Raw genomic sequence first — 173550 nt, 5'->3', positions numbered from 1 at the left:
ATTTACCAACAAGCACCGGCATTCCCACATCGGCTACGTTGTGACTGGAGTACAGAGTTTTTCACTTCCCTTTTGCTGGAGCACTGGCCTCGGAGTCCGGCGTACCGGCGCCGGACTCCGGGGCACCGACCCAGGGGTCCGGTGCGGTGCTGGGGTGGATGCGGCGGATGGGCCGGGTGGCGTGCGAGGGGGCCTGGTACGGCAAGGCCGACCCCTACGGTGAGCAGGTCCTGGCCGTCCTGGCCTTCCGTTACGAGAACGGCAAGGAGCCCCACATCCTCGTCACCGGCATCGACCAGCCCCAGGGCGGCCTCGCCGTCGACGGCCTGGTGGAGGAGCTGAAGTTCCTCGACGACCTGGGCCTGCGGGAGGCGGAGCCGGGGGTGGTCGCGGGCCGGATCCTGGACGCGTTCGAGCTGGGCGAGACGGTCATGGGAGCGGCCGTGGCGGAGACGCTGCCCGCGATCCGCCCGCTGGCCGTCGCCCGTGCCAGGTCCGTCCCCGGCCTGGTACGCGGCGCCCCCGACGAGACGCTGACCGAGTTCGAGGACGTGCCGGACCTGCCGGGGGCGCGGGAGGCGTTCGGGAAGCTGGCCGAGTTCGTCGGGAACCGGCCGCTGTGGTGGAGCCCGGGGAGGGTGCGGCAGTTCCTGACGTCGTGGCTGCCCCGCGAGGCGATCCTGTCGGAGGAGGCGATCGCGGCGATGCCCGAGGTGGTCCGGGCCTGGAGCCGCTACCGGGGCGACCAGCCGGCGGTGCTGCGTCAGATCGACGAGGACGCGCCCCGCCTGCCCGCGCTCATGGCCGACGACTCGCTGGCCGGGCTCGGCAAGCGGCTGGCCCGGAACCTTCCGGCCGACAACGCCTAGCTCGCCCCGGCGAGCTGCGCCGACACGCTGGACAGCAGCATGTCGAGCGCCGTCGGGTACGCGCTGTCGTTCATCCGGGCGACCAGCAGCGGCGCCGTGGCCGCGATGTTGGGGTGCGTGCTGGCCGGCAGCCGCGCGTACGTGTCGCGCCACACCTCCTCGTCGGCCTCCCGGGCCGCCTTCGGCAGGGCCAGCGTGGCCGCGTCGAGAATGGCGAAGGCCAGGCTCTGGTCGATGAAGGCGTGATAGATCCGTACGGCGTCGGCGTCGGCGAACCCCGCCCCGCGCACGATCCCGAGGATCGTCTCGTCGCCGGCCACCTCGTTCGGCCGCCCCGTGACCCGGCTGGCGGTGAGCACGGCGGCCTGCGGGTGGGCCAGGTACGCGTGGTGGATGCGCAGGCCGAGATCCCGCAGGTCGCCCCGCCAGTCCCCGCTGGGCCGCCAGTCCGCCATCGCGTGCCGGAACAGCTCGTCCGCGATCGCCAGGATGAGGTCGTCCATGCCCCGGAAGTACCGGTAGATCGTGCTCGCGTCGGCGCCGAGCGCGAGGCCGAGGCGGCGGGCGGTCAGCCCGGCGGCCCCGTGCTCGCGCAACATCCGCAGCGCGGTCTCCACGATGAGCCGGTGCGTCAGCACCTGCCCCTGCTTGGTGGGACGCCGCCGCCGGCGTGCCGCCTCCGCCACCACCCGCTTGGCCATGCAGCCCGCCCCTTATGCCAACGCCATTGACGTTGATGAGCGTACGGGCGTTTGATGAACGACAACAACCCCCCAAAAGCTGTCAAAAGGGGATTTATCGTCATGCGTATCCTTCTTGTGGGAGCCGGCGGCGTGGGAACCGCCATCACCCGGATCGCCGCCCGCCGCCCGTTCTTCGAGCACATGGTGGTCGCCGACTACGACCTTCCCCGCGCCAAGGCGGCCGTCGCCGCGCTGGGCGAGTCCGCCGGCCGGTTCACCCCGGTCAAGATCGACGCCGCCGACGCCGGGGCCGTCGCCGAACTGCTGGCCGAGCACCGCTGCGACGTCCTGCTCAACGCCACCGACCCGCGTTTCGTGCTGCCGCTGTTCGACGCGGCGCTGACGGCCGGGGCCGACTACCTCGACATGGCCATGTCCATGTCGAAGCCGCACCCCCACCGCCCGTACGAGGAGGTGGGCGTCAAGCTGGGCGACGAGCAGTTCGCCCGCGCGCCCGAGTGGGCCGCGAAGGGCAGGCTGGCGCTGGTCGGCATGGGCGTGGAGCCCGGCCTGGCCGACGTCTTCGCCCGCTACGCCGCCGACGAGCTGTTCGACGAGATCGAGGAGATCGGCATCAGGGACGGCGCGAACCTCACCGTCGACGGCTACGACTTCGCCCCCTCCTTCTCCATCTGGACCACCATCGAGGAGTGCCTCAACCCGCCGCTCATCTACGAGAAGGACCGCGGCTGGTACACCACGGAGCCGTTCAGCGAGCCCGAGATCTTCGACTTCCCCGACGGGATCGGCCCCGTGGAGTGCGTGAACGTCGAGCACGAGGAGGTCGTGCTCGTGCCCCGGTGGATCCCGGCTCAGCGGGTGACGTTCAAGTACGGCCTCGGCGAGGAGTTCATCGGCACCCTGAAGACCCTGCACGCGCTGGGCGTGGACCGCACCGAGCCGGTCGCCGTCAGGACCGACCAGGGCACCGCCCGGGTGTCCCCGCGTGACGTGGTCGCCGCCGTGCTGCCCGACCCGGCCGAGCTCGGCGACCGCATGCACGGCAAGACCTGCGCCGGCACCTGGGTGAAGGGCGTCAAGGACGGGCAGGCGCGCGAGGTGTACCTCTACCACGTGGTGGACAACCAGTGGTCGATGCGCGAGTACGGCTCCCAGGCCGTGGTCTGGCAGACCGCGGTCAACCCGGTGATCGCCCTGGAGCTGCTGGCGAGCGGGGCCTGGACGGGCGCGGGCGTGCTGGGGCCGGAGGCGTTCGAGCCGCGGCCGTTCCTGGACCTGCTGGTCGAGTACGGCTCACCGTGGGGCATGCGCGAGCAGTGAGGGGGGGCCGGGGACCACCGGTGAAACCGGGCACTGGATCATTGAGGTGCCGAGAACCGTACATCGGAGGAATCCCTTTGAGCATCGCCGACGATCCCGACCGCGCACCGGCCCGCTCCCATCTGTACGCCATGGGCATGTCGGAGGAGGAGATGCGCCGCCCTGTGGTCGGCATCGCCTCCACCTGGACCGGCACCATGCCGTGCAACCTGACCCACCGCGAACTGGCCGCCCACGTGGCCGAGGGGGTGCGGGCGGCGGGTGGCCTGCCGATGGAGTTCAACACCATCGCGGTCTCCGACAACCTCACCATGCACACGCCCGGCATGCGCACGTCACTGATCAGCCGTGAGGTCATCGCCGACTCGATCGAGCTCATGGGCCGCGCGCACGGGTTCGACGCGCTGGTGGCGATCGTCGGCTGCGACAAGACCGTGCCCGCCGCGATCATGGCGCTGGCCCGGCTGGACGTGCCGTCGGTGGTCCTCTACAGCGGCAGCATGATGCCCGGCCGCTGGCGCGGGCGCGACGTCACCATCCAGGACATGTGGGAGGCGCTCGGGGAGCGCGAGGTCGGCCGGATGGACCAGGCCGACCTGGACGACCTGGCCAGGCACGCCTGCCCGGGCGCCGGCACCTGCGCCGCCCAGTACACCGCCAACACCATGGGCGCGGTCGCCGACTTCCTCGGCCTGGCGCCGTTCGGCGTGGGCGACATCCCGGCGGTGGCGGAGGAGAAGAACGCCGCAGCCCGGCGCGTGGGCGAGCTCGCCATGGAGGCGCTGGCCCGCGACGCCCGCCCCTCGCGCGTGCTCACCGAGGACGCCCTGCACAACGCGATCGTGTCGGTGGCGGCCATGGGCGGCTCCACGAACGCCGTCCTGCACCTGCTGGCGATCGCCCGCGAGGCGGGGCTGCCCCTGGAGATCGACCGGATCGGCGAGGTCTGCCGCGAGGTCCCGATCATCACCGGGCTCAAGCCCAGCGGCGGCGACCACACGGCGCTCGACCTGTGGCGGGCCGGCGGCACCTCGCTGGTGGTGCGCCGCCTGCTGGAGGCGGGGCTGCTGCGCGAGAACGTCACGCTGGTGGACGGCCGCACGCTCGCCGGCGTGGCGGCGGACGCACGGGAGACGCCCGGCCAGCGGGTGGTGGCGAGCGCGGAGGAGCCGTTCAAGCGGCGCGGCGCGCTGGCCATCCTGCGCGGCTCGCTCGCGCCCGACGGTTGCGTGCTCAAGCTGGGCGGCAAGGACGACTTCCGCCACGAGGGGCCGGCCAGGGTGTTCGACTCGGAGAACGACTGCTACGTCGCCATCCAGGAGGGCCGGATCGTGGCCGGTGACGTCATCGTGGTCCGGTACGAGGGCCCGGCGGGCGGCCCCGGCATGCGCGAGATGCTCTCGATCACCGGCCCCCTCGTCGGCCGCGGGCTCGGCTCCTCGGTGGCACTGGTCACCGACGGCCGCTTCAGCGGGGTCTCGCACGGGCTGGTGATCGGGCACGTGGCGCCGGAGGCGTACCACGGCGGGCCGATCGCGCTGGTGCACGACGGCGACACGGTGGTGATCGACAGCGCGGCCGGAACCCTCGACCTGCTGGTGCCGGAGGCGGAGCTGGCCCGCCGGCGGGCCGCGTGGCGCCGCCCGGACCGGGCGGTGGAGCGGGGGGTGCTGACCAAGTACGTGGCCACGGTCGGCTCCGCCGCGGACGGTGCGGTCACGGCCTGAGGTCCTGGATCGGACAGGTCGCGGGGACGGCTATGCTGCGCAGTGACGTTTGCCGTGCCCCTCACCTGAAGGAGACCTGCGCGATGTACAAGGAGTTCGCTGTCGAGGCCGTGATGTGGGTCGTCCCGGTCGTGGTGCTGATCGGGGTAGCGCTCCTCGTCACCGCGTGAGCGTCAGGGGCCGAGCCACGGCACGGCCCCTGCCCGCATCTCACCGGTAATGCCTGCATGGCGAACGGCCGGTAGCGGCCCTCTGGCAGGACCTCCCAGGTCCCGTGTCGCGCGTCTCCCGCCACCGGCCGTTCGAGGAGATCCAATCCCGTCCCCTGTTGCGGCGCCGTTTCCGTTCAGGAAGCCCACGCCAGCAGCGGCCCCCCTTGCCTGAGCCGTCTCAACGCCTGCTTCTCCAGTTGCCGGATCCGCTCCCTGGTGAGACCCAGCTGCTCCGCGATCTCGGTGTAGCTCTGCGCCCGGTGACCGGCCAGGCCGTACCGGAGCCTGATCACGAACGCCTCCCGCGGCGGCAGCGTCGTGACCACCTGGTTCAGCTCGGCGCTGAGGGCGCGGAGCTCCGTGAGCTCCTGCACCTGCAGCCCGTCCTCGTCGGCGATCAGGTCGCCCATCCGGCCCTCGCCGTGCTCCCCCACCGGGATGTCCAGGCTGACCATCTCCTGGCCGAGCCGGCGTAACGCCGCGACCTGCCGGGGCGACCGCTCGGCCGCCTCGCCCAGCTCGGCGTCCGTCGGCTCGCGGCCCAGCTCGGCGGCGAGCTGCCGCTCGACCCTGATGAGCCGGGACAGCTCCTCCGCGACGTGGATCGGCAACCGCACGGTACGGCTCTTGTCGTGGATGCCGCGCTCGATGGCCTGCCGGATCCACCACATCCCGTACGTGGAGAACTTGTATCCCCGCGTGTAGTCGAACTTCTCGACCGCTCTGATCAGTCCGAGATTCCCCTCCTGGATGATGTCGAGCAGCGGCAGCCCCCGGTAGGAGTAGCGCCTGGCGGCGGCCACCACCAGCCGGAGGTTGGACCTGATCAGCAGGTCCTTGGCGCGCCGCCCGTCGAGTGCGACGCGTTCGAGTTCTGGCGTGCCCTCACCACGCTCGATCAGATGGCCCGCGTACAGGCCTGCCTCGATCCGCCGGGCGAGATCCACTTCGTCCGCGGCGGAGAGCAAGGGGGTCTTTCCGATCTGTTCGAGGTACGTACCGAGCAGATCGGGCTCATCGGCCGACATGCACGGGGACTACCCGGTAAACGGCGGCGAATTCCCGGGTTCGTTGAGTTCTGCGATGGCCAGCTCGGCCGTGGTGCGGATATCGAAGAACTTGTCCAGCGCCGTGATCGCGAACAGGTGCTTGCACCGGCCGTTGAGCCCGGACAGCAGCAGCCGCCCGCCGGAGGCGGTGACCGCCTTGTGCAGGTAGACCAGCACCGACAGGCCGGAGGAGTCGCAGACGCTGACCGCCTGCATGTCGATGACGAGCATCGGGGGCTGGGTGAGGTCGAGCGCCTTGGTGACGCGGTCGCGGACCTCCGCGGCGGAGCCGAAGTCGAAGTCCCCCGTCAGCCGCGCGATGACGCAGGGTCCCTGGAGCCCGAGGCTTATCGACAAGGCCTGCTCCGAAGTCACCCAGCTCCACCTACCCGCGTTGCTCACCCGATCCAACTACTTTACGAGAAGTAGCGCTTCGGGTTGAACACCAGCATCTGCTCAATCTGGTCATCGGTCACACCCGAGTCCAGCAGTGCGGCCAAGACATCGTCGTGAATGTGATCGTAGCGCCAGTTCGGCGCCAGCGTGCTTCGGGTCTCGTCCCAGGCACCGCCGAAATAGTCCATGAAGCAGGCCGTGTCGTGGCTCAGCACCATACGATCGGCATATCCCCGCTGGCAGAGCGCCGCGATCGTGGCCACGCGCTGCGCGGTCGGGTTGTAGACGTCCAGACCGAAACGGTCCATCCCGAGGATCGCGCCGGTGTCGGCCAGGCGCATGAGGTAGTCGAGGTCGTTGCTGTCGCCCGCGTGCCCGACGACCACCTTCGTGAGGTCGACCCCCTCCTTGGCGAACAGGTCAAGCGCGACGATCCCGCTGTTCTCCAGGGCGTTCGTGTGGACGGTGATCGGCGCCCCCGTCCGTACGTGCGCCCGCGCGACCGACCGGCAGATGCGCTCGACGCCGGGCGTGAGCGCCTTCGTCTCGACCGCGCACTTGAGGAAGGCCGCCTTCACCCCGGTGTCGGCGATGCCCTCGGTCAGGTCGCGGACGAAGTCGTCGATCATCGGGTCCGGGCCGTCGATGATCAGCCCGGGGCCGCGGAAGTTGTAGGTGTGGGGCATCTCCAGGTAGGCGTAGATGCCGGTGGCGACGATGATGTTGAGGCCGGGCACCTGCTCGGCGACCCGCTGGACGCGCGGGATGTGCCGGCCCAGCCCCCACACCGTCGGGTCGACGATCGTCCGCACGCCCTTCGCGGCGACCGCGTTGAGCTTGGTGACCGCGTCCGCCACCCGGTGTTCCTCGTCCCACCAGGCACCCTTGCCGTAGTTCTCCAGGTGCTCGGTGGCCACCACGAAGACGTGCTCGTGCATCAGCGTCTGCCCGAGCTCGCCGACGTCCACGGGGCCGCGAAGGGTCTCGACGGTGGGCATCCGCGCCTCCATACCGGTCGGTCTGTCGGGCCAACCTAGGCGCCCGCACGAACCCCCGTCAACCGGCGCGCCGTGGGAGGAGCCGGGGGAACAGCGGCGCGGGCCGCGACAACCGCTCCCCGCCCACCGCCGCCGCCACGCGCGCCGCCGCCGTCGGCAGGAAGGGCTCCAGCTGTACGGCCAGCGCCCGGCAGGCGTGCACCAGCCTGCCCAGCGACGCCTCCTGCTCCCGTGGCGGCTGCTGCCACGGCCGGGTCCGCTCGATGTGCTTGTTGGCCGCCTCGACGATCTCCCACACGGCCAGCGCCGCCCGCCGGAAGTCGAACGCCGCCAGCGCCTCGTCCACCCGAACCTCCACCAGCGGCTCACCGGCGGGCGGCACGTGGCCGTCCAGGAAGCGGCAGACCATGGTGGCGACCCGGTTGACCAGGTTCCCCAGGCCGTTGGCGAGGTCCTCGTCGTACCTGGCGACCAGCCGCGCCTCGGTGAAGTCGGCGTCGCCCACGCGCGGCACCTCGCGCAGCAGCCACCACCGTACGGCGTCGACCCCGTACGCGGCCACGAGCGCCGCCGGGTCGGCGCTGTTCCCCGACGACTTGCTGATCTTGCGCCCATCAGCGGTGAGGTAGTCGTGCACGAAGATCGACGTGGGCAGCGGCCGCCCGGCGGACAGCAGCATCGCCGGCCAGTACACCGCGTGGAACCGGATCACCCCCTTGCCCATGAGGTGCACCTTGGCCGGCTCGCGGACCCACCAGCGCTCGTAGCCGCCGTCGTCGAGCGCGGTGATGTAGTTCGCCAGCGCGTCCCACCACACGTAGACCACCTGGCCGGGGTCGCCGGACACCGGGATCCCCCACCCCCTGGCCCTCGTGGCCGACCGGGAGACGCTGATGTCGTCCAGCCCCGCCTCGACGAAGGCCAGCACCTCGTTGCGCCGCGCCGCGGGCTCGATCCCCAGCCGCCCGCTCCCGATGAGGTCGAGCAGCTCCTCCTGGTAGCGGGAGAGCCGGAAGAACCAGTTCTCCTCCGACACCCGCTGCAGCGGCGCCTCGTGCCCGTCCGGGCAGGGGCCCTGCGGGTAGAACTGCTCGCAGCCCACGCAGTAGAGCCCCTCGTAGTGGCGCTGGTAGAGGTCGTGCGCGGTCTCCCGCCAGATCCGCTCGACCCCGGTGCGGTGGCCGGGATGGGCGCTGGTCCTGACGAAGGAGTCGAAGGACAGGTCCAGCGTCCCCCGCAGCGCCTCGAACTCGGCCGCGTTCCGGTCCACCAGCTCCCGCACCGGCACGCCCTCGGCCTCGGCGGCCAGCACGTTCTTCAGCGAGTTGTCGTCGGTGCCGGTCTGGAACCGTACGGGCTCGCCGCGCCGCCGGTGGTGCCTGGCCAGCACGTCAGCCTGGACGAGCTCCAGCGCGAACCCGAGGTGGGGCCGGGCGTTGACGTAGGGGATGGTCGTCGTGATGTACATCGGATGCCTCCCGAGGGGCCCCGGACACGACGAGAGGCCCCGGCTAGCAGGGCCTCAACGTGGACGTGCCGAGTGAAACCCCCTAGGGGGCCATCATCGCCAGGCACGTCGTCATGCGCCCATCGTACGCCTCCGGACCAGATAGATCACCACTCCGGCCGCGAACACCGCCAGCCCCGCCACCACCGACGCCACCGGCAGGGTGGCCGCCAGCAGCAGGCACAGCGCCAGCCCGACCACCGGGACGGCACGGTGCGGCGCGCCCTCGTCGCGGCGCAGCGTGAACGCGCTGGCGTTGGCGATGGCGTAGTAGACCAGCACGCCGAACGAGGAGAACCCGATCGCCTCCCGCAGGTCGGCCACGAGCAGCAGGACGATCACGGCGCCGCCGACCGCCAGCTCGGCCCGCCTGGGCACCTGTCGCACCGGGTCCACGACGGCCAGCATGCCGGGCAGGTCCCGCTCGCGCGACATGGCCAGCACCGTGCGGGAGACGCCGAGCAGCAGCGCCAGCAGCGCGCCCAGCGCCGCCACCGCGGCCCCGGCGCCCACCACGGGCGCCAGCCAGCCGAACCCGGCCTCGCCGACCACGTCGGCCAGCGGCGCCTTGGCCGTGGCCAGCAGCTCGGGCTTGAGCGCGCGCAGCGCGGCCAGGGCGACCAGCGTGTAGACGACGAGCGTGATGCCGAGCGCGATGCTGACGGCCCGGGGAATGGTGCGGGCCGGGTCGCGCACCTCCTCACCGAGGGTGGCGATCCTGGCATATCCGGCGAAGGCGAAGAACAGCAGCCCGGCTCCCTGCAACACCCCCCACATGTCGTACGACTGCGCGGGGGCCGCCCCGTACGTGACGAACGACACCCTGTCGTCGCCGAACAGCCCGGCCACGATCACCACGGCCAGCACGGCCAGCACGAAGGCCACGATCACCCGGGCCAGGCCCGCCGAGCGCTGAACGCCGAACAGGTTGAGCAGCGTCAGCGCGGCCACCGCGGCGATGGCCAGCGGCCGCTCCAGCCCCGGCAGGACGTAGGCGCCGAACGTGAGGGCCATGGCCGCGCAGGAGGCGGTCTTGCCGACCGTGAAGCCCCAGCCCGCCAGGTAACCCCACAGCGGGCCGAGCCGCCGCCGGCCGTAGACGTATGTGCCGCCCGACTCGGGATAGAGAGCGGCCAGGCGGGCCGAGGAGGTGGCGTTGCAGTAGGCCACGACGGCGGCGAGCGCGAGCGACAGCAGCAGCCAGTGGCCCGCGGCCGCGGCGGCGGGGGCGAAGGCGGCGAACACCCCCGCGCCGATCATCGCGCTCAGCCCCACGACCACCGCGTCGGTGGTCCCCAGCCGCCGCGCCAGCTCCTCCGGCAACGCTTCCGCCCCCTCTCGCACACTCAGGAGGCACCCACTCTGCCGCATGCCGCCGACAGTCCGCACCAACGGCCAGGTGAACGCTCGGGTGGAGCTACTCGGCGCGCTTCTCCGGGGCGGGGACCACCAGGACCGGCCGGTGCGCGTGGTGCAGCACCCGGTCCGACGTGCTGCCGAGCAGCAGCGAGCGCACCCCGCCCAGCCCTCTGGTGCCGGTCACGATGAGCTCGGCCTCCAGCTCGTCGGCCACGTCCACGATCGTCGACCAGACGGCCACGGAGTCCACGTCGCAGCGGGGCGTCGCGTCCAGACCCTCCTGCCGGGCCAGCTCCGCGCCGTGCTGGGCCAGCTCCCGCATCGCCTGCCCGATCGCCTCGTCCTCGACTCCCGACTGGTCGATGGGCACCATGAGCCCGGCCGAGGCCCTGGTCGAGGTCATCGCCACCCGCTCCCACACCGTCAGCACGACCGCGGGCCTGCCGCGGAACATCCGGCCCGCGAAGGCGATCGCCGCCTTGGCGTCGTCGGAACCGTCGTACGCGATCAGAATCGTCATCTCAGCCACTCCCAAGAGGTAGGGGTAGGGGACCTACCTCTTTCCTGAGCAGCGGGTTTCACGCCTGGCGACGCGTCAGGCCAGGGCCGGCGCCACGCCGCGCCGGGCCGACGGCCTGAGCATCGACAGCCCGGCCAGCGCCAGCACGCCCAGCTCGGTGACGACCACGGCCCGCTGGGTCAGGCCCGCTGGGATGTCGTCGTTGGTCAGCGGGATGCCGAACATGCGCACCACGTACGGGATCACGACCAGCAGCAGCGCGCCCAGGGCCAGCCCGCTGAGGATCCGAACCGCCTTCGCGTACCGGATCCGGGCCCTGGCCAGCAGCAGCCCCGCCACCGGCATCACCAGGAAGGCGGCGAAGGCGGCGTAGCGGTGGATGCCGCCCGACATCGACAGCGGCACCCCGGGACGGTCGGTGGGGAAGGCCCCGATCAGGAACATGCTCACCCCCCACGCCAGCAGCAGCGCGACGATCCAGCGGCTCATGCCGGCCCGGCGCAGCGCCTCGGCGATCAGCGCGGAGCCCACGGCGAACAACGTCAGCGAGGCGGGCAGCAGCCAGCCGGCCGACTGCCAGACGTACTCGCTGATCACACTGTGCAACGGGTCCAGGTCCGATCCGGCGTGCAAAGTGAGCATGGCACCGGTGCCGGCGCCGATGGCCGCGAACCCACTGACGAGCAATTCCTTCATGCCTCAAAGCTCGTGGAACGCGAGCTTTGCGAACATCGGAGATCGGCCCGAACCGGCCCTGAAGGAACCCCTAATACCTTGGTCTGGGACTTCCCTGAGATAGGTGGCCTACCTGCGCATCCGTGACCCTGGGTAGGGCCTGCCCCCTCAGGGTGGGGGTGGTGGGCCGCCCCCGATTTGACTTAGAGCGCACTCGAAGGGTGAACCTGGACGCATGACGATCCAGGAGGCCGCGCAGCGGTCGGGCCTGAGCGCTCACACGCTGCGCTACTACGAGCGTATCGGGCTCATCCACTCCGTCGGCCGCAACAGCAGCGGGCACCGCGACTACGCCGAGAGCGACCTCCAGTGGCTGGACTTCCTCACCAAGCTGCGCACGACCGGCATGCCGATCGCCGACATGTGCCGCTACGCCGAGCTTCGGCGCAAGGGCGAGGAGACCGCGGACGAGCGCCGGGAGATGCTGGAGCTGCACCGGGAGCGCGTCCGGTCCAGGATCGCCGAGCTCACCCAGGACCTGAAGGTGCTGGACACGAAGATCGACTCGTACAGGGGGCTTTCATGAACAGGCGCACGCTGGGCAAGGACGGGCTCCAGGTCTCGGCTCTCGGTCTCGGCTGCATGGGCATGTCCGAGTTCTACGGCCAGGGCGACGAGAAGGAATCTATAGCCGTCATTCACCGCGCCCTCGACCTTGGCATGAATTTTCTGGACACCGCCGACATGTACGGCAAGGGGGCCAACGAGGAGCTGGTCGGCCGGGCCATCAAGGACCGCCGCGGCGAGGTGGTGCTGGCCACCAAGTTCGGCATCAAGCGCGAGGACGGCACCCGTACGGTCGAGAACAGCCCCGAGTACATCAGGGCCGCCTGCGACGCCTCCCTCCGCCGCCTCGGCGTGGACCACATCGACCTCTACTACATGCACCGCCGCAACCCCGACGTGCCCGTCGAGGAGTCGGTCGGGGCCATGGCGGAGCTGGTCCGCGCGGGCAAGGTGGGCCACCTCGGCCTGTCGGAGGTGAGCGCGGACACCCTGCGCAGGGCCTCCTCCGTGCATCCGATCGCGGCCCTGCAGAGCGAGTACTCGCTGTTCACCAGGGGCCTGGAGGCGGAGATCCGGCCGGCGGCCAGGGAGCTGGGGATCGGGCTGGTCGCGTACTCGCCGATCAGCCGCGGCCTGCTGTCGGCCACGATGCCGAGCGCGGAGGAGCTGCCCGCCGACGACTTCCGACGCCACCTGCCGCGCAACACGGGCGAGAACGCCGAGCACAACAGGGCGCTGGCGGCCGAGGTGAAGAAGGTCGCCGACGACGCCGGCCTCACGGCGGCCCAGATCTCCCTGGCCTGGCTGCTGGCCCAGGGCGAGGACATCGTGCCGATCCCGGGCACGAAGCGGCTGAGGTATCTGGAGGAGAACGCCGCCGCGGCCGACGTCACGCTGACGCCGGAGCAGCTCGACGCGCTGGTGACCGCCGTGCCCGCGGACGCCGTGCGCGGGCCCCGCTACCCCAGCATGGGAGAGGTCGAGCTCTGACCGCTCACCGCTCGTGCCGGTGGGCGTCGAAGTAGACGCGGATCGAGGTCGCGCCGGCCCGGGTGTGGATGCGTACGAGATCGCTGAGGAGGTTGACGATCAGCAGGCCGCGCGAGCCCGCGTCGCGCGGATCGACCGGCCTGCGGCCCACCAGCGGGTCGGTGATGTGGCCGGAGTCGCTGACCTCGCACACCAGCCGGCCGCCCTCGGCCCACACCCGGAACAGGCCCGACCCGCCGCCGTGATCGAGGCTGTTGGCGCCGAGCTCGGCCACCGCCAGCCGGATGTCGTCGAGGCGGTCACCGTCGAACCCCATCACGGCGGCCTCCTGGGCCGCCAGGATCCGCACCGCCGACAGGTTGGTGTGGTCGAAGCGCAGCACAACGCTCTTCTCCGGCTCGTCGAGCGGCCGGTTGTGCCCGTCGACCACCAGCTCGGGCGCGTAGTCGGCGCTCGCCCACTCCCCCGAGACGTCGCGCAGCACGGGGTGGGTCCGCGCCGCCTCGCCGATGACCTCCGCGGTCAGGTTCACGGCGTCGTACGGGCACAGGATCGTCACCCTCCGGCCGGTGAACGACAGGTTGATCAGCGCCTCGTGCTGGGCGCAGGCGGGATATTCGGTCGCGGTGCGCCCGGGCCAGATCGGCTCGCCGATGATCCGCACGTGGTGGTCGGGATGCCGGTCGGCGAAGGCGCGCAGCACGCCGGGGATGATCCGCCCGGGGTTGCGGCCGGCCTCGGTCATGTCGAGCAGGAGAACGTCACCGGCCGCCCGGCCGAGCGCGGCGGCGATCAGCGCCAGATTCGCGCCGGGGACGGCGACCGCGACGGGCTCGCCCGCGGCCAGCCCCGCGCGGATGAAAGCCGTGGTGGCAGCCACGTATTCCCGGTCGCCCCGATAGAAGAGCGCCGGGTGAACGAACGGTTCTGCCAGCATCAGCCCTCACGCTACCTAAGGACGATGACTTCAAGGCAATCCACTGGGTACCTAATATGTTGTGAAGAGAGTCCAGGTCATCCGCCGCCCCCGCCCCGGACCCCGTCAGCTCCCGCTCGATCTCCGCACGCCTTCCGGCCGCCGCCTCCCGTTCTGAGCGCCACGAACCTATGCTCAGGACATGTCGGAATTGCAGATGCGGGTCTCCGAGGAGGACCGCGAGCGCACCGCGCAGCAGCTGCAGCGCGCGTTCGCCGAGGGCCGCCTCAACCAGCTGGAGCTCGAGGACCGGCTCGAGATCGCCCTGACCGCGAAGACCTACGGCGACCTGCTGGGCCTGATCGACGACCTGCCCGTTGATCAGTCCCAGGTCAACGACGTGGTCGAGCTGGAGTCCAAGAACGGCAACCTCAAACGCTCGGGCGACTGGGCCGTGCCCAGGAAGCTGCGGGTGAGCTCCAAGTACGGCAGCGTCGAGCTCGACCTGTCCGAGGCCGTCGTCTCCCATCCGGTCGTCGACATCGAGCTCGACCTCACCTACGGCTCCGCCAAGATCATCCTGCCCGAGGGCGCGGTGGCGAACGTGGACGCGTTCCAGAGCGACTGGGGCAGCACGACCACCTCGGACGTGCCGAGCAGGCCCCGGCCCGGCGCCGTCCACGTGGTGATCAGCGGGCGGGCGAAATACGGCGGGCTCACCGTGCGCTACCCGCGCAAGCGCTGGTTCACCCACTGATGGAACAGGGAGATGTGGTGCTCGCTGGGCACGAGCACCCCGCCCTCCCGGTAGGCCCGTGACGACATGCCCGGCTGGGTCCGCTCGCAGGCGTCGAAGTCCTGCTCGTTGACCCGGTGGAACAGCTCGACCGACAGCGACACGTCGGCCCCCGAGGCGACCACGTCGGGGTGGTAGAGCCAGTCGCACTCCACCACGGTCCGGTCCACGGCCATGGGGAACATCCGGTGCAGGATCACGTGGTCGGGCACCAGGTTGACGAACACCTGGGGCTTGACGGTGATCGCGTAGTAGCGGCGGTCCTGGTCCTGGGACACGTCGGGCAGCCTGCCGAACCCGGGGCTGCCGTCCACCGTGAACCCCTCGGCCCGCTCGGCGAACTCGGCGCCGTGGCCGACGTAGTACTGCGCCGCGTACCCGCCCGCGAACTCCGGCAGCACGGCGGTCAGCTCCGGGTGGATGGTCGCGCAGTGGTAGCACTCCATGAAGTTCTCGACGAGCAGCTTCCAGTTGGCCTTGACGTCGTAGACGATGCGGCGGCCGAGGGCCAGCTCGTCCACGTGGTAGTGCTCGATGGCGGCGGGGTCGCCGAGGCGCTCGGTGGCCGCGTACGTCACGCTCTCCTCGAACGTGGGCGGCTCCGCGGCCAGGCACACCCACGCGTAGCCGAGCCACTCGCGCAGGTGCACGGGGACCAGCCCGTGCTCCACGCGGTCGATGTCCGGCATCTTGGCAAGGTTGGGCGCGGCGGCCAGTCGGCCGTCGAGGTCGTAGGACCAGGCGTGGTACGCGCACCTGATCGTCCTCCTGACCTCGCCCGCCTCCTCCAGGCACAACCGGGCGCCACGGTGCCGGCAGACGTTGAGGAAGGCCCGCAGGCGGCCGTCGCGCCCGCGCACGACGATCACGCTCTCCCTGCCGATCTGGACCGTCCTGAACGCGCCCGGCTTCGGCAGGTCCCCGGCCCTGACCGCGCAGAACCAGAGGGTTTCGAAGATCTTGGCCTGTTCCTCGGCGAAGATCTCCGGGTCGGTGTAGGAGCGGCCGGGAAGGGTGGAGATCAAGCTCGACGTGGTGGTCAACCGACACCCCTTGTTGCGTATTACGCACCGAGTTGCTCTATATGCGACATCGTCAGGCGGCCTCAGGGGGCTGTCAAGAGGTAGTTGCTGTACCTGCGGAGCATGGCCGCGTACATCTTGCTCATGGGCCCGTCGGGCAGCAGCCCCGCGATCGGCCGCTGCATGTCGGTGAGCTCGGTCCCGGCCAGCCGGGCGGGCCGGCGGGCCACCTTCGACCGGGCGCGCTCGTAAGCCCGCAGGTCGCCGATCGACCGGCAGAGCAGCCAGGCGTCCTCCAGCGCCTGGTTGGCGCCCTGGGCCATGGTGGGCGGCATGGTGTGCGCGGAGTCACCGGCCAGCGTGGTCGGGCCCTTGCCCCAGACGGCCGGGATCGACTGCCGGTGGTGCGGGAAGAAGTCGACGTCCGTGAGCGTGTCCAGGATGCCGCGCACCGGCTCCGCCCAGCCGCCGAACCGCTCGCGCAGCCGGTCGACCACCTCCGGGTCGTCGGCCCAGAACGGCCGGCCGGGCGCCGACCTGACGTCGAACCACCACAACAGCCGCCCTCTGCCCGCCGGGATCAGCCCGCACAGGCCCTTCCCACCGGCGATCATCACGGCCCTGCGCTCCTCGGTCAGCGCGGTGGGCATGGTCGTGAACCCCTGCCAGGTGACGAACGGGCTCAGCCGGGCCCGGTCGTCGCCCCACAGGGCCGCGCGCACCACGGAGCGGCGGCCGTCGGCGCCCACGAGCACGTCGCCCCGCACCGTACGGCCGTCGGCCAGGCGCACCTCTGCCCGCTCGGGCACCACATGCTCGACCCGCGCCCCGTACGTCACCGGCACGCCGTCGGCGAGCAGCTCGACCAGTTCGTGCCGGGCCACGTGCACGACCGGGTGGCCGTAGCGGCGCTCGGCCACGGTCAGGTCCAGGGTGAGCAGCCGCCGCCCGTCGGCGGCCCACGACTCCAGGGTCTCCAGCCGGCGCCCGACGCCGGTGTAGTCGGCCTTGAGGTCCTCCAGGATGCCCGTGCTGCCCGGCCAGAGCGTGACGGAGCCACCGGCCGTACGCAGTTCGGGGGCCTCCTCGTACACCTCGGCCTCGTGGCCCGCGTTGAGCAGGCCGCGCGCCAGGGCGAGCCCCGCGACGCCCGCGCCGACGACGATTACTCTCATTACGACCCCTGATATTGAGACTCGGGATATCAGATACTAGGAGTATCACAATGTCTGCGCGCGGCCGCAAGCCCGACCCCACGGTGGACCACCGCATCAGGCAGGCCGCGGCCGGGCTGGTGCTGTCCCACGGCCTCGACTTCACCATGGACGACGTCGCCGCAGCCGCGGGCGTGGGGCGGGCGAGCGTGTTCCGCCGCTACGGCAGCAAGCGCGACATGCTGCTGGAAACCCTCGGCGGCATCATGAACACGCACGTCGCCATCCCCGACACCGGCTCGCTGGAGGGCGACCTGCGCGTGGTGGTCGCCGACACGCTGGCCCTCTGGCACGTCCCGGGGGTGTCCCGCATGGCCAAACAGGTGTACGGCGAGGCCGGCCGGGACCCCGCGGTCGCCGAGATCATCCGCACCAGCATGCGCACCCGGATGGAGCGATCGTGGGTCGTCTACGAGCGCGCGATCGAGCGCGGCGAATTGCCCCCCAATGCAGACCTTTGGCTACTCACGGATATGTTCGCCGGTTTCGTTGCCTACCGGGGGCTCCTGGATCTTCCGCTGCCGGAACCGGACGAGATTGTGCAGGTCCTGCTGCATGGCTTTACGCCGGCTTGATGCCCGTGGTGTTACTGGGGTGCAAGCGACGGTCAAGTTGGGGCCCATAATGTTCCCTTCGTTCGCTAAACCTACGAAGGGCACGGAACATGACACCCCCTCGTCGTCGCCTGGCCGTCGCGGCCGCGACGCTGACTCTTGCCGTCCTCACCACCGCCTGTGGTGCGATCGGCCAGGCCGTTGACTGCAACACCGCCGCCACCGAGGCGAGCAAGATCGCGACCGATTGGAGCACCGCGGTCACCAAGGACGTCGGCGACACGAAGGCCGTGCAGACGGCGTCGAAGACGGCGGCCGACAAGACGAAGGAGCTCGCGGGCAAGTACGACGGCGAAGTCGCCGCCGCGCTGAACGACCTCGCCGACGGCTTCGCGTCCATGGAGGGTGGAGACCTCAGCAGCGTGACCGAGTTCAGCGGCAAGGTCAACGGCTTCACCAGCAAGATCACTGCCGCCTGCTCCTAGTGAGCCCGCGGTCGCCGTCGCCACCTGTGGGGGGCAGGCTGGGGCGGCGGCCGCGTCACGTCCGGGCGGAGTCGTTCTAGTCTTGCTGCCCGTGACGGGTGAGACGATTGTGGCGCGCGCGGGGGTGGGCGCCGGCGCCTCTCCATGGCGGATCCTCTCCGGCCACCGCGTACGCGTGGGAGCGATCGCGCTCCTCGCCGCGGTGGCCTACGCCGTGCTGGGCCTGGTCAGGCTGGGCACCTTCAGGGCCACCTCCTTCGACCTGGTGATCCTCGACCAGGCCGTGCGCAACTACGCGAGCCTCCGCCCGCCGCACGTCCCCGTGCTGGGCATGTTCCACGGGCGCGGCATGGACTACCTCCAGCTCGCCGACCACTTCTCCCCCGTCTACGCGCTGCTGGCCCCGCTCTACTGGATCCACGACGGGCCCGCCTCGCTGGTCGTCGCGCAGGCGGTGCTGTTCGCCGCCGCGATCCCGTTCCTGTGGCGGTTCACCCGGCGCGTGCTGGGGGTCGCGCCCGCCTATCTCGTCTCCGTGGCGTACGCGCTGTCGTGGCCGATCGCGCAGGCGGCCGCGTTCGACGCGCACGAGGTCATGTTCGTCCCCGTGCTCACCGCGATCATGATCGAGCGCTACCACGCGGGCCGCGTCCGGGCGGCGTTCCTGGCGATGCTGGTGCTCCTCCTGGTCAAGGAGGACATGGGGCTGATGGTGATCGGGGCCGGGTTGTGCCTGATCGTCATCGGCGACCGTATGCGCGGCCTGATCACCGTGACGTTCGGGCTCGGCACCGTCCTGCTCGTGCGCGGGCTGCTGGTCTCCGCCTTCGGCGGCGACCCGAAGGACTTCTGGGCCTACGGCCACCTCGGTCCCGACGTGCCCGGGGCGATCCTGGCGATGCTGCGCGACCCGGTCGCCGCCGTGCTGCTGCCGTTCGGCGAGGAGGCCAAGGTCGACACGCTGTTCCTGCTGGTGTGGCCGACGCTGCTGCTGTGCCTGCTCTCGCCGCTGTCGCTGATGGCGCTGCCGCACGTGCTGGAGCGCATGTTGTCCGACCGCGCCCAGTGGTGGCAGTCCGACTTCCAGTACAGCGCCTTCACCGTGATCATCCTCTTCTGCGCGGGCGTGGACGGGCTGGCCCGGCTGCTGCGCCGGATCAGGCGGCCGGACGACGCCTCGCTCAAGCTGGCCTGGTCGGCGGCGGCGCTCGCGATCGCGATCACGCTGGTGCCGAGGTTCGCGCTCGACCAGCTCTACCATCCGGCCTTCTACCGGGAGCCCAAGGCCGCCGCCGCGGCCGAGGCGGTCGCGAAGGTGCCCGCCGGGGTGACCGTCGAGGCCGCCAACTCCCTCGGGCCCGCGCTCACCGGCAAGGCCACCGTCCTGCTGTGGACCGGTCAGTCGCACGGCTCGCCGTGGGTGGTGGCGGACGTCGCGCGCGTGGAGTTCCCGTTCGGCTCCCCCGCCGATCAGCTCGCCAAGGTGGCGGAGCTGCGGCTGCAGGGATATGTGACGGTGTTCGAGCGCGACGGCTATGTGGTGCTGCGCCGCGGCTGACCCTCGCGGGCCTGCGCGTACGCCCGGTCGAACCCGTCCAGCACCGTGGGCCACGAGCCCGCGCCCGGCGGTGTGCTCCTGTTGTGCGCGGCGATCGACTCGCGCAGCTCCGTCTCCACGCACAACCGCGCCACCGCCCGCGCCAGGTCGCCGAGCGTGCGGCCGAGCAGGCCCTCGGTGCCGTCCTTGACGAAGTCGGCGACCCCGCTCTGCGTCCTGGCCACCACCGGCAGTCCCGCGGCCCGCGCTTCGAGCGCCGCGATGCCGAACGACTCGCGCGGCGCGGGCGCCACGAACACGTCGGCCGACTCCAGTACCTTGGCGATCTGCTCGCGGGTGTAGCGGCCGGGCAGCGAGACCCAGCCGGCCATGCCGTGCCGGGCCAGGAAGCGCGCCATCTGCCCCCGAGCCGGCCCGTCGCCGACGATCGTGGCCCGGACGGGGATCTCGGCGGGCACGCGGGCGCGGACCGCCTGGAGCAGCTTCAGCAGGCGCAGCGGCTGCTTGCGCGGGGCCAGCCGGCCCACGGCCACGATGTGCACCTCGGCGCGCCGGTGGGGCGTGCCGGGAGGCGGCGCCCAGCCCGACAGGTCGAGGCCGTTGGAGACCACCCGCACCGGGATCTCCGGCCCGGCCACGCGGCGGATCGGCGCCGCGGCGGCGTTGCTGACCGTGGTGCCCACCAGCCGCCAGCGCTGCCAGCCGAACACCAGCCGCAACAGGCGGTAGATCCCGCGCGTCACCGGGTCCCACATGCTGTGCACGGTCACCACGCAGGGCACTCCCGCCCGGAACGCGGCGCGCACGCCCATCCACGCGAACGGCGAGACCGCCCCGGTGTGGACGTGCACCACGTCGGGACGCGCCGAGGTGATCCAGCGCGTGAGATGGCCCACTCCGAACGGGTGCACCGGCAGGTCGAACGGCATCTTCGCGACGATCCTCCGCACCCCGGGCAGCGGCTCCCCCCTGGTCGCGGTGGCCACGGACACCTCGTGTCCCGCCTCCCGCTGCATGCGCACGAGATCGGCCACCTGGACCTCGATCCCTCCGAGTCGAGGCAGGTAACAGTCACTCACGTGAAAGATCCGCACCCCTCCCAGACTAATCTGGGCGTGTGCCTCCACGTACCGCTGTGTTCTTCCACGCCCATCCCGACGACGAGGCCCTGCTGACGGCCGGCACCATGGCGATGCTCGCGGCCGAGGGACACCGCGTGGTGCTCGTGGTGGCCACCGCCGGTGAGCGCGGCCTGGCCGAGATGGAGCCGGGCGAGGCGCTGGGCGAGACCCGGCTCGAGGAGCTGTACGAGTCGGCCGCGCTGCTCGGCTGCGCCCGCGTCGAGTGCCTCGGCTACGGCGACTCGGGGCTGAGCCCCAAGGGCGGGGTCGCTGACGAGCGGCCCGACAACGCCTTCATCGACGCCGACACCGAGGAGGCCGCCAAGGCACTGGCCGCGATCCTCCAGGAGGAAGAGGCCGAGCTCCTGGCGATCTACGATCCGGCGGGCGGCTACGGGCATCCCGACCACGTGCAGGTGCACCGGGTGGGCAAGCGGGCGGCGAAGATCGCGGGCACGGAGATCGTCCTGGAGGCGACGGTCAACCGCGACCCGCTGGTCAGGCTGCTGAAGCTGGCGGGCCGGTTCTACAGGTTCCCGCCGGAGTTCGACGTACGGACGTTCGAGAGCGCGTACTCGTCGGGCGAGACGATCACCCACCGGGTTAATGTCCGGAAATATACGAAACAGAAGCGGGCCTCGATGGCCGCGCACGCATCCCAGGCCAGCGGCGGCGACAGCGACCGCACGCTCGCCGTCATGCTGAAGGTCCCCCGCCCCCTCTACCGCTTCGTCTTCGGCACCGAATGGTACGTCCGCCGCGACCTGCCCCCCGGCGCCCGGCTGACTCATCCCTTCGACCGGTGGCCCAAGTAATACTTCAGGACGACGAGGCCGCCCGCCGCAACCCGGCAGACTGGACTCCGATGAAGAACAAGTGGCTCCAGATCGCTCTTTCCGTGCTGTCGCTCGGCCTGGCCGTGCTGCTCGTGATCTACCTCCCGCAGATCGTGCGCTCGCTCACCGGCAAGCAGGTCTCCTGGGCGGGGATCGGCGCCTCGTTCGCCACGCTCGACGCCGGCGAGATCGCGCTGATGGCCGCGGTGTGGCTGCTGAGCCTGCTGGCGTACACGTTCGTGCTCACCAACTCCCTGCCCGGCCTGAACAACCTGCAGGGCCTGACGCTCAACGCGGCGGGCAGCGCGGTGAGCAACCTGCTGCCGTTCGGCGGGGCCGTGGGCGTGGCGCTGTCGTTCGCCATGACCAGGGGCTGGGGTTTCGGCAACCGGGCGATCGTGGTGATGACGCTGGTCAGCGGGATCTGGAACACGTTGTTCAGGTTCATCCTGCCGGCCGTCGGCATCATCGCGCTGCTGATCGCGGGCCAGGCGCCCAACGCGACCGTGGCCAACGCCGGCTGGACGGGCGCGATCTCCATCCTCCTGCTGTGCGCGATCGTGGCCGCGGCCCTCTACTGGCAGCGCGCCGCCGACGTGCTCGGCCGGGCGCTCGACGGCCTCACCCGGCTGCTGCGGCTGAAGGTGCGGCCTTCCGGGGCGTTCCACCGGCTGCGCGCCGACACCGCGAGCGTCGTCAGGAGCCGGTGGCCCGGGCTGTCGCTCGGCATGATGTTCTTCCTTGGCTTCCAGTGGGCGATCATGGCCGTGTGCATGCAGGCCACCGGCGCCTGGCCGGGCCCGGCCGAGTCGATCGCCGTCTTCGCCCTCTCCAGGATCCTGACCAGCGCGCTGATCACGCCCAGCGGCGCGGGGATCATGGAGACGGGCGTGGCCGCCTTGCTCATCGCCTTCGGTGTGGCGGAGACTCCGGCGATAGCCACCGCATTGCTTTTCGGCTTCTGGACTTACACTATCGAGATCCCGTTCGGCGGCCTGGCACTGGGCGCATGGGCGCTCCTGCGCAGGCGCAACGGCCGGAACGCCGGCGCGGAGCCCCCGTCCGCGATCTCGAAGGCCACCTAGTGACAATCCCAAACCCATCTCGTGCTAATCAACCACGGGCCTTGTGCGTGATTCGCAGGCCCGCATAGCGTGGCGGCTGACATGGTGGCGTTCCGAGTTCTGGGGCCAGTCGAGGCGTACGAACACGACGACGAACTCGACCTCGGCGGGTTGCGGCAGCGGGCCGTCCTCGCCCGGCTTCTCGTGGCCAGAGGTCAGGTCGTGCCCGTTGACACACTTCTTTACGATCTGTGGGACGACGACGCGGCAAAGGGCGCGCAGTCGGGGCTGCAGGTCTACATCTCGCGCCTGCGCCGGGTGCTGGAGCCCGGCCGCCCGCGCGGCGGCCCCAACCGGCTGCTGGTGACGGTCGCGTCCGGCTACGCCCTGCGCGTGGCCTCCGACCAGGTCGACGCGCTCAGGTTCGAGCAACTCGTCCGCGCGGCCGGCGAGCACCTCGAGGAGGGCGACCCGCAGTCCGCCCGCGGCCGCCTGGAGAAGGCGCTGGGGTTGTGGCGCGGCACGCCCTACTCCGACTTCGCCGACCAGGCGTGGGCCGAGGCCGAGGTCAACCGGCTGACCGAGCTGCGCCTCGTGGCGCGCGAGAGGCACTCCGACACCGGGCTGCGGCTCGGCCTGCACGCCGAGACCGTCCCCGACCTGGAGGCGCTCACCACCGAGCACCCGCTGCGCGAGGAGGGCTGGCGGCTGCTGGCGCTCGGCCTCTACCGCTGCGGCCGCCAGGGCGACGCGCTGGCCGCCCTGCGCCGGGCCAGGAACATCCTGGCCGACGAGCTCGGCATCGACCCGGGGCCCGCCCTGCGCAAGCTGGAGTCCGACATCCTGGCCCAGGCGCCCGAGCTGGAGCTGGCGCCGCCGCCCGCGCGCGCCCCGAGGTCCTCCGCGCCGGTCACCGACACCTGGCCGCCGAGACCGGCCACCCCCGTCGAGCCGCCGCCGCTGGAGCCCGAGCCGTTCGTCGGCCGCGACGCCGAGCTGTCCAGGCTGACCAATGCGGCCTCGCGCACGGGCAGGTTCCAGGTGGCGATCGTGACCGGGGTCGCCGGCGCGGGCAAGACCACGCTGCTGCGCCAGCTGGAGAGCAGGCTCGGCACCGACGGCTGGATCACCGCCTCGGGCGCCTGCCCCGACTCCAGCGCCACCCCGCCCGGCTGGGCCTGGGTGGAGATCCTGCGCACGCTCATCGGCATGACCGGCGCGGGCGAATACGCCCAGCTCCTGGCGCCGCTGCTGGACGACGCGGCGCCCGATCCCGACGAGGACGAGGTGTCGGGCGGGTTCCGGCTGCACCGCGCGGTCGGCGGCTATCTCGCCGGGGTGGCGCGGCGCTCGCCGGTGCTGCTGACGCTGGAGGACCTGCACTGGGCCGACGACCAGACGCTCGCCCTGCTGCGGGCGCTGCCGAGCCTGCTGGCCACCAGCCGGGTGCTGCTCGTGGTGACGTGCAGGGAGAGCGAGCTCGACGACCGCCAGTCCGACGTGCTGGCCGCCCTGGCCCGGCTGGGGCCGCTGCGGGTGGGCCTGTCGGGGCTGGACCCGAAGGCCGTGGCCGAGCTGGTCAAGGCGACCTGCGTACGCGAGATCGACGAGGACGCGGTCGAGTCGATCGTCGAGCGCACCGGCGGCAACCCGTTCTTCGTCCGCGAGACCGTGCGCCTGCTCGACTCCGAGGGCGCGGCCGACCGGGCCAGCGCGACGGAGGTGCTCTCGCAGGTGCCCTCCGGCGTGCGTGACGTGCTGCGGCGGCGCATCTCGCGGCTGCCCGCCAGGGCGCAGCAGATCCTGCTGCAGGCCGCGGTGATCGGCCGTGACGTCGACCTTGACGTGCTGGTCGCCGTGGCGGTGGACGAGGAGGCGGTGATCGAGGCCGTCGAGGCGGCGCTGCTGGCCGGGCTGGTGACCGAGCCGGGGCCCGGGCTGCTGCGGTTCGACCACGACCTGGTCCGCGACACGATCTACTCCGACGCCTCCAGGCTGCGCCGCACCAGGCTGCACGCGGCCGTGGCGGCGGTCATCGAGCAGCGCACGCCGTCCGACGTGGCGGCGCTGGCCCATCACTACTTCCAGGCCGACGCGTCCGACAAGTCGGTCCACTACGCGGGGCTGGCGGCCGAGCAGGCCGAGCGGCGCTTCGCCCACCGCGAGGCGGCCACGCTGTGGGAGCAGGCCATCGCCGCCTTCGACCGCTCGCGGGGCGAGGAGCCCCGCAAGGACGAGCACAGCGGCGAGCAGCGGCCGGAGCGCGCCAAGGAGCGGCTGAGGCTCCTGCTGCGCCAGATCCGCGCGCTGGCGCTGTGCGGCGACATGCACGCCGCCCGGCTGCTGCGGCGCCAGGCCATGGACGCCGCGCTGCCGCTGGGCGACCTGGAGATCACCGCGAAGGTGGCGGCGTCGCTGGCCGTGCCGCACAAGGGCATGGCGCGCGACTTCACCCGCACCGCGTGGGAGATCGTCGACGTCACCGAGCGGGCGCTCATAGAGCTGCCGGCGGGCGAGCAGCGGCTGCGGGCCAGCCTGCTGACCACGCTGGCCCTGGAGCTGGAGGGCTCCTCCTCGCCCGAGCGGGGCCGGCAGGCGTCGCTGGAGGCGCTCGAGCTGGCCCGGCAGAGCGGCGATCCGGCGCTGATCGCGGCGGCGCTGAGCGGGCGGCTGCGGCAGTCCTACGACATCCCCGCCGTGGACACGCGCGAGAGCATCGGCAGGGAGCTGCTGGAGGTGGCCCAGCGCTCGGGGCAGATGGCCACGCAGGCGCTGGCCCACCTGGTGCTGCTGGAGTGCGCGGCGGCCAGGGGCGAGTTCGCGGTGGCCGACGAGCACGCGGCGGCGGCCGACCAGCTGGCCAAGCAGTACGACCTGTCGGCGCCCGCCGCGGTCGTCGTCTGGTACGCCGGCCAGCGCCTCATGATCGCCGGCGACTACGAGGGCGCCGAGCGAGCCTACGGCGAGGCGGCCAGGATGACCGCGCGGGTGGGCATGCTGGAGGGCCGCCAGGACCTGCCGCTGATCACGACGTTCTGCCTGCACCTGGTGGCGGGCCGGGCAGCCGAGACGGTGGACCTGCTGGCCGATGCCCACATGCGCGGCGCCAAGTGGACACTCGACGCCTACGCGCTGGCCCTGGCCTCGGCCGGGCACCTCAACGACGCCAAGGCCGTGGCCGCCACCCGCCCGCCGGTGCGCCCCGACTTCCTGTACGAGCTGGCGATGACCTGGCGCGCGCTGGCCGGCATGCTGCTCGACGACCGGGAGCGGATGGTCGACTGCTACGACAAGCTCAAGCCGTTCGCCGACCGGGTGGCGGGCGCGGGCACCGGCGTGGTGGCGCTGTGGCCGGTGGCGCTGACGCTCGGCGACCTGGCCATCCGCCTGGGGCAGCCGGACGCGGCGCGCGAGCACTACAGGAAGGCCCTGGAGGTGGCCGAGCGGGTGGGCGTGCCGCGCTGGGTGGAGGCGGCGCGGCAGTCGGTCAGCAGCTCACTTGGAAACGGTCGCTCTTGACGGTCTTGGCGCCCTCGGCCGACAGCTCGATCCGGTACCAACCGGGGTTGCCGGAGATCTGGGGGCGCCACTCGACGGTGCGCTGGGCGCCGGCGAAGCCGTCGTAGTCGACGACATAGGTGCGCCAGGTCTTGCCGGCGGAGCTCCAGCGGGCGAGCCGCCAGTGGTAGAGCACGGTCGCGTCGGGGTCGGGGCTGACGAGCAGGCTGCGGGCGACGTACGACCTGGCGCAACCGGCGGCGCCGTCGACCAGCGCGTTCACGGTGACCTTGCCCGCCTGGGCCGCGGTGGTGACCTCCTCGGCCGGGGCGGTGATGGGCACCTCGCGAGCCGACAGGGTGATCGGGGTGGGACCGGGCGCGGAGCTGGCGTTACTGTAGGCGGAGAAGCCGACGTACGCGCTGGTGAAGGCAAGGGCCGCCACGAACAGCTTGGCGGCGTTCGCGGTCCCGCTGGCGAGGACGGCTGCGCTTCTGGTCGGCATCTTCAACACCCCTTTTGGCTCACTCATAGAGTGGAGCCGGGTGGTTGAGTGCTGGTTGTCGGCTGGTTGCACCTTTTACGGGGGGCTTGCAAGCCGGTGTGGCACGAACTTGCACCTTGAACTAAGGTAAGGCTGACCTAAGGCTGTGTGGAGGGGTGGTGGACCTGCAGATGTGGCATGCGACGATCGCCGTCCCCGCTCCCACGGAGCCGTTCTTCCTCGGCATGCCGTACTGGCTGGTGGGGGCCATCCTGATCCTGGCCCTCTTCGGAGCCTTCCAGGTGTACTACTGGGTCGGGCGCAAGCTGGGCGAGAAGCTCTACGAGTCGCGCATCGGCGTCAAGCTGGGCCGCAAGCGGATCGCCAAGATCGAGCACGTCGTCGAGCGGTGGGGCGCGCTGGCCGTCTACGGGTGCTTCTGGGTGCCCATGCTGCGCCACACGCTGCCCTGGGTCGCGGGGGCGCTGCGGGTGTCCTACCCCTGGTACGTGGTCGCCAGCGCGCTGGGCTGCCTGACCTGGGCGCCCATGTGGTGGTTCGGTCTCACGGCGCTGGTGTGGGGCTGGCTGGAGCTGGCCGCGCGCTCGCCCGCCACGGCGGCGGTCGCGGCGGTGCTGGCCGTCGGGCTCGTGGGCTGGCTCACGGTGCGGCGCAGGCGCAGGCGGCGCGCCACCGAGGACGAGGCGCTGGTCTCCTAGGCGCCGTGCCCGCTCTGGTCGTCGATGGTGGCCTCCGGAGCGTTCCTGCGCACGGTCTCGATGCCGTTCACGCAGGCCACCTTGCTCGGGAAACCCTCCCCGACCGCGAGCGTCTGCCCGTTGTTCGCGACGAGCGCGAACCGGTATCCGCCCTGCTCGTCCTCGCTGATCACGAACCGTCCCGCCGCTGTCACCGTGCTCGTCACTACGTTGGTCACTACGCTGTCACCCGCCCCGCCATGTCCGATCTATGAATGATTTACCCCCATCTGATGATGCTGTATGGCGCGGTTAGGCAAACGAACCCTTGATCTCCTGCCAACATGATTGGCATGCGTATTGGGCGTTTGATGAGCTCTGCCGTAGTCGCCTTGGTTGTGGGGTTCTCGTCCCCTGCCCAGGCCGCCGCGGACGCTCCGGCCGTGGGGGCCAAGGAGGCGTACGTCGTCGACTCGGGCGGAACGGTCCACTTCGGCAAGCGGGAGACCAGGCGGGTGCCGGTGGCCAGCCTGGTCAAGATCATGACCGCGTACGTCGTGCTGCGGGAGGCCCGGCTGAGCGACACGATCACGATCACCGCGACAGACGTCAAGTACGCCGCCCGCGGCGGCGCCGCCACGGCCGGGCTGCGGAAGGGCGAGCGGTTCACCGTCAGGGACCTGCTGTACGCCCTCATGCTCCCCTCGGGCGCCGACGCCGCCAACGCGCTGGCCCGGCACTACGGCCCCGGCAAGACGGCCTTCATCGCCAAGATGAACCGCACCGCCCGCTCCCTCGGCCTCACCGACACCCGCTACACCAACGCGGACGGCATGCCCACGCCCGGCAACGGCGGCTACTCGACGGCCGTCGACCAGGCCAAGCTGGCGCTGCTGGCGCTGCAGAACAGCACGTTCACCACCGTGGTCGGGAGCGAGGTGCACAAGGTGGGCAAGACGGCCGTGCACCGGTCGCACACCTGGCGCAACACGAACAAGCTGCTCACGCGGGCCGACGAGGTGCTGGGCGTGAAGACCGGCTACACGAACGCGGCCGGGTACTGCCTGCTGTTCGCCGGCGAGCGGAACGGCCTGCGGGTCGTGGGCGTGCTGCTGGGCGACCAGAACGAGCGCCGTTTCTCGACGGCCGAGCGGCTGCTCGACTACGCGGGCGAGCAGATCGCTCTGGGCTGATCACCGGCCGGCTCAGGAGAAGGTGATGCGGCCGCTGCCCGGCAGGGCTCCCATGCCCCGGGTGGCGCAGCCGAGGATGGCGGTGGCGGGGGTGATGCCGCCGCGGACACGCTCGCCGGCGAGCAGGCCCGCGGTGACGGTGCCGTTCAGCAGCGTGTCGGCCGGATGCTGGGCCACGAGGCGGTCCGCCCTGATCCGCACGCTGGAGGTGCCGACGGGGCGGCCGGTCAGGCCGAACCAGGTGATCACGGCGCTGCCCCGGACCCGCCGGGCGCTGGCGCACGACGCCTGCGCGGTGGCCCGCACGCTGACCCAGCCCGAGCCCAGGAACGTGGCCGAGCCGTCGGGCGAGGTGCACCCGGTGAGCTCCAGGTTGCCGCGCGCCGCCACGTGCCGCGGCGTCAGCCCGACCCCGGGCGTGAAGGTCAGCGGCCGGCTGGAGGGGGTGGAGACGGCGCAGGTCAGCGCGGCGGTCGGGGCCGGAGCCGGGCCCAGGGGCCCCAGGGGCCCCGCCACGGCGGCGGCTGCGACGATCCAGGCCAGGTTCATGGTGCCCCCTCCAGCCTTGCGCTGGTCACCTCTGTAATCGGTCGGTCACATTCTGCATCATCAGACGGGCCGGCAGGCCGGATCCAGCCGGTCGGCCGTCCACCTGAGCGAGTGCGCCAGCCGCACCCGCACCCTGGCCGCCGGCCGGTGCGCGCGCCGCGGCGCACCCGGCAGGGCCTCTTCCAGGGACTCGCGGTATCCCATCGCCGTCTGGTGGGCGAGGACTTGCAGAGCGTCCATGACTCCTCCTTAATCAATTAAGAACTTAATTGATTAAGAAAGACCGGTCAAGGCGTTCGGTACGGTTGGACGATGGCCAAGGTCACGCTCCAGACGATCGCCGACCGCCTCGGCGTGTCCCGGGCCACCGTGTCCTACGCCTTCTCCCGCCCCGACCAGCTCAGCGACGGGCTGCGGCGGCGGATCATGGAGGTGGCCGACGAGCTCGGCTACGCGGGGCCCAACCCGACCGCGCGCTCGCTGCGGCTCGGCCGGGCGGGAGCTCTCGGGCTGCTGTTCAGCGAGACGCTGGCGTACGCGTTCGCCGACCCGTACGCGATCGGGTTCTTCCAGGGGCTGGCCACCGCGGCCGAGGACGCCGGCGTGGGGCTGCTGATCCTGCCGCTGCCGCACGGCGACCGGCGCAGCGACACCGTCAGGGACGCCGTGGTCGACGCGTTCTGCGTGATGTCGCTGCCGGACGGGCATCCGGCCCTGGCGGAGGTGCTGGGCAGGAAGCTGCCGGTCGTGGTGGTGGACGAGCCGTACGTGCCGGGGCACCCGTTCCTCGGGATCGACGAGCCGGCGGCCGCGGCCACGGCGGCGCGGCACGTGCTGGAGCTGGGGCACCGGCGGATCGGCGTGGCCATGGTCGGGCTGCACGACGACGGCCACACCGGCTGGGCCGACCCGGCGCGGCAGGAGGGGGCGGTGTTCGAGGCCATGCGGCGGCGGCGCGCCGGCTACCAGCTGGCCTGCGAGGAGGCCGGCATCGACTGGGCGGGGGTGCCGTTCTACGAGGTGGCGCGCAACTCGCGCGAGGCCGGGCGGCGGGCCGGGCACGCGCTGCTGGGCCGGGAGCCGCGGCCGACCGCGATCCTGACCAACACCGACGTGCTGGCGCTCGGCGTCCTCGACGCCGCCGCCGACCTGGGGCTGGAGGTGCCCGGGGAGCTGTCGGTGATGGGGTTCTCCGACAGCGCGGCCGAGGAGGCGGGGCTCACCACGATCCGGCAGGCCAAGCAGGAGATGGGAGCGGCGGCGGGGCGGCTGCTCCTGTCGGGGGGCGCGGCCGGGCCCGAGCGGCTGCTCTTCCCGTACGAGCTGGTCGTTCGCGCCTCCACTGCCGCACCGCCGCTACGGCCTGACCGCCCATGACACGGGCTGCGCCGCGAGCGCTCGGTGAAATCCCGGCGAATTCCGGCCCCTCATTCGTTTCCGCAGGTAGGGTGAGGCCGAAACCCCTCCACTAAGGACAACGTCATGGCGGAATTCTTCGAGGTCCGCACGACGATCGAGGGCCGGGAGAGGGCGGCCGGGCTCGCGCACGGCATCCTCCTCGCGGGTCTCGCCACGTCGATCGACATCGCCGAAGTCCCCCACCCCGCGCCCCACCGCGACGACACCGCCTGGCAGCTCACGCTCATCACGACGGAGCGGCAAGTGTGCACCCTGGAGCGGCACATCAGGGAGACCGGCGAGGAGACGCCCATCGACAGCGAGCCTGTCATGCACGACATCGACCGCTATCCCGACTGGCTCACCGACGACCGGCCCTGACCCCTGCTCCCACCTCCAGCGGGGCACCTCCCGCAGGGGGTGGAGCTGGTCGTCGGTCTCGGCGTGGGAGTTCCCCATCGCCACCTGCGTGCCCAACTCCACGTGCGAGCGCAGGGCCGCCCGGAACGGCTCGTCGCCGGGGAGCCCCGCCAGGTCGGCGGCCGCCATGTACAGCTCGACGAACCGCAGGCGCTGCTTCTCGTTGATCTTCAAGCCCCGGCGCGCGTCGATGAGCAGCGGAACCCGCCCATCTCCGCGGAGAAGGTGTCGGGACCGCCGAACGTCTCCGCCGTGAAGGCGGCCAGGTTGCCGATGTGGGACGGTTTGCCGGCACCGAAGAGCGGCCCCACAGGCGTACCAGGCCTATCTTCGGCCCCTGCGCTGGAAGGTCTGGGCGCCCGTGCGGTGCACGGCCGCCTTGACCAGGCCGAAGACCGCGCCCTGCACGGCTGCGGCGACGAGGACCTCGGTCCAGCCCCGCTCCAGGTCGTCGGCGTCGGGGGCGTCGTCCTGGCCGGAGGCCAGCTTCCACACCCGTTTGAAGAGCGCTGCCGCCAATGCGCCGCTCAGCAGGCTCATCCCCAGCGATGCGGCTTTCTCTACGGGCTGCATCCCATCTCCTTACGATGACGTGGTGTCTGCCCGTTGCCCCGTGGCACGCTCTTAAACTCCCACGGCGCCCTTCCTGGCCCGGCCGGCTACGAGCCCGCCTCCCGCATCAGGCCGTGGCAGGCGATCGCCGCGGCCGCCACGACGTTCAGGGAGTCGACCCCGGCGGCCATCGCCTTGGCGCTCATCGGGATGCACACCGTCAGATCGGCCTCCTCCAGCCAGCGGGACGACAGTCCGTCACCCTCGGCGCCGAGCAGCAACGCCACCCGCTCCGCGAACTCGACCTCGTTCATGGGGGTGGCCGCCTGGTCGGGGGTCAGGGCCAGCGTCTGGAAACCCGCCGACCGCAGCTGCGACAGCCCCTCGAACCAGTCGTCCATGCGCGCGTACGGGATCGAGAACACCGCCCCCATCGAGACCTTCACCGCCCTGCGGTAGAGCGGGTCGGCGCAGCGGGGCGACAGGACGACGCCGTCCACCCCGAGCGCGGCGGCCGACCTGAAGATCGCTCCGACGTTGGAGTGGTCGACGAGATCCTCCAGGACCAGGAGGCGCCGGGCGCCGCCCTTCAGCAGGGTCTCCACGGCGGGCAGCGGCAGGCGTTCCATCGAGGCCAACGCCCCGCGATGCACCTGGAAGCCCGCGATGCCCGTCATGACCTCGTCGCTGACCACGTAGACCGTCGCGCCGCCGAGGACGTCCTCCAATGAGGCCAGCCAGCGCGGGGTGGTCAGGACCGAGCGGATCGGGTAGCCGACGCCGACGGCCCGCCTGATCACCTTCTCCCCCTCCGCCAGGAACAGGCCGCGCTCGGCTTCGAGGCTCTTGCGCAGCTCCACGTCCCTGAGCCGGGTGTAGTCGGAAAGGCGCGGGTCGTCGGGACCGGTTACGTACTCAAGCACGTTCCGATACTGCCATGCGCCGCCTGACCTGCCAGACCACCGCGTAACCGGCCAGGACCAGGGCCAGGCCGATCACCGTGCCCGCGCCCGTCTTGGTGATCACGCTGGCGATGCCGAACTTCGGGTTCGGCTCGTCCACGAGCGGCCAGAGGAGGGCGCCGGCCAGGACGCCGACGGCGGCGGCCGCGATGACGGCCAGGCGGGCGCGGGGCGCGGTGCGCAACCGCTCCGGTACGGGCGCCGCCGCCATCCTGGACAACCCGCGCCATCCCCACCACACGACCACGGCCAGCCCGATCGCGGACGAGGTGTACTGCAGCAGGCGGAAGAGACTGATCACCCCGAAGACGGAGACGGACAACCAGGGACCCCATTCCGCGGGCCCCGTGGAGTGGGTGAAGGAGTCCCACGTCACGTGGGTGGCGGCGCCGATCACGGCTCCGGCGGCCATGGGCAGGAATCGCAGCCGGTCGGGGACGAGGCAGGCGGCGCGGCCCGCCAGCGAGGGCGGGAGCAGGGCGATCAGCGGGTCACGCAGGACGGCGTGGAAGAGGGGCAGCAGGATCAGGACCGCGAGCGGGTCGATCGTCACGACGCCCAGCCAGGAGTGCCAGTTGGTGTAGTCGGGCAGGAACGGCAGGAAGATCGGCAGGTCCGGGATCATGGCGCCCATCGCCAGCGCCCATGGGTCAATGAACCGGCGCACCCGCTGCGACGAGATGAGCGGCAACACGGCGGCGATATGGCTGGGCGTGAACGGCACGGCGACTCCCCCTGGTCGATCAAGGTTCATTATGCGGCCGAAGCTTGACACTCCTTTGCCGGCACCATTCGCGGTCACGATGCGTAGTGGGTACGGTACGTATCGCTGTCGACGGCCGGATAGCCGGGGGTTCGGGGGTTCATGGTGCCTGATCAGCGGATTCAGGAGCGTCCGGCCGCGTCAGCCGAATGGCTGCGCGCCGCGCGCGCCGCTCGTTCGCTCTCCGTGGCCACGCTGGTCTGGCTGGGCGTGGAAAGCACGCTCGGCCTGGCCGCGGGCCTGGCCGCGCATTCGGTCGCGCTCATCGGATGGGGCCTGTCCGCGATCGTGGAGGCGGCGGCCAGCCTGATCGTGGTGTGGCGGTTCACCGGCGCCCGCACGTTGTCCGCCAGCGCCGAGAGCACCGCGCGGCGGGCGGTGGCGGTGAGCTTCTGGCTGCTGGCCCCCTATCTCGTCATCCACGTCGCGCACGACCTGGACGCGGGGCATCGGGCGGAGCCCAGCGTGCTGGGGATCGTGGTGACGGCGTTCAGCCTGGTCAGCATGCCGGTTTTGGGCGCGGCCAAGCGCCGGCTGGGGGCGCGGCTGGCGTCGGCGGCGACCTCCGGCGAGGGCACGCAGAACCTGCTCTGCGGGGCCATGGCGGCCGGTGTGCTGGCCGGTCTGTGGCTCAACACCATGGGATGGTGGTGGGTGGATCCGGCGGTGGCGGTGGCACTGGCTATGGTGGCCGTACGCGAGGGAAAGCGCGCCTGGCGCGGTCACACATGTTGCCATTGACCACCACAGTGGGTAATCGCCGCATCAAAAGGGCTGTTTTGCCACACTGACCGCACCGAGTATCGTTCCCGGAGTATTGCGGAGCATCTCCCGCTAGGGTCTCCGGAAGGTCTCAAGCACACCTAAGAGGACATCGTGGGGCGACACCGCACAGACGAGCTCGACGGCGGATACAGAGCGAACGAACCCCCACCGCGCAGGCGGTCCAGGGGCGGTCGCGGCAGGGTGCTCGTACCGCTGGCCGGGGCCGTTGCCCTGGCCGTACTCCTCGGTGTGGCCGCGTTCGTCATCTTCAACCGCGACCACGACTGCTCGGGCGGCAAGCTGCCGCTGCGCGTGGTCGCCACTCCCGACATCCAGCCGGCGCTCAACAAGATCGCCGGTAATTACAACAAGGCCATGCACTCGATCGACAGCAAGTGCGTCGAGGTGACGGTGGCCAAGGAGGCGGCGGCCCGGACCGCGAACGCGCTGGCGGCGGGCAAGGTGAGCGCCGACTTCTGGGTGGCCGACTCCAGCCTGCTCATGGAGAGCATGCGCCAGACCCCGGCGGGCGAGGCGCTCCCGCAGGTGGAGGGCTCGATCGCGAACTCCCCCGTGGTGCTGGCGGCGGCCAAGTCGGCCGCGTCGAAGCTGTCCGGGACGCTGCAGCCGAGTTGGGCCGCAATGATCGCCGCGGCGAACGTGGCCAACGTGGACGGCCCCGGCCGGAAGGTCCGCGTGCTCGCCCTCGACCCGCAGAAGAACTCGGCCGGCCTGGCGGCGCTGCTGGCCGCGGCCGGCACGGCCAAGGAGGCGGGCCAGGACAAGGCGCTGGTGGGCGCGCTGAAGGAACTGTCGGGCCAGCTCGCGTCCGACTCGACGGCGCTGCTGGCCAGCCTGACCGTCAAGTCCGGCAGCAAGGTGCCGGTCGGCGTCACCTCCGAGCAGGCCATCTACGCGCACAACACGAAGAAGCCGGAGTCCCCGGTCGTGGCCCTCTACCCCAAGGAGGGCACGCTCAGCCTGGACTACCCCGTCACGATCCTGGCCAAGGACCCCCAGGTGCTGAAGGCGGCGGCGGACTTCAAGCAGGACCTCACCACCGAGTCGGCCAAGAAGACCCTGCGGGACGCCGGCTTCCGCAGCACGGACGGCAAGGCCGGTGACGCCCTCTCGGAGGCCAAGGGCTTCACCCCCGAGACCCCGGCGGCGCTGGACCCGCCGGACGGCGCGACCGTGACGCGGATGGTGCAGACCTGGACCCGGCTGAACCTCGGCACCCGCCTGCTCACCCTGCTCGACGTCTCGGGCACGATGGCGCTGCCCGTGCCCGGCACGAACATGACCCGGATGCAGGCCATCAACAAGATCGCCACCGAGGGCCTCGCGCTCTTCCCCGCTGGGTCCGAGATGGGCCTGTGGTCGTTCTCCACGCATCTGGACGGCCAGGGCAAGGACTGGAAGGAGCTCGTCTCCGTGGGGCCGCTCGCCGAGTCGCTCGACGGCGCGCTGCGCAAGGAGGTGCTGGTCAGGACGTTCGCCCAGCTCCGGGCCAGGTCCACCGGCGACACCGGGCTGAATGACACGATCAAGGCGGCGTACGGGCAGCTCACCAAGACCTACCAGCAGGACAAGGTCAACACGCTGCTGATCCTCACCGACGGCGCGGGCAACGACGATCCGGACGGCGGCGTCGGCAACGCCGAGATCGTCCAGTACCTCAAGAAGACCTACAACCCGAAGCGGCCCATCAGCATCCTGCTCATCGCCTTCGGCCCGGACGCCAAGAAGGGCAAGCAGCAGATGGAGACCCTGGCCAAGGCCACGGGCGGCGAGGCGTACATCGCCGAGAACGTCCTGCAGGTCCGCGACTTCTTCCTGCAGGGCATGGAACGCCGCCTCTGCACACCCAACTGCGACGGGTGATCCCGCGCTCCCCATGCCTGTTGGGCATGGGGGGCGAACCTGGCCGATCGAGGCCGCGTCCTCTCCGCGTGGGGCTTGAGTGCCCGTCCTACCTGCGGGAGGGAATCCGTGCCTGGATGGCCGACCATCGATCGCGCCGGAGATCAGGAGCTGGTTGAGGCTCTGCTGCGCGCGGACACCGATGCTCCCGCCAAGCTCTACGACTCCTACGCCGAGCGGCTGTACGACTACGCGGTCTCCCTGGCCGCGGAGGGAGACCTGGCCGCGGACGCCGTGCACGACGCGCTGGTCACCGCGCAGGGGTGCGTCGAGCGGCTCAGGGAGCCGGCGAGGCTGCGGGCCTGGCTGTACGCGCTGACCCGCTTCCAGGTACGCGCCCGGCTGGCGCGCCGCCCCGGCACCCCCGCCGGGGGCCTGCCGCTGCCCGAGGTCGACGGGCACGACGACCCCGAGTTGGCCGACCTGGTGCACGAGACGCTGGGCGAGCTGAGCAGGGGCGAGCGCGAGGTGCTGGAGCTGTCGCTGCGCCACGGCCTGACCCCGTCGGAGGTCGGGGCGGTGCTCGGGCTGACCTCCCGGCAGTCGGCGGCCCGGCTCGGCCGGGCCCGTGACCAGCTGGAGAACGCCGCCGCGGCCGTGGTGCTGGCCAGGACCGGCCGGGCGCACTGCCCGGACCTGTCGGCGATGGTGGACTCCTGGGAGGGGCCGCTCACCCCGCTGCTGCGGCGGCGGCTGTCCGGGCACATCAGCGGGTGCGAGGTGTGCACCGAGGGGCGTCACCGGCAGATCTCGGCGGGACGGCTGCTCGACATGGTGCCGGTGGCGTACCCGGCGATCTCGCTGCGCCGACGGGTGATCGACACCTGCGTCAACCCCGAGCTGGACCAGACCCGCGTGCTGATCACCGATCGCGGGGACAGCTTCGACCGGACGGGGTTCCCCGTGGCCGTCGAGCACGGCCGCTCGCGCCGGCGCCGGCCACGCCGCCTGGCGCCGCTCATGCTGGCGGGCGCGTGCCTGCTGGCCGCGACGGGCGCCATGGTCGTTATCAACGGCCAGGGCGCCTCCGACACCACCACGCTGCGGCCGGCCCCCTCCCCCACGCTCCCGGCGGAGGAGGACCCCACCCCGGAGCCGGTGATCGAGGAGGACGAGCTCACCCCCTCCCCGACGCCGACGCCGAGCCGCACGCCCTCGGCCAGGACCACGCCGAGCCAGCCGCCGACCGCCGCGCGGCCGAGCACCCGGCCCGCCACCCGGGCGGCCACCCGCCCGACGCCGGGGCGCAGGCCGGCGCCCGGTGCCCGGCTCGGCGCCTCGTGCCCGCAGTCGATCAGCGGCGTGGCGAAGATCGGGCTCAGCGCCCGCAACGCCGCGGTCTCCTGGGTGGCGACGGCCTCGCAGGGGCTGGACGTGTTCCCGGCGAGCGGGTCGGTCAAGGCCGGCGGCTCCGTGTCGATCTGGGTGACGGTCGTCGAGCCGAACGACTCCGGCAGCGGCCGCGTCTCCTTCACCTCGAACGGCGGCACCGCGACCTGCTCGCTGTCCTGGCAGGGTGACGGCCCTCGGACCCCCGATTCGCCGACCGACGAGCCGCCGGCCACCGAGGAGCCGACCCAGACGCCGAGCTCCGGGGTCGCGACCTCGTCCGAGGAAGAGCCCGCGGCCGAGTGAAGTGACCAAGAACACGTCAACTCGCAGTAGATCCACAGATTTAGACGACAAACAGGGATAAATCGGACCCTGACTCGTAGATCCCCGGCTACATAGGGCATTCTGGTGTGCTTGGGGACCGTTCGGGGTTGGCGATTACTTGACCGTGTGCTGAAAGTCACACGAGAAAACTCCGCCTGCCGGTAAACCGGAGCGCGTCGCCAAGCGTCGGCATTGACGTGTCCAGGCACGGATTGGTCCCATGAACTGGATCAACCGTGCTTTAACCAGGAAGAGCAGGAGAGAAGAAGGAGATGCTGAAGCAGCACCGCAGAGCGCTGGCCTGGCTGGTCGCGCTCGCCTGCATCGCAGGGGCGGTCGTCGCGCTGTTCGACATCGAGACACCGCTGCGCCCGTTCTTGATCTCCTTGTTCCTTCTCGTCGTTCCAGGGGCGGCGGTGGTGGGACTGTTGCGTGATCGTGACCCCCTGGCCGCCCTATCCGTAGGAGCTGCGGCAAGTCTCGTGCTCAACGTGCTTCTCGCCGAGGCCATGCTGCTCTTCAACGCGTGGTCGCCACGAGCCGGTGTCGCGACTGTCGCCGTGCTCGGCGGGTTCATGTACGTGCTTCGGGTCTTGTACCGGGGGAAGAGCATGCAGACCGAACAGGGGGCCAGGGCAAGGTGAACATCCAGGTAGTTCGGCCAGGAGAGCTCGGGGACTCCGAGCGGGCACGATGGCGGGAGCTGCAGAAGGCCGACCGCAGTCTGGACAACCCGTTCCTGTCGGTCGAGTTCGCCGTGGCGATGGACCGCTTGCGTGACTACGTGAGGGTGGCGGTCATCTCCGACGGGGGCGGCATCGCGGGATTCTTCCCGTACGAGCGGCACAGCTTCGGCATCGGCAAACCGCTCGGCGGCTTCCTCACTACGTGTCACGGTTTGATCTCAGTTCCGGACCTGAAGCTCGACGCGAAGGCCCTGCTGCGCGCGTGCAAGCTCAGCGTGTTCGACTTCGATCACCTGGTCGCGGGGCAGCCGACGTTCGCCCCATACGAGGCCGACGTCCGGCCCGCGCCGGTCATGGACTTCACCGCCGGCTTCGAGGCGTGGATCGAGCAGGTCAAGGCCAACTCGCCGAAGAACCTCAAGACCGTCCGCTACAAGGAGCGCAAGCTCGGCCGCGAGCAGGGCGAGCTGCGCCTCGAGTGGTCCTCGCCCGACCCCGAGGTCCTGCGCACCCTGCTGGCCTGGAAGTCGGACCAGTACCGCAGGACCGGCCGGGTGGACAGGTTCGCGCAGCCGTGGATCGTCGAGCTGACGGACATGATGCATGCCGAGAACTCATCGGACTTCGCGGGTGTCCTGACCATGCTTTATGCCGGGGACGTACCGGTCGCTGGGCATTTCGGCCTCCGTACGGCGACCACGCTTGTAGGGTGGTTCCCCGCCTACGACACCGAGTTCGGCCGCTACTCGCCGGGCATCGTCCACCACCTCCAGATGGCCGAGGCCGCCGCGAACGCGGGCCTGCACATGGTGGACATGGGCAAGGGCGGCAAGGAGTACAAGGACTGGCTCAAGAGCGGGGTCCTGTACGTCGCCGAAGGCCGTATCTCGCGACCGTCCCCCACGGCGGCGGTTCACTGGATGGGCCGAACTCCTTTCAACAAAGCCCGAACAATTGTCATGGATCGGCCGTCTCTTTATAGGGCGGCCGACCGTGTCCTGAAGGGCTTCGGTCGGGTGCGCACCTCGATGCAACAGCAGGAGTCACCCAACGCAGTAACCCAGGAACCAACGGGAGCGCGCTGAGCGCCCCCGAATACCCCCCGGCAGCAGCACCAACCCTCACTCTCCAAGGACCCTTCGATGCACCGTTCGCCGGCTTCGCCATTCCCGCAGCACCCGGGGGTGGTCCCGTCCGGTTCGCAGCGCGGGGTCCCGGAAGGATTTTCCTCGCCATGAGTCCCGAGATAACCAAGCACAACGGCAAGGCCCACTCCTCGCCCCTCCGCTCGATGCCGCCGCCCTCGAGCTTCACCCCGGTGACCCCGCACCTGGCCATCTCACCGACGGTCAGCGTGGTCGTGCCGGCGATGAACGAGGCGGAGAACCTGCCGCACGTCTTCGCCACCATCCCGCAGTGGGTCGACGAGATCGTGCTCGTGGACGGCAACTCCGTCGACGACACGGTCGCCGTGGCCAAGCGGCTGCGGCCGAACGTGAAAGTGGTGATGCAGACCGGCAAGGGCAAGGGTGACGCCCTGGCCGCCGGCTTCGCCGCGTGCACCAGTGACATCATCGTGATGATCGACGCCGACGGGTCGACCGACGGCCGCGAGATCATCAACTTCGTGGGCGCGCTGGTGACCGGCGCCGACTTCGTCAAGGGCTCGCGCTACGCCGCCGGCGGCGGCAGTGACGACCTGACGATCAACCGGCGTCTTGGCAACAAGGTCCTGACCGGCATCGTCAACGTGATGTACCGCACCCAGTACACCGACCTGTGCTACGGCTACAACGCCTTCTGGGCGCGCCACCTGGACGTGCTCGACCTCGACTGCGACGGCTTCGAGGTGGAGACGCTGATGAACGTGCGTGCCGCCAAGGCCGGGTTGAAGGTGCACGAGGTGCCGAGCCACGAGCGCAACCGCATCCACGGCGAGAGCAATCTTCACGTCGTACGAGATGGCTTCCGCGTGCTCAAGACCATCCTGAAGGAGTGGCGTCGCCAGCCCACTCCGCCTCAGCCTGAGCCCGCTGCCACTCCTGCCGCTGACCGAGGCGTCGCTTAAGAAGGAACGTTGTGAACACGTCTGTTGTCATCTGCGTCTACACCGAGGAGCGGTGGGAGGACATCAGGCAGGCTGTCGAGTCGGTCGAGAACCAGACGCGCCCGGCACACGAGCTGATCCTGGTGGTCGACCACAACCCCGACCTGCATCTCAAGCTCAAGCACGAGTACCCGCAGGCCATCGTGGTGGAGAACACGCACGAGCAAGGGTTGTCCGGCGGCAAGAACACCGGTGTGGCCACGGCCAACGGTGAGATCGTCGCGTTCCTCGACGACGACGCGGTCGCCGACGCGGGGTGGCTGGAGGCTTTGGAGGAGGGCTTCCAGGAACCCGGCGTGGTGGGCGTGGGCGGCCGTACCGACCCCCTGTGGGCGTCGGCGAAGCGGCCGCGGTGGTTCCCGTACGAGTTCGACTGGACGGTCGGCTGCACCTACCGCGGCATGCCCGCGGTCAGGGCGCCGATCCGCAACGTGATGGGCGGCAACGCCGCCTTCCTGCGGGACGCCGTGTCCGAGGTGGGCGGCTTCCACAGCGGCATCGGGCGCAGCGTCCAGGGGCGCAAGTCGCGCCCGCTGGGGTGCGAGGAGACCGAGTTCTGCATCAGGCTGAGCCAGCGCAGGCCGGGCTCGGTCATGCTGTTCGAGCCGCGCGCGGTGATCGGGCACAAGGTGTCCAGGCAGCGCGAGCGGTTCGCCTACTTCAGATCCAGGTGCTACGCCGAAGGGCTGTCGAAGGCCCTGGTGACGCGCGAGGTCGGCACGCAGGACGGGCTGTCCAGCGAGCGGGCGCACGCGATGAAGACGCTGCCGCTCGGCGCGCTGCGCGGGGTCGGGGAGGCCCTGAGGGGTGACGTGGGCGGGCTCGGCAGGGCGGCCGCGATCGTGATCGGGCTGGCCTGGACGACCTGGGGTTACGTCGTCGGTTCCGTACGGCTGAAGGTGGCACGATCATGATTCGCGTACCGATCCTGATGTACCACTCGGTCACCGACAAGCCCAACGACGAGACGCGCCCGCACGCGGTGCGGCCCTCCGACCTGGCGGAGCAGCTCGCGTACCTGTCGGAGAGCGGCTTCACCCCGCTCACGCTCGGCGACCTGGTGGCCTCGCTCAACAAGAACAACGGGCGCTCGGTGCCGGCCAAGCCGATCGTGGTGACGTTCGACGACGGCTACGCCGACTTCCACAGCCACGCGCTGCCGCTGCTCGAGCGCTACAACTTCCCGGCCACGGTCTTCCTGACCAGCGGCTGGGTCTCCGACGCGGGCAAGGACGCCGCGGGCCGGCCGCTGGACGGCATGCTGTCCTGGGGCCAGGCCCGCGAGGCCGCCCAGACCGGCATCGAGATCGGCGGCCACAGCCACAGCCACCCCCAGCTCGACCAGCTCCGCACCGAGGAGCTGCGGCAGGAGCTGCGCAGGAACAAGGGCCTGCTGGAGGAGAAGATCGGCGCGCCGGTCGCCACCATGGCCTACCCCTACGGTTACTCCAGCGCCCGCGTACGCCACGAAGTCCGCAAGGCCGGATATTTCGCGGCTTGTGCCGTCAGCAACACGATCGCCGCGGACCGGCACGACATGCTCGCCATCCCCCGGTTGACGGTCGGCAAGGGCACGACCATCAACATGTTCAAGCGCGCCGTCGAAGGCAACGCCGTACCTCTCATCTACCTGCGCGAGCGCATCCTCACCAAGGGGTACGCGGTCGTGCGCAGGACGAGGTACGGGCTGCAGCGGGTGCGCGGAAATGTCTAGCGTCTGGGGGAAAGTCCTGCGCGACCTGCGTAACCCGCTGTTCCGCCAGGGCTACGCGCTCATGTCGAACACCGTCATCACCGGTGTGCTCGGCATGGGCTACTGGTTGCTGGCCGCCCACTTCTACTCGCCCGAGGAGTTCGGCCGGGGGCAGGCGGTCATCACGGCGATGCGGCTGTTCGCGTCGCTGACGGCGCTCGGGTTCGTGGGCGCGCTGGCCCGGTTCCTGCCGGTGGCCGGCCGCCGCACCCCCGAGCTCATCCTGCGCGGGTACGGCCTGGCCGCCGCCACGGGCGGGGTCGCGGCGCTCGGCTTCCTGCTGACGCTGCCCATGTGGGGGAAGACGTACTCGGTGCTGGCCGGGTTCGGGCCCGGGCTGTTCTTCCTGGCGTCCGTGGTGGTGTGGGCCGTGTTCACGCTGCAGGACGTGGTGCTGACCGGGCTGCGGCGGGCCACGTTCGTGCCGCTGAACAACCTGATCTTCGGCCTGGTCAAGATGGGCCTGCTGGTCGCCCTGGCGGGCGCGCTGCCCTCGGGCGGCGTCTTCGTCTCGTGGGTGATCCCGACCGCGCTCGCGCTGATCCCGGTCAACTGGCTGATCTTCGGCGTCGTCGTGCCCCGGCACCTCAAGCACGCCGCCCCGGTGCAGGAGCCGCCCCGGCTGCGCGAGATCGGCCGCTTCCTGGCCGGGGACTTCCCGGGCACGCTGTCGATCCTGGCGATCGTCTACCTGGTGCCCGTGGTGATCGCCACGCAGGTGGGCGAGGCCACGTTCGGGCGCTTCTCGATGGCCCACACGCTGGCCAGCATGATCGAGCTGCTGGCGATGAACATGGCGGTGTCGCTGACCGTCGAGGGCTCCTTCGACAGGGGCAACCTGGCCCACAACTGCCGGCGCGCGCTGCGGAGGGCCTTCATGATCGTCACTCCGATCATCGTGGTGGTCTTCCTCGGAGCGCCGCTGATCCTGCGCATCTTCGGGTCCGAGTTCGCCGAGGAGGGCACGATGCTGCTGCGGCTGATGTCGCTGGCGGTGCTGCCCCGGGTGCTGATCGAGGTCTATCTGAGCGCGCTGCGGGCGCAGAGCCAGGCGCGGCTGCTGGCGATCGTGCAGATCGGTCTGGCGGTGCTGGTGCTGGTGTCCACGGTGGCACTGTTCCCTCACTTCGGGGTGAACGCCGTGGGGTACGGACTGTTGCTCAGCGAGGTGCTCGTCGCAATTTTGATCTTTGGAAATCTGCGTAAAATTCTCAGAACCGGCGAAACTGGTAGGTCGGCTGTCACCCAGGGGTCGTCCGGGGCCGCATGATGGTCAACGTGAGGCAACGGGACGGCGATGGCATGACAAAGGGGATCCCCGGCTCCTCGGACGTGCGTGGGGACAAGGAGGAGTCAGACGTGCCCTTCGATCCGGAAGCTACGGGAGTCATCCCGAAGCTGACGTTCGAGACCCCGCCGTCGGGCGAGGGTTCCGGCTCGGCTGAGGACTCCGCGAAGAGCGCCGCCGAGGAGGGTGCCCCCGAGGAGGGTGCAGAGCCGAACGCGGACACGACCACCGCGTTCCGGCTCCCCGTACACATCGGGCACCCGCCCACGGCGGAGGAGGCGGACGCCGCTTCCGCCGGGACGGTGTCCACCCCCGTCCAGCGGGACGAGGACACCTCGGCCGCCCCCGAGACGGCTCCCACCAACCCCGGCCTGCGCTCCCAGCCCGCCGGCGGCCCCCAGCCGGGCCCGGGCACCCGCCCTCAGCCCGCCGGCGGCCCTCAGCCGAGCGATGGCCCGCGCCCTCAGCCCGCCAGCGGCCCTCAACCCGCCGGTGAGGCGCGGCCCGGGGCGGCGGCCGGTGCGAAGCCGGGTGCCACCGGTGCGAAGCCGGGTGCGAAGTCTGGTGCGACGTCCGGGCCGGCTGCCGGGAGATCCGGCACGGGCACGTCTGGCGCGCCTTCAACGACGGGCTCGCCGGGTGACGCTTCCCCGACGGGAGCGGCGGCTGCCGGGACGGTGGGGGCGGCATCCCCCGCCGACGCACCCGCCAAGGGATCCGCGCCCGCCAAGGGACCTGTGCCCGCCAAGAAGCCGTCCGCAGCCGGACAGCCCGGGAAGGGAGCGTCCGACGCTGCGTCGTCTCGCGGCGCGTCGCCCGTCGCGGGGACCCAGCCCATGACTTCGGCCGCGCCATCTGGCTCGGCCTCCACCGGCGCGCCACCCGCGGGCGCGCCACCCACCGGCGAGCGACCGGCAGGTGGGCAGCCCGCCGGCGGGCCGGCCGCCGGAGCGGCGCCCGCAGGCGGGCCGTCCAAGGGTTCGGCGGACACCGGGGCATCGGCCAGCCGGCCGGGCGCTGGTGGGGCGGCATCGGAGCGGACGCCCACCGGTGGGGCGGGCGCGGGAACGCAGCCCATGGAGACGCACGGTGCTGGAGCACCGGCCAAGGGGGCATCAGGCGCCGCAAGGCCCGCCACCGGAGCGCCGGCCGCCAGCCCTTCAGTCGCCCCGGGATCCGCCTCTGGAGCGCCGGCCGCCGCAGGACCTGCCGCTGGTGGGTCCGCGACCTCGGGGACGGCCGCCGGAAGGCCCACCCCCGGAGGCCCCGCAGCCGGAGGCCCTGCCGGTGGAGGTCCCGCCGGTGGAGGTCCCGCCGGTGGAGGTCCCGCCGGTGGAGGTCCCGCCGGTGGAGGTCCCGCCGGTGGTGGGACGGCTCCTGGAGGGGCTGGGAGTGGGGCTTCGGGAGGGGCGCGGGGGCTGGGGAGCCTTGTGCAGCCGCCTCCTGCGCCGGCTCAAGGGGTCGGGGTGCCGTTGCGGGCCCCCGGCGGGCCGCAACCCGGGGCGCGGCCTCAGCCGCAGAAGGCGGCGGGGAAGCCGCGTGGCCTGGGTGCTCGGGTGGGGCAGCTGGTCTCCAGCGCGCCCACATGGCTGCCGGTGCTGCTGGTCCTCGAGGGCCTGGTCATGTACATCCTCGCCCTCAAGGTGCCTCCGGGTCCCCTGCGCGGCGTGGATCCGACCGAGATCGACGGCCTCGGGCTGATCTCGGCGCTCCCGGCCACCGCGTTCATCGCCATCCTGATCATGATCGTGTCGTTCTTCATCACGGTCACCCAGAGCACCGACCGCAAGTTCCTGCTGCTGTTCCAGATCGCCGCGATCACCTTCGCCCTGCACGGCGCGGGTGCGCTGGTGGCCGAGGAGCCGCGGTTCCCGACCGCGTACATCCATGCCGGTTTCGTGGAGTTCATCGGCAGGACCGGCGAGACGGCGATCAACATCGACGCCCGCATGGGCTGGCCGGGCTTCTTCGCGTTGTTCGCGTTCGTGACGAAGGCCGCCGGCATCACCGACATGACGACGATCCTGCAGTGGACGCCGCTCCTGTCGAACCTGCTCTACCTGCTCCCCTTCGTGCTGATCCTGCGCCAGGTGGTGGCCACCACGCGGGCGCGGTGGTTCGCGGCGCTGCTGTTCGTGCTGGTGCAGTGGATCGGGCAGGACTATTTCTCGCCCCAGGGGTTCACCTTCGCCCTCTATCTGGCGTTCGTGGCGATCCTGTTGCGATGGTTCGGGCGGGTGGAGCCGCGTACGAAGCCGGTCCCGCCCAAGGGCCTGCGCAGGCTGCTCGGCAAGCTGGACGCGATGACGCCGGGCGAGCTGGCGAACACCGGGACGTTCCGGGCCGACAAGCTGCTCATGCTGATGATGCTGGTGGCGCTGTTCGTGGCGTCGGTGGCCTCGCACCAGATCACGCCGTTCATGATGCTCGGCGTGGTGACGGCGTTCCTGATCTTCAGGCGCACCACGCTCACCTGGGCGCTGCCGTTCTTCCTCGGCCTGATGGTGCTGGCCTGGATCAGCTACATGACGGTGGGCTTCTGGGCCAGCCAGATCGACACGATCTTCGGCGGCCTGGGCAACATCCTGCAGAACCTGCGCAGCAACACCGGCGACCGGATCGAGGGCAGCGACCCCGCGCACGCGATGGTGCTGCAGGCCCGCCTGGGCATCCTCGCGGTGATCCTGGCCTGCGCGGCGGCCGGGCTGTTCCGGCGGTTGCGGCGCGGGGTGTTCGACCGCTCGGCGCTGATCCTGCTGTGCGTGCCGGTGCTGGCGCTGGGGCTGCAGAGCTACGGCGGCGAGATCGGGCTGCGGATCTACATGTTCGCGCTGCCCGGCGCGTGCCTGCTGGCCGCGTACGCGTTCTTCCCCAACCTGCCCGCCGACAGCGCGGACGTGCGCGAGGAGACCGTGCCGCTGCGCAAGCGGAACGTGCGGTTCAACCCCGAGCTCACGAAGAAGATCTCGCTGGTGCTCGCGGCGTGCTTCGCGGTCATGTTCGCGATGGCGTTCCTGGTGGCCAGGTACGGCAACGAGAAGTTCGAGCGGGTCACCAGCGGCGAGGTGGCCGCCCTGCACTACGTCTACGACCACGACAAGCCCAGCGCCCGGGTGCTCTACCTGGTGCCCAAGGAGGGGCCGGAGGTCACCCCGACGCTGCCGTGGGGCGAGCGGGACGTCGAGCTGGTCAGCTTCGGCACGCAGGCGCTGGTGTTCAAGGACCCCACGCAGATCGCCAAGGCGGTGCAGAAGCTCAAGGAGCAGCCGCGGAACTCGTACCTGATGGTGAGCCGCGGCCAGGTGAGTTACCTGCAGCTCAACGAGGGTTATCCGGCCGACTGGGGCGAGAAATTCCGTGCGGCGCTGGACAAGTCGCCCGATCTGAAGCGGGTCTTCTCCAACGAGGACGCGGCGCTCTACACCTGGAAGACGTTCGTCAGGGGCACCGAGATCCCGGAGCCGAACCCGTACAAGGGGCGCGGCGACCCCAGCTCGCCCTGGACCCCGGTGGGCATCGGGGCGCTGGGGGTGACCTGGGTGGCGCTCTTCGGCTACGAGATCATCCGGCTCAACGGCCCGAACCGGGCGCCGAAGGCCCGCAGACGCCTGTTGTTCCTGGCGGTGCCGGCCTTCGTGGTGGCGCTGGCGGTGATCATCGAGCGATTCATCTATATCGCGCAAAATAACTGAATTCACAGGAAACACTCAGCTTGTGCGGGATGATGTCCTCCGATGAGGGCACAGCAGACACATCCCGCCAGGCCGGACATACGACCCACGGCAGCGAGAATCGCCTCCGTCGACGCCTTACGGGGTTTCTCGCTGCTGGGCATCCTCGTCGTGAACATCGCCTTCCTGGCCTCCGGCTACCGGATGGCCGGGATGGCGGAGCCCGCCTTCGACTCGTCCCTGGACTGGGGCGTGCGGTGGGTCGTGACGCTGTTCCTGGAGAACAAGTTCTACCTGCTGTTCTCGTTCCTGTTCGGCTACAGCTTCACGCTGCAGGTCGACTCGGCCAGGCGGCAGGGGCGGCCGTTCGTCCCGATGTTCCTGCGCCGGCTGGCGGGGTTGTTCCTGCTCGGGCTGGCGCACGCGGTGCTGCTGTTCCCCGGCGACATCCTGACGACGTACGCGGCCGTGGGGCTGGCCCTGCTGATCTTCCGCGCGATCCGGCCGCGGACGGCGGTGCTGCTGGCCGTCGCGCTGACGCTGCTGCTGGCGCTCGGCTTCGTGCTGCTGGCGGTGCTGGCCTCGGCGGGGCTGGACATGTCCGGCCGGTTGGCGGACGAGTCGGCGCAGGTCGCCGCGTCGAACTCGGCCCTGGGCGGCGGGTTCTGGCAGATCGTCTCCGAGCACCTCAGGAAGCTGTCGCTGATCATCGTGGCGCGGGTGTTCTTCCAGGGGCCGGCGGTGCTGGCGGCGTGCCTGATCGGCCTGGCGGTCGGCAAGCTGGGTGTGCTACGCGACGTGGCGGCGTACACGGGGACGCTGCGCAGGCTGCAGTGGATCGGGTTCCCGGTCGGGCTGGCGGGCGCGTTCTTCTACACGCTGTCGGCGTGGACCGGCTCGGTGCACAAGTTCTGGGGCGAGGCGGTGGACCTGGTGACGGCTCCGCTGCTGGCGGCGGCGTACGCGGCCACGTTCCTGCGGGTGCTGCCGTACGTGCCGCGGGTGGCGCGGGCACTGGCCGCGCCCGGCCGGATGGCGCTGTCGAACTACCTGGCGCAGTCGCTGATCTGCGCGCTGATCTTCACCGGGTACGGGCTGGCGCTGCTGGACCGGGTCAGCCCGCCGCTGGAGGTGCTGATCGCGCTCGGCATCTTCGCCGCCCAGGTCCTCTACAGCCGCCGATGGCTCAGGCGGCACCGGTACGGCCCCGTGGAGTGGTTGCTGCGCTTCCTGACCTACTGGCGCAGGCCGGCGGCCGGTAAATGAGATGAGACCGGCGGCGGGCATCGGAACAATGGACTGGTATGCGCCACTGGCCCGTACTCAACCTGCGCCTGACCACGCCCCGCCTGGAGCTGCGGCTGCCCACCCTCGACGACCTCGACGAGCTGGCCGACCGGGCCCTGGAAGGCGTCCACGACCCCGAGCGGATGCCGTTCGGGGTGCCGTGGACCGACGTGCCCGCGGCGGAACTGCCGGGTGACGTCATCCGCTACCAGCTCGGGGTGATCGCGCGGTGGCGGGCCGAGCAGTGGTGCTGCAACTTCGTGGTCGTCCACGAGGGACGGGTGATCGGGACCCAGGACCTGTCGGCGCACCAGTTCGCGGTCACCCGCGAGGTGCACACGGGCTCCTGGCTGGGCCGCGCCCACCAGGGCAAGGGGCTGGGCACGGAGATGCGCGCCGCCGTGCTGCACCTGGCCTTCGCGGGGCTGGGAGCCCTGACGGCGGCCTCCAGCGCCTTTCTGGACAACCCCGCCTCACTGGGCGTCTCGCGCAAGCTCGGCTACCGGCCCAACGGGGTCTCGGTCCACGAGATACGCGGGCGGCGGGCCGAGCAGCAGCAGCTCCGGCTCGACCGGGACGGCTTCACCGCTCCCGTCCCGGTCGAGATCCACGGCCTGGAGCCGTGCCTGCCGCACTTCGGGCTGGCCTGAGGACCCTCAGGGCTCGAGGAGGCGGGGGGCGGCGAACGTGGTGTTGTCGATGATCGCGTCCATCCGCCCGATCGGGTCCGCCTCGCGCAGATAGACGCGCTCGGCCACCAGGTACCGGTCGCGGTGGACGGACTCGGCGTCCGAACCGGCCCAGTCCTGGTCGCGGGCGGTGCCCCGGCGTACCGACAGCTCGGCGTCCACCTCCAGCCAGATCCGGAAGTCCCAGTAGCCGTCGATCTCGGGGCGGAACGCGAACACGCCGTCCACGATCAGCACCGAGTCCGGGGCCAGCGGCGTCGTGGTCGCCGAGTGGTCCACCTGCGTCAGCGGGTCGATGGAGCACAGCGCGCAGGACGTGGCCTCCGGTGAGCGGCCGGGCGCCAGCAGCAGGCGCTCGACCGACTCGTAGTCGTAGGCGTTGCGGTAGTAGCCCTCGCCCGACTCGCGGTCGTACAGGTGCCGGTCCTTCCAGGGCCGCTTGAAGTCGTCCAGGGTGGCGCGGAGCACGGGCCGGCCCGACGCGGCGACCCGCGCGGCCAGCTCGTGCCCGAAGCTGGTCTTGCCCGCGGCGGTGAACCCGTCGATGCCGACGAGCAGCCGCCCGGCACCGGCGTCCAGGACGCGGCCGGCGAGCTCCGCCACGAGCGCGGTGCGCTCCGCGGAGGCGGCGGGAGGACACGGCTGCCGCCACGTCGAGACCGAACAGTGCACTTGTGCCGAAGAAGGACCCACGCGCACAACCTATCCGGGGGTCGACCCCGTCATACTCCAGGGCTACACCGCAGGTCCACTCTCCGGTGGGACGCCGGTTACGGGGTGCCGTCCATACGTTCGGCACATGCCTTTCCGCCCGTTTCGCGCCCTGCTCACCGCGCTCGTCGCCGCCTCGGTGGCCGCGCCGATGTCGAGCTCGGAGGTCCCGGCCCCCGCGCCGGTCCGGCCGCCGGAGGGTCTGACCGAGGCCCGGTACGCCGCCGTCCGCCAGGACATCCGCGCCGCCGGGCGGATGGCCGCCGAGCACGGCCACGCGCGCCGGGCGGAGGCGCTGCGCGCCATGGCGGATCCGGCGCGCCGCTTCCTGTTCTTCGACGGCCGCGACGGCGGCAGGACCGCGGAGGTCTTCGGCGACCTGGCCGGGGCCGAGCGGGTCGCCGTGCTCGTGCCCGGCTCGGACACCAGCCTCGACCGGTACGCCCGCTTCCGCGCCGGCGCGCAGGCCCTGCAGCGGGAGCTGGGCGGCCGGGCCGCCGTGGTCGCCTGGCTGGGCTACAAGACCCCCGAGACGCTCGGCGCCGCCGTCCTCACCACCCACCGCGCCGACGAGGCGGTGCCCCCGTTGCGGGCGCTCGTACGGGAGCTGGGCCCCGCCAGGGTCTCCCTGCTGTGCCACTCCTACGGCGCGGTCGTCTGCGGCCGGGCCGCCCCCGGGCTGGGCGGCGTGGCGAACATCGTCCTGTACGGCGGCGCGGGCACCGGCACCACGGCCCCGCTCCGCACGTCCGCCCCCGTCTGGGCCGCCCGCGCGAGCGGCGACTGGATCGCCTACGTGCCGCACGTGCACTTCCTGGCCCTGGGACCCGGCCTGGACCCGCTCTCACCGGAGTCCGGCACCCGGACCTTCCCGGCGGGCGACGGCGGCCACAGCGACTATCTGAGGCCCGGCTCCCTGCCCCTGCGCAACATCGCCGCGATCGTCACCGGCCATGCGTGACCTCCTCGGCCGGATCGACGCGGCCACCCCGGCCGGCCGCGACCGGGGGCTGGACGGGCTGCGCGCCCTGGCCGTCCTGGGCGTGGTGCTCGGCCACTGGCTGGTGACGGCCCTGGTGGTCGACAGCGGCACGGTGCGCGCGGCCAGCCCGCTGCGTGAGCTGCCCCGGCTCGCCCCGGTCTCCTGGCTGTTCCAGACGCTGGCGGTGTTCTTCCTGGTGGGCGGGCTGGTCGCGGCGCGCGGCCGGGCCGGCTCGGGCGAGGGTTACCGGAGGTGGCTCGGCGGGCGGCTGGCCAGGCTGTTCCGCCCGGTCGCCGCCGTACTGGCGGTGTGGGCGGTGATCGCGGTGGCGATGCTCGCCGCCGGCACGGGGCTGGACACCGTGCGCACGCTGGCCGAGCTGGTGTGGTCGCCGCTGTGGTTCCTGCTGGTCTTCGCGGTGCTGACGGCGGCGACCCCGGTGGCCGCCCGGCTGCACCCGGCCTGGCCGCCGGCCGCCGTGGCGGTCGTGGACCTCCTCAGGTACGGCCTCGGCGGCCCCGCCTGGCTCGGCTGGGTGAACGTCCTGGCCGGGTGGCTGGTGCCGTACTGCCTGGGCGCCGCCTGGGGCCGCGACGGCGGCCTGCCGGGGCGCGGGACGGGATGGGCGCTGCTGCTCGGCGGCACGGCCGCCACCGCGGCACTCGTTCTGTGGGCCGGTTACCCGGCGGCCATGGTCGGCGTGCCCGGCGCGGAGATCTCGAACCTCGACCCGCCCACGCTCGCGGCCGTCACCTTCGGCCTGGCCCAGTGCGGGGCGGCGGTGCTGCTGCTCGGCCCCCTGCGCCGGGCCCTGCGGCGGCCCGTGGCCTGGGCCGCCGTAGCGCTGGTCAACCTCTCGGCGATCACGATCTTCCTCTGGCACCAGACGGCGATGATCGCCGTCACCGCCCTCGGCCTGCTCGGCGGCCAGGCGCTCACCGGGCTGCACACCGCTCCGGACTCCGCCGTCTGGGTGCTGGCCCGCCTGGCCTGGCTGCCGGCGTTCTGCGTGGCTCTGGCGGCCTGCTGGGCGGCCTTCCGCGGGTACGAGGTCAGGCGCCGCCGCGCCCGGACCACTTGATCTCGTACGGCGCCAGGGTGACCTGCCGCCCGTCCACGGTGGCCGTGACGTCGCGGTCGGAGGTGTTCACCATCACGACCTGGCGCTCCTGCCCCATCGCCTTGATCTTGGGGTCGGAGGACTCCACCTCCTGAACCTGCACCCCGGCCGGGAACCACTTGGTGAAGCCGCTGAGCAGCCCCGCCATCGGCAGCTCGCCGCCGACCTTGGGCGACCAGAGGCAGCCGGGACAGTCGCCCTCGTCCTTCAGCTGCGGGTTCCAGTAGAGGGCGGTGTTGACCCCGCTCTTGGCGAACTCCATCAGCGCGGTCGCCTGCACGGCCGTCCGCTTCTCCTCGGTCCACTGGGAGTTCTCCGGCTCGACGTACCATTCGGCCCACCACACCGGCAGGTCGTCGCTCTTCTGTCGCAGCCAGGTGGTGATGGCGCTGAACTTGGCCTGGGCGGCGAAGTCGTTGGGCACGTTGCCCTTGTCGTTCGTCATGGAGGCGCCGTCGACGACGATGAAGTCCGCGCCCTTCTTGTTGTCGATCCAGTACTGGATGGCGTCCAGCGCGCGCTGGTCGATCGTTCCCCACGGCCCGCTCAGGTCGGACGGCCCGCCGCGCGTGTTGCTCTCGACCGGGATGTACGGCCCGCCGACCTGGATGTCCTTGTTGACCTTCTTCAAGGCCGTGTAGACCTTGTTGTACATCTCGGTGTAGCCCTCGGCGTCCCACCGGTTGGTCGTCGGGTCCCAGAAGCCCTTGAACTCGTTCCACACCATGTAGTGCTTGACCGTCGGGTACTGCTTGGCCACCCGCGTCGCGAGCTTCGCGAAGTCGTCGAAGTGCTCCTTCTCGGGGGCGACCGTGTGGTTCTTGCTCCAGTCCGTACGCCCGGCCTGCCCGCCCTTCATCCAGTCGGGCGCGCAGCAGAGCGTGACCACCGGCACGGCCCGCGTGTCCGCCATGAACGTCAGCCGCCGGTCCAGGTCACGGAAGTTGAACTGCCCGGGGCTGGGCTCGGGGTTGCCGACGCCCCATCCCATGATGTGCTGGTTCTGCAGCATCGGGACCCGGCCGAGCACGCCCTTGGCCTCCTCCACGACCTGCTGCGGCTCGTTGTCCGCGCTGTACTGCGTGTGGGTGATGCCCCAGCGCGGCCAGTTCGACAGCGCGGGCGGCTCCTCCAGCTTGGGCGCGGGCTGGGTGGGCACCGTCGTGGCCACGTCGCTGCCCTTGAACTCGCTGCGGGCCTTGGTGCGGATCGCGGCGTAGACCATGATGCCCGCCACCAGTACGACCGCGAGAATCCCTGCTCCAAGTGCGATCGGCCATGGCGATCGCCTGCGCGCGTGTCGGCCGTCGGTCGGAATCACTGGACGCTCCTCATCCTCGCGAGACGTGTGAAGGGGGGATCACGAACTTACAAGGTTCGCCAACGTGCAAGGGCTGGGCAGAAGCCCAGCCCTTATTACGCTAATCGTCCCGCTTGCAAGCCACTTGCCGTCAATCTGCAGCTGGCGGCCGCTGTCCCCCCGCGGGACCGGGCACCCCGGCATAGCGGTAGGGCACGGGTTGCCGGCCCGGCTGCACGATGAGGAGCGTGCCGGGAGTCTCGGCGTAGAAGGCGGATTCGACGGCGGCGGCCACGTCCTCGGCCGTCAGCAGGGGGAAGCCCGCGTTGACGAACATCTCCCGCGCCTCGGCCACCAGGGGCGTGTCGGTGAAGCCCGGGCAGACCGCGCCGATGCGGATGTTGTCGGCGGACAAAGGCTCGGCCAGCGCCCTGACCAGACCCACGACGGCGTGCTTGGTCATCGTGTAGATGGGGTCGCCGGCGAAGCCGACGAGCCCGGCCAGCGACGCGGTGACCACGATCGCCCCGCCGCCGGAGCGGACGAGCAGCGGGACGCTGGCGCGCACGCCGAACACCACACCGTCCATGTTGACCCCGACCACCTGGCGGTAGCGCGCGAGGTCGAAGTCCGCCAGATCCACCCGCCCGGTGATGCCGGCGTTGAGGTGGACCAGGTCGAGCCGCCCGTAACGCCGCTCGGCCAGCGCGACGGCCTCCAGCGAGGCCTCCTCCGTGCTGACGTCGGCGGCCAGCCAGGCGCCGTCCACCTCCTTGGCCAGCCGCTCCGCGCCCTCACCGTCGAGGTCGACGAGGACGCACTTGACGCCGCCCGTCGACAGGCGCCGGGCCACGGCGGCCCCGATGCCGCTCGCCGCTCCGGTGATCAGTGCAACTGTGCTCATGGCGCTCCTTACGGGGGGGTCGATCCCGTGGTCGAGGCGGTTCAGGGCTGGTCGAGCATGCGATGCGCGCGGGAGATCAGGGTGGGTACGGCGGAGCCGATGCGGTCGAATCCCTCTCCGACGGTCTTACCCTGCCGGAAGCGGGCGTGGATACCCTCCACGATGACCGCCAGCTTGAAGTTACCGAAGGCCACATAGAACCCGAGGTCCGAGATGTCCCGGCCTGACACCTTGGTGTAGTGGCTCGCGAACTCGGCGGCGTTCATGAACCCGGGCGCCACCGTCACGTCCCCGGCCACCGGGATCGCCGCCCGCTCGTCGTCCCCGCGATCGTGCCAGTAGGTGAGCGTGAGCCCCAGGTCGGCCAGCGGGTCCCCGAGCGTGGACATCTCCCAGTCCACCACGGCCGCGATCTCCAGGTTCCCGAGCCGCAGCAGCGTGTTGTCCAGCCGGTAGTCGCCGTGCACCAGCGTGCCGGCGGCCTCGGCGGGCAGCCGCTCGCGCAGGCGCTCCACGAGCCGGTAGTAGTCGGGCAGGTCGGCCGTCTTCGACCGCTCCCACTGCTGGCACCACCGGTCGAGCTGCCTGGCCATGTAGCCCTCCGGCCGCCCGAAGTCGGCGAGGCCCACCTCGCGGTAGTCGACCGCGTGAATCGCGGCCAGCACCTCGGCCAGCCGCTCCGACAGCCGCCGGGTCTGCTCGGGCGTCGGGTCGCCGAGCTGCTCCCTGGTCCGTACGGCCGCGCCGTCCACGTACCCCATGAGATAGAACGGCGCCCCGATCACGTCCTCGTCGGCGCAGAACGCGACGGGCTCGGGCACCGGCACGGGCGTGGGTGCGAGCGCCGAGATGACCCGCCACTCGCGCCGCATGTCGTGGGCGGTGGGGAGCACGTGACCGAGCGGCGGCCGGCGCAGCACCAGCCGGGGCCCGGCCGTCTCGACCAGGTAGGTCAGGTTCGACCTGCCGCCCGAGATCAGCGAGACGGACAGGGGCTCGCCGGCGTCGGGGACGTTCCGGCCCATCCACGCGACCAGGCTGGGGTGGTCGATGCCAGGTACGGTCATGGACACACATTAGAACGTCACTCGGTCCTGAACACCAGCTGGGAGTTCTGTAACGTTCCCAGAGCTGCGGCTATGGCATCCGGTGAGATCCTTTACCCTGTCAGTACACCCCTGGCCACGTTGCTGGACAGAGAGTGCTTGCTGACAGTAGGAGCCCATGCGCGTCACCCTTGCCCTACCTCGTGAACTGGGCCGATCCGAAGTGAGCCGATGGCGTGCCCTGCAAGAAGCCGACGCCGCCTTCGACAATCCCTTCTTGTCACCAGAATTCACCCTCACGGTGGGCGAACTCCGAGATGTCGTACGTGTCGCCGTCCTCCACGACGGTCCGGAAATCGTGGGCTTCTTCCCCTTCGAGCGGCATCCGATGGGCATCGGCAAGCCGGTCGCGGCTGGGCTGACCGACGCGCAGGGGCTGGTGTACGTCAAGGACCTCGAGATCGACCCGAGGCGGCTGATCAAGGCGTGCGGGCTGGCGGTCTACGAGTTCGACCACCTCGTGTCCGGGCAGCCGCTGACGAACTGCCGCCACGAGAAGCACCCGTCGCCGATCATCGACCTGCGTGACGGCTGGGAGCGCTACACGGAGACGCTCAGGCGACACTCCGGCAAGACGTACAAGTCCACCCTGGCCAAGTCGCGCAAGCTGCAGCGCGAGGCGGGGCCGATGCGCCACGACTACGCGACCACCGACCTGGCGCCCCTGCGCACGCTGCTGGGCTGGAAGACCGACCAGTACCGCCGCACCGGCCGCACCGACAGGTTCGCGCACCAGTGGATCGTGGAGCTGGTGGAGCGGCTGCTGGCCACGCAGTCCGAGAGCTTCGCCGGGGTGCTGGACATGGTCTACGTGGACGACCGGCCGGTGGCCGGGCACTTCGGGCTGCGCACGCGCACGACGCTGGCCGGCTGGTTCCCCGCCTACGACACCCACTTCGCCAAATACTCCCCCGGCCTCATCCACCACCTGGCGATGGCCGAGCGGGCCGCCGAGTCCGGCATCGCGATCATCGACATGGGCCGGGGCCAGAAGGAGTACAAGGACAAGCTCAAGAACGGCGAGCTGGAGGTGGCCGAGGGCCGGGTGGCCCGGGTCGGCGCGGCGGCGGGCGTCCACTGGATGATGCGGGTGCCGGTCCGCAAAACTCGGGCAACCGTAATGGCCAATCCGTTGTTGCTCAAAACCGCTGACAAGGCATTGAAAACGTACGGAAGACTGCGTACTGTCCTACAAGGGTGAAACGCATCGCAGAGCGCACGGGCCGTCACTGCCTGTCGCTACCGTCCAACCGGCTCGGCCTCTACCTGGCACTACGCCACTGGTGCCCGCCGGGTCAGCGGCTGCTGATGTCCCCGATCTCGGCAGACGAGATCCTCTTCCTCGTGCTGGCGGCCGGGCTGCGCCCGGTGATCGCCCCGCTCTCCCCCCGTGACGGCAACATCGACGTCTCGCGGGTCGACCTCGACGGGGTGGACGCGGTCCTGACGACCAACCTGTACGGCCTGCCCGACGACGCCCCCGCCTTCGCCGGGAAGACGCTGATCGAGGACGTGGCGCACGCGATGGAGACCGACCTCGGGGGGCGGCCGCTGGGGACCTTCGGCCGGGCCGGGGTCTTCAGCCTGTCCAAGCACCCGGGCGCCGGCTCGGGCGGCGTGCTGGCCGTCGAGGACGAGTCCGACCTGAAGGCCCTGACCCGGGCCCGCGACGAGCTGCTGACCCGGGGCTCGCTGCGGGCCGACCTGATGAGCGTCGCGACCTCCATGGCCCGCCAGGCGGCGCTGAAGCTCGACCTCGTACGCCCCGCGCTCAAGCTCATGCGCCGCCTCGGCATGCAGGAGGAGCGCGAGGGCTTCCGGATCGCCCTCGACCCGGAGGGGCTGGAGCTCGCGCTCAAGCAGGTTCCCGCGCTGCCGCCCTTCGACCGCTGGGTGCGCGCCGACCTCCACCCCTACCGCGCCCGCCGGGGCCGCCTGGTGCGCTGGTACCAGCGCCGGCGCCTGACCACCGTCCCCGGCGACCGGGCGCGCCGGCTGGCGGGCGTGCAGCGCCTGGCCGAGCTGCCCACGGTCGCGCCGGCCGTGCTCGACGACCTCTCCCGGCCGCTGTTCCGGGTGCCGCTGCTGGTGCGCGACCGGGACGCGGCCATCGCCGAGCTGGAGCGGAACGGGGTCTCGACGGGCTACCTGTACGACCCGCCGTACGACGACTACGCCCCCGCCTTCGCCGAGCCCTCCCCCGACCAGCGCCCGGCGCGCTGGTGGGCCCGCCACGTGCTCCCGGTGGACCCGATGTTCACCGCGCGCTCGCTGCCCGTGCTGCGCCGCCTGGAACCGCCCGGGACCGGGCCGTACGAATGAGCCCGGCGAGAGTCCGGCAGCCGCGCCGGATGTCGGGCAGGGAGGCGGAGCCGTACCCGATCACCACGCCGTGCAGGCTCAGGTCGCCGTGATGGTGGCGGCCGGTGGAGTCGAGCAGGACGCCGTGCTCCCTGGCCCGCTCGACCAGGCCGGGCACCACGGCGGCGGGCAGCTCGGCAAGGACGTGCAGCCCGGCCGTGTCGCCGCGCAGGCGGCAGACCGGGCCGAGGATCTCGACGACGGCGGCCCGGCGGCGGGCATATTCCAGGCGCATCCGGCGCAGGTGCCGGTCGATGTCGCCGCGCTCCAGCAGGGCGGCCACGGCCTGCTGGACGGGGCCGCTGGTGCGGTCGCCCACCGCGCGGCGCAGGTCGGCGATCCGGCCTACCAGCCCGGGCTCGCCGACCAGCCAGCCCACGCCCACGTCCGGCGCGAGGATCTTGGACAGCGTGCCGAGCAGCACCACCCGGGAGGGGTCGAGGCCGTAGAGCGCGGGCAGCGGGGCGACGTCGTAGCGGAACTCGGCGTCGTAGTCGTCCTCCACGATCGTCGCGCCCGTGGCCCCGGCCCAGGCCAGCAGCCGCTCCCTGCGCGGGATCGGCAGCCGGCCGCCCAGCGGGTACTGGTGGGCGGGCGTGGTGTAGACCACGCGCAGGTCGCCGGGGAGGCCGTCGACGATCACACCGTCCGCGTCCACCGGGCACGGCACCACCTCGGCGCCCCTGGCCGCGAACACCGTGCGCGCCACGTGGTAGCCGGGATCCTCCACCCCGGCCCTGGCGCCGGGGCCGAGCAGGGCCAGCGCGCACAGGTCGAGGCCGTTGCCGGTGCCCCGGGTGACCAGGATGTTCTCCGGGCCGACGGCCATGCCCCGGGCGCGCCTGAGGTGGTCGGCGAGCAGCTCGCGCAGGTGCGGCAGGCCGTACGGGTCGGGTGAGTCGCCGGGCGGCAGGTCGGCGGCCTTGCGCCAGGCCCGCTTCCACGCCGCGCGGTCGTAGTCGCGCACCCAGGGCTGGCCGGGCCGCAGGTCGATCCAGTCGGCCGGGGGCGGCGGCGGGGCGGGGACGTACGCGCTCTCCCTGGGCGGCCTGGGCGTCGCCTCCATCTCGGCCACGAACGTGCCCGAGCCGTGCCGCCCGTCCAGCCAGCCCTCCGCATAGAGCTGCTGGTACGCCTCCGTCACCACGGTCCTGCTCACCGCGAGCTGGGCGGCCAGGGCCCGGGTGGAGGGCAGCCGCTCGCCGGGGGCCAGCGTGCCGTCCAGCATGGCGTGGCGCAGCCAGCCGGCGAGCTGCGTGGTGAGTGGTTCGGCCGAATCCCGCGACAGGGACACCGGCAGGTCAACATGGGTGCGCACGAAAGTGGTCTCTATGAAGGGGCTGGTAGTGGCCCTACAGGATAGGTCCACTTCGTCGTTACGGTCGAATCATGCTCTCCACCACACCGCGCACCACCCTGGGCCGCGAGAAGCAGCGCGGCAGCACCGACCGGAACGACCTCTACGAGGTGCTCGACACCGGCCTCATCTGCCACCTGGGTGTGGTCGTGAACGGCCACCCCATGGTCGTCCCCACCGGTTACGGGCGCGTCGGCGAGACCCTCTACCTGCACGGCTCCACCGGCGCGACGTCGCTGCGCGCCGGCGACGGCACGGACGTCTGCGTGACGGTCACGCACCTGGACGGCATCGTGCTGGCCCGCTCGATCTTCCACCACTCCGTCAACTACCGCTCGGCGATCATCTATGGCCCGGCCCGGCTGGTGACGGACCCCGACGAGCGCATGGAAGGGCTGCGGGCCCTGGCCGAGCAGCTCGCGCCGGGCCAGTGGGACTACGTGCGCAAGCCGTCGCGCAAGGAGCTGGCCGCCACGGCCGTGCTGGCGCTGTCGCTGGAGGAGGCATCGGTCAAGATGCGGCACGGCGGGCCGAAGGACGAGGAGGAGGACTACGAGCTGCCGGTGTGGGCCGGGGTGCTCCCCCTGGTCACGTCGTGGGGCGCGCCCGAGCCCGATTCGGTGCTCCCAGAAGGTATCGACGCGCCTGTTCACATCCTCCATCGGGAGTAGTTCCATAAATCCGGAACCACCTGGAAAACCCGACTCCTTGATCGCACGTCTCATCAGGTGGGCCGGCTCCTGATGGGAGAGGCATATGGAGTGGAGCGCTCCCGGTTATACAGAGATCAAGCAGCTCGGGACGGGCGCCAGCGGGCGCGTGACGATGGCTGTGCACGACGGGACCGGTGTCAAGGTCGCGATCAAGTATTTGTCCGAGGAACTGCGGCACGATCCCTCCGCCCTGGCCAGGTTCCAGTCGGAGGCGCGGCTGCTGACCACGCTGCGCGATCCGAACATCGCCACGATGTGGGAGTACATCCAGGAGGCCGGTGGCGCGGCCATCGTGATGGAGCTGGTCAACGGCGTCTCGCTGCGCGCGCTGCTGCGCGAGAACGGCACGACCGAGCCCGAGGCCGCCCTGGTCGTGCTCAAGGGGTCGCTGCTGGGCCTGGCGAAGGCGCACCAGCTCGGGCTGGTGCACCGGGACTACAAGCCCGAGAACGTGCTCGTACGCGACGACGGGATCAGCAAGCTCGTCGACTTCGGCATCGCGGTGCGGCAGGGCACGGCCGCGCACCCCGAGGGCACGCCTCCCTACATGGCGCCCGAGCTGTGGGAGGGGCTGCCGGCCTCGCCCGCGACCGACGTGTACGCGGCCACGGCCGTCTTCTTCGAGTGCCTGACCGGGCACCGGCCGTACCGGTCCACCGAGCCGAGCGTCCTGGGTTACCAGCACGTGCACGCCCCGGTGCCCTTCCACGACGCGCCCGAGCCGGTGCGCGAGCTGGTGCGGCGCGGGCTGGCCAAGGACCCTTCGCGACGGCCGGAGAGCGCGCCGGCGTTCGTGGCGGAGCTGGAGGCCGTGGCGCGCGCGGCGTACGGGGAGGACTGGGAGGAGCGGGGCAGGCGGCGGCTGGCCGCGCTCGTGGCCCTGCTCGCCCTGCTGCTGCCCACGCCGCAGCCGGCCCCGCCCGAGGTGAGCACGTCGCTGGCCAGGACGGTGTTCCGCGGGCTGCGCTCGAACGCGCGGCGGGTGGCGATGGGCGGCGCACTGACCGCGGCGGCGGCCGTGGCGGTGGTGGTCGTGCTGGTCAACCGGCAGCCGCCGCCGGAGCAGGCGTTCGGGGCGGCGGCGGCCGTACCGCCGAGCGAGATCACGACGGCGCCGGTCTCCGGCCCGCCGACCACACCCGAGGCACCGCCGGAATCCACGCCCGGGTCCACACCGGAGAGCACGCCGGAGACCGAGCCCGGGACCACGCCGCAGGTCGTGCCGCAGAGCTCGCCTGAGGCCACCGAACCCGAGGCCACCGAGACCGAGACCACCGAGCCCGGCGAGCGCCCCGCGACCTCGAAACCCCCGGCCACCACCAAGAGCCCCACCCCGACCAGGACCCCCACCACCAAGACACCGACGCCGACCCCCACTCCCACACCCACGCCGACCCCGACGCGGACGATCACGGACGAGCCGCCTCCGCCGGTCACCTCGGTGCTCGCGGTGAGCGTGGGCGACATCACGATCGGCGCGGACGCGGTCGCCCGCAGCACGGTCACCCTGCGCACGAGCGGCACCGACGCCGTCACCGCCACCGCGACCTGGGCGGCCCCGGGCGCCGACGGCCGCACCCAGCGCGTACGGCTGAGCGGTGCCAGGACCTACACCCGCACGCTGACCTGGTCCATGGGCGAGCGCCCGTGCGGCAGGACGGTCACGCTGACCGTCACCACCTCTCCCGCGGCCTCCGGCGGCGCCAGGACGGCGTCCCTGTCCGTGCCACCCTGCCCGACCAGGGTGACCGGCCTGAACGTCAGCCTCGACCTGCCCGCCGCGCCCGGCCGCACCGCCACCGCCCGGGTCAGGGTCACCGCGAGCGGCACCGGGGACATCCCCGTCCGGGCCCGGTTCGCGGTCGACGGCGAGGCGGTCGGCACGCGTACCGCGAGCCTGTCCGGCCGGACCTCCTACACCGAGTCGTTCGCCCACACCTTCAGGGCCCGCCCCTGCGGGTCGACGCTGTCGGTGCAGGTGAGCGCGGGCGGCAGGACCGACACCGCGCGGACCTCGGTGCCCTGCCCGCCGCAGGTGCGGCAGGTCTCGATCGTCGAGGCCGGCGCGGGGGCCGGGATCGTCGCGCAGGTCAGGGTGAGCACGGCGAACACCCAGCCGGTACGGCTCACCGTGCGGTTCGCGGCCGGCGAGGGCGGGGACACGCAGACGGTCACCCTGTCCGGCGAGACCTCCTACAGCCGGACCTTCGCCTACCGCGAGAAGCTGCCCTGCGGCACGAAGTGGTCCGTGACCGCCTCCACCGACCCGGCGGCGGCCAACGGGAGCGACAGCCGCAGCGGCAGCACGCCCGCGTGCCAGGAGGAGGAACCGCCGCCGAAGGAGACGCCGAGCCCTGACTCGCCCGGCACTGTTGAGTGACATTTATCCGCATGTCGGGATATCAGTAGCGGGAAAGCGGTTCCCTCTGGTTAAGCTACGGACCGTTTGATGAGGGTGGGGGCCCACTGAACTCCAGAGGAGACCGTTATGTACGGTGATGGGCCATGGGGGGTCCCCGGCTACACCGAGATCCGCGAGCTGGGCTCGGGTGCGGCCGGTCGGGTGGTCCTGGCCAGGCGCGACTACGACGGCGTCGAGGTGGCCATCAAATATCTCAGTGACGAGCTGAGATCCGACGTCGGGTTCGTCGCCCGGTTCCGGCACGAGGCGCGGTTACTGGGCACGCTCCAGAGCGCGTACCACGCCCGGCTGATCGACTACGTCGAGGCCGGGCAGGGCGCGGCGATCGTCATGGAGCTGATCAACGGGGTCTCGCTGCGCGAGCTCCTCAGGTCCGAGGGGCCCACCGGCCCCGAGGCGGCGCTGGCCGTGCTCAAGGGCTCGCTCCAGGGCCTGGCCTCGGCGCACGCGATCGGGGTCGTGCACCGCGACTTCAAGCCCGAGAACGTCATGGTGCAGGGCGACGGCACCAGCAAGCTCGTGGACTTCGGCATCGCGGTCCGGGCGGGCGAGGGCGCCAGTGCCGCGGGCACGCCGCCGTACATGGCGCCCGAGCAGTGGTCGGGCGGGCCCGCCGGGCCCGCGACCGACGTGTACGCGGCCACCGTCGTGTTCTTCGAGTGCCTGACGGGCATGCGTCCCTTCCGCTCCCCCAACCTGGCGGCGCTGGCCCGCCAGCACCAGAGCACGCCCCCGCCCGTGGAGGAGGTGCCCGCGCCGCTGCAGGGGCTGGTCCAGCGCGGCCTGGCCAAGGACCCGGCCGAGCGCCCGCCGTCGGCGGAGGCGTTCCTGACCGAGCTGGAGGCCGTCGCGGCCGAGGCGTACGGCCCGGACTGGGAGGAGCGCGGGCGCCGGCGCCTGGCGGCTCTCGCGGGCCTGCTGGTGCTGCTCTTCCCGAGCGCGCTCGACGAGCCGGCCCAGACGGAGACGGCGCTCGCCGAGACCCGCTTCAAGGAGCCGTCGCGCATCCTGAGCAGGCTGCCCGCCAAGCTCACGATCGGCGCCGTCTCCGTGGGCGTGCTGGTCGCCGCCGTCGTGATCATCGCCAGTTCGGGACCGGACGAGCCGGAGCTGGCGGCGCAGACCAGCCAGGTCACACCGACCACGGCGGTGCCCGCCACGCCCGAGCCCGTGGACACCACGGAGGAGGAGCCGGAGCCCACCCTCGAGGAGACCACGCCGGAGCCCACCCCGACGACCACGGACAGCGACGCGCCCCCGGCCGTCCAGCCCACGGGCACCCAGCCCACCAAGACGAAGACGCCCACGCCCACCCCGGTCAAGACGCCGCCCAAGACCAAGAAGCCCACCCCGACCCCCACTCCCACTCCGACCCCCGACCCGCAGAACAGCGGCAAGATCGGCGAGCCCGAGGGCGACGACCCGCCCGCCACTCCCACCCCGACCCCTACCGCCACGCGTCCCCCGACCCGCCCGCCGGCCACGCCGACCCGTAGCGAACCGACCCCCAGTGGCAGCGAAGGGCCGGGCAGCGAGCAGCCGACCCTGAGCGAGCAGCCGACTGGCGGGGAGCCGACGCAGGAGGGTCCACCGAGGCTCGACGCCGTGGGAAAGGCCCAAGCCGCACTCGTTGCCCTCGGCCTGATGACGACGGGCGCACTACCGGTCACACTTGCGGTGAAGCGCCGTATGGCGGGACGGCACAGAAGGAAGCGCTGAACGCGCCGGGGGGCAAACGGCGATGAACAACCCTGTGAACGGTATCGCCGGATTCCGGCTCACCGAGCACACCTGGATGACCGAACTCGGCAACTGGATCGACGCCATCTCACCTGACGGGCGCAGGGCGGGGGCGCTGCTCTTCGATCCCAAGATCGTCGGCCTGCCCGGCGTGCGCGACCGTGTCGTGCAGGCGGTCATGACCGACCAGCGGCTTGTACTGGCCGGGCTCACCGGGCTGATCCCGGTGGCGGACGTGGTGGCGGCGGGCGACCAGGTCTGGCTGCTGACCGCGCAGGCGGTCAGCCCCACCCTGGCCGACCTGCTCGCCGCCGGTCCCGTCGACCCGGGTGGGGCGGCGTCCGTGCTGGTGGAGACCGCACAGACGCTGCTGGCGCTGCACGCCGCCGGGGTCACGCACGGCTCGGTGCACCCCGGCACCGTGGTGATCACCGCGGAGGGCGTTTCGCTGCTCTCGGAGCGGGGGCTGTCCGACGCCATCCGCGGGCGGAAATCGCCGCGCGAGCGCGACGCCGCGGGCTGGGCGTCGCTGGCCCGGGGCATGGCCGCCGCCTTCGGGCAGAGCGCGCCCGAGGCGGCGGGGCTGTTCGAGCGGGTCGCGGCCGCCGCCGGCACCCTGGGGCTGGGCACCGCGCGGGACACGCTGGTCAACGAGCGCGGAACGCTGCCCGGGGGCCGGATCAGCAGGGACGGGCTGGCCCGGGCGGCGCGCGGGAGGTCGGCGTTCGCGCAGCCGCCGGCGCACGCGCAGCCGCCGATCGTGCCGCCGCGGGACGAGGGCGACATCGTCACGCTCCTGCACGTCCCCGGCCGGTCGGCGGGGCCCGTCCGGTTCGGGCCCGGGGTCGGCACGCAGGCGCAGCAGCCCGAGACGCCGGCCGAGCGGATCTGGCGGGCCGGGCGCGACGAGGCGTCCACCGTGCACCGCCCCGGCGGGCGGCCGGTCAAGGCCTCGCGGGCGCGGCGGCGGCGGACGATCCTGTCCAGCGCGGTGTTCGCGGTCGTCATGGCGGGGGCGATCCTGGCCTGGTTCACGCTGGGGAACGCGCCGGACCTGGCGGTCAAGTCGATCAACGTGGTGGCGCCGAAGAAGACCCAGGGCTGCAACAGCGCCGTCCTGATCACGGGCACCGTCGTCACGAACGGGGCGCCCGGCGAGATCACCTACGAGTGGCGCAAGAACCTGGACAAGGAGGTCGTCAAGGGAACCCTGCGCACGAACTCCGATCAGACGTCGTACTCGGTGCCGCTGCGCTGGACGCTGCGGGGGAAGAGCAGCGTCAAGGCCACGGCCACGCTGAAGATCATCACACCGGGCCCGGCGCGCACCGACAAGGCGAGCTTCACGTACAAGTGCTGATCTCCGCCCAGCAATGCATATCAAAGCGGTTCTTACTAATCTGGCGAACATGACCACGCAGACCCCCGCGGGCTGGTACCCGGACCCCTACGGAGAGCCCCAGCTCCGCTGGTGGGACGGCAACCAGTGGACCGACGCCACCCACGCCCAGGAGCAGGGACCGGCCCAGCCCCAGCAACCGGCCTCAGGGCCCCAGCCGCAGCCGCAGTCCGGCCCCGGCTGGTCGGCGACGCCGGCGAACCCCACGCTCCAGTTCGGCCGGCCCACCTACGGCCAGTCCGCCTACGGCCAGCCCGCACCGCCCACTCAGCAGCAGCAGCCGCAGCAGCCGTGGAGCGGCGCCCAACTGCCGGGGCCCGGCTACGGGCCGCCGCCCAAGCAGGGCAACCCGCTGCCCTGGGTGTTCGGCGGGCTGGCGGCGCTGGTCGTGGTCGCGCTCATCGTGGTGGCCGGGATCTTCTTCATCAACCGGGACGACACCACGACCGCGTCGCGGCCGACGCCGACGGACACGTTCGAGTCGCAGGAGCCGCCCAGCAACGACCCGCCGTCCCAGGAGCCGCCGCCCAGCCAGGGCGGTGAGTTCCCGCAGCCGGCGGGCGACGTCGTCACCGATCCGCGCAGCGGCATCTCGTTCCAGGTGCCCGACGACTGGACGGTGCCGCCGTACACCGAGATCAACAACGGCAGCCCGACCGAGCAGCAGTGGACGGCCGCGGTGAAGGCCGTCTCGCACGCGAAGTACGACGGCAAGGGCGACTGGATCGGCAACGTCTTCACGGGGCTGCTCAACGAGCTCTACCCCTACTCCGGCGCCTCCGGGCTGGGCGACACGGCCAAGGCCGTCTTCGTGGACTTCACCACCAGGTACTACGCGCTCGCGCACGAGAGCAAGGTCGTCCAGGACAAGGCGATGAAGATCGGCGACCGGGACGCGTGGGTGCTGCAGTTCGAGCTGGACTTCACCAAGATCTCGGAGGAGAACGGCTACAAGTGGAAGAAGGAGAACGGGGCGATCGTGCTCATGGATCGTGGCGAAGGCCAGAGCCCGGCCATCGTCTACATCTCCGTTCCCGACAATCTGGGCACCGACGTGGTCAGCCAGGTTCTCGGCTCTCTCAAGCCCGCGTAACCGGTGGCACTAGGCTGGTGGGGTAACAAGCGGGCGGATTGCTCCGAGCCGCTGGGCGAGGAGATCGTATGAGTGACTTGCTGGTGTGGATCGACTGCGAGATGACCGGGCTCGACCTCAGCCGGGACGCGCTCGTCGAAGTGGCGTGCGTCATCACCGACAGCGAGCTCAATCAGCTGGACGAGGGCGTCGACGTGGTCATCAAGCCGCCGCCGGAGTCGCTGGAGCAGATGTCGCAGGTCGTGCGCGAGATGCACACCGCGTCCGGGTTGCTGCCCGAGCTGGCCGGCGGGGTGACGCTGGCGGAGGCCGAGTCCCTTGTGCTCGACTACATCCGCCGGCACGTCCCCGAGCCGAAGAAGGCGCCGCTGTGCGGCAACTCGATCGGCACCGACCGCACGTTCATCTCGCGCGACATGCCCGGGGTGGATGCATATCTGCACTACCGGATGATCGACGTGTCGTCGATCAAGGAGCTGGTGCGCCGGTGGTACCCGCGGGTCTACTTCGCCGCGCCCGAAAAGCAAGGCGGGCACAGGGCTTTGGCCGACATCACGGAGAGCATCAGGGAGCTGCGTTACTACCGCGCGGCCATCTTCGTGGGCCAGCCCGGACCCGATTCGACGACCGCGAGAGCCCTGGCAGAGCGTGTCAGCGGCTAAAGGAGTGGCGTAAAGACTCCCGAATCCCGCTACACTTTTCCTGTGCCGCTTCACCGCAGGCGGCCATGGTGGGTGTAGCTCAGTTGGTAGAGCGCCAGGTTGTGGTCCTGGATGTCGAGGGTTCAAGTCCCTTCACTCACCCCAGCGCGAACGGCCGGTCCTTCGGGACCGGCCGTTGTCGTTTTCTCCCGGCAACGGCCCCAAAACATGACAATGCGGGTTATGCTCGCTGTCTACCGCTAACGCCGGAAGCACGGGGGCCATCGGCGATCTGACCGTCTGCGCGCCCCCGGAGGCCGGATGAGAGTCGACGACGCAGCGTTCGATAGCGTGTTCACGTCCCTGAGCAAGCGTGAAGCCGAGGTCATGGACCTGATCGCGACAGGCCAGTCCAACGGACAAATAGCACAACGGTTGTTCCTCAGCGAGAAGACCGTCAAGAACCACGTCAACCGCATCTACGCCAAGCTCGGCGTCGACTCCAGGGTGACGGCCATCGGGCTGTGGCTGTCCCGCCAGGAGTAGCCGCCGCCGTCACCCACGGCCTTCTCGCCGGCGGCGGGAAGGCCCTCCCGCGTACGCTCAGCCGGGGTGGATGCGGCGGCCGGTCAGGCGGCACGGGATGATCTTGAGGTACTGCTGACGCTCCCCTCCCGCCCAGGGCTCCACGTCGGTGGCGGCCGCCGTCGCGCGCTCCTCCTCCTCGGTGACGTGGTGCAGCGACCCCTGGACGAGCACGCTCCACCCGCCGCGCGTCAGCTCCTCGATCCGGTCCACCTCGAAGGCCACCATGTACTCGACGTCCTGCATCCCCGTACGCAGGTCCTGGTCGGTGGTGCCGCCCGGGGCGGTGCGGAAGACGATGGCCCCCTCGCTCAGCCGGAAGTTCACCGGCAGCACGGTGGGCCCGTAGCGGCCCTCGAAGGCGATCCTGCCGACGCCTCCGGGCTCCAGCAGGCGCAGGCACTCTCCCTCGTCCAGCGCGACCAGCTCGGGGTGCGCGGCGGCGGGGCCGGCCCCGGCGGGCGTGTCGGCCACCTCTCCGAGCAGGTCCTCCATGGTCGTGTCCAGCGCCTCGGCGAGCCTGGTGAGCGCCTCGCGCACCGACGGGCCCGGCTCCCCCTCGATGTAGGCGACGTAGCCGGCCTCGAGGCCGGATCGTTCCGCCAGGTCCTCGCGGGTGAGGCCCAGCGCGTCGCGCCGCTGCGCGATCCGGCGGCCGAGGCGTTCGATGGTGGTCACTTGCTGAGACATGCGGCGGTTCCTCTCGCGGGCTCCTCTCCCGGGTCAACGTAACCGCGTTTCGCCCCCGCATGCGGGACCCGGCCTTTTCGGGCGCTTCGCGGCCGGTGGGGTTTAAGAGATGCTGGCGGTGCCATAGGCATCCATGACGCCCTTGTGGGGGAAGGAGACTGGCATGGTGAAGAGAGCGCGGGTCGTGGTCGTCGGAGCGGGTTTCGCCGGGCTGGCCGCGACGCGGGAGCTGGCCAAGAGCGGGGCGCTGGTGACGCTCGTCGACCGCCACCCGTACGCGACGTTCCAGCCGCTCCTCTACCAGGTCGCCACGGCCGGGATGGGCACCTCCGACGTGTCCTACCCGATCCGGACCTTCGCCGCCAGATGGCCGAACGTGCGGGCCCGGCGGGCCGCGCTGAGCAAGGTGCTGCCGGAGGAGCGGCGGGTGGAGTTCGACGACGGCACCGGGCTCGACTACGACTACCTGGTGCTGGCCACCGGCGTCACCACCAACTGGCTCAACGTGGCGGGCTCGCGGGAGAACTCGCTGCCGATCTACTCGCTCGCCGACGCGGCGCGGCTGCGCCGGCAGATGCAGCACTACCTGGAGGACACGGCGGCCGGGCGGCGGAAGAGCACCCACGTCGTGGTGGTGGGCGCCGGGGCGACCGGGGTGGAGATGGCGGGCACGCTGGCGGAGCTGCGCCGGTACACGATCCCGCTGACGCATCCCGAGGTGCGGCCCGACCAGACGAGCGTGACGCTGGTCGAGCGGTTCGACTTCGTGCTGGCGCCGTACAAACCGCGGCTGCGGGACTCGGCGGCCGAGGCGCTGGCCAGGAGGGGCGTACACCTGCGGCTGGGCTCCACGGTGGCCGCCGTGGAGCCGGACGCGGTGGTGCTGGAGGACGGCACGCGGCTGCCGAGCGACGTGACCGTGTGGGCGCTGGGCGTCACCGCGCCCCCGGAGGTGGGGGCCTGGGGCCTGCCGCAGGGCAAGGGCGGCCGGATCACGCTCACCGAGGCGCTGAACGTGCCCGAGCACCCGGAGATCTTCGTGGCCGGCGACCTGGCCGGGCCGCCCGTCCCGCTGCCGCAGCTCGCCCAGCCGGCGATCCAGATGGGCAAGCACGTGGGGCGGCAGATCGCGGCGGCGGTCCAGGGGCGGCCGGTGCGCCCGTTCTCGTACCGCGATCCGGGGATCATGGCGACGGTGGGCAAGGCGGAGGCGGTGCTCCAGCTGTCGCACGGGCTGACGATGCGCGGGCTGCCCGCCTGGCTGGTGTGGATCTTCGTGCACGTGGCGTACCTGCTGGGCGGGCGCAACCGGGTCAGCGTGCTGCTCAACTTCTTCTGGCGGTACGCCGGGCCCCACCGCAGCAGGGCCAGCGTCACGCAGTAGACCTCACAGCGCCGCGGAGAGCGCCGCCAGGCCGTGGTCGATGTCGGCCTCGGGGATGTTCAGGGCCGGGCGCAGGCGTACGGACCTGGGCCCGCAGGGCAGCACCAAGACCTGGTGGTCCTCCCTGAGCCGGGTCACCAGGGCGTCGCGGGCCGCCTGGTCGGGCAGGTCGAAGGCGCACATCAGGCCGCGACCCCGTACGTTCGCGATGGCCTCGGGGCGCTCGGCCTCCAGCTTCGTGAGGCGCTCGAGCAGCACGCCGCCCACGGTGCCGGCGCGGTTGATCAGCCCGTCGCGCTCGATGATCTCCAGGATGCCCCGGCTGCGCACCATGTCCACCAGGCCGCCGCCCCACGTCGAGTTGATCCGGCCGCTCTGCTGGAACACGTTGTCCGGCACCTGGTCCACCCGGCGCCCCGCCATGATCCCGCCCACCTGGACCTTCTTGGCGAACGCCACCACGTCGGGGGCCAGCCCCAGCTGCTGGTACGCCCACGGCGTCCCCGTCGTGCCGCCGCCGGTCTGCACCTCGTCCAGGATGAACAGGGCGTCGTGCTGGTGGCACAGGTTCTGCATGGCCTGCAGGAACTCGGGGCGCATGTGGTTGTCGCCGCCCTCCCCCTGGATGGGCTCGGCGATGAAGCAGGCGATGTCGTGCGGGTGGCGCTCGAACGCCTCCCGCGCCTGGGCCAGCGCGCGCTCCTCGGCGGCCTCGACGTCGCCGAAGTGCACGGCGGGCACGTCGATCCGCGGCCAGTCGAACTTGGGGAAGCGGTCGGTCTTGCCCGGCTCGGTGTTGGTCAGGCTGAGCGTGTAGCCGCTGCGGCCGTGGAAGGCCTTGGTGAGGTGCATGACCTTGGTGCCCAGGTCGCGTGACCTGCCCGCGGCCTCGTTGCGGCGGCTCTTCCAGTCGAAGGCGGTCTTGAGCGCGTTCTCGACGGCCAGGGCGCCGCCCTCGACGAAGAACAGGTGCGGCAGCTCGGGGTCGCCGAGCACGCGGGCGAAGGTGTCGACGAAGTCCGCCAGGTGCTCGGTGTAGATGTCGGGGTTGGCCGGCTTGTTGCGGGCGACCTGGCCGAGCAACTGGGTGAAGTCGGGGTCGAAGGGCGGGTTCACACCGAGCGGGGCCGAGGCGAAGAAGGTGTAGAAGTCCAGATATCGGCGGCCGTTTCGGGCGTCGACGAGCCAGGAGCCGCGGCTGAGCTCGAGATCGAGCACGAGGCGGTATCCGTCGACGAGCAGGTGGCGGGCAAGGCGGGTGTGTACGTCCATGGCGCCTCCACAGCGGGTCTTGCCTGACGTTCCTTCTGAAGAACGCCGGTATATATACAAAATTTACGGCACCTCTGCCCCTGGAGTGAAGTTCTTCACGCGTAGCGACAGGGCGATCATGGCGATGCCGTACAGGATCGCGAAGACGCCGATCAGCCAGACGAGGCTGAGCAGGCCCGCGCCCGGCCAGACGAGCAGCAGGATGCCGAAGATCACCGACAGGGCTCCGCCGACGATGAACATCCACTCGTTGTCGATGACCTTGCGAAGCTGCACGCCGGCCACGATCTCGGACACGCCGGTGACGACGGCCCAGAAGGCCACCAGGTAGAGCAGGGCGAGGGAGGTGATGCCGGGCCAGACGAGGGCCACGATCCCGGCCACGATCCCGAGAATTCCGGAAATGATGAGCCAGGTTCTCGACCGTGCCCCGTGCCGGAACCCGGCGAGCAGCTCGAACACGCCGCTGACGAGGGCGTACGCGCCGAAGAAGGCCACCAGGACCAGCAGCGTGATCTTAGGCCAGATGAGTGCCAGGATTCCGAAGACGACGGCCGCCAGCCCGCGTATGAGCAGCAGCCACCACGATCGAGAGATTTCTCCCATGCTGGTCTGCCTTTCCGGGACGTACCCGAAAACAGACCAGCACCGGGTCAAATGTCGGTGATCCGCAACTCACCCGTGGGAGTAGACCACGATCGACACCGCGATGTACTGCACCAGGTAGGCGGCGACGGTGAAGGCGTGGAAGACCTCGTGGAAGCCGAACCAGCGGGGTGAGGGGTCAGGGCGGCGCAGGCCGTACACGACGGCGCCGGCCGAGTAGAACACGCCGCCGACCGCCACCAGCACGACGGCGGCCACCCCGGCGCCCTCGAGGAGCTGCGGCATGACGAAGACCGCCGTCCAGCCGAGCGCCAGGTAGAGGACGGTGTAGAGCCAGCGCGGCGCGTTCATCCAGAACACCCGGAACAACACCCCGGCCAGGGCGCCGCCCCAGATCACGGACAACACCGCCACCCGGGCCACTCCGTCCAGCGCCAGCAGCGCGAACGGGGTGTAGGTCCCGGCGATGATCAAATAGATGTTCGCATGATCGACCCTGCGCAGGAACTCCGCCAGCCGGGGACCGAGCTCGCTCCGGTGGTAGGTGGCGGAGATGCCGAACAACAGGGCCGAGGTGATGGCGTAGATCGCGGAGGCCGCGCGCGCCTGCAAAGTGGGGCCGAGTGCCACGAGCACGAACCCCGCGACCAGCGTGACGGGCAGTGCTCCAGTGTGCAACCAGCCTCGCAGCCTCGGCTTAACGGTGATGGTCGTCATGTAACCTACGGTACCGTAGGTTCGAGTTTCGTCACCTATGCGGTCCGCCGGAGGTCACAGGCCGTTGAGGAAGCGGGCCGCGACAGGAACGGCGGCCGACCGCCCCGAGCCCCCGTGCCGCACGAACACGCAGAACGCCAGGTCGTCGCGGTACCCGATGAACCACCCGTGCGAGGTCTCGCCCTCCACCTGGGCCGTGCCGGTCTTGCCCGAGACGCCCTCCGGTAGCCCCGCGTCGCTGGCCGTCCCGTGGTCGACCACAGCCGTCATCATGTCCCTGAGGGCCGCCACGATCCCCTCGTCCATGACGACGTCGCCGTGCGGGACGCCGTCGATCCGGCGTACCTGCTCCTTCGACAGCAGCCGCGGCGAGCGCCAGGTGCCGTTCTGCACGGCGGCGGCGAGCGCGGCCATGCAGAGCGGGGTGGCGACGACCTCCCCCTGGCCGATGGCGTCGGCGGCGAGCATGTCCAGGTCGTCGGTGTCGGGGACGGTGCCGCAGGTCCCGCCGATGCCGGTCGCGATGGGCCGGCCGAACCCCCACTCGTCCGCCGTGCGGCGTAACTCCTCCGCGGTGATCCTGGTGGTGGCCTGCTCGACGAAGGTGGTGTTGCAGGAGTGGGCGAACGCGTCGGCGAAGGTGACCGGGCCGCGATCCACCTCGCCGTCGTTGACGAAGGGCCGGTGGAAGGGGATCTGGTAGCTGCCGGGGCACGGGACCGGGGCCGCCGGGTCGAGCCCGCCCTTGAGCAGCGCCGCCGCGGTGATCACCTTGAAGACGGAGCCGGGCGGGAAGACGTCGCGCACGGCGCTGTAGTTGTCCTTGAGCCGGTCGGCCAGCGCGAGGATCTCGCCGGTGCTGGGCCGGATGACGATGATCGTGGAGTCCTCCACGCCGTCCAGCGCCCGTGCGGCCGCCGCCTGCACCGACCGCGACAGGGTGGTGCGCTCGACGTTCGCCTCGGGCGCGCGGGTCATCAGCTGCCTGTCGGGCTGGCCGGGCACCTTGGACACCAGCGCCCAGCCGTGGTTGGCCTGCTCGAACTCGGGCTTGAGCGGGTCGAGGTAGGCGTCGGCGTAGCTGTCGTTCGGGATCTTGTCGCCCTCGCTGGTGACCAGCTCGGCGGCCGACGCGTCGATCTCCGCCAGCTCCAGCGTGCCGCCGTCCTTGAGCAGCGGGTGCAGCGTCTCGGGCGCCCACAGCACCTTCCAGGCCCGATCGCGTACGCCCAGCCGCAACGTGCTGTCGAACGGCCACGCCCCGAACTCGCTGAGCTCCCGCACCCCCGCGAACGGCACCTCGGCGGCCCCCTCCCCCGTGCTCCTCAACTGCCCGGGGGTGAGCTGGATGGACTCGACGTGGAGCTCGTCGCTCAGCTGGCGATGCCGTACGACGAAGTCGGCCGGAGCGCGGTAGACCAGCCGCGCCATGGCCGACACGTCACCCTTGTGCCAGGCGGCGAAATAGGCGGCGGCCGTCTGGGAGGCGCTCCCTTTGATCCGGTTCGACGCCATGAACGCGAAGGCACCCGCCCCGACTACCGCGACAAGTGCGATAACGAGCACAATCAGCCTTCGTCGTCGCATACGGTTTCTCCCAGGAGGGGATCAGACGTGGCACGTGGACAGCGGGAACCGATGCCCGGCCTGTATCCGGTGACGTTCGGCGAGGTCGAACTTCTCCGGGACCTGGACAGGCAGGACGGCTGGGTGCTGTCCAAGGATGGCGTACCTCAGTCGTATGTAGATCTACAAGACCCGACATTTCTGGAATTTGAGTATGTACGACTCATGGCGGATGTGATCGACCTTTTGTCAGACGGGCCGCTGAGCTGTGTCCACGTGGGCGGCGGCGCCTGCACGATCCCCCGCTACGTCTCCGCCACCCGCCCCGGCTCCCGGCACATCGTGATCGAGCCGGACGGCCTGCTGGTCAACCTCGTACGCGAGCAGCTCGGCCTGCGATCGGTGCCCCGGCTGAAGGTCATCGTCGCCGGGGGCCGCGAGGGCACCGCCAAGGTCTGGGACGCCACGGCCGACCTGGTGGTGCTGGACGCGTTCACGGGGGCGACGATGCCGGTGGAGCTGGCGACGGCCGACTACATGGGGGACATCGCACGCATCCTCCGCCCGGACGGCACCCTGCTGATCAACATGGCCGACGGCAAGGGCCTCGCCTTCGCCAAGCGCCTGCTGGCCACGGTGACCGGCACCTTCCGCCACGTGGCCCTGCTGGCGGAGCCGGGCATCATGCGAGGGCGCCGCTTCGGCAACCTGATCGTGGCCGCCTCCCGTACGGAGCTGCCGGTCGACCTGCTGTCCCGGAGGGCGGCGGGGGGCCTGACGCAGGCGCGATGCGTACACGGGGAGGCGCTGACGAACTTCATCGCCGGCGCCGCCCCCATCAAGGACGGCGACCCCGTCCTGGCCCCGGTGCCACCCCCGGCCGTCTTCGGCTGACGCGCTTGACCTTCTCGTTGCGGCAACTTCTACGGTCGTGAACGAGCCGGAAACACACCGGCTCGGCGATGGACGAGGAAGGGTGAGCCGGGCATGGAGTGGTCGATCGCGCAGGTGGCCCAGATGTCGGGCGTGACGTCCCGTACGCTGCGCCACTACGACGAGATCGGGCTGCTCCCGCCCGCACGGGTCGGCGCGAACGGCTACCGCTACTACGAGGAGCACCAGTTGCTGCGCCTGCAGCAGATCCTCGTGCTGCGGGAGCTGGGCCTCGGCCTGAGCGAGATCAAGGGGATCGTCGAGCGGCACACCGACCCCGTCGCGGCGCTGCGCGAGCACCACCGGCGCCTGCTGGCGGAGCGGGACCGGCTGGACGGGGTCGCCCGCATGGTCGAGCGCACCATCGCCGAACTTCAGCGCGACGAAGGGAAGACGATGTCCAGGATCAGCCGGCCGGAGAACCTGTTCGAGGGATTCGACAGTGCCCGCTACGCCGCCGACGCTCGTGAGCGGTGGCCGGAGCAGTGGCAGGAGAGCGGGCAGCAGGACCTCCTGACCGGTTCCACCCCGCAGGAGCTGGAGCGGATGCAGCGGGAGGCGACGGCGGGGATGGTCCGGATGGCCGAGCACATGCTGGCCGGCACCCCTGCCGGCGCCCCGCAAGTCCTCGCCGAGCTCGACGTCCACTACCGGCACCTGACCGAGTCGTGGACGCCGACGGTGGCCCAGTATCTGCACCTGGCCGGGATGCAGGTCGAGGAGGAGCGGTTCCGGGCGAACTACGAGCGGATCGCCGAGGGTCTGGCCGCGTACATGCGCGACGCCATGACCGCCTACGCACACGCCCGGCTGAGCTGAACCCCACGGCAGCGCGCCGGCCGTCCGGCGGCGACACTGGTCGGCATGAACTCGTTCGCGACGCAGGAAGTCCTGCTCATCGGAGGCCGGGCCGGGGTCGGGAAGTCCACGACGGGCTACGAGGTCTCGCGGCTGCTGCGGGCCGCGTCCGTCTCCCACTGCCTCATCGAGGGCGACAACCTCGACGAGGTGCACCCGGCCCCCGAGGGTGATCCGCACCGGAGCCGGATCACCGAGCGGAACCTGGCCGCCGTCTGGGCCAACTACGCCGCCCTCGGCCACCGGCGGCTCATCTACACGAACACGGTCAGCGTGCTGGAGAGCGAGCTCGTCACCCGTGCCATGGGCGGCCGTACGCGGGTCGTCGGCGTGCTCCTCATGGCCGGCGACGCCACCGTGGCGGCGCGGCTGGGCGCGCGGGAGCGGGGGTCGGGGCTGGCGGAGGAGACGGTGCGCAGTGCCCGGGGCGCCCGGCTGCTGGAGCGGGAGGCCGCCGGATGGGTGGTGAAGGTGACGACGGACGGGAAGGGCGTTGTCGAGGTCGCACGGGAGGTGGTGGCCGCGACCGGGTGGCTCGACGGGAGCTCTCGGTAGCCGGGGCCTCGATCCTGATGTTCGAGCCGATCGGCACCCCGTCCGTCGGCGACCGCCACGAACCCGTACCCGGCCACATCGACGCCACCACGGGGCACGAGCTGCACCGCCCGTCCTGAACCACGTCCCCGCCGTCAGGGGCTGGCGACCTCGAAGTCCCCCGAGTCGCTGGACATCTCGATCGAGCGCCGGGCCGAGGGGTCGCCGGCTGCGCTGATGTCCTTGTTGCCCGAATCGGTCTTGGCCACGATGTTGTACGGCCCTTGCGGCACGTGGATCTCGGTCCTGCCCGAGTCGGTGGCGGTCGTGACCTTGTCGGGCTGCCCGGCGAAGGTCAGGGTCATGTCGCCGGAGTCGGTCTTCGTGACGACCTGCCGGCCCGTCAGCCCACTGGCCTCGATGGCCCCGGAGTCGCTCGTGGCCTCCAGCTCGCCCGACAGGTCCCGCAGCATGAGGTCCCCGGAGTCGGAGCCCGCCTTGACGCGAAGGCCCTTGGGCACCTCCACCTGGTAGCTGACGTCGCAGGACGTGGCCGCGGCGGCCAGTCCCCACGTGGTGGGGCAGTCGAAGCCCAGCTCCAGCGTGTCCCCGCGCACCTCGTGCCGGGTCTCCGGCTTGTTCTTGCGCCAGGTCAGCCGCTCGGTCACGCGAATGCCCGCGCGATCCGACTCGACCACTTCCACGGTGCCGGAATCGGCTTGGACGTGCAGCCCGGTCACCTTGTCGGTGACGTCGTACGACGCGGTGTCCTGCTCGGTGGGGCCGAGGCCGCATCCGGTCAGCACCGTCGCGAGCCCGAGAAGACCCGCGGTCATCGCCGTTCTCTTCCTCATCATGATGCTCAATTCTGTGTGATCCGGATGTGCCGAGCAGACGGCATGTAACAACCCTAGAAAGCCGGGCCCTGAAGGGCATTGCCGCCGACACCCCGATCCCTGGTGGGGCCAGCCCTACCAAGACGGGGCTTCCCGCGCCGCCCAAAAAGTGATATCACTTTGCTAGCAAGGTGAAGTCACAACAGAAGGGTGAAGCCGATGACGAACACATCGGGCGGGGTCGCGCTTGAGGGCACCGTCGTGGACATGCCCGCGCCGCACACGAGCGAGCGCCCGGTGCGCGCGGCCAACGGGTTCGTGATGGCGAGCGTGGCGACGGCGCTGGAGCTCATCGGGATCGCGGGGATCGTCGCCGGGATCGTCATGCTCGCCACGGGGGCCGGGCAGGGCGGGCTGTGGGTGCTCCTCGCGAGCTGCCTGGTGGCCGTGATCGGGTTCGTCATGTTCTTCGGGCTCACGGCGGTGGCGCCGGGCGAGGCCAGGGTGGTGCAGTTGCTCGGCCGGTACGTCGGCACCCTGCGCACCCCCGGCTTCCAGTGGGTCAACCCGATCACGCTGCGCCGGCGGGTGTCCACCAGGATCCGCAACCACGAGACGGACGTGACGAAGGTCAACGACGCCGACGGCAATCCGATCCAGATCGCGACCGTGGTGGTCTGGCAGGTGCGCGACACCGCGCAGGCGGTCTTCGAGGTGGACGACTTCGTGGAGTTCGTGGCCATCCAGGCCGAGACGGCCGTGCGGCACATCGCCGGCAGTTACCCGTACGACGCCCACGGCGAGCCGAGGCTGTCGCTGCGGGACAACGCCGACGAGATCAACGAGCGGCTGTCCGCGGAGATCGGGGCCCGGGTGTCCTCCGCCGGGGTGAAGGTCATCGAGTCCCGCATCATCCACCTGGCGTACGCACCCGAGATCGCCCACGCGATGCTCCGCCGCCAGCAGGCCGGCGCGGTGGTGGCGGCCCGGCAGCGGATCGTCGAGGGCGCGGTCGGCATGGTGGAGATGGCCCTGGCCAAGCTCGCCGAGCACGACGTGGTGGAGCTGGACGAGGAGCGCAAGGCGGCCATGGTGAGCAACCTGCTCGTGGTGCTGGTCGGTGACCGCGACACCCAGCCCGTGGTCAACGCCGGCACGCTCTACCAGTAACACCGTGGAGCGCAAGAAGATCCTGTTGCGGCTCGACCCGGTGGTGCACGACGCGCTGGCCAGGTGGGCGTCCGACGAGCTGCGCAGCACGAACTCCCAGATCGAGTTCCTGCTGCGCAGGGCGCTCTCCGAGGCCGGGCGCCTGCCGGACGGGGTGGGGCGGATGCGTCCCCGCGGGCGGCCCAGGAAGGGCCCGGAGGACTCCGATCAGGAAGATCAGGATGAGGAGCGGGCGGATGGAGACGCTGGTGACACCGGATGAGACGCTGACGAGGTCGGCCTTCCTGCTGGCCTTCGACCTGCGGAAAGAGAAGCTGACCGGCCGCGGCGAGCTGGGCTACCTGCTGCGCGCGGCCGCGCTCGCCGAGTTGCTGCTGGCGGGCCACCTGGCGGACGAGTCAGGCAAGGTGCGGGCGCTCACCGCTCCGCCCGGCGCCGGCTCCGGCACCCTGCCGGCGATCGTCTGGGAGCAGATCTCCGCCTCGCCGCGGGCCCGCTCCTGGCAGCGGTGGGTGCAGAAGCACAACGGCAAGGCGGTCGGCGTCGTCCGCGACGAGCTGGCGGGCGCCGGGCTGATCCGCGTGGAGCGGCGGCGGATCCTGCTCTTCCCGGTGGAGCGGATCACGCCGCGCAAGGCGTACCTGTCGCGCAGGCTCGCCGAGCGCGTCGGCCGGGCCATCCGCGGCGGCCAGCCGGTCGCCCGCCTGGACCAGGACGTCCGCGTCCTGGCCGCACTGGCCGCGACGGCCCGGCTCAAGACGGTGGTGCAGTCCCGCCGGGAGCTGCGCACGGACCGGATCCAGCAGTTGTCCGAAACCGTCGAGCCGATCACCGTCGCGTTGCGCAAGAGCCTGCAGGCGGCCAAGGCGGCGGCCGAAGCGGGTTGACCCGACGAATCACGGCAACCCTTGGGGAGGGAACCACATGACCACGTCCATCGAAGCACCGGCCGGGCCACGCACGGCCGAGCGCGCCCTGGCCCCTGACCTGGCCCGCGGCGCGATGTTACTGGCCATCGCCTTCGCGCACGCACCGCTCTTCGTGACCGACGTCGATCGCGGCCCGGCGGCGGCCAACGCGATCACGGACTTCTTCCACCTTCTCTTCGTCAACAACCACGCGCGGCCGCTGTTCGCGTTCCTGTTCGGGTACGCGCTGGTGCAACTGCTCGACCGGCGGCTGCAGGGGGGCGACGGCTGGGTGAGCGCCCGCAAGCTGCTGCGCCGGCGGGGCTGGTGGCTGATCGCGATCGGGATCGTCCACACGGTGGTGCTGGTCCCGATCGACATCCTCGGCGTGTACGGGCTCGCCGCCGTCCTGCTGGTCGGCCTGCTGCGGCGCGGGGACGCGAGCCTGTTGTGGACGGCGGGGCTCACCCTGGTGCCCGCCACGCTCATCGTCGGGGCCGGCATGTGGTTCGCGCTGGGGCGGGACATCTCCACCTACACCGCGGGAACCGTCGCAGCCGGCGGCCGGGGCTTCTGGGAGCTGCTCCCCGAGCGGCTGATCGCCTGGCCCTTCGGCCTGGTCGTGGCCGTCGTCGCGGTCATCCCCGGGGTGGTGCTGGGGATGTGGGCGGCGCGGCGCCGCTTCCTGGACGAGCCCGCACGCCATCGGGGGTTCCTGATCCGCGCCACGGCGATCACCACGGCCGTGTCCGTCGCCGGCAGCGTCCCGGCGGCCCTCATCCAGACCGGCGCGTGGGCCGAGCCGTCGCAGGCGGCGCTGTGGGCGGCGGTGCTGGCGCAACCCCTCACCGGCTACGCCGGGGGCATCGGCATGGCGGGCCTCGTCGCCCTGGTCGCGATCGGGGCCGCCCGCCGCCGCAACCGGCTCACCACGATGGTCGAGGCCCTCGGCCGGCGCTCGATGAGCCTGTACCTCTTCCAGTCCGCCGCGTTCGTCCTGATCTTCTACCCCTTCGGCCTGGGGCTGGAGGACGAGCTCGGCCTCGCGGGCGCCACGGCCGTGGCGGCGGGCACGTGGCTGGTCTCGCTCTACCTCGCCGACCTGATGCGGCGCGTCGGTCACCGGGGCCCGGCCGAGATCCTGCTGCGCCGCCTGGCCTACCGCTGAGTCACGGCTCCGGCCCGAGGTAGGCCAGGACCGCGGCGACCCGCCGGTGCACGTCGCCGCTGTTCTCCAGGCCGAGCTTGGTGAAGATGGCGTTCACGTTCTTCTCCACCGACGAGATCGACAGGTGCAGGGCGCGCGCGATGCCGGAGTTCGACCGGCCGTGGGCCATCTCCCGCAGCACGTCCCGCTCACGGGCGGTCAGCGCCTCCCGCTGTCCCCGCACGTCGCGCCGGGCGAGCAGGCCCTCGACCACCTTCGGGTCGATGACCGAGCCGCCCGATGCCACCGCCCTGATCGCCCCGAGCAGCTCGTCCAGATCCCCCACCCGGTCCTTGAGCAGGTACGCGTAGCCCTCGGTGCCGTGCTTGAACAGCTCGAACGCGAACAGCGCGTCCGCGAACTGCGACAGCACGACCACCCCGACCCGCGGGTGCGCGGAGCGGATGCGGTGGGCCGCGTCGATGCCCTCGAAGCCCTGCCGCCACGCCCCTCCGGGCATCCGGATGTCGGTGATCACGACGTCGGGGCCGAGCCGGCGTACGGCGTCCAGGAGCTCGTCGGCGTTGCCCACCGCGCCCACGACCGTGACCTCGCCCGACGTCTCCAGCAGTTGCCGGGTGCCCTCGCGCACCAGGTAGTGGTCGTCGGCCACCACCGTACGGATCCGCTCACCCATCGACCGGCACCCACGCGTTCACCCGTGTCCCCTTCCCCGGCTCGCTGTCCACCGTCAGGCCACCGCCGAGCGCGTCCAGGCGGTCGGCGAGCGTGGCCAGTCCCCTGCGGGCCGCAGCGCCGGGGTCGAAGCCCTTGCCGTCGTCGGCGACCGTCGCGCGCAGGCGACCGTCCTCCTGCGACAGGCGTACCTCTATGGTCGCCGCGCCCGCGTGCTTGAGCGCGTTCGCGACCGCCTCGCTCACGGTGAAGTACATCGCGCCCTCGACCTGGTCGGCGAACCGCCTGGCGCGCAGCGGCGGGGGCGAGGTCACCGTCGTGCGCACGGGCAGGCGGGAGCAGCGCTCCTCCACAGCCTCCACCAGACCTCCCTGGCTGAGCGAGGACGGGTGGATGCCGGCCGCCAGCTCGCGCAGGTCGGCGAGCGTCTGGCGGGCCTGCTCGCGCAGATGGGCCAGCATGTCGGGGCCCGCGCCCGTGGCCCGGGCGAGTTCGAGGCCGGCGATGAGGGCGACGAGCTGCTGCTGCACGCCGTCGTGGATGTTGCGCTCGATACGGCGGCGCTCGGCCTCCTGGGCGTTGACCAGGCGGCTGACCAGGCCGGCGCTCTGGATGGCCAGCCCGGCCGGCACGGCCAGCGCCTCCAGCAGGCGCCGGTCCACGCGGGTCAGCGGGCCGGCGTCCCTGGGGCCGCACTCGATGCGCCCGAGGCCGCCGCGTACCGGCATCTCCAGCACCGCCCGCCCCTCCTCCCGGCCCGAGACCACGCGCGTGCCGTCCGCGAGCGTCACCGCCGCCCACCTGACGTCCAGCCCGGTCCGCACCGCGGCGGCCAGCCGGCCCACCTGCTCCACCGGCTCGGGGGCGTCGTCGAGCGCCGTACCGAGGTCGGACAGCACCTCGTCCACCGTCGGCCGGATGTCGAACACCAGGTGCAGGCGTGACCCCCGGATGCCGACGCGGAGGTCGAGCAGCCGGTGCCGCACGACCGCCACCCCGATCGCGGCGGGCAGCGAGCCGACCACCGCCAGGACCCCGAGGATCCCGACCGCCCCGACCTGCACCCCGCCGAAGTTGAAGAGCGAGAGCAGCACTCCGCCGGCCAGGGTCGCGGTCGTGCCCCCCACCATCCAGGCGTACTGCCCGCGCTCGCCGGAGCCGCTGCGCCGCCAGCGCACCACGAGCCCGCAGAACACGATCGCGGCCATGACCCACGTGACGAGCTGCCCGCCTGCCGACGCGAGCGCCGCGACCACACCCGCCGGGGACAGCGGCCCGGACGACCGGTACGGGCCGAGGCCGCTCACCAGGTATCCCCCGGCATGCAGGGCGACCGCGATGCCCGAGATCCACGCCACCGCCCGCCAGCGCCGCGTCGGCAACTGCCCGTCGGGGAACAGCAGGGGCACGAAGATCCAGGTGAGACCGTAGAACACGGCGAACATGGACAGGAGGAACGAGACGAGGAGATCGGGGGCGCCGCGCACCCCCAGCCCCGCGCCGAGGCTGCCGAGCCCCAGGCACAGGCCGGCCGCGAGGAGCAGCCAGCCGTAGCGGAGCGCGGGACGCCTGGCGGCCAGCAGCCAGCCCAGCGCGGGCAGGAGCAGGGCGAGGACGATGTACGCCCACTGCGTCGCCGGGGCGGGCAGGCCGCTCTCCAGCAGCGCGCCGCTCACGGTGCCGGCGGCCGCGATCAACGCCAGCGGCCCGGCCACCAGCCTGAACCTCATAGGGCCCCATCGTGACGAGCGTGCAGGACGGCGTCTACCAGGTTATCCGCATATTTCCTACGGCCAGCCGCACCGCAGAAACGGCGGTCCCCTTGGTGGTCCCGATCTTGCCCCCCGGGATTTGCTGAAGCCACGAGTCGATCCTCGAATGGAGCCCTTCCATGAACACTCCGTCGAAGCCCGCCCGGTTCCTCGCCGCGGCCGCGGTGGCGATCACCATGTCGGCCTGCGTGAGCGCGCCCGCTCCCGTTCAGGCCACGACCGCTCCCACCACCGCCGCGACCGCCGCCCCCGGCGTCCCCGACACACCGGTGGGCCGGCAGCTGGGCTGGCTGCTGGAGGCGACCGCCCGCACGCCGATCCCGGAGAGCGAGCTGGCCGGGCACTTCGCCGCCGACTTCCTCAGGAAGATCCCGCCCGCGCAGCTCAACCAGGTCCTGGCGGGCTTCACGGGCATGCGGCTGGAGCGGCTGCTGCAGTCGCGGGACACCGCGCTGGCCGCCCGCGTCGTGGTGGGCACCGCGGCGTTCGAGGTCCTGCTCAGCGTGGACGCCGCGGGGCTGATCGACGGCCTGCTGTTCCGCCCGCCCGCCCCGCGGAGCTGGGCCGAGGCGGACGAGCGGCTCCGGGCGGCCTCCCCGCAGGCCGGCTTCCTGGCCGCCGAGCTGACCGCGGACGGCAGGTGCCGCCCGGTGCACGGCCTGGCCGCCGACCAGGTGCGCCCGCTGGGGTCCATGTTCAAGCTGTACGTGCTGGGCGCGGTGGCCGAGCGCGTCAGGAGCGGCGCGTTCGGCTGGGACACCGAGCTCACGATCACGCCCGAGCTGAAGAGCCTGCCGTCCGGCGAGCTCCAGGACCGCCCTGACGGCAGCAAGGTGTCCGTCCTGGAGGCCGCCAAGCTGATGATCTCCATCAGCGACAACACGGCCACCGACCTGCTGGTCCACAAGGCAGGCCGCAAGGCGGTCGAGCGGACGATGCGGGCCTGGGGCGCCCGCGACAAGCGCAACGTGCCCCTTCTGACGACGAGGGAGCTGTTCGTCCTCAAGGGTGTGGACTATCCGCGCCACGCCAGGCGGTATCTGTCGCTGGGGACCGCCGGGCAGCGCGCCTACCTGGACCGGGTCGTGGCCAAGGCGCCGCTGTCGGCGTTCGAGATGTGGACGGCGCCGCGCGACCTGGACGCGGTCGAGTGGTACGCCTCCCCCGCCGACATCTGCCGGGCCTACGCGGGGCTGGTGAAGCTGGGCGACCCGCGGATCGGCGAGGCCATGTCCATCTCCGACGCGGGGCTCGGGCTGGACCGGGCCCAGTGGCCGACCGTGTGGTTCAAGGGCGGTTCGGAGCCTGGGGTGTCGGACCTGAGCTTCCTGGCCCGTACGTCGGGGGGCAGGACGTACGTCGTCACCACGATGGCCATCGACCCGAAGGCACCGATCAAGCAGCAGACGGGACCGGAGCAACTCGCCGTCGCCCGCGGCGCCTTCACCCTCACCAAGGAATCCTGACCGACGATCCCGCCTTTTAGGATTCCACTTCTTATAATTGGGCTCCTAAAAGGAGGCGAGTCATGCGGATTCAGAGGCCCACGGACATGTTCGACCGCACGTGGGAGTGGGCACAGCTGACCAGATTCGTCTCCGACGACGAGCCCGGAGCGAGCCTCGGTGTCGTCTCGGGCCGGCGGCGCCAGGGCAAGACGTTCCTTCTGGAGGCGATGTGCGAGGCCACGGGCGGCTTCTACTATTCGGCGACGGAGGCCGTGCCGCGGCAGGAGGCGCTCAGGCAACTCGGCGACGCCGTGGGGCGTCATACCGGCGCACCGGGGAGGGTCCACTTCGCTCACTGGGAAGAAGCCCTTGACGCCCTGCTCTCGCTCGGCACCGACCGTCCCGTGCCCGTGGTCATCGACGAGTTCCCCTATCTCGTGCACGGGGCGCCGGAACTGCCATCGTTGATCCAGCGGGCGCTGTCGCCCCGGCGCAGGGAGCGCATCGAGTCCCGGGCGCGGATCCTGCTGTGCGGCTCGTCGATCTCGTTCATGGGCAACCTCCTCATGGGCAGCGCTCCGCTGCGCGGCCGGGCGTCTCTGGAACTGATCGTGCCGACGTTCGACTATCGTGCGGCGCGTGAGTTCTGGGGGCTGGACGACCTGCGGCTCGCGGCGCTCGTCTACCTGATCGTGGGCGGAACACCCGCGTACAAGTCCGAGTTCCTGCGCGGCGCGGCGCCGGCGCGTCTGGAGGACTTCGACGACTGGGTGACGGAGCATGTCCTCAGCCCCGCGAGCCCGCTCTTCAGGGAGGTGAGAGCCCTGCTGGCGGAGGATCCGACGCTCACGAACACCGGTCTCTATCACACGGTGCTCGCCGCGGTCGCCGAAGGAAACTGCACGCGAGGCTCCATCGCGAGCCGGATCGAGCGCAAGGCGACGGACATCTCGCACCATCTGACCGTGTTGGCCGACGCGGGACTGCTGACCGTGGAGCCGGACGCGTTCCGGCAGAACCGCTCGGCCTACCGCATCACCGAGCCGCTGGTCCGCTTCTACCACTCGGTCATGAGACCGGTGTACGCCCAACTCGAGCAGGTGCGTCCGGGCCGGACCGAACGCCTGTGGGAGGCCGCTCAGCCGCGCTTCCGCAGCGCCGTGGCAGGTCCGGTTTTCGAGTACATGTGCCGGACCTGGGCCCACACCATGGCCGCCGACGAGACGCTCGGCGGCATGGCCATGCGGGTGCTGTCGGGCGTCGTCCACGACAGCGCCGCCCGCACGGGCCACGAGGTGGACCTCGTCTCGATGGACGCCGACGGCAACGTCCTGGCCATCGGCGAGGCGAAGTGGGGGGACACGATCGGACTGGCCCACCTCGAACGCATGGAGAAGGTCGCGACGCTCCTGCGCGCCCAGGGCCGGGCTCCGAACGTCATCACCCTCTTCAGCGGCACCGGTTTCATGCCCGCGCTGCGGGAGGCCGCGCGGAAGAGCGGTGGCCGGATCCAGCTCGTGGATCTCGAACGGCTTTACCACGGAGATTGATCCGGCCCGGAATAGTTGAAAACTAAATCGGGTTGTGGGGGGCAGACCCGCTGGAAGGAGCGCGAGATGCCCGCCGTCACCGTAGAGAACCCGTTCACCCTCCCCCGCCTGCCCGAGCCCGTTTCCGGGACGCCAGGGCGCAAGGTGCTGGCCGTCGAGACCGCGCCCAGCGGGTTCGAGGGCGAGGGCTTCCCCGTGCGCCGGGCGCTGGCCGCCATCAAGCCCGAGTACCTGGACCCCTTCGTGATGATGGACCAGATGGGCGAGGTGGACTACGCGGCGGGCGAGCCCAAGGGCACGCCGTGGCACCCGCACCGGGGCTTCGAGACCGTCACCTACATGATCGACGGGGTCATGGACCACCTCGACTCCAACGGCGGCGGTGGGACGATCACCAACGGGGACACCCAGTGGATGACCGCCGGGGCCGGGATCCTGCACAAGGAGGCGCCGCCGGAGTGGCTCGTGCAGCAGGGCGGGCTGTTCCACGGGATCCAGCTCTGGGTGAACCTGCCGGGGTCGAAGAAGATGATCGCCCCGAAATATCAGGACATCGGGGGATCCAGTGTCGTGCTGCTGAGCAGCCATGACGGCGGGGCGCTGGTCCGGCTCATCGCCGGGGACCTGGGCGGGAATGTCGGCCCGGGCAGCACCCAGACGCCGATCACGCTGCTGCACGCCACCGTCTCGCCGGGGGCGCGGCTGGTCATGCCGTGGCGCAAGGACTTCAACGCCCTGGCGTACGCGCTGTCCGGCCGGGGCACCGCGGGCGCCGAGCGGCGGCCGTTCCACGGCGGGCAGCTGGCCGTGTTCGAGGGGTTCGGCAACCGCCCGGGGCTGGCCACCACGGCCGAGACCATCACGATCTCGGCGGCCAAGGAGCCGCTCGAAGTGATCGTCCTGGGCGGCGAGCCCATCGGGGAGCCGGTGGCGCACTACGGGCCGTTCGTCATGAACACCAAGGCCGAGCTGGTGCAGGCGTTCGAGGACTTCAAGGCCGGCCGCCTCGGCACCGTCCCCGCCCACCACGCCTGACCCCGCCCGCGCCCCAGCACCACTCCTCCCCCAGAGGCCCACGCCATCCAGGCGCGGGCCTCTTCCTATTTATGGAAGTAGGTAATAAAGTACAGCTTCATTATGAAGCTGGAACGTGATGACGATGAGCTGATCTACGATGCCGACGTCCGGGCGGCCATGAAGGAGTTCACGGGCGGTGGTGACACGTCGGCGTTCGAGGCGGCGGCCGCCGTGCGCACGGCTTTCCAGGCCGTCGAGCGGATGCGGTCCCACGGCAGCGAGGGGCGGGGCCTCAGCTCCGGTGCGATGGACATCCTGCTGCGGCTGAGCTCGGCCGGGGACGACGGTGCCAGCATCGGCGAGCTGGCCCAGGCGGCGGGCGTGAGCCCCAGGAACGTCACCGGGCTGGTGGACACCCTCGAACGCGACGGGCTGGCGCGCCGGGTCCCCGACCGGAACGACCGGCGCTCGGTGCGGGCCCTGATCACGCCCGAGGGGCGGTCCTGGATCGAGGCGTTCAGGAAGCCGTCGCAGCTCGCGATGGCGGCGATCTTCCGGGGCTTCACGCCAGCCGAGCTGGCGACGTTGCGCCACCTGTGCCTGCGGCTGGCCGCCAATCAGGAACAGCTGGCCGAGCACCTGAAAGGGATGAGCGCCGAATGAGCACCAGAGACGTCGGGTTATCACGACGCCCGGTTCCGGGGGGATGTGGCGGGGGCGGTGGCGCTGGTCGCCGAATCGGGGTTCTCGTTCCGGAGCCCGTTCATCACCTCCGCCGACCCCGCCGGCCACCTGGCGGGGCTGGCCGGACTCCTGCGGGTGGTGACGGAGGTGGAGCTGATCAGCGAGCTGTACGGGAAGTCGGAGGCGACGCTCGTGTACGACGTGCACACGGCGACGCCCGCCGGCGTCCAGCGGACGGCCGAGCACTTCCGGCTCCGCGACGGGAAGATCGCCGCCATCATGCTGATCTTCGACGCGGCCCCGTGGCAGCCGATGGCGTCCGTGATCAGGTGAGCGGGAGGGCGGCGGCGGTCTGGCGCCAGATCCGGCCCTCCTTGAGCACCAGGGTGCCGTACGTGGCGACGCGGTTCCCCCCGACGGTCATCAGGGCGTTGTAGAAGATCACGTCCTCGGTCACCCGGCTGGAGACGATCTCGTCGACCTGGGGCTTCGCGGAGAGATAGGCGGCGAACAGCTCTCCGATCTCAGCGGGGCCCCGGGCGACGCGGTCGAAGCGGACGACCTCGGCCTCCTCGTGATACTGGGCGAGCAGGGCCTCCAGGTCCTGGCCGGCGATGGCGGCGAGCTGGCGGTCGAACACATCCTGGGCGGTCATGCGCCACCTTCTGCGGAGAGCGGACGGGACAGGTCATAGGCCACCTGTGCCGCGGCGACCAGCAGGATGGCGGGCAGCGCCACCACCACCGGCAGCAGCGAGGCGGCCAGCACCAGCGCGGCGGCGGCCAGGCGGATGACACCCGCGCGGCGGCCGCGCGAGCACAGGTGCTGCACTCCGAGCACGGCCAGCGCGAGCGCCGCGGGCACCGCCACCGACCCGCTCGTCCGGGACGGGTGCGCGATCGCGTGCTCGATGCCGATCCCGAACGCCACCAGGCCGAGCGACAGCGGCAGGTGCGAGTAGACCCACACCTGCCCGGCCAGCCGGGTACGCAGCACGACGGACTCGTCGAGGTGGCCGAAATAGAGCCACCAGAAGCCCATCGCGATCGCCACCCCGGCCAGCGCGATGAGCAACGCCCCCGGCGTGACGTCGTGGCCCTTGAGACCGATGACGACGGCGGCGACGACCTCGCCGAGGACGATCACGACGAAGAGCCCGAACCGTTCGGGCAGGTGCTCGGTCTGCGGTGGCAGCTTGCCCTGGTGGCGCCGGGCCAGCAGGGGCGTGGCGAGGTCGATGACAAGGGCGACGGCCCACAGCGCGTACCGCTGGGGCGGCTCCACCGCCAGCGAGGCCAGCCAGATGACCACGGCCACGGCGAACCCGGTGGCGTAGCGGGCGGTCAGCGGCCTGGCCTCGGGCACGTGGCGGCCGGCCCGTACGTAGGCGACGATGAGCAGCACCCGCGCCGCGGCGTAGGAGACGGCGAAGAGCCCGGAGCGCTGCTCGATGTCGCCCACGCTCGCCGCCATGGAGGCGACGGCCAGGATCTGCGGCAGCGCGAGGAGCCGGTGGCTGACGTCGTCGGTGTCGAACCGGTTGGCGTAGAAGACGTATCCCGCCCAGGCCCACCAGACCGGTACGAACAACCCCACGAACGTGAGGATCCCGGCCGTGCCCGCGCCCTCGGCGAGCACGGCGGCCAGCTCGGCGACCGCCACGACGAAGACCAGGTCGTACAGGAGCTCCAGCCAGGTCGCCCGGCGGTGCGCGGCTTCGAACAGCCGTAATCGGGGTGGCTGCCACTGGCGACTCGTCACGAGGCCCCTTCCAGTATGTAATTGTGTAATTATGCCCGCCTTACGCAGGGCTCGCGACACCTATTTCAGGGTGAGGCAGGCGACGCGCTCGCCGGCCGTGCCGACCTCCGGGCCCGAGGTCTTGGTGCCCTGGGAGTGGATCACGAGCGAGCCCGGCAGGCCGGCGCTGCGCAGCCCCCACGGGTTGCGGGCACTCGACCGGCCGGCGCCGTCGCCGTCGGTGGTGAAGTCGAGCCAGACCTCGCTGGTGGCGTCGATCTGGCCGGGGTTGTGCTGGTAGTGGGGCCCCGACTCGTCGGGCTTCTTGCCGCAGGGCTTGGTGTGCAGGTGGGCGCCGTAGTGGTGGTTGGGCGCCATGCCCTCGACGACGAGCGAGGTGCGTGTCTGCCCTCCGGACGACTCGACGGTGACGCTCGCCTGGGAGCCCTGGGGGGCGAGCTTCCGGTCGTAGGCGATGGCCCCGGTGTCGTCGGTGCTGAACTCCCCGGCGGAGTTGAGGTTGACCGTCTCGTCCGGCGACGTCTTGGCGTTCTGGACCGGGACGGGCGGCCCCGCGCAGCCCACCACGACGGGCGCGGTCAGAAGGACGAGCAGGACTGCGGGCACGCGCATGAGACCCCCACGGTTCGAGCCCCTCCGGCATGAGGGCTCCGAGAGGGCACCACTCTAACGAGTGACCGGCCTGTTACGTACGGTTATCACGTCCTAGGCGCCATGTTTCGCCGCGATGTCGTCGATCAGGGCGGCCAGCGTGAAGTCGAGGTCGGTGAGCCCGCCCTGGTCATGGGTGGTGAGGGCCAGGTGGAGCGCGCGCCAGCGGATGTCGATGTCGGGATGGTGGTTGAGCTCCTCCGCCTTGACCGCGATCTCGTCGACGATGCGGATGGCGGTGGGGAAGTCGGGCGCGGTGACCGTGCGCCGGATCTCGTCGCCCTCACGCCGCCACTCGGGCAGGTCGTTGAGCTTGCTCTCGACGTCCATGGGACCCACATTACGCCAGCGCCCCGAGCCGATCTTGGCGGGCATCTTGCCTAGAACGAGGTTCTAGAAGCAGAGTGGGGCACATGATTGTCGAGTATGCGGACCGGGTCTGGCACGGCGAATCGGACGACAGCATCGTGGACGCGGGCATGCAGGGCGAGGGCGTCCTGACGATCGCGGACGGCCTGGGCTGGTGGTCCGGGTTCGGAAATGTCATCACCTTCGAGACCGACGGGGAGCTGGTGCTGTTCGACACCAGCAGTCCCTTCTCGGCGGCCCGGCTGCACGAGGACGTACGCGGCTGGACGCGGGCGCCGCTGACCACCGCCTTCTACTCGCACGGGCACATCGACCACGTGTTCGGGACGGCACCGTTCGAGGAGTCGGGCCCACGGGCCACGATCTACGCCCACAGAGCGGTGGCCGATCGGTTCGAGCGATATCTGCTGACCAACGGCTACAACGCGGTGATCAACCAGCGCCAGTTCCAGGCACCCCAGCTCCGCTGGCCGACCTCCTACCGCCACCCCGACGTCACCTACACCGACACGCTGACCGTGCGGCGCGGCGGGCTCACGTTCGACCTGCTGCACGCCAAGGGCGAGACGGACGACGCGACCATCGGCTACGTCCGCGAGCACGAGCTGCTGCTCCCAGGCGACCTGTTCATCTGGGTCACGCCCAATTGCGGGAACCCGCAGAAGGTGCAGCGCTATCCCCGGGAATGGGTGCACGCGCTGCAGCGGATGGCCGCCATGAACGCCGAGATCATGCTGCCCAGCCATGGCGCTCCCGTCTTCGGCCGCGACCGCATCCGCCAGGCGCTGCTGGAGACGGCCGAATGGCTGGAGTCGCTCGTCACGCAGACGCTCGACCTGCTCAACGCGGGCGCCCGGCTCGACGAGATCGTCCATGCCGTGCGCCCGCCGGCCCACCTCTCCGACCGGCCCTACCTGCGGGCCCGCTACGACGAGCCGGAGTTCGTCGTACGCAACCTGTGGCGGCTCTACGGCGGCTGGTACGACGGCAACCCGGCCAACCTCAAACCCGCCCCCGACGCCGTGCTGGCGAGATCGGTGGCCGAGCTCGCGGGCGGCCCGGCGGCCCTCGCGGACGCCGCGCTCAAGGCCCTTTCCGACGGGGACGAGCGGCTGGCGGGGCACCTCGCGGAGATGGCCGCCCTGGCGGCCCCGGACGACCCGGGCGTGCACCGCGTACGCGCGGCGGTCTTCTCCGCCAGGGCGGCGAACGAGCTCTCCCTCATGGCGAAGGGCGTCTTCACCTGGGCCGCCTCGGAGTCCGAGCGGCGTTCGTGAGGGTCAGTCCTTCCACCAGTCGGGCAGCGGTGGCTGGATCATGGGCAGTGAGTCCTTGGGCACGTCGGCGGGGACGTCGATGGTGAGCGTGACGGCGTCGGACGCGATGCGCTGCACGTGCTCGACGACCCAGTCGTCCTTGACGTGGGCAACGTCTACGTTGTATCCGCTGCCACTGCCGTCCGGGTTGCTCCACATCACCAGGTAATGGATCTTCATCCCGGCCCGCTCCATGGCGGCTCTGACGTCGGCGACCGGCTTGCCGCGGGCCTGGTACCCCTCGATCACCCCGCCGCCCGGGTCGACGTCGACCTGGATCGGCGTGGCGTAGAGCTCCCCTGGCGCGGCGGGCCTGCCGATGCCGAAGACGATCTTCCCGGTGACGCCGACCGGCATGGAGATCTTGCCGCACCAGGCGGAGCCGCAACCCTCCATCCGCGTGCTGATCGTCACACCCGTGCCGGCCGGGAACTTCCCGTCCATGAGCGCGGGGCCGATCAGCTTGCCCACGTCCTGCGGTGCCACGGGGGCCTTCTTCACCTCCGCGTCCAGACCGACCGCGCGGAACGCCTCGGTGAACTTCGCGGCCTCGGCCTCGGGATCGTTGATGGTGACCTCGATGAAGTCGTCGCCGGCCCTGAGAGAGACGGCGGCGTTGGCGTACTGGGTGGCGGGGCCGACGAACGGGGTCCACACGACGAGGGCGGCGGCCAGCCCGGCGGCCACCACGCCGAGCGCAGCCAGGCGCCGCACGGGCAAGCGCCGGCGTACGGGCTCGCGCGCCTCGGCCATGATCGACTCCAGCAGCGCCCGCGCGCCCGCCCCGGATGCCTGCCCCAGGGGTTCCCCGGCCAGGTCCTCGTCGCGCACGCGTGCGAGATCGGCGATGTTCACAGGTTGCTCCCTTCGACGGCGACGGCGCGCGAGTGCTCGATCCCGGCCTCGGCCAGGCCCCGGGCGAAGCGCCTGCGGGCGCGGTAGAGCCTGACCCGCACGGTGTTGGCGGAGACGCCGAGGACCTTGGCGATCTGGCGCGGGTCCAGTTGCTCCCATGCGACCAGCGCGAGCAGCTCCCTGTCACTCTCGGGCAGGGCGCGGAACACCCGCCCCATCTGGGAGAGGTCCTCACCGGGCGGCCGGGCGACGAGCGGCGCGGCGGCGAGCTGCGCGCGCAGGGCGGCGGTGCGCCGCTCGTGCCGCCGCTCGCCGCGCCGCTGGTTGGCCAGCACCTTCCTGGCCACGCCGAAGAGCCACAGCCTGGCCTCGTCCCCCTCGGGGATCTCCTCGACCCGGCGCCAGGCGATCATGAAGGTCTCGGCCACCACGTCGGCCGCGTCGTCCGGATCGGGACAGCGGCGCAACGCGTACCCGAGCAGCGGCCGGTACGAGGATCCGTAGATCTCCTCGAACCGGCTTTCGGGATCGAGTCCCACGTGGGCTCCTCACTTGAGTGCGTCAACACTCAAGCGCATGTCCGGAATGTCGGCAGCATTACCGGGGTCAGCCGAAGTGGGCGCGAGTCTCCGCGAACGCCTGGTCCGTGCCCTCCAGGGCGGCCGCCACGTCGGCCTCCGTGTGCGCGGCCGACATGAACCAGTTGTGCCACGGGTGCAGGTAGACCCCGTGCCGCAGGCAGGCGTCGCTCCAGTGCATCGCCACGGACAGGTCGGCGTCCCCGTCGAAGCTGAGCCACGGGATCGTCACCGGCCCCGTCTGGTTGACCACGAAACCGTGCGACTTGGCCTGCGCGTACAGTCCCTCCCTGAGCTGCGTCCCCGCGCGTTCCATGACCGCGATGCCGTCGGTGTCGCGCAGCGTCTCGATGGTGGCCTTGGCCGCCGCCATCGCCACCGCCGAGAACCAGAACGACCCCGTCGAGTACAGCGTCTGCGCGGGCCCGCGCAGCGCGTCGGTGCCGGTCACGGCGGCGATCGGGTAGCCGTTGGCCATCGCCTTCGACCAGGCGGTCAGGTCGGGGCGCACCCCGTACGGCTCCCACGACCCCCGCAGGTCGATGCGGAACCCGGCGCGCACGTCGTCGATCACCAGGGCGGCGCCGAGCCGGTCGGCCAGCGCCCGGGCGCCCCGCGCGAAGGCGGGCTCCACCAGCTCCTGGTCCTCGAACGAGTCGTGCCTGAAGGGCGTGACGATGATCGCCGCCACGTCACCCTCCACGGTCGCCGCCGCGGCCTCCAGGGACTCCAGGGAGTTGTAGGTGAACTCCACCAGGTCGGCCCGCTCGTTCGGCGTCGTCCCCGACAGGGACGGCGTGCACCAGGGGTCGGCCCCGTGATAGGCCCCGTGGGCCATCAGCACCTTCGTCCGCCCCGTCGCGGCCCTGGCGACCATGAGCGCCTGCGTGGTGGCGTCGGTGCCGTTCTTGGAGAACATCGCCCAGTCCGCGCTCGGCACGGTGTCCACCAGCAGCTCCGCCAGCTCCACCATGATCGGCCCCGGGCCGTTGAGGCAGTCGCCGAGCGCGGCCTGGCGGGCGGCGGCCTCCTCCACGTGCGGGTGCCGGTGCCCGAGCACCACGGGGCCCCAGCTGCACATGAAGTCGATGTACGCGCGGCCGTTCACGTCCCACTGGCGGCAGCCCTCGCCGCGCTCGAAGAACTGGGGGAAGCCGGGGGCGAAGAGGGCGGCGTTGAGGTGGCCGTACATGCCGCCGGGGACGACCTTGGCGGCCCGCTGACGGAGTTCTGCGTCGGTGGTCATGGAGGGCAGTCCTAGTGGGAGAGGAGGCTGAGGGTGGAGTCGAGGTCGGTCAGCCCGGCGTCGGAGCCGAGGCCGGTGGCGACGCGGGCGGCGGCGGCCGTGCCCCAGCGGGCGGCGGTCAGGACGTCCCGGTCGTGGAGCAGGCCGGTGAGGAAGCCGGCGCAGTAGGCGTCGCCGCAGCCCGTGGTGTCGGAGACCTCCGTCTTCAGCGCCGGTACGTGCTCGGACACGTGATCCGGGCCGTCTGCGGTCACGACCAGGCTGCCGGCCGCGCCCAGGGTGACCAGCACGCCGCGCGGCCCGTCGGCGAGCAGCGCCCGCGCGGCGGCCTCGACGTCCTGGGCGCCGGTCATGAGCAGCGCCTGGGACTCGTTCGGCAGCACGTAGTCCACGTGCGGCAGGAACGCGCGGGCCATGCCCAGCAGGTCGGGCATCTCCGACAGCAGGTCCATCGTGACAATGGTGCCGGCGGACCGGACGGCGTCGAGGAGGGCGAAGAAGGCCGGGTCGCCGAGGCCGAACGTGACGTCCATGCCGCCCAGGTGGATCGCGCGGGCCGAGTGCAGCACGTCCGCGTCCAGGTCGGGGTAGGCGACGGTCAGGTTCGCGCCGGGCACGTGGAAGCTGGGGCGCCCGCCGTCCGGCCTGATGGGCAGGATCGAGGCCGCCGTCTGCTCCCCCGCCCTGCGGACGAGCCGCGAGGCGTCCACGCCGCGCTTGGCCAGCACCATGAGCAGGAAGTCGCCGAGCTCGTCGTCTCCGACGGCGCCCATGGTGACCACGTCGTTGCCCAGCTTGACCAGGTCCACCGCCGTGCCCGCGGCGGCGCCCGCGGCGGTGAGGCGGATCTGGTCGACCAGCACGGTGTCCTGGCCCTCGGGGATGTGCTCGACGGGCCTGGTGAGGATGTCGACGATGTGGACGCCGACGGTGACGACGGTCATAGTCTAAATAGACAGACGTCCGAATAAAAAGTCAACGGAGGATTCGATGCCGAAGATCGTCGATCACGACGAGCGCAGGCGCGAGGTCCTGTCAGCGGCGCGCCGGGTGATCGTCAGGGACGGCATCGACGCCGCCACCACCCGCGCCATCGCCAAGGAGGCGGGCTACTCCAACGGGGTGCTCGCCCACTACTTCGCCGACAAGGACGAGATCCTGCTGTCCGCGCTGCGCCAGTCCCACCAGCGCATCCGCACCCGGCTGACCCGCAAGGTGGACGGCGTCAGCGGCCTGGCGGCGCTGCGCGAGGTGCTGCTGGACAACCTGCCGCTGGACGGCGAGCGCAGCCAGGAGACCCGGCTGGAGGTCAGCTTCTGGAGCCGCAGCCTGGCCTCGGAGCGGCTGGCCGAGGTGCAGCGGGCGGAGGCGGGCGAACTGCGCGCCGCCGTACGCGACCTGCTCGGCCGGGCCCGCGCGGCCGGCGAGCTGCGGACGGACGACGACCTCGACGACGTCACCGAGCACCTGCTCGCCCTCGTCGACGGCCTCAGCCTGCACCTGATGCTCTACCCCGGCCGCCTGACCCGCGCGGACGTCGAGCGGATCATGCTGCGCGCCGTTGATCGCCTGTGATGGACTACATTCCACACCTATGAGCCCCCGTGAGCAGTTGTGCGAGTACGGCCGCCGCGCCGTCGACCTCGGCCTGGTGATCGGCACCTCGGGCAATCTCAGCGTGCGCGAGGGTGACCTGGTCGCCGTGACGCCGTCGGGGGTGGCGCTCGACCGGCTGACGCCCGAGATGTGCCCGGTCGTGGACGTGGCGGGCCACCTCGTGGAGGGCGATCTTCAGCCGTCCAGCGAGACGCCCATGCACCTGGCCGTCTACGGCACCACGGACGCGCGGGCCATCGTGCACACGCACTCGGTGTTCGGGACGGTGGTGGCCACGACGATGACCGAGCTGCCGCCCGTGCACTACAACGCGCTGATGCTGGGCGGGGTGGTCAAGGTCGCCGAGTACGCCACGTACGGCACGCCCGAGCTGGCCGCGAACGTGCGTGCCGCCCTGGAAGGCAAGCGCGCCGCCCTGATGGCCAACCACGGCGGGGTGACCATCGGGGGGACGCTGGAGGAGGCGTTCGAGCTCACCCGGCTGCTGGAGTGGCTCTGCGAGGTGTACGTCCGGGGGCTCGGCGTCGGCAAGCCGACCGTCCTGACGGACGAGCAGCTCGCCGCCGTGGTGGAGCGGGCGCTGAACCCCCCGGAGTTCCCCAGTCGATGAACCCGTCGATGAACCCGTCGATGAACCCGTCGATGAGCCCGGCTATGCGAGCGCGGTCTGCTCGGCCAGCCCGAGGGGCAGCCCGCCCGACCCCGCGATCCGGTCGTGGAACTCCTTCAGCGGGCCCTGGAACGACTCCCGGATGCGGTCGATCTCGATGGCGCCGGTGAGGTAGGACGGGGCCTGGGTGGGCCAGGCGCAGTAGCGGTTGACCTCGCCCTGGGCGGTGCCCGGCGACAGCGACGCCTTGGTGGCCATGAACGTCTCGGCCTCTTCGATGGACATGTCCTCGCAGTGCAGGGCCGTGTCGACGACGATCCTGGCGGCGCGGAAGATCCGGCAGTCCAGGTGGGCCAGCTCGGTGGCGGGGGTGTCGAAGTAGCCCTGCTCGTGCAGGAGCTTCTCGACGTACAGGGCCCAGCCCTCGGTGAAGTACGGGGTCCGGAAGACCTTCCGCACCGTACGGGGATTGCCCGCCATGTACGACAGGTGCCAGTGATGCCCGGGGTAGGCCTCGTGGACGGCGATCGACGGCATCTGGGCCCGCGAGTTGGTGCGCAGGCGCTGGCGTACCTGCTCGGGGGTGAAGTCGTCGGGCGTGTACGGGACGAAGAAGATTCCGGTCCGCGAGGTGCTGAGGGGCGGCGGGGACAGGTAGTGGGCCACCGACAGGACGGGCCGGGTGTACTCGGCCGACGGCAGCACGTGGCACTCCTCGCCGTCGGCGAACGTGACGAGGTCCCGCTCGCGTACGAACTCGCGGGCCCGCAGGGTCTCCGCCTCGTACTCGGCCCGCATGTCGGCGAGGGTCGGCGGGTGGTCGTCCATGAGGAACTCCATGGCCGCCCGCCAGTCCTGGGTGCCGTTGACCTGGAGCGCGACCTCGCGCATGCGCGCGTCCAGCTCCGCCCAGGCGGCCTTGCCCTTCTCGTGCAGCTCGGCGGCGCCGTACCCGAGCAGCTCGCGCTCGCGCAGCAGCGTGGAGTAGAGCCGCTCCCCCATGCGCCAGGTGCCTCCGCACTCGAAGCCCTCCAGGAAGGCGACGAGGTCGTCGAACGCCCGCGCGGCCGGCTCGGCCGCCGCGGCCAGCCGGGCGCGCAGCTCGGCGTCCTCGACCATGGACGGGATCGTGCGGGTCAGGAAGTTGCGGCCGGTGCGCGCCTGGCCCAGCCCCCGGGTGACCAGCAGCGGGGCGGCCAGGTCCGGGTCCAGGTTCGCCTGGCAGGCCGCCAGCACGCCGGGCACCTCGGCCAGGCGGGACAGGGCGGAGGAGACCAGCTCGGGCTCGGGCTTGAGCCGGCGCTGGAAGGGCGTGTACAGCGAGGCGAAGACGGCCCCGAGGTAGACGCTGGGGTCGCGCCGCCACTCGGGCCAGGACGCGAGCACGATCGAGCCCTTGAGCTGCGACAGGACGAGGTCTCTGTCGATCGCGTCGTCCGGCGACGGGGCCTCGGTGGCCGAGAGGCGGTCGTACCAGAGGGCCTGCTCGCGCTCGCGGGCCTCCCAGCCGGAGGCGGTGAAATCGCCGAGGGTGTGATCGTAACCGTCGGCCCCCAGGGAGGCGGCGACGACGGGACGGTCGGAAAAGTACCACTTGAGAAACTCGTCCACCGATGCACCATATCCTGAGCAAATGCCCCTGCAGATCACTGGCGCGCTAGGCGACCCTGACCTGATCCGCCTCCCCTGGGAGGTCCCCCTTCAAGACTGGCCCCAGCACCATCTGGTGGACCTGCCGCGGGGCATCTCGCGGCACGTCGTGCGCTTCGCCCGGCTGTCCGGGAAGGTGTACGCGATCAAGGAGATCAGCGAGCGCTACGCCAAGCGGGAGTATCAGCTCCTGTGGGACCTGGCCAGGCTGGACGCGCCAGCCGTGGAGCCGGTCGCGTACGTCACCGGCCGCGAGGACGGGCTCGACGCGGCGCTGATCACCCGGCACCTGCAGTTCTCGCTCCCCTACCGCGCGGTCATGTCGGGCACCCTGCGCCCCGACACGCTCACCCGGCTGCTGGACGCGCTGGCCGTGCTGCTGGTGCGGCTGCACCTGAACGGCTTCTACTGGGGTGACTGCTCGCTGTCCAACACGTTGTTCCGCCGCGATGCGGGGGCGTTCGCGGCGTACCTGGTGGACGCCGAGACCGGTGAGATGCACCCGATGATCAGCGAGGGGCAGCGACTGGGCGACATCGACACCGCGCACACGAACATCTTCGGCGAGATGCTCGACCTGGAGGCCGGAGGGCTGCTGCACCCGTCGATCGACCCCATGGAGACCGCCGAGGACGTCGTGGCCCGCTACCACCGCCTGTGGAACGAGATCAACGAGAGCGAGGTCATCGAGGAGGTCGACTGGCACCGCGTGGAGCAGCGCATCAGGCGGCTGAACCTGCTGGGCTTCGACGTGGCGGAGATGATGGTGCGGCGCAAGGTCGGCACCGGGCGGCTCATCGTACGGCCCAAGGTCGTGGACTCCGGGCACCACCAGCGGCGCCTGCTCCGGCTGACCGGTCTCGACGTGGAGGAGAACCAGGCACGGCGGCTGCTCAACGACCTCGACGGGTTCCGGGTGGCCAAGGGGCTGCGGCACGAGGACGAGGCCATAGTGGCGCACCGGTGGCTGGCGGAGGTGTTCCAGCCGACGGTCGAGGCCATCCCCGCGGACCTGCGCGGGAAGCTGGAGCCCGCGCAGCTCTTCCACGAGATACTCGACCACCGCTGGTACCTGTCGGAGCAGGAGGGCGCCGACGTCGGGCTGGCCACGGCGGTGAAGTCGTACGTGAGCAACGTGCTGGTGCACAAGCCGGACGAGCGGGCGCTCCTGCCCGACGAGCCCGTTCAGTAAGCCACGGAGATGCGCCGGCGCGGATGGGCGTTGCGCTCCACCTCGTCCGCGATCGCGACCGCGTAGTCCTCGGCGGTGATGAAACTGCGCCCCTCGGGGTCGCTCATCAGCGTGTCGCCGCCGAGCCGGTAGCTGCCCGTCCGCTCCCCCGGCGCGATCTCCGCCGCCGGCGAGACGAACGTCCAGTCGAGGTCCTCGACCTCCTGGTAAAGCCGCAGCGCCGCCCGCCCGGCGAGGGACTCCTTCTTGTAGATCTCCGGGAAGCCGGGCGTGTCGACCAGGTCCTGGCCGGGGGCCACCTGCAGGCTGCCGGCCCCGCCCACGACGATCAGCCTGCGCACGCCGGAGGCACGCACGCCGTCGATGAGCGCGCGGTTGGCGGCGAGGAAGGGGGCCTCCGGCTCGGTGCCGTCGCGCGGCGGGGCGATGGCGGAGATGACGGCGTCATGGCCCTCGGCGAGCGTGGCGGCGTCACCGACGTCGCCCTTGACGGGACCCCTGCGGCTGACGCCGGTCACCTCGTGGCCGCGGGAGGCGAGTTCCGCGGCGATGCGCTGCCCGATCATGCCGGTCGCGCCAAAGAGAAGGATCTTCATGTCGCCAAGAGTATCCATCAGATACTGGTTACTTCATCGTGCTATAAGTACCTAATGGATACCGGCGATGTCTTCGACCCGAACTGTCCGACCAGGGTGGTTCTCGATCGGATCGGCGACAAATGGTCGGTCCTGGTGCTGCTCTGCCTCATCGGCGGGCCGATGCGCTTCACCCAGCTGAGGGCACGGATCGGCGGGGTCACGCCCAAGGTGCTGACCCAGACGCTGCGCGCCATGGAGCAGGACGGGCTCCTGACGCGGGAGGTGTTCGCCGAGGTGCCGCCGCGGGTGGAGTACACGCTGACGGACCTGGGCCGGTCGCTGCACGACCCGATCTCCGTGGTGGCCACGTGGGCGGAGCAGAACGTGAACGAGATTCTTCGTTGCCGCGAAAAGTATTCATAAAACGTACAGTTATCCGCAACGGAGTTGTTTTTCTACTTCGTGGCCGTATAAAAGCTCAACACCCGCGTTCGGCGGCCTCTCCGGTGTGATCCCACCCCCCTACGCTGTCCCCGTCCCAAGACGGCGAGGGAGGTCACGTGCTCGGAATCGACACCTGCCTGGCGGAGGTCATGTCCATACCGGGGGCGCTGGACGCCATGCTGGTGGACCACACGACCGGCATGGCGGTGGCCTTCAGCAGCGCGTCAGGTGTGGACGCCGACCGGTCGGCCGCCGCGCTGACCGAGGCCCTGCGCGCCACCAGCGACGGCCTGGCCCGCTCGTGCCCGGGCGAGGTCGTACGCATCGACGACATGCTCGTCACCACGGACAAGGGCCACCACCTGCTCCGGATGATGGAGACGGTGTTCGAGGGCCCTCTCGTCCTGTACGTCCGCCTTGACCTGGAGCGATCCAACCTGGCCCTGGCCAGGCACCGCCTGCAGACCATCTCCAGCCGCCTGACGACGTGACCCATGACGCGGGTCGACACACTCCTGGCCGGGCTCGCCCGCGAGCGCTCCACGGGCGCGCTCCGGGTCGGCCGGAACGGCACGATCTTCCTCGCGGACGGGCGCGTGACGTACATGGAGTGCGCCCAGGCCCCCAGCGTCGAGCGGCTGCTCGCCGCCAGGGGGCTGACGACGGAGGCGGCGCTGCGCGGGCTGCAGGCCGACGGCGGCTGCGAGCGGCTGCTCGCCGAGGGGCCGGTCACCGCGGGCGAGCTGCAGTACGCGGTGCTCGGCGGGGTCCTCGACGCGGCCTTCTTCCTGCTGCCGATCAGCGGGTCGCGGCCCAAGTTCCGCCCCGGGGAGCGGCACTGGCTGGGCGGGCAGTGGTTCTTCGACGTGCCGGGGCTGGTGCGGGAGTGCGCGCGCCGGCGGGCGCAGCTCGCCCAGGCCTGGCCGTCCGCCGACGTGGACAGCCTCCCGGTGCGGCCGCTGGGCCGGCTGCCGGGGCACGCGGTGACGCTGAGCCGGGTCCAGTGGGAGGTCCTCGTCCGGGCCGACCACAAGGCGACGCCCCTGGAGCTGGCCAAGCAGATCGGGCGGCCGGCGTACCCGGTGCTGCTGGCCGTCCGGCGGCTGGCGGCCTCGGGCCTGCTCGCCGCGCCGGACCCGGCCCCCGCTCACGGACTGCCCAAGCGCGGGCGGCAACCGGCCGCGGAGCGCCCGCCGCACGACCCCACGGCCGCGACCCTGCCGCTGGGACCGCCCGTGACCGGGAACCCGACCGACCTGGCACTGCTGATGCGGCTGAAGAAGGCGCTGGAGGAACTGTCGTGAGGTTCCCCTCACTCAGGAGGAGGCCACCGGTGGAGCTACGACAAGAGGTTCTGGAGGAGATGGCGCTCCTGCGTGAGCGCACCCCGGACGTGAACGGGAGCGTCGCCTGCACGGTGGACGGCCTGCCGATCGCCTGCGACCTCGAAGGAAAGACCGGCGAGCAGGCGGCGGCGCTGTCGGCGGCGCTGGTCGCGATGAGCAGGCGGATGCTGAGCATGACCGGCCAGGGGGCGTTCGAGGAGACGCTCGTCTCCGGCTCGGCCGGATTCGTGGCCTTCTACGCCGCCGGCCCCGCCATCGTCCTCACGGTCCTGGCCGGACCCGGCGCGAACGTCGGGCTGCTGCGGCTGGAGGGCAGGAAGACGGCCGCCGGAGTGGCCGCCGTCGCAGCACGGAAACACTGATCCAGCCCCGCTGAGAAGGAGGAGGAAGCATGGCCGGCATGGACGTCTCTCTCAAGGAGATGATGCAGATCGACGGCTCGATCGGAGCCGCGATCGTCGATCACGGCAGCGGCATGGCGCTGGGCACGCTCGGCGGCTCCAAGGACCTGGACCTGCAGGTCGCCGCGGCGGGCAACACGGAGGTGGTCAAGGCCAAACTCCGCACGATGGACTCGCTGGGCCTCAAGGACGCCATCGAGGACATCCTGATCACGCTGAGCGGGCAGTACCACATCATCCGCCCGATCACCGGGCGCGGCGGCAAGGGGTTGTTCCTCTACCTGGCGCTCGACCGCGGGCGCGCCAACCTGGCGCTGGCCCGGCACCAGCTCAAGGGCATCGAGGGGAAGCTGGAGATCTGACCGCCCTCATGGTGGCCCGCTCCCCGGCGGGGGGCGGGCCACCGGCGAGCGTCAGGCGGAGGTCAGCTTGGTGATCTCGGTGACGAAGTCGGGCCAGAGCGCGCGCGGCAGGTCGTGCCCCATCCCCGGGTACGTCACCAGCCGCGCCCCCGGGATGGCCGCCGCCGTCGCGCGGCCGCCGGCCACCGGGACCAGCGGGTCGGCCTCCCCGTGCAGCACCAGCGCGGGCACCGCCACCGAGGCCAGCAGCTCCGTACGGTCCCCCGACCCCATGATGGCGGCCAGTTGCCGGGCCGTGCCGGCCGGGTCGAAGCAGCGGTCATAGGCCAGCCCGGCCATCGCGGCGATCCGCTCCCGGTCCAGCTCGTAGCCGGGCGAGCCGATGACGGACCAGGTCTGCACGGCCTGCGCCAGCACCGCCTCGCGGTCGGCGGCCGGCCGGCCCATCAGGACCGCGGACGCGGCCTCCGTGGGCGGGGCGACGGAGGGACCGGGCGTGGACATGATCGAGGTCAGGGTCAGCACCCGCGCCGGATGCCGGATGGCCAGCGTCTGGGCGATCATCCCGCCCATCGAGGCTCCCACCACGTGGGCGGCCGGCCAGCCGAGGGCGTCCATGAGGCCCGCGGTGTCGTCGGCCAGGTCGTCCAGCAGGTACGGCGAGGGCGTGCCCATCGCGGGCACCCCCAGGTCGTGGAAGTGCGTCGACAGGCCGACGTCGCGGTTGTCGAACCGTACGACGTGATGTCCCTGCTCCGCGAGCAGCTCGCAGAGCCCTTCGTCCCATTGGATGAGCTGGGCGCCGAGCCCCATGATGAGGAGCAGGGGACGTCCCGACGGTGAGCCGAAGCTCTCGTAGGCGATTTCGATGCCGTTTGCGGCTACGCGCGTGGTCACGACGACCAGAATGACATTCTGGTACGCCCGCGTAAAGTCAGTGCTCGGCGGGAACGGGGCCCGAGAGGAGCACGCCGCCCTGCGACGAGGACTCCTCCGCCTGCGGCGGGGTGGCCGGGTTACGGTCACGCTCGGCCCAGGCGCCGGTCGAGAACGCGACCGGGTAGTTCTTCTTGCCCACGCCGTCGCCCCACTTGGTGATGACGTAGTCGACCTCGATGTGGCCCTGGCCGCCGACGCCGTCCACTCCCAGGGTGTCGGAGTTGAACTCGCCGCCGGTCAGCTCGGCGAACGTCTTGGCGTCGAGGTCGAGCATGATGCCGCGGTTGGAGGGAGCGCCGGGGCCGCGGTCACCCACGAAGAAGGGCATCTTCTTGCCCTTGTAGACCACGTAACCCTCGGTCAGCAGCGGCCAGCTCGGGCTGGCGGCCAGCCCCTTCTGCATGGGCTTGCCGCTGGCGGGCAGGCCGGTGTCGCCGGCGCGGCCGGAGGAGTCGTCCCAGAAGTACGACGCCGTGGTGGAGCCCTTGAGCAGGACCTTCTCGTCTGTGTCGGTGTCGGCGTGGGCGGGAGTGCCGACGATGGTCAGCGCTGCGATGGCGGAGGTGGTGAGGAGGGTGAGGGAACGCAGGCCAAATCGAGCAGACATGAAAAAGTGAAACCCTTCGCGAGGGGACAGGGAGTTGCGCTCACAGGGGGAGCACGCGCAGCGGAGCTAGAGCACCTGACGTTGCTGCGCGGAGCGCAAAATACGAGCCTTGAGGAAGGGGACCGCTCAGTGGGCGGTCGGCACGGCGCTGTCTGGGGGTACGACGCGGTGGTGCATGGGGTAATGTTTCCTCTCCATCACGCCTACCGGGTTAGCTGACGGGTTCGGGCGTGGAGATGCCCTACCGGCACGCGGCCGGATTCACCCCAGTGAGGTGGTTCCCCGGTTCCCGATGGTTCGGGATTCGGCGCCAACCGGTGGTCCATCTTGGGTAAGGACTAGGTCACCGGCTGGTAATGGCGATTACTCTAACTACCGATTCGGACAAACGCAAACGAATCGTATGAAAGAGTCGAAGATCTACCTACGAAGGTAAAGAGAAAGGGGGCACGGCATGCCGTACCCCCTGAGAAATCCAGCCTCAGCCGCCGCTCTTGCGCCTGAACGATCTCTTACTCGTAGCCGGACCGTGCGCCCCGTGGATCTTCGATGGGTCGACGCCCCTGCCACCGGCGCCTGAGCCCGCGGCCTGGTCGCGCTTGCGCTCCAGCGCCTCGCGGAACTTGCGCTTCATCTCGTCCTCGGGAGTTTCGCTGACTTCCGGCTCCGGTGTATCCGCCATGAGGACCTCCATGGTGTTGGGGACAATCACAGCTTCGCATGGAGCCGCTTATGACGCGAAACCGGCCTCAACCTTGTGTTGCGGCACGGACGGCGTCTCCAGCCGCTTGTTCGGCATGGCCACCAGCGCCACCAGGGCGATCACCGCCCCCACCACCCCCAGCGACGGGATGACCACGGCCGCCGCGGAGGCGTGCGCGGCGGCCATCCCGTGCGCGGGCGCGCTCGCGGCGACCTCCGCGGTGTAGAGGGTGCCGCCGACGGCCAGCGCCACCGAGCCGCCGATCTGCCGGAAGAAGGTCAGGTTGGCCGAGGCCACGCCGAGGTGCCGCGGCTCGACCGACTGCTGCGCCGCCACCGTCAGCCCGGACAGCATCGGGCCCATCCCCAGCCCCAGCGGCAACATCCACAGTGCCAGCGCCAGGCCGCCGGTGGCCGGCGTCAGGCCGAGGCACAGCACCGCGCCCGTGACCAGCAGGAACGGCGAGGCGACCAGCCACGGCTTGTACACCCTGGTCCTGGACATCAGCGCGCCCATCAGCACGCTGCCCGCCACCATGGCCAGCATCATCGGGTAGATCCGCAGCCCCGACTCGGTGGCGCTGACACCCAGCGCCTCCTGGAAGTAGCGCGGCAGGAAGACGACCCCGGCGTACATGGAGAACGCCGTGCAGAACGAGGTCAGGTTCACCAGCGTGTACGTGCGGTTGCCGAACAGGCCCATGGGCATGATCGGGCTCGCCGCCCGCCGCTCGACGGCCACGAACGCCGCCAGCAGCACCAGCGCGAGCAGGATCGGCCCGACCACGGCGGCGTCCGTCCACGTGTGGCCGTCCAGGCCCTTCTCGGTCAGCCCCAGCAGCAGCGTGCTGATGGCCACGGTGAAGACGGCGATGCCCGCGTAGTCGGGGCGCCCGCCGCCCGTTCCGGGCCGCCTCGGCAGGCGCAGCGCGACGATGGCGATCAGCACGGCCCCGAGGGGCACGTTCACGTAGAAGGACCAGCGCCAGCTCGCGTGGTCGGTGAACAACCCGCCCAGGAACGGCCCCGCCAGGTACGTCAGCCCCATCACCCCGCCGATCGCACCCTGCGCCCGGGCGCCGTTCGACCCCGGAGGGAACATCTCCATCATCAACGCGATCGACAGCGGCAGCAGCGCGCCCGCGCCGAGCCCCTGCACCGCGCGGAACACGATGAGCTGCACCATGTCCTGGGCCACCCCGCACAGCGCCGAGCCCAGCACGAACACCACCATGCCGATGAGCAGCAGCGGCTTCCTGCCGTGCTGGTCGGACAGCCTGCCGTAGAGCGGCACGGTCACCGTGGAGGTCAGCAGATAGGCGGTCACCACCCAGGTGTAGAGGCCGCTGCCGCCCAGCTCCGCCGTGATGCGGGGCAGCGCCGTGCCCACGATCGTCTGGTCCAGCATCGCCAGGAACATCCCGCCGAGCACGGCGAGGAGCACGAGCCCATTGCCCTGCGCCTTAGTGTCAGTTTTCACATGTGAGAACTTACATGTAACTTCTGACATGTCAAGCCTTCGATATGCTGGCCCTCATGTCCCTACGGATCGCGCTGCTCGGGTTGCTCTCTGCCGTCGGCCCCGCCAGCGGCTACGACCTGGCCAAGAAGTTCGAGCACTCGCTCAACCACGTCTGGCAGGCCGGGCACACGCAGATCTACCCGGAGCTGGTGAAGATGGCGGCCGACGGGCTCGTGCAGGTCGAGTCGGAGGGCGCGCGGGGGCGCAAGATCTACGCGATCACCCCGGAGGGGGCGCGGGAGCTGGACGGGTGGATGGGCGGGCACACGCCGTCGGTGACACCCCGCAGCGAGGTCGCGCTCATGGCGTTCCTGCTGCCGCTGATGGAGCGGGATCAGGCGGTCGAGGTGATCGAGCGGATCAAGGCCCGCTACCAGGAGCGGCTGGCGGTGCTCGACTGCAAGCCGGCGGGCGACTTCGGCCGATACGCGCTCAACCTGGGCCTGGCCCAGGCCAGGACCGTCATCCAGTGGGCCGACGAGACCCTGGCCGACCTCAGGCGGCGCTGACCGGCCCAACGGTAAAGGGGACTGGCTCTGTTCCTGGTGTTGTGTTGGAGCGACCCAGGAAATAGATCCCGCGATGAGTCTCCTCGGTCGTGACCTGGCGATAGATCTGGGGGCCGCGAGCACGCGCATCTACGCCAAGCGCAAGGGCATCGTGCTCGACGAGCCCTCCGCCGTCATGTGCGACGGCCGCACCGGCAAGGTCATCGGATACGGCGCGGAAGCCGCCGCCCTGGGCGCCGGCGGCCGGACGTGCTGGCCGGTCAGCGGCGGGCTCCCGGCCGACGCCGAGCTCGCCCGGCGCATGATCCGGCATTTCCTGCGCAAGGTGCACTGGCACCCGTACGCCCGGCCGCGCCTGGTTCTGGCGCTGCCCGGTGACTCCACCCCGATCGACCGGGCGGCGCTGCGCGACGTGGCGTACGAGGCCGACGCCAGGACCGTGCGGCTGATCCCGCACGCGCTGGCGGCGGCGCTCGGCGCGGGCCTGTCGCTCACGGACTGCACCGGCCACATGGTGATCGACATCGGGCGGGACTCCGCCCGGATCGCGGTGCTGTCCGGCGAGTCCGTGGTGGCGGCCGGCTCCGTCCCGTACGGGGGGCGGGCCGTGAGCAGGGCCATCGCCCGCTACGTCGAACGCGAGCACGGGCTGCAGCTCGACGACGCCGAGGCCGAGTCGGCCAAGCGGCGCGCGGGCGACGGGGAGGCGGAGGTCGTGGTGCGGGCCCGCGACCCGGACACCGGCCGGGAGCGCGACCTGGCGCTGCCCGTACAGCAGATCTTCGAGGTCACCGCGCAGCCGGTCGAGTCCATCGCGCGGGCGGCGGAGGAGACCGTCGAGCGGTGCCCGGCCGAGCTGGCCGCCGACCTCGGGGCTCGCGGCGCGGTGCTGGTCGGCGGCGGGGCGCTGCTGCGCGGGCTGGGCCGGCGGCTGCGCGAGGCGCTGTGCATGCCGGTGCACCGGGCGGAGCGCCCGCTGGAGTGCGTGGCGCTCGGGCTGGGCAGGTGCGTGGACGAGCTGGGACTGATCGGGAGGCTCCGGGGCGGCCGTACATGACGGACGACCTCTTCCACACCGGGGTCTCACTCGCCGACAAGGCCATCAGGACCGTCGCCGTCTACCTGACCGTGGCGGCGCTGCTGCGGATCGGCGGCAAGCGCGGCATCGCGCAGCTCAACAACTTCGACTTCGTCGTCATGCTGCTGATGAGCAACGTCGTGCAGAACGCGATCATCGGACCCGACAACTCCCTGGCCGGCGGCCTGGCCGGGGTGGTGATCCTGATGGCGGTCAACGCGGTGGTGGTGCGGTTCGCCGCGGCGGTGCCCATGGTCGGCAGGCTCGTCGAGGGCAGCCCGGTCGTGCTGGCCCGCGACGGGCACTACCTGACCTCGGCGCTGCGGCGGCTCGGCGTGCGGCAGGCCGACCTGGACGTGACGATCCAGCTCAGAGGCGGTACGACCGTGGCCGACACGAGCCTGGTACGGCTGGAGCCGGGCGGCGCCGTCCTCGTCCGGCTGCGCCCCGAGGAGGAGACCGCCGAGCGCGGCGACGTCCAGGAGCTGCACACCCGGCTCGACCGCATCGAACGCAAGCTCGACGCGCTGTCCAGAACAGGAGGCAGTCCATGACCGTCCGCGGCATCGACCACGTCGGGGTGACCGTGCCCGACCTCGACGCGGCGACGAAGTTCTTCGCCCGCGCCTTCGGGGCCGAGGTGCTCTACGACACCCTTCCCCGGGAGCAGGGACCCAAGGGTGGATGGGCGACCGAGCGGCGGCTCGGCGTGCCCCAGGGAACCGTCGAGGTCGCGGTGCGCATGTTGCGCCTGCCGAACGGGCCCGGGATCGAGCTGTTCGAGTTCAGCGGGCCGCGGCAGGCCGACGCGGTGGTGCCGTGCGACCTGGGCTGGCAGCACGTCGCCCTGTACGTGGACGACCTGGAGGCCGCGCTGCGGCTGGTCACCGAGGCGGGCGGGACGGAGCTGTCGGAGCCGGTGCCGCTGCCGGGGCCGGAGGCGGGCGAGCGCAACCGGTTCGCCTACTGCCGGACACCCTGGGGCGGGACGGTGGAGCTGCTGACCTATCCGGACGCGCAGCCGTACGAGAAGGACACGGACCTGCGCCGATGGCGGCCCTAGGAGGGCGTGCTCCCAGGGCCGCCCCGGCTCATCGCTCGTCGACGATCTCGCCCTCCTGGCTGGTGATGTCCTTGACCAGCGCGAACGCCGGCTCGGTCTCCGGCATGGAGTGCGCGGCCGCGACAGCGGCCTCCAAGGTGGCCTTCGACTCCCAGCGCCAGGAGTCGGTCCACGTGCGGTCGTCGACCCTGACCATCCTGGTCTCGACGAGACCGGGCAGCTTGGCGCGGACCGCGGCGATGAGCGCGGCACGCCTGGCGAGGAGCAGCTCGGCGTCGGAGGGGTCGGCGGTGTAGCTCATGATGCGGAGGTAGGCCATGACTGGACTCCATCTCTAGAGTTGGCATCTAGTAACGATGACTAGAGTTAAGCTCTAGCTATGAGCGATGTCAAGAGGGTCAGCAAGCGCACCCAGAAGGCCCGCGAGACCCGGGCGCGGATCCTGAAGGCGGCCGGGGAGCTGTTCGTCCGCGACGGCTACGGCACCACGAACCTGCAGGACATCGCGGAGCTGGCGGGCGTGGCCGTGCAGACGATCTACTTCGTCTTCGGCAACAAGCGCACGCTGCTGAAGGAGCTGGTGGACGTCACCGTCGCGGGTGACGACGAGCCGGTGGCGACCTTGGACCGGCCCTGGTTCCAGGCGGCCATGGCGACCGGGGACGCCGAGGCGCACCTGCGGGCCCACGTGCGCGGCACGCGGCCGGTGCTCGAGCGGGTGGCGCCGATCACCAAGGTGCTGGACACGGCGGTGGCGATGGACCCCGAGGTGGCGGCGCTCTGGTCGCTGGGCACCGATCCGCGCCACGTCGTGCAGAGCACCACGGCCGCCTCGCTGATGGCCAAGCCGGGCGCGCGACCGGACGTGCCGGTGGAGGTGGCGGCCGACGTGCTGTTCGCGCTGCTCAGCCCCGAGCTCTTCCTGCTGCTGGTGGCGGACCGGGGCTGGTCACCCGAGCGGTATGAGGAGTGGGTGTATCGGACGCTGGCCGTCCAGCTCCTCGCCGAGCCGGGGGATCAGTGACCCACCCGCAGGCCCGGCGCGTCCGCCCAGCCGGTCACCTCGAGGACGCGGCACACCGTGCGCGAGACCGGGGCGAGGACGATCTCCCGCTCCGAGGATAATCGCGCGGCGGCGGCGACGATCAGGCGCATCCCCGCCACGTCGATGAACGTCAGGCCGGACAGGTCGAGCCGGATGTCGTTGCTGCCCGCGTTGATCGCCCAGTCGAGGGCGTCGCCGAGCAGGTGGCGGTTGCCGCGGTCGATCTCGCCGGTGATACGCAGGCCGAACGGGTGCGCAACGAGGGTGACGCGTGCCTTGTCGTCAGTTTCGAAGGTCATCCGGCTCCGGTTGGGGGCGCCTGCCGTACACCGTCATGATCTGCCCGCAAAAGATGGCTTTATGCTGAGGCCCGCCGTGGCCACGCGCTGCACAGATTTTGTGCCTTTTGTGCAATTTGCCCGTTAGCCGGTGGTGATCTTCGATAGGGTCTGCTCGTGCGCGCCCGCCGTCACGCCTTTTCCGCGGTGCTCTTCTGCGTCGTGGCGGTGACGGCCTGCGCGGCGGCGGCCGAGCTGCCCACCCTCGAAGAGGCCGCCCGGCAGCTCGACACCGACGCCACCAGCCTGCTCAGCGCCGCGGAGCTGCACCTGTCGGCGGTGGAGTCGGTGGCGGACGACACATGCGGGCAGGGACGGGCACGGCACTTCTTCCGGGCGGAGAGCGACCTGGTGGACGCCACGGCCGGGCTGCTGGAGCGGTTGCAGGCCATGGGCTACGACAAGGTCGTCGACGACCTGGACCTGCGGGACGAGGCCCAGGCCGTGGCGGTGTTGCGCAATCCGCGGACGCGGGTGACGTTCGAGCTGACGGTGGTCTCGGGGGACGAGCCCGGGGTCCAGGTCGTGGGTAGGACGATCTGCTACGCGCCCGGGTAGGCGCGCGTCTTCCTACGGTTCCCCACGATTTCCTACGGTGTGGACAGGGCCTCCGTCGGTGACAGGCGCGAGGCGCGGATGGCCGGGTAGAGGCCGGCCACGGCGCCGATGCCCAGGGTCGCGGCCAGGCCGCCGATCGTGGCCCACGCGGGCACGACCGAGGGCCACCCGCTGTAGAACGCGTACCCCATCGTGACCCCCGTCCCGAGCAGGATGCCGCCGAGGCCACCCATCGCGGACAGCAGCAGCGACTCCGCCAGGAACTGCGTGCGGATCTGACCCCGGGTCGCCCCGAGCGAGCGGCGCAGGCCGATCTCCGCGCGGCGTTCCAGGACCGAGATGACCATCGTGTTGGCCACGCCGACCCCGCCCACGAGCAGGGCCACCGCGCCCACGCCCAGGAGCAGGTTGGCGAACGCCTGGCTGGTGGCCTGCTTGGCGGCCAGCGCGTCGGACGGGCGGGAGATGTCCACCTCGTTCGGCGCCTCCGGGTTGGCCGTGCCGGCCAGCACCTGGCGTACCGCCTCCAGCTGGGCCTCGTCCGAGCGGGTGTAGAGCGTGGTCGGGTGCCCGTCGAAGTCGAGCTCCTTCTCCGCCACCGGCCAGCCGACCATGACGCCGCTGTCCAGGTCCGTGGCCAGCGCCACGGGCTCCAGGATGCCGACGACCGTGAAGCGGATGCCGCCGACGACGATCTGGGTGTCCGGGCCGGCCGACCCGATGCCGAGCCGCTGGGCGGCGGCCCAGCCGAGCACGGCGGCCGGGAAACGCTCGGTGGCCGCGTTGAGCCACGTCCCGCTGCGCAGGGTCGCGCCCACCGCGGCGGGCAGGTCGAGGCGGGCGGCGTAGGTGTTGATGCCGCCGGTCTGGGCCTCGGGGATCTGCTCCGAGCGGTACACCTTGGCCTCGGCCACCTTCCCGATCGACGAGACCGACTCGACCGGGCCGATCCGCTCGATCATCGCCTCCGCGTCCACCGGCATCTGGGCGGCCTCGCCCATGAGCGTGGTGCCCGACGACACCGTGAGCAGGTTCGTGCCCAGCGCGGAGAGCTGGCGGTCGAGCTCGGCGCCCGAGGAGGACGAGAGCCCGACCACGCCGACCATGGCCGCGATGCCGATGGCGATGCCCAGCGCGGACAGGAACGCCCGCAGCGGGCGCGTACGCAGGCCGACCGCGCCGACCCGCATCACGTCGCGCGGCCGCATCCTGGCCGGCGCCAGCTTCGGCCGCGGCACCTCGATGACCGCCATCACGCCACCCCGGATTCCATGGGTTCGGGCCAGGGCTCCTCCCGGGAGCCGTCGGCGGAGTCGGAGATGATCTCGCCGTCGCGCATCCGTACCTGCCTGGGCAGGCTGGCGGCGATCTCCCGGTCGTGTGTGATGATCACGATGGTGGTGCCGCTCGCGTTCAGCTCATGCAGCAGCTCCATCACCCCGTTGCCCGAGACCGAGTCCAGGGCGCCGGTGGGCTCGTCGGCCAGGAGCAGCGGCGGGTCGCCCGCCACCGCCCTGGCGATGGCCACACGCTGCCGCTCGCCGCCGGACAGCTCGTGCGGCTCGTGGTCCAGACGGTGCTCCAGCCCCACCCGCTTGAGCGCCACGACCGCGCGGCGGCGCCGCTCGGCCCTGCTCAGGCCGGTGTAGACGAGGCCGTCGGCCACGTTGTCCAGCGCGGGGACCTTCGCGGCCAGGTGGAAGGACTGGAAGACGAACCCGATCGTGGTCGCCCGCAGCGCCGAGAGCTGGTTGTCGGACAGCTTCGAGACGTCGTACCCGTCGATGTGGATCGATCCGGACGACGGCCGGTCGAGGGTGCCGACCACGTTGAGCATGGTCGACTTCCCCGACCCGGACGGGCCGACGATGGCGATGAGCTCGCCGTGGTCGATCCGCAGCGACACCGACTTCAGCGCCGCCACCCCGCCCGGGTACGTCCTGGACACGTCCGTCAGGGCGATCATGGGGTATGTCATTTCGGCATCCCCACGGTCATGCCCTCGGTGAGCCCGCCCCCGGAGACCTCGACCCGGCCCCCGGCGAACATTCCGGTCTCCACCGCGATGTACCGGGAGGTGCCGCCTTCGACGACCTCAAGGCCGTACCCGCCCTCCTGCAGCGCCACGAGCGCCGCGACCGGAACGGTCAGGACGTTCTTGCGCTGCGAGGCGGTGAACGTCACGTCCACCGAGGCCTTGTCGAGCCCGCGGGCGGACTTGGCGTTCCCGATCGAGACCAGTGCCTCCACCCGCGTCTCCGGCTCGGCGTTCTGGCTCTCGCCCGGGACGATGACCGTGGCCACCTCGGTGATCTTGCCGTTGACGCTCTTGCCGTCCGGCAGGGTGACCTCGACCTTGGCGCCCTTCTTGGCCATCCGCTGGTCCTCGGCATCGAGCTGCACCGTGATGACCTTGTTCGTGCCCGTGTAGGTCAGGACCTTCTGGCCGGGTTGCGCCGGCTGGCCCTCCTCGCTGTCGAGGCTCTCCACGCGCACCTTGTTCGGGGCGAAGACGACCCGGCCCAGCTCCACCACGCCGGTCTCGTCCAGGCCGCGGTCGTCCTGCCATTCCATGACGGCCTCGGCCGTGTCCCAGGTGAACGCGTCGTCGACCGTGAAGCCGTCGTAGCCGAGCTTGCTGAGGTTGCGCTCCAGGTTCTCGACGTCCTTGCCCTCCAAGCCGTTCTTCAGGTCGCGGTAGGCGGGTGTGTCGCCGTACATCAGCGTGACCGGCTTGTTGTCCACGCGGTACAGCGACTTCCCGCGGCTGATGGTCGCGCCGCTCTCGGGCAGCCAGGTGATCGTCCCCGGCTGCCGGCTCACGGCCGTGGTCACCGGGCCGTAGCCGAGCTCTCCGTCGGCGTCCGTGGTCTCGTTGAGGGTCTGCCTGTTCACCGTGGTGGTGGCCGGAGGCACGGCGCTGGCCGACCGGGTCGGGCCGGCGCCCCCGTCCAGCATGCCCGTGCTGTTCACCGCGACGAACCCGCCTCCCGCGGCGGCCACCACGACGAGGAGCCCGGCCACCAGCTTCCCCCGGCCGCGCCGGCGCCGTGGCCGGGACGGCGCCGCCTCCGGCTCGGCCCGCCCGTCCAGGGTGGTCCCGTCCTTCACTGGGCCCATCAAGAACCTCCCATACCGGCCTCAGCGGACTCCTTCTGGCACTTCTCCTGCGCGGACTTGAAGTCGGGGTCCTCGCCGACCTCGGGAGTGATGCGCATCATGCCGCCCTCGGGGTCGGGGTAGCTCTCGACGCCGTTGTCGCGCATGCACTGGGCGAGCTTGCGCAGGTTCTCGGCCATCTTCGGGTCGCCGCCGCCCTGGCGCGTGCCGCTGGGGGCGTACTGCTTGCACGCCTCCTGGGCCGCCTGGACCTTCTCCTGGGGGGTGTTCTTGTCGAACTTCATCATGAACCTGCCGCTCGAGTCGGGGTCCGGCACATCGACCCCGTTCTCGCGCATGCACTGGGCGAACTTGAGCCCCTTGGCCTGCGGGTCCTCGCTCGGCTTGGCGCTGGCCGCGGCCTGGGTGCCGGTGCCCCCGCTGACCGAGGCCACCCCTGTTCCGCCCCCGGCGTCCGAGCCGCAGCCGGTCAGGGCCAGGGTGAGCGCGAAAGGCGCTGTGACCAGGGCACTGAGGATTCGTCCTCGCATGAAAGATCTCCTCCGTCGTACGAACCGTCGAATGAACGTCGTCGAGGGGAGATGCAATAGGGCCCGCTGTTTCCTCAGCGTTTCCGTCGGCGGCTTATTTGCAGCAAATGCCCCCTAGGTCACACTCGGCTCTGTAAGCGGATAGAAGGGCCTGAGGTAAGCCATGCGGGTGCTGGTGGTTGAGGACGAGCCGATGCTCGCCGACGCGATTGCCGAGTGGCTGCGGGAGGAGACCCACGCGGTCGACCTGGCGCACGACGGCGAGGCCGCGCTGGAGCGCATCGCGGTGAACGACTACGACGTGGTCGTGCTGGATCGCGACCTGCCGCGCGTGCACGGCGACGAGGTCTGCCGGGAGATGGTGGCCTCCGACTGCGACGCGCGGGTGCTGATGCTCACCGCCGCCGCCCAGCTCGACGACCGGATCACCGGGTTGTCCCTGGGGGCCGACGACTACCTGCCGAAGCCGTTCGCCTTCCCCGAGCTGGCCGCCCGCGTCCTGGCGCTGGGCCGGCGCTCGCGGCCGGCCGTACCGCCCGTGCTGCGGCGGGCCGGGATCACCCTCGACCCGGCGCGCAGGGAGGTCTTCCGGAACGGGCGGTTCGTGCCGCTGTCGAAGAAGGAGTTCGCGGTGCTGACCGAGCTGATGCGGGCCGACGGCAACGTCGTCTCTGCCGAGCAGCTCCTGGAGAAGGCGTGGGACGAGCACGCGGACCCGTTCACGGGCGCGGTCCGGCTCACCATACTCAAGCTGCGCCGCAAGCTCGCGGACCCGCCGGTCGTGGAGACCGTGGCGGGAGTGGGGTATCGGATCGCATGAACCTGCTGCCGCCGTTGCCACGCGGGGTGCGGCCCACACTGCGGGTCCGGCTCACCTTCGTGTACGGCGCCCTGTTCTTCCTCGCCGGCCTGACATTGCTCGCCGTCACGTATCTCCTGTTCAACCAGCAGCTCAACCAGTCGTTTGAGGACCGGTTCAAGCCCGAGCCCGGCCGGACCAAGCAACTCTTCCTGGTGAAGGACGGCGTCACGGTGTACGGCGACGCCGCCCTCGAGTGGATGCGGCAGCAGGAGCTGGAGCTGCGCAGCGCCGCCATCACCTCTTTGCTCGCCCAGGGCGCCATCGCGCTCGTCGTGGTCGGTGGCGGGGCCGTGGCGCTGGGCTGGGTGGTGGCGGGCCGGGTGCTGGCCCCGCTCAACCTGGTCACCGACACCGCGCGCCGGATCGCCGCCGCCCCCATGGCCGAGCGCGGCCTGTCCGAGCGGATCGCGCTGGACGGGCCGGCGGACGAGGTCAAGGACCTGGCCGACACGTTCGACACCATGGTGGAGCGGCTCGACCACTCCTTCGACGGGCAGCGCCGGTTCGTGGCCAATGCCTCGCACGAACTGCGTACGCCGCTGACGCTGAACCGGGCGCTGGTCGAGCTGGCCATGCACCGGCGTACCGCCTCGGCCGACGTCAAGGAACTGGGCGAGAGCCTGCTGGAGATCAACACCCGCCACGAGCGCCTCATCAGCGGTCTGCTGCTGCTGGCCAGGTCCGAGCAGGAGATCGCGGACCGGTCGCCGGTGGACCTGGCCGACGTGGTGACGCACGTGGCCGCGCAGATCGCCGGGGACGCCTCCGACGCCAAGGTCACGGTCTACGAGGTCACCGCGCCCGCCCCGACCACCGGGGACGCGCTGCTGCTCGAACGGCTCGTGCACAACCTGGTGGAGAACGGCATCCGGTACAACGTGGACGACGGCAGCGGGTGGGTGCGGGTCGTGAGCCGTACCGTGTCCGGGGGGAAGGTCGAGGTGGAGGTCAGCAACACCGGGCCGGTCGTGCCGCCGTACGACATCCCGCTGCTGTTCAAGCCGTTCCACCGGCAGGCGTCCGACCGCACGGTGACGGGGACGAGCGCCGGGCTGGGGCTGTCGATCGTGCGGTCGGTGGCGATGGCGCACGGCGGGGACGTCCGGGCACGGCCCCGGGAGGGCGGCGGGCTGATCGTCGCCGTCGCCCTGCCCCGCGCCCGGGACTACTGACCGCCGCTCTCGATCAGCCCGCGCAGGGTGTCGTGGATCCGGCCGCCGGGGTCGACGGTGACGATCTCGTACGCCGCCACCCCCGTCACCGCGAACGGATCCTCCCGGGCCACCTTCTCGACGTGCTCGCGGGTCCCTCTGGCCAGGATCACCCCGCCGAGGTCGTCGGGGACCGTCTGACCGGACAGCAGGAAGGTGCCGTCGGCGTGCCGGCGCTCCAGGTAGGCCACGTGACCCGGCACGTGAGGGGTCACCTGATCGATCGGGACGGTGTAGCGCACCAGGAGCACATGCATCATGTCTTTCCTTATATATAGGTGCATATAGAGGTGCGCTCACCGGGCCCGCCTCACGACAAGCGCCGGGCCGGGTCGGAGGACGAGCCGGACGCCAGGTCGGGGCTCGGATCGAGGGCGGTTGGCGGTCGGCGGTGGCCACGGATTCGCCGCACGGGCCCCCGCGCTCGCGGAAGGCCGCGAATCGCGAGGGGCGCGTTCGCGAAGGCGTCCCTCGCGAGACCGGGGTGTCAGGTGTCGCGGTCGCGGACGTAGTAGTGGCCGAGTGTGTCGTCGTAGCGGCCGCTGGAGCGGCAGCAGCGGCGGAAAGCGGCGTCCGGAGCCGCAGGGGCACGGGTCGTTGCCGCCGAGCTTCTCGATCAGCTCCTTGTCGCGACCTGCGCGCCGGTCGCCGCGCTTGACGTGGGTCTCGCTAGAGGGAACCCCCGGCGGCGCTTGCTGGTCGGCTCAAAAGGACATCTCGTCGCGGTGCATGGTGGCCTCCTCGGATCCGGGGTGGACGAAGGTCACGATAGGTCGCCGGCGCTCGGGGTCGCGACGGGTTTTCCTGGTGCCGCGTAGTAGGAGTCGACGGCGGGCTGGCCGGTGTAGTTGGGGCCGGCCTGGTCGTTCGCGCCGAGGTAGCGGTACGGGAGGTCGACGGCGCGGCCGCCGGTGTGGCGGATCCTCCTGGTACGGGCGTCGTACAGGAATCCCTGCGACCGCAGCGCGGAGGTCAGGTGGGGGCCTGCCGGGGTGCCGTCCGGCAGGCGGATGCTGCGGACGTCGAAGTTCGCGGCGAAGAGGCCGCCTTCGGTGAGCCAGCCGGGGATCCTGGCCAGCAGGGCGAGCTTGTCGCCGATGTAGTGCAGGCCGTGTACGCAGGTGATGAGGTCGAACGGGGCGTCCGGACGCCAGGTGAGGGCGGAGGCGGTGACCAGGCGCAGGCGCGGGGGTCCGGCGGGCAGGCGAAGTAGCCGACCAGGTCCACGCCGACGATCTCGGCGTCGTTCCCGAGCAGGTGGGTGGCCTCGCCGAGGGCGTACGCGGCCCCGCAGCACAGATCGAGCCAGCGGGCGGGCCTGGCGCCGGCGGCGCGCAGGACGGCGGCGATGTCGATGCCGAGTTCGCGGCCGTAGCTGATGAGGCGGCGCTCGCGGTTCATCAGGCGGTTGGCGACGACCGTCGACCGTTCCAGCTCGGCATCCGTGGTCAGTTCCATGATCCCGCCACTCTACGGACAGCCGGCAAAGGGTTCGACAGATTCGAAAGTTCCCTACATATGTGGATGTGGGTCGCTATCGTACGCAACATCCACCAAATCAACCTCAGGAGTCACCTCTCTCATGGCGCATGTCGAACCGCTGCGGGAGGACGATCCGGCGACGGTGGGGACGTACCGGCTGCTCGGCCGGCTGGGCTCGGGCGGGCAGGGCACCGTGTACCTCGGGCGGGCGCCCGACGGGCGGGCGGTGGCGGTCAAGGTGCTGCGGGGCGGTCCGGGGTTCGACGAACGGTTCGCCAAGGAGATCGAGGCGGCGCGGCGGGTGGAGCCGTTCTGCATCGCGCAGGTGCTGGACGCCTCGCTGGGCGCGCGGCCGTACATCGTGACCGAGTACGTCGACGGGCCCTCGCTCCAGCAGGCCGGGCGCCACACGGGAGCCGATCTGCAGCGGCTGGCGGTCGCCACGGCCACGGCGCTGGCCGCCATCCACCAGGCGGGCATCGTGCACCGGGACTTCAAGCCCGCGAACGTCCTGCTCGGACCCGGCGGGCCGCGCGTCATCGACTTCGGCATCGCGCGGGCCATGGACGACGCCGTCACGCACACCAGCGGCATCGTGGGCACGCCCGCGTACATGGCACCCGAGCAGCTCGCGGGGCAGCCGGTGGGGCCGGCGGCGGACGTGTTCGCGTGGGCGTCGGTCATCGTGTGGACGGCCACGGGGACGCCGCCGTTCGGGCAGGACACGCTGCCGGCGATCATCAACCGCATCCTGCACAACGAACCCCAGCTCGGCGACCTGCCTCAGCCGCTGCGCTCGATCGTGTACGACTGCCTGGCCAAGGACCCACGGGCCCGGCCGACCATGCGGGACGTGATCCTGCGCCTGCTCAGCGGCCACCACCCGACTCCGTGGACGGGTCTCGGGCCGGCTCCCGGAGTGTGGCAGGGGGCGACGGCCGGTGCGGCGCGGGGGCCAGGGCCCGGACCGATGGCAGGGCCGGGGCCGGGGACGGGGCCAGGGCCAGGGCCAGGGCCGGGGCTGAGGCCGGGACCAGGACCAGGGCCGGGGCTGAGGCCGGGACCAGGGCCGGGGCCGGGGCGTTGGGGGCGGGTCGGGGTGCCGGTGGTTGCCGGGGTGTCCGGTGTCCTGGTGGTCGCGCTGGTCGGCGGGGTCGTCTGGCTTGCCCCGTGGTCCGGCAGACCGGGCTCGGCACCGCTTGCCGCCGCCTCCCCCAGCTCCGCCCCCACCACCGCCAAGGAGACCGCACACAAGCCGACGACGCCAAAGCCCCGCAAGACCCCTCGCAGGACCCCTCGCGAGACTCGGAAGCCGACCGCGACCCCCACCCCTACGACGAAACGCCCCACCCCGACCCCCACCCCCACTCCCACCAAGAAGCCGGCCACGGCGGCCAGGGTCAGCATTCTGGCGATCGAGCTGTCCGGCGGCCCAGGACAGTCCGAGTCGAGCGGCTGCTACATGCCCCCGGTGCACTTCCAGACCAGGGTGGAGTCGAGCCGCCCCGGCGTGTGGATCTCGTACGCGTGGGAGGTGGACGGCAGGACCCGCGAGAGCAGGAAGTCCTGGGTGCCGGAGGACGACTACACGGCGTTCGTGACCGCCGGACAGTACATGCTCGACGCCGGCAGCCACACCATAGCCCTGCGCGTCACCGCGCCCTCCACCGCGCGAAGGAGCATCTCGATCAACGTCTGCGACCTGGACGACTACCAATGACACCCGAGGCCATCGGCCCCTACCGGATCGTCGAGCAGCTCGGGGAGGGCGGCCAGGGAGTCGTGTACCTGGGCTCCTCCCCCGACGGCACACCCGTGGCCGTCAAGGTGCTGCGCGAGGGGGTCGCCGGTGACGGCCGCTTCGCCAAGGAGATCGCCGCCGCCCGGCGGGTGGAGCCGTTCTGCGTCGCGCAGGTGCTGGACGCCTCGCTGGGCGCGCGGCCGTACATCGTGACCGAGTACGTCGAGGGCCCCTCCCTCCAGCAGGCGGGCCCGCACACCGGTGCGGACCTGCAACGCCTGGCCGTCGCAACCGCCACCGCCCTGGCCGCCATCCACCGCGCCGGGGTCGTCCACCGCGACTTCAAGCCCGCGAACGTCCTGCTCGGCCGCGACGGGCCGCGCGTCATCGACTTCGGCATCGCGCGGGCCATGGACGACGCGGTGACCCGTACCAGCAGCATCGTGGGGACGCCCGCGTACATGGCGCCCGAGCAGTTCCTGGGCGCGCCCGCCGGGCCGGCCGTGGACGTGTTCGCGTGGGGGTCCGTGATCGTGTACGCCGCCACCGGCGCCCCTCCCTTCGGCAACGACTCCCTGCCGGCGGTGATCAGAAGGATCCAGTACGACGAGCCGCGCCTCGGGAACGTCCCCGAGCCGCTGCGCTCGATCGTGTACGCCTGCCTGTCGAAGGACCCCGCCGCCCGCCCCGCCATGCAGGACGTCCTCTTCCAGCTCATCGGCGGCCCGCCCCCACCACGTTCGGCCCCCGTCCCCGTCATGCGGACCGGCCCCACCCGGGCGGCGCCCCGCAACCGGCCGGCCACCGCGCTCCTGGCCGGAGGCGCGGCGATCGTCGTGGCCGGGGCCCTGACCGCCGCGTGGCTGTGGCTGCCCTCGCGCGGCGAGACCAGCACCGCCACCGTCACCACGCGGGCCACCACCCCAGGCCCGGCCACGACCCGGCCGCCGAGCCGGGCGAAGGGGTCGGCCAGAGCCCTGCGCCCCACCACGACGGCCGAGCGCACCGCGACGGCCGAGCCCACCAGGACGGCCGAGCCCACCACCACACCGACTGCCGGGCCCAGCGCCTCTCCCACCAGGACGCCGACCGGACAGACGACCGCGAGACCCACCACGACCAGCGGCGGAGGCGGCGTGAAGTCGGTGGCGTTCACGTACGAGGGCATCAGGCTGGGCGACTGCTGGCGCTACGACATGAACATCTGGGCCAAGGTCTCCGCCACCGGCCCCTACAGCTACCGCTGGCTGGTCAACGGGCAGAACCAGGGCAGGCAGGCGGGCACCTCCTCCTCCAGACCCCTGCTGCCCTCCATCACGTGGAAGCGGGCCGGCACGTATCGCGTGGTCTTCGAGGTGATCACGCCCGTCCGCAGCCAGAAGAGCGTCACGGTGAACATCTGCGACTTCAACAAGGGCTGGTGACCCGGCGGGCCCGGATTCGCGGGAGGGCTTCCGGGTACCTAACGATCACCGTACGACCCCGGAAGGAATCCCCTCATGACCGAGGCCCGTCTCCCCCGCTTCCACCTCGCCGTCCCCGTGGACGACCTGGACGCCGCCCGCCACTTCTACGGCAAGCTCATCGGCTGCGCCCAGGGCCGCAGCTCGGAACGGTGGATCGACTGGAACCTGTACGGCCACCAGTTCGTCACCCACCTGGCCCCCACCCGCCAGGAAAGGGCGCACAACCCCGTGGACGGCCACGACGTCCCGGTCCCCCATTTCGGACTGATCCTGACAATTCCGGAATTTCATCAGCTGGCCGAGCGGTTCCGCGAGGCGGGCACCACGTTCGTCATCGAGCCGTACCTGCGCTTCGAGGGGCTCCCCGGCGAGCAGTGGACGATGTTCCTGCTGGACCCGGCGGGCAACGCGCTGGAGTTCAAGGCGTTCGCGGACGACGCGCAGGTGTTCGCCGTCTAGGCCAGGCGGCAGAGGTCCGCGCCCGGTCCTACGACCAATGGCGGAGGGCACACCCGGCCGTGGCAGGAGGCGGCGACGGGCGCGACCGCCATAGCGTCGACACCATGAAGATCGGAATTCTCGGAACGGGGAACGTAGGGCGGGCGCTGGCCGCCGGCTGGTCCGGTGCGGGCCATGACGTCGTCCTGGGATCGCGGCGGCCGGACGATACGGGACTGCGGGCCGAACTGGCGGCCGCGCTCGGAGAGGCCGTGCCGGTCGTGGACGTGTCCTCAGCCGTCGCGGGCGCCGGCGTGGTGGTCAACGCGACGCCCGGCACGGCGTCCGTGCCGCTGCTCGCCGAGGTAGGCGCGCCGGCCCTGGCGGGGAAGGTGCTGCTCGACGTGGCGGTCGGCTTCACGGAGGACGGCGCGCTCTCCCATCTCGGAGAGAGCCTCGGCGAGGAGATCCAGCGGTCCTACCCGGACACGATGGTCGTCAAGACGCTCTGCACCATCGACTCAGAGCTCATGGTCGCGCCGGACTCGCTGGAGGGCCCGAGCACGGTCTTCCTGTCAGGGGATGACGCCGAGGCCAAGCGTACGGTCGGCGGGCTGCTGAACGACCTGGGCTGGCCCACGGAGTCGCTGCTCGACCTGGGAGGCATCGCCACGGCCCGGGGCCAGGAACATTACAGCCTGCTCTTCCTGGGAATCGCCGGCGCCATCGGCGCGTACGGTTTCGGGATACGGGTGGTCCCGCCGGCCCGCAGCTAGCCTATTTCGCCGGGAACACCTCGATGTCCAGCCACAGGTTCCCGTTCTTGGGCGGCGGATTGATTTTCCGCGGGAAAAGAATGCGGCCCTGGGCGTCGACCATCATCCAGCTCACCACGCACCTGCCCGCCGAATTGTGGCCCACGGTGATGGGCACGCTGACGGCCACCGTGTCGCCCGGGTCGGCATCGGGAACAGGAACGCGTCGCTCCGACGAAACACACGGGTCGTCACCGACGCGCTGGACGTAGCGGTTTCTCCAGTTGACGTCGCCCTTGTTCCGGACGAGCCACATTTTGGTGACCTTCGCGCCGGCCGCCAGCCTGGTTCCGTCCTGCAGCGTCGGATCGGCCGTGGTCTTCATGTCATCGCCGCTGATCAGCGACTGGCTCGCAACCGCAACCGCAGCCGCGGGGGCGGGGGCGGGGGCCGGCGGCGGCTGGTCGGCACCGCTCAGCAGGGCGAAGACGCCCGCGATCACGGCCGAGCCGATCGCCCCGGCCACCCCGATCCAGGCGGCCACCACGGTGCTCGACCTGTCCTCCGACGAGGAGGACACCCGGCCGGCGCCCCGGCGGCTCCGCGAAATTCGCACGCGAATACTCGCCCATCGCATCGGCCCGTCACGACTTCACGCAGATTACCCGCTCGCGTATTGCCCGACGGTGCGAATCGAAACGACGGAAACAATGACCTTCGCTGCAGATATTCATTAACGCTTGAGCAATTCCTCCAGGCTCGTGGCGGGGTGCCCGGTGAGGAGGGGAATGGCGTCGGTGACCCCTTCGAGCTCCCCGGCGGCGATCGCGAGATAGGTGGACACCCACGCCTCCACCTGCCATCCGGGCGCGCCGTAGACCCGGCGGGACTCGTACGCCTCGGCCTCCGTCTCGGGGTGGTAGGTGATCGTGCGTCCCGTCGCCCTGCTCAGAGTGGCGGCGACCTCGTCCAGCGTGAGCGCCTGGGGGCCGGTGAGGTCGTACGTCACCCCCTCGTGCTCACCGGGCCGCAGCAGCACCGCCGCGGCCGCCTCCGCGATGTCGTCCTGGGCCACGGCCGCCACCCGCCCCTGCCCGGCCGGCCCGCGGATCACGCCGTCGTCGCCGGCCATGCCGGGCAGGAAGTCGGCGTACAGGTTGTCGCGCAGGAAGGTGAAGGGCAGGCCGCTGTCGCGGATGTACTGCTCGGTGGCCCAGTGGTCGCGGGCGAGCGTGAACGTCGCCGCCGGGGCCGCGCCGTAGAAGGAGATGTACACCAGGTGCGCGACACCGGCGTCGCGGGCGGCGGCGACGAACGTGCGGTGCTGTTCGAGGCGGTCGGAGCTCTCCGACGCCGAGACGAACAGCACGGTCGAAGCCCCTTCGAGCGCCCGGCGCATGGCCGCGCGGTCGCCGTAGCCGGCGTCGACGGCGGTGGCGCGGTCGAGGCGGGGGGCCTGGTCGGTGGCGTGCCGGGAGACGAGCCGCTGCTCGACACCGGCTGAGGCGAGCAGCGCGGCGACCCGGCCGCCGAGCCGGCCGGTGGCGCCCGTGGTGACGGTGAACGACATACCGGCACCCTATTGACCGCCGTCCGGGATTTGTCGGAACCATGCCATAGGGTGCCGCGCATGATCGGCTTACGTCGGCTGCATCCCGTACGGCTGGGCCTGGTGGCGATCCTCCTGATGGGCGGCCTGGCAGCCAGCGCGCCCGCGGCCGTCGAATATCACATGTGCTCCTTCGTCAACTCCTCGATCTCCTGCGGCGACCCCGCGTTCGAGGCGGAGATGAGGGCCCAGGCGATGACGGCCGAGGAGGCCCGCTCCATCGGCTGCCCCCCGCTCACCTGGGGCGACGAGGACGTGGCGGCCGAGCCGGAGCCGTACTCCACTCCGGCGTACGCGACCCGCTCCCCCGACGCCGCCGTCGCCGCCCGGGTCGGACGCGCCTGGGACCGCATCGAGAAGTGGCTCGGCGCGCACGCCTCGGCTACGCTGCGCAAGCTCCAGTTCGGCATCGAGCCCGATCGCGTGGCCGAGTGGGAGCACTACCAGGAGCGCCGGCTGCCCGACGACCTGTACGCGTCCTTCCTGCGCCACGACGGCGCCGACGGCAACCTGGGCTCGGGATTCCAGCTGCCCGGCGCGTACGGCCTGACGGATCTGTCCACCATCTCCTACCTGAACTGGGGCAACTGCCACGAGGTGGTGCTGGCGGGCGACATGGAGCTGGCCGACCCCGAGGACGGCGTCTGGCACGGCAGCCTGCTGCCGATCGCTTCCACCGGGCGCGGCCAGGAGCTCGTCGTCGATCCCCGTACGGGCCGGGTCGGCGAGGCCGAGTCCGGCGAGCGTCTCCGCTACGACGGCCCCATGGGCTGGCCCTCGTACGTGGCGATGCTGGAAGCCATGGCCGGCGCCCTGGAGAGCGGGACCGCGCTGCGCGACTGGTACCCCACGGTGACCGCCGGTTGCGAGCTGCGCTGGGCCGAGGAGCCCGCCGAACCGCGTACGGGCTGCGCCGGCGGCCCCCGCCCCACGCCGACCCCCACGGCTGAACCGACCCCGGAGCCGCCCACCGCCGAGGAGATCAGCGCCACCGGTTGCCGCCCGACCCGTAAGAAGCCCGTCGTACGCGTGCCGGACCCGCGCGTCACCGCCGAGGTCGGCGCGGTCTGGCGGCGCATCGAACGCTGGCTCGCCCGCAGGGCGCCCCGCACGTACGAGCTGCTGCGGCCCCCGGCCGGCCCGGCGGCGATCGCCCGGGCGGAGGCGGCCATCGGGGCGCGTTTCCCCGACGACCTGCGCGCCTCGCTGCTCCGCCACGACGGCGGCGGCTCCTGGGGCTTCGGCCCCGCCCCGTTCTACGAGCTGATGTCGGTCAAGGCCATCCGCTCGGAGTGGAAGATGATGTGCGGTCTGGTGGTGCACGAACCGGAGCTGGCCATCGACTGGTGGCACGGGCGCCTGATCCCGTTCGCGACCGCCCACGACGGCGGAAACCTGTTCATCGACCCCGACACGGGCAAGACCGGCGAATACTTCAACGAGACCGGCCTGACCTTCGAGGGTGACCCGGTGTGGCCCTCCTACCTGGCCCTGCTCAGGGCGACGGCGAGATCGCTGGAGACCGGCAAGCCGATCCGCGGCTGGCGGCCCCGCATCGTCAAGGGAGAGCTGGACTGGGAGAGCACGAGCCGATCATGACCCCGACCGGCCGGCCCCGGTGATCACCGCGACGGCCTCGACCTCGACGAGCTGGTCGGCGTAGCCGAGCACGGTGACGCCGAGCAGCGTGCTGGGCACGTCGTGGGCGCCCATGTACTCCCGGTACACCTCCCAGGCCGTCACCAGGTCGGCCTGCTTGCCGGAGGCGACGTACACGGTGGTCTTGACGACGTCGGTCAGTGACGCGCCCGCGCCTTCCAGGGCGGTGATGAGGTTGTTCATCACCTGATGGGTCTGCCCGGCGTAGTCGCCGACGGCCACCGTCTCGCCGTCGAGGTCGAGCGGGCAGGCACCCGCCACCCAGATCGAGCGGAGGGGAACCTCTACGGCCGCCGCGTACGCGTATTCGACCCGCTGGGTCAGCTGGTCGTTACGAATGAGTCGAACACCTGTGGTCATGACTGTCTTCTTACCCGACCGAAGTGGACAATCGTGTCAACCAGGTGTCCTCCAGCACCGTCTCCTCTTGTGCACCATCCGCCGCGAGGGAGCCGCCATGCGCGCCAAGCCGGCCGTCTTAGCCGCCGCGATCGTGTCGTGCGTCGTTTTCCCCGCGGCTCCCGCCGCCGCGGACGTCGTGGGATATCAGTGCACCACCACCGCCACGGGCGAGAAGCTGGACGTCAACATCGACGTCGTGCTGACCGTGCCCGCGCAGGCCACGGTGGACGAGGAGATGACGATCGGCTGGCGCGGGACCTATGTCACCGGCGCCGAACTGATCGTCCCCGCCACGGGCCTGGAGGGCGAGATCAACATGTACGTCTACGCGGGCATCAGCGGCATCGAGGACCTGACCTCCGCCACGGGAGTCGCCCCGCTCGGCACGGTCATCCCCGGGGAGACCGTGCCGCTCCCCGAGACGGCCCAGCTGAAGACGACGCCGGGAAAGGCGGACGAGGGCACCGTGCACGCGGCCTCCATCAACTTCGGCCCCCGCCCTCAGGAGCGCCTGATCGAGTGCGAGGTGAAGGACAAGGACGCCCTGACGGAGTATCCCCTCACCGTCGTCGGTGCCGACGGCGGCACTCCCACCCCCGACGACAGCCCGAGCCCCAGCCCGGACGACACCGGCACGGAAACCTCGGACCCCGAGACCTCGGACCCGGAGACCACCGAGGACCCGGAGACCACCGACACCCCGTCCGGCGGGGTGTCCACGGGTGGTGGCGGGGAGGCCGGGCCCGACGGGCGGGCGGTGATGGTGACCGGCCTCGTGGTCGTGCTGGCCGCGGCCACCGGTCTGCGCCTGCGCAGACCCCGCCGCACGGCCTAGCCGCCGGAGAGGCCACCGGAGAGGCCACCGGGGAAGCCACCGGGGAAGCCACCGGGGAGGCCGCGCACGGCGCTCGCGTCAGCCGCCGACCAGCGGCACGAGCTTGACGAACGACACGACCGGATCCACGGTGAGGTCGATCAACTCGGCCAGGTCGTCGACCTGGCGATCCCCCACCAGCAGCAGGAATCCGTTGCTCTGGAACGCCCGCTCGGCGATGTCGGCCTGGCGCTCCCAGTCGATGCTCCGGGTGGCGCCCATGCGGTAGCCGTTCAGCTCCACCTCGGCGCCCACCGGCCGCACCAGCCCGCGGAACCGGGCGGTCGGGACTGCGTTGTAGCGGGCGACCTCCTCGCGGACGCGCAGGCGGACGAGCTCGCGCGCCGAGATGCGCTCCGGCAGGTCGGGCAGCGTGAACTCGTCCAACGGCTTACCGGTGGCGCTCTCGTCCCTGAAGGTGACCGTGGCCATGTCGCGGCTCCATCGTTCGTGGTCGTCAACGTGTCGAGCCATGGATAGCAGGCGCGGCCGACAGTCAAACCATTGAACTCCGGCGGCTCCGGCGTTACGGTGCAGCAGAAAGGCACTTTTGTACTCTGTCATATTGTATCGATTGATACGCAAGGAGGTCTGCCGGAGCATGCCGAGAAGAGTGATGTTCCCCCTGTTAGCAGCCCTGATGGCGACCGCCGCCGGCGCCCACCCGGCGGCGGCCGCCCCCACCACGAACATCGTGTACGTCGCCAAGAACGGCAGGGACGACGCGACCGGCACCAAGAAAGACCCGTTCGCCACGATTGAACGCGCCCGCGACGCACTGGCGGGCAGGACCGGCGAGCGCACTCCCGGCATCGTCTACATCCGCGAGGGCGTCTACCGGACGTCCAGGACGATCGGGGTCACCGGCAAGGAGCACTCCTACGTCACCTACGCCGCCTACCCCGGCGAGCAGGTCGAGCTGGCCGGGGTCACCACGCTCGCGCCGGACCGGTTCCGCAGGCTGAGCGACGTCCCGGCGGGCGAGACGAAGTGGTCGTCGAAGGCCCGCGTCCCGGCCGCCGCGGCCCCCGACGTCTACGTGTACGACCTGGGCGCGGAAGGCATCCCCACCGGCCGGCTCAACAAGAACGGCTTCAACTGGAAGCCGCAGCCCTTCGCCCCCGAGCTGATCACCGACGACGTCACGCAGACCCTCGCGCAGTATCCCAACGGCGACGCCAAGCTCGACCGCGACCACATCACCGTCAAGGAGGCCCCGAAGGGCGCCCGCGACTACTTCTCGGACAAGACCCCCGACGGCACGACCCTGCCGTACGAGGACATGCTCCGCCTCCCCGGCCCCGTCTACACGATCACCGACCCCGCCGTGGCCGCCCGCTACACCACCTGGGCCAGGCCCACGGGCACGACGGAGCCCGACAACACGGCCCACGAGACCGACGGCTGGCTGTCCGGATATTTCGGCAACAACTATGCCAACGACCGCGTACGCATCGACTCCGTCGGCGGCAACGACCTCAGGACCAGCTACCCCACCATGTACGTGGCCACCGACAAGTGGACGTCGTTCGTGGCCCAGAACGTGCTGAGCGAGCTCGACACCGAGGGTGAGTACTACATCGACCGCCGGCAGGACCACAACACGCTCTACTACTATCCACCGGGCGGAACGGTCGAGGGCAAGGAGATCAGCCTCACCTCCTTCGACGCCCCCTTCTTCCAGCTGGAGAACGTCAAGGGCGTCACGCTCAAGGGCCTGAAGCTGAACGGCACCACGGGCACCGCCGTACGCCTGCTGGACGCCGAGTCGTGCACCGTGGACGGCCTGGAGATCCTCAACGTCAGCATGGACGCGGTCGCGATCGGCGAGGCCAACGACGCGATCACGGCGATCGCCGAATACCGCACGAGCCGGGGCGGCCACCGCAACCGGGTGGTCAACAGCAGGCTGCACGACCTGGGCGGCGGCGGGGTGTTCACGGCCGGGGGCGACCGCGACTCGCTCGAACGCGGTGACCACGTCGTCGAGCACAACGAGATCTACGACTTCTCGAAGCTGGCCACGTACACGCCGGCGGGGTACATGTACGGCGTCGGCAACACGTTCCGCTACAACCACGTCCACGACGCGCCGCACATGGCCATCCAGATCATGGGCAACGACATGGAGATCAGCCACAACAGGTTCGAGAACCTCGTGACGCACGCCTCGGACCAGGGCGTGATCTACGCGGGGCGGGACTACACGTACCTGAACAACGTGGTGGCGTACAACCTGTTCAGAGGCATCGGCGCGGACGGCAACCAGGCCGTCTACATGGACGACGGGATGTCGGGGATGGTGGTCCACCACAACTTCTTCGACAACGTCCAGCACGGCCTGTTCTACCAGTCCGGCCACAGCAACGTCGCCGCGGACAACGTCTTCAAGGACGTGAAGTACCTCGGCCACGACAAGCTCTACCACGAGGGCGGCAAGCGGCTGCCGGTGGCCAACTCCAAGGTCGTGATCGAGCGGTTCAACGACATGCTGAAGGCCGGGGACGGCACCGGGTTCACCAACACCCGGGAGAACGTCGAGCGGTGGTACCGCCGCTACGGCCGGCAGTACCCGAACATCCGCGACTGGTACGTCCCCGCCGACGCCAGTGGCCGGGTCTGCACCGCGATCGGCACCACGGAGTGCACCGACGAACACGTATGGAGCGACCCGGACTCCGTGTACGTCCCCGCCCGCAACGTGCTGACCCGGTCGGTGAGCATCGGCACGGGCGACTTCGCCTACACCGACGACGCCGGCGGGCTGAGCGTGAAGACGTTCAACCCGGACTTCGACTCCTTCAACGTCAAGCGACCCACCGCCGCCGAGCTCGCCTTCGACCCGGCCACCGGCACGTTCGACGCCCGGACCACACCGCTGAACGCCGAAGAGGGCTTCGGCCGCGCATGGGTGCGGGACTGGAACAGGAACTTCACCCTGGACGGGATCGGCCCTCGCTGATCCGGCCCGGAAACGACTTCGGGCATCCCCGCGTCTCGCGGGGATGCCCGGATGCCGGTGCGCCGCCAGGGACTCGAACCCCGGACCCGCTGATTAAGAGTCAGCTGCTCTAACCAACTGAGCTAGCGGCGCTGGCAGGAAGAAATATACCGGTGATCCGCATCCTGGTCGAATCGGAATCAGCTGGACACGACCCGCTAGAATAAAGTTCGGCCTTCAGACAGGAGCATCGATGTTCGACACGCCAGCCGACGTGACGGAGCGGCTCGCCGCCGTGGATTACCTCTCCGACGACGCCATCTCCACCTCGGTGTTCCTGGCCGCCGCGCTGGGCAAGCCGCTGCTGGTCGAAGGGCCGGCCGGGGTCGGCAAGACCCAGCTCGCCAAGGCGGTGGCCCAGGCGACCGGCGCCGACCTGATCAGGCTCCAGTGTTACGAGGGGCTCGACGAGGCCCGGGCCCTGTACGAGTGGAACTACAAGAAGCAGCTCCTGCGGATCCAGGCCACCAGCGCCGACGACGACATCTTCAGCGAGGAGTTCCTGCTGGAGCGGCCGCTGCTCAAGGCCATCAGGTCCGAGCGGCCGACCGTGCTGCTGATCGACGAGACCGACAAGGCCGACGTCGAGGTCGAGGGGCTGCTGCTGGAGCTGCTGTCCGACTTCCAGGTGACGATCCCCGAGCTGGGCACCATCGCCGCGACGCGCCGGCCGTACGTGGTGCTGACCTCCAACGCCACCCGCGAGCTGTCGGAGGCGCTCAAGCGGCGCTGCCTCTACCTGCACATCGAATACCCGACCCCCGAGCGCGAGCGGGACATCGTGCTGGCCCAGGTGCCGACCATCCGGGCCGAGCTGGCCGAGCAGCTCGCCAGGACCGTGGCCACGCTGCGGGCGCTGGAGCTGAAGAAGGCGCCGTCGGTGGCCGAGACCGTCGACTGGGCCAACACGCTGCTGGCCCTCGGGCGGGAGGAGCTGGACGAGGCCACCGTGGCCGGGACGCTCGGCGTGGTGCTCAAGCACGCCTCCGACCATGTGCGCGCGGTCAAGGAGCTGGGGCTGCCCGATGCCTGAGCGCGGGTCGCTGGTCGACCGGCACGTCGGCTTCGTGCACGCGCTGCGGGAGGCCGGGGTGCCGGTGTCGGTGGCCGAGGGGCTGGACGCGGCGAACGCCATGCGGGTGATCGAGCTGGCCGATCGGGAGTCGCTGCGCGCGGCGTACGCGGCGACGCTGGTCAAGAAGCCCGCCTACCGGCCGGGGTTCGACGTGCTGTTCGACCTGTGGTTCCCGCCGTCCACCAGCGGGCTGTCCCTCGCGCGGCCCCTCAGCGGGATCGACCTGGAGAAGGCCGAGGTCAAGGAGCTGCGCGCGCATCTGGCGGGGCTCCTGACCGGCTCCTCCGAGCAGGAGATGCGCGAGTTCGCCCGGGCCATGGTCGAGCGCTTCGGCCGGCAGGAGGCCGGGCCCGGCCGGCAGAACTGGTTCTCCTACAGCGTCATGCGGGCCCTGTCGCCCGAGACCCTGATGGCGGGCATCCTGCGCGAGGTCCTGCAGGGCCGCGAGCGCGGGGGGCTGGCGGAGAAGACCGTGCGCCAGCGCGTCACGTCCGGGCTCCGGCGCTTCGAGGACGCCGTCGCCACCGACGTGCGCCGCCGCATCGCCGAGGACTCCGGGATCGAGCGCATCGCCCGCTCCGCCGTACGTCCCCCGCTCGACCAGATCGACTTCCTCCGCGTCACCAAGGCCGACCTGGCCAGGCTGCGCAGGGAGGTCCACCCGCTGGCCAGGCGCCTGGCCGCGCGGCTGACCATCAAGCACAGGAAGGGCCGGCGGGGGCGGCTCGACTTCCGGCGGACCATGCGGGCCTCGCTGCAGAGCGGCGGCGTGCCGCTGACCACGCACTTCAAGCCGCCCCGGCCGCACAAGCCCGAGCTGGTCATCCTCTGCGACACCAGCGACTCGGTCTCGTCGTTCGCGCACTTCACGCTGCTGCTCACGTACGCGCTGCGGGAGCAGTTCACCAAGGTGCGGGCGTTCGGCTTCGTGGACACCGTGGACGAGATCACCCGGTTCTTCCTGCCGGGCTCGGACGTGGTCGAGGCCATGACCAGGCTGGCGAACGAGGCCGACATGGTCCGCTTCGGGCGTACCAACTACGGGCACTCCCTGGAGCGCTTCGCCGAACGGTACGCCGACGCGATCGGCCCCAAGACGTCCCTGCTGATCCTGGGCGACGCCCGCTCCAACTACCAGCCACCCGCCCTGGACGTGCTCAAGTCACTGGTGTCCAGGTCCCGCCACGCCTACTGGCTCAACCCCGAGCCGAAGCCGCAGTGGGACACGGGAGACTCGATCGCGAGCGACTACGGCACGATCGTCCCCATGTACGAGTGCCGCAACGTCGCCCAGCTCACCGCGTTCATCGAGACGCTGGCATGAGTCGCGGACCCGGCGACATTGGGGGGGGTCGCGGACCCGGCGACATCAGAAGTCGCGGACCCGGCGACATCAGAAGTCGCGTAGCAGGTGACGTCAGAAGTCGCGTAGCAGGTGACGTCAGAAGCCGTGTCAGACCTTCTGCAGCTCGCGGGCCGCGGTGCGGGCCAGGAGCTCGATCTGGGCCTCGTTCAGCACGCCGCCGTCGGAGTCCTTGATCAGCCTGGCCGCCAGCCCCGGCTTGAGGAGCGTGAGCCCCTCGGCCATCACCATGCCGCCCTTGGGCAGCAGCCCGCAGTGCACCACGAGCACGGGCGTGATGGCCACCGGGACGCCGGTCTCCCGCGTCAGCAGCTCGGCGAACGCCTCGGCCCGCTCCACGAGCGGCTTGGCGACCTTGCTGCCGTACTTCTCGCCGAAGAACAGCCGCCCCGCGTAGCAGGCGATCTCGGTGTCCGGGCTCCAGGACTCGTTGTCGATGATCCAGACGCCGCCCGGGCCGATCACGAGGTGGTCGATGGAGGCCTGGCCGCGGATGGCCCGGCCGTCGAGGACGCTGTAGCCGTGCCGGCCGAGCGACCGGCGCAGGATGCGCCCCGTGATCGCCTCGCCGCGTCGCGCCCCGCGCCACACGGCGGTCTTGTGGAAGGCGTGCCAGTAGAGGAACCAGTCACCCCCGGCCACGATCCCCGCCAGCAGCAGGCCGAACAGGACGGACGCGCCTGCCGCGTCGAACCTCAGCGCCACCGCCACGCCGATCACGAACCCCACAGCGGCCTTGGCGTACCTGAACTTGCGCCGGGTCGGAGCATCCTCGCGCCAGAACTTCTCGTACCACCACTGCGGGGATGAGCCAGTGTATTTCTCGTTGGGCTGCACGTAGATAGAGCCACCGGGCACGGCAAACTCCCCGAAAGAGTAGATGTTGTGCAGGATCTGCCACGCCGAAGATCCCTCGCCGATCAAGAGATACCCGCTCTTCAACCAAGGCGAGCCTAAGGTGACGGAATTAGTACCCGCAAGCCCAACAACCGACCAGTCGGTATGCTAAGGCGGTGACCAAGGGGGACCATGTGAAAGAGGAACCGGTCAGGCAGCGACTGCTGGCCGAGGCGACGCGGCTGTTCGCAGAGCGTGGCTTCGAGAGCACCTCGGTGCAGGAGGTCGTGATGGCCGCCGGCGTCACCAAGGGCGCCATGTACCACTACTTCGACTCCAAGGACGATCTGCTCCACGAGATCTACGCCCGGGTGCTGCGCATGCAGATGGACCGCCTGGCGCAGATCGCCGACGGCCCGGGCACGCTGCGGCAGCGCCTGCACAGGGCGGCGGCCGACGTCGTGGAGACCACGGCCGCGAACCTCGACGACTCGAAGATCTTCTTCCGGTCGATCCACCTGCTCGCTCCCGAGACGCAGAAGACCGTGCGCGCCGAGCGCCGCCGCTACCACGAGCGCTTCCGCGCACTCGTGGCCGAGGGGCAACGCTCGGGCATCTTCAGCGACCGCGTCCCCGCGGAGCTGGTCGTCGACTACTTCTTCGGCTCGGTGCACCACCTGGGCACATGGTTCCACGCGGACGGCCCGCTGACCGGCGCCCAGGTGGGCAGGCACTTCGCCGACCTGCTGCTCGCCTCACTCGGGGCCGGGGACTCCGACGAGTGAGGCCAGCGCCTCCCGGTGGTCGCCGGGCGTGCCCAGTGCGATCTCGGTGGCCTTGGCGCGCTTGAGATAGAGATGTACGGGGTGCTCCCACGTCATCCCGATCCCGCCGTGGAGCTGCAGGGCCTCCTCGGCCGCGTGCACGGCCACCCCGGCGTTCCACGACTGGGCCACGGCCACGGAGACCGACGAGCTGTCGGCGACCGCGTTCCTGGCGGCGGCCCGAGCCCTGACCACGTCCAGCCACAGGTCGGCCAGCCGGTGCTTGATCGCCTGGAACGAGCCGACCGGCCGGGCGAACTGGTGGCGCTCCTTGACGTAGGCCAGCGTCGTGTCGAGGCACCACTCGGCCACCCCGAGCTGCTCGGAGGCCAGCAGCCCGGCCCCGAACCGCAACACCCCGGCCAGGTCGCACGCGCCCACGCGGCGGGCCGGCGTACGCGCGAACGTGACGGTGGCCACCGGCCTGGTCAGGTCGAGCGAGGGCACGACCTCGACCGGGACGCCCTCCACCGCGTACAGGTCGCCGGCCACCGGCACCAGCAGCACGTCGGCCACCTCGGCGCCGGCCACCCCGGTGACGGTCCCGGACAGCCGCCCCTGGTCGTCCACGCTCACGGACGAGCCCCGGTCCGGCCGGTAGGGCGACGCGGCGAACGACACGGCCAGCGCGGCCGTGCTGCGCCCCTCGGCCAGCTCGCCGAGCAGCGCGTCGCGGGTCGGCAGCAACGCCTGCGTGGCCAGCACCGAGCTGGTGAAGAACGGCACCGGCGCCACCGCCCGGCCCAGCTCCTCCAGCACCACGGCCACCTCGCTGGCCGACGCACCGGCCCCGCCCAGCTCCTCGGGGACGAGCAGCCCGGCCACCCCGATCTCGCCGGCCAGCGTCTTCCACAGGTCCAGGTCGTATACGGAGTTCACGGACTCGATCCGCTTCAGCACCGCGGCGGGCGGGCAGCGGTCGGCGAGCAGCCCGCGCACGGCGGACCTGAGCTCCTCCTCGACCTCGGAATAGAGCAGCGTCATCGCGGCAGGTCCTTCCAGGGCACGTCCTTGTCGACACGGGGTTCCGAGGGCAGGCCGAGCACCCGTTCGGAGATGATGTTGCGCAGGATCTCGGAGGTGCCGCCCTCGATGGAGTTGCCCTTGGCCCGCAGATAGCGATAGCCGGGGCCGCGGCCGTAGAAGTCGACGTTCTCGGAGCGGCGGAACGTCCAGTCGTCGTAGCCGAGATCCCGCCGGAACTCGACGTCGAAGCCCGTCAGCGCCTGGTTGAGCTTGGCGAACGACAGCTTCATCCCCGAGCCCTCCGGCCCCGGCTGCCCGGCGACGAGCTGCTCGCGCAGGCGCGCCCCGGACAGGCGGGTCACCTCGGCCTCCACCCACAGCGACAGCAGCCGCTGGTGCAGGTCGTGCGTGCGCAGCTCGGGCTGTTCCCGCCAGGCCGCGAGCGCGGCCGCCACCGCGCCACCACCGCGCCGCGTCGGCGCGCCGCCGATCGCGACCCGCTCGTTCATCAGCGTGGTCTGCGCGACCCGCCAGCCGTCGCCCACCTCACCGAGCCGCAGGTCGTCGGAGAGCCGCACGCCGGTCAGGAACACCTCGTTGAACTCCGCCTCACCGGTGATCTGCCGCAACGGCCGCACCTCCACGCCGGGAGCGTGCATGTCACAGATGAAGTACGTCATCCCGCGGTGTTTCGGCACGTCCGGGTCGGTACGGGTGACCAGGATGGCCCACCTGGAGTGATGGGCGCCGGACGTCCACACCTTCTGGCCGTCCACCACCCACTCGTCACCGTCCCTGACCGCCCGGGTTGCCAGCGTGGCCAGGTCGGACCCGGCGCCGGGCTCGCTGAAGAGCTGACACCAGATCTCCTCCCCGGTCCACAGCGGCCGCAGGAACCGGCGCTTCTGCTGCTCCGTGCCGAACGCCAGGATCGTCGGCGCCGCCATCCCCAGGCCGATGCCCTGGACCCCGCCGTTGATCTGCGGCGTGTCCGCCAGCTCCCGCTCGACGACCTGCTGCAGCTCCCTGGAGGTCCCGAGGCCGCCGAGCCCCTCGGGGAACCACACCCAGGCCAGCCCGGCATCGAACCTGGCCCGCAGGAACTCCAGCCGGTCCCCGCTCGGATCGTGCTCGCCGAGGAACGCCGCCACGCGCTCCTTGATCTCCGCCTCGTTCACATGTACCTCTTCAACTCGCGATAGGCCAGGGACCGCTTGTGCACCTCGTCGGGGCCGTCCGCCAGGCGCAGCGAGCGGGCTCCCGCCCAGAGCGCGGCCAGCGGGAAGTCCTGGGAGACGCCGCCCGCGCCGTGCACCTGGACGGCCTTGTCGAGGATCCACTCCACGGTGATCGGAGTGGAGATCTTGATGGCCTGGATCTCGGTGTGGGCGCCCTGGTTGCCCACCGTGTCCATGAGCCAGGCGGTCTTGAGCACGAGCAGGCGGGCCTGCTCGATCTTGATGCGGGACTCGGCGATCCAGTCCTGGATCACGCCCTGCTGGGCGACGGGCTTGCCGAACGTGGTCCTGGCCAGGGCCCGGCGGCACATCAGCTCGACCGCGCGCTCGGCCATGCCGATCAGGCGCATGCAGTGGTGGATGCGGCCGGGGCCGAGCCTGGCCTGCGCGATGGCGAAGCCGCCGCCGTCCTCGCCGATGAGGTTCTCCGCCGGCACGCGTACGTCCTCGAACACGATCTCGGCGTGCCCGCCGTGGTCGGCGTCGGTGTAGCCGAACACGTGCATGCCGCGCTTGATGTGCAGGCCGGGGGTGTCGCGGGGGACGAGGATCATGCTCTGCTGGCGGTGCTTGGGCGCGTCGGGGTTCGTCTTGCCCATGACGATGAAGATCTTGCAGTTGGGGTTCATCGCGCCGGAGATGAACCACTTGCGGCCGTTGATGACGTACTCGTCGCCGTCGCGGACGATGGAGGTCGCGATGTTCGTGGCGTCGGAGGAGGCCACGTCGGGCTCGGTCATCGCGAACGCCGAGCGGATCTCCCCGTCGAGCAGCGGCCGCAGCCACTCCTTGCGCTGCCACTCGCTGCCGAACATGGACAGCACTTCCATGTTGCCCGTGTCGGGTGCCGCGCAGTTGGTGGCCGTGGGGGCGATGGCCGGACTCCGGCCCATGATCTCGGCCAGGGGTGCGTACTGGAGGTTGGTCAGCCCCGCGCCGTGGTCGCCGGGCAGGAACAGGTTCCACAGGCTGCGCTGCCTGGCCTCGTCCTTCAGGTCCTCCAGCAGCGGCGGCGGGCTCCATCCGCTGACCGCGGCCTGTTCCTCGAAAGCGGGCTCGGCGGGGTAGACGCAATCGTCCATGAAGCGGAGCAGTCGCTCCCGCAGGTCCTCGGTGACTTTGTCGAAGGCGAAGTCCATGCCGAGAGCCTACCGACCGGCCGGTATGAGTGTCGACAGGTGGTTCCCCGCAAAAAGGTGCAGGTGGCCATGAACGTGACTCGAGTGGCCTCATAAGGTTGCCGCCATGACCGCGAAGTTGCCCTTTCCCGTGGTGCTCGAGAACGACGTCGTCCGGCTCGAGCCGCTCACCATGGACCACGTGCCCGACCTGTTCGCCGCCGGCGGCGGGGACGAGGACGTCTGGCGCTGGCTGCCCAGCGCCGCCCCGCGTTCGGAGCAGGAGCTGGGCAAGGTCGCCCGGGGGCTGATCGACGACTCCAAGCACGTGCCGTTCGCGGTGGTGCTGAAGGAGAGCGGGCGGGCGGTCGGCTGGACCACGTACGCCGACGTGCCCGGCTTCGAGGCCAGCGTGGAGATCGGCTGGACCTGGTACGGCCGGGCGGTCTGGCGCACGGCCGTGAACACGAGCTGCAAGCTGCTGCTCATCGACCACGCCTTCTCGCTCGGCTACAACCGGGTGCTGCTCAAGACGGACAATCTCAACCTCAGGTCGCAGAACGCCATCAAGCGCATCGGCGGCCTGCACGAGGGCACGCTGCGCCGCCACCGCAAGAGGCCGGACGGCACCTGGCGCGACACCGTCTATTTCGGCATCCTCGAAGAGGAGTGGCCGGAGCACCGTAGCCGGTTGGGGGGCCGCTCGAACCTTTCCTAGAAGGGCGGAGTCTCATCCCGCATGACTGATCGGCTGGGGGGCTACTGGCTCGGCGCCCGGCTCGACGGCGGCGGGCAGGTCGTCGTGCGCGAGGCGTACGACGAGTCCGGTGCCCGCCACGCGCTGGGCGTGCCGTGCCTGCTGGACGACGGGGCAAGGGCCCGGCTCGCCGCCTCGGCCGCGGCCGCCGGGCACGTCCGCTCGCTGTCGGTCGCCAAGCTGACCGATGCGTGCCTGGACGGCGACCCTCCCTACCTGGTCAGCGAGTACATCGAGGGCCCGACCCTGCGCCAGGTCGTGGACCGGCACGGCCCGTACGCCGGCGACGACCTCTACCGGCTGGCCGCCGCCACGGCCACCGCGCTGGCGGCGGTGCACGAGGCGGGCGCGGCGCACGGGGCGCTCACGCCGGACAAGGTCGTCCTGGGGGCCGAGGGACCCCGGCTGGTCGGGCTGGGGCTGGCGGGCGGGGGTGGCGGGCCGCCGGACGACGTGCACGCCTGGGGGCGGCTGCTGGTCTTCGCCGCCTACGGCGACGACGAACGATTAGGCGGCGGCGAGCGGCTGGACCGCCCGTTACGCGGGCTCGTGGCCGCCGCCCTCGACCGCGATCCCGACCGCCGCCCGAACGCCCGCCAGCTCCTGATGTCCCTGCTCGACGCGCCCCAGTCCCAGCAGGGCCGGCTGCTTCCCCCCGAACCCGTCGACGACCCGCCGCTCGGGGCCCGCGCCGAGGCCGTCTACCTGAAGCTCAGCCCGGCGGAGCAGGACGTGGTGCCGGAGGTGTTCCTGCGGCTGGTGGGCCTCGACTCCGACGGCGCCGACACCGTGGTGAGCGCCTCCAGGGACGAGCTGGTCGCCGGGCGGGGCGCCGACGTGGTGGCCGCGATCGACGGGGTGCTGGCGGCGTACCGGGAGGCGGGGCTCCTGAGCGACGGGGCCGCACCCGCCATCGCGCACGCGGCGTTGTTGCGGGCCTGGCCGCGGCTGCACGAGTGGCTGGACGGCGAGCGCGAAGGGCTGGCCGTGCACCGGGAGCTGGTGGCGGCGGCGCGGCGGTGGGAGGCGGGCGGGCGGCCGGAGGGATGGCTCTTCCGGGGGGAGCCGCTGGACCGGGCGCTGGCGTGGGCGGCCGGCGGGCGGCGGCGGGTGACGTTGAACGCGGGCGAGCAGAGGTTCCTCGACGCGGGGATCGCCACGGTGCGGCGGCGGGCGCGCCGGCGGCGTACCGCCATGGCGGGGCTGCTGTCGGTGGCGATGGTGGCCGCGCTGCTCGCGCTGTGGCAGCGCGGCATCGCCGACGGGCGGCTGGACGAGGCGATGGCCAGGGTGGCGGCGTCCCGGGCGGAGGCGCTGCGACCGGCCGACCCGGTGACCGCGCGCAAGCTGAGCCTGGCCGCGTGGCGGCTGGCGCCGATCCCCGAGACCCGGCGGGCGCTGGCGGTCCAGGACGCGGCGGTGGCGGTGTTCGCCGACCCGTACGCGGGGCCGCGCACGCTGCACGCCGTCACCGACGACGGGTCCGTGCTCGCCGCCCTGGAGGAGGGCACGCTGCGGCTGTACGACCTCGCGTCGGGCCGGACGCTCACCACCACGGCGGGGCCGGTGCAGAGCGTGCGCGCGATGGCCTGGTCACCCGACGGACGCACGCTGGCGCTGGTCGGGGTCGACCGGTCCTACCTGTACGACCTGCGCACCCGTACCCTGGGCCGGCCCTTCGGCCGGGGACTCGGCGCGCCCGGGGAGCAGTCGGCGTGGTTCAGCCCGGGCGGCGGCCTGCTGTTCGCGGCCGCCCGGCAGTCGGGCGAGCGGTGGGCCTGGGACCTGGGGGCGGGACGGGCCGCGTACGTGGGCGAGTACGCCGTGGTCGGCCCGGACGACCGGGTGGCGCTGGTGTTCGACGGGAAACGGTCGGAGATCAGGCGGGCCGGCCGGTCGTCGCCCGCGCCCTGGCTGGACCGGATGCCGTGGGAGTACACGACGTTCGCGCCCGACGGGGAGCGGGTGGCCATCGCCGAGGAGACCGGCATCCAGGTCTACGGCCTCGACGGCGTCCCGGCCCGCTACACCAGGCTGCGCCCCTCCCCCGGCCACCTGCGCTTCAGCCCGGACGGGCGGCTGCTGGTCAGCACCGACAGCGACCGCGTGCGGGTCTGGCGGCTGGCGGAGGGGACGCTGCTGGCCGACCGGCAGGTCCCGGCGTCCGCCGACCGGCCGGCGCAGGCGGCGCTGTCCGGGGACGGCCGGTGGCTGCGCGTGCTGGCCGGGCGGGGCACGGTCCTCACCATCGACCTGGCGCGGCCGGCCGCTCCCGCCGACCCGGGCGCGTGGGTGTGCGAGCACTACGGGCCGCTCTCGCCGGAGGAGTGGGGCGAGCACCTGCCGGAGGTGCCCTATCGCGAGGCGTGCTGACGCGCCCGGCACAATGCACGTCATGACTGTGGACCATCTCGTCTATGCCACCCCCGATCTCCGGCAGACCGTGGCCGACCTGGAGCGGCTGCTGGGCGTGCGCGCCGCCGTGGGCGGGCGGCACCTGGGCCTGGGCACCCGTAACCACCTGCTCGCGCTGGGCGGCCGGAGCTATCTGGAGATCGTCGGGCCGGATCCCGAGCAGGAGGCGCCGGCCGGGCCCCGGTGGTTCCGGATCGACTCGCTGGCGGCGCCGGCGCTGGTGAACTGGGCGGTGGCGGTGACGGGCATCGACGCGGTGACGGCCCGCGCGCGGGAGCGGGGCTACGACCCCGGCGACCCGGCGGACATGTCGCGGCGCACGGCCTCCGGCGACCTGCTGAGCTGGCGGCTCACCCCGCCGCAGCGGGCCGGGCACGACGGGCTGGTGCCGTTCCTGATCGACTGGGGCGCCACGCGGCACCCGGTGGAGAGCGGCCTGCCGGCGGTCGAGCTGGTGTCGCTGCGCGGCGCACACCCCGACCCCGGGGCGGTGCGGCGGGACCTGGCGGCCGTGGACGTGCGGCTCGACCTCGACGAGGACTCCCGGCCGGGCCTGACCGCCGTGCTGTCGGGGCGGTACGGTCCCGTGACGCTGACCTGATCACGTATGCCTGACCGGCTCGTCCGAGTCCCGGAGGGCGAGGTGCGCTGCCGCAGCCCGGTGCCGCAGCCCAGGGCCGCCGCTCACGATGCGGAAGATCCTGGACGCGGTGGCCGAGGCCAGGTCGCGGCGGGCGACGATCCTGCAGGTGGGTCCGCTTGTCGCGCGGGGCGGCCGAGCATGCCGGTCAGGAGTTCGTTCAGGGCGTCCTTGAGGTCCTGGAGGGTGGGGACGGTGCCGGCGCCGGCGATGGCGTCGAACATCAGGCCCTCGCCGAACGCCACGAGGTTGCGCGCGTGCCGGACGGGATCCGGGGAGCCGAGGGCCGTCAGGATGGCGACGGCCGGGTCGCGGAAGCGCCGTCCGGCCTGGTCGTAGATCTCGCGCAGCTCGGGTCGGCGGGTAGCCTCCAGGGCCAGCTCGTAGCGGGCCAGGGTGCGGCGGCGGTCGGAGAGCTGGGTGTGCAGCGCCTCCGCCATGCGCGCGGGCAGGGCCGCCAGGTCGTACGGCCCCCCGTAAGCACCGGACAGGGCACGCATCTCCAGGTCGGTGAGCCGTGACAGGGTCAGCTCCAGCAGTGCCGCCCGGGTGCGGGCCAGGTTGGAGGTGGAGCCGGGCGGCAGGTCGGCTGCCTCGTCCACGGCCCGGTGGGTCAGGCCCCGCATGCCGCGCTCGGCCAGCAGGGTGATGGCCGTGTCGGCGACCAGGTCAGAGCGCTTCACGGAGCCTGATACTACAGCGGTAGTGAGACCACACTACAGGCGTAGTAGGGTGGCACTACAGACGTAGTTGAAGGGGAGGCGGCCATGGCCAGGGCCGTGGTGATCGGCGGGGGTGTCGGCGGGCTGACCGCCGGGGTGGCGCTGCGCCGCAAGGGATGGGACGTCACCGTGCTGGAGCGCGTGCCGCAGATCGAGCCCGTGGGCTCGGGGCTGGCGATCGCCGCCAACGCGCTGAAGGCCCTCGACCTCCTCGACCTGGGCGACCGGATCCGCGGGCTCGCCACGGCGGAGGGACGCTTCGGGTTGCGCCGGTCGAACGGGAGCTGGCTCACGCACACCACGGAGGCGGCGGCGGGCGACAGGTACGGCGACTCGGTGGTGGTCATGCTGCGGGCCACGCTCATGGAGGTGCTCATGGACGCCCTCGGCCGGGACCGGCTGCGTCTGGACACGGCCGTGTCGGGGGTGGACGCCGAGAAGGGCGTGGTCCGCACGGCGGCGGGCGATCTGGACGCCGACCTGGTCGTGGCGGCCGACGGCATCCATTCGGCCACCCGGCGCGCGTTGTTCCCGGAGCATCCCGGGCCCGCGTACTCGGGGGTGACGGCCTGGCGCGCCCTCGTCCCGCGCGGCGGCCTGGCGATTCCCCGGTCGGAGAGCTGGGGCCGGGGCACGGTGTTCGGCATCCACCTGCTGGCCGGCGACGTCGTCTACGTCTACGCCACCGACGTGCTGCCCGCCGGGACCGTGTACGCGGACGAGCGCGCGGAGCTGCTGCGCAGGTTCGGGGACTGGCACGAGCCCATCCCGGCACTGCTGGCGGCGGCCGACCCGGCCAGGATCATCCGGAACGACATCTACTCCTACGCCGAGCCGCTGCCCGCCTACCACCAGGGCCGGGTGGCGCTGGTCGGCGACGCGGCCCACGCGATGACGCCGAACCTCGGGCAGGGCGCCTGCCAGGCGATCGAGGACGGGGTCGTGCTGGCGCACCTGGCCGGCGGCGACCTGGCGGCCTACAGCGCCGCCCGCAGGGAGCGGACCATGAAGATCGTACGGCGGTCGATGACGCTGTGCCGGATGACCATGCTGCGCAACCCGCTGGCGGTGCGGCTGCGCGATCTCGGCCTGTCGGCCGCGGCCCGGCTCAGCCCAGATCTGATGTTGCGGTCGATGGACGAGATGTTGCGGTGGCGTCCACCGGCGGAGGCTGGACGGTGACCGTGCGCTCCACCGCCACGGGCGCCGGGGCGGGGGCGAGGGCGGGGGTCGCCGGTTTGGCGTGGTGATCGGGGGCCAGGCGGCCCAGCGTGATCGTGCCGGCGATGGTCAGCGCGCCGGCCATCAGGGCCGGCACGGCCGTCGAGGGAGAGGTGGGCAGCGGCTCGCCGAGCAGGATCGCCCCGGCCATCACGGAGGTGATGGGGTCGATGACCTGCACGCCGGCGTAGGCGATGCCGAAGTAGCCCACGGCGTACGAGCGCTGCAGCAGCACCACCGCGCAGATCAGCAGCACGGGCACGGCCAGGGTGAACCAGTGGAGCAGCCGCCCCCAGTCCCCCTCCATCCCGCCACCGACCACGCGCACGAACGTGGACACGCTCGCGGTCACGGCACCCGCCCCCACGGAGAGCAGCAGCGCCTTGGACGCGCCGTGGACCCGGCTCGCGAGCACCTGCGTGGCCAGCGTGACCACCGCGATCACGGCCACGAACCCGAGCGCGGCGCCGTCGCTCAGCCTGGGCGTCACGTTGTGCGAGGGCACCAGCAGCATGAGCCAGAGCAGGCCCACCGCCACGGCGATCGAGCCCAGGATCTCCGCGCGGTACGGCTTGCGGCCGTACATGAACGCGGCCAGCGGCACCGCGAACACGAGCGTGGCGACGCTGATCGGCTGCACGGCGACCAGCGGCGCGAAGCTCAGGGCCACGGCGTGCAGGCAGGCACCGGTGAAGGAGATGATGCCGCCGACCCACCAGCGGGGACGTTTCACGAGCCTCAGCGAGGCGCCCTCGGCCACCACCTCGTACTGCTGCAGCGCGGCGCCGAACGCGTATCCCAGCGCCCCTGCCAGGGCGATGAGCATGCCGACCCACGTCATCGCGGCCCACGCAGGAGCAGGGATCCTTTCAGGAGCATTGCTCCAGCTTAAGAGCCCAGCGAAGCTCCAGAGTCATCCTTTAGGCCGATAAATGCCCTTAAGGCCGCCGTGACCAGCACGGACATGTGGCGCATCCTTGATGCCGGGCTGAGGTAACGGACCGATCGGTTACCGCGATCACGACTGCTCGGGGCAGACGCAGAACAGGTGGCCCTGCGGGTCCTGCAGCACGATCCAGCGGGTGCCCTCCTCCGTGACGCCGGGCTGGAACTCCGGCCTGGTGGCCCCCAGCGCGACGTACTCCTTCGCCGCCTTCTCGATGTCCGGCACCCGGAAGTCGAGGTGGAACTGCTTGTCGGGGCTCGGCCACACGACCGGCTCGCGCTCCGCGACGCGGCCGAAGTAGATGCTCGTGGTGCCGTCGGTGATGGCGGCGTACTCGTCCTCGGCGTACGTGATCTCCATCCCGGTGACCTCGGAGTAGAACGTGGCCAGCGCCCGGGGGTCGGAGCAGTCGATGGTGAAGGCCAGCAGCTTCGCTTTCGTTGTCATGCCGCCGAGCCTGCCAGGCATACCTGCCATCTTCTGTCAGGAACGCAAGAAGGGCCGCGCCCGATCGGCGCGGCCCTCCTCTTGCGACACGTGAGTCACCCGGGGAAGCGGCCGTAATAGTCCCCCAGCCGCGTACGGTACTCGGGCTCCTTGAACGTGCCCTCGTCGAATTCGGGCGCGTCCTTGATCTCGGCCTTGGTGCGGGCCACGAACACGTTGCGCTCCTGGGGATCGATGTTCGTGATCACCTGGGCCGGGAGCATGACCTTCTTACCGAAGATCCAAGGACCGGTGTCGACGATCACGTAGCTCTCGCCGACCTCGTACGTCGCCTCATCGACGGACCCGATCTTCCCGTCGGTCGCCTGGACGTGGTAGCCCACGAGGTCCAGGGCGTGCCCGCGGTCATAGACGTCAGGACGATAGTTCCAGAGCTCCATCGGGCTCTTCCTCTCTCTTCCGTCTTTCTCGGGCATGCCACCAACTACCCGTCGATTTTCGTGTAAACCCGTAACAATGCGTTTGACGATCCTTAACCAACCTTCAAGCTGATGCCGCCACCCTCTTGACTACGGAAGGGAGCAAGCCATGCGAACCAGGGCAGAACGGTTATACGAGATCGACGGGCTGCGCCTGCTGGCGGCACTGTGCGTGGTGCTGTACCACTACGTCTTCTCCGGCTGGGCCGGCGGGAAGACCACCGTGACGTTCGTCACGGAGAGCGCGTGGGCCAAGTACGGCTATCTCGGCGTGGACCTGTTCTTCCTGATCAGTGGCTTCGTGGTGTTGATGAGCGCCTGGGGCAGGACCCCCAGGCAGTTCGTGGTGTCGCGGATCGTCCGGCTCTATCCCGCCTACTGGGTGGGCATCGCGGTCACCGCCGTGGTGACCGTGGCGCTGGGGCAGGGCTTGTTCCAGGTGTCGTTGCCGCAGGTGCTGGCCAATCTGACGATGTTCCAGGCCATACCGAACATCGAGAACGTGGACGTCGTCTACTGGACGTTGTGGGCCGAGATGCGGTTCTACCTGCTCATACTGGTCTTCACCTGGATCGGGATGACGCGGGGCCGGATCATGGCCGGCCTGTGGGGCTGGCTGGCGCTGACGCTCCTGGTCGAGGTGGGAGTGCTGCCCGGGATCGCGGACCTGGTCGTCCAGTCCGAGTTCTCGCACTACTTCATCGCCGGGATGGCGCTGTTCATGCTCTACCGGTTCGGGCTGGACTGGCAGATCGCGCTGCTGGTGCCGATCTGCCTGGGCAACGCGGTCTACCGGGCCATCGGGTACGCCGAGGCGGTCGGCGAGCGGTATTCGGTGACGTACTCGCCGGTGGTCATCACCGCCGTGGTCGTGGTGATCTTCCTGATCATGACGTTCGTGGCGCTGCGGGTCACGAACGTGCTGGCCCGGCCGTGGCTGGTGACCGCGGGGGCGCTCACGTACCCGCTGTACCTGCTGCACGCGCACGTCGGGTTCATCCTGTTCGCCCGCCTGGAGGGCATGGTCAACAAGTACGTGCTGCTCGTGGGGTTGATCGCGGTCATGCTGGGGGCGGCGTACCTGGTGCACCGGTTCGTGGAGCGGCCGCTCGCGCCCTGGCTCAAGCGGCTGCTGTCGAAGCGGCAGCCCGCGCACGCCGCGCCGCCGGTGGGGAGCCCGACCGGCTGACGTGACTTTCCTGACAACCCCTCGCCAGGTCGGGCGTAGGAGCCCCAGGTCTGGATACGATCCGCGCACGGACTGCGAGAGGGAGGCCGGATGGGTCTCAACGCCGAGCAGGAGTGGGCTCCCCCAGGGGTCGATCGGGAACGACCGAGCGTGGCCCGGGTGCACGACGCCCTCCTCGGCGGCGTGGAGAACTTCGCCTCCGACCGTTCCGTCGCGCGCAAGCTCAAGGCCGCGGTGCCGGAAGTCGTCGACCTCGTCTGGTGCAACCGCGCCTTCATCGGGCGGGTCGTCGACTACCTGATCCGCGAGACGGGCATCAGGCAGATCATCGACCTCGGCGCCGGGCTGCCCACGGTCGAGAACACCCATGAGGTCGCGCACTTCGCCGACCCCCGCTCCAGGGTCGTCTACGTGGACATCGACCCGATGGTGGAGCCGCACGCCAAGGCCATACTCAGCGGCAACCCGTACGCCGACGCCATCACCGCCGACGCTCGCGACGTGGACGCCGTGCTCGGCCACCCGTCCCTGCGCCGCCTGATCGACCTGTCGCAGCCCACCGCGATCCTGGCGGTCGGGCTGCTGCACCTGTTCTCCGACAAGGAGGACCCGCACGCGCTGATGCGGCGCTACATGGACGCGCTGACGCCGGGCAGCCACCTGGCCGCCTCCAACTTCCTGGCCTCGGACAACCCCAAGGCCAAGGCGCTGGAGGTGATGCTGCAGGCCACCATGGGCACCGGACACTTCCGTGACAGGGCCGCCATCGCGCGGTTCTTCGACGGGCTGGTGCTGGTGGAGCCGGGCGTGGTGCACTTCCCCGAATGGCATCCCGACGAGCGCATCCCCGGCCCGCTCACCTCCTGGGAAGAGGTGCTGCTGGGCGGGGTCGCGCGGAAACCGTGAGGCGGCCCGGGTCCGGCGCCCGATAGGGTGAGGCCCATGCCGCGACGTCTCATCTGCTCCCCGCCGCCGGCCCACTAGCGGGCGGCCTTTCCTGAGATTCCGGGTCTGACCGATCCGGGGGTGGTTGCTGCCCGCACACCGGGCCCATTCCGACCACTCCATCCGGAGAACTCCTGTCATGACCCATGTCTCCGCCCGGCGGGGCGCCGTTTACGTGTCCGTGGCCGCGACCGCCTGGGGCACCGGCGGCGCCGCCGGATCCCTGCTCTTCGAGACGGGCGGGCTCGGCCCCGTCGGCGTGTCCCTGTGGCGCTACCTCCTCGGCGCCGCCTTCCTCCTGCTCCTCGCCAACGGCCGCACCGCAGCCCGCTCCTCCGGCGCCGCCCGCGCGGCCGGAGGTCTCGGCGGGCACCTCAGCGGGCGCGTCCTGGTCGTCGGCGCCGGGATGGCCGTCTACCAGACCGCCTACTTCGCCGCCATCGCCCACTCCGGCGTGGCCGTGGCCACCGTGGTGACGATGGGCGCCACCCCCGTCTTCACCGCCCTGGGCAGCCGCTTCCTGCTCCGCGAGCGTCTCGGCCAGGTCGCCCTCGTCGCGCTGGCCGTCGCACTGGCCGGGCTCGTCCTGCTCACGGCCGAGACCGTTGCGCAGGCCCGCATGTCCTCCGTCGCCGGCATCGCCTTCGCCCTGGCCTCGGCCGCCGGGTACGCCGGGGTCACGCTCTACTCCCGGCGGCACCGGGACGGCGACCCGCAGGCCATGGCGATCGGCGGGTTCGTCGTCGGCGCGGCCTGCCTGGCGCCGTTCGCGCTGGCCGAAGGCGTGGTGCCGGAGGTGACCTGGACGTCCGTGGCGCTGCTGGTCTACCTGGGCGCGGTGCCGACCGCGCTGGCGTACGGGCTGTTCTTCCGCGCCCTGACCGCCCTGCGGGCCACCACGGTGTCGATCATCTCGCTCGGCGAGGCCGTCGGCGCCGCGCTGCTCGGCGTGGTCCTGTTCGGCGAGCGGCTCACCCCGCTCGCCTGGTCGGGGTGCGTGCTGCTGCTGGCCGCCGTCGCGGTACTCGCCGCACGTGCCGAAGCGGCGTGATGTGACGGCGTGGGCGGCCGGATGAGTTAAGGTCCGGTACGGCGACGCTTGCCGAATCGTCGCTCCGCTCCCCTCCTCTGGCAGCGGGAACGGTGTCGGCGATGCGTGCGTTGGAGGAACTGTGGCCTCGCTCAAGGGAATAATGAGGAACCTCCTGGATCGTCCGGGAGGCGTCCCGCTCACGCCCTATCAGAAGATCGTCAAGGCGGCGGACGCCAGGGCCGACCGCATCCGCGAGCTCGACAAGCTCCCGGCGCCGGACATGAGCGACCTCGCCGAGTTCTGTGCTGTCGCACGTGAGGCCGCCGACCGGACGTTGGGCCTGCGACCCTACGACGTGCAGCTGCTGGGGACGCTGGCCCTGCTCGACGGCAAGGTCGCCGAGATGGCCACCGGTGAGGGCAAGACCCTCTCCGGGGCCATGGCGGCGGCCGGCTACGCCCTGCAGGGCAAGCGCGTGCACGTCATCTCGGTCAACGACTACCTGGCGCGGCGCGACGCCGAGTGGATGGGCCCGTTCTACGAGGCGCTCGGCGTCAGCGTGGGCTGGATCGACCAGAACTCCTCGCCCGAGGAGCGGCGCGAGGCGTACGCGAAGAGCGTGACCTACGGGCCGGTCAGCGAGATCGGGTTCGACGTGCTGCGCGACCGCCTGCGCACCGACGCGGCCGAGATCATCGTGCCCGCGCCCGAGGTGGCGCTGATCGACGAGGCCGACTCGGTGCTGGTGGACGAGGCCCGCGTGCCACTGGTCATGGCCGGGGCCGCCGACCCGGGCAGCGCGGTGCCGGAGATGGCGGCGCTGGTCAGGCAGCTGGTCCGCGGCTACCACTACGAGATCGACGAGCAGGCGCGCAACGTCTACCTCACGCCCAAGGGCGCCGACAGCGTGGAGAACCTCCTGGGCGTCGAGCTCTACGACGAGCACGAGCCCGGCACGCTGATCGAGCTCAACCTGGCCCTGCACGCCCACGCGCTGCTGGCCCGCGACGTCGACTACATCGTGCGCGACGGCAAGGTGCAGCTCATCAACCCCTCGCGCGGCCGGGTGGCGCTGCTGCAGCGCTGGCCCAACGGCCTGCAGGCGGCCGTGGAGGCCAAGGAGGCGCTGCCGCCGAGCCAGAAGGGCGAGATCCTCGACTCGATCACCGTCCAGGGCCTCATCCGGCGATATCCGCACATCTGCGGCATGACCGGCACGGCCGTGGCCGTCAGCGAGCAGCTCGGCGAGTTCTACGGGCTCAAGGTCGCGGTGATCCCGCCCAACCGGCCGTGCGTGCGCACCGACGAGCCGGACCGCGTCTACCCGACCGTTCCCGACAAGGACGCGGCGCTGGTCGAGGAGATCCAGACGGTCCACGAGAGCGGCCGGCCCATCCTCATCGGCACGCTCGACGTCGCCGAGTCGGAGAACCTCGCCAAGCTGCTGCAGCGGCGCGGCCTGGAGCCGGTCGTGCTCAACGCCAAGAACGACGCGGAAGAGGCCGCGATCATCGCCCGGGCGGGCGAGCGCGACGCCATCACCGTCTCCACCCAGATGGCCGGGCGCGGCACCGACATCCGCCTCGGCGAGGGCGTGGCCGAGCTCGGGGGCCTCTACGTGATCGGCTCGGGCCGCCACGCCAGCAGCCGCCTGGACGACCAGCTCCGGGGCCGCGCCGGCCGCCAGGGCGACCCCGGCGGCTCGGTCTTCTTCGTCAGCATGAAGGATGATCTGATCACCCAGTTCGTCCCCGACGAGCGCCCGCCCGCCGCCGACGCCGACGGCCTGGTCCGCCACCGGCGCGGCGCCTACCTCGTCGGCCACGCCCAGCGCGTCGCCGAGGGCGTCAACCTGGAGATCCACCGCAACACGTGGCGCTACACCCGGCTGCTGGAGCACCAGCGCGAGCTCATCCTCGAATGGCGGGACAAGGTCCTGCACGGCGACGCCGCCGCCAAGGCCCTCGAGACCGCCGACCCGGAGCGCTGGGCGGCCATGCCGGAGGACACCAGGGACGAGACGGCCCGCCAGATCGTGCTGCACGCCATCGACCGCTGCTGGACCGAGCACCTGGCGTTCCTGACCGACCTGCGCGAGGGCATCCACCTGCGGGCGCTGGGGCGGATGAGCCCGATCGACGAGTTCCACCGGGAGGCGGTGGCGGAGTACAAATCGCTGCTGGCCGAGGTGGAACGGCGCTCGCTGGAGTCGTTCGAGGCCCCGGAGCCGGATCTGAAGCGGCCGACGGCGACCTGGACGTACCTCGTGCAGGACAACCCGTTCGGCACGGAGTGGGACCGCATCCTCAAGCGGGTCACCGCCGCGACCCGCCGCGGCTGATCAGCGGGCTGGGTCAGGGCCACTTGGGCTCGCCGCACGCCACGACGGGCCCGTCCAGCACGCCCAGCCTCTCCAGCAGCGTGATGAACGTGGTCGCGTACGGCGACTTGGCCGTCACGGCGGCCACCCGCGGCCAGTCCACCTGCTCCCGCAGCGCGCGCACCTGCGCCAGCAGCGCGCCGTAGTCGCAGGCGTGCTCCGACAGCGGCAGCAGCCAGGAGATGACCAGGTCGGTGGCCTCCAGCACGGGGACGATCACCGCCGACGCCTTCAGCGGCTCGGCCCGGTCGAGCAGCTCGTCGGTGATGGGCAGGTCGGACACCCGGAAGATGAGGTCCACCAGCCGCCCCTCGTCGTACGCCTTGACCAGCCAGTCCTCCGGCGGCTTGGCCGTCTGGAAACCCAGCCCGCGCAGCGCCTCCAACGCGGCGGGCACGTCGTGCTCGGTGAGGACGAAGTCCACGTCGTGCAGCGAAGGGGCCGCCCCCCGCGCGTACGCGGCGCATCCGCCGGCCAGCGCGAACTTGACCCCGGCGTCCTTGAGCCCCGAACTCGCGCGCTTGAGCGTGTCGAGGATGGCGTCGGTGACCGCGTGGCCGTGGCTACTCATGTGAACGGGCTACCCGAACGATGGTCGGCTAGACGTTGGATGCGAGGGCTTCCGGGTAGCGCCTGAAGCTATGACCGAAATCCTCGAGAAGACCGAACAGTCCTACGAAGGCGATCATGACCGGCCGCTGGGCGGTTACGCCGGGATTCTCAGCGCGTACGGCGGGACTGTCGGCGTGGCCGCCGTCGCGACGCTGCTGGCCGGGCGGCGGGTCCCCGACCATGTCGGGGTGATGGACCTGCTGCTGATGGCCGCGTGCACGCACAAGGTGTCGCGCCGCCTGGCCAAGGACCCCGTGACCAGCCCGCTGCGCGCGCCGTTCACGCAGTACGAAGGCCCCGGCGGCCCCTCTGAGGTGCAGGAGAAGCCGCGCGGGGCGCTGGGCGAGCTACTCGCCTGCCCGTTCTGCCTGGCGCAGTGGGTGGCCACCGGGTACGCCGCCGGCCTCGTGCTGGCTCCCCGCGTCACCCGGCTCGTGGGCGCGACCATGACGGCGGTGGCGATCTCGGACTGGCTGCAGCTCGCCTACGCGAAGCTGATGAAGTCGGCCGAGTAGTCCCCCGCTTACCGGACCCGTGGCAGGACCTCGCGCTCGTAGAAGTCGAAGAACGCGTCCTGCTCCGGGCCGATCTGGTTGACGTAGACCTCGTCGAATCCGGCGTCCACGTACTGCCGGATGGCGCGGGCGTGGACCTCGGGGTCGGGGCCGACCGGGCTGCCGTTCACGGCCTCGTCCTCGGTGACCGACTCGGCGAGCTGCCCGAAGTGTCGGGGCAGCGGCAGGATCTGGGAGGCCTCGCCCTTGATGCCCTGCGTGGGCCACAGGCGGTGCACGGTCTTGCGGGCCGAGCCCTCGTCGGCGGCGTAGCAGGCCTTGAGCCCGCCGAGCGCCGGCTTGCCGGTGCCGCCCGCCTCGCGGAAGGCCCGTACGGAGTCGGCGTCCGGCGCGGTGGAGACGTAACCGTCGGCCAGGCGGCCGGCCAGCTCCGTCGACTTCCGGCCCAGCCCCGACATGAGGATGGGCGCCGGCTCCTCCGGCAGCGTGTAGAGCCGGGCGGTGTCCACCTGGTAGTGGCGGCCCCGGTGGGTCACCAGCTTGCCGGTGAACAGCTCCCGCATCAGCTCGACGGCCTCCTCCAGCATCTCCAGCCGCTCGCTGAGCGGGGGCCAGCGGGACTCGATCACGTGCTCGTTGAGCGCCTCGCCGGTGCCCACGCCGAGCCGGAAGCGGCCGCCGGTCAGCGCCGCCGTGGTGGCCGTGGCCTGGGCGATGACCACCGGATGGGTACGGATGAGGGGGCACGTCACGGCGGTGGTGATGGGCAGGGACGTGGCCTCGGCCAGCGCGCCGATCACGGACCAGACGAACGGGGACTGCCCCTGCTCGTCCAGCCAGGGATGGAAGTGGTCGGAGATCCAGAGGGCCTCGAAGCCGGCGCGCTCGGCGGCCTTGGCCTGGCGTACCAGCTCTTTCGGGCCGTGTTCCTCGCACGACAGGAAATAACCGAAGGTCGTCATAACTTTTCCCCTGCCCGCCGCCCCAGGGGGAAACATGTTAAGCGGTCGTTCCTGAGGGCAGTTGCAGGCCCATGGCTACTTTGCTCTGGATCATCGCGGTTATTCTCGTCATCTCCGGGATCTACGTGATCCTGGCCAGGCGCGACCTGCTCTGGGGGATCGTTCTCATCGTCCTCGGATTCCTGGTCGGCCCGGGCGGGGTCAGCATCTTCAATGTCTAGGGGGACCATTCACCCGGTTCCCCACCCGTTTCGCCGCCGGGCCGATCCCCGAGAACGGTCCGGCGGTGCACTAGTTTTGTCGAAATATCAGTAGTGGCGCCCCTCCATTCCCCTTCCGAGGGAATGAGGAGCGAGTGAGCCAATATCCGCCGTTCAGCCGCTACGAGACCGGGGCTGCCTCGGCGAGAGTCCGTGACCAGCTCCAGCGGCTGCGTCGTCAGATGCGCGACCAGGCCATCCTGGACGAGGCCACCGCCCGCCTCGCGACCGAGCTGAACATCCGCCCGGTTGAGGCGGCCGAGCAGCTCGCCAGGATGGCCCGGCACAGCGGGCTGGCCCCGATCGAGGTCGCCCGGGGCATCGAGCGCCCGTCAGAGGAGGCCGGTGGCCCGCTCGACGTGCCCGTCTGGGTGCGCGGCATGCTGGAGGCCGTCCACGCCTCCGCCCTCTACCTCACCCCTGTCCACGACGCCACGGGCCGCGTCGTGGACTTCCTGATCCTCGCGGCCAACCGGCACGCCAGGACCGTGGCCGGCCGTACGGCCGCGGAGCTGGCGGGGCAGCGGCTCATGGCGGCGAGCCCGGGGGTGGCCGGCTCCGGTCTGCTCGACGACTACATCGCGGTCTACGAGAGCGGCGAGCCCGTGCACCGGGAGGCGCTGGAGTTCGTGGAGGTGCTGGACCACCTGCTCTGGCCGGCCACGCTCAGCGTGCGCGCGGCCCGGGTGGATGACGGGCTGCTGGTGAGCTGGCGGCCCCTCGACGACGAGGAGTTGCTCGTCGCCGGCTGGGAACGCGCCCAGCGCCTGGCCGAGCTGGGCTGGGGCGAGTGGAACCTGGCCACGGAGCGCACGCTGTGGACGCCGCAGATGTACGAGATGCTCGGCCGCGACCGCTCCGACGGGCCCATGTCGCTGGAGGAGCTGCCGGCCTCGGTGGTGCCCGACGACCTGCCGATCGTCGAGGAGCACCTTCGCTCGCTGCTGGAACACCGGGAGGCGGTCGAGAACGAGTTCAGGATCCAGCACCGGCACGGCGTGCGGCACCTCTGCGTGTACGGCGAGCCGATCCTCGACACCGACGGCGTGCCGGTCAAGGTGCGCTTCCTGGTCCAGGACGTGACCAGGAACCGGCGCAGGGAGCGGGCCCTGGCCGTGGCGCACGAGGCGCTCTCGCAGCGCCGGCGGGCCGAGGAGGAGCACGACGTCACCGTCCGGCTGCAGGACACGATCCTGCCGTTCCGCCGCGGGCTCATCCAGATGCCGGGGCTGACCATCGGGGTGCGCTACCTGCCCGGCGAGGAGCTCGTCCGGCTGGGCGGCGACTGGTTCAAGGCCCGCCACCTGCCCGACGGCAGGGTGCTGCTGGCGATCGGGGACGCGATGGGGCACGGGCTGACGGCGGCCAGCCTCATGATCCAGATGCGTGCGGGCCTGGCCGGCCTGGCCTACACGGGGGCGTCCGCGGACCAGCTCGCCACCTGGCTGAACGACCTCATCGTGCACTCCGGCCAGGGCGTCACCGTGACCGGCACCGCGATCATCGGCCACTTCGACCCGGAGGAGCGCACGTACCGCTGGACGAACGCCGGCCATCCGGCTCCTGTGCTGATCAGGGACGGCCGGGCGCGGCTGCTGGACCCGGCGCCGGGGCTCATGCTGGGGGCCTTCGACGTCACCGAGTACGACCTGACCACCACCCGGCTGGAGCCCGGCGACTTCCTCATCCTCTACACCGACGGGATCGTCGAGCGGCGCGGGCAGGACATGGCGGCCCGGATGGACGCGCTGATCCAGGCCGCTCACTTCTGCTGCGGCGACGATCCGGAGGAAGTGATCGCCTGCCTGCTCAAGCGCCTGGGGGGCGAGGCGGCCGAGGACGACGTGTGCGTCCTCGCCGTACGGGTGCTCTAGCCGCCCTCGCTGGTGGGGGGATGGTCAGCCGCCCTCGCTGCGGTAGCCGTCCTCGCACTCGAGGCAGTAGACGGCGTAGGCCTTGCCGAGCACCGGCAGCGCGACGTTACGCACCCTGATGCCGCCCGGCGTCATGCCCTTCTCGCTGCCCTTGTGCGCGTGCCCGTGCAGGATCAGGTCGGCCCCGGCCGTGTCGACCGCCTCGGCCAGCAGGTAGCTGCCGAGGAAGGGGTAGATCTCGTGCGGCTCGCCCTCCAGCGTCTCCTTGATCGGGGAGTAGTGCGAGAGCACGATGCGCTCGTCGGCCACGATCTCCTTCAGCGCGACCTTCCACGCCTCGGCGATGTAGCGCGTGTGGGAGACGAAGTTCTTGATCTCGCGCTCGCCGAACTCGCTCGCGCACTTGCCCGCGTACCCGCCGCCGAATCCCTTCCCGCCGACGACGCCCAGCTTCTTGTCACCGCACTGCACCACGACGCCGTCGTCGTCGAGCACGATGACGCCGGCGTCGCGCAGCTCGGCGGCGATCTCGTACTGCAGGTCGGAGTGGTAGTCGTGGTTGCCGAGCACCGCGACCACCGGTATCGGCAGGCCGCGCAGCTCGTCGGCCACCACCCGGCCCTCCTCCAGTGTGCCGTGCCGGGTCAGGTCTCCCGCCAGCATGAACACGTCCGCGCGGTCCTCGATGCCCTCGAGCCTCTTCCTGTACTGGCCTTTGACGTCCTCGCCCAGGTGAATGTCACCCACGGCCGCTATGCGAAGGTCAGTCAAGATGCTCATCCTCCCCTGGCTCGGTGAGGTCCACCACGTTGATCTCGTTGTGCACGTGGAGCTCGGGCGCGGCCTCGTGCGCCACCTGGCCGAGCCGCTCGCGCTGCTCGGGACCGCTCACCTGACCGCGTAGGAACAGCTGGTCGCCTCTTATGTCGACGCGGATTCCGAGCTCGTGCGTGCGTCCGTCCTCGGCCAGCGCCTGCTGGACACGGGCCGCGACGTACTGCGGAGCTTCCATCGCTCGCCTCCTTCTTCTGTCGGCGCATGCCCGGCTATGAACAGCTCAAACGGCACGTATCAGCTCAATGACCGCGCGTTCCACCGGGCCCGCCGTGGCGAGCTGCCCGAAGTCGGCGTCCGCTCCCAGCTCGGTCAGCGCCGCCGCGATGGTCCTGTCCTGGTCGTACGCCTCCACCACGCGCGGGTCCACGTACGACGCCCTGGCCACGGTCGGCGTGTTGCCCAGGTATTCGGCGACCTCGCGCATCACCCGGGTGACGGCCCGCTGCTTGCTCGTCCGCCCCGCGTGCCGGGCCGGCCGGGACACCGCCAGTCCCACGGCCGCCAGGACGGTGGCGTGCCAGGTGCGGAAGTCCTTGGCGGTGACCTCGTACCCGATGATCTCGCGCAGGTACTCGTTGATGTCCTCGCTCCTGATGTCGCTCCACCCGCCCTCGTGCCGGTAACGCAGCAGCTCGCCCTGCTCGCCCAGCGCCTTGAGCGCCCTCAGCACCTTGCACGCCCCCGGATCGGCCACCTCGACCTCGCGGGCCACGTCGCCCTTGGCCTGGTAGGAGCAGGTGACGATACCGCTGGCGCAGGTCACGTGCTCCATCCTGAGCGTGGCCAGCCCGTAGGTGTCGTAGCTCTCGCCGCCGATGCGGAAGAAGCCGATGTCGAGCAGCCGGGCGGCGGCGGCCAGCACCCGCTGCCGGGTCAGCCCGCGCCCCTTGAGCTGGTCGTCCACGGCCTTCCTGAACGCGGGCAGCCGCTCGGCCACCTCCAGCACCCGGTCGAACTTGGCCCGGTCCTGCTGCTCGCGCCACACGTCGTGGTAGCGGTACTGCCGCCGCCCCGCGGTGTCCGTCCCCACGGCCTGCAGGTGTCCGTCGGGCGACGTGCAGATCCACACGTCCTGCCAGGCCGGCGGGATGGCCAGCGCCTTGATCCGCGCGAGCGTGGCGGGGTCGCGCACCGGGCGGCCGTCGGGCCCGGTGTAGCTGAAGCCGCGCCCGCGCCGGCGGCGCGCGATGCCGGGCTCGCTCTGGTCGCTCGGGCGCAGGTCGGCGTAGGAATCTCCGGCCGGCGACGCCGCGTGGGGATCTGGCTCGGGCACGGAGGGGCGCTACCCAGGACGTTAGGCAACAAACGGGACGGGCAGGTGAGCGGCATGGTTGACAAAGGAGAATGGCACGAGGAGCGGGACCGCAAGGGCCATGCGATGGTGCCCGCCACCCCGCGCGATGTGGTGCACATCAGGGTGGGGTCGTTCATCCTGGTGTTCCTGTTCGCGTTCACGGTGCTGGGGATCATCACCGGGGCGCACGTCATGGCGGGCATCGCCGTCGTGCTGGCCATCGCCACGATCGTCGACATCACACTGGCCGTACGCCGCCAGAAGCGGCGCCACGACGGAGAGGCGGGCTGATCTCGGCATGGCACCACTTCGAGGGCGGGTAGTCGTGGTGACAGGAGCGAGCGGCGGGGTCGGGCGCGCGGTCGCCCGCGAGCTGGGCGCGCGGGGTGCCAGAGTGGCCCTGATCGCCCGGGGCACGACCGGCCTGGGCGCCGCCGCCGTGGACGTCGGTACGGAGGGCGGGACCGGCCAGGTCTACGAGGCCGACGTGGCCGACTACGAGCAGGTACGGCACGCGGCCGAGCGCATCGAGACGGAGATGGGCCCGATATCCGTCTGGATAAACACCGCCTTCTCCTCCGTGTTCGCGAAATTCACCGACATATCCCCAGACGAGTACGAACGCACCACCGCCGTCACCTACCTGGGCTACGTCTGGGGCACGAAGGTGGCCCTGGACCTCATGCGCCCGCGCAACGCCGGCGCGATCGTCCAGACGGGCTCGGCCCTGTCACACCGCGGCATCCCGCTGCAGTCGGCCTACTGCGGGGCCAAACACGCGATCAAGGGCTTCTCCGAGTCGGTCCGCACGGAGCTCATGGCCGACGGCAGCAACGTCCAGGTCACCCTCGTGCAGCTCCCGGCGGTCAACACCCCGCAGTTCGACTGGGTCCTGTCCAAGCTCCGCCGGCACCCCCAGCCCGTTCCCCCGATCTACCAGCCCGAGGTGGCGGCCAGGGCCATCGTGTACGCCGCCGAGCACCCGGAGCGCAAGGAGTACTGGGTGGGCATCAGCACGGCGGCCACCCTCCTGGCCCAGCGCGTGGCCCCGGCCCTGGTGGACCGCTACCTGGCCAGGACCGGCGTGCAGTCCCAGCTCACGGACGAGAAGGAGCCCAGCGGCGTGTCCAACCTGTGGGAGCCGGCCGACGAGTCCGAGGACTACGGCGCCCACGGCTCGTTCGACCACCGCTCGCACGCCCGCAGCCCCCAGCTCTGGCTCTCCCAGCACCGCCGTCCGGTCCTGCTGTCGCTGGCCGGGGGCGTGGCGGCGGCCGGCATCGCCGCCCTGCGCCGCCTCAGGCGCTCCTGACCCCCCTTCTCCCGGGGCGCCCGCGCCGAGTTAAGCGCGGGCGTCGGGGTAGGCGGGGCAGAAACCGTCTCGAGGAGGTCATGATGCCTGAACGCGATCTTCAGTACCTGGCCGAACTGGCGGCGCAGTTGCGCGTCGATTCCGTACGTGCCGCCGCCGAGGCCGGTTCCGGCCATCCGACCTCGTCCATGTCCGCCGCCGACCTGATGGCGGTGCTGTTCGCCTGCCACCTCCGCTACGACTTCGACGACCCCGACAACCCCGCCAACGACCACCTGATCTTCTCCAAGGGGCACGCCTCTCCCCTGCTCTACTCCCTCTACAAGGCGGCCGGCGTGATCAGCGACGAGGAGTTGCTGTCGTTCCGGCGAAGAGGCAGCCGTCTGGAGGGCCATCCCACGCCCCGGCTGCCCTGGGTGGACGTGGCCACGGGTTCGCTGGGGCAGGGACTGCCGGTCGGGGTGGGGGTGGCGATGGCCGGGCGGCTGGAGCGGGTCCCGTACCGGGTCTGGGTGTTGTGCGGTGACAGCGAGCTGGCCGAGGGGTCCATCTGGGAAGCCGCCGAGCACGCGGGCGACGAGGGGCTGGCCAACCTGACGGCGATCGTGGACGTCAACCGGCTCGGGCAGCGGGGGCCCACCCGGCACGGATGGGACACGGGGGCCTACGCGCGCAGGTTCGGGGCGTTCGGCTGGCACACGATCGAGATCGACGGGCACGATCCCGGGCAGATCGACTACGCGCTCAGCGACGCCCGCAACACGCGCCGGCGGCCGACCGTGATCCTGGCCAAGACCCGCAAGGGCGAAGGGGTGCTCGAGGTCGAGAACCGCGAGGGCGCCCACGGCAAGGCGCTCAAGGATCCGGACAAGGCCGTGGAGGAGCTGGGCGGGGCCCGGACCGTGCGGGTCGAGGTGCACGGGCCCGAGCAGGGGTCCGCGCCGTACCGGTTCGAGAGCAACGGGATGGAGCTGCCCTCCTACCCGGTGGGCGAGAAGGTCGCGACGCGCACGGCGTACGGGGAGGCGCTGGCGGCGCTCGGCGCCGCCCGGGGGGACGTCGTGGCGCTGGACGGCGAGGTGGCGGACTCGACGAAGACCGAGACGTTCGGCAAGGAGTTCCCCGAGCGGTTCTTCGAGATGTACATCGCCGAGCAGCAGCTCGTGGCGGCCGCCATCGGGCTGCAGGTGCGGGGCTGGAAGCCGTTCGCGGCCACGTTCGCGGCGTTCCTGACCCGGGCGCACGACTTCATCAGGATGGCCGGCGTGAGCCGGGCCTCCATCCGGCTGGTCGGCTCGCACGCCGGGGTGGCGATCGGCGAGGACGGCCCGTCGCAGATGGGCCTGGAGGACCTGGCCATGTTGCGGACCGTGCACGGCAGCACCGTGCTCTACCCGTGCGACGCCAACCAGACGGCCGCCCTGATCGCCGAGATGGCCGACCTGGAGGGTGTGTCGTACCTGCGGACCACGCGGGGGGACACGCCGGTGATCTACCAGCCGGGTGAGCGGTTCACGGTGGGCGGGTCGCGGGTGCTGCGGCACACGCCCGGCGACCGGGCCACGATCGTGGCCGCCGGCGTGACCGTGCACGAGGCGCTGGCCGCGGCCGACGAGCTGCACGAGTCCGGGATCCCGGTGGGGGTGATCGACCTGTACTCGATCAAGCCCGTCGACACGGCCGTGCTGGTCGAGGCGGCCACCACCACGGGCAACCTCATCACGGTCGAGGACCACCGGATCGAGGGCGGGCTGGGCGACGCGGTGATGGACGCGGTGAGCGAGCTGGGGCCGCGGGTGGTGAAGCTGGCCGTGACGGGGCTGCCCGGTTCGGCGACCCCCGAGGAGCAGCTCGCCGACGCCCGCATCGACCGCGCCGCCATCGCCGAGGCCGTCAAGCGGCTGCTGTGACTTCCCCCGCGGTGACTCCCCCTGCGGTGACTCCCCCTGCGGTGACTTCCCCTGTGACTTCCCCTGTGATTTCCGCGGAAGTGACGTCGGGCGGGCATGGATGAGGGCCGACGAAGCTCGCCGGCCCTCTGATCAGCGCGACGGTCCGCGCCATGGTCCCTGCCACGGTTCGCGCGGCGGGCCGCGCGACGGTCAGCGGGACTTCGCCGTGGCCTTCCTGTTCGCCTTCTTGATGGCACCCACCAGCTCCTGCTTGGTCATCTTCGACCGGCCGCGCACGCCGAGCTTGGCGGCCACGCCCTGCAGGTGTTCCTTGCTGGCGTTGGCGTCCACGCCCTCGGCCGTCCGGCCGGAACGGTCGGTCGCGCCCTTGTCCGAGGGCCCCTTCTGCGCCTTCGGCTCCCAGTGGTCGCCTACCTTCTCGAAGGAGTGCTTGAGCGCGGCGAACGCGGTCATGTGCGCGCGCCGCCCCTCGCCGTACTCCTTGACGGCCGAGTCGTGCGCCTTGATCCACGTGTTCTGCGCCTTCTTGGGCGAACGCTTGATGGTCGACGGCAGCTCTTCAACGGCTGGCATGTCGATTCACCTCCTACAGCGGTGGTTCGTCGTAGTGGCGGCGCTCCTCGTACACGGCGGTCCGGCGGGTCTCAGGCTCCTCGTAGACCTCGTGGCGGTGGACCGGCTCGTCGATGGGGCCGACCGCCCTGCGGGTGACGCTGATCCTGTATATGCCGAACAGGAGTCCGGCCAGACCACCCAGCATGAGGATGACGCCCACTACGTTGATGTCGAGACCGGCGAGGTCGAACTCGACGGCCCAGGTGAGGATCGCACCGAGCATGATGAGGATGATGCTTCCGGCGATGGTCATCAGATTTACCTCCTTGACACGAAGGAACCTCTATCCACATGTCGAAAAACAAACCAGTCGTGATGATCGGGCTCATGGGCTCCGGCAAGACGACCTCCGGCCGGCTGATCGCCGAGGCCCTCGGGCTGCCGTTCACCGACAGCGACCAGTACCTCGAGGAGAGGCACGGCGGCACCTCCGCGCCGATCGCCGCCAAGGAGGGAAAGGAGGCGCTGCACCGGTACGAGGCCGAGCACGTGCTGGACGGGCTGGCGGGCGAGCCGAAGGTGATCGCGGCGGCGGCCAGCACGGTGGAGAGCCCTCAGGTGCGCGAGGCGCTGCGCGCCGCGTTCGTGGTCTGGGTGGACGCGGCCGACGAGGTGCTGGCCGAGCGGATGCGCACCAGCACGCACCGCCCGGAGTACGCCCCGGCGGCGATGCGGGCCCGCCGCGAGCCGTACTTCCGGGCGGTGGCGGACCTGGTCTGCGACGTCGGCGTGATGAGCCCCGAGCAGGTGCGGGACGCGGTGCTGCGGAAAATGGGTTTGCCCGAGGTTGATCGCGACTGATAGCCAGAGGGGATGTTCGCCGAGAAACCCACCCTGAAGGGTGAGCGCGTGACGCTGTGCCCGGTCGGCCCCGAGCACATCGCGGGCCTCATCGAGCTGGTCTCCGACCCGGAGGTGCACCGGTTGACCGGCTCGCACGGGGAGTTCGACGAGGCGCGGCTGCGCCGGTGGTACGCCACCCGCGGCGACCACGCCGACCGCCTCGACCTGGCGATCATGGCGGACGGCGAGTTCGTCGGCGAGATCGTGCTCAACGAGCTCGACGCCGGCAACCTGTCCTGCAACCTGCGCATCGCGCTGATCGGCCCCCGGGCCTTCGGCAAGGGTTACGGCACCGAGGCGATCGAGCTGCTCCTCGACCACGCCTTCGGCACGACGCCGCTGCACCGGATCCGGCTGGGCGTCTACGCCTTCAACGACCGGGCGCGGCACGTCTACAAGAAGGTCGGCTTCGTCGAGGAGGGCGTCGAGCGCGACGCGCTGCTGTGGGACGGCGAGTGGCACGACGCCGTGCTCATGGCCGTGCTCCGGCCGGACTGGCAGGCGAGATCCCGGAGCCTGGCATAATGATCATGACACATGGGTCCCCCGAGGCGCGCGGGGGACCTGTGGCGTCATTCCGGACAACCAATGGGCGGTGTCGTGCATCTAAGCATCAGTGACGATGCGCTTGGTGCCCGGTGACCCCGAGAGGCTCGGCGGCTACTGGCTGTCGGCCAGGCTCGGCGCGGGCGGGCGCGGCATCGTCTACGACGCCTACGACGACGAGGGGCGAAGGTTCGCCGTCACCGTGCCGCGGGGCGAGGTCGGGCGCCGGTTCGAGCGGGTGACCTGCCGCCACCTGGCGGAGGTGGTCGCCGTCGGGTCAGACGAGGGCGTCCCCTACGTGGTGAGCGAGTTCGTGAACGGGCCCGACCTGCGGCAGGCGGTCGAGCTGAACGGGCCGTACGCGGGTGACGAGCTGGTCGCGCTGGCCGGGGCGCTGGCGGTCGCGCTGGCCGCGTTGCACGAGGCCAAGCTGACCCATCGGGGGCTCAACCCGGAGAGCGTGCTGCTGGCCGACGACGGGCCCAAGGTGATCGAGCTGGGGCTGCCGGCCGCCGCACCGGTGGGCGGGACGTGCACGTACCTGGCTCCCGAGGTCCTGACCGGGCAGGCCGCCGAGGCGGCGGCCGACGTGTTCGCGTGGGGCGCGGTGGTGCTGTTCGCGGCCACCGGGCGCGATCCGTTCCGCGGTGACAGCCTCGGCGGGATCATGCACCGCCTGCTGACCGTCGACCCCGATCTGAGCTGCCTGCCGGACCCGCTGTGCGAGCTGGTGGGGCGGGCGCTGGCCAAGGATCCCGCCGACCGGCCCGCGGCGGCCGAGCTGCTGGTCGAGAGCGAGGCCGGGCTGCGGCCGCCCGAGGCGTACACGCGGACGCGGTCGCTCGGCGAGGTGGCCGAGGCGGCCTACCTCTCCCTCACGCCCCGCCAGCAGGAGGAGGTGCCGGGGCTGCTGCTGCGCCTGCTCGACGGCGACAGCCCGCACGACGAGGGCGACGTGCTCGGCCCGCTCATGGAGGCCGGCCTGCTGGTACGCCGCAGCGTACGCGTGCCACCCGCCGAGACCGCCGTGGGCAAGCTCGTGGCCGTCAGCGACAACCGGGTGGCCCCGGCCAGCGCCGCGCTCTACCGCGCCTGGCCCCGGCTGCGCGGCTGGGTGGCCGACGAGCGCGAGGGCATGCCGGTGCACCGGCGCATCCGCGAGGCCGCCCGGCACTGGTCGGAGCACCGGCGCGGCCGGAGCCACCTCTTCCGGGGGCGGGAGCTGGACACGGCGCTCGGCTGGGCCGCGACCAAGCGCCGCCACGTACGTCTCAACCAGCTCGAACGCGACTTCCTCAACGACAGCGTGGCCCTGTCCAAGCAGCGCAGGAAGCTCCTGATCCCCTCGCTGGCGACGGTGGCGGGCGTGCTGGCGGTCGCGGTGACGATGACGGTCGTGTCCGTGCACGGTCAGAACGACCTGCGCGGCCGGCTGATCGACGCCGACGCCCGCGCCGTGGCCGCCAGGGCGGAGGCGATGCGGACGTCCGATCCGCGCACGGCGATGCGGCTGAGCGTGGCCGCCTGGCGGATGTCGCCGGTGTTCGAGGCGCGGGCGGCGTTGCAGGCGTCGCTGGTGCAGCCGGAGCTGGGGGTGTTCACCGACCCCGGGGCGGACGCGCGGGCGCGTTACCTGCTGCGCGGGGACGAGCTGGTCCGGTGGGACACCGGCTCCGTCACCGTGTGGGACGTGGCCGGGGGGCGGCGGGTGGCGTCGTACGCGCTGCCCGCGGGGAGCACGGCGCTGAGCGACGACGGCCGCTACGCCGAGCTGACCGCCGGCCGGACGTTCGACGTGACCACCGGGCGGGCCCCCGCCGAGACCGTCTACGCGATCAGCCGGGGGAACCGGACCCGGGTCTACCGGGGCACGCGGGTGCTGTTCGACGTGACCGACCGGAAGGTGGCCCTCTCCCCCGACGGGACCCGGGCGGCCCTCTCCGGCCTGAACGGGCGGGTCGAGCTCTGGGAGCTGGTGCCGCGCCGGGTCAGGACGGGGGTCGTGCAGGTCGAGCCGCTCACGGGAGCGGACGCGGCGGCGCCCGCCCTGGCGTTCAGCCCCGACGGGGCCACGCTGGCGGTGGCGGGGCGCGACGGGGTCACGCTCGTGGGCCCCAGGGACGCGGCCCGTACGGGACGGGCGAACACCCTCCACGCCCCAGCCCCGTCCGGCACGCCCGCTCCCCCCGGCACGAACGACGTGCTGGCCAGCGCCCTCCCGGCACCACCACCCGACACGGCGGCCCGGCCGACCGCGTCCCAGAACCCTGGCGCCACCGCCGCCCCCCAGGCCCCGGACACCACCACGGGTGCGCCGCCGAGCTCCGGGGTGGTCGCCATGCCGACCCCGGGAGCGTCCCAGGGCCCGCGCGCGACCGCACCGCAGACCGCCGACACCTGGGTGCCCGCCACCACCGGCTCAGATCGTGTGCGGACCTTCCGCGTGAAGGGCGGCCCGTCCGCCGACGCGGGACCACCGGAGACGCGCACCACCATCGCGGACACCCGCGACCCCGCCCCCACGGCCGGGCGAACCCGCCCGACCGGCACCACGGGGACGACCCGCCCCGACGGCCGCGCCACCGGACCCGACAGCGCCACCACCGGAACGGCCCGGTCGGGTTCCCGAGACCCCGGGACGACGACCGCGACCCCGGACACCCGCCCGACCGCGGCGGACAGCCGCACAACCGGAGACGCCAGCCACCCGACCTCGGCGGACAGCCGCACGACCGGGCCCGACAGCGGTGCGACCGGAGTCGACAGCGGTGCGACCGGAGTCGACGGGCGGGCCACCGGGGCCGACAGCGCCACCCGGGCCGACGGCAGCGGGATCGGGGCGGTCAGCGGGAAGACGCGGGAGCCGCAGGTGGGGCGGCTGGGCAGTGGCGATCCGGAGGCAGGCCGGTCTCAAGGGCGCGACCCCGGGGAGCCGAAGGACCGGGCATGGGGCGTGGAGGTGGTGGACGGGCTGGAGGCCACCCCGGGCTCGTCGGCCGGCCCGCTCGTCTTCAGCCCCGACGGCCACCTGCTCGCCCTCCCCGGCGACGGCGAGGTACGGGTCTGGAACGTGGCCGAGCGCCGCCTGGCAGGCTCCTACCCCCTGAAGGACCCCGGCCACGGCCTGGCGTTCTCCGCCGACGGCCACTCCCTCCGCTACCTCAGCGGCATCGGCTCGGTGGTCTCGCTCGACGTCGCCGGCCTGCCGGTCCCGTCCGACGACGGCCACATCGCGGCCTTCTCCGGCAACGGGCGCGTCGCGGCCAAGGAGGTCGGCAACACCATCGAGCTCACCGACACCGAGGAGCGCAGGAAGCTGGGGCGCGTCACCGCCGCCGGCGACCTGGCCTTCGACGCGGCGGGCCGGCTGCTGGCCGTGGCGGGCGACCCGGTGACCGTGTGGGAGGTGACCGGCGGCAGGCAGGTGACCACCATCGAGGCGGGCGGCGACGTACCGGCCGTGGCTCTCTCCCCTGACGGCGGCACGGTGGCCACCGCGCGTGGCCACACCCTGGAGACGTGGGACGTGCGCACGGGGCGGCGGATCAAGGTGTATGAGGGCGCGGGCGACCTGGCGCTGGCCTTCAGCCCGGACGGCTCGACGCTGGCGGCCGGCGCCAAGCTGCTCGACCTGCGTACCGGCCAGGTCACCCCGCTGGTCCTGGCGGCCAGGGCCGGCGACGGGGCGGCCGCGACCGCGCTGGCCTTCTCGCCGGACGGGCGCAGGCTGGCGTTCGGGCTGGAGGGCGGCCGGGTGCTGCTGTGGGACGTACGCGAGCGCGTGCCGCTGGGCACGATCGAGACCGGCACGGCCCCGGTGGACGAGCTGCGCTTCTCCCCGGACGGCGGCCTGCTGGCCATCGACGCCACCCGTACCTCGCTGTGGGACACCAGGTCGCTGCGCGAGGTCGGCCAGGTGGGTTCGTGGGCCGCCGGGCCGGCCTTCAGCCAGGACGGCCGGCGGTTGCGCGGCGTGGCGCTCGACGGCACCGTACGCGAGATCGCGGTCGATCCCGCGCTGACCGCGCAGGAGGTGTGCGCCAGGGCGGGCGGCCAGCTGAGCAGGGCGGAGTGGTCGCGGCTGATCCCGGAGAGCGGCTACCAGGACGTCTGCTGACAGGCGGGGCCCCTAGCTGTCCGGGTAGAGCTTGAGCACCTTGCCCTGCGGGCTGGCCACCAGGTAGCCGCCCCGGTGGTAGTCGTCGGAGACGTAGACCAGGAGCACCTGCCGCGTCGAGGCGAACGAGTAGTCGGGGTCCACGATGACGTAGCGCGAGGTGGGCTTGGGCACGCCGAGGTCCTTGTTCGCCTTCTTGATCAGCGCGGGGAGGGCGTCCCAGTTGAACTTGGCCAGGTCCACCAGCGGCGTGTCCACCTTGCCGCCGGTCCGCGAGCCGGAGACCGCGCCGTCGCGGTAGTCGTAGCTGTCGTAGAGCTCCGGGTCTCGCTTGAGCGGGGCGTCGATGGAGGCGTAGGTCGGGTACACCGTCATCTTGACGATCTTGGTGCCGCCGATGGCCGGCTTCATCTTGGCGATCATGCTCCGGATCCCGGCGGGGGTGTGCAGGTTCTCCTCGGCGGGTTCCTCGGTGTCGTCCGTGGGTTCGCCGGTGGCGGAGGCGCGCGGGGTCCCCGTGGCGGCGGGCACGTCGGTCAGCGTCAGCCGGTTGGCCTGGGGCTCGCCGCCGTCGTCCCCGGAGGGGGGAAGCAGCCGCCACACCAGCACACCCGCCACCACGACCGCCGAGAGGGACACGGCCAGCCCCGCTCCCCTGACGCCCTTGCGCCGGGAGCGGCGGGTGTTGAGGGTGCCCGCATGCGAGACCGGCTCCTTGCCCCACGAGGGCGCTCCCCCGTAGCCGGGCGGCACCGTGTGCCCGGCGGCCGGCTGCCCGGGGTGCCACGGCTGCCCGCCGTACCCCTGCTGCCCGCCATGCCCCGGTGGCACGGTGTGCGCAGGCGGCACCGGCCCGGACGGCCCGGACCCGCTCGGACCCGCGCCCATCGGCCCGGACCCGACCGCGCCCGGCCCCATCTGCGCGGAGCCCATCGGCCCGGAGCCGACGGGGCCCGGACCCATCGGCCCGGAGCCCATCGGGCCCGGCGCCATGTGCGGTGGGGGCGGGGTCATCGCGGGGCCGGGCGCGTACGGCCCCGCCTGGGGCATCGGGGGCGTGACGGCCCCCGGTTCGCCGGCCGCCGCCAGCATCCGGTCCAGGGTCTCGGCGTCCGGCCTGACCGCCGGGTCCTTCGCGAGCAGGGCCGACAGCACGGGGCCGAGCGGCCCGGCGTGCTCCGGCGGCGGCACCTCCTGGTTGAGCACGGCCGCCAGCGTCGCCAGCGTGGTGCTCCGGCGCAGCGGGTGCCGCCCCTCCACCGCCACGTACAACATCATGCCCAGCGACCACAGGTCGGAGGCCGGGTCGCCTTCGACGCCGTTGATGCGCTCGGGCGCCATGTACTCGGGCGAGCCGATGAACGACCCGGTGGCCGTGAGGCTCGTGGACTCGCGTACGGCGGCGATGCCGAAGTCGGTCAGCACCGACCGGCCGTCCTCGCGCAGCAGGACGTTGGCGGGTTTGACGTCACGGTGCTGGATGCCGACCGCGTGCGCCGCCCGTAACGCGGACAGGACCTCACGGCCGAGCCGGGCCGCCTCCGTGGGGGTCATGGGGCCGCGCTGGATGCGGTCCTGCAGCGAGCCGCCGGTGACCAGCTCCATGACGATCCACGGGTAGCCCTGCTCGCCCGGGTCCACGATGTGGTGGATCGTGGCCACGTGCGGATGGTTCAGCCGGGCCAGGGCGCGGGCCTCGCGCAGCACCCTGGCCCGCAACTCGCGCGCCCCGGCCGGGTCCTGCTCGTCCATCGAAGGGTCCGGCGGGCGTACTTCCTTGAGCGCGACCTCGCGGTGCAGGGCCACGTCCCAGGCCCGCCACACCAGGCCCATGCCCCCGCCACCGAGCCGCTCCGCGAGCTCGAAGCGGCCGTCGATCACCCGTTTGTGCATGCAGAGCAGCGTAGGGCCGATCCGGGGCCCCCGTCATCAGAGCATCGATCAGGCGATGGTGGCGAGTTCCTCGACCGCCACGCCGTGCGCGAAGGGCAGGCCCGCGGCGTATCTGGCCAGCTCGTCCACGGCCAGGTCGGCGATGCGGGCCAGCTCGCCGCCGAGGGATCCGGCGATGTGCGGGGTGAGCAGCACGTTCGGCAGGTCGTAGAGGGGTGAGCCGGGGGGCAGCAGGTCGGGCTCGGTGACGTCGAGCACCGCGTACAGCCGCCCGGAGGCCAGCTCGGCGATGAGCGCGTCCTGGTCGACGAGCGCGCCGCGGGCCGTGTTGATCAGCGTGGCGCCGTCGCGCATGCGCGCGAGGCGGGCGGCGTTCACGAGGTGCCGGGTCTCCGGCAGCGCGGGCGCGTGCACGCTGATCACGTCGCACCGCCCGAACAGCTCGTCCAGCTCGACGTGCGGCACGCCCAGATCCTCGGTCAGGTACGGGTCCGCGACCAGCACGTCCAGCTCGAAAGGCCGCAGCAGCTCGATCACCCGCCGCCCGATCTTGGACGCCCCGATGACGCCCACCGTGCGCCGGTAGTTGCCGAACCCCGGGAAGAGACTGTCGAGGTCCAGCGGCGCCCGCCGCTCCCGGTAGAGCCGGGCGATGTCCGGCACCCGCTTGTTGGTGAACAGGATGGCGGCCAGCGTGTACTCGGCGACGGGCTCGGCGTTGGCCGCCGCCGCGGAGGAGACGAGCAGGCCGCGCTGCCAGCACGCCTCGGTGACGTGGTGCTTGACGCTGCCGGCCGCGTGCACGATCGCCCGCAGCCTGGGCGCCCGGGCCAGCACCTCTTCCGTGACGGGCGGGCAGTGCCAGCTCGTGTAGAGCACCTCCGCCTCGGCCAGCGCGCCGGCCACGGCCGGGTCCGTGAAGTCGGCGGCCACCAGGCCGGGGTCCACGTCGGCGACGGCGACCAGGCGCTCGCGCACCGGGCCGGTGACGAGCCTGGAGGCGATCCCGGGCCCCATCGCGAGCAGGGTCTTCGGCCGGTTCTCCGTCATTTCGCTCCCCCGAACGTCAATACGATCAATCCGATCATAACGAAAGCTAAGCCGTCGACTCGCGTACGCGTAGCTCGGGCAGGAGGGTCAGGTGGTGGACCACCGCGCCGGGGCCTTCCGCCAGCCGCCGGAGCAGCAGGTCCACCGCGCACCGGCCGACCTCCTCCTTGGGCGGCGCCACGGCCGTGAGCGAGGGCGAGCAGAACGCGGCCACCTCGTCGTCGTACGCGATCAGCGACACCTCGCCCGGGATGTCCACCCCAGCCGCGCTCAGATGCCTGACCAGGGAGAGCGCGTCCTCGTCGTTGTGCACGAGCAGGCCGGTCGCGCCGCCGTCGCGCACCAGCCGCAGCACGTCGGCCACCAGTCGCTCCGGCGGCCGCGCGCGGTCGATGTCGAGCTGCCCCGGGGCGTTCAGGCCCAGGGCCGCGGCGCCCGCCCGCGCACCCGCCTTGATCCCCGGCGCGGTGGGGCTGGGGGCGGCCACGACGGCCAGCCTGCGGTGACCCAGGTCGGCCAGGTGGCGTACGGCCAGGTAGGCGCCGTGGGCGTGGTCGGAGGCGACGGAGTCGAGGTGGGAGGCCGGTCCGGCCGGCTCGGCCCGCCGCTCCACCAGCACGGCGGGCACGCCCAGCCCGGCCGGCCATTCCGCCCGCGACCCGCCGGGCTCCCCGCTGGGGGTCAGCAGCAGGCCGTCGGCGCCCTCCTCGACGAGCTGGCGCACCTGGGCCCGCTCCTCGGCCGCCTCGTATCGGGAGATGGCGAGCACGAGCCGCGCCCCGGCCCTGGCCGCCTGCTCCTGGGCCCCCTTGATCACGCCCGGGTAGTAGTAGTGAGCCGTGGGGACCAGCATGCCGATGGTCGGGGGCGGGCCGGCCAGGGCGGGCGCGCGGGCCTCCGCCGGGAGCGTGACGCCGCCGTGCACCCGGGTGAGCAGGCCGCGGGTGGCGAGGTGCTCGACGTCCCTGCGCAGGGTGACAGCCGAGACGCCCAGCTCCTCGGCCAGGTCGGCGAGCCGGGCCGAGCCGCGGTCGCGTACCCGGCTGAGGATGAGCCTGTGGCGCTGATCGACGGACACGGAAGCTCCTTCGGGATGGTGATCCCGATCCTAGCTTCGTTCTGAACGTTTCCTTTCGTTCGATCAACAAGCCGGCCAGGTGTGCTACTCGCCGAGATCGCTCAACCTCCCGATGAGCGCCGTTCGGGAGGTGATGCCGAGCTTGGTGTAGATGTGGCTGAGGTGGTACTCGACGGTCTTGACGCTCAGCACGAGCTTCCGCGCCGCCTGCCGGTTGGTGAGCCCCCTGCTGATCAGCACCGCCACCGTGTGCTCCTGCGGCGTCAGCCCCAGCCTGGCGGTGTCCTGCGGGCGCAGCACCGCGCGCCCGCTCGCGGCCAGCTCCAGATCACACTGCTCCAGGTACGGCAGCGCGCCCAGCCGGGACAGCGTGAGCTGGGCCGCTTCGAGCTGCTCGGCGGCCGCCGACCTGCGGCCCCTGCGCCGCAGGAACGTTCCGTACGCGAGCTGGATCCTGGCCTCCTCGAACGGCATGTCGACCTTGGCGGTGTGCTCCAGGGCCACCTGGTAACAGGTCTCCGCCTCGACCGGCTCGTGCCTGGCGGCGTGCAGCCCGGCTCTGGCCCGGGCGGCGGCGGCCAGGACGCTGCGCCGCTCCTTGTCCAGGGCCAGCAGCTCGCACGGCACCAGGACCGCGTCGGCCTCCTCCGGCCGCCCGGCGTTGACCAGGGCGTCGGCCAGCAGCGTGCGCCAGAGCACGACGACCGGCTCGTCGGGGAGGTTCGTGCGGGTGAGCGGCATGAGGGCGGTGACGGCCGCGTCGTGGTCGCCGCGTGCCGTGGCGACCAGTGCCTCGGCGGCGGCCGTACTGACCTGGGCGGAGGCGTTGTCGGGCGAGCAGGCGGCGCGGGCGGCCCGTACGTGCGTGGTGGCCCGCTCCCACTCGCCCCGGGCGGCCGGCACCAGGGCGGCCACGGCGTGGGCGTAACTCGCCAGCCACGCCTGGCCGAAGTCGTCGGCGGTCGAGACGCCGACCTCGGCGTGCCCGACCGCCTCGTCCCAGCGGCCGAGCCGGTACTCGGCCTGGGCGAGCGCGACCGCCACCAGGAGCTGGAAGGGCGCCGACCGATCGGCCCCGACGGCCAGCAGTCCGAGCAGGTCCGCCTGGGCCCCGGCCAGATCATCCGCCCAGAGCCGCAACACGCCCCGGCCCAGCAACGCACCGAGCTCACCCGCCGACGCCTGACCCGGCACCGGCAACTCACCGCAAGCCGCCACCCCCTCCTCGACCCGCCCCGCCAACCCCGCCCCCACAAGCCACGCAAACCTCACAAGCTCCCCACCAACCCCGTGCCCACCCTCGAACGACCCCGCACGCCCACCCACCGCTCCCCCGCCCGGCGACGACACCACCGAACGTGACTGCTCGCCCCCCGAAGACAGCACGTCGCGCGAAGACCGCCCACCGTCGGACGCCGGAGTGCCCGCGGAGTGCCCGCTCTCCGCCCCCGGCAGCAGGCCGCCCTCCGACAGTGACACCCCACCTCCCAGGAGCTCGCCTTGCGCAGAAGACGCGCGCCCATCCCCCGCGACCCCGCCCGGCGGCGGTCCCGCCGAGCGCGACTGCTCACCCGCCGAAGGCGGGACACCGTCCAGAGGCCGGCCCCCTCCCGAAGATCGCGCGACCCCCGAGACCCGGTCACCGTCCAACGGCCGATCGCCCTCCGCAGGCCGGACACCCCTCGCAGGCCGGCCGCCCTCCGCTGGCCGGTCACCCCCCACAAACCGGCCGCCCTCCGCTGGCCGGGCACCCCTCACCGGCCGGTGTCCGTCCGACGGCCGGTCTTCTTCCGAAGGCCGGGCACGCCCCGCAGGCCGATGTCCGTCCGACGGCCGGTCACCCTCTGAAGGCGGAGCGCCCACCGAAAGCCGGTGGCCGTCCGAAAGCCGAGCACCTTTCGAGGGCCGGTCACCGTCCGGCGGGTGGGGAGCGGGGGGTGGGGTGGTGAGGGCGCATTCGGCCCAGTGGGCGGCGTCCGGGCCGCGGCCCCGCAGCAGGGCGGCCATCGCCTGGCGCGCCGCCACCCCCGCCCTCAGCCGCCCGTCCCCCTTGGCCTGCGACCACGCGTGGTCCAGCCGCCGGACCGCCTCCTCCACCCGCCCCGCCACCAACGCCACCGACCCCAGCACGTAGTCGCGCACCGCCGGATCCCCGCCCGGCGCCACCTGCCCGGCCAGCGCACCGGCGTCCACCGGCCGACCGGCGGCCAGCAGCGCCTCCACAGCCTCGGCGATCAGCCGGTCCCGTTCCGGACCCTCCCCCGTGAGCTGCACCGCCCGCGTCAGGCACCCGCACGCGCTCGACCAGCGCCCCGCCGCCGCCTGCCGCCGGCCCACCAGCGCCACCTCCCGCACCAGCTCCCCGTCCACCTGGTCGGCGGCGGCGAGCCGGTGGTGCAGCCGGTGCACGACGTCGCCCACCAGCTCGGCGGCCAGCAGGTGCAGCCGCCGCCGCGTGGCGGGTCCGAGGTCGTGGTAGATGGCGGCCCTGACCAGCGGGTTCGGGAAGCCCACCGAAACCCCCGCCGCCGTACGCCACTCCACGAGCAGCCCCGCGCCCGTCACCTGCTCCAGCACCGGCAGCGGCTCGGCCAGCTCGGCCATCCGGGCCACCAGGTGCAGCGGCGCGGACGTCCCGAGCACGGCGGCCGCCGTCAGCAGCCGCTGCGCCGCCGGATCGCACTGCCCGAGCCGCCCGAGCACCAGCGTCGTGTACGCCCGCGGCGCCGGCAGCGGGGCGTCCACGTCGGCCAGGGTCTCGGCGCGTACCTGCTGGAGCAGCGCCCGCGCGTGCAGCGGCACACCCTTGGTGTGCTCGTGCAGCCGTTCGGCGGCCTGGGGCGTCAGCCGTACGGGCCCCAGCCGGGCGCTGAGCGCCTGGAGCTCGCGCGCGCTGAGCCCGCCGATCGGCAGCCGGAGCGCCGCGCTGCTGCGCAGCAGCCGCCGCAGCCCGTCCGGCAGCCGCGGATGGTCGTCCTCCCTGACGATCATGATGGCCAGCACCCGATCGGTACGCAGCCGCCGCAGCGCGAACGTCAGCGCCTGCAACGACGGCAGATCCGCCCAGTCGGCCCCGTCGATCGCGACGACCACGGGCGCGCTCTGCTGCAGCTTGGCCAGCAGCTCCAGCAGCCCGGCCCCGACCACCAGCGGATCCGGCCACACGAACACCCCGGGCCCGGCCAACCCCGCCAGCGCGTCAGGGAGCCGCTGCACGTGCGCCCCGCGCCCCGCCGGCGCGTCAGGGAGCCCCTGCGCCTGGGCCCCGCGCCCCGCGAGCGCGTCAGGGAGCCGCTGCGCCTGCGTCCCGCCCCCGGCCGGCGTGTCAGAAAGTGGCCGCCGCAGCTGCGCCCCGGGCCCCGCCAGCCCGGCCAGCGCGTCCGGGAGCTGCTGCACCTGCGCCCCGAGCTGCCCCAGCACGCCGTACGGCAGCTCGGACTCGCCCTCGTCCCCGCTGATCTCCAGCACGACCGCGTTCTCGATGGCGCACAGGAACTCCCCGGCCAGCGCGGTCTTCCCGATCCCGGCCGGTCCTTCCAGCACGACGAGGCCGGACCGCCCCTCGCAGACGCGACCGAGCTGAGCGTGGAGCACCGCGAGTTCGCGGCAGCGGCCGACGAACTGTTCGTCCCGGGAGCGCTCGGGGCCGCTGCGAAGGGCGCGCGTCGCCATCGGTCTCACCCCCTCGCCGGAGTCGCCAGGCCAAAGTTCATCGTGTGCCTTG

At 71.5% G+C, this 173550-nt stretch carries 175 protein-coding genes, 2 tRNA genes and 1 riboswitch; of the genes, 98 read left to right on the top strand and 79 right to left on the bottom strand.

All coding sequences use genetic code 11. The features are described from left to right. The first annotated feature begins 146 nt into the window (after positions 1-146). Entirely contained in the window at positions 147-869 is a 723-nt protein-coding gene (locus AB0J69_RS11815; RefSeq protein ID WP_364115691.1) for a hypothetical protein, read from the top strand. On the opposite strand, the gene AB0J69_RS11810 is transcribed toward AB0J69_RS11815, so the two are convergent. Further along, a complete protein-coding gene (locus AB0J69_RS11810) occupies positions 866-1570 on the bottom strand; it encodes a TetR/AcrR family transcriptional regulator (protein ID WP_364115688.1) in 705 nt (234 codons plus the stop codon). The two genes, AB0J69_RS11815 and AB0J69_RS11810, sit on opposite strands and share 4 nt — an antisense overlap. 102 nt (positions 1571-1672) lie before the next feature. Between AB0J69_RS11810 and AB0J69_RS11805 the strand changes: the two genes are divergently transcribed. The 3 genes from AB0J69_RS11805 (at position 1673) to AB0J69_RS11795 (ending at position 4790) form a co-directional block, all read left to right on the top strand. Continuing rightward, positions 1673-2893: a saccharopine dehydrogenase C-terminal domain-containing protein gene (locus tag AB0J69_RS11805; protein WP_364115685.1), complete on the top strand. Its 1221-nt coding sequence runs from the start codon at positions 1673-1675 to the stop codon at positions 2891-2893. Between the two features lie 77 nt (positions 2894-2970). Further along, entirely contained in the window at positions 2971-4620 is a 1650-nt protein-coding gene (gene ilvD, locus AB0J69_RS11800; RefSeq protein WP_364115682.1) for a dihydroxy-acid dehydratase, read from the top strand. A 32-nt stretch (positions 4621-4652) separates the two neighbouring features. After that, on the top strand, positions 4653-4790 hold the full coding sequence (locus AB0J69_RS11795) for a hypothetical protein (protein ID WP_364115679.1): 138 nt from the start codon (positions 4653-4655) through the stop codon (positions 4788-4790). A gap of 176 nt (positions 4791-4966) precedes the next feature. On the opposite strand, the gene AB0J69_RS11790 is transcribed toward AB0J69_RS11795, so the two are convergent. From AB0J69_RS11790 to AB0J69_RS11760, 7 genes are all read right to left on the bottom strand, one after another. Further along, positions 4967-5860 (bottom strand): sigma-70 family RNA polymerase sigma factor, encoded by an 894-nt coding sequence (locus tag AB0J69_RS11790; protein WP_364115676.1) that lies wholly within the window; start codon positions 5858-5860, stop codon positions 4967-4969. 9 nt (positions 5861-5869) lie between these two features. Continuing rightward, positions 5870-6256, bottom strand: coding sequence for an STAS domain-containing protein (locus tag AB0J69_RS11785; protein ID WP_364115673.1), 387 nt, complete (start codon positions 6254-6256; stop codon positions 5870-5872). A gap of 41 nt (positions 6257-6297) precedes the next feature. Next, on the bottom strand, positions 6298-7275 hold the full coding sequence (locus tag AB0J69_RS11780; protein WP_364115670.1) for a phosphotriesterase-related protein: 978 nt from the start codon (positions 7273-7275) through the stop codon (positions 6298-6300). A 58-nt stretch (positions 7276-7333) separates the two neighbouring features. Further along, a complete protein-coding gene (gene metG, locus AB0J69_RS11775) occupies positions 7334-8743 on the bottom strand; it encodes a methionine--tRNA ligase (protein WP_364115667.1) in 1410 nt (469 codons plus the stop codon). Between the two features lie 111 nt (positions 8744-8854). After that, positions 8855-10105 (bottom strand): APC family permease, encoded by a 1251-nt coding sequence (locus AB0J69_RS11770; protein WP_364115665.1) that lies wholly within the window; start codon positions 10103-10105, stop codon positions 8855-8857. A gap of 94 nt (positions 10106-10199) precedes the next feature. Beyond that, positions 10200-10661 carry a universal stress protein gene (locus AB0J69_RS11765; protein WP_364115662.1) on the bottom strand — a complete coding sequence of 154 codons (462 nt, stop codon included), beginning with the start codon at positions 10659-10661 and terminating at the stop codon, positions 10200-10202. Between the two features lie 75 nt (positions 10662-10736). After that, positions 10737-11357: a DUF998 domain-containing protein gene (locus AB0J69_RS11760; protein WP_364115659.1), complete on the bottom strand. Its 621-nt coding sequence runs from the start codon at positions 11355-11357 to the stop codon at positions 10737-10739. A gap of 214 nt (positions 11358-11571) precedes the next feature. On the opposite strand from AB0J69_RS11760, the gene AB0J69_RS11755 reads away from it, so the two are divergent. Together AB0J69_RS11755 and AB0J69_RS11750 are read left to right on the top strand one after the other, a co-directional pair. Beyond that, positions 11572-11922, top strand: a complete 351-nt coding sequence (locus tag AB0J69_RS11755; protein WP_364115656.1) for a MerR family transcriptional regulator — start codon at positions 11572-11574, stop codon at positions 11920-11922. Next, complete coding sequence (locus AB0J69_RS11750; RefSeq protein ID WP_364115653.1) at positions 11919-12893, top strand: aldo/keto reductase; 975 nt, start codon at positions 11919-11921, stop codon at positions 12891-12893. The genes AB0J69_RS11755 and AB0J69_RS11750 overlap by 4 nt, the downstream gene beginning before the upstream one ends. Before the next feature lie 4 nt (positions 12894-12897). Here AB0J69_RS11750 and AB0J69_RS11745 read toward each other — a convergent pair whose 3' ends face one another. After that, positions 12898-13830 (bottom strand): sensor histidine kinase, encoded by a 933-nt coding sequence (locus AB0J69_RS11745; protein ID WP_364115650.1) that lies wholly within the window; start codon positions 13828-13830, stop codon positions 12898-12900. A 181-nt stretch (positions 13831-14011) separates the two neighbouring features. On the opposite strand from AB0J69_RS11745, the gene AB0J69_RS11740 reads away from it, so the two are divergent. Continuing rightward, a complete protein-coding gene (locus AB0J69_RS11740) occupies positions 14012-14566 on the top strand; it encodes a DUF1707 domain-containing protein (RefSeq protein WP_364115648.1) in 555 nt (184 codons plus the stop codon). Here AB0J69_RS11740 and AB0J69_RS11735 read toward each other — a convergent pair. Both AB0J69_RS11735 and AB0J69_RS11730 read right to left on the bottom strand, forming a co-directional pair. Further along, positions 14536-15648, bottom strand: coding sequence for an aromatic ring-hydroxylating dioxygenase subunit alpha (locus AB0J69_RS11735; RefSeq protein ID WP_364115645.1), 1113 nt, complete (start codon positions 15646-15648; stop codon positions 14536-14538). The two genes, AB0J69_RS11740 and AB0J69_RS11735, sit on opposite strands and share 31 nt — an antisense overlap. 62 nt (positions 15649-15710) lie before the next feature. After that, positions 15711-16802: an NAD(P)/FAD-dependent oxidoreductase gene (locus tag AB0J69_RS11730; protein WP_364115643.1), complete on the bottom strand. Its 1092-nt coding sequence runs from the start codon at positions 16800-16802 to the stop codon at positions 15711-15713. 50 nt (positions 16803-16852) lie between these two features. Here AB0J69_RS11730 and AB0J69_RS11725 point away from each other — a divergent pair, with 50 nt between their 5' ends. The 3 genes from AB0J69_RS11725 to AB0J69_RS11715 all read left to right on the top strand — a co-directional run bounded on the left by AB0J69_RS11725 (position 16853) and on the right by AB0J69_RS11715 (position 19438). Next, entirely contained in the window at positions 16853-17416 is a 564-nt protein-coding gene (locus tag AB0J69_RS11725) for a TetR-like C-terminal domain-containing protein (protein ID WP_364115640.1), read from the top strand. Positions 17417-17505: 89 nt separating this feature from the next. Beyond that, on the top strand, positions 17506-17880 hold the full coding sequence (locus AB0J69_RS11720; protein WP_364115638.1) for a hypothetical protein: 375 nt from the start codon (positions 17506-17508) through the stop codon (positions 17878-17880). Positions 17881-17971: 91 nt separating this feature from the next. Further along, entirely contained in the window at positions 17972-19438 is a 1467-nt protein-coding gene (locus AB0J69_RS11715; protein ID WP_364115635.1) for a DUF2079 domain-containing protein, read from the top strand. On the opposite strand, the gene AB0J69_RS11710 is transcribed toward AB0J69_RS11715, so the two are convergent. Continuing rightward, positions 19414-20517: a glycosyltransferase gene (locus tag AB0J69_RS11710; protein WP_364115633.1), complete on the bottom strand. Its 1104-nt coding sequence runs from the start codon at positions 20515-20517 to the stop codon at positions 19414-19416. The two genes, AB0J69_RS11715 and AB0J69_RS11710, sit on opposite strands and share 25 nt — an antisense overlap. A 38-nt stretch (positions 20518-20555) precedes the next feature. On the opposite strand from AB0J69_RS11710, the gene AB0J69_RS11705 reads away from it, so the two are divergent. The 3 genes from AB0J69_RS11705 to AB0J69_RS11695 all read left to right on the top strand — a co-directional run bounded on the left by AB0J69_RS11705 (position 20556) and on the right by AB0J69_RS11695 (position 25978). After that, a complete protein-coding gene (locus AB0J69_RS11705; RefSeq protein WP_364115630.1) occupies positions 20556-21374 on the top strand; it encodes a PIG-L family deacetylase in 819 nt (272 codons plus the stop codon). Between the two features lie 50 nt (positions 21375-21424). Further along, the gene (locus tag AB0J69_RS11700; protein WP_364115627.1) at positions 21425-22480 is read left to right on the top strand and encodes a lysylphosphatidylglycerol synthase transmembrane domain-containing protein; all 1056 of its coding nucleotides are present in this window, start codon (positions 21425-21427) and stop codon (positions 22478-22480) included. Positions 22481-22561: 81 nt separating this feature from the next. After that, complete coding sequence (locus AB0J69_RS11695; RefSeq protein WP_364115624.1) at positions 22562-25978, top strand: BTAD domain-containing putative transcriptional regulator; 3417 nt, start codon at positions 22562-22564, stop codon at positions 25976-25978. On the opposite strand, the gene AB0J69_RS11690 is transcribed toward AB0J69_RS11695, so the two are convergent. Further along, a complete protein-coding gene (locus AB0J69_RS11690; protein ID WP_364115621.1) occupies positions 25947-26462 on the bottom strand; it encodes a hypothetical protein in 516 nt (171 codons plus the stop codon). The genes AB0J69_RS11695 and AB0J69_RS11690 overlap by 32 nt on opposite strands. A 158-nt stretch (positions 26463-26620) precedes the next feature. On the opposite strand from AB0J69_RS11690, the gene AB0J69_RS11685 reads away from it, so the two are divergent. Further along, positions 26621-27160 carry a VTT domain-containing protein gene (locus AB0J69_RS11685; RefSeq protein WP_364115618.1) on the top strand — a complete coding sequence of 180 codons (540 nt, stop codon included), beginning with the start codon at positions 26621-26623 and terminating at the stop codon, positions 27158-27160. On the opposite strand, the gene AB0J69_RS11680 is transcribed toward AB0J69_RS11685, so the two are convergent. Further along, positions 27157-27378, bottom strand: a complete 222-nt coding sequence (locus AB0J69_RS11680; RefSeq protein WP_364115616.1) for a DUF1508 domain-containing protein — start codon at positions 27376-27378, stop codon at positions 27157-27159. The genes AB0J69_RS11685 and AB0J69_RS11680 overlap by 4 nt on opposite strands. Positions 27379-27510: 132 nt before the next feature. On the opposite strand from AB0J69_RS11680, the gene AB0J69_RS11675 reads away from it, so the two are divergent. Next, positions 27511-28332 (top strand): serine hydrolase, encoded by an 822-nt coding sequence (locus AB0J69_RS11675; protein WP_364115613.1) that lies wholly within the window; start codon positions 27511-27513, stop codon positions 28330-28332. A 12-nt stretch (positions 28333-28344) separates the two neighbouring features. Here AB0J69_RS11675 and AB0J69_RS11670 read toward each other — a convergent pair whose 3' ends face one another. Together AB0J69_RS11670 and AB0J69_RS11665 are read right to left on the bottom strand one after the other, a co-directional pair. Further along, positions 28345-28881 carry a hypothetical protein gene (locus AB0J69_RS11670; protein WP_364115611.1) on the bottom strand — a complete coding sequence of 179 codons (537 nt, stop codon included), beginning with the start codon at positions 28879-28881 and terminating at the stop codon, positions 28345-28347. A 60-nt stretch (positions 28882-28941) separates the two neighbouring features. Next, positions 28942-29121: a hypothetical protein gene (locus AB0J69_RS11665; RefSeq protein ID WP_364115608.1), complete on the bottom strand. Its 180-nt coding sequence runs from the start codon at positions 29119-29121 to the stop codon at positions 28942-28944. Between the two features lie 72 nt (positions 29122-29193). Between AB0J69_RS11665 and AB0J69_RS11660 the strand changes: the two genes are divergently transcribed. Together AB0J69_RS11660 and AB0J69_RS11655 are read left to right on the top strand one after the other, a co-directional pair. Beyond that, the gene (locus AB0J69_RS11660; protein ID WP_364115605.1) at positions 29194-30258 is read left to right on the top strand and encodes a LacI family DNA-binding transcriptional regulator; all 1065 of its coding nucleotides are present in this window, start codon (positions 29194-29196) and stop codon (positions 30256-30258) included. Positions 30259-30363: 105 nt separating this feature from the next. Continuing rightward, positions 30364-30660: a hypothetical protein gene (locus AB0J69_RS11655; RefSeq protein ID WP_364115603.1), complete on the top strand. Its 297-nt coding sequence runs from the start codon at positions 30364-30366 to the stop codon at positions 30658-30660. A 363-nt stretch (positions 30661-31023) separates the two neighbouring features. Here the strand turns inward: AB0J69_RS11655 and AB0J69_RS11650 are convergent, their stop codons facing one another. From AB0J69_RS11650 to AB0J69_RS11640, 3 genes are all read right to left on the bottom strand, one after another. After that, positions 31024-31272, bottom strand: a complete 249-nt coding sequence (locus tag AB0J69_RS11650) for a DUF4235 domain-containing protein (RefSeq protein ID WP_364115600.1) — start codon at positions 31270-31272, stop codon at positions 31024-31026. Between the two features lie 86 nt (positions 31273-31358). After that, entirely contained in the window at positions 31359-32174 is an 816-nt protein-coding gene (locus AB0J69_RS11645; RefSeq protein ID WP_364115597.1) for an RNA methyltransferase, read from the bottom strand. Next, positions 32167-32937 carry a DUF4184 family protein gene (locus AB0J69_RS11640; protein ID WP_364115594.1) on the bottom strand — a complete coding sequence of 257 codons (771 nt, stop codon included), beginning with the start codon at positions 32935-32937 and terminating at the stop codon, positions 32167-32169. The genes AB0J69_RS11645 and AB0J69_RS11640 overlap by 8 nt, the downstream gene beginning before the upstream one ends. Positions 32938-33078: 141 nt before the next feature. Here AB0J69_RS11640 and AB0J69_RS11635 point away from each other — a divergent pair, with 141 nt between their 5' ends. From AB0J69_RS11635 to AB0J69_RS11580, 12 genes are all read left to right on the top strand, one after another. Beyond that, positions 33079-33717: a hypothetical protein gene (locus AB0J69_RS11635; protein WP_364115591.1), complete on the top strand. Its 639-nt coding sequence runs from the start codon at positions 33079-33081 to the stop codon at positions 33715-33717. Between the two features lie 225 nt (positions 33718-33942). Then, entirely contained in the window at positions 33943-35625 is a 1683-nt protein-coding gene (locus tag AB0J69_RS11630; protein ID WP_364115588.1) for a substrate-binding domain-containing protein, read from the top strand. Positions 35626-35733: 108 nt separating this feature from the next. Then, the gene (locus AB0J69_RS11625) at positions 35734-37299 is read left to right on the top strand and encodes a sigma-70 family RNA polymerase sigma factor (RefSeq protein WP_364115585.1); all 1566 of its coding nucleotides are present in this window, start codon (positions 35734-35736) and stop codon (positions 37297-37299) included. 293 nt (positions 37300-37592) lie between these two features. Next, on the top strand, positions 37593-37964 hold the full coding sequence (locus tag AB0J69_RS11620; protein WP_364115582.1) for a hypothetical protein: 372 nt from the start codon (positions 37593-37595) through the stop codon (positions 37962-37964). Further along, complete coding sequence (locus tag AB0J69_RS11615; protein ID WP_364115579.1) at positions 37961-39091, top strand: GNAT family N-acetyltransferase; 1131 nt, start codon at positions 37961-37963, stop codon at positions 39089-39091. The genes AB0J69_RS11620 and AB0J69_RS11615 overlap by 4 nt, the downstream gene beginning before the upstream one ends. Before the next feature lie 149 nt (positions 39092-39240). Further along, positions 39241-40074: a glycosyltransferase family 2 protein gene (locus AB0J69_RS11610; RefSeq protein ID WP_364115576.1), complete on the top strand. Its 834-nt coding sequence runs from the start codon at positions 39241-39243 to the stop codon at positions 40072-40074. 11 nt (positions 40075-40085) lie between these two features. Next, positions 40086-41027: a glycosyltransferase family 2 protein gene (locus AB0J69_RS11605; RefSeq protein WP_364115573.1), complete on the top strand. Its 942-nt coding sequence runs from the start codon at positions 40086-40088 to the stop codon at positions 41025-41027. Beyond that, the gene (locus AB0J69_RS11600; protein ID WP_364115570.1) at positions 41024-41827 is read left to right on the top strand and encodes a polysaccharide deacetylase family protein; all 804 of its coding nucleotides are present in this window, start codon (positions 41024-41026) and stop codon (positions 41825-41827) included. Before AB0J69_RS11605 ends, AB0J69_RS11600 begins: the two co-directional genes overlap by 4 nt. Then, entirely contained in the window at positions 41820-43136 is a 1317-nt protein-coding gene (locus AB0J69_RS11595; RefSeq protein WP_364115567.1) for a hypothetical protein, read from the top strand. The genes AB0J69_RS11600 and AB0J69_RS11595 overlap by 8 nt, the downstream gene beginning before the upstream one ends. A gap of 1574 nt (positions 43137-44710) precedes the next feature. Continuing rightward, positions 44711-46846 (top strand): hypothetical protein, encoded by a 2136-nt coding sequence (locus AB0J69_RS11590; protein ID WP_364115564.1) that lies wholly within the window; start codon positions 44711-44713, stop codon positions 46844-46846. Between the two features lie 42 nt (positions 46847-46888). After that, a complete protein-coding gene (locus tag AB0J69_RS11585) occupies positions 46889-48091 on the top strand; it encodes a DUF418 domain-containing protein (RefSeq protein ID WP_364115561.1) in 1203 nt (400 codons plus the stop codon). 38 nt (positions 48092-48129) lie between these two features. Continuing rightward, positions 48130-48762, top strand: coding sequence for a GNAT family N-acetyltransferase (locus tag AB0J69_RS11580; RefSeq protein ID WP_364115558.1), 633 nt, complete (start codon positions 48130-48132; stop codon positions 48760-48762). A 6-nt stretch (positions 48763-48768) separates the two neighbouring features. On the opposite strand, the gene AB0J69_RS11575 is transcribed toward AB0J69_RS11580, so the two are convergent. Continuing rightward, a complete protein-coding gene (locus tag AB0J69_RS11575) occupies positions 48769-49494 on the bottom strand; it encodes a uridine kinase (protein ID WP_364115555.1) in 726 nt (241 codons plus the stop codon). Positions 49495-49600: 106 nt separating this feature from the next. On the opposite strand from AB0J69_RS11575, the gene AB0J69_RS11570 reads away from it, so the two are divergent. Together AB0J69_RS11570 and AB0J69_RS11565 are read left to right on the top strand one after the other, a co-directional pair. Further along, on the top strand, positions 49601-50473 hold the full coding sequence (locus tag AB0J69_RS11570; RefSeq protein WP_364115552.1) for an alpha/beta hydrolase: 873 nt from the start codon (positions 49601-49603) through the stop codon (positions 50471-50473). Beyond that, positions 50466-51575, top strand: a complete 1110-nt coding sequence (locus AB0J69_RS11565) for an acyltransferase (RefSeq protein ID WP_364115550.1) — start codon at positions 50466-50468, stop codon at positions 51573-51575. The genes AB0J69_RS11570 and AB0J69_RS11565 overlap by 8 nt, the downstream gene beginning before the upstream one ends. On the opposite strand, the gene AB0J69_RS11560 is transcribed toward AB0J69_RS11565, so the two are convergent. The 3 genes from AB0J69_RS11560 to AB0J69_RS11550 all read right to left on the bottom strand — a co-directional run bounded on the left by AB0J69_RS11560 (position 51547) and on the right by AB0J69_RS11550 (position 54885). Continuing rightward, positions 51547-52851 (bottom strand): xylan 1,4-beta-xylosidase, encoded by a 1305-nt coding sequence (locus tag AB0J69_RS11560; RefSeq protein ID WP_364115547.1) that lies wholly within the window; start codon positions 52849-52851, stop codon positions 51547-51549. The two genes, AB0J69_RS11565 and AB0J69_RS11560, sit on opposite strands and share 29 nt — an antisense overlap. A gap of 214 nt (positions 52852-53065) precedes the next feature. Beyond that, on the bottom strand, positions 53066-53818 hold the full coding sequence (locus tag AB0J69_RS11555) for an SDR family oxidoreductase (protein WP_364115544.1): 753 nt from the start codon (positions 53816-53818) through the stop codon (positions 53066-53068). A 41-nt stretch (positions 53819-53859) separates the two neighbouring features. Continuing rightward, complete coding sequence (locus AB0J69_RS11550) at positions 53860-54885, bottom strand: phosphotransferase family protein (protein WP_364115541.1); 1026 nt, start codon at positions 54883-54885, stop codon at positions 53860-53862. 256 nt (positions 54886-55141) lie between these two features. On the opposite strand from AB0J69_RS11550, the gene AB0J69_RS11545 reads away from it, so the two are divergent. After that, positions 55142-56125, top strand: a complete 984-nt coding sequence (locus tag AB0J69_RS11545) for a GNAT family N-acetyltransferase (RefSeq protein ID WP_364115539.1) — start codon at positions 55142-55144, stop codon at positions 56123-56125. After that, on the top strand, positions 56122-57246 hold the full coding sequence (locus tag AB0J69_RS11540) for a DegT/DnrJ/EryC1/StrS family aminotransferase (protein WP_364115536.1): 1125 nt from the start codon (positions 56122-56124) through the stop codon (positions 57244-57246). Before AB0J69_RS11545 ends, AB0J69_RS11540 begins: the two co-directional genes overlap by 4 nt. Here AB0J69_RS11540 and AB0J69_RS11535 read toward each other — a convergent pair. Further along, positions 57182-58603, bottom strand: a complete 1422-nt coding sequence (locus AB0J69_RS11535; RefSeq protein ID WP_364115533.1) for a PLP-dependent aminotransferase family protein — start codon at positions 58601-58603, stop codon at positions 57182-57184. The genes AB0J69_RS11540 and AB0J69_RS11535 overlap by 65 nt on opposite strands. Before the next feature lie 71 nt (positions 58604-58674). On the opposite strand from AB0J69_RS11535, the gene AB0J69_RS11530 reads away from it, so the two are divergent. From AB0J69_RS11530 to AB0J69_RS11495, 8 genes are all read left to right on the top strand, one after another. Further along, the gene (locus tag AB0J69_RS11530; protein WP_364115530.1) at positions 58675-59313 is read left to right on the top strand and encodes a pyridoxamine 5'-phosphate oxidase family protein; all 639 of its coding nucleotides are present in this window, start codon (positions 58675-58677) and stop codon (positions 59311-59313) included. 85 nt (positions 59314-59398) lie between these two features. Further along, entirely contained in the window at positions 59399-61735 is a 2337-nt protein-coding gene (locus AB0J69_RS11525) for a protein kinase (RefSeq protein WP_364115527.1), read from the top strand. 108 nt (positions 61736-61843) lie between these two features. Further along, complete coding sequence (locus AB0J69_RS11520) at positions 61844-63496, top strand: serine/threonine-protein kinase (protein WP_364115524.1); 1653 nt, start codon at positions 61844-61846, stop codon at positions 63494-63496. Between the two features lie 22 nt (positions 63497-63518). Further along, positions 63519-64877 carry a hypothetical protein gene (locus AB0J69_RS11515; protein ID WP_364115521.1) on the top strand — a complete coding sequence of 453 codons (1359 nt, stop codon included), beginning with the start codon at positions 63519-63521 and terminating at the stop codon, positions 64875-64877. Between the two features lie 49 nt (positions 64878-64926). Further along, entirely contained in the window at positions 64927-66009 is a 1083-nt protein-coding gene (locus AB0J69_RS11510) for a DUF2510 domain-containing protein (RefSeq protein WP_364115518.1), read from the top strand. 68 nt (positions 66010-66077) lie between these two features. Then, positions 66078-66671, top strand: coding sequence for an oligoribonuclease (orn, locus tag AB0J69_RS11505; RefSeq protein ID WP_364115515.1), 594 nt, complete (start codon positions 66078-66080; stop codon positions 66669-66671). Positions 66672-66739: 68 nt separating this feature from the next. Then, positions 66740-66815: transfer RNA gene (locus AB0J69_RS11500), tRNA-His, on the top strand. A gap of 186 nt (positions 66816-67001) precedes the next feature. Continuing rightward, positions 67002-67196 (top strand): LuxR C-terminal-related transcriptional regulator, encoded by a 195-nt coding sequence (locus AB0J69_RS11495; protein ID WP_345388833.1) that lies wholly within the window; start codon positions 67002-67004, stop codon positions 67194-67196. Between the two features lie 57 nt (positions 67197-67253). Here AB0J69_RS11495 and AB0J69_RS11490 read toward each other — a convergent pair whose 3' ends face one another. Then, positions 67254-67925 carry a pyridoxamine 5'-phosphate oxidase family protein gene (locus tag AB0J69_RS11490; RefSeq protein ID WP_364115512.1) on the bottom strand — a complete coding sequence of 224 codons (672 nt, stop codon included), beginning with the start codon at positions 67923-67925 and terminating at the stop codon, positions 67254-67256. Positions 67926-68088: 163 nt separating this feature from the next. Between AB0J69_RS11490 and AB0J69_RS11485 the strand changes: the two genes are divergently transcribed. Then, positions 68089-69309: an NAD(P)/FAD-dependent oxidoreductase gene (locus AB0J69_RS11485; protein ID WP_364115509.1), complete on the top strand. Its 1221-nt coding sequence runs from the start codon at positions 68089-68091 to the stop codon at positions 69307-69309. 3 nt (positions 69310-69312) lie between these two features. On the opposite strand, the gene lat is transcribed toward AB0J69_RS11485, so the two are convergent. The 4 genes from lat to AB0J69_RS11465 form a co-directional block, all read right to left on the bottom strand. Next, complete coding sequence (gene lat, locus AB0J69_RS11480; protein WP_364115507.1) at positions 69313-70581, bottom strand: L-lysine 6-transaminase; 1269 nt, start codon at positions 70579-70581, stop codon at positions 69313-69315. A gap of 63 nt (positions 70582-70644) precedes the next feature. Beyond that, entirely contained in the window at positions 70645-71187 is a 543-nt protein-coding gene (locus tag AB0J69_RS11475) for an HdeD family acid-resistance protein (RefSeq protein ID WP_364115504.1), read from the bottom strand. A gap of 69 nt (positions 71188-71256) precedes the next feature. Then, the gene (locus tag AB0J69_RS11470; protein WP_364115501.1) at positions 71257-71904 is read right to left on the bottom strand and encodes a hemolysin III family protein; all 648 of its coding nucleotides are present in this window, start codon (positions 71902-71904) and stop codon (positions 71257-71259) included. Positions 71905-71958: 54 nt separating this feature from the next. Next, the gene (locus AB0J69_RS11465) at positions 71959-73419 is read right to left on the bottom strand and encodes a penicillin-binding transpeptidase domain-containing protein (RefSeq protein ID WP_364115498.1); all 1461 of its coding nucleotides are present in this window, start codon (positions 73417-73419) and stop codon (positions 71959-71961) included. Positions 73420-73542: 123 nt separating this feature from the next. On the opposite strand from AB0J69_RS11465, the gene AB0J69_RS11460 reads away from it, so the two are divergent. The 3 genes from AB0J69_RS11460 to AB0J69_RS11450 all read left to right on the top strand — a co-directional run bounded on the left by AB0J69_RS11460 (position 73543) and on the right by AB0J69_RS11450 (position 75816). Further along, the gene (locus AB0J69_RS11460) at positions 73543-74364 is read left to right on the top strand and encodes a fused MFS/spermidine synthase (RefSeq protein ID WP_364115702.1); all 822 of its coding nucleotides are present in this window, start codon (positions 73543-73545) and stop codon (positions 74362-74364) included. A gap of 93 nt (positions 74365-74457) precedes the next feature. Then, positions 74458-75222, top strand: coding sequence for a MerR family transcriptional regulator (locus tag AB0J69_RS11455; RefSeq protein WP_364115495.1), 765 nt, complete (start codon positions 74458-74460; stop codon positions 75220-75222). Positions 75223-75267: 45 nt separating this feature from the next. Then, on the top strand, positions 75268-75816 hold the full coding sequence (locus AB0J69_RS11450; RefSeq protein ID WP_364115493.1) for a hypothetical protein: 549 nt from the start codon (positions 75268-75270) through the stop codon (positions 75814-75816). A 134-nt stretch (positions 75817-75950) separates the two neighbouring features. Here AB0J69_RS11450 and AB0J69_RS11445 read toward each other — a convergent pair whose 3' ends face one another. Then, the gene (locus AB0J69_RS11445) at positions 75951-76631 is read right to left on the bottom strand and encodes a DUF4097 family beta strand repeat-containing protein (RefSeq protein WP_364115490.1); all 681 of its coding nucleotides are present in this window, start codon (positions 76629-76631) and stop codon (positions 75951-75953) included. A gap of 219 nt (positions 76632-76850) precedes the next feature. Between AB0J69_RS11445 and AB0J69_RS11440 the strand changes: the two genes are divergently transcribed. From AB0J69_RS11440 to AB0J69_RS11425, 4 genes are read left to right on the top strand one after another with little or no spacing between them, the layout of a single operon-like run. Beyond that, the gene (locus AB0J69_RS11440; RefSeq protein ID WP_364115487.1) at positions 76851-77801 is read left to right on the top strand and encodes an SPFH domain-containing protein; all 951 of its coding nucleotides are present in this window, start codon (positions 76851-76853) and stop codon (positions 77799-77801) included. A 4-nt stretch (positions 77802-77805) separates the two neighbouring features. Further along, the gene (locus AB0J69_RS11435) at positions 77806-78063 is read left to right on the top strand and encodes a hypothetical protein (RefSeq protein WP_364115484.1); all 258 of its coding nucleotides are present in this window, start codon (positions 77806-77808) and stop codon (positions 78061-78063) included. Then, entirely contained in the window at positions 78038-78688 is a 651-nt protein-coding gene (locus AB0J69_RS11430; protein ID WP_364115482.1) for a GPP34 family phosphoprotein, read from the top strand. The genes AB0J69_RS11435 and AB0J69_RS11430 overlap by 26 nt, the downstream gene beginning before the upstream one ends. A gap of 37 nt (positions 78689-78725) precedes the next feature. After that, positions 78726-79877 carry a DUF418 domain-containing protein gene (locus tag AB0J69_RS11425; protein ID WP_364115479.1) on the top strand — a complete coding sequence of 384 codons (1152 nt, stop codon included), beginning with the start codon at positions 78726-78728 and terminating at the stop codon, positions 79875-79877. A gap of 1 nt (position 79878) precedes the next feature. Here the strand turns inward: AB0J69_RS11425 and AB0J69_RS11420 are convergent, their stop codons facing one another. Beyond that, positions 79879-80553 carry a response regulator transcription factor gene (locus AB0J69_RS11420; protein ID WP_364115476.1) on the bottom strand — a complete coding sequence of 225 codons (675 nt, stop codon included), beginning with the start codon at positions 80551-80553 and terminating at the stop codon, positions 79879-79881. Further along, positions 80546-82282, bottom strand: a complete 1737-nt coding sequence (locus AB0J69_RS11415; protein ID WP_364115473.1) for an ATP-binding protein — start codon at positions 82280-82282, stop codon at positions 80546-80548. The genes AB0J69_RS11420 and AB0J69_RS11415 overlap by 8 nt, the downstream gene beginning before the upstream one ends. A gap of 161 nt (positions 82283-82443) precedes the next feature. Between AB0J69_RS11415 and AB0J69_RS11410 the strand changes: the two genes are divergently transcribed. The 5 genes from AB0J69_RS11410 (at position 82444) to AB0J69_RS11390 (ending at position 87356) form a co-directional block, all read left to right on the top strand. Next, on the top strand, positions 82444-83790 hold the full coding sequence (locus AB0J69_RS11410; RefSeq protein WP_364115470.1) for a serine hydrolase: 1347 nt from the start codon (positions 82444-82446) through the stop codon (positions 83788-83790). Positions 83791-83852: 62 nt separating this feature from the next. Then, positions 83853-85322, top strand: coding sequence for an ATP-binding protein (locus tag AB0J69_RS11405; RefSeq protein ID WP_364115467.1), 1470 nt, complete (start codon positions 83853-83855; stop codon positions 85320-85322). A gap of 66 nt (positions 85323-85388) precedes the next feature. Then, entirely contained in the window at positions 85389-86357 is a 969-nt protein-coding gene (locus AB0J69_RS11400) for a pirin family protein (protein WP_364115464.1), read from the top strand. 102 nt (positions 86358-86459) lie between these two features. Next, positions 86460-87002 carry a MarR family transcriptional regulator gene (locus AB0J69_RS11395; protein ID WP_364115461.1) on the top strand — a complete coding sequence of 181 codons (543 nt, stop codon included), beginning with the start codon at positions 86460-86462 and terminating at the stop codon, positions 87000-87002. 45 nt (positions 87003-87047) lie between these two features. Then, positions 87048-87356, top strand: a complete 309-nt coding sequence (locus tag AB0J69_RS11390; protein WP_364115458.1) for a hypothetical protein — start codon at positions 87048-87050, stop codon at positions 87354-87356. On the opposite strand, the gene AB0J69_RS11385 is transcribed toward AB0J69_RS11390, so the two are convergent. The 4 genes from AB0J69_RS11385 to AB0J69_RS11370 all read right to left on the bottom strand — a co-directional run bounded on the left by AB0J69_RS11385 (position 87349) and on the right by AB0J69_RS11370 (position 89765). Continuing rightward, positions 87349-87678 (bottom strand): nuclear transport factor 2 family protein, encoded by a 330-nt coding sequence (locus tag AB0J69_RS11385; protein WP_364115455.1) that lies wholly within the window; start codon positions 87676-87678, stop codon positions 87349-87351. The two genes, AB0J69_RS11390 and AB0J69_RS11385, sit on opposite strands and share 8 nt — an antisense overlap. Beyond that, a complete protein-coding gene (locus AB0J69_RS11380) occupies positions 87675-88784 on the bottom strand; it encodes a low temperature requirement protein A (RefSeq protein WP_364115453.1) in 1110 nt (369 codons plus the stop codon). Before AB0J69_RS11380 ends, AB0J69_RS11385 begins: the two co-directional genes overlap by 4 nt. A 60-nt stretch (positions 88785-88844) precedes the next feature. Next, the gene (locus AB0J69_RS11375) at positions 88845-89396 is read right to left on the bottom strand and encodes a hypothetical protein (protein ID WP_364115451.1); all 552 of its coding nucleotides are present in this window, start codon (positions 89394-89396) and stop codon (positions 88845-88847) included. A gap of 93 nt (positions 89397-89489) precedes the next feature. Further along, the gene (locus tag AB0J69_RS11370; protein WP_364115448.1) at positions 89490-89765 is read right to left on the bottom strand and encodes a 4a-hydroxytetrahydrobiopterin dehydratase; all 276 of its coding nucleotides are present in this window, start codon (positions 89763-89765) and stop codon (positions 89490-89492) included. An 83-nt stretch (positions 89766-89848) separates the two neighbouring features. On the opposite strand from AB0J69_RS11370, the gene AB0J69_RS11365 reads away from it, so the two are divergent. Continuing rightward, positions 89849-91081, top strand: coding sequence for an alkyl sulfatase dimerization domain-containing protein (locus AB0J69_RS11365; protein WP_364115445.1), 1233 nt, complete (start codon positions 89849-89851; stop codon positions 91079-91081). A 3-nt stretch (positions 91082-91084) separates the two neighbouring features. On the opposite strand, the gene AB0J69_RS11360 is transcribed toward AB0J69_RS11365, so the two are convergent. From AB0J69_RS11360 to AB0J69_RS11345, 4 genes are all read right to left on the bottom strand, one after another. Next, positions 91085-91975, bottom strand: a complete 891-nt coding sequence (locus AB0J69_RS11360) for a hypothetical protein (protein ID WP_364115442.1) — start codon at positions 91973-91975, stop codon at positions 91085-91087. Next, positions 91972-92514 carry a sigma-70 family RNA polymerase sigma factor gene (locus tag AB0J69_RS11355; protein WP_364115439.1) on the bottom strand — a complete coding sequence of 181 codons (543 nt, stop codon included), beginning with the start codon at positions 92512-92514 and terminating at the stop codon, positions 91972-91974. Before AB0J69_RS11355 ends, AB0J69_RS11360 begins: the two co-directional genes overlap by 4 nt. A gap of 67 nt (positions 92515-92581) precedes the next feature. Beyond that, complete coding sequence (locus tag AB0J69_RS11350; RefSeq protein WP_364115436.1) at positions 92582-93799, bottom strand: aminotransferase class III-fold pyridoxal phosphate-dependent enzyme; 1218 nt, start codon at positions 93797-93799, stop codon at positions 92582-92584. Positions 93800-93810: 11 nt separating this feature from the next. Continuing rightward, a complete protein-coding gene (locus AB0J69_RS11345; protein ID WP_364115433.1) occupies positions 93811-94743 on the bottom strand; it encodes a carbohydrate kinase family protein in 933 nt (310 codons plus the stop codon). Between the two features lie 46 nt (positions 94744-94789). Between AB0J69_RS11345 and AB0J69_RS11340 the strand changes: the two genes are divergently transcribed. Next, positions 94790-95374 carry a TetR/AcrR family transcriptional regulator gene (locus AB0J69_RS11340; RefSeq protein WP_364115430.1) on the top strand — a complete coding sequence of 195 codons (585 nt, stop codon included), beginning with the start codon at positions 94790-94792 and terminating at the stop codon, positions 95372-95374. Between the two features lie 19 nt (positions 95375-95393). Then, the gene (locus AB0J69_RS11335; RefSeq protein WP_364115428.1) at positions 95394-96026 is read left to right on the top strand and encodes a class II aldolase/adducin family protein; all 633 of its coding nucleotides are present in this window, start codon (positions 95394-95396) and stop codon (positions 96024-96026) included. A gap of 42 nt (positions 96027-96068) precedes the next feature. On the opposite strand, the gene AB0J69_RS11330 is transcribed toward AB0J69_RS11335, so the two are convergent. Then, complete coding sequence (locus AB0J69_RS11330; RefSeq protein WP_364115425.1) at positions 96069-97637, bottom strand: DUF885 domain-containing protein; 1569 nt, start codon at positions 97635-97637, stop codon at positions 96069-96071. Positions 97638-97659: 22 nt separating this feature from the next. Between AB0J69_RS11330 and AB0J69_RS11325 the strand changes: the two genes are divergently transcribed. Further along, the gene (locus AB0J69_RS11325) at positions 97660-98868 is read left to right on the top strand and encodes a DUF4032 domain-containing protein (protein WP_364115422.1); all 1209 of its coding nucleotides are present in this window, start codon (positions 97660-97662) and stop codon (positions 98866-98868) included. Here the strand turns inward: AB0J69_RS11325 and AB0J69_RS11320 are convergent. Then, positions 98862-99464, bottom strand: coding sequence for an NAD(P)H-binding protein (locus AB0J69_RS11320; protein ID WP_364115420.1), 603 nt, complete (start codon positions 99462-99464; stop codon positions 98862-98864). The two genes, AB0J69_RS11325 and AB0J69_RS11320, sit on opposite strands and share 7 nt — an antisense overlap. 54 nt (positions 99465-99518) lie before the next feature. Here AB0J69_RS11320 and AB0J69_RS11315 point away from each other — a divergent pair, with 54 nt between their 5' ends. From AB0J69_RS11315 to AB0J69_RS11295, 5 genes are all read left to right on the top strand, one after another. Then, on the top strand, positions 99519-99869 hold the full coding sequence (locus AB0J69_RS11315) for a helix-turn-helix domain-containing protein (RefSeq protein ID WP_364115417.1): 351 nt from the start codon (positions 99519-99521) through the stop codon (positions 99867-99869). A 137-nt stretch (positions 99870-100006) separates the two neighbouring features. Then, positions 100007-100381 (top strand): roadblock/LC7 domain-containing protein, encoded by a 375-nt coding sequence (locus AB0J69_RS11310; RefSeq protein WP_364115414.1) that lies wholly within the window; start codon positions 100007-100009, stop codon positions 100379-100381. Positions 100382-100384: 3 nt separating this feature from the next. Next, positions 100385-101194, top strand: a complete 810-nt coding sequence (locus AB0J69_RS11305) for a hypothetical protein (protein WP_364115411.1) — start codon at positions 100385-100387, stop codon at positions 101192-101194. 29 nt (positions 101195-101223) lie between these two features. Beyond that, a complete protein-coding gene (locus AB0J69_RS11300; RefSeq protein WP_364115408.1) occupies positions 101224-101598 on the top strand; it encodes a roadblock/LC7 domain-containing protein in 375 nt (124 codons plus the stop codon). Positions 101599-101627: 29 nt separating this feature from the next. Next, the gene (locus AB0J69_RS11295) at positions 101628-101999 is read left to right on the top strand and encodes a hypothetical protein (protein WP_364115405.1); all 372 of its coding nucleotides are present in this window, start codon (positions 101628-101630) and stop codon (positions 101997-101999) included. 51 nt (positions 102000-102050) lie between these two features. Here AB0J69_RS11295 and AB0J69_RS11290 read toward each other — a convergent pair whose 3' ends face one another. The 4 genes from AB0J69_RS11290 to AB0J69_RS11275 all read right to left on the bottom strand — a co-directional run bounded on the left by AB0J69_RS11290 (position 102051) and on the right by AB0J69_RS11275 (position 105727). Then, complete coding sequence (locus AB0J69_RS11290; protein WP_364115403.1) at positions 102051-102896, bottom strand: alpha/beta hydrolase; 846 nt, start codon at positions 102894-102896, stop codon at positions 102051-102053. 37 nt (positions 102897-102933) lie between these two features. Continuing rightward, positions 102934-103545, bottom strand: a complete 612-nt coding sequence (locus tag AB0J69_RS11285; protein ID WP_364115401.1) for a hypothetical protein — start codon at positions 103543-103545, stop codon at positions 102934-102936. A gap of 185 nt (positions 103546-103730) precedes the next feature. Then, a riboswitch (cyclic di-AMP (ydaO/yuaA leader) is annotated at positions 103731-103865 on the bottom strand. 161 nt (positions 103866-104026) lie between these two features. Then, on the bottom strand, positions 104027-104227 hold the full coding sequence (locus AB0J69_RS11280) for a DUF5302 domain-containing protein (protein WP_364115399.1): 201 nt from the start codon (positions 104225-104227) through the stop codon (positions 104027-104029). A gap of 48 nt (positions 104228-104275) precedes the next feature. After that, complete coding sequence (locus AB0J69_RS11275) at positions 104276-105727, bottom strand: MDR family MFS transporter (protein WP_364115397.1); 1452 nt, start codon at positions 105725-105727, stop codon at positions 104276-104278. Positions 105728-105783: 56 nt separating this feature from the next. Between AB0J69_RS11275 and AB0J69_RS11270 the strand changes: the two genes are divergently transcribed. The 4 genes from AB0J69_RS11270 to AB0J69_RS11255 all read left to right on the top strand — a co-directional run bounded on the left by AB0J69_RS11270 (position 105784) and on the right by AB0J69_RS11255 (position 108419). Next, positions 105784-106278, top strand: coding sequence for a PadR family transcriptional regulator (locus tag AB0J69_RS11270; RefSeq protein ID WP_364115395.1), 495 nt, complete (start codon positions 105784-105786; stop codon positions 106276-106278). A 73-nt stretch (positions 106279-106351) separates the two neighbouring features. Beyond that, positions 106352-107335 (top strand): rod shape-determining protein, encoded by a 984-nt coding sequence (locus AB0J69_RS11265; protein ID WP_364115393.1) that lies wholly within the window; start codon positions 106352-106354, stop codon positions 107333-107335. After that, entirely contained in the window at positions 107332-107910 is a 579-nt protein-coding gene (locus AB0J69_RS11260; protein ID WP_364115391.1) for a YetF domain-containing protein, read from the top strand. Before AB0J69_RS11265 ends, AB0J69_RS11260 begins: the two co-directional genes overlap by 4 nt. Further along, the gene (locus tag AB0J69_RS11255) at positions 107907-108419 is read left to right on the top strand and encodes a VOC family protein (protein ID WP_364115389.1); all 513 of its coding nucleotides are present in this window, start codon (positions 107907-107909) and stop codon (positions 108417-108419) included. Before AB0J69_RS11260 ends, AB0J69_RS11255 begins: the two co-directional genes overlap by 4 nt. Before the next feature lie 28 nt (positions 108420-108447). On the opposite strand, the gene AB0J69_RS11250 is transcribed toward AB0J69_RS11255, so the two are convergent. After that, a complete protein-coding gene (locus AB0J69_RS11250) occupies positions 108448-108738 on the bottom strand; it encodes a hypothetical protein (protein ID WP_364115387.1) in 291 nt (96 codons plus the stop codon). Between the two features lie 60 nt (positions 108739-108798). Between AB0J69_RS11250 and AB0J69_RS11245 the strand changes: the two genes are divergently transcribed. After that, positions 108799-109443: a helix-turn-helix domain-containing protein gene (locus AB0J69_RS11245; RefSeq protein ID WP_364115385.1), complete on the top strand. Its 645-nt coding sequence runs from the start codon at positions 108799-108801 to the stop codon at positions 109441-109443. Here AB0J69_RS11245 and AB0J69_RS11240 read toward each other — a convergent pair. Beyond that, the gene (locus AB0J69_RS11240) at positions 109437-109763 is read right to left on the bottom strand and encodes an STAS domain-containing protein (protein WP_364115383.1); all 327 of its coding nucleotides are present in this window, start codon (positions 109761-109763) and stop codon (positions 109437-109439) included. The genes AB0J69_RS11245 and AB0J69_RS11240 overlap by 7 nt on opposite strands. A gap of 156 nt (positions 109764-109919) precedes the next feature. On the opposite strand from AB0J69_RS11240, the gene AB0J69_RS11235 reads away from it, so the two are divergent. After that, positions 109920-110360, top strand: a complete 441-nt coding sequence (locus AB0J69_RS11235) for a hypothetical protein (RefSeq protein ID WP_364115381.1) — start codon at positions 109920-109922, stop codon at positions 110358-110360. 32 nt (positions 110361-110392) lie between these two features. Here the strand turns inward: AB0J69_RS11235 and AB0J69_RS11230 are convergent, their stop codons facing one another. From AB0J69_RS11230 to AB0J69_RS11215, 4 genes are read right to left on the bottom strand one after another with little or no spacing between them, the layout of a single operon-like run. Further along, on the bottom strand, positions 110393-111613 hold the full coding sequence (locus AB0J69_RS11230; RefSeq protein WP_364115379.1) for an ABC transporter permease: 1221 nt from the start codon (positions 111611-111613) through the stop codon (positions 110393-110395). Further along, on the bottom strand, positions 111613-112338 hold the full coding sequence (locus AB0J69_RS11225) for an ABC transporter ATP-binding protein (protein ID WP_364115377.1): 726 nt from the start codon (positions 112336-112338) through the stop codon (positions 111613-111615). The genes AB0J69_RS11230 and AB0J69_RS11225 overlap by 1 nt, the downstream gene beginning before the upstream one ends. Next, a complete protein-coding gene (locus AB0J69_RS11220; RefSeq protein ID WP_364115375.1) occupies positions 112335-113480 on the bottom strand; it encodes a peptidoglycan-binding protein in 1146 nt (381 codons plus the stop codon). Before AB0J69_RS11220 ends, AB0J69_RS11225 begins: the two co-directional genes overlap by 4 nt. After that, positions 113480-114010, bottom strand: coding sequence for a hypothetical protein (locus tag AB0J69_RS11215; RefSeq protein WP_364115373.1), 531 nt, complete (start codon positions 114008-114010; stop codon positions 113480-113482). The genes AB0J69_RS11220 and AB0J69_RS11215 overlap by 1 nt, the downstream gene beginning before the upstream one ends. Positions 114011-114173: 163 nt before the next feature. Here AB0J69_RS11215 and AB0J69_RS11210 point away from each other — a divergent pair, with 163 nt between their 5' ends. Then, entirely contained in the window at positions 114174-114830 is a 657-nt protein-coding gene (locus AB0J69_RS11210) for a response regulator transcription factor (RefSeq protein ID WP_364115371.1), read from the top strand. Further along, positions 114827-116044 carry an ATP-binding protein gene (locus AB0J69_RS11205; protein WP_364115369.1) on the top strand — a complete coding sequence of 406 codons (1218 nt, stop codon included), beginning with the start codon at positions 114827-114829 and terminating at the stop codon, positions 116042-116044. The genes AB0J69_RS11210 and AB0J69_RS11205 overlap by 4 nt, the downstream gene beginning before the upstream one ends. Here AB0J69_RS11205 and AB0J69_RS11200 read toward each other — a convergent pair. The 3 genes from AB0J69_RS11200 to AB0J69_RS11190 form a co-directional block, all read right to left on the bottom strand. Next, positions 116038-116343: a YciI family protein gene (locus AB0J69_RS11200; RefSeq protein WP_364115367.1), complete on the bottom strand. Its 306-nt coding sequence runs from the start codon at positions 116341-116343 to the stop codon at positions 116038-116040. The two genes, AB0J69_RS11205 and AB0J69_RS11200, sit on opposite strands and share 7 nt — an antisense overlap. A 36-nt stretch (positions 116344-116379) precedes the next feature. Further along, positions 116380-116700 (bottom strand): SEC-C metal-binding domain-containing protein, encoded by a 321-nt coding sequence (locus AB0J69_RS11195; RefSeq protein ID WP_364115699.1) that lies wholly within the window; start codon positions 116698-116700, stop codon positions 116380-116382. A 146-nt stretch (positions 116701-116846) separates the two neighbouring features. Further along, positions 116847-117380, bottom strand: a complete 534-nt coding sequence (locus AB0J69_RS11190) for a class I SAM-dependent methyltransferase (RefSeq protein ID WP_364115365.1) — start codon at positions 117378-117380, stop codon at positions 116847-116849. Positions 117381-117665: 285 nt separating this feature from the next. On the opposite strand from AB0J69_RS11190, the gene AB0J69_RS11185 reads away from it, so the two are divergent. From AB0J69_RS11185 to AB0J69_RS11170, 4 genes are all read left to right on the top strand, one after another. Further along, a complete protein-coding gene (locus AB0J69_RS11185; protein WP_364115363.1) occupies positions 117666-119285 on the top strand; it encodes a serine/threonine-protein kinase in 1620 nt (539 codons plus the stop codon). Continuing rightward, positions 119282-120730 (top strand): serine/threonine-protein kinase, encoded by a 1449-nt coding sequence (locus AB0J69_RS11180; RefSeq protein WP_364115361.1) that lies wholly within the window; start codon positions 119282-119284, stop codon positions 120728-120730. The genes AB0J69_RS11185 and AB0J69_RS11180 overlap by 4 nt, the downstream gene beginning before the upstream one ends. Positions 120731-120805: 75 nt before the next feature. Then, on the top strand, positions 120806-121231 hold the full coding sequence (locus tag AB0J69_RS11175) for a VOC family protein (protein WP_364115359.1): 426 nt from the start codon (positions 120806-120808) through the stop codon (positions 121229-121231). Between the two features lie 104 nt (positions 121232-121335). Next, on the top strand, positions 121336-121986 hold the full coding sequence (locus AB0J69_RS11170) for an NAD(P)-binding domain-containing protein (RefSeq protein WP_364115357.1): 651 nt from the start codon (positions 121336-121338) through the stop codon (positions 121984-121986). Between the two features lies 1 nt (position 121987). Here the strand turns inward: AB0J69_RS11170 and AB0J69_RS11165 are convergent, their stop codons facing one another. Both AB0J69_RS11165 and AB0J69_RS11160 read right to left on the bottom strand, forming a co-directional pair. Further along, positions 121988-122509: an NBR1-Ig-like domain-containing protein gene (locus tag AB0J69_RS11165; RefSeq protein WP_364115355.1), complete on the bottom strand. Its 522-nt coding sequence runs from the start codon at positions 122507-122509 to the stop codon at positions 121988-121990. A gap of 189 nt (positions 122510-122698) precedes the next feature. After that, positions 122699-123535 (bottom strand): SDR family oxidoreductase, encoded by an 837-nt coding sequence (locus tag AB0J69_RS11160; protein ID WP_364115353.1) that lies wholly within the window; start codon positions 123533-123535, stop codon positions 122699-122701. Between the two features lie 60 nt (positions 123536-123595). Between AB0J69_RS11160 and AB0J69_RS11155 the strand changes: the two genes are divergently transcribed. After that, positions 123596-125173 (top strand): SMI1/KNR4 family protein, encoded by a 1578-nt coding sequence (locus tag AB0J69_RS11155; RefSeq protein ID WP_364115351.1) that lies wholly within the window; start codon positions 123596-123598, stop codon positions 125171-125173. Here AB0J69_RS11155 and AB0J69_RS11150 read toward each other — a convergent pair. Continuing rightward, complete coding sequence (locus AB0J69_RS11150; protein WP_364115349.1) at positions 125168-125593, bottom strand: RidA family protein; 426 nt, start codon at positions 125591-125593, stop codon at positions 125168-125170. The genes AB0J69_RS11155 and AB0J69_RS11150 overlap by 6 nt on opposite strands. Positions 125594-125690: 97 nt before the next feature. Between AB0J69_RS11150 and AB0J69_RS11145 the strand changes: the two genes are divergently transcribed. Next, positions 125691-126470: a hypothetical protein gene (locus AB0J69_RS11145; RefSeq protein WP_364115347.1), complete on the top strand. Its 780-nt coding sequence runs from the start codon at positions 125691-125693 to the stop codon at positions 126468-126470. Between the two features lie 78 nt (positions 126471-126548). On the opposite strand, the gene AB0J69_RS11140 is transcribed toward AB0J69_RS11145, so the two are convergent. Continuing rightward, positions 126549-126941: a hypothetical protein gene (locus AB0J69_RS11140; RefSeq protein ID WP_364115345.1), complete on the bottom strand. Its 393-nt coding sequence runs from the start codon at positions 126939-126941 to the stop codon at positions 126549-126551. Between the two features lie 169 nt (positions 126942-127110). On the opposite strand from AB0J69_RS11140, the gene AB0J69_RS11135 reads away from it, so the two are divergent. Next, complete coding sequence (locus AB0J69_RS11135; protein ID WP_364115343.1) at positions 127111-129471, top strand: right-handed parallel beta-helix repeat-containing protein; 2361 nt, start codon at positions 127111-127113, stop codon at positions 129469-129471. A 58-nt stretch (positions 129472-129529) separates the two neighbouring features. Here AB0J69_RS11135 and AB0J69_RS11130 read toward each other — a convergent pair. After that, positions 129530-129603: transfer RNA gene (locus tag AB0J69_RS11130), tRNA-Lys, on the bottom strand. A 100-nt stretch (positions 129604-129703) separates the two neighbouring features. Between AB0J69_RS11130 and AB0J69_RS11125 the strand changes: the two genes are divergently transcribed. Together AB0J69_RS11125 and AB0J69_RS11120 are read left to right on the top strand one after the other, a co-directional pair. Further along, entirely contained in the window at positions 129704-130543 is an 840-nt protein-coding gene (locus AB0J69_RS11125) for a MoxR family ATPase (protein WP_364115341.1), read from the top strand. Continuing rightward, positions 130536-131909 carry a VWA domain-containing protein gene (locus AB0J69_RS11120; protein ID WP_364115339.1) on the top strand — a complete coding sequence of 458 codons (1374 nt, stop codon included), beginning with the start codon at positions 130536-130538 and terminating at the stop codon, positions 131907-131909. The genes AB0J69_RS11125 and AB0J69_RS11120 overlap by 8 nt, the downstream gene beginning before the upstream one ends. Positions 131910-132038: 129 nt before the next feature. Here the strand turns inward: AB0J69_RS11120 and AB0J69_RS11115 are convergent, their stop codons facing one another. Next, positions 132039-132806, bottom strand: coding sequence for a nuclease-related domain-containing protein (locus tag AB0J69_RS11115; protein ID WP_364115337.1), 768 nt, complete (start codon positions 132804-132806; stop codon positions 132039-132041). Positions 132807-132979: 173 nt separating this feature from the next. On the opposite strand from AB0J69_RS11115, the gene AB0J69_RS11110 reads away from it, so the two are divergent. After that, positions 132980-133570, top strand: a complete 591-nt coding sequence (locus tag AB0J69_RS11110; RefSeq protein WP_364115335.1) for a TetR/AcrR family transcriptional regulator — start codon at positions 132980-132982, stop codon at positions 133568-133570. Here the strand turns inward: AB0J69_RS11110 and AB0J69_RS11105 are convergent. The 3 genes from AB0J69_RS11105 to AB0J69_RS11095 are packed head-to-tail and all read right to left on the bottom strand — an operon-like array spanning position 133541 to position 136952. Beyond that, the gene (locus tag AB0J69_RS11105) at positions 133541-134593 is read right to left on the bottom strand and encodes an acyl-CoA dehydrogenase family protein (RefSeq protein WP_364115333.1); all 1053 of its coding nucleotides are present in this window, start codon (positions 134591-134593) and stop codon (positions 133541-133543) included. The two genes, AB0J69_RS11110 and AB0J69_RS11105, sit on opposite strands and share 30 nt — an antisense overlap. Next, positions 134590-135753, bottom strand: a complete 1164-nt coding sequence (locus AB0J69_RS11100; RefSeq protein WP_364115331.1) for an acyl-CoA dehydrogenase family protein — start codon at positions 135751-135753, stop codon at positions 134590-134592. The genes AB0J69_RS11105 and AB0J69_RS11100 overlap by 4 nt, the downstream gene beginning before the upstream one ends. Next, positions 135750-136952 carry an acyl-CoA dehydrogenase family protein gene (locus AB0J69_RS11095; protein ID WP_364115329.1) on the bottom strand — a complete coding sequence of 401 codons (1203 nt, stop codon included), beginning with the start codon at positions 136950-136952 and terminating at the stop codon, positions 135750-135752. Before AB0J69_RS11095 ends, AB0J69_RS11100 begins: the two co-directional genes overlap by 4 nt. A gap of 106 nt (positions 136953-137058) precedes the next feature. Between AB0J69_RS11095 and AB0J69_RS11090 the strand changes: the two genes are divergently transcribed. The 3 genes from AB0J69_RS11090 to AB0J69_RS11080 are packed head-to-tail and all read left to right on the top strand — an operon-like array spanning position 137059 to position 140704. Next, positions 137059-137649, top strand: coding sequence for a GNAT family protein (locus AB0J69_RS11090; RefSeq protein ID WP_364115327.1), 591 nt, complete (start codon positions 137059-137061; stop codon positions 137647-137649). A gap of 21 nt (positions 137650-137670) precedes the next feature. Next, positions 137671-140061: a hypothetical protein gene (locus tag AB0J69_RS11085; protein ID WP_364115325.1), complete on the top strand. Its 2391-nt coding sequence runs from the start codon at positions 137671-137673 to the stop codon at positions 140059-140061. A gap of 22 nt (positions 140062-140083) precedes the next feature. Next, entirely contained in the window at positions 140084-140704 is a 621-nt protein-coding gene (locus tag AB0J69_RS11080; protein WP_364115323.1) for a VOC family protein, read from the top strand. A gap of 83 nt (positions 140705-140787) precedes the next feature. On the opposite strand, the gene AB0J69_RS11075 is transcribed toward AB0J69_RS11080, so the two are convergent. Continuing rightward, on the bottom strand, positions 140788-141426 hold the full coding sequence (locus AB0J69_RS11075; protein ID WP_364115321.1) for a TetR family transcriptional regulator C-terminal domain-containing protein: 639 nt from the start codon (positions 141424-141426) through the stop codon (positions 140788-140790). 84 nt (positions 141427-141510) lie between these two features. On the opposite strand from AB0J69_RS11075, the gene AB0J69_RS11070 reads away from it, so the two are divergent. After that, entirely contained in the window at positions 141511-142647 is a 1137-nt protein-coding gene (locus AB0J69_RS11070; protein ID WP_364115319.1) for an FAD-dependent monooxygenase, read from the top strand. Here the strand turns inward: AB0J69_RS11070 and AB0J69_RS11065 are convergent. The 3 genes from AB0J69_RS11065 to AB0J69_RS11055 form a co-directional block, all read right to left on the bottom strand. Continuing rightward, positions 142574-143527, bottom strand: a complete 954-nt coding sequence (locus AB0J69_RS11065) for a DMT family transporter (protein WP_364115317.1) — start codon at positions 143525-143527, stop codon at positions 142574-142576. The genes AB0J69_RS11070 and AB0J69_RS11065 overlap by 74 nt on opposite strands. A gap of 177 nt (positions 143528-143704) precedes the next feature. Beyond that, positions 143705-144079, bottom strand: a complete 375-nt coding sequence (locus tag AB0J69_RS11060; RefSeq protein ID WP_364115315.1) for a VOC family protein — start codon at positions 144077-144079, stop codon at positions 143705-143707. A 95-nt stretch (positions 144080-144174) separates the two neighbouring features. Then, positions 144175-144519: a PRC-barrel domain containing protein gene (locus tag AB0J69_RS11055; protein WP_364115313.1), complete on the bottom strand. Its 345-nt coding sequence runs from the start codon at positions 144517-144519 to the stop codon at positions 144175-144177. A 148-nt stretch (positions 144520-144667) separates the two neighbouring features. Between AB0J69_RS11055 and AB0J69_RS11050 the strand changes: the two genes are divergently transcribed. The 4 genes from AB0J69_RS11050 (at position 144668) to secA2 (ending at position 150066) form a co-directional block, all read left to right on the top strand. Continuing rightward, positions 144668-145747 (top strand): acyltransferase, encoded by a 1080-nt coding sequence (locus tag AB0J69_RS11050; RefSeq protein ID WP_364115311.1) that lies wholly within the window; start codon positions 144668-144670, stop codon positions 145745-145747. Positions 145748-145837: 90 nt separating this feature from the next. Next, positions 145838-146653 carry an SAM-dependent methyltransferase gene (locus AB0J69_RS11045; RefSeq protein ID WP_364115309.1) on the top strand — a complete coding sequence of 272 codons (816 nt, stop codon included), beginning with the start codon at positions 145838-145840 and terminating at the stop codon, positions 146651-146653. 178 nt (positions 146654-146831) lie between these two features. After that, the gene (locus AB0J69_RS11040; RefSeq protein WP_364115307.1) at positions 146832-147743 is read left to right on the top strand and encodes an EamA family transporter; all 912 of its coding nucleotides are present in this window, start codon (positions 146832-146834) and stop codon (positions 147741-147743) included. Between the two features lie 142 nt (positions 147744-147885). After that, positions 147886-150066 carry an accessory Sec system translocase SecA2 gene (secA2, locus tag AB0J69_RS11035; RefSeq protein ID WP_364115305.1) on the top strand — a complete coding sequence of 727 codons (2181 nt, stop codon included), beginning with the start codon at positions 147886-147888 and terminating at the stop codon, positions 150064-150066. A 13-nt stretch (positions 150067-150079) separates the two neighbouring features. Here the strand turns inward: secA2 and AB0J69_RS11030 are convergent, their stop codons facing one another. Then, a complete protein-coding gene (locus AB0J69_RS11030; protein WP_364115303.1) occupies positions 150080-150676 on the bottom strand; it encodes a nucleotidyltransferase in 597 nt (198 codons plus the stop codon). 70 nt (positions 150677-150746) lie between these two features. Here AB0J69_RS11030 and AB0J69_RS11025 point away from each other — a divergent pair, with 70 nt between their 5' ends. Further along, positions 150747-151232, top strand: a complete 486-nt coding sequence (locus AB0J69_RS11025) for a DUF1360 domain-containing protein (RefSeq protein ID WP_364115301.1) — start codon at positions 150747-150749, stop codon at positions 151230-151232. An 8-nt stretch (positions 151233-151240) separates the two neighbouring features. On the opposite strand, the gene AB0J69_RS11020 is transcribed toward AB0J69_RS11025, so the two are convergent. After that, on the bottom strand, positions 151241-152194 hold the full coding sequence (locus AB0J69_RS11020; protein WP_364115299.1) for a TIGR03557 family F420-dependent LLM class oxidoreductase: 954 nt from the start codon (positions 152192-152194) through the stop codon (positions 151241-151243). A gap of 71 nt (positions 152195-152265) precedes the next feature. Here AB0J69_RS11020 and AB0J69_RS11015 point away from each other — a divergent pair, with 71 nt between their 5' ends. After that, complete coding sequence (locus tag AB0J69_RS11015) at positions 152266-152415, top strand: GPGG-motif small membrane protein (RefSeq protein WP_165959640.1); 150 nt, start codon at positions 152266-152268, stop codon at positions 152413-152415. Between the two features lie 134 nt (positions 152416-152549). Beyond that, complete coding sequence (locus AB0J69_RS11010) at positions 152550-154328, top strand: SpoIIE family protein phosphatase (RefSeq protein WP_364115297.1); 1779 nt, start codon at positions 152550-152552, stop codon at positions 154326-154328. 24 nt (positions 154329-154352) lie between these two features. Here AB0J69_RS11010 and AB0J69_RS11005 read toward each other — a convergent pair whose 3' ends face one another. From AB0J69_RS11005 to AB0J69_RS10995, 3 genes are read right to left on the bottom strand one after another with little or no spacing between them, the layout of a single operon-like run. Next, the gene (locus tag AB0J69_RS11005; RefSeq protein WP_364115295.1) at positions 154353-155099 is read right to left on the bottom strand and encodes a metallophosphoesterase; all 747 of its coding nucleotides are present in this window, start codon (positions 155097-155099) and stop codon (positions 154353-154355) included. Then, positions 155092-155340, bottom strand: a complete 249-nt coding sequence (locus tag AB0J69_RS11000; RefSeq protein WP_364115293.1) for a BON domain-containing protein — start codon at positions 155338-155340, stop codon at positions 155092-155094. The genes AB0J69_RS11005 and AB0J69_RS11000 overlap by 8 nt, the downstream gene beginning before the upstream one ends. Positions 155341-155385: 45 nt before the next feature. Further along, the gene (locus AB0J69_RS10995) at positions 155386-156438 is read right to left on the bottom strand and encodes a DNA topoisomerase IB (RefSeq protein WP_364115291.1); all 1053 of its coding nucleotides are present in this window, start codon (positions 156436-156438) and stop codon (positions 155386-155388) included. 54 nt (positions 156439-156492) lie between these two features. On the opposite strand from AB0J69_RS10995, the gene AB0J69_RS10990 reads away from it, so the two are divergent. The 3 genes from AB0J69_RS10990 to AB0J69_RS10980 all read left to right on the top strand — a co-directional run bounded on the left by AB0J69_RS10990 (position 156493) and on the right by AB0J69_RS10980 (position 159681). After that, positions 156493-156750, top strand: a complete 258-nt coding sequence (locus AB0J69_RS10990) for a hypothetical protein (protein ID WP_364115289.1) — start codon at positions 156493-156495, stop codon at positions 156748-156750. A 7-nt stretch (positions 156751-156757) separates the two neighbouring features. After that, the gene (locus AB0J69_RS10985; protein WP_364115287.1) at positions 156758-157771 is read left to right on the top strand and encodes an SDR family oxidoreductase; all 1014 of its coding nucleotides are present in this window, start codon (positions 156758-156760) and stop codon (positions 157769-157771) included. 80 nt (positions 157772-157851) lie between these two features. Then, complete coding sequence (locus AB0J69_RS10980) at positions 157852-159681, top strand: transketolase (protein ID WP_364115285.1); 1830 nt, start codon at positions 157852-157854, stop codon at positions 159679-159681. Between the two features lie 192 nt (positions 159682-159873). Here AB0J69_RS10980 and AB0J69_RS10975 read toward each other — a convergent pair whose 3' ends face one another. Together AB0J69_RS10975 and AB0J69_RS10970 are read right to left on the bottom strand one after the other, a co-directional pair. Then, complete coding sequence (locus AB0J69_RS10975) at positions 159874-160257, bottom strand: ChaB family protein (RefSeq protein WP_364115283.1); 384 nt, start codon at positions 160255-160257, stop codon at positions 159874-159876. A gap of 13 nt (positions 160258-160270) precedes the next feature. Beyond that, on the bottom strand, positions 160271-160552 hold the full coding sequence (locus AB0J69_RS10970) for a hypothetical protein (RefSeq protein ID WP_364115281.1): 282 nt from the start codon (positions 160550-160552) through the stop codon (positions 160271-160273). Between the two features lie 38 nt (positions 160553-160590). Here AB0J69_RS10970 and AB0J69_RS10965 point away from each other — a divergent pair, with 38 nt between their 5' ends. From AB0J69_RS10965 to AB0J69_RS10955, 3 genes are all read left to right on the top strand, one after another. Then, complete coding sequence (locus tag AB0J69_RS10965) at positions 160591-161100, top strand: shikimate kinase (RefSeq protein ID WP_364115279.1); 510 nt, start codon at positions 160591-160593, stop codon at positions 161098-161100. Between the two features lie 12 nt (positions 161101-161112). Then, positions 161113-161667, top strand: a complete 555-nt coding sequence (locus AB0J69_RS10960) for a GNAT family protein (protein WP_364115277.1) — start codon at positions 161113-161115, stop codon at positions 161665-161667. 97 nt (positions 161668-161764) lie between these two features. Further along, positions 161765-165805, top strand: a complete 4041-nt coding sequence (locus AB0J69_RS10955) for a protein kinase (RefSeq protein ID WP_364115275.1) — start codon at positions 161765-161767, stop codon at positions 165803-165805. A 12-nt stretch (positions 165806-165817) separates the two neighbouring features. On the opposite strand, the gene AB0J69_RS10950 is transcribed toward AB0J69_RS10955, so the two are convergent. The 4 genes from AB0J69_RS10950 to AB0J69_RS10935 form a co-directional block, all read right to left on the bottom strand. After that, positions 165818-167698: a serine/threonine-protein kinase gene (locus tag AB0J69_RS10950; RefSeq protein ID WP_364115273.1), complete on the bottom strand. Its 1881-nt coding sequence runs from the start codon at positions 167696-167698 to the stop codon at positions 165818-165820. Between the two features lie 48 nt (positions 167699-167746). Beyond that, on the bottom strand, positions 167747-168748 hold the full coding sequence (locus AB0J69_RS10945) for a hydroxyacid dehydrogenase (RefSeq protein WP_364115271.1): 1002 nt from the start codon (positions 168746-168748) through the stop codon (positions 167747-167749). Positions 168749-168794: 46 nt separating this feature from the next. Then, positions 168795-169826 (bottom strand): substrate-binding domain-containing protein, encoded by a 1032-nt coding sequence (locus AB0J69_RS10940; protein ID WP_364115269.1) that lies wholly within the window; start codon positions 169824-169826, stop codon positions 168795-168797. Positions 169827-169910: 84 nt separating this feature from the next. Further along, a complete protein-coding gene (locus AB0J69_RS10935; protein WP_364115267.1) occupies positions 169911-173498 on the bottom strand; it encodes an AAA family ATPase in 3588 nt (1195 codons plus the stop codon). Positions 173499-173550 lie beyond the last annotated feature (52 nt).

Origin of the sequence: Nonomuraea sp. NPDC049709, from assembly GCF_040674815.1 — a bacterium.
Classification (GTDB): Bacteria; Actinomycetota; Actinomycetes; order Streptosporangiales; family Streptosporangiaceae; genus Nonomuraea.
This window is presented reverse-complemented; position numbering and strand designations above follow the sequence as displayed.

Bases quoted from the DNA above. Each gene is read 5' to 3' on its own strand.
- AB0J69_RS11810 (WP_364115688.1), bottom strand. From the start codon at position 1,570: ATGGCCAAGCGGGTGGTGGCGGAGGCGGCACGCCGGCGGCGGCGTCCC.
- AB0J69_RS11805 (WP_364115685.1), top strand. From the start codon at position 1,673: ATGCGTATCCTTCTTGTGGGAGCCGGCGGCGTGGGAACCGCCATCACC.
- AB0J69_RS11795 (WP_364115679.1), top strand. From the start codon at position 4,653: ATGCTGCGCAGTGACGTTTGCCGTGCCCCTCACCTGAAGGAGACCTGC.
- AB0J69_RS11790 (WP_364115676.1), bottom strand. From the start codon at position 5,860: ATGTCGGCCGATGAGCCCGATCTGCTCGGTACGTACCTCGAACAGATC.
- AB0J69_RS11780 (WP_364115670.1), bottom strand. From the start codon at position 7,275: ATGCCCACCGTCGAGACCCTTCGCGGCCCCGTGGACGTCGGCGAGCTC.
- metG (WP_364115667.1), bottom strand. From the start codon at position 8,743: ATGTACATCACGACGACCATCCCCTACGTCAACGCCCGGCCCCACCTC.
- AB0J69_RS11765 (WP_364115662.1), bottom strand. From the start codon at position 10,661: ATGACGATTCTGATCGCGTACGACGGTTCCGACGACGCCAAGGCGGCG.
- AB0J69_RS11760 (WP_364115659.1), bottom strand. From the start codon at position 11,357: ATGAAGGAATTGCTCGTCAGTGGGTTCGCGGCCATCGGCGCCGGCACC.
- AB0J69_RS11755 (WP_364115656.1), top strand. From the start codon at position 11,572: ATGACGATCCAGGAGGCCGCGCAGCGGTCGGGCCTGAGCGCTCACACG.
- AB0J69_RS11750 (WP_364115653.1), top strand. From the start codon at position 11,919: ATGAACAGGCGCACGCTGGGCAAGGACGGGCTCCAGGTCTCGGCTCTC.
- AB0J69_RS11745 (WP_364115650.1), bottom strand. From the start codon at position 13,830: ATGCTGGCAGAACCGTTCGTTCACCCGGCGCTCTTCTATCGGGGCGAC.
- AB0J69_RS11740 (WP_364115648.1), top strand. From the start codon at position 14,012: ATGTCGGAATTGCAGATGCGGGTCTCCGAGGAGGACCGCGAGCGCACC.
- AB0J69_RS11730 (WP_364115643.1), bottom strand. From the start codon at position 16,802: ATGAGAGTAATCGTCGTCGGCGCGGGCGTCGCGGGGCTCGCCCTGGCG.
- AB0J69_RS11725 (WP_364115640.1), top strand. From the start codon at position 16,853: ATGTCTGCGCGCGGCCGCAAGCCCGACCCCACGGTGGACCACCGCATC.
- AB0J69_RS11720 (WP_364115638.1), top strand. From the start codon at position 17,506: ATGACACCCCCTCGTCGTCGCCTGGCCGTCGCGGCCGCGACGCTGACT.
- AB0J69_RS11700 (WP_364115627.1), top strand. From the start codon at position 21,425: ATGAAGAACAAGTGGCTCCAGATCGCTCTTTCCGTGCTGTCGCTCGGC.
- AB0J69_RS11695 (WP_364115624.1), top strand. From the start codon at position 22,562: ATGGTGGCGTTCCGAGTTCTGGGGCCAGTCGAGGCGTACGAACACGAC.
- AB0J69_RS11690 (WP_364115621.1), bottom strand. From the start codon at position 26,462: ATGCCGACCAGAAGCGCAGCCGTCCTCGCCAGCGGGACCGCGAACGCC.
- AB0J69_RS11675 (WP_364115613.1), top strand. From the start codon at position 27,511: ATGAGCTCTGCCGTAGTCGCCTTGGTTGTGGGGTTCTCGTCCCCTGCC.
- AB0J69_RS11670 (WP_364115611.1), bottom strand. From the start codon at position 28,881: ATGAACCTGGCCTGGATCGTCGCAGCCGCCGCCGTGGCGGGGCCCCTG.
- AB0J69_RS11665 (WP_364115608.1), bottom strand. From the start codon at position 29,121: ATGGACGCTCTGCAAGTCCTCGCCCACCAGACGGCGATGGGATACCGC.
- AB0J69_RS11660 (WP_364115605.1), top strand. From the start codon at position 29,194: ATGGCCAAGGTCACGCTCCAGACGATCGCCGACCGCCTCGGCGTGTCC.
- AB0J69_RS11655 (WP_364115603.1), top strand. From the start codon at position 30,364: ATGGCGGAATTCTTCGAGGTCCGCACGACGATCGAGGGCCGGGAGAGG.
- AB0J69_RS11650 (WP_364115600.1), bottom strand. From the start codon at position 31,272: ATGCAGCCCGTAGAGAAAGCCGCATCGCTGGGGATGAGCCTGCTGAGC.
- AB0J69_RS11635 (WP_364115591.1), top strand. From the start codon at position 33,079: ATGGTGCCTGATCAGCGGATTCAGGAGCGTCCGGCCGCGTCAGCCGAA.
- AB0J69_RS11620 (WP_364115582.1), top strand. From the start codon at position 37,593: ATGCTGAAGCAGCACCGCAGAGCGCTGGCCTGGCTGGTCGCGCTCGCC.
- AB0J69_RS11610 (WP_364115576.1), top strand. From the start codon at position 39,241: ATGAGTCCCGAGATAACCAAGCACAACGGCAAGGCCCACTCCTCGCCC.
- AB0J69_RS11600 (WP_364115570.1), top strand. From the start codon at position 41,024: ATGATTCGCGTACCGATCCTGATGTACCACTCGGTCACCGACAAGCCC.
- AB0J69_RS11595 (WP_364115567.1), top strand. From the start codon at position 41,820: ATGTCTAGCGTCTGGGGGAAAGTCCTGCGCGACCTGCGTAACCCGCTG.
- AB0J69_RS11585 (WP_364115561.1), top strand. From the start codon at position 46,889: ATGAGGGCACAGCAGACACATCCCGCCAGGCCGGACATACGACCCACG.
- AB0J69_RS11580 (WP_364115558.1), top strand. From the start codon at position 48,130: ATGCGCCACTGGCCCGTACTCAACCTGCGCCTGACCACGCCCCGCCTG.
- AB0J69_RS11570 (WP_364115552.1), top strand. From the start codon at position 49,601: ATGCCTTTCCGCCCGTTTCGCGCCCTGCTCACCGCGCTCGTCGCCGCC.
- AB0J69_RS11565 (WP_364115550.1), top strand. From the start codon at position 50,466: ATGCGTGACCTCCTCGGCCGGATCGACGCGGCCACCCCGGCCGGCCGC.
- AB0J69_RS11555 (WP_364115544.1), bottom strand. From the start codon at position 53,818: ATGAGCACAGTTGCACTGATCACCGGAGCGGCGAGCGGCATCGGGGCC.
- AB0J69_RS11550 (WP_364115541.1), bottom strand. From the start codon at position 54,885: ATGACCGTACCTGGCATCGACCACCCCAGCCTGGTCGCGTGGATGGGC.
- AB0J69_RS11530 (WP_364115530.1), top strand. From the start codon at position 58,675: ATGCTCTCCACCACACCGCGCACCACCCTGGGCCGCGAGAAGCAGCGC.
- AB0J69_RS11525 (WP_364115527.1), top strand. From the start codon at position 59,399: ATGGAGTGGAGCGCTCCCGGTTATACAGAGATCAAGCAGCTCGGGACG.
- AB0J69_RS11520 (WP_364115524.1), top strand. From the start codon at position 61,844: ATGTACGGTGATGGGCCATGGGGGGTCCCCGGCTACACCGAGATCCGC.
- AB0J69_RS11515 (WP_364115521.1), top strand. From the start codon at position 63,519: ATGAACAACCCTGTGAACGGTATCGCCGGATTCCGGCTCACCGAGCAC.
- AB0J69_RS11510 (WP_364115518.1), top strand. From the start codon at position 64,927: ATGACCACGCAGACCCCCGCGGGCTGGTACCCGGACCCCTACGGAGAG.
- orn (WP_364115515.1), top strand. From the start codon at position 66,078: ATGAGTGACTTGCTGGTGTGGATCGACTGCGAGATGACCGGGCTCGAC.
- AB0J69_RS11490 (WP_364115512.1), bottom strand. From the start codon at position 67,925: ATGTCTCAGCAAGTGACCACCATCGAACGCCTCGGCCGCCGGATCGCG.
- AB0J69_RS11485 (WP_364115509.1), top strand. From the start codon at position 68,089: ATGGTGAAGAGAGCGCGGGTCGTGGTCGTCGGAGCGGGTTTCGCCGGG.
- lat (WP_364115507.1), bottom strand. From the start codon at position 70,581: ATGGACGTACACACCCGCCTTGCCCGCCACCTGCTCGTCGACGGATAC.
- AB0J69_RS11475 (WP_364115504.1), bottom strand. From the start codon at position 71,187: ATGGGAGAAATCTCTCGATCGTGGTGGCTGCTGCTCATACGCGGGCTG.
- AB0J69_RS11470 (WP_364115501.1), bottom strand. From the start codon at position 71,904: ATGACGACCATCACCGTTAAGCCGAGGCTGCGAGGCTGGTTGCACACT.
- AB0J69_RS11465 (WP_364115498.1), bottom strand. From the start codon at position 73,419: ATGGCGTCGAACCGGATCAAAGGGAGCGCCTCCCAGACGGCCGCCGCC.
- AB0J69_RS11460 (WP_364115702.1), top strand. From the start codon at position 73,543: ATGCCCGGCCTGTATCCGGTGACGTTCGGCGAGGTCGAACTTCTCCGG.
- AB0J69_RS11455 (WP_364115495.1), top strand. From the start codon at position 74,458: ATGGAGTGGTCGATCGCGCAGGTGGCCCAGATGTCGGGCGTGACGTCC.
- AB0J69_RS11450 (WP_364115493.1), top strand. From the start codon at position 75,268: ATGAACTCGTTCGCGACGCAGGAAGTCCTGCTCATCGGAGGCCGGGCC.
- AB0J69_RS11445 (WP_364115490.1), bottom strand. From the start codon at position 76,631: ATGACCGCGGGTCTTCTCGGGCTCGCGACGGTGCTGACCGGATGCGGC.
- AB0J69_RS11440 (WP_364115487.1), top strand. From the start codon at position 76,851: ATGACGAACACATCGGGCGGGGTCGCGCTTGAGGGCACCGTCGTGGAC.
- AB0J69_RS11430 (WP_364115482.1), top strand. From the start codon at position 78,038: ATGGAGACGCTGGTGACACCGGATGAGACGCTGACGAGGTCGGCCTTC.
- AB0J69_RS11425 (WP_364115479.1), top strand. From the start codon at position 78,726: ATGACCACGTCCATCGAAGCACCGGCCGGGCCACGCACGGCCGAGCGC.
- AB0J69_RS11420 (WP_364115476.1), bottom strand. From the start codon at position 80,553: ATGGGTGAGCGGATCCGTACGGTGGTGGCCGACGACCACTACCTGGTG.
- AB0J69_RS11415 (WP_364115473.1), bottom strand. From the start codon at position 82,282: ATGAGGTTCAGGCTGGTGGCCGGGCCGCTGGCGTTGATCGCGGCCGCC.
- AB0J69_RS11410 (WP_364115470.1), top strand. From the start codon at position 82,444: ATGAACACTCCGTCGAAGCCCGCCCGGTTCCTCGCCGCGGCCGCGGTG.
- AB0J69_RS11405 (WP_364115467.1), top strand. From the start codon at position 83,853: ATGCGGATTCAGAGGCCCACGGACATGTTCGACCGCACGTGGGAGTGG.
- AB0J69_RS11400 (WP_364115464.1), top strand. From the start codon at position 85,389: ATGCCCGCCGTCACCGTAGAGAACCCGTTCACCCTCCCCCGCCTGCCC.
- AB0J69_RS11395 (WP_364115461.1), top strand. From the start codon at position 86,460: ATGAAGCTGGAACGTGATGACGATGAGCTGATCTACGATGCCGACGTC.
- AB0J69_RS11385 (WP_364115455.1), bottom strand. From the start codon at position 87,678: ATGACCGCCCAGGATGTGTTCGACCGCCAGCTCGCCGCCATCGCCGGC.
- AB0J69_RS11375 (WP_364115451.1), bottom strand. From the start codon at position 89,396: ATGCGCGTGCCCGCAGTCCTGCTCGTCCTTCTGACCGCGCCCGTCGTG.
- AB0J69_RS11370 (WP_364115448.1), bottom strand. From the start codon at position 89,765: ATGGACGTCGAGAGCAAGCTCAACGACCTGCCCGAGTGGCGGCGTGAG.
- AB0J69_RS11365 (WP_364115445.1), top strand. From the start codon at position 89,849: ATGATTGTCGAGTATGCGGACCGGGTCTGGCACGGCGAATCGGACGAC.
- AB0J69_RS11350 (WP_364115436.1), bottom strand. From the start codon at position 93,799: ATGACCACCGACGCAGAACTCCGTCAGCGGGCCGCCAAGGTCGTCCCC.
- AB0J69_RS11345 (WP_364115433.1), bottom strand. From the start codon at position 94,743: ATGACCGTCGTCACCGTCGGCGTCCACATCGTCGACATCCTCACCAGG.
- AB0J69_RS11340 (WP_364115430.1), top strand. From the start codon at position 94,790: ATGCCGAAGATCGTCGATCACGACGAGCGCAGGCGCGAGGTCCTGTCA.
- AB0J69_RS11335 (WP_364115428.1), top strand. From the start codon at position 95,394: ATGAGCCCCCGTGAGCAGTTGTGCGAGTACGGCCGCCGCGCCGTCGAC.
- AB0J69_RS11325 (WP_364115422.1), top strand. From the start codon at position 97,660: ATGCCCCTGCAGATCACTGGCGCGCTAGGCGACCCTGACCTGATCCGC.
- AB0J69_RS11320 (WP_364115420.1), bottom strand. From the start codon at position 99,464: ATGAAGATCCTTCTCTTTGGCGCGACCGGCATGATCGGGCAGCGCATC.
- AB0J69_RS11315 (WP_364115417.1), top strand. From the start codon at position 99,519: ATGGATACCGGCGATGTCTTCGACCCGAACTGTCCGACCAGGGTGGTT.
- AB0J69_RS11305 (WP_364115411.1), top strand. From the start codon at position 100,385: ATGACGCGGGTCGACACACTCCTGGCCGGGCTCGCCCGCGAGCGCTCC.
- AB0J69_RS11295 (WP_364115405.1), top strand. From the start codon at position 101,628: ATGGCCGGCATGGACGTCTCTCTCAAGGAGATGATGCAGATCGACGGC.
- AB0J69_RS11285 (WP_364115401.1), bottom strand. From the start codon at position 103,545: ATGTCTGCTCGATTTGGCCTGCGTTCCCTCACCCTCCTCACCACCTCC.
- AB0J69_RS11280 (WP_364115399.1), bottom strand. From the start codon at position 104,227: ATGGCGGATACACCGGAGCCGGAAGTCAGCGAAACTCCCGAGGACGAG.
- AB0J69_RS11270 (WP_364115395.1), top strand. From the start codon at position 105,784: ATGTCCCTACGGATCGCGCTGCTCGGGTTGCTCTCTGCCGTCGGCCCC.
- AB0J69_RS11265 (WP_364115393.1), top strand. From the start codon at position 106,352: ATGAGTCTCCTCGGTCGTGACCTGGCGATAGATCTGGGGGCCGCGAGC.
- AB0J69_RS11260 (WP_364115391.1), top strand. From the start codon at position 107,332: ATGACGGACGACCTCTTCCACACCGGGGTCTCACTCGCCGACAAGGCC.
- AB0J69_RS11255 (WP_364115389.1), top strand. From the start codon at position 107,907: ATGACCGTCCGCGGCATCGACCACGTCGGGGTGACCGTGCCCGACCTC.
- AB0J69_RS11250 (WP_364115387.1), bottom strand. From the start codon at position 108,738: ATGGCCTACCTCCGCATCATGAGCTACACCGCCGACCCCTCCGACGCC.
- AB0J69_RS11245 (WP_364115385.1), top strand. From the start codon at position 108,799: ATGAGCGATGTCAAGAGGGTCAGCAAGCGCACCCAGAAGGCCCGCGAG.
- AB0J69_RS11240 (WP_364115383.1), bottom strand. From the start codon at position 109,763: ATGACCTTCGAAACTGACGACAAGGCACGCGTCACCCTCGTTGCGCAC.
- AB0J69_RS11230 (WP_364115379.1), bottom strand. From the start codon at position 111,613: ATGGCGGTCATCGAGGTGCCGCGGCCGAAGCTGGCGCCGGCCAGGATG.
- AB0J69_RS11225 (WP_364115377.1), bottom strand. From the start codon at position 112,338: ATGACATACCCCATGATCGCCCTGACGGACGTGTCCAGGACGTACCCG.
- AB0J69_RS11220 (WP_364115375.1), bottom strand. From the start codon at position 113,480: ATGGGCCCAGTGAAGGACGGGACCACCCTGGACGGGCGGGCCGAGCCG.
- AB0J69_RS11215 (WP_364115373.1), bottom strand. From the start codon at position 114,010: ATGCGAGGACGAATCCTCAGTGCCCTGGTCACAGCGCCTTTCGCGCTC.
- AB0J69_RS11210 (WP_364115371.1), top strand. From the start codon at position 114,174: ATGCGGGTGCTGGTGGTTGAGGACGAGCCGATGCTCGCCGACGCGATT.
- AB0J69_RS11205 (WP_364115369.1), top strand. From the start codon at position 114,827: ATGAACCTGCTGCCGCCGTTGCCACGCGGGGTGCGGCCCACACTGCGG.
- AB0J69_RS11200 (WP_364115367.1), bottom strand. From the start codon at position 116,343: ATGATGCATGTGCTCCTGGTGCGCTACACCGTCCCGATCGATCAGGTG.
- AB0J69_RS11185 (WP_364115363.1), top strand. From the start codon at position 117,666: ATGGCGCATGTCGAACCGCTGCGGGAGGACGATCCGGCGACGGTGGGG.
- AB0J69_RS11180 (WP_364115361.1), top strand. From the start codon at position 119,282: ATGACACCCGAGGCCATCGGCCCCTACCGGATCGTCGAGCAGCTCGGG.
- AB0J69_RS11175 (WP_364115359.1), top strand. From the start codon at position 120,806: ATGACCGAGGCCCGTCTCCCCCGCTTCCACCTCGCCGTCCCCGTGGAC.
- AB0J69_RS11170 (WP_364115357.1), top strand. From the start codon at position 121,336: ATGAAGATCGGAATTCTCGGAACGGGGAACGTAGGGCGGGCGCTGGCC.
- AB0J69_RS11160 (WP_364115353.1), bottom strand. From the start codon at position 123,535: ATGTCGTTCACCGTCACCACGGGCGCCACCGGCCGGCTCGGCGGCCGG.
- AB0J69_RS11155 (WP_364115351.1), top strand. From the start codon at position 123,596: ATGATCGGCTTACGTCGGCTGCATCCCGTACGGCTGGGCCTGGTGGCG.
- AB0J69_RS11150 (WP_364115349.1), bottom strand. From the start codon at position 125,593: ATGACCACAGGTGTTCGACTCATTCGTAACGACCAGCTGACCCAGCGG.
- AB0J69_RS11145 (WP_364115347.1), top strand. From the start codon at position 125,691: ATGCGCGCCAAGCCGGCCGTCTTAGCCGCCGCGATCGTGTCGTGCGTC.
- AB0J69_RS11140 (WP_364115345.1), bottom strand. From the start codon at position 126,941: ATGGCCACGGTCACCTTCAGGGACGAGAGCGCCACCGGTAAGCCGTTG.
- AB0J69_RS11135 (WP_364115343.1), top strand. From the start codon at position 127,111: ATGCCGAGAAGAGTGATGTTCCCCCTGTTAGCAGCCCTGATGGCGACC.
- AB0J69_RS11125 (WP_364115341.1), top strand. From the start codon at position 129,704: ATGTTCGACACGCCAGCCGACGTGACGGAGCGGCTCGCCGCCGTGGAT.
- AB0J69_RS11120 (WP_364115339.1), top strand. From the start codon at position 130,536: ATGCCTGAGCGCGGGTCGCTGGTCGACCGGCACGTCGGCTTCGTGCAC.
- AB0J69_RS11105 (WP_364115333.1), bottom strand. From the start codon at position 134,593: ATGACGCTGCTCTATTCCGAGGTCGAGGAGGAGCTCAGGTCCGCCGTG.
- AB0J69_RS11095 (WP_364115329.1), bottom strand. From the start codon at position 136,952: ATGGACTTCGCCTTCGACAAAGTCACCGAGGACCTGCGGGAGCGACTG.
- AB0J69_RS11090 (WP_364115327.1), top strand. From the start codon at position 137,059: ATGACCGCGAAGTTGCCCTTTCCCGTGGTGCTCGAGAACGACGTCGTC.
- AB0J69_RS11085 (WP_364115325.1), top strand. From the start codon at position 137,671: ATGACTGATCGGCTGGGGGGCTACTGGCTCGGCGCCCGGCTCGACGGC.
- AB0J69_RS11080 (WP_364115323.1), top strand. From the start codon at position 140,084: ATGACTGTGGACCATCTCGTCTATGCCACCCCCGATCTCCGGCAGACC.
- AB0J69_RS11070 (WP_364115319.1), top strand. From the start codon at position 141,511: ATGGCCAGGGCCGTGGTGATCGGCGGGGGTGTCGGCGGGCTGACCGCC.
- AB0J69_RS11065 (WP_364115317.1), bottom strand. From the start codon at position 143,527: ATGACGTGGGTCGGCATGCTCATCGCCCTGGCAGGGGCGCTGGGATAC.
- AB0J69_RS11060 (WP_364115315.1), bottom strand. From the start codon at position 144,079: ATGACAACGAAAGCGAAGCTGCTGGCCTTCACCATCGACTGCTCCGAC.
- AB0J69_RS11055 (WP_364115313.1), bottom strand. From the start codon at position 144,519: ATGGAGCTCTGGAACTATCGTCCTGACGTCTATGACCGCGGGCACGCC.
- AB0J69_RS11050 (WP_364115311.1), top strand. From the start codon at position 144,668: ATGCGAACCAGGGCAGAACGGTTATACGAGATCGACGGGCTGCGCCTG.
- AB0J69_RS11045 (WP_364115309.1), top strand. From the start codon at position 145,838: ATGGGTCTCAACGCCGAGCAGGAGTGGGCTCCCCCAGGGGTCGATCGG.
- AB0J69_RS11040 (WP_364115307.1), top strand. From the start codon at position 146,832: ATGACCCATGTCTCCGCCCGGCGGGGCGCCGTTTACGTGTCCGTGGCC.
- secA2 (WP_364115305.1), top strand. From the start codon at position 147,886: ATGAGGAACCTCCTGGATCGTCCGGGAGGCGTCCCGCTCACGCCCTAT.
- AB0J69_RS11030 (WP_364115303.1), bottom strand. From the start codon at position 150,676: ATGAGTAGCCACGGCCACGCGGTCACCGACGCCATCCTCGACACGCTC.
- AB0J69_RS11025 (WP_364115301.1), top strand. From the start codon at position 150,747: ATGACCGAAATCCTCGAGAAGACCGAACAGTCCTACGAAGGCGATCAT.
- AB0J69_RS11020 (WP_364115299.1), bottom strand. From the start codon at position 152,194: ATGACGACCTTCGGTTATTTCCTGTCGTGCGAGGAACACGGCCCGAAA.
- AB0J69_RS11015 (WP_165959640.1), top strand. From the start codon at position 152,266: ATGGCTACTTTGCTCTGGATCATCGCGGTTATTCTCGTCATCTCCGGG.
- AB0J69_RS11000 (WP_364115293.1), bottom strand. From the start codon at position 155,340: ATGGAAGCTCCGCAGTACGTCGCGGCCCGTGTCCAGCAGGCGCTGGCC.
- AB0J69_RS10990 (WP_364115289.1), top strand. From the start codon at position 156,493: ATGGTTGACAAAGGAGAATGGCACGAGGAGCGGGACCGCAAGGGCCAT.
- AB0J69_RS10985 (WP_364115287.1), top strand. From the start codon at position 156,758: ATGGCACCACTTCGAGGGCGGGTAGTCGTGGTGACAGGAGCGAGCGGC.
- AB0J69_RS10980 (WP_364115285.1), top strand. From the start codon at position 157,852: ATGATGCCTGAACGCGATCTTCAGTACCTGGCCGAACTGGCGGCGCAG.
- AB0J69_RS10975 (WP_364115283.1), bottom strand. From the start codon at position 160,257: ATGCCAGCCGTTGAAGAGCTGCCGTCGACCATCAAGCGTTCGCCCAAG.
- AB0J69_RS10970 (WP_364115281.1), bottom strand. From the start codon at position 160,552: ATGACCATCGCCGGAAGCATCATCCTCATCATGCTCGGTGCGATCCTC.
- AB0J69_RS10965 (WP_364115279.1), top strand. From the start codon at position 160,591: ATGTCGAAAAACAAACCAGTCGTGATGATCGGGCTCATGGGCTCCGGC.
- AB0J69_RS10960 (WP_364115277.1), top strand. From the start codon at position 161,113: ATGTTCGCCGAGAAACCCACCCTGAAGGGTGAGCGCGTGACGCTGTGC.
- AB0J69_RS10955 (WP_364115275.1), top strand. From the start codon at position 161,765: ATGCGCTTGGTGCCCGGTGACCCCGAGAGGCTCGGCGGCTACTGGCTG.
- AB0J69_RS10950 (WP_364115273.1), bottom strand. From the start codon at position 167,698: ATGCACAAACGGGTGATCGACGGCCGCTTCGAGCTCGCGGAGCGGCTC.
- AB0J69_RS10945 (WP_364115271.1), bottom strand. From the start codon at position 168,748: ATGACGGAGAACCGGCCGAAGACCCTGCTCGCGATGGGGCCCGGGATC.
- AB0J69_RS10935 (WP_364115267.1), bottom strand. From the start codon at position 173,498: ATGGCGACGCGCGCCCTTCGCAGCGGCCCCGAGCGCTCCCGGGACGAA.